This window comes from Pseudomonas sp. R3-57 (assembly GCF_051132065.1).
Lineage (GTDB): Bacteria > Pseudomonadota > Gammaproteobacteria > Pseudomonadales > Pseudomonadaceae > Aquipseudomonas.
On sequence record NZ_CP071655.1, the window covers coordinates 4002883 to 4233568 of the forward strand.

Sequence of the window (230686 nt, forward strand, 5' to 3'; positions counted from 1 at the left end):
CGGAAGGCTGAGCGGAGGGATTGATCCGGGCGTGTGAGCGCAGCGACCGTCTGGCGTAGCCAGACACAGCGGACGTAGGTGCAGCGCAGCAAACCGTAGCCGCTGCGCCCGGATCAGTCCCGGAGCGAAGGGACCCGAGCCTGCGAGGGCCGTACGTAGGAGCAAGCCTTTTGGTTCCTTTTTGGCGTTTGAAAAAGGGACTCGCCGTAAGGGCGAAACCATAAGCAGCCGTTACCGCAGAAACGGATATGTACCCAAAAAATCAACACAGCACAGACCAATCATTGCCAGCCAAACCGCCGAACATAAAACCCCTTCACCGCCTGAGTCAGCCCCATATACGCCAACAGAATCACCGGCAAAAACACAAAATACAGCGACGGCAATGCCTGCAACTTGAAGTAATGCGCCAACGGCCCCATCGGCAGAAAAATCCCGACCGCCATGATAATCCCGGTCATCACCAGCAGCGGCATCGCAGCACGGCTTTGCAGGAACGGAATCTTCGGCGTGCGAATCATGTGCACGATCAACGTCTGGGTCAGCAGCCCGACCACAAACCAGCCAGATTGAAACAGGGTCTGGTGGTCCGGCGTGTTGGCATCGAACACGTACCACATCAAGGCAAACGTGGTGATGTCGAAAATCGAACTGATCGGGCCAAAAAACAGCATGAAACGCCCAACGTCGCCCGGCTGCCAGCGCTGCGGTTGTTTCAGCATGTCCTCGTCGACGTTATCGAACGGAATGGCAATCTGCGAAATGTCGTAGAGCAGGTTCTGCACCAGCAAGTGCATCGGCAGCATCGGCAGGAATGGAATGAACGCACTGGCCACCAGCACCGAGAACACGTTGCCGAAGTTGGAGCTGGCAGTCATCTTGATGTACTTGAGCATGTTGGCGAAAGTGCGCCGCCCTTCGAGGACGCCCTCCTCCAGCACCATCAGGCTTTTTTCCAGAAGAATGATGTCGGCCGCTTCCTTGGCGATGTCCACCGCGCTGTCGACGGAAATTCCGATATCGGCAGTACGCAGCGCTGGCGCATCGCTGATGCCGTCGCCCATGAAGCCGACCACATGGCCGTTGCCTTTGAGGATGCGCACGATGCGTTCCTTGTGCGACGGCGTCAGTCTGGCGAAGACGTTGGTTCGCTCCACCGCCACGGCCAGTTCGGCATCGCTCATGCGCTCGATATCGTTGCCCATCAGCAAGCCTTGCTGAGCGAGACCGACTTCACGGCAGATCTTCGCTGTCACCAGTTCGTTGTCGCCGGTCAGCACTTTCACCGCCACGCCATGTGCGGCCAGAGCCTTGAGCGCCGGCGCCGTGCTTTCCTTCGGTGGATCGAGGAACGCCACGTAACCGATCAGCGTCAGGTCCTGTTCGTCGGCAAGGCTGTAGACATCGCGACCCTCTGGCATCGAGCGAGCCGCCACCGCCACCACGCGCAAGCCTTCAGCGTTGAACGCTGCAGTGACCTGGCGAATCCGGCTCAGCAGTTCATCGCTCAAGGCTTCATCAACCTCGCCATGACGTACCCGGCTGCACACCGCCAACACCTCCTCCACCGCGCCTTTGCAGATCAGTTGATGCGCCTGTCCCCGGCCCTCGACCACCACCGACATGCGTCGGCGATTGAAGTCGAACGGGATTTCATCGACCTTGCGAAACGCCGTGCCGACTTTCAGCTGACGATGGATTTCCACGTGTTCCAGCACTGCCACATCGAGCAGGTTTTTCAAGCCGGTCTGGTAGTAGCTGTTGAGGTAAGCCATTTCCAGCACGTCGTCAGAATCTTCGCCCCAGACGTCGACATTGCGCGCAAGGAAAATCTTGTCCTGGGTCAGGGTGCCGGTCTTGTCGGTGCACAGCACGTCCATGGCGCCGAAGTTCTGGATCGCGTCGAGGCGCTTGACGATGACTTTCTTGCGCGACAGAAACACCGCGCCTTTGGCCAGGGTCGAGGTGACGATCATCGGCAGCATTTCCGGGGTCAGGCCGACCGCGATCGACAGCGCGAACAGCAGCGCTTCGGTCCAGTCGCCCTTGGTGAAACCGTTGATGAACAACACCAGCGGCGCCATGACGAACATGAAACGGATCAACAGCCAGCTGACCTTGTTGACCCCTTGCTGGAACGAGGTCACCGCCCGATCAGTCGCCCCGACCCGCTGCGCCAGCGCGCCGAAATAGGTGTGATTGCCGGTGGTGAGGATCACCGCCACGGCGGTTCCGGACACGACGTTGGTGCCCATGAACAGGATGTTGTCCAGCTCCAGCGGATTGCACGTATCGCGATCGGCCTGGCGCGGGAATTTCTCCACCGGCATCGATTCACCGGTCATCGCCGCCTGGCTGACGAACAGATCCTTCGCGCTGAGCACCCGGCAATCGGCGGGAATCATGTCGCCGGCCGAGAGCACGATCAGATCGCCTGGCACCAGTTGCTTGATCGGCAACTCGCGGCGCGGCGCGTCACGGCGCAGCACCGTGGCGGTGTTGCTGACCATGGCTTTGAGCGCATCGGCGGCCTGGTTGGATTTGCTCTCCTGCCAGAAGCGCAGCAGCGTCGACAGCACCACCATGGAGAAAATCACCACAGCGGCCTTGAGGTCTTCGGTCAGCCACGAGATCAGCGCCAACAAGGTCAGCAGCAGGTTGAACGGGTTTTTGTAGCAGTGCCACAAGTGCGTACACCAGGGCAGCGGTTGCTCGTGCTCGACCTCGTTGAAGCCGTGTTGCGCGCGCAGTGCGTCGACGTCGACATCGCGCAGGCCTTCGCAATGGCTGCCGAGCGATGCCAGCAATTCGCTGCTGTCGCAATGCGCGGCAGCAACCAGCGTGTTGGCCAGGGTCGGCGGGACTTCACGGCTGACCGTAGTGTCGTTGAGCGATTCCAGCAGCGCCAGACGACGGAAGTGCCGGGCGATGTGGCGGTTGCGCAGGAAGCCTGCGAAAAATTCCTTGAGCGTAAGTTTCATGGCTGTTGCCCCTGTGGTCAGCCGGGAAACCGTCAAGCAGGTACGACCGCACCGCTGCCGCCGGGAAAACCGGCACGGCAAGGCGTGGCGCGCCGGTCAAAAAGACCGGCGTGTCGATAGGGCTGCGATTACGACAATGAGGTCGTCATCACGCTCTGTTCAGCGTCGATGAGAGGGACGTCAAGGCATGCCCAGGACGGGCCATGCACGGGATGCCGCTGCTCGCTGTTACGGCGAGACAACGGCAGGGAAAGGCTGCGCGTTATCTTGCCGAGCATCTGCCGGTTACCGAGACCGGCCGACAACTGTCACTCGAACAAGTACCCACTGTGGGTCTCCGCTATTGATGAAAACGCGTGGAGCTTACGCCCGCAGCAAAACGGCTGGAAGAGGTGTTACGCGGAATTTGGCGGGTGTTCAGGAAGGGTTCAGGAATCAGTTTTTCGCTGGACTTGAAGGCCCCATCGCGGGCAAGCCCGCTCCCACAGGGATCTGCGGTGAACACACATTTTGCGTCCAGCGCAGATCCTGTGGGAGCGGGCTTGCCCGCGATGGCGGTGTGTCTGGCGCAGCAGGTTTCAGCTGGCAGTCGCCAACAGCAAATCCGCCACCGACCGCTGCCCACGGTGCCTGCCATGCTCATACAGCGAGCCGGCAATTTCGTCCGCGCGGATCGGCAGCACCGACAGCAAGGTGTCGCTCAGGCCATGGCTGGCCTGGCAGAAGCCCTGCATGTAGATGCCGGCCTTGCAGCGCTCATCGGTGATCAGTTTGTAATGGCGGTCAACCTCGAACTCGCCGAGATACTCTTCCAGCGGCGCCAACAGCTTACGGTGCATCTGCCGTTCATAACCGGTGGCCAGTACCACCGCATCGTAATGCCGCACGGTGACTTCGCCGGTGGCGTTGTTGCGCACCGCCAGTTCAACACCGTTGTCAGTCGCGGTGGCGCTCTCGACGGTGGTCAGGGTGCGGAAGGCATGCCGGGCGATCCCGGAGACCTTCTGCCGATAGAAGATGCCGTAGATGCGTTCGATCAGGTCGATGTCGACCACCGAATAATTGGTGTTGTGATACTCGTTGACCAGACGCTCACGCTCGGCGCTGTTCTGCTGGAACACCAGGTCGGTGAACTCCGGCGAAAACACTTCGTTGACGAACGGGCTGTCGTCGGCCGGCTTCAGCGCCGAACCGCGCAAGATCATGTCGACCTGCACCGACGGGAACGAATCGTTGAGATCGATGAACGCTTCTGCCGCGCTCTGCCCACCGCCGATAATCGCGATGCTCATCGGCTGATTGTTCACGCACGGCTGCTTGGCCATTTGCGACAGGTACTGCGAGTGATGGAAGACCCGGCGATCGCCCTTCAGCGCCTTGAACGCCTCGGGAATACGTGGGGTACCGCCGGCACTGACCACCACCGAGCGCGTGGTGCGCACGAACTGCTGGCCGTCGCTGCCACGGGAAATCACCCGCAACGCCTCGACCTGCTGGTTATGCAGAACCGGTTCGATGGTCAACACTTCTTCACCGTAACGGCTCTGCGCAGTGAACTGCCCGGCCACCCAGCGCAGGTAGTCGTTGTATTCCATGCGGCACGGATAGAAGGTGCCGAGGTTGATGAAGTCGACCAGACGACCGTGATATTTCAGGTAGTTGACGAACGAGTAGGGGCTGGTCGGATTGCGCAGGGTCACCAGGTCCTTGAGGAAGGAAATCTGCAATTCGCTCTGGGTCGACAGGGTGTTGCCGTGCCAGCTGTAATCGGCCTGCTTGTCGAGGAACAGCACATCCAGCTCGCCGTGGGTCGGCCCGCGCTCTTGCAGAGCGATGGCCAGCGCCAGGTTCGAAGGGCCGAAACCGACGCCGATCAGGTCGTGAACGATGGGCGATGCAATTGCCTGAGTCATTTCCAGTGTCCTCTGGATGAACCCCTCAACAAGGGGCAAGGAGAGCCTAAGTGACCCGACTGGCCTTGAGCAGGACAGCAGGTCGTCTGTTGAGTAGGAACGAGGACAGGGAAATAAAATTTAACGGCGCCGGCTCAATGGGCATCCCATTGCTTGATCCGCTGGCGGCAATGTTTCATCGCGTTGACGATGTGTTTTTCCACCAGCGCCTTGGAAATACCCAATTGCTCGGCGATTTCCGGGTGCGACAGGCCTTCGATCTTGCGCAGCAGGAAACTGTCGCGGCACAGCGGCGACAACTCGGCCAGGGCGCGCTGCAGCATGTCAAGTCGCTGACCATGGTCGAGCGTGCTGTGCGGCGACGGAGTGAAGTAGCGCTCTTCGTTGTCGAGCACTTCCAGTGACTCGACCTGGCGCAGGGCATTGCGCCGATGGTCGTCGATGACCAGGTTCAACGCCGTGCGGTAGAGAAACGCGCGGGGTTGTTCGATCGGGGTTTCGCTGGAGCGTTCGAGCACCCGCAGATAAGCGTCATGCACCACATCTTCGGCGACCTGACGGTTGCCGAGCTTGGCGTTCAGGAAACACACCAGCTCTCGATAGTAGTTTTCCAACATGACTCCCGGCCGCAAACCTGCGGTTTCTGTCCTTGAGCGCACTGATCGACCACGCCGTAAATGGCAGTAGCAAGATAGTGGCAACTTGAGGAGCGTAATTTATAGTAATTCTCATATAGATTTAAAGTAGTGTTTGGCCTTGACCGATAAATAGTGCGGTTCTATAGCTGTAACTTTGTGTGTCCCCGCTTAAATTCCCCTGCCCTTGCCACGTTTACAGGACAGCTTCCCGTGTCTGTCGCGCCCCGTGACAGCGTTCGATGCGGCCCCAATCTGTATGTGCCAGCCGAACGACGGGCCGATTTCCACTGGCCGGAACCCTGCATGAAACGTCCCCGCCCTGCCCGACGCGCCCTGCTCGTAATCCTTTGTCTGATCCCGGTTGTCGGTTATGCCGCGTGGCAAATGCTGCCACCGGGCCGGGATAAATTTGCCACCGTGCAAGTGTCGCGCGGCGACATAGAAAGCAGCGTCACCGCCCTCGGCACCCTGCAACCGCGCCGTTATGTGGACGTCGGTGCGCAGGCTTCCGGGCAGATTCGCAAGATCCACGTCGAAGTCGGTGACGTGGTCAAGGAAGGCCAGTTGCTGGTGGAAATCGACCCGTCGACGCAAAAAGCCAAACTCGACGCCGGGCGTTTCTCGATTGAAAACCTCAAGGCGCAATGGCAGGAACAGCGCGCTCAGCACGAACTGGCGCAGCAAAAATACCAGCGTCAGCAAAACCTCGCGGCTGGCGGCGCAACCCGTGAAGAAGACGTGCAGACCGCCCGCGCCGAACTGAAAGCTACGCAAGCACGCATCGACATGTTCCAGGCGCAGATACGCCAGGCCGAAGCCAGCCTGCGCAGCGATCAGGCCGAGCTCGGCTACACGCAGATCTACGCGCCGATGGCCGGCACCGTGGTTGCTCTCGATGCGCGCGAAGGCCAGACCCTCAATGCCCAGCAACAGACGCCGCTGATTTTGCGCATCGCCAGACTGTCACCGATGACCGTGTGGGCCGAGGTCTCGGAAGCCGATATCGGCCACGTCAAACCGGGCATGACCGCGTACTTCACCACGCTCAGCGGCGGCAACCGGCGCTGGAGCAGTAAGGTCCGACAGATTTTACCAGTGCCACCCAAGCCGCTGGACCAGACCAGCCAGGGCGGCGGCAGCCCGGCCAGCAGCAGTAAAAGCGGCAGCGCCCGGGTGGTGCTTTACACCGTGCTGCTGGATGTCGATAACGCCGACAACGCCCTGATGGCGGAGATGACCACCCAAGTGTTCTTCGTCGCCGATCAGGCCAAAGACGTACTCACCGCGCCGGTGGCCGCCCTGCAAGGCAGCAGCAAAGCTGATCGGCAGACCGCGCAAGTGGTCGCCGCCAACGGCAAGATCGAATCCCGCGAAGTGCGCACCGGCATCAGTGACCGGCTCAAGGTGCAGATTCTCGACGGCCTCAATGAAGGCGATCATCTGCTGATCGGCCCGGCCAGCGGCAGCGGGGGTTGAATGCAGACGCCCCTGATCGACCTGCAGGACATCCGCAAATCCTACGGTGGCGGCGACGCACCGCAAGTCCACGTGCTGCGCGGCATCGATCTGGCGATCCACGCCGGTGAATTCGTGGCGATCGTCGGCGCGTCCGGCTCCGGCAAATCGACGCTGATGAACATCCTCGGCTGCCTCGACCGGCCGACTTGCGGCGAATACCGTTTCGCCGGGGAAAACGTCGCCGGCCTGGACAGCGATGAACTGGCCTGGCTGCGTCGCGAAGCGTTCGGTTTCGTGTTTCAGGGCTATCACCTGATTCCGTCCGGCTCGGCCCAGGAAAACGTCGAGATGCCGGCGATCTATGCCGGCACCCCGGCCGCCGAACGTCATGCCCGCGCCGCCGCCCTGCTCGACCGTCTCGGTCTGGCCGCGCGCACCGGTAACCGTCCGCATCAGTTGTCCGGCGGCCAGCAACAGCGTGTCTCGATCGCACGCGCCTTGATGAACGGCGGCCACATCATTCTCGCCGACGAACCAACCGGCGCCCTCGACAGCCACAGCGGCAAAGAGGTCATGGCCCTGCTCGACGAACTGGCGAGTCAGGGCCATGTGGTGATTCTTATCACCCACGACCGCGAAGTGGCGGCGCGGGCCAAACGCATCATCGAAATCAGTGACGGCCTGATCATCAGCGACAGCGCCCGGGACAACCCCGAAGCCCAGACCAGCGCCAACCCCGGCGCCTTGCAAGCGGTCGACCTGCGCAAGCGCCTGAGCGAAGGTGCCGAAGCCACCGGCGCGTGGAAAGGCGAACTGGTCGACGCCCTGCACGCGGCATGGCGGGTGATGTGGATCAACCGTTTCCGCACGGCATTGACCCTGCTCGGGATCATCATCGGCGTGGCGTCGGTGGTGGTGATGCTCGCCGTCGGCGAAGGCAGCAAGCGTCAGGTCATGGCGCAGATGGGCGCCTTCGGCTCGAACATCATTTACCTCAGCGGCTCGGCGCCGAATCCGCGCACGCCGCCAGGGATCGTCACCCTCGATGACGTGCGGGCGCTGGCAAGCCTGCCGCAAGTGCAACGGATCATGCCGGTCAACGGCGCCGAGGCTGGCGTACGCTTCGGCAATGCCGACCATTTGAGCTACGTCGGCGGCAACGACACCCACTTCCCGGCGATTTTCAACTGGCCAGTGGTGCAAGGCAGCTACTTCACCGAGGCCGACGAAGCCAACGCGGCCGCCGTCGCCGTGATCGGCCATAAGGTGCGAACCAAACTGCTCAAGGACATCGCCGACCCCATCGGCCAATACATCCTGATCGAGAACGTACCGTTTCAGGTGGTCGGCGTGCTCGCGGAAAAAGGCGCCAGCTCCGGCGACTCCGACAGCGACAACCGCATCGCCATCCCCTACTCCGCTGCGAGCGTTCGGCTGTTCGGCACACGTGACCCGGAATACGTCGCCATTGCTGCCACCGACGCTGGCAAGGTCAAGAACGCCGAGCAGGCGATCGAACAACTGATGCTGCAACTGCACAACGGCAAGAAAGATTTCGAGCTGACCAACAATGCCGCGATGATCCAGGCCGAAGCGCGCACGCAGAACACGCTGTCGCTGATGCTCGGTTCGATTGCGGCGATTTCGCTGCTGGTCGGCGGCATCGGCGTGATGAACATCATGCTGATGACCGTGCGCGAACGCACGCGCGAGATCGGCATCCGCATGGCCACTGGTGCGCGCCAACGCGACATCCTTCGTCAGTTCCTCACCGAGGCGGTGATGCTGTCGGTGGTCGGCGGCATCGCCGGGATCGCCCTGGCATTGATTGTTGGCGGCGTGCTGATGCTCAGTGAAGTCGCCGTCGCCTTCTCGTTGCTGGCGGTGCTCGGCGCGTTTGGCTGCGCCCTGGTGACCGGTGTCGTCTTCGGCTTCATGCCGGCCCGCAAAGCTGCCCGGCTCGACCCGGTCACGGCCCTTACCAGTGAATGATCGATCTATGAAACCGCGTCTCAGTGTGTTGACCGTGTGCCTGATGCTCAGCGCTTGCGGCAGTCCCGTTCAGCGCCCGGACAGCGGCGTGCAGGCACCCGCGGCCTGGCAAGCGCCGCACGCCGCCAGCGTCGCCCATAGTGATCGGCAATGGTGGACAGAATTTTCCAGCGCGGAACTCGATCGCCTGATCGAACAGGCCCGCCTCGGCAGTTTCGACCTCGCCGCAGCGGTTGCGCGCGTGCGCCAAGCCCAGGCCGGCACGGTGATTGCCGGTGGCTCGCAGTTGCCGGAGGTCAAGGCCGGGCTCAACGGCAATCGGCAAAAACTGCTGCGCGGCAATGGCTACAGCCAGCTCGATGCCGACAGCAGCAACCAGGCCGTGGACTATTTCGATGCCAGCCTGAGCGCAACCTACGAAGTCGATTTCTGGGGCGGTAAGCGTGCCTCCCGCGACAGTGCGCAATTCACTTTGCAGGCCAGCGAGTTCGATCGCGCGACGGTCGAACTGACCCTGCTCAGCAGCGTCGCCACGACGTATGCGCAGACCCTGGCGCTGCGCGAGCAAAGCCGCATCGCTGGACTGAATCTGGCCAACGCGCAACGGGTGCTGAAACTGGTGCAGACACGCTTCGATTCAGGCTCGGCCACGGCGCTGGAACTGGCGCAACAGAAGAGTCTGGTCGCCGCCCAGCAATGGCAATTGCCGCGCGTGCAACAGGAGGCCCAATCCGCGTTGATCAGCCTCGCGGCCCTGCTCGGCCAACCGGTGCAACAACTGGCGCCAACCGGTTCTTTCGAAGACCTGCAATGGCCCGAGATTGCGGCCGGCATCCCCAGCGACCTGCTCAGCCGGCGCCCGGACATCGCCCGCGCCGAAGCGCAACTGGCCGCCGCCGAGGCCGACGTCAAGGTCGCCCGTGCGGCGATGCTGCCGACGCTGACATTGACGGCGCAACTCGGCTCCGGTGCCGATCAGTTCGATGATGTGTTGCGCAGCCCTTTTTACAATCTCACCGCCGGCCTGGTCGCGCCGATCTTCAACAATGGCCGTCTCGGCGCCGAACGTGACAAGGCCACGGCGCGCCAGCAGGAGCTACTGGAAACCTACCGCGGTGCGATCGTCAATGGTTTTGCCGATGTGGAAAAAGCCTTGAACAGCATTCGTCGTCTGGACGAGCAGCGGCGATGGCAATCCGAGGAGTTGAGTCAGGCGCAGATGGCTTTCAATATTGCCCAGAGCCGCTACGAAGCGGGCGCTGAGGATCTGCTTACGGTGCTGGAGACTCAGCGCACGCTGTATGCCGCGCAGGATCAGCAGGTGCAGCTGCGGCTGGCGCGGGTGCAGGCGAGTATTGCGTTGTACAAGGCGTTGGGGGGTGGGTGGCGGGCGCTGTGATTGGGGATTTTTTGGGTACATATCCGTTGCTGCGGTAACGGCTTCTTATGGTTTCGCCCTTACGGCGAGTCCCTTTTTCAGACGCCAAAAAGGAACCAAAAGGCTTTGCTCCTACGTACGGCCCTCGCAGGCTCGGGTCCCTTCGCTGCGGAATCGATCCGGGCGCAGCGGCTACGGTTTGCTTCGCTGCACCTACTTCCGCTGTGTCTGGCTGCGCCAGACGGTCGCTGCGCTCCCACGCCCGGATCAATCCCTGCGCTCAGCCTTCCGATGTCGCTGGTTAGTCAAGATCAAGATCAAGGGCACTCGAGCTAACGCTCATTGTTGAGTGGTTAGAAGCGGTTGTTTGGCTTGGGATTTGCGGTGTATTCGCCCCTCACCCCAGCCCTCTCCCGAGGGAGAGGGAGCCGATTTGGTTGGTTTCGAAACTTGCATTCGACTCGGTATTTCACGTCGGCGTACTTCCCCTGATCACCGCGATCAGTCCCCTCTCCCTCCGGGAGAGGGCTAGGGTGAGGGGCTTTTGATTTTGCTTACGCTTTACTCGATTCGTTTGTGAGAGCGAGCCTGCTAGCGAATGAACGATGACCCAGCCCTCAAGCCGGGCTGGTTTTAGCCTTCAGGTTGCGTGCATACCAAGGTCGTTGCGGCACGCGGCGGAACAGGCCGGCGAGTTTTTCTTCGTCGGCAAGAAAGGTGATGCGCAACGCCAGTTTCATGGTTTCCGGGTCCATTTCGACTGTTTTGCCTGTCTGCAAGCCGGGCGTGGTGCTGCAGCCGTGGGTGATCGGGCCCAGCCATGGGTCGTCGATTTCGACCCAGCGCCCCGGGGCGAACCAGGGCACGCCATTGACTTGCAGGCGCTTGACTTCGCCCGGATGAAAACGCTCATGGGCGCGAAACCAGTCTTCGATGCGATCATCGATCCAGCCGTGGAAATACCAGAACGCCGGGTTGACGTGCGAGGAAAACGGATCGCCGAGGAAGTCGTTTTCAGGACGGTACCAGCGCGCGGCGAAGTCGGCCGGATCGCGTGCGAACGGCACCGGTTGGCCATTCGATGGATCGCGCGGCACCGAGGCCCAGCGCATGTGCAACCAGTCGTGCAGGCCCAGCTCGACCTCGGAGCCGAACTGGCCCAGAGTCAGTCTGGCCAGGTACGCCGGATCACGGTACTGCGACTCCCAGACCTGGAAGTTGCTCTCGTAGGTTTCGGCGGTTTTGATGTCGCTGACCCACTGGCTGAATTCATCGTCGCCGGCGGCGGTCCAGGTCGGCGGTAACGCGGTGCCGTCGTGGTTATCGAAATAGCGGGCAAAACCGAGCCGGTCGCGGATCAGTTCCGGCTGCGGCAGCGGGAAATACTCCCACGATGGCAGATCCTGCATCGAGCGCGCGGTGCCCAGCATGTGCCGGTGCATGAAAAAGAAGTCCACGCCGGAACCGTTGCGATCCTTGCGCGGGCCACGGGCATCGCGCTCGTGATCGCGAGGGCCAGGTTGCCAGCCGATGCCGCGTAGCGCCTCGCGCTTGTCCTCGGGAAGTTTGTGCCACTTGTCACGGGTCGCATGCCACAACTGGTGAAACAGGCGATGCTCGGGGGAAACCAGCCACGCCAGCAATGTTTGATTCAGCGGTGTACGCTCGCGGGCTTCGGGGAACAGCTGTTTGACCGCAACGAAACGGTTGTCCTGCACCGGCAGGTGCAATGGTCGGTCAAGACGCAGCGCCTTGCCGCTGAGAGTGCCGCTGCCGGCATTGCCGAAGTCGGCCCAGACTTCATCGAGGACCATTTCCAGCTCATAGCTGATCTGACCGTCGGCGCCGATCAGCCGCCAACTGAGTTTCGCGGCATCGGCCTTGGCCAGATCGCCGAGAATTCGGTAACGCGGTGTGTCGTCAGAGCGCAAGCGCTGCGGCGTGTCGAGAAAGCCACAGACGCCGCGGCCTTTCTGGCCGATATCAAGGAACACTTGCAGACCGGTTTGCGGCAAGCCCTCAAGGCCGGCATCAGCACCTTCGAAACGGATATCCCACACTCCGCGCAAGGCGTTCGCCAGGCGCTGGCCGGCCACGTCCGCCACATCGAAAGAGGCTTCGCCCGGGGTGATCGTCGGGTCCGGTCTGGTCCATTCGCGATGCCCGAAATAAGCCGCTGGCACGGCCGCGCCGGTCAGCGCCAGACCGGCCATGAACCATCGTCGAGAAATCTTCATTGCCCTACCTGTGTCAGCCCTGAAGCAGGCTTTATCCAAGCTAGAACGTTTGTTGCCGCGGCAAATTTAAGCGGCATTTTGGCCGGCACGCGGCCAGCCTAAATTTCCCCGCCGACCGCTCGTTCTTCCCAGATAGCAAAGGCCGCCGCGCCTGCACCTCACTGGCGAACCCGACTGAGATGGCAATGACAAAACCACGTTCGAAAAAGGCTCTATTCATCGGCCTGCCGTTAGCCCTGGCGATCAGCGCCGGCGCCGGCTTTGCCGTGTGGCACCACTGGTTCAAGGACGATCTCGGCTACCCGGTCAAAGTGATGCAACAGGCAGATGAACTGCACGAACGCATGCTGTCCTTCGACAGCCACGTCAGCCTGACACAGAACTTCGGCACCGACGGCCACGAAGCCGACAAGGACGGCGACGGTCAGTTCGACCTGGCCAAGGCCAATCGCGGGCGACTGTCCGGTGCGGCGCTGACCATCTTCGGCTGGCCGGAAATGTGGAACGGCCCGAACGCCCCGCACAAACCGACGCCCGGCTTCGTCGATGAGGCGCGCAATCAGCAGGAAATCCGCTTCCGGATCATCAGCGGCATGGTTCGCGACTATCCCAATCAAGTCGCCATCGCCTACACGCCGGACGATTTCCGTCGCCTGCACGGCGAGGGTAAATTCGCGATTTTCATCAGCATGCTCAACGCCTACCCGCTGGGCCACGACCTGAACCTGCTGGATCTGTGGACGGCGCGTGGCATGCGCATGTTTGGTTTCAGCTACATCGGCAATAACGACTGGGCCGACTCGTCGCGGCCGCTGCCGTTTCTCAACGACTCACCGGACGCCCTCGACGGCCTCTCGGCTCTGGGCAAGCAAGCGGTCAAGCGCCTCAATGATCTTGGGGTGATCATCGATGTGTCGCAAATGTCGAGCAAAGCCCTCGAGCAGGTTGCGCAACTCAGCCGTACCCCGCTGATCGCCTCGCATTCGGCGCCGCGGGCGATGGTCGATATTCCGCGCAACCTCAGCGACAAGGAAATGCAGCTGATCAAGAACAGCGGCGGCGTGGTGCAGATCGTCGCGTTTTCCCAGTACTTGCGCCCGCTGACCCAGGCCACGCAGGACAAGCTCAACGAGATGCGCAAGGACTTCGACCTGCCACCGCTGCCGAACCTGGCCATGGCCTTGATGCCCGGCGATCCGATCATCGCGGCATGGTCCGAGCAGAAATTCGGCCAGTACGCCAGCCGCCTCTACGGCATCCTCGAGGAGGAGCCCAAAGCCAGCCTCAAGGACTTCGGCAACGCCATCGATTACGCGGTCCGCAAGATCGGCATCGACCACGTCGGCATCAGTTCCGACTTCAACGAGGGCGGCGGCGTCAAAGGTTTCGAAAATGTGGGCGAGATTCGCAACGTCACCGCCGAGCTGATCTCGCGCGGCTACTCCGAGGCGGACATCGCCAAGCTGTGGGGCGGCAACTTCCTGCGCGTCTGGGATCAGGTCGAGAAAGCCGCGAAACCGGCACTGGCCACCGCGCCGGGAACCGCCACGCCATGAGCAATCGTCGTGACTTTCTCAAGCAGGCCGGGATTCTAGCCGCCGCGCTGCCGCTGGGGGCGAGCCTGCCGAATGTCGCCCTTGCGGCAAGCAATGCATCGCTGCCGCGCAACCAGTGGGCGCAATTGCAGCAACTGTTCGAGCAGGATCCGGACTATCTGCACTTCTCCAACTTCCTCATCACTTCGCACCCCAGACCGGTGCGCGAGGCGATTGCCCGGCATCGCGCCGCCCTCGACAAAAATCCCGGCCTGGCCATGGATTGGGATCTGGGGGTGATCGAACAGCGGGAAGAAAACGTGCGGGTCTGGGCCGGCCGTTACCTCGAGACCAGCCCGAAACAGATCGCGCTGACCGGCAGCACCACCGAAGGCCTGGCGACGATTTACGGTGGCGTGCACGTACGCGCCGATCAGGAAATCCTCACCACCGTCCATGAACATTACGCCACCCACACCACCCTTGCGCTGCGCAGCGAACGTGACGGCACACGGGTGCGCAAAATTCCGCTGTTCAAGGACGTGTTCAGCGCCAGCCAAGCCGAAATTCTGGCCAGCATCGACAATGCGATCCGCCCGCAAACCCGCGTACTGGGCATGTGCTGGGTGCATTCCGGCAGTGGCCTGAAGCTGCCGATCGGCGAAATCGGCGCAATCGTCGACAAGCACAATCGCGGCCGCAGCGATGCCGACCGCATCGTTTACGTGGTCGACGGCGTACACGGCTTCGGCGTCGACAACCTGAATTTCGCGCAGATGAATTGCGACTTCTTTATCGCCGGCACACACAAATGGATGTTCGGCCCACGGGGCACCGGGATCATTTGCAGCCGCTTCGAGGAGGTGAAATATGTCACCCCGGTGATTCCGACCTTCTCCGAGGCCACCGCGTTTTCCACCACGATGACGCCCGGCGGCTATCACGCCTTCGAGCACCGCTGGGCGCTGGACGAAGCCTTCAAGTTGCATCTGCAACTGGGCAAAGCCGAGGTCGAAGCGCGGATTCATGCGCTCAACAGTTACCTCAAGCAACGCCTGCAACAACGTCCGCAGATCGAGCTGGTGACGCCGCTGAGCCCGCAGTTGTCCGCCGGTTTCACCTTCTTCCGGGTCAGGGGCAAGGACAGTGACAAGGTCGCTGCGCACCTGATGGCCAACCGCGTGATTGCCGATGCCGTGCACCGCGACGTCGGCCCGGTGATCCGCACCGCCCCCGGTCTGCTCAATGACGAAGCGCAGATCGACCGCCTGCTGGCCGTGCTCGACCAAGCCCTGTGAGCACCCTTCTTCTTTTAGCGAGAGCCACCATGAAATCCGTACCACGTCGTTTTCTTCTGCAGCCGCTGCCGGCACTGATGCTCGGGACACTTGCCGTCCTTTTGGCGCCGACTGCCGCCCAGGCCAGCACCCCGCTGGCACCCGGCAAAGTGTTCAAGGACTGCAAGGACTGCCCGGAAATGGTCGTGCTGCCGACCGGCACATTCACCATGGGCACCCCGGAGGACGAAGTCGGACGCGAGCCAGACGAAGGCCCGATGCATCCAGTGACGTTCGCCAAGCCGCTGGCGATCAGCCGTTTCCAGATTCTCAAAGGTCAGTGGGACGCCTACCTCAAGGACACCGGCTATCAAATGCCCGGTGGCGACACGCGCCCCGGCCGGGCGTGCAAGGCCGGGATTCCCGACTATCAGGGCAGCGACCCGCGCAAGCAGTACACCGACAGGCATCCGGCGGTGTGCATGGACTTTGCGGAAATCGAGGCCTACGTGGCGTGGCTATCGAAAAAGACCGGCAAGGCTTATCGGCTGGTCAGCGAATCCCTGCGCGAATACGCCGCCCGTGGCGGAAGCAGCGGCCCGTTCCCCTTCCCCTTCGATGAGGGCAAGGAATACAGCATCGCCCGACACGCCAACACCTATGGCGCCGCCGATGGCTACAACTTCACCGCGCCGGCCGGCAGTTTTCCGGCCAACGCCTTCGGCGTCTACGACATGCACGGCAACCTCTATGAATGGACTGCCGATTGCTACAACGACAACTACGTCGGCGCGCCGAGTGATGGCAGCGCCTGGCTGAGCGGCAAGTGCGAAGTGCGGCGCATCCGTGGCAACGACTGGGGTGAAGCGCCGGTGTTTTCCCGCTCGGGCAATCGCAACGCCACCTACACCGACACCCGCGGCGACTGGATCGGCTTTCGCGTCGCCCGCGATCTGTAACGCCTGCGCCCGGCTAAATTCGCCGTCCTGCCAGCCGTTTTACAGGTGAGCGCGAACCGCCACGGCGCGCCACCGCCCTCTACGTCATCCAGGCGAAACCCGCGCTCCGGCATGCCGGGCTTCGCCGCTCTTTCAAGCAGGGAACCTCCATGAGCAAACCAACACGCGGGGTGATCAACGAATTGTTCGCCCTGCTCAAACCCTTTCGGCTGATCGTCATCGTCTCGACCCTGCTCGGCATGCTCGGCGGTCTGAGTGTCACCGCATTGCTGGCGACCATCAACAGCGTGCTGCACAGCGAGGGCGACGTCAGCAACACCATGGTCGCGGTGTTCGCCGGGTTGTGCCTGCTGGCCCTGACCAGCTCGATTTGCTCCGACATCGGCACCAACCATGTCGGCCAGCACATCATTGCCAGATTGCGCAAAGAGCTGGGTGAGAAAGTCCTCTCGGCGCCCATCGAGCAGATCGAACGCTACCGCAGCCACCGGCTGATCCCGGTGTTGACCCACGACGTCGACACCATCAGCGACTTCGCGTTTGCCTTCGCCCCGTTGGCGATTTCCATGACCGTCACGCTCGGCTGCATGGGCTATCTGGCCATGTTGTCGTGGCCGATGTTCCTGATGGTGGTGGTCGCGATTGCGCTGAGCACGGTCATCCAGTACATCGCCCGCGGCCGCGGCATGCAGGGCTTCATGAAGGCCCGCGACTACGAAGACGAGCTGCAAAAGAACTACCACGCCGTGGCTGAAGGCGCGAAAGAGCTGCGCATCCACCGCCCGCGCCGCCATCGCATGTTCGTTTCGGGCATTGAAGGCACGGCGAACAAGATCTGCGACACCCAGGTGCGTTCGGTGAACATTTTCGTCATCGCCAAGACGCTCGGCTCGATGCTGTTTTTCGTGGTGATTGGCTTGGCGCTGGTCCTGCAATCGTTCTGGCCGAGTGCGGACAAAGCGGTAATCAGCGGTTTCGTGCTGGTATTGCTGTACATGAAAGGCCCGCTGGAGCACCTGATCAGTACGCTGCCGATTGTCAGCCGCGCACAGATCGCCTTTCGCCGCATCGCCGATCTGTCGGAGCAATTCTCCTCGCCCGAACCGCACCTGCTGCTCAGCGAGCAGGCGCCGAAAAACAACGCCATACACAGCCTCGAACTGAACAATGTCACTTACAGTTTCCCGACCGTTGCAGGCGCGGCGCCCTTCCGTCTCGGGCCGGTGAACCTGAAGATCGAACAGGGTGACATCATCTTCATCGTCGGCGAAAACGGCTGCGGCAAGACCACCCTGATCAAACTGCTGCTGGGCCTGTACGCGCCACAACAAGGTGAGATCCGCCTCAACGAGCAACTGATCGACGCGGCGAACCGCGATGATTATCGTCAGTTGTTCACGACGATCTTCGCCGACTATTACCTGTTCGACGACGTGGTCCAGGGCGACACGCATATCCCCGAGGACGCCAACAAATACCTGCAACGCCTGGAGATTGCGCACAAGGTCAGCGTGCGGGACGGCGCCTTCACCACCACGGACCTATCGACCGGGCAGCGCAAGCGCCTGGCGCTGGTCAATGCGTGGCTGGAAGAACGCCCGGTGCTGGTGTTTGACGAATGGGCCGCCGATCAGGACCCGACGTTCCGGCGTATTTTCTACACCGAGCTGCTGCCCGATCTCAAACGCCTGGGCAAAACCATCATCGTCATTTCCCATGACGATCGTTACTTCGACGTGGCCGACCAACTGGTACGGATGAACGCCGGCAAAGTGCTGACCGAGCTGCAACCGGCCTGATTGTGAAAAATCTGTAAAAAAACTGTGTCGAGCCTTTCCGGTTTTCGAAGGGCTCAACGTCTTATCTACAGTTAATAGAAATAGTTCTCAGTCAACACTTTGAAGAGTAGAAGAATAATGCCCGCACCGCACGGACTCCACCCGCTCGCCAAGGCTCTGCTGATCCGCCGCTCCTTGCGTTCCACCTTGCCGGCGCTGTGCGCCATGGCCCTTACCCTGCCGATCATCGGTCAGGCCCAGGCTGCAGCCGTGGCGATCAATATTCCTGCACAGTCGCTGGGGAGCGCCTTGCAGGAATTCGGTCGCCAGACCAACCTGCAAGTGCTGTACAGCCCGGATGAGGTCAGCGGTCTGCGCAGCAGCGCCGTCAGCGGCACCCTCGAACCGACGGCCGCAATCGCACAGTTGCTCAAAGGCACCGACATTGCCTACAGCGTCGACGGCAACAACGTCGCCCTGCGCTCGCGCAGCAACAGCGGCGCCAGCCTCGACCTCGCCCCGACGAACATTTCCGCCACTGCCGAATCGGCCTGGGGCCCGGTCGACGGCATCGTCGCCAAACGCAGCGCCACCGGTTCGAAGACCGACACCGCGATCAAAGTCATCCCGCAGACCATCAACGTCGTCACCCAGGACGAAATCAAGATGCGCGGCTCGCAATCGGTTACCGAAGCCCTGCGCTACACCCCGGGCATGACCGGCGGCGGCTTCGCTGACCGGGTGAAGATTTTCGACGAGCCGACCTCGCGCGGCTTCTCGCCGACCCCGCTGTACCTCGACGGCCTGCACATGCCGTATGGCGGCGGCAGCACCGGCGGTTCGCTGCAGATCGACCCGTACACTCTGGAGCGCATCGAAGTGCTCAAGGGCCCGGCCTCGGTGCTGTACGGCCAGAACCAGCCCGGCGGTATCGTCAACATGGTCAGCAAGCGCCCGACTGCCACCCCGCTGCACGAGGTGAAGATTGGCGGCGGCAGCTATGACCGTAAATACGGCGCCTTCGACCTCGGCGGGCCGATCGACGACCAGGGTGAATTCCTTTATCGCCTCACCGGTGTGGTCAACGACAGTGGCTCGGCGATCGATTACGCCAGCCAGAACCGCATGCTGCTCGCACCGAGCCTGACCTGGCTGCCGAACGACCGCACCACCATCACCGTCTTCGGCCAGTACCAGAAAGACCACGATGTACCGGAAGCCCAGGGCTTGCCGGCCTTCGGTACGGTCAAGAGCACTTCCAACGGCCGCATCGGCCGCAGTCTGTTCATCGGCGAGCCGGACGTGAACAAGTACCACCGCGAACAGTTCGTGGTCGGTTACGAGATCGCCCACGAACTCAACGATATCTGGACCTTCAAGCAGAACGCGCGCTACGCCGACGTCAACGACCAGTACGTCGCGCCGCTGCACGGCTATTCGTTCCCGACCAACCCGGTGACCGGCCTTGACGACAACAGCTTCCAGAGCCGCTATGCGGTGGACTGGTCGCAGCACAACAAGGTCTACGGCATCGATAACATCGCCCAGGCCAAGTTCAACACCGGCGAAGTCGACCATACCGTACTGCTGGGCGTGGACTACTACCATTCCAACTCGAAGTTCCTCGGCCTGTACGACCGCACCGCGCCGGGCATCGATCTGTACAACCCGGTGTATGGCAGCGCGATCAACTTCCGCCAGCCCTACAAGTGGGACAACACCATCACCCAGACCGGCCTCTACGCCCAGGACCAACTGCGCTGGAACCAGTGGTTCCTGACCCTCGGCGGTCGTTATGACTTCGCCGAAACCGATAACAAACAACCCCTGACCAATGGCCACAGCAACCAGAAGGACGAGAAATTCACCGGCCGTGCGGGCCTGGGCTACGAGTTCGAGAACGGCATCACGCCGTACGTCAGCTACGCCGAATCGTTCCTGCCGCAAACCGGTACCGACCTGAGCGGCAGCGCCTTCGAGCCGACCACTGGCAAGCAGTACGAAGTGGGCATCAAGTACGAACCGACCTTCGTCGACGGTTTTATCCAGCTGTCGGCTTACCAGATCGATCAGGACAACATGCTGACCACCGACCTCGATAACCCGGGGTTCAGCGTGCAGAGCGGTACGGTGCGTTCGCGTGGCGTGGAACTGGAAGGCAAGGTCAACGTCACCCAGAACCTGCGCGTACTCGCCGCCGTGTCGCGTAATCAGACCAAATGGCACAGCGCCAACGATGGCCGCGAAGGTCGCACCGTGGCCATGGCTCCACCGTTGACCGCGTCGGCGTGGATCAACTACGACTTCGATATTTCCACCGCGCTGGCCGGTTTCGGCATGGGTCTGGGTGCGCGCTATGTGCAGCAGAGTTACGGTTCGGACTACGAGTCGGATTCTTTCCAGGTGCCGTCTTACACGGTGTATGACGCGATGGTTTCCTACGATCTGGAAAAATCGCCACTGCATGTCAAGGGTGTGAAGTTGCAGGCCAATCTGCAGAACCTGACCAACGAGAAGTATGTTGCTGCGTGTAATGGCACGCTTGACTGCTACTACGGTGAGAGCCGGACGATGACGGCTGATGTGACTTACAACTGGTAAGGTTTTCAGCGCTTTGAGTTTGAGAAAAACGCCGGCGATTGCTGGCGTTTTTTTTTTGCGCGTGGTGGCCTTTGGGCCGGCCAGGCTCTGGTTTGGTTGTGTGAATATCCGTTTTTATGGGTGTTGCGGCTGGCGGTTTCGCTTTTACAGCGAGTCCCTTTGGCAAACGCCCCAAAGGAACCAAAGGTCTGGGCCCCGGCGTACGGCCCTCGCAGGCTCGGGTTCCTTCGCTCCGGGACCGATCCGGGCGCAGCGGCTACGGTTTGCTGCGCTGCACCTCCTTCCGCTGTGTCTGGCTACGCCAGACGGTCGCTACGCTCCCACCCCCGGATCGATCCCTCCACTCAGCCTGCCGAAGGGGCCGGCACGGCAGGATCAAGAGCACTCGAGCTGGCGCTCATTGTAATGAGTGGTGGGGAGCGTGAGTCAGGGTTGGGGTTGGTTTGTTGTAGAAGATTTACAGTTGATGGGTACAGTGCGGATATCGATTCGCGCGTGCAGACCCTGCAGATCAAAAGCCCCTCACCCTAGCCCTCTCCCGGAGGGAGAGGGGACTGACCGCGGTGATTGGAGGACTACGCAAACATGAAATACCGAGTCGAACGCAAGTTTCGAATCCAACCAAATCGGCTCCCTCTCCAGGGGGAGAGGGCTGGGGTGAGGGGCTGCCACACCGCAAATCCAAATCCATGCGACGCTTCTCACCACTCAATAGGCCGAGTGTCAGCTCGCCTGCTTTTGATCTTGCGTCACCGGCGACGTCGGAAGGCTGAGCGCAGGGATTGATCCGGGCGTGGGAGCGCAGCGACCGTACGACGAAGTCGTACACAGCGGAAGGAGGTGCAGCGAAGCAAACCGTAGCCGCTGCGCCCGGATCAGTCCCGGAGCGAAGGGACCCGAGCCTGCGAGGGCCGAACGCAGGAGCAAGCGTTTTGGGTTACCTTTTTGGCGTTTGAAAAAGGTGACCCGCTGTAAGAGCGGAACCGCCAAAAGCAACACCCGAAGCAATGGATATTCACCCGAAACCCCAAGAGCCTGGTCGGCCCAAAGGCCGCCAAGGCCGCCAAGGCCGCCACGGCCAAAACAAAATCACCCCCGAGCAAACGCCTGAACCAAACGCTGGCCAATAACCAACTGCGCCTCCTCAGCCTCATCGACAATCGCGCCCATGCGCATGAAGTCATGCGTCATCCCCGCATACACCTTGAGCTCGACAGCCACCCCCGCCGCCTGCAAATGACGCGCATACGCCACCCCCTCATCATGCAGCGGATCACACTCGGCCAACACCAGCAGCACCGGTGCAACATCAGCCGAGACTTCCCCGAGCAACGGCGAAAACCGCGGATCAAAACGATCACCCGGCTCACGCTGATAGTGGCTGTAAAACCACTCCAGCGATGCCTTCTCCAACAGATGACCTTCAGCAAACCGCTCGATCGACGGTGTACTGCGACTGGCATCGGTAACCGGATAGATCAGCACCTGCAAGCGCGGTCGCACCACGGCATCGGCCAGTTGCGCCGCTAACACCGTGGCCAGGCTGCCGCCCACGCTGTCACCGGCAACCGCCAGACACGACGCATCCACACCGAGATCCGCAGCACTGGCCACCAACCAGTCCCACGCATCACGGGCATCATCCGCCGCGGTGGGAAAGCGAAACTCCGGTGCCAGCCGATACGCCACCGACAGCACCACGCAGTCAGCCATCGCCGCCAGCGCCCGGCACAGCGAATCGTGGGAGTCGAGGCTGCCGACCACATAGCCACCGCCATGAAAATACAACAGCGCCGGCCGGCCGGCATCCGCCTGCAAGGGCTGGTTACTGTAGATCCGTGCATTCAACAGCGCGCCGTCACGCACCGGCAATTGCAGCTCATCCACCACGTGCAGTTCTTCACCGCCAGCGTCCATCAACAGTGAAGACTGATCGAACTGCTCACGCGCCTCGGCCGGACTCAACTGGTGCATGCCCACGCGTTTGCCGCTCGCCCGGCCGTTGCCGACCAGTTGCAAAAACGCGGCGATATCAGGGTTCAACGACATTCAAATCTCCAGCGCAGTGAAGCGCCACAGGCGCCCACCGCTGTTCAGTTCAGGACATGGCTACAGGTTCAACGATCTCGCCAAGCATTTCTTCAGCCTCGGACAGGAACGTTGCATCGCGCGGAATCTGGAAGTGCCCGCAATCGAGCCATTCACCGCCCATGCCCGGCTGCTCCAGTTGCGCCGCCAATTGCACGGCTTCCTCTTCGCGGCCCAGGGTCCACCAGCACATCGGTGTGATTGCCAACGGTGTGCAGCGGTCCAGTTGCAGCGACAGCTGTTTGAGTCGGCGGGCGACGCTGAACACATGGGCCAGTTCATCGGCGCCCAGCGCTACGTAGGTCGAAGCCCCGCGCGCGGTGCTCATGGCGCGGCTGAACAGTGCTTGAATGTTCTGCGGGGTTTCTTCGCCGTCGATGTGCAAACCCGGCGCGGCATCCGGCAGCGTCACTTGCAGGAAGTCGCGCAAGTCGGCTTGCCAGTCGTCCAGCGTGCCTTCGTCAACCCTGGCCGACGGCACGAAGCTGTCGACCAGACCGACAAATTCCACCCTCTGCCCAGCCTGTTCCAGTTGCGCCGCGATCAGCATCGCCAGGGTCCCGCCCAGCGACCAGCCCAACAGGTGATACGGCCCGTGCGCCTGTTTTGCGCGGATCTGCGCAACATAGTCGCTGGCCATGCTCTGCAGCGATACGTCGTGAAACGTCGGATCGAGGAGCATCCGCGACTGGATCGCCAACACCTGGCGGCGACCGCTCAGACGTCTCGCCAACGGCTCGTAATCGAACACCGTGCCAAAGCCTGCATGGATGCAGAACAGCGGCGCGACAGCGTCGACGTGAGCATTCATCGCCAACATTGCGCTGGCTTTCTCGGCGCTGCCCTGCACGCTGGCCACCAACTCGGCGATGCTCGGTTTCTGCATCAGGTCGCGCAGTTTCAAACTCAGGCCCTGAGCCTTGAGCACACGGCTGCGGGCGATCACTTGCAGACTGAGAATCGAGTCGCCGCCCAGTTCGAAGAAGTTGTCGCTGAGGCCGACGCGTTCGATCTTCAGCACGTCCTGCCAGATCTTCGCCAGCGCCTTTTCCAGCTCGGTGCGCGGCGCCAGATAAGCCTGCCGCTGTTCGGCATCCGGGTTCGGCAAGGCCTTGCGGTCAAGTTTGCCGTTCGGCGTCAGCGGCATGCGTTCGAGCAGCATCAGGTGCGCAGGCACCATGTAGTCCGGCAGGCTGGCCTTGAGCTGTTCGCGCAGGCGTTCGCAGAAACCGTCCGCCGCGGCAGGGGCCATAGCGACGACATACGCGAGCAATTGCTTGCCGCTGACACCTTCGCGGGCCACCACAGCGGCGTCGCGCACGCCGGGTTGCTGCTTGAGACGCGCCTCGACTTCGCCCAGCTCGATGCGGAAACCGCGGATCTTCACCTGCTGATCGATGCGCCCGAGATAGTCGACGGTACCGTCCTCGCGCTGGCGCACCAGGTCGCCGGTGCGGTACAGACGGCTGCCGTCGGCGCTGAACGGGTTGGCGACGAAGCGCTCGGCGCTGCCGCCGGCGCGGCCCAGATAACCACGGGCCAACGCGCCGCCCAGGTACAGCTCACCGGCAAGGCCCAGCGGCAGCGGATTGAGGTCGGCGTCGAGCACGTAACCGCTACGCTCGCCGACCACCGTGCCAATCGGTGCGTAGGCCGCCCCGCACACGTCGTCAGCGCCGGCCTTCCAGATCAACGGCGTGACCACGGTTTCCGTCGGGCCATAACCATTGATGATGTACTGCGGCTTCAGCGCACGTTTGGCCAGCTCAAAACTCGCCACCGGCACCGCGTCGCCACCGAAGCAATAGATGCGTACCGCGGGCGGGTTGCCGTGCTGCTCGGCGTGCTCGGCCAATTGTTGCAGGTATACCGGCGGAAACGCCGCCACGGTCACACTGTATTCATGCAGCGCTTCGTAAGTCTGCTCGGCGGTCCACAGGCTGTCGTCACGGATCAGCAGGCGCGCGCCGTGGGTCAACGTGGTCAACCAGCGCTCATGGGCGCCGTCGAAGGCGAACGACATGAAGTGCAATTCGCAATCGGCTGCGGTCATTTCGTAACGCTGACCGATCGCCTCGCAGTGCATCGCCAACGGTCCGTGGGCGACGCCGACGCCTTTCGGCAGGCCCGTGGAGCCGGAGGTGTAGATGACGTAGGCGAGGTTGTCGGCGTGCACGGCGATCTGCGGTGCGCTCTCGGGCTGACCATTCAGATCAAGTTGATCCAGCTCCAGCACAGGCAGACCGGCCTGCGTCGGCATGACCTCACGCAGACTGGAATCGCTGAGCAACAAGGCGATACCGGAATCACCCATCAGGTAGCTCAGGCGTTCACGCGGATAAGTCGCATCGAGCGGCACGTAAGCGCCGCCGGCCTTGAGCACCGCCAGTAACGCCACAATCATGTGTTCGCTACGCGGCAGCGCGACACCGACGCGCACTTCCGGCCCTACGCCTTCAGCGATCAACGCATGGGCCAGGCGGTTGGCGCGGGCGTCGATTTGCGCGTAACTGAACGTCTGGCCGTTGCAGATCACCGCCGTCTGCTCGCCCTGCTCCAGCGCCTGTTGCGCAATACGCTGATGCACCGTCAGCGTCGGCGACGCGGCTGGCAGGCTCGGCGCGACCACCGACCGAGCGCTTGGCAAACCGATCCGCCCCAGTGGTTGCGCGGCATCTGCGGCCAATGCAGCGAGCAGGCCTTCCATGTTGGCGCGAATGCCTTCCACGGTCGATCGATCGAAATGCTCACGCAGGAACATGTATTCGATCACCAGTCCTTCTTCGAGCGTAACCATCAAGTCCATCGGGAAGTTGGTCAGGCCGGCGTTGCTGATCTCGCCGAACGTCAGCGAGTCGTCGCGCCACTCGCGCAGCGCCTGATCGATCGGGTGGTTCTCGAAGACGATGATGCTGTCGAACAACGCCTGCCCCGCCCGTCCGGCCCAACGCTGCACGTCGGTCAACGGGGTGTATTCGCGCTCACGCAGTTCGAGGTTGAAGTCCTGCAGGTCACGCAGCCAGTCGCCGACCGCTTGTTCGGCCGGCACGTCTTTGATCACCGGCAGGGTGTTGATGAACAGGCCAAGGATCGACTCCGACGCCGGCAGGCTCGCCGGGCGCCCCGCCACCGTCGCACCGAACGCCACGCAGCGCTGGCCGCTGTAACGGCTGAGCAGCATCAGCCACGCGCCCTGCACCAGCGTGTTGAGGGTGACGTGCTGCGCTTGCGCAAAGGTCTTGAGCTGTTCGGTACGCACTTCACCCAAGCGGCTGTACAGCGCCTCGTGACCGCGACCGCTGCCAGTGCGCGACACCGCGTCGGCAAGGTAAGTCGGCTCGTCGAGCTGGCTCAATTGCGCGCGCCAGAAACCTTCGCTGGCCGCGTCGTCCTGCTGTTGCAGCCAGTTGATGTAATGACGGTACGGCACCGCCTCGGCCAGCGGTGTGCCGGAGTACTGGCTCAACACCTCGCCGATCAACTGCGAACTGCTCCAGCCGTCGATCAGGATGTGGTGATAGGTCCAGATCAATTGATAACTGTCAGCGCCAACCTGCACCAGCGTCAGGCGTTGCAGCGGTGGCTGATGGAGATCGAAGCCTTTCGCCCGCTCGGCATCGGCCAATGCTTGCAGCGCCTCGGCCGAGTGATCCTGGTCACGCCAGTCGAGCAGGCAGAACGGCAACTGCGGATCGGCGAGAACGAATTGCAGCGGCTCGGCCATGTCCTGCCAGAGGAAACCCGTGCGCAGAATGTCGTGACGACGGCTGACGCTGGCCCAGGCCGCGTGCAAACGCGCCGGTTCAAGGCCTTGCACGGCAATGCTCAACTGGTTGATGTAGAGGTCCGATTCCGGCGAATTCAAGCCGAGGAACAGCATGCCCTGCTGCATCGGTGACAGACGATAAAGCCCGGCCAACTGATCCTGCGCCAGCGGTAAATCGGCGACTTGCGTGTCGCTCAGGCCATGCAGCGGCATCTCGATCAGCACCGTCGGCGCAACGTTGCTGGCACTACCGACACGCTGAGCCAATTGCTCGATGGTCGGGTGCTGGAACAGGTCTTTCGGGCTCAGTTCCAGGCCTTGCTGGCGGGCGCGGCTGACCACCTGAATGGAGACGATCGAATCGCCGCCCAAGGCGAAGAAGCTATCGCGGGTGCTGACCTGCGCCAGACCCAGCACCTCCTTCCAGATATCCACCAGCGTCTGCTCGGTAGCGTTGACCGGTTCGACGTGTTGTTGCACCGCGTTCAATTCCGGCGCCGGCAAGCGCTTGCGATCGATCTTGCCGTTGGGGGTCAGCGGCAGTTGCGCCAGCCACAGACGATGGCTGGGCACCATGTAGTCCGGCAGGGTCGCGCCCAGCCAAGTGCTGAGGCGGTGATGCAGGTCACCTTGCAACTCGGCGCTGGCCTCGATCACTGTCGGATCGGCCGGTACCAGATAGGCGATCAGTTGCTGGCTGCCCGACACTTCGCTGGCGATCACCACCGCTTCGCGCACTTCGGCATGCGCGACCAGGCGTGCTTCGATTTCACCGAGTTCGATACGCAAGCCGCGAATCTTCACTTGGTGGTCGATGCGGCCCAGGTATTCGAGGTTGCCCTGTTCACGCTGGCGAATCAGGTCGCCGGTGCGGTACAGGCGCTCGCCATTGCCGCTGAAGGGATTGGGTACGAAACGTTCGGCAGTCATCGCCGCACGGCCGAGGTAACCACGGGTGATGCCAGCGCCGGACAGGTACAGCTCCGCCGCAACGCCCTGCGGCACCCGATGCAGATCGGCGTCCAGCAGATGACTGGCGCTGTGATCGAGAGCACGACCGATACGCGGTTGACCACCCGAAACACGGCGAGTCCAGGTCGAGTACGTGGTGTCTTCCGACGGGCCGTAGAGGTCGTAGACGTGCTCGATACTCGACTGTTGATACAGCGCATCGACCAGACCTTGCTTGAGAGGTTCGCCGGCCAGATTGATGATCCGAACGCTGGCAGGAATCTGCCCGGCACGTTGCAGTGCGGCGATGGCCGATGGCACGGTGTTGATCAAACGCACCTGATCGCGCGCCGGCAATTGCGCCAGCTCCAAAGCGTTGCGCGCGATGATCAGCGAACCGCCGTTGGCCAACGTTACGAACAGCTCCCATACCGACAAATCGAAGCACACCGACGTCGACGCCAGCACGCCTTGAATATCGTCGCGGCTGTAGACCTTGGCCGACCAGTCGATCAGTGCCATGACGTTGCGATGGGCAATCGCCACGCCTTTTGGTTTTCCGGTGGAACCCGAGGTGTAAATCACATAGGCGAGGTTGTCCGGCTGCACGGTCGTTTGCGGCGCAGCGGTTGGGTAGCGGCTCAGGTCAACCTGATCCATCAACACCACTTGAGTCGAGGCCGGTACGCTCAACGTTACGGCCACCGCTTGTTCGGTAAGCAACACTCGCGCACGGCTGTCTTCGAGCATGTAAGCGACGCGATCGGCCGGGTAATCCGGGTCCAGTGGCACGTAGGCGCCACCCGCCTTGAGCACTGCCAATAGCGCGATGAGCAATTGCTCGGAACGCGGCATCGCCACGCCCACGCGCACTTCCGGGCCGACGCCCATTTCGATCAGTTTGTGCGCCAGACGATTGGCCTGTGCGTCCAGTTCGGCGTAAGTCAGTTGACGGTCGCTGAACGTCACCGCCAGCGCATCGGGCGTCGCCGCTGCGCGATCGGCGATGGCCTGATGAATGCACTGTTCAGTGACGAACGAGGTGTCAACGCACGGAACGTCTTCGATCAGTTGCAACTCACCAAGCGTACGTTCACTCGATTCGCTCATCTGCCCGAGCAAACGCTGCAGAAACTCGCCCAATTGCGCCACGCTGTGTGCGGCGAAGCTGTCGCACTGGTAGCTGAAGTGCATGGACAACTCGTCGCTCAGATGCACCAGCAGAGTCAGCGGGTAGTTGGTCTGTTCGTGGTTGGCGATTTCGCCGAAACGCAGTTCTTGCGGCGCGCCCTGGGCCAGCGCTTCGGAGACCGGGTAGTTCTCGAACACCAGAATATTGTCGAACAGCGCTTCACCATTGCGCGCCGCCCAACGCTGAATGTCGAACAACGGCGTGTGTTCATGCTCGCGCAGCGCCAGGTTTTGCGCCTGTACGCTTTGCAGCCACTCGCCAACACTGAGTTGCGCACGCGGGCTGGCGATCACCGGCAGGGTGTTGATGAACAGGCCGATCTGCTGCTCGACGCCTTTGAGCTCGCTCGGGCGCCCGGCCACCGTGGCGCCGAACGCCACGCTCGCCTGCCCGGTCAGGCGCTGCAACAGCAACAGCCACGCCGCTTGAATCAGCGTGTTGACGGTAACTTTCTGCTGCCGGGCGAACTCGCCCAATTGCCGGGTTTGCAGTGAATCGAGCACACAGAAATGCTCGCCATGGCCCTGTTGTGCGGCGTCGCCACGCTGCGCCTGGAGTGCCGGCGCCAACAAGGTCGGCGCCTCCAGCTCCGCCAGTTGCGCGGTCCAGTAATGCTCGCTGGCCTGGACATCCTGACCTTGCAGCCACTCGATGTAATCGCGATACCGCCCGGCCAGCGCCGGCTGGGCGATGCCGCTGTAACGCTGCAAGACCTCGCCAAGCAACTGCGAGTTGCTCCAGCCGTCCATCAGGATGTGATGGTTGGTGTAGATCAAATGGCAGCGCTGCGCATCGAGACGCACCACCACCATCCGCAGCAACGGCCCCTGACTCAGGTCGAAACCCTGCGCCTGCTCGGCCGCGGCCAGTGCATTGAGCTCATTCACGCAATCGCCACGCTCGCGCCAGTCGAGCACGCGAAAGGGCATCTGCAAATGTTTGTGCACCACTTGCAGCGGCCGCGTCAGTTGGCCTTGCCAGACAAAACCGGTGCGCAGGATATCGTGGTGGTCCACCGCCGCTTGCCACGCCTGCTGGAAGCGCTGCAGGTCGAGACCTTCAACGTCGAGGCGAACCTGATTGAGGTAATCCCCGCTGGCCTGCTCGTAGAGGCTGTGGAACAACATGCCCTGCTGCATCGCCGACAGCGGATAGACGTCGGCGATCTGCTGCGCCGGCACCGGCAAGTTATCGAGTTGCGCCTGAGTCAGCCCGGCCAGCGGGACGTCCGAGGGGGTCAGACCGTCGATGCCTGGGGTCAGACAATGCTCAATCAGCGCGGCCAGCTCGTCAGCGTAATCCGCCGCGAGGGCTTCGATGACCGCCGTGTCGAAACGCTCGGTGCTGAAGGTCCAGCCGACGCGCAACTCACCGCCATACACCTGACCATTAAGGGTCAACCAGTTGCCCAGTGGCGCGTCCGCGCTCTGGTCGAGGCCGGCGTTGTCCGGCGCAGGGGTAAACAGCGCCGCCTCGTCAGCGGCAAAACTGCCGTCGAACTGGCCGAGGTAGTTGAAGGTGATGCGCGGCGTCGGCAAGGCGCGCAGGCTCTGCTGCGCATCAGCATCGCCGAGGTGGCGCAACGCACCGAAACCGATGCCCTTGTTGGGGATCGAGCGCAGTTGTTCCTTGATCTGTTTGATCGACTCGCCGGGCGTTTGCGCCGGGGTCAGGCGCACCGGAAACAGGCTGGTGAACCAGCCCACGGTGCGGGTCAGGTCGACGCCGTCGAACATATCTTCACGACCGTGGCCTTCGAGCTGAATCAGTGTCGAGGTATGCCCGCTCCAACGGCCGATCACCCGCGCCAGCGCGGTCAGCAACAGGTCGTTGACCTGGGTGCGATAGGCCGCCGGCGCTTGCTGCAGCAGTTGACGAGTCAGCTCCACGTCCAGTCTGGTCTGCACGGTCTGCGCCAGTCGGTTGTGCTGCCCGGCCTCCACGCGTTGGCATGGCAGATCGGTGCTGACATCGCGCAGGCAGGCTTGCCAGTACGCCAGCTCTTGCTGCAACGCTGTGCTGTTGGCGTAGCGCTGCAAGTGTTCGCTCCAGACCTTGAAGGCGCTGGTTTTCGCCGGCAGGCGCAGCGGCTGGCCGTCGAGCAATTGCTGATACGCGTTCTGCAGGTCTTCGAGCAGAATCCGCCACGACACACCGTCCACTGCCAAGTGATGGATCACCAGTTGCAAACGTTGCGTGCCGTCAGCCAGTTGCGCCAGCACCGCACGCAGCAGCGGCCCGTTTTGCAGGTCGAGGCTGCGCTGGGCGCGGTTGCCCAAGGCTTCCAGTGCCGCGGCATCGGCGACCTGCTCCTGCCACAGCAGATTGTCCGGCAGGTTTTCAACGGCACGGTGCTCGGCCTGCCACACGCCATCGCGCTGAGTGAAGCTCAGGCGCAGGGCATCGTGATGGGCAACCAGCGCCCGCAGCACTTGCTCGATCTTGTCCGCATCCAGTGGCTGACGCGGCTTGAGCAGCACCGACTGGTTCCAGTGATGGCGCTCAGGAATGTCGTCTTCGAAGAATTGCTGCTGAATCGGCAGCAGCAACGCTGCCCCGCTCACCGCTTGTTGATCAATCATCGTTGGGGCCGCGCCCAACTGCGCAACCAGCGCCAGGCGCGCAATGGTCTGGTGCTGAAACAGGTCTTTCGGGTTCAGGCCAATCCCGGCCTGACGCGCACGACTGACCACCTGAATCGAGATGATCGAGTCGCCGCCCAATTCGAAGAAATTATCGTTGAGGCCGACTTGCGGCAGCTTCAGCACGTCTTGCCAGATCGCCGCCAGACGTTGTTCCAGCCCGCTTTGCGGCGCCTGATAAGCCTGTTGGGCCTGACTCGCATCCGGTGCAGGCAGCGCACTGCGGGCGAGTTTGCCGTTGGCGGTCAACGGCAGTTGCGCGAGCAGCAGCAGGTGCGCCGGGACCATGTGATCCGGCAGGCTTGCCTTGAGCTCGGCACGCACGCTGTCGCGCCATTGCGCCTGCTTGGCCGCATCGGCCTCGAGCAACGCAGCATCCTGCGGCACCAGCCACGCGACCAGTTGCTGACCGCTGAGGCCCGATTGCGCGAGCACCACGGCCTGGCGCACGGCTTGCTGCGCCTGCAGTTGCGCCTCGATCTCGCCCAGTTCGATTCGGAACCCACGGATTTTCACCTGATGGTCGATCCGCCCGATGTACTCGATAATGCCGTCGGCGCGATAGCGGGCGAGATCGCCGGTGCGGTACAGGCGACCGCCGTCAGCGGCAAACGGGTCGGGAATGAACCGCAGTGACGTCAGATCGGCACGGTTCAGATAACCACGCGCCAGACCGGCGCGCCCGACGTACAGCTCACCGATGCAACCCTTGGCCACCGGATTCAGATCAGCGTCGAGCAGATACCACGACAGATCAGGGATCGGCACGCCGATCGGGCTGCTGGCGTCGCCCTGCAAATCGGCCATCGACAGCGGACGGTAAGTGACGTGCACGGTGGTTTCGGTGATGCCGTACATGTTGATCAGTCGCGGCGCCTGATCGCCAAAACGTTCGAACCACGGGCGCAGGCTCTTGACCTCCAGCGCCTCGCCGCCGAACACCACGTAACGCAGCGCCGGCTGTTGCGCGGCGTGCTCCGGCGCGCAGGCCACCTGCATCAATTGCTTGAACGCCGAGGGCGTCTGGTTGAGCACGGTGACGCCTTCGCGGCAGAGCAAGGCGAAGAAATCTTCTGGCGCACGGCTGACCTCGTAAGGCACCACGACCAGTTTGCCGCCGTACAGCAGCGCACCGAAAATCTCCCACACGGAGAAGTCGAACGCGTAGGAATGGAACAGGCTCCAGACATCGTCCGCGCCGAAATCGAACCAGGCATCGGTGGCCTCGAACAGACGCAGCACATTGCGATGGGCGAGCAAGGTGCCCTTCGGCTGGCCAGTCGAACCGGAGGTGTAAATCACATAGGCAAGGTTGTCGGCGCTCAGGCTGACGTGCGGATTGCTGTCGCTGTAGCCTTCGAGGTCTTCACCCTGCTGATCGAGCATCAGGCTGCGCACGGCATCCGGCACCGGCAGTTGCGCAAGCAGATGGCGTTGGGTCAGCAGCAAACCGATGCCACTGTCGCCGATCATGTAGCTCAGGCGCTCTTGCGGATAGCTCGGATCCAGCGGCACATAAGCGCCGCCGGCCTTGAGAATCGCCAACAGACCCACCAGCATGTCGAGGCTGCGCTCCACCGCCAGACCGACGCGCACATCCGCGCCGACACCCTGCGCAATCAGTCTGTGCGCCCACTGGTTGGCGCGGCGATTGAGCGCGGCATAACTCAGCGTTTTACCGGCGCAGCTCACGGCGATGGCGTCCGGCGCGCGGGCGGCCTGGGCTTCGATCAAATGATGCAGGCACTGTTCGCTGGGGAAATCGACGACCGCCGGGTTCCATTGCAGCAGGATCGCCTCGCGCTCAGCGGCATTGTGCAATGGCAGATCAGCGATGCGTTGAGCACTGTCGGCCACGATCCCGTGCAGCAGATTGAGCCAGTGCTGCGCCAGGCGCTCGATGGTCGCCAAGTCAAACAAATCGGTGGCGTAGGTCAGTTCGGCCCAGACATTGTCAGCCGATTCGAACGTGTTCAGGGTCAGGTCGAACTGCGCGGTGTTGGAGGCCCATGGCAAGCCTTCGATGTGCAATTGCGGCAGGCGGGTTGGGCCCTGCCCTTGGCGGGCCTGGCTCTGGTGATTGTGCATCACCTGGAACAGCGGGCTGTGGCTGAGGCTGCGTTGCGGTTGCAGCGCGTCGACCAGTTGCTCGAACGGCAAATCCTGATGGGCCTGCGCGCCGAGCACGCTGTTTTTAACCTGTTGCAGCAGGCTGCGGAAGCTCTGCTGACTGTCGAGTTCGGCCTTGAGCACTTGAGTGTTGACGAAAAACCCGATCAGGCCTTCGGTCTCGACCCGATTGCGGTTGGCCACCGGTACGCCGACGCGGATATCAGCCTGTCCGCTGTAGCGATGCAGCAGGGTCTGGAATGACGCCAGCAGCAGCACAAACAGGGTAACGTTTTCACGCTGCGCGACCTGCTTGAGCGCCGTCGCCAGTTCAAGGCTCAGCGGGACATCGTGACGGGCACCGCGATAGCTTTGCTCGGCGGGGCGTGGACGGTCGCTCGGCAGCTCCAGCAATGGCTGCTCACCGTCGCCAAGTTGCGCCGTCCAGTAATTCAATTGACGCTCACGCTCACCGGCGTTCATCCATTGTCTTTGCCACACCGCGTAATCGGCGTATTGCACCGGCAAGGCTGGCAATTGCGCGGTCTGGCCCTGGCTGTAAGCGGCGTACAACGCCACCAGCTCATCGACCATGACATTCATCGACCAGCCATCGGAGACGATGTGGTGCAAGGTGATGACCAGCGCGTGATCATCGGCGGCCAGACGTAGCAGTTTCACCCGCAGTAGCGGGCCTTGCTGGAGGTCGAACAGATGCAGGGTTTCTGCCGCGACCAGCGCTTGCAAGGCCGCGTCATCCAGCCCCGCCGCGTCCTGCACTTGCAGGTCCAGCGTGCCTTGAGCCTGAATCACTTGCAGGGTCTGGCCTTGCTGTTCGACGAAGCAGGTGCGCAGGGATTCATGGCGTTCGATCAACGCATTGAAGCTGTGCTGTAACGCTTGCAAATCCAGCTCGCCGCGCAGACGCAGCGCAGCCGGCACGTGATAAGCCGTACTGGTCGGCTCCAGTTGCCAGAGGAACCACTGACGTTCCTGCGCATAGGAAAGCGCCATCGGTTGCAGACGGGGCAAGGCAACAATCGGCGGTTCTTCGGTTGCCTGATCGACGCCCAGTGCGGCAACGAAATCTGCCAGCGTGCTGTGCTCGAACAGGCTGCGCAGGGGCACTTGCACATTCAGCGCCTGACGCACGCGCGACACCACTTGGGTCACCAGCAACGAGTGGCCACCGAGTTCGAAGAAATGGTCGCTGAGGCCTACTCGGTCCAGCTTCAACACCGCTTGCCAGATCTCGGCGACGGCGTGCTGGGTGGCGGTTTGTGGCGCAACGTAAGTTGATTGCGACTGGCTGGCGTCTGGCGCCGGCAAGGCTTTGCGGTCGACTTTGCCATTCGGGGTCAACGGCAGTTGTGCGAGGAACAGCAGATGCGCCGGCACCATGTAATCCGGCAGTTCGGCCTTGAGGCTGGCCTTGAGTGCGGCGCGCAATTGAACTTCATCGAACGCGCTGGCAGATGGCACGACATAGCCGACCAGTTGCGCGCCGGTCGGGCCGTCCTGCGCGACCACCACGGTTTCGCGCACGCTGTCGAGCGCGAGCAAGCGGGCTTCGATCTCGCCCAGCTCGATACGGAAACCGCGAATCTTCACCTGATGGTCGATACGCCCGATATATTCGATCACGCCTTCGGCGCGATAACGGGCCAGGTCGCCGGTGCGGTACAGACGCGCACCGGTTGTGGAAAACGGGTCTGGCACAAAACGTTCGGCGGTCAGGTCCGGACGCTGGAAATAACCGCGCGCCAGGCCCTCGCCACCGATCAGCAATTCTCCCGGCGCACCGACCGGATTCAGCTCAAGGTCGCTGCCGAGGATGTACAACGCGGTGTTATCGATCGGCGTGCCGAGGAACGGCCGGCTGTTGTCGGCACTGAGGGCATGTTGCGCCGACCAGATGGTGGTCTCGGTCGGGCCATAGAGGTTCCACACGTTCGGCGTCAGCGCCAGCATGCGCGTGGCCAGTTCCTGCGGCAGCGCTTCACCGCCACAAAGGAACGTGCGACCGCGCAGAGTCGCTGCGTGTTCGTGATCGAGCAGCATGCGCCAGGTCGACGGGGTGGCTTGCAGAATGATCACGGCGTGTCGCTCGATCAGTTCGAGCACTGCGTGCGGGTCCTGATGCACGTCCTTGCCAGTCAGTACCACGCAGGCGCCAGCCAGCAGCGGGCCGTAGATTTCCAGGCCGAAAATATCGAAGGAGAACGTGGTCAGCGAGAGCACGCGATCGGCGGCGGCAATCCCCGGCTGACGGATCATGCTCGCGACGAAATTGCTCAGCGCCGCATGGCGCACCATCACGCCTTTCGGTTTACCGGTGGAGCCCGAGGTATAGATCGTATAGGCCAGATGTTCGCCAGTGACGGCCACCTGCGGCGCAGTCTGTGGATAAGCCGCCAGCCACTCTGCTGGCTGATCGAGCAGCAGGGTTTGCACACCCGCCGGGACCGGCAACTGCGCCTGCACGTGCGCCTGGGTCAGCAGCCATTGCAGGCCGCTGTCCTCGATCATGTAGGCCAGCCGCTCCTGTGGGTACGCCGGGTCCAGCGGCACATAAGCACCGCCGGCCTTGAGAATCGCCAGCAGTCCGACGAGCATGTCGGCACTGCGCTCGACTGCAATCCCCACCAGTCGGTCCGGCCCCACACCGGTCTCGACAAGCTTGTGCGCGAGCCGGTTGGCGCGGGCATCGAGCTCGCCGTAAGTCAGCACCTCATCGCCGATGATCAGTGCCGTGGCGTGCGGATTCTGTTGCGCCTGCAAGGCGAAGTCCTGCTGCACGCAGTCGCCGTGCGCGCGGTGATCCGTCACGCGGAACCAGTCTTGCAGCAGCACGCCATGCTCGGCCTGCTCCAGCAGCGGCAATTCGCCGACACGCTGCGTCGGCGCGGCGACAATGCCTTGCAACAGGTTTTGCCAGTGACGGGCCAGACGCTCGACCGTTTCAGGCTTGAACAGATCGGTCGCGTAAATCAGTTCGGCGGCAAAACCGTCGTTCGATTCATACGTGTTAAGGGTCAGGTCGAACTGCGCCGTGCGCCCTTCCCACTGCACATCCTCGACGCTCAGTTGCGGCAACCGGGCGGCGCTGCGCCCTGGGTCACGGCTGCTCTGGTGGTTGAACATCACCTGGAACACCGGGCTGTGACTCAGACTGCGCTGCGGTTGCAGCGCTTCGATCAGTTGCTCGAACGGCAGGTCCTGGTGCGCCTGCGCCGCCAGCGCCGCTTGCTTGACCTGGGCCAGCAACTGGTTGAACGGCAGTTGCCCGTTGATCTCGGCGTGCAACACCTGAGTGTTGACGAAGAAGCCGATCAGGCCTTCGGTTTCGACGCGGTTACGGTTGGCGGTCGGCACGCCAACGCGAATCTGCGCCTGACCACTGTAGCGATGCAGCAAGGCCTGGAACGATGCCAGCAACACCATGAACAGGCTCGCGCCTTCGCGCTGGGCCAGTTGCTTGAGCGCATCGCCGAGTGCCGCCGGCAGGTTCAGCTCCAGGCGTGCTCCGCGCAGGCTTTGCACGGCCGGACGCGGGAAGTCAATCGGCAATTCCAGCACCGGCGGCTCGCCGTCCAGGGTCTTGATCCAGTACGCCAGTTGCCGCTCGCGTTCGCCCGCCTCCAGCCAGTGGCGCTGCCAGATCGCGTAATCGGCGTATTGCACCTCCAACGCCGGCAGGCTCAGCGGCTGCCCGGCGGTGTCGGCGGCGTAATGCTGGATCAGTTCATTGATCAGCACCTTGATCGACCAGCCATCGGAAATAATGTGGTGCTGGATCAACGCCAGCACATGGTCGTCCGCGCCGATTTCGAGCAGCGCCACGCGCAGCAGCGGGCCGTGTTGCAGATCGAACGGGCGCGCCGTCTCGCTTTCAACGAACGCCTTGATCGCCGCCTCACTGCCGGCCGCATCAAGGCCTGCGGGCAGCGCTGCCACGGCGATGTTCAATGGCAACTGCGGGTGAATCACCTGGCAAAAGCTGTCGCCGTGCTCAGTGAAGGTGGTGCGCAAACTTTCGTGGCGCGCCGCCACGGCATCGAAGCTGCGTTGCAGCGCCGCGACGTCCAGTTGCCCCTTGAGGCGCAAGGCGCTGGGGATGTGATAAGCGCTGCTGTGCGGGTCCATTTGCCAGAGGAACAACTGGCGTTCCTGCGCATACGACAGAGGAATTGCCGCGAACCCGGAACGCGTCTCCGGGATCGGCAGATTGGCCGGAGAGACGCCCTCTTCGAGCATCTTCTCCAGGTACAGTTTGCGTTTGTCCAGCGGCAGAGTGATAAAGCGCTTGGCTACCCTCAAAGCAACACTCTTGTCCATCAGACTTCCTCCATATCGTCAAGCAGGGCTTCCAGCTTGCTCAGTTTCTGTTCGTTGATTGCCCCGCCTCCTGTATCGAGTCGAGCGACAAAATCGCTCAGGACGGGGTGCTGGAATAACAATTGCGGGGTCAGCGTCAGGCCCAGCTCAAGGGCGATGCGCGACACCACGTTGACCGCCAGCAGCGAGTGCCCGCCCAGTTCGAAGAAGTGATCGCTGCGACCGATGCGTTCAACCTCGAGCACGTGCTGCCAGATCGCCGCGACCTGCTGCTCAAGCTCACTCTGCGGCGCGACATACGCGGCCTGCATCTGGCTGGCATCCACCGCTGGCAGGGCCTTGCGGTCGAGTTTGCCGTTGGGGGTCAGTGGCAACTGCTCAAGGAACAGCAGGTGCGCGGGAATCATGTAGTCAGGTAACGAAGACTTGAGGCCAGTCTTTAGTCCGTCGCGCAGTTGCCGCTGCGCTTCGCCGTCCTGCATGTCCAGTTGCGGAGCGACCACGTAGGCCACCAGTTGCGCGCCGCTATCGCTGTCGACCGCCAGCACCGCCGCTTGCGTAACCTCGGCTTGAGCGAGCAATCGCGTCTCGATCTCACCCAGTTCGATACGGAATCCACGAATTTTCACTTGATGGTCAATACGCCCCAGGTACTCCAGTTCGGCGTTTTCGCGCTGGCGAATCAGGTCGCCCGTGCGGTACAGGCGCTCGCCGTTGGCGCTGAATGGATTGGGTACGAAACGTTCGGCAGTCATCGCCGCGCGGCCAAGGTAACCGCGAGTGATGCCAGCGCCGGACAGGTACAGCTCCGCCGCAACGCCCTGTGGCACCCGGTGCAGATCGGCATCCAGCAGATGACTGGCGCTGTGCTCCAGCGCACGACCGATACGCGGTTGGCCACCCGAAACACGGCGGGTCCAGGTCGAATAGGTGGTGTCTTCCGATGGGCCGTACAGGTCGTAGATGTGTTCAACGTTCGCCTGTTGATACAGCGCATCGACCAGGCCTTGCTTGAGCGGTTCGCCGGCCAGATTGATGATCCGGACGCTGGCAGGAATTTGCCCGGCACGTTGCAGTGCGGCGATGGCTGACGGTACGGTGTTGATCAAACGCACCTGATCACGCGCCGGCAGTTGCGCCAGTTCCAGCGCGTTGCGCGCGATGATCAGCGAGCCGCCGTTCGCCAGCGTTACGAACAGTTCCCACACCGACAAATCAAAGCACACCGACGTCGACGCCAGCACGCCTTGAATATCGTCGCGGCTGTAGACCCTGGCCGACCAGTCGATCAATGCCATGACGTTGCGATGGGCAATCGCCACGCCCTTCGGTTTGCCGGTGGAACCCGAGGTGTAGATCACGTAAGCGAGGTTGTCCGGCTGCACGCGCGTTTGCGGCGCAACGGTTGCGTAGCGGCTCAGGTCAACCTGATCCATCAACAGCACTTGAGTCGAGGCAGGTATGCTCAACGTCGCGGCGACCGCTTGTTCGGTAAGCAACACTCGCGCACGGCTGTCTTCGAGCATGTAAGCGACGCGATCGGCCGGGTATTCCGGGTCCAGTGGCACGTAGGCGCCACCCGCCTTGAGCACTGCCAATAGCGCGATGAGCAATTGCTCGGAACGCGGCATCGCCACGCCCACGCGCACTTCCGGCCCAACACCCAATTCGATGAGCTTGTGCGCAAGGCGATTGGCCTGTGCGTCCAGTTCGGCGTAGCTCAATTGTTTATCGTTGAAGGTCACAGCCAGCGCATCCGGCGTCGCCGCTACGCGATCAGCAATCGCCTGATGAATGCACTGCTCAGTCACGAACCGGGTGTCATCGCGCGGAACGTCTTCGACCAGCTGCAACTCGCCAAGCGTGCGCTCGCCTGCCTCGCTCATCTGCACAAGCAGGCGCTGCAGATGCGCACCCAACTGCGCCACGCTGGCCGGGGCGAAGCGGTCGCGCTGATAGCTGAAATGCACCGACCGCTGTTCGCCGAGGCTCACCAGCAGGGTCAACGGGTAGTTGGTCTGCTCCTGATTGACCACCGCGCCAAAGCGCAGGCCTTGCGGCGCGCCACGCTCCAGCGCCTCGGCAATCGGGTAGTTCTCGAACACCATCAGGCTGTCGAATAGCGCGTCGCCGCCCTGCCCGGCCCAGCGCTGAATGTCGGCCAGCGGCGTGTGTTCGAATTCGCGCGAGGTGAGGTTTTGGGCCTGCACGGCTTGCAGCCACTCGCTCAGACTGTCCTGCGCCTGCGGCGCGGCGACCACCGGCAAGGTGTTGATGAACAGGCCGATCTGCGACTCGACGCCCGGCACATCGGCCGGCCGCCCAGCCACGGTCGCGCCGAACGCCACGCAGATTTTCCCGGTGTAGCGCTGCAACAGCAGCAACCACGCCGCTTGCACCAAGGTGTTGACGGTGACTTTCGCCGCCCGGGCAAATTCGCTCAGGCGCCGGGTCAGGTCGGCGTCCAGCACTTGGTAATGGTCACCATAACCGATGCTCGGCAAAGCCTCGTTCGGCCGCGCAATGGCATCGGCCAGACGCGTCGGCTCGCGCAGTTCGCGCAACGTTGCCAGCCAGTAATGTTCGGCCGCCGCCGCGTCCTGACGCTGCAACCAGCCGATGTAATCGCGATAGCGCCCCGCTGGCCGCGCGACCGCTTCGCCGCGGTAATGCTGCAGGACTTCGCCAAGCAACTGCGCGCTGCTCCAGCCATCCATCAGGATGTGATGGTTGGTGTAGATCAGGTGATGCCGATCGGTCGCCGTGCGCACCAGTACCAGACGCAACAACGGCGCACTGTTCAGGTCCAGGCCCAACGCGCGTTCTTCGTCGGCGAGGGTTTGCAACGCCGTGTCGAGGTCGCTCTTGCCGCGCCAGTCGATGACGCTGAACGGCACCTCGACCTGACGCTGCACCACTTGCAACGGTTGCGGCAGATCGCCCTGCCAGAAGAAGCCACTGCGCAGAACATCATGAGCGTCTACCGCCGCTTGCCAGGCCGCACGGAAGCGCTGCGGCTCGACACCGTCGACGTCGAGGCGCATCTGGTTGATGTAATCGCCATTGCCGTGTTCGAGCAACGTGTGAAACAGCATGCCCTGCTGCATCGGCGACAACGGGTAGATGTCGTCGATGCTCTGCGGCGCCAGCACCAAGCCATCGAGTTGCGCTTGCGACAACTGCGCCAGCGGGAAATCCGACGGCGTCAAGCCACGGTGGCCGCTGGCGCAGCAATGGCCGATCAGTGCCGTCAGCTCCTGCACATAGTCATCGGCCAGGCGCTGAATGGTCGCCGCATCGAACAGGCCGCTGCTGTAGGTCCAGTTCAGGTCCAGCTCACCACCGAAGACCTTGCCGTTCAACGCCAGCGGATTGCCCAGCGGACCTTGCAGGTTGACTTCGGCACCGGCGGCTTCGCCGGTCGGTACGAACAAGGCGTGATCGGCCTCAGCGAAACTGCCGTCGAACTGGCCCAGATAGTTGAAGGTCAGGCGCGGTACCGGCAAGGCTTGCAGGGCCTGGCGTGCCTGTTCATTGCCCAGGTACGCCAGCGCGCCGAAGCCGATGCCCTTGTGCGGAATCGCGCGCAATTGTTCTTTGATTTGCTTGAGCGAGGCGCCCAGCTCGGCGGCCGGCGTCAGGCAGGCCGGGTAAACGCTGGTGAACCAGCCGACGCTGCGGGTCAGGTCGATGTGCTCGAACAGGTCTTCGCGACCGTGACCCTCGAGCAACACCAGCGCCCTGTCGTCACCGGTCCAGCGCACCAGCACCCGCGCCAGCGCGGTCAACAGCAGATCGTTGACCTGCGTGCGATAGGCTTGCGGTGCGTCCTGCAGCAGCTGACGCGTCAGGGTCTGGTCCAGTTTGCTGTGAATAGTCAGCGCCTGATCGTGTCGCTGTCCACCGTCCGGACGGTCGTACGGCAACGCCGCCGAGGCACCGTGCAACTGCTGCTGCCAGAAGCCCGGTTCGGCTTGCAAGGCGGGACTGGCAGCGTAGTCCTGCAAGGCCGCCGCCCAGTCCTTAAGCGCACTGGTCTTGGCTGGAAGCTGCACAGCCTGACCGGCGCTGATCTGCCGATAGGCGTTTTGCAGATCCTCGAACAGAATCCGCCACGACACGCCATCGACCACCAGGTGATGGACGATCAGCAACAGCCGTTGCGAACCGTCAGCCAGATTGGCAAGCACCGCGCGGATCAGCGAACCGCCACTCAGTTGCAGGCTGCGCTGCGCCTTGTCGCCCAGCGCCTCTAAAGCTTCAAGGTCAGCAACCTCGACCTGCCATAGAATCGTTTCGCCCGCCTGCGTGGCGACGTCGCGGTAATGCGCAGCCCAGCCGTCAGCCTGCTCGACAAATTGCAGACGCAAGCTGTCGTGGTGCACGACCAACGCATCCAGCGCTTGCTCCAGCACTTGCGCGTCCAGCGTTTGCGTGGGTTTGAGCATCACCGACTGGTTCCAGTGATGACGGTCGGGAATCGCTTGGGCGAAGAATTCATGATGAATCGGCAGCAGCGCGCTGCTGCCGGTCACCGCTTGCTGATCGATCTGGTGCAGCGCTTCACCGGTCTGCGCGACCACGGCCAGCGCGGCAATGGTCTGGTGCTCGAAGAGGTCTTTGGGGGTGAAGCGAATCCCGGCCTGCCGCGCGCGGCTGACCACTTGAATCGAAATGATCGAATCGCCGCCCAGCTCGAAGAAGTTGTCGCTGATGCCGACCCGCTCAAGCTTGAGCACGTCCTGCCAGATCGCCGCCAGTTGCTGCTCCAGCGCGGTTTGCGGCGCCACATAAGCCTGCTGCAATTGACTGACATCCGGCTTCGGCAGGTTCTTGCGATCGAGTTTGCCGTTCGGGGTCAGTGGCAGGCGCTCGAGACGCAAAACGTACGCCGGAACCATGTGCGCCGGCAGACTCGCCGCGAGTTGCGCGCGCAGTTCGTCAGTGAAATCGGCACGGTTTGAATCACTGACCACATACGCCACCAGACGCTTGCCGCTGCCGGCACTGCCTTCCTGCGCAATCACCACTGCTTCGCGCACGCCGGCAAGGGCTTGCAGGGCGGCTTCGACCTCGCCGAGTTCGATGCGGAAACCACGGATTTTCACCTGATTGTCGATGCGATCGAGGTAGTCGAAGGTACCGTCGCCGCGCTGGCGCACCAGATCGCCGGTGCGATAGAGCAAGCCACCGGTGGTGCTGAACGGATCGGCAACGAAGCGTTCGGCGGTCAGCCCCGGACGGTTCAGGTAACCACGCGCCAGACCGCTGCCACCGAGGTACAACTCACCGGCCATGCCTTGCGGCAGCAGGTTCAGCGCAGCGTCGAGGACATAGGCGCTGCGGTCGCCGATACGGCTGCCGATCGGCGCGTACGCCGCGCCGCACGGTTCTTCGCGACCGGCCTTCCAGATCAGCGGCGTGACCACGGTTTCGGTCGGGCCGTAACCGTTGATGATGTAATCCGGATCCAGCGCGCGTTTGACCCGCTCGAAACTGGCGCTCGGCACAGCATCGCCGCCGAAGCAGTAGATCCGCACTTTCGGCGGCTGGCCAACGCGCTCGGCGTGCTCGGCCAGTTGCTGCAAATACACCGGCGGGAACGCCACCACGGTCACACCGTGCTCAATCATCGCGTTGTAGGTCTGCTCCGGCGTCCACAAGGTGTCGTCGCGAATCAGCAGCGAGGCGCCGTGGGTCAGGCTGGTCAGCCAGCGCTCGTGGGCGCCGTCGAAGGCAAACGACATGAAGTGGAATTCGCAGTCGCTGTCGCGCATTTCATAGCGCTGACCGATGGCCTGGCAGTGCATCGCCAACGGGCCGTGGGCAACGCTGACGCCTTTCGGATTGCCGGTGGAGCCGGAGGTGTAAATCACATAGGCAAGGTTATCGGGGTCGAGTTGCACCTGCGGTGCTGCGACCGGCCATTCGCTCACGTCCAGACGATCCAGCTCCAGCAGCGGCACCGACGCGGCGACCGGCAGTTGCGCCGACACCGACGAATCGCTGATCAGCAGCGCCAGCCCGGAATCCTCGATCAAATAGGCCAGACGCTCACGCGGGTAGCTGGTATCCAGCGGCACATAGGCGCCGCCCGCCTTGAGTACCGCCAGCAGTGCAACGATCACCGCCTCGCTGCGCGGCAAGGCCACGCCGACCCGGGTTTCCGCGCCGACGCCACGGGCGATCAGCGCATGGGCCAGTTGATTGGCGCGCTGGTCGATCTCGCCGTAACTGAAATGCCGGCCATTAAAAATGACCGCTGTGCGCTGCGGACGCTCGGCGGCCAGCGCCGCGATGCGCTGATGCACGCCGATGTCCACCGGGTACGGCTGCGGATGGTTTTCGGCTTGCTGACGAGCCTGTTCTTGAGCATCCGCGAGGGCGATTTCGCCTAGGTTACGCGTCGCTGAGAGCGCGAACTGCTCGAGCAGTTGCAGCAGATGCGCACTGATGCCTTCGATCACCTCGCGGGCGAACTGGCCGCGGTCGAAGCTGTAATGCAGCGCCAGTTGCTCGCCGAGGGTGACGGCGACGCTGAGCGCATAGTGGGTCTGTTCGAGGTTACCGACCTCGCCGAATTGCAGCCCCTGCCCGGCCTGACTCAGCGCCTGGGCAATCGGGTAGTTTTCGAACACCAGAATGTTGTCGAACAGCGCTTCGCCGCCCTGCCCGGCCCAGCGCTGGATGTCCGCCAGCGGCGTGTGCTCGAAATCGCGCAGACTGAGGTTCTGCGCCTGCACCGCTTGCAGCCAGTCGCCAACGCTGTGATCCGGGCGCGGCGCACCGATCACCGGCAAGGTGTTGATGAACAGACCGACCTGTTGCTCGATGCCCGGTAATTCGGCCGGTCGTCCAGCCACGGTCGCCCCGAACGCCACCGCGTCAAGGCCGGTGTAGCGTTGCAGCAACAGCAGCCAAGCGGCTTGCACCAGCGTGTTGACGGTGACTTTTTGCTGACGGGCGAACGCTTCCAGGCGTTGCGTGCGTTGCGCGTCCAGAATCAGGTAATGATCGCCATGACCGCTGTGCTGCTTACCAGCGGTGGCCGCGCGCGCCAGTCGGGTCGGCTCGTGCAGCGCAGCCAGTTGCTCGGTCCAGAAGTCCTCGCTCAACTGGCCGTCCTGGCGTTGCAGCCAGGCGATGTAATCGCGATAACGCCCGCCGTGGTTTGCCGGCGCGCGACCGCTGTAGCGCTGCAACACTTCGCCGAGCAGCTGCGCATTGCTCCAGCCGTCCATCAGAATATGATGATGGGTGTAAATCAGATGCCATTGCTCGGCGCCGGTCTGTACCAGCAGCAGTCGCAACAGTGGCGCATGCGTCAGATCGAAACCTTGTTGCCGCTCGGCATCCGCCAGTGCCGCGAGCGCCGTCGGTTGATCATCGCGATCACGCCAGTCGAGCGTGGTGAATGGCAGTTGCACGTGTTTGTGAACAATCTGCAGCGGCTGCGCCAGCTCGCCCTGCCAGACAAAACCGCTGCGCAAAATATCCTGCGCATCGACCGTGGCCTGCCACGCGGCACGGAAGCGCTCGGGGTCGAGGCCTTGCACGTCGACACGCAACTGGTTGATGTACTCACCCGCCGCTTGTTCGTACAGCGTGTGGAACAGCAAGCCCTGCTGCATCGGCGACAGCGGATAGACATCGTCAAGCTGACCTGCCGACGCCGGCAGCGCGTCTAGTTGCGCCTGGCTGATGCGCGCCAGCGGGAAGTCCGATGGCGTCGCCTGCGTGACTGGCAATGCACAGCAATGTTCGATCAGCGCGTGCAGCTCGATAGCGTACTGATCGACCAGCGCCTGCACCGTTGCACTGTCGAACATCTCGCGACTGAAGCCCCAGCTCATCGACAGTTCACCGCCGTAGACCTGACCTTCCACGGTCAGCCAGTTGGCGAGCGGTGCCGCCGGATCCTGGGCGACGCCGCTGGTTTCGGCGCACGGCACGAACAACGCTGCCTCGTCGAATTGGCGATCGAACTGGCCGAGGTAGTTGAACGTGATGCGCGGTGGCGCCAGCGCTGCCAGTTCGGCGCGCACCGCTGGCGCCGCCAGATAACGCAGCACGCCGTAGCCCAGACCTTTGTCCGGCACCGCGCGCAGTTGCTCCTTGATCATTTTGATCGAAGCGTCGAGGTCTTCGGCCGCCGTCAGCTTGACCGCGAACAGACTGGTCAACCAACCGACGGTGCGGTTCAGGTCGATGTCATCGAACAGGTCTTCGCGGCCATGCCCTTCCAGTTCGATCAGCGTGCCCGGCTGCTGGCTCCAGCGGCTGACGGTGCGTGCCAGCGCCGTGAGCAACAGATCATTGACCTGAGTGCGATACGCCGCCGGCGCCTGTTGCAGCAACTGGCGGGTGCGCTCGGCGTCGAGGCGCCATTGGATTTTTTCGCCGTGGCGATTTTCCAGACGGCCGTGCGGACGGTCGCACGGCAGATCCCGGGCGTCCTGATGCTGGGTTTTCCAGTACGCCAGTTGCTCATCGAAGCGCGACGCCTCGTCAGCAAGGCGCGACGTCCAACTCTGGAACGCGTTGGTTTTCGCCGGCAACTGAATGCCACCGCCGGCCGCCCGTTGTTCGTACGCCTGCTGCAGATCTTCCAGCAGCACGCGCCAGGAAACCCCGTCGACGACCAGGTGATGAATGATCAGCGCCAGACGCTGGCTACCGTCCGCCATGTTCACCAGCAATGCGCGCAGCAACGGACCTTGTTGCAGGTCGAGGCTGCGCTGGGCCTGGTTGCACAGCGTCTGCAATTCTTCGGCGGATTGAACGTCGCGCACCCACAGGTCAGCGCTGTCGACCAGCGAACCATGGCTTTGCTGCCAGCCTTCAGCGCCTTCGGCAAAACGCAGGCGCAAGGCGTCGTGATGATTGATCAGTTGCGTCAGCGCCGCGTCGAGCCACTGCGGGTTCAGGGTTTCGCGCGGGGTCAGTAGCAACGACTGGTTCCAGTGTTCACGCACCGGCATCGCTTGACTGAAAAAATGCTGCTGGATCGGCCCGAGGACTGCGGCGCCGGTAACAGCAGCCTGATCCACGGTGGTCTGTTGATCGAGACTTGCCACCCGCGCCAGGCTGCGCACGGTCTGGTACTGGAACAGATCACGCGGGCTCAAGCGAATGCCGGCCTGCCGCGCGCGGCTGACCACTTGAATCGAGATGATCGAGTCGCCGCCCAGTTCGAAGAAATTGTCTTCAAGACCTACGCGCTCCCGGCCGAGCACATCTTCCCAGATCGCCGCGAGGGCTTTTTGCAGCGCATCCTGCGGCGCGACGAACGTTTGCTGTGGCGTGGCATCCGCTGGCGGCAGGGCCTTGCGATCAAGTTTGCCGTTGGCGGTGACCGGCAACTTCTCCAGCGTGATCAGGCAGGTTGGCACCATGAACTCGGGCAGGCTGCCGAGCAGCCAGGCTTTGACGTCTTGCTGCCAGTCGGCGGTCGGTTGCGGATTGTCCAGCACCAGCCAGGCGACCAGCTGTTTGCCATCCGGCACCAGCACTACCGCCTCACGCACCAACGGGTGCTGCATCAGGCGGGTTTCGATTTCGCCCAGTTCGATGCGCAAGCCGCGCAGCTTCACTTGATGGTCGAGACGGCCGAGGTATTCGATCACCCCATCGCCACGCTGGCGCACCCGGTCGCCGGTGCGATACAGGCGCGCACCGGGATGGAACGGGCACGGCACGAAACGCTCGGCGGTCAGCCCCGGGCGCTGGTGATAACTGCGCGCCAGCCCGGCGCCGCCCAGGTACAGCTCGCCGGCCACACCACTGGGCACCGGCAGCAGTTCAGCGTCGAGCACGTGGGTGCGCAGGTTGGCGATCGGCCGGCCGATCGGCACGCTGTCGGCGCCCTCATCGACGCACGTCCAGTGGGTGACGTCGATGGCCGCTTCGGTCGGGCCGTACAGGTTATAAAGCCCTGCGTGTGGCAGCTTGGCGAAAACCTGCAATTGCGCGTCCAGCGGCAACGCTTCACCGCTGCAAACGATGCGTTTGAGACCGACGCAGCTTTCCACGCCGGGCTCGTGAATGAACGCCTGCAACATCGACGGCACGAAGTGCAGCGTGCTGATGCCGTAGTGGTTGATGGTGTCGATCAGTTGCAGCGGATCGCGGTGCGCGCCCGGTGCGGCGACCACCAGCCGCGCACCGGTCAGCAGCGGCCAGAAGAACTCCCAGACCGAGACGTCGAAACTGAACGGGGTTTTCTGCAACACCGCATCGCTGGCATCCAGCCCGTAGGCCTCCTGCATCCAGCACAAGCGGTTGACCAGCGCCGCGTGGCTGTTGCCGGCGCCTTTCGGTTTGCCGGTGGAGCCCGAGGTGTAAATCACGTAAGCCAGGTTCAACGGATCGACGCTGACGTCAGGACGCTGATCGCTATAGCCCTCGAGCAGATCGGGCTGGTCCAGCGTGATCACCTGCACCGCGTCGCTCGGCAATGCTGAGTGCAACGCAGCCTGAGTCAACAGCAAGCTGATGCCGCTGTCCTCGATCATGTACGCCAGGCGTTCCTGCGGGTATTCCGGGTCGAGCGGTACGTAAGCGCCGCCGGCCTTGAGCACCGCCAGCAACGCGACGACCATTTCCACCGAACGCAACGCACAAACGCCGACCAGACTGTCGGCGCGCACGCCGCGCTCGCGCAGCAGATGCGCCAGACGGTTGGCCCGGGCATCCAGCTCGGCGTAGCTCAGCGACTGTTCGGCGAACACCAGCGCCGGCGCCTCCGGTGTGCGCATGACCTGCGCTTCGATCAGTTGATGGATCGGCGTGCCGCTCGGATAGTCCGCGTGAACACTGTTCCACTCATGCACCAGAGTGTGTTGCTCGTCGGCGTGGAGCAGCGGCAATTCGCCGATGCGCTGCGACGGATCGGCGACCATCGCCGCAAGCAGGCGCAACCAGTGCTGCGCCATGCGCTCGATAGTCGGTGCCTCGAACAGATCGCTGGCGTAGGTCAATGCGGCATGCAGCTTGCCGCCCTGCTCGTAGGTATCCAGCGTCAGGTCAAACTGGGTGGTGCGGCTCTGCCAGTCGAGGCTGTCGAGCACCAGACCCGAGGCGGTGCTGAGGCGGGCGATATCGGCCACCTGCGGTTGATGGTTGTACATCACCTGAAACAGCGGCGTGTGGCTGAGGCTGCGTTCCAGTTTCAGCGCGTCGACCAGTTGCTCGAACGGCAGATCCTGATGAGCCTGGGCGCCGAGTGCGGTTTCCTTGACCGCGCGCAGCAGAGCGTCAACCCGGGTCTGCCCGTCCAGTTGCGTGCGCAGCACCTGAGTGTTGACGAAGAAGCCGATCAGCCCTTCGGTTTCGCCCCGGTTGCGGTTGGCAATCGGCACGCCGACGCGAATATCGCGCTGCCCGCTGTAACGGTGCAGCAAGGCGTTGAACGCCGCGAGCAACAGCATGAACAAGGTGACCTGGTGCTGCTGCGCGGTGTGGCGCAATTGCCCGGCCAAGGCTTCATCGATGGCGAATTCGTAGCGCGTACCGCGATAGCTCGGCATCGCCGGGCGGGAATGGTCCAGCGGCAGTTCCAGCACCGGATGCTCATCGCCCAGTTGCGCCTGCCAGTACTCGAGTTGCCGCGCCTGCTCGCCGGCCTCCAGCCAGCGTCGCTGCCACAGGGCGTAGTCGCTGTACTGGATCGGCAACGCGGCCAGTTGCGGCGTGAGCCCGGCGTCGAACGCGTCGTAGCAACGGATGAACTCGTCGATCAGCACGTTCATCGACCAGCCATCGGAGACGATGTGGTGCAGGGTCAGCAGCAGCACGTGCTCCTGCCCGGCGAGCTTGAGCAAGGTCACGCGCAACAGCGGGCCGACCGCCAGATCGAACGGTACCAGCGATTGCTGCTCGGCGGTACTGACCACCGCCTGCTCCCGTTCGTTGGGGGGCAGTGCGCTGAAATCTTCGTGCCTGATCAGCAAAGGCGCGGTGGCGGGCACCTGCAGCAGGCTGTCGTCCGCCTGACGCTGGAACACCGTGCGCAAGGTTTCGTGGCGCTCGACCAGACTGGCAAACGCCTGTTCCAGCGCGGGCAGATTTAGCTGACCACGCAGTCGCACCGCGCCGGGCAGGTTATAGGCGCCGCTCTGCGGATCGAGCTGCCAGAGAAACCACATGCGCCGCTGCGCGTAGGACAACGCCTGACGGTCCTCGGCCTCGATGCCGGCCGGAATCGGAAACCGGGCGAAATCGACGCCCTCCTTTTGCAGGGCCGCGAGGAACATCTGGCGCTTTTCCAGGGGCAACCCGATAAACCGGCGAGCAAGTTTCAAGGAGTCTTCAGCATTCATTTCTCAGCATCCGGATCAGTAGGCAGGAAGCACAAAGGCACGTCATCCCTGTAAAACGAATGCAGACCGGAAAAATTAGCGAATGAGAACAACTGTCAGAGGAGACAGCCGAGGGCTTTTTCGGACACGCACAAAACGCTGTGGGAGCGAGCCTGCTCGGGTAAACGGTGTGTCAGGCGGCATCAATACGGACTGATCTGACGCCATCGCGAGCAGGCTCACTCCTACAGGAATTCGGGGATGAGCCGAGATTTGTGGCCTGGCGAATAACCAATGTAGGAGTGAGCCTGCTCGGGTAAACGGTGTGTCAGGCGGCATCAATACGGACTGATCTGACGCCATCGCGAGCAGGCTCACTCCTACAGGAATTCGGGGATGAGCCGAGATTTGTGGCCTGGCGAATAACCAGTGTAGGAGCGAGCCTACTCGCGATAGCGGTGGATCAGGCAGCATCAATATTGGCTGGCCTGACGCCATCGCGAGCAGGCTCGCTCCCACAGGGATTTGGGGATGAGCGGAGATTTGTGGCCTGGCGAATAACCAGTGTAGGAGCGAGCCTGCTCGCGAAAGCGGTGCGTCAGGCAACATCAATATGGACCGATCCGACGCGATCGCGAGCAGGCTCGCTCCACAATGGTTGGGTGTTGGTCAGGCGGTGGCGGCGATGGCGTGGCGGCGGTGGTGCCTTTCCAGTTGGTCCTTGATCACCTTGAGCACTTTGGCTTCGTGTTCGTGGATGAAGAAGTGCCCGCCGGCGAGCATGTCCACCGAGAAGCTGCCGTGGGTTTCCTGGCTCCAGCCGATCAACTGCTCGGTGGTGGCGCGGTCGGCCTTGCCGCCGAGCACGTGCACCGGGCAATTGAGCAGCGGGCGCTGCAGCGGCTCGAATTTGCCGCATAACTGGAAATCGGCGCGCAGGATCGGCAGGGTCAGGCTCATCAGTTCTTCGTTGGCCAACACTTCTTCGCTTGTGCCATTGAGGGTGCGCAGTTGCTCGATCAGTTCCGCATCGGTTTTCGGTTCGGCAAAGCCGCGATCGTAATCGGCACGCAGGGTCGGCGCTGCCGTGCCCGATGCAAACAGCGCCACCGGTTCCGGGCAGCCCAGCGCGCGCAAGGCATGGGCCATTTCACAGGCCAGCAAGGCGCCGAGACTATGGCCGAACAGCGCATAGGGCGCATGCAGTGTCGGCCGCAACTCTCTGGCAAGTTGCATCGCCAGCACACGCATATCGGTATGCAGCGGTTCGCCAAACCGCGCGCCGCGCCCCGGCAGCTCGACCGGTTGCAAGTGCAGCCACTGCGGCAATTTTGGCCGCCAGCGGCTGTAGACCATGGCACTGGCGCCGGAATACGGCAGGCACAGCAGGGTCAACTGAGTCACCACGCTTCCCTCGAAAAATTCATCTGTAGAAAGAAACGCATGCGCTGGCGGGCAAATTAGTCGTCGACCAGTAAATTGCCCAAACGGGTGCTCGTTAACTGTTCAGGCCAAAACCAATAACGAGGGATCACCGTGGACCTGCAGAGCATTCTCGGCAAACTGTTCGCCAATGCTGGCGCTGTCGGCATCGAAGGCGTGTTCCAATTCGTGTTCGGACCGCAGCAGGCCTACTGGTCCGAGGTCAAGGCTGGCAGCCGTACCGAGGCTGGCCGCCACGCCAATCCGGACGTGACCATCGAAGTCGCGGAGAAGGATTTTCTCGGGATCATGGGCGGCATCGCCAACGTCGAAGAACTGTTTGCCAGCGGCCGCCTGAAGATCGGCGGCAACATGGGCCTGGCGACCCTGCTGCCGCAAATCATCGAACATGCGATGCACGGCGGCGCGGTGGCGGAAAAGGTCGACATGAACAAGCGTTACCCGACGCCGCCGCGCTTCAGCGAAAAGCTCACCGCTGGGCTGCCGACGCAACGCAACGTCGAACGCATTGCGCGTAGCGATCTGTCGGTTGCCGAATTCAAAAGCCGCTACCTGCCCAACGGCATTCCGCTGGTGATCAGCAATGCCCTGCACGACTGGCCACTGTTCAAGCTCAGCCGCGAAGAATCGCTGGTGCATTTCGCCGAGCTGCAGGGCATCACCCGCCACGGTGATTATGTGAAGAAGACTTTCTCCACCGAGCGGGATTTTCGTTCGACCTCAATGGCCGAGTTCATCGCCTCGCTGGACCAACCGGCAGCGAAAAGGACAGATGGCGAGCCGCCCGCCTACATGGGCAACAACATTCTGCCGGCGCAACTGCTGCAGCAGATCAAGTACCCGCCCTACTTCGATGCCGCGCAGTTCATCCCGCCACGCATCTGGATCGGTCCCAAAGGCACGCTGACCCCGCTGCACCGTGACGACACCGATAATCTGTTCGCGCAGGTCTGGGGGCAAAAGACCTTCACCCTCGCTGCGCCGCATCATCGCCAAGCGCTGGGCACGTGGTCGACGGCACCGAAAGGCGGACTGGATGGTTGTGATTTCAATCCCGATGCCCCGGATTACCAGCGCTTCCCCGCCGCGCGCGACGTGCCGTTTTTGCGGGTGACGCTGGAGGCCGGGGATCTGCTGTTTCTGCCGGAGGGCTGGTTCCATCAGGTGGAGTCGGTGTCGACTTCGTTGTCGGTGAATTTCTGGGTCAATTCGGGCCGCGGCTGGTAACACTCAATCCCCTTGTAGGAGTGAGCCTGCTCGCGATAGCGGTGTATCAGTTACTGCACCAACATCTGACACACCGCTATCGCGAGCAGGCTCACTCCTACAAAGGCGATCTATTTCAAATGGCGGAAGCTCTGCACCGCGGAGCCGAGCACCACCGCCCCCGCGGCAATCGCCAGCCAGAAACCGCTGCGCGCACCAAACGCATCGACCAACGCGCCGGAGCCCGCCGCGCCGATCGCCACGCCGATACTCAAACCGGTGACCAGCCAGGTCAGGCCTTCGGTCAATTTTGCCGGCGGCACGATGCGCTCGATCAAGGCCATCGCCACGATCAGTGTCGGCGAAAAGAACAACCCGGCCACGAACATTGCCACCGACAAGCTGACAATATTGCTCGCCAGCAACAGCGGCAGAGTCGTCACCGCCGTCGCCACCCCGCCGTACAAAAACAAACGCGGCAATGGCAGTTTCGAACGCATCGCGCCGAAGGCGATCCCCGCCAGACACGAGCCGATCGCATACACCGACAAGACGATGCTCGCCGCCGCGGGTTGCCCCTGGTGTTGCGCGAACGCGACGCTGACCACATCGACCACGCCGACGATAACGCCCATGGCGATCATCAGCGCCAGCAGCAGTTGCACGTCAGTCGAGGCGATGATCGAGCCGTGATGGTCAGACCCATGCGGATGTACCGGCGGCTCGGTGCTGCGCTGGGCGACGAATGCGGTCACGCCGATTGCCAGGGCCAGCAACGCTGCCAGCGGCCCGGCTTCGGGAAACACCGCCACGCACAGCCCCACCGACAATGGCGGGCCGACGATAAAACACACCTCGTCAAGCACCGACTCCAGCGCATAGGCCGTCTGCAACTGTGGCTGCCCGCGATAGATTTCGGTCCAGCGCGCCCGCACCATCGCCGACATGCTCGGCATACAGCCGGCCAGCGCGGCAAACACGAACAACGTCCAGCTCGGCGCCTGCAACCGCGTACACAGCAGCAACAGCAACAGCGCCCCACCACCGATCAGCGCCGACAACGGCAGAATCCGCCCCTGACCGAAACGGTCAACCAGCCGCGACACCTGCGGTGCGCAAAACGCTGTAGCCAGGGCAAACGTCGCCGCCACGCCGCCGGCCAGCGCATAGCCGCCCTTGAGTTGCGAAAGCATGGTGATCACGCCGATACCGGTCATGGAGATCGGCATGCGCGCAAGCATCCCGGCCAGCACAAAATTCCGTGCGCCGGGAGCATTGAACAATTCGCGGTAAGGGTTCGCCATCGGTTGCTGCCTCATCAAGGGCCGACACGTTGCCATAGGCTCGCGGCGCGGGGGAAGCGGGGAATTGTTGGTGGAATGTGAAAGGCCGCTCTCACCTTGGACTTGCGGTGGACACCCACCCTGTGGGAGCGAGCCTGCTCGCGAAGACGCCAGCAAAACCACCCCGACATTTGCGTCAAATGAACTCTGGCGCCACACCACCAGTCAGCTAGGTAAGCCCTCACTCAAGGCGCAACTTTCCATGCAGATTTCCCTCGCCCGACAAGTCGCGATCGTCACCGGTGCCAGCTCCGGCATCGGCCACGCCTGTGCCAAAGCCCTCGCCGCAGCCGGCGCCGCGGTCGTCATCAATTACAACAGCAACGCTGAACCTGCAGAAGAACTGGCACGACAGATCATTGCCGATGGCGGTCAGGCGCTGGCCATCGGCGCCGATGTGTCGAAGGAGGATGAGGTCGAACGGCTGTTCAGCGAAACCCTCGACGCCTTTGGCACCCTGGACATACTGCTGGCCAATTCCGGGCTGCAAAAGGATGCGCCGGCGGTGGACATGACGCTCGATGACTGGAACAAGGTGATCGGGGTCAACCTCACCGGCCAGTTCCTCTGCGCCCGCGCCGCCCTGCGGATTTTCAATCGCCAGGGCATTCGCCAAGGCGTGTCGCGCGCCGCCGGCAAGATCATTCACATGAGTTCGGTGCATCAGCGCATTCCCTGGGCCGGGCACGTCAATTACGCCGCCTCCAAGGGAGGTGTCGACCAGTTGATGCAGACCCTCGCCCAAGAAGTCAGCCATCAGCGCATTCGCATCAACGGCATTGCGCCGGGGGCGATTCGCACGGCGATCAACGCCAAAGCCACCGCCGACGACGCTGCAGAAAAACTCCTCGAACTTATTCCTTACGGCCGGATTGGTGATGCCGAAGATGTCGCCAATGCCGTGGTGTTCCTCGCCTCGGATGCCTCCGATTACATCGTCGGCACCACCTTGTTCATCGACGGCGGCATGAGTCTTTATCCGGAGTTTCGCGGCAATGGCTGAGCCTATTCCGGAACGACAAAGCGCCATCGATGCCCACGGCATCATCGGCGACATGCGCAGCGCGGCGCTGATCAACGATCGCGGCAGCGTGGATTTTTTCTGCTGGCCGGAGTTCGACAGCCCATCGATTTTCTGTGCATTGCTGGACACCCCCGACGCGGGGATCTTCCAGCTCGCGCCGGACCTGCCCGATGCGCGCCGAGAGCAGATTTACCTGCCCGACACCAACGTCCTGCAAACCCGCTGGCTAAGCGAACGCGCCGTGGTGGAAATCACCGATCTGCTGCCGGTGGCCGACAACCCGGACGACTTGTCCGTGTTGCTGCGCCGGGTGCGGGTGGTCAGCGGTGAGGCGACGTTCCACCTGCGCTGCGCTGTGCGCCATGACTATGCCCGCGCCGACACCCGCGCGCGCATGGACGGGCAAACCGTGGTGTTCAGCGCCGAGGGCCAGCCGTCACTGCGCCTGGCCGCCGATCAGCCACTGAGCATCGACACTGAGGCGGCGGTCGCCACCTTCACCCTGAGCCACGAGCAAAGCGCCGAATTCATCCTCGGCGCCGAAGACGACCCACGTTTTCAGGAGGGCGCGGCGCAGTTGTGCCTGCAACGCACCTTGCAGTTCTGGCGCGGCTGGATCGGCCAGTCCAACTACCGTGGGCGCTGGCGTGAAATGGTCAACCGCTCGGCCCTCGCGCTCAAGCTGCTGACGTCCCGTCGCCACGGCGCGATCCTCGCCGCCGCGACTTTTGGCCTGCCGGAATCACGCGGCGGCGAACGCAACTGGGACTATCGCTATACCTGGATTCGCGACGCCTCGTTCACCGTGTACGCGTTCATGCGCCTGGGTTTCGTCGCCGAGGCCAACCACTACATGCAATGGCTGCGCGGGCGCGTCAGCGATTGCTGCGGCAAACCGATGAAGCTGAACATTCTGTACGCCATTGACGGCCAGCAGGAATTGCCCGAGACCGAACTCTCGCACCTGTCCGGACACGGTGGCGCGCAACCGGTGCGCATCGGCAATCAGGCTTACGATCAGATCCAGCTCGACATCTTTGGTGAGCTGATGGACGCGGTGTATCTGGTCAACAAATACGGCGATGCAATTTCCCACGAGGGCTGGAAACACGTGTGCGAAGTGGTCGGTCAGGTCTGTGAAACCTGGCAGACCAAAGACGTCGGCATCTGGGAAATGCGCGGTGAGCAGCACCACTTTCTGCACTCGCGGCTGATGTGCTGGGTCGCGCTGGACCGGGCCATCCGGCTGGCGTCGAAACGCTCGCTGCCCGCACCTTTCACCCAGTGGGATCAGACCCGACAGGCGATCTACGCCGATATCTGGGACAACTTCTGGGACGAAGAGCGCGGGCATTTCGTGCAGTACAAGGGCAGCACCGCCCTGGACGGCTCGATGCTGCTGATGCCGCTGGTGCGCTTTGTCAGCGCCAAGGACCCGCGCTGGTTGTCGACCCTCACAGCGATCGAGAAAAGCCTGGTGCGCGACGGCATGGTTTATCGCTATCGCAACGACGACAACAACATCGATGGCTTGACCGGCACCGAAGGCGCCTTCGCGGCGTGCTCGTTCTGGTACGTCGAATGCCTGGCCCGCGCCGGACAGGTGGAAAAAGCCCATCTGGAGTTCGAGCAACTGTTGCGTTACGCCAACCCGCTGGGCCTGTACGCCGAAGAGTTCGACAGCCACGGCCGGCATTTGGGCAACACGCCGCAAGCGCTGACGCATCTGGCGTTGATCAGCGCGGCGAGCTTTCTCGATCGCAAATTGAGCGGAGAAAAGAGCAGCTGGCAGCCGTAACCAGTCGATTATTCGCCAGAGTTCGTCAGACAAATCGGAGGTTAAACGCGTTTTGCCGAAGTCCGTCCTACACTTCATCAACGCCTGCAAAAGCCACAAGTAACCGCTGCCTCCCGCAGCGGTTACTTGTGGCGACAGTTTGTGTAAAACCACGACGCAGGAAAACTCACAAATCGCCGGCAACGCTGCCTCGGTAACTTGCACTTACACCACGAAATACCTTGTTGCCAGCCGAAACATCCGCCCCTAACATCCAGCGCAACGGGCACAGCGGAGCTGTCCAACAAAACCCGAATTCAAGGAAGCAGAATGCCTCGACACATCCAGCGCAGCATCGACTCCCCTCTTCGCACGGGCCTGACCCGCCGCCAGCTCTGGGAAGACACCGACCAGGGCCTGATCAAATGCTGGGAAGTCGGCCGCCAGCGCGCCGCCCGGTTTCCCGATCTGGCTCAACGCTGCGCGGCCGGCGAACTGCCGGTCCTCGGCTGGAAAGGTGGCGTCAGTCGTAGCCTGAAGAAAAACGAAAAATACGGCTCGCTGAAATACCTGGCGCAGTGGCAAGGGCTGCGCGGCGAGGATCTGGACATTGATTTGAGCGTCGAGCGCTCGCTGACGTGCTCGCGAACGAAAATGAAGGTGACGTTTACCCCGGATCGGGCGAAGTATTTCAATCAGGTGGCGGAAGTCGAGACTTAGTGCCTGGTTGGTATGCATCTCGTCGGTTGAATCGAGCCGAGCAGGCTGATCGCAGGTCCAGAATTCTTGAATGCGATTCCAACGGAGTGGTCAATCATGATCGAGACCGTGCTTACCCCAACCCTGACCATCGCCTACGAACAGCACGGACCGGCCGCCGGTGCGGCGGTGGTTCTGCTACACGGCTTCCCGTACTCTCCGCGCGCCTATGACGAAGTCGCTCCGGCACTTGCCGCACAAGGCTATCGCGTCATCGTGCCGTATTTGCGCGGTTATGGGCCGACCCGGTTCAACAACGAGCAAACGCTGCGCTCTGGCCAGCAAGCCGCCATGGCGCAAGACCTGCTCGATCTGATGGATGCGCTGGGCATCGAGCAGACGATGCTGTGCGGTTACGATTGGGGCGGTCGGGCGGCGTGCATTGTCGCCGCGCTTTTTCCGGCACGCGTGAGCGGGTTAGTCACCGGCGATGGCTATCTATTGCAGGACATCGCCCATGCGACTCAGCCGTTGGACCCGGAAGACGAGCATCGGCTCTGGTATCAGTATTATTTCCACACGCCGCGTGGCGCCGAAGGTCTCAAGCAAAATCGTCGAGAGCTCTGTCAGTTGCTCTGGCGGCTGTGGTCGCCGACGTGGTCGCGACGGGACGAACGCTACCCGCTGACCGCCAGCGCTTTTGATAATCCTGATTTTGTCGACGTGGCGATTCATTCCTACCGGCATCGCTTCGGCTACGCGTCGGGCGATCCGGCACTGCAATGGATGGAAGAGGCAATTGCCAGTCAGCCGGCAATCAGCGTACCGAGCATTTCGCTGTGCGGCGCCGACGATGGCGTTGGCCCGCCTTCGGTTATTGACGAAGATGCCGAGCATTTCAGCGGCTTTTATGAGCGGCGCGTATTGGCCGGCGTCGGCCACAACATTCCCGAGGAAGCGCCGCAGCAAACGCTCAAGGCAATACTGGATCTGTTGCAGCGCTGACTGAAAAGCGCTCGCGATAGGCCTGCGGCGTGATGCCAATGGCGCGCAGAAAACTACGGCGCAACGTTTCTTCACTGCCAAACCCGCAATGGGCGGCGATGCGTTTCACTGGCAAGCCGCTGTCGCTGAGCAACCGTCGTGCGGTTTCGACGCGGATCAGTTCAATGGCGCGGGCCGGGGTCTGGCCGGTGTCGGCGCGGTAGTGGCGCACGAAGCTGCGTTCGCTCATGCCGGCCTGTTCGGCGAGGGTCGGGATGCCGAGGTCGCAGGTGAGGTGTTCGGCGATCCACGCGTGCAACTCATCAAAGCGATTGCCCTGGTTTTGCAACGACAGCGTCACGCTGAATTGCGATTGCCCGCCCGGGCGCTTGAGAAACACCACCAGATGCCGGGCGACGTCGAGGGCGATGTCGCGGCCAAGGTCTTCTTCGACCATCGCCAGCGCCAGATCGATACCGGCGGTGACCCCGGCCGAGGTCCAGACCGGGCCGTCGTTAATGAAGATCGGGTTGGCCTCCACGTGCAGATTCGGATGCTGCTGCGCCAGTTGCTCGCAGCGCGTCCAGTGGGTTACCACGCGGCGGCCGTCGAGCCAGCCGCTGGCCGCGAGCAGAAAGGCACCGGTACACACCGAAGCCACTCGCCGGCACTGATTACCGTGCTGGCGCACCCAGTCGACCAGTTGCAGATCCTCAGCAGCCGGATAGATGCCCCAACCACCGGCAATGATCAAAGTATCGCTGGGCTCGCTCGGCAACGGTTCGGCCAACACCGCCAAACCCGCCGACGACATCACCGCCCCACCGCCGCTGGCAATCACCGTTGGCGCATAGGGCTCCGGCAACCCGCGCTGGCGGGCCAGATCGTTCGCCGAGGCAAACACCTGCAACGGCCCGGTGACGTCGAGGATCTGCATGTTGGCAAACGCGAGGACGTGAATGGCTTTAGGCATATTGGCGTAATTCGTGGGGTGATTGGCGTATGCGCCAGAAACTACGCGCCTACAGTGAAGCCGTCCAGTCCTATCATGAGAGTAAGCACGATGACTTTGCAGATCGGTTTTCTGTTGTTTCCACAGGTTCAGCAACTCGACCTGACCGGCCCTTACGACGTACTCGCCTCCCTGCCGGGCGTGCAGGTGCATCTGATCTGGAAGGATTTGATGCCGGTCACCGCCAGCACCGGACTGCTGCTGAAACCGACCACTACGTTCGAGGATTGCCCGGATCTGGATGTGATCTGCGTGCCCGGCGGTGGCGGCGTCGGGCCGTTGATGGAAGATGAGCAAACCTTGAATTTCATCAAACGCCAGGCAGCGCAGGCGCGTTACGTGACCTCCGTTTGCACCGGTTCGCTGGTGCTCGGCGCGGCAGGCCTGCTGCAAGGCAAACGCGCGACCACGCATTGGGCGTATCACGACCTGCTGCCGACACTGGGCGCGATTGCGGTGAAGGATCGGGTGGTGCGCGACGGCAATCTGTTTACCGGTGGCGGGATCACTGCGGGGATCGATTTTGCCCTGGTGCTGGCGGCGGAACTGATGGATGCGGACACGGCGCAACTGGTGCAGTTGCAGCTGGAATATGCGCCGGCACCGCCGTTCAACTCCGGCAGCCCCGAAAGTGCGCCGAGTGCGATCGTCGATGAAGCCCGCCTGCGCGCCGCGCCTTCGTTGAAGCTGCGCACGGAAATCACCGAGCGCGCAGCAGCGAAACTCAACATGCGCTGATCCTTCAGCCCAACACCATTCCCTGTAGGAGTGAGCCTGCTCGCGATGGCGGTGTGTCAGTCAATATAAATGTGGCCGACATACCGCCATCGCGAGCAGGCTCACTCTTACAGGGGACCGCGGTTGATCGTGATTGGGGGCTGTGCCCGGTTATCGCCGCATCTCCATGCACTCGCCCCGCCCCGTGTAAAAAATCCCTCGAGAAAACGCGCCGCGGATCGTCAATGCATATCCGATGCTGGCCAAGTGACGCAAGCGCCGTTTTGCGACGCCGTACTTAAATCTGAAAAAAAACTTCAATAAAAACCTGTCAGCGCCGACAACCTTTCAAAGCCTTGCGGATTGAACAACATGCGTAATAACCAGCCCATCACACAACGCGAACGGACTTTTCCGGCACAGCAACGGTTGATTTCCACAACCGACGCCAAGGGCGTGATCACCTACTGCAACGACGCTTTCGTCGAAATCAGCGGGTTTTCGCGTGAGGAGCTGATCCGTGCGCCGCACAATCTGGTCCGTCACCCTGACGTACCGTCGGCGGTGTTCTCGCACATGTGGGGCACATTGAAACAAGGCTTGCCATGGATGGGCATTGTCAAGAATCGCTGCAAATCCGGTGACCACTATTGGGTTAACGCCTACGTTACACCGGTGTTTGATGGCAGCCAGGTGGTCGGTTACGAGTCGGTGCGCGTCAAGCCCACCGCCGAACAGATCCGCCGTGCCGAAGCGCTCTACCAACGCATCAACCAGGGCAAGTCGGCGATTCCTTCAACGGACAAATGGCTGCCGATCCTGCAGGACTGGCTGCCGTTCATTCTGGTCAGCCAGTTGAGTTTCATGATCGGCGCGACCCTGACCTCGCAGTGGGGCTTCGCCCTCGCCGCCGCGCTGTCGGTGCCACTGGGCCTGATGGGCCTGCAATGGCAGCAACGCGGGCTCAAGCGCCTGCTGCGCCTGGCCGAGCAGACCACCTCCGACCCGCTGATCGCGCAGATGTACACCGACAGCCGTGGCGCACAAGCGCGTCTGGAGATGTCGATTCTCAGCCAGGAAGCGCGCCTGAAAACCTGCCTGACCCGCCTGCAGGACACCGCCGAACACCTGACCGATCAGGCCAAGCAGTCCGACGCCCTGGCGCACAACAGCTCGACCGGCCTGGAACGTCAGCGCGTGGAAACCGAACAGGTCGCCACCGCCGTCAACCAGATGGCCGCCACCACCCAGGAAGTCGCCAGCCACGTACAACGCACCGCTGACGCTACCCAGGAAGCCAACCGCCTGACCGGCCGTGGCCGCGACATCGCCGGGGAAACCCGCGAAGCCATCCAGCGCCTGTCGGTGGTCGTCGGCGAAACCGGCCTGACCGTGACGCAACTGGCCAAGGACAGCGACGAAATCGGCGGTGTGGTCGACGTGATCAAAGGCATCGCCGACCAGACCAACCTGCTCGCTCTCAACGCCGCGATCGAAGCGGCGCGTGCCGGCGAGATGGGTCGCGGATTCGCCGTGGTGGCTGACGAAGTACGTCAACTGGCGCAGCGCACCAGCGAATCGACCGGCCAGATTCATGCGCTGATCGCCAAGCTGCAGCAGACCGCCTCCAGCGCCGTGCAAACCATGGAAGCCGGGCACCGCCAGGCCGAAGAAGGTGTCGCGCGGGTACTGGAAGCGGATCAGGCACTGGTCGGCATCAGCGAAGCAGTGGCCAACATCACCGACATGACCACCCAGATCGCTGCGGCAACCGAAGAGCAAAGTGCGGTGGCTGAAGAGATCAGCCGCAACATCAGCAACATCTCGGAACTGGCGGACCAGACCTCTGAACAGGCGCATAACTCGGCGTTGCTGAGTGAAGAGCTGACCAAGACGGCGAATACCCAGTATTCGTTGGTGGAGCGGTTCAACCGCTGACTGCAAGGCTGGAATGAAGAACCCGGACGGCGTGAGCTTCCGGGTTTTTTTATTGCCTGTATGAAAGGGCAGACCGCTTTCGCAACAGGCGCTGGTCATGCAGGAATATCGACGATCAAGTCACTTCGCGCTAGGCGTTTAAGATCCACCCAAAATACGTTTAAAACACGCACCGCATCACCACCTGAAGCCTACAGACCCTCTCGCCATTACCTACAACAACGACAGAATCCGCTGGCTTGTACGCCTGGCGCATGGGCTCTATCGTGACCTTGTTCCATAAATCCGCAAAAGGATTTGCAGAATAGGTTTCCTTAGAGGAATGCCTATTCAAAAGAATGTTTCTTATATCTACCCCCGTTACTCAATATGTAATTCTCAAAAATCATCCACAGCTTATTCAGGCATTTAACTTAGAAGAGGATTGGATCATGTTAAAAAGAAACAAGTACGTCACTCTCGATAAAACAAGCCGCCCTTTGATGTTCAAAGCGACCCCAACGATAAATGGCTACGGTGGAGGCTGCGTCCTGGAAGGCAAATACTTCATTTTTCGGCCAGATTGCGGCGGCCCTAGAATTCCAAGCCCGAGGTAACTCCCAAACGTCATTATTGAGCGCCCCTACGGGCGCTGAATAATCCGTCCAGCTCACATAAAGCCAAGGAGTGGCCATGAACAACGAAGGAAAGCGTTATCAAGCGCATAACCCTAATTCAGCACCGCAATACCCCACCGCAGAAAAAATAGTGCACGTGAATCCCTTATCATCCTGCAAGTTGATGATAATCGACAATAGTATCGGCAGAATTGTGAGCGATAATTTCGAGCAATCAATATTCAACAAAGAACCGGACAGGTATCAAATAATTCACCAACTTACCCGAGACGAACCTGTCTTAATGCCGACCTATTGGCCAGGGTTCATAATGCTCCCACCCTCCCATACCTACACATACGATACCATATCAAAGACCAGCACCATTGAGACCAACCTCACCCGCCTTCAAGACCAACATCTAGTCGCAAATCAAGACCCTTTTGAATTGATAATTGATTACATCGCCAAAGAACATATTAAAAACAAACATGAAAAGCTTGTAGTACGTTTCTCGGGAGGCGTCGATTCAACGTGTTTACTACTTGCAGCGATCGAAGTCGCTGGGAAAGATCACGTTACCGCCATCACTTGGTTCGACGAAAAATGTAGTGCAAATAACGATAAAAACACAGCCACCGCTTTATGCAAAACACTTCAAGTAAACCACATATTGTTCAAGCTCGAACCAGAAGACTTCTTCCAGGAAGTGAGTCCGACTGATTATTTCCATATCAACTCCAGCATGGCTTCAGAGCAGGTATTCAAGAAAGAAAGAGACTTTATCCTCTCCCAACTAGGAGACGAATTCATTGTATTGGATGGGCATGGAGGTGATCATTTGTTTTTGACCCCGTCCCCTCCGCTGCATTCCAACATCCAATTAGTAAAAAGAGATTTTTCAAGGGTTTAAATATAGCTGCAACAATCTCCAGACTGACAGGGTCAAACTTCTACCAAACCCTTACTCAACACAGGCGACTACAAAATAACGAGACTGATCAGTTAACTTATTTTTTCAACACGAAGTTTTTGCCGCGAAGGGGTGCAGAAAAATCCAAGAGTCTAGCCGAGGAACATGTACAAGCTATAGCACAGGCCGTTTTCCAGAATTCGATGAGTTCGACCCTTAACAAGTCCGGCAACATAATTTTTCCATTCACAAGCCAGAAAATCATTGAATATGCACTTACACAAGACCCATACAGCATGTTCGATGAAAGTGAAACCAGACTACCATTAAAGCGAGCCTTCAGAAAAAAACATCCAGACATACTACTTCGACGTGACAAGGGGCATATAACAGGCGCCTATCAAAAAGCATTAAAATTTCATCAAAAAGACATCATAAGCAAGCTTCGCAGCAATTGGATGAACCAAGAAAATATAATTAACATGCCCAACATAGAAAACTCTATAAATCGCTCAGCAATGGGATTTGGAGGCGTCGAAAAAAATCTGCTGAACATCATATGCACTTCATTAATTAAAAACCTTTAAAAGAGAAAAGGCAAAATGGATTTTACTTTTCAGCCCCACGCACACGCCATCTTGATAGACAATCAACTTGTTGTCCTTGATGAAAAGCGCGACACCTACTTGATTTTTAACGAATCACAAACCACGACACTGACTAACGGCGACAAGGACTGCGCTGAATACAACGAGATTCGACACGAACTCACCTCTCTAAACATCATCACCGATACTATTGACAACGCTACCCCTTTAACAAAAGCGAATGATGACTATGAAGGTATTGATAATTATACGTGGGGAATAAAAAGGCAAAACCCTCGTCAACCCTTTAAATTGCTACCGACAATGCGGGCATGCCTGGATCTCCTGCATTTAAAGCTAACAATCGCATTCGGTGGCCTGGAAACCTGCCTGGCTAGCATGAGAGCCTCAAAAAAAGCTCTATCAGGAAGCCCTTTATCAGCGTGGCATGAAAGTATTGAAAGCTATGCGCAAGGGATTCGTATCGCTTCACTTGTATTGCCATTTAAGGTCAAGTGCCTCGAATCTTCTGTCTGCCTTTTCAAACACGCCATGAGAAACAATAAAGACTGTGACTTCTTTATTGGCGTTCAGTTATATGATTTCCTTTCGCACGCCTGGGTTGAAATAAATGGAAAAGTCATTGCCGATGATCCACACCTATCACGCAAGCCCCCTAAAATACTAACAATATAAGGCTGCTCAAAAATGAACTGGCTACATCAATACATGAAGATTTTTAAAATCATATCAAAAAACTATCGCTGGTTCACAGCCAGCTTTATCGGAATATCAGCAATATTTCTCCTCTGCAGTGCCCTAAACTCCCTTCTTCCGGTTATATTGAGAAATGCTGCCAACTCCATTCATGAATCAAATAGCACGCAAACCCGGTTTCTGTTTTTTGCAGCATCTTATTCGATCATATGGACTCTTTCGCAGGTTCTTTCGAATATACGTGGAATATTATCAGCCTGGATACTTGCAAAATGCGACACTACAATCTACGAATCAATCATTAACAGGATTTTTCAATATCCATATAAAAAACAAAAAAACCTGGACCCAGGATTTATTGTAGCCGACATAAACAGATCCGCCAGCAGTTTCAGCATGATAACCATAGGCGTATTCTGGACAATTGCTCCTATCATTGTCGAAATCATCATCGCCATAAGTGTGCTGTACGCGATCATGGGCCCCGCCTACGCATTCTTGTTCCTCCTCTCCTCCTTAATACTTATATGCATATCGATTTACGTCGCCAAGTCAAGCTCCAGCATTCATCGAGAATTATATGAGGCAGACGCCAAACTATCCAGCTATACAGTCGAAAGACTTGGCCGCACTTACGACATAAGGCTCAATAGTACCCAACTTAAGGAGCGTCATGCAGGAAAAAACTTTTTTGACAACTATGTCAAGACAATCAGAAAAGCCAATCTTCATATGGGCATTCGCATCGCCGCCCAAGGATTAGCAATTGGAGTTGTTTTGGCTTTTTTTGTGATCTTGGCAGGAGTTAATTATAATTCAACATTTACCCCAGGTGATTTCATCATGATCACCGGCTACATTACAATGTTCACGATGCAATTACATCTAATGTCTGGAACATTGATAAATCTTCAGGGACACCTCGTCTCCCTGGCTGACGGCGTTAAATATATCGAAGAAGAAACCTATATCTCGCATTACCCGAGCACCTCTCACACCGAACAAGGCTTCGTTCTTAGAGACCTATCACTTACCAAGGAAAATAACGTTATATTTTCCAGAATCAACTATCAATTCAAACAAGGTGTAAATATTATATCAGGCAGTTCTGGCGCAGGAAAAACAACACTCATCAATACGCTTTTAGGTCTCGAAGAAAACTACACTGGAGCGATACATTATAGAGGACACTTGATAAACGAGGCCATGAGCGAATTCATACTCTCTGAGGTTTCCGTTGCACCACAGCAACCTATCCTCATAGCTGGCACCTTTAAAGACAACCTGCTTTATGGAGCAAAAAATGTCTCCTCGCAAAAGCTAAGATGGGTTATTGAACTTCTGGGATTTTCAAAAGACGACTCTGAAACAGAAAAATTATTGAATACCGTGATAGGCGCCGCGAACAGCGAACTCAGCGGGGGAGAAAAACAACGAATTGCTATTGGCCGAGCGATTCTAAGAGATAACCGTACGTTAATACTAGACGAGCCGACCTCTTCACTTGACGAGATAACCGCTCACAAAATCATTGATTGGCTTGTCGCCAACATACCTTGCTTAATAATTGTCACTCATGATGCTGGTTTGAAAAAGAAATACGGCGTGGCAATAGAGCTGAGCGAACATTACCCTCAGAGCACTTAGCCGCTCAGCGTGTTCCCCCGCCCGCGATGAGTGCTATCGGACCGGCCAGCATGAATACAGCCTCCACCCAAAAACCCGCAACACAGCAAGTTCGCGATGTAGTGACATTCCTTGATGTTCGGCAAGCCGCGCGTGATGGGCAAAAAGTGTTCGATAAATTCGTGATCACTGGCAGGCTACCTATTACAAGATAGGCCTGGATGCCAGGCCATATCGGCCAAGGCCGAAAGCAAGCGAGATTTACAGCTCAGACGGCGTGATCGCCACAGGTTAAGAACATCGTAAGTTTCCATAGCCCCAATCACTTTAAAATTGGCCAAAGGCAACAATCTTTTAGTTCCAAAAGCCCGGAAAGCGAAAGCTTCAGGGCTTTTTACTATCCGCTATAACGTCGTCGCTGACGAAGTGCGCCAACTGGCGCAACGCACAAGCGAATCCACCGGCAAGATTCACGCTGATCGCCAAGCTGCAACAGACCGCCTCCAGCGCCGTGCAAACCATGGAAGCCGGGCATCGCCAGGCCGAAGAAGGTGTGGCACGGGTACTGGAAGCGGATCAGGCACTGGTCGGCACCGATCCCCTGTAGGAGTGAGCCTGCTCGCGATGAGGCCTTGTATGCCTCACAGGATCATCACTCCATGTCCAGTCGCTTCGGAGCATTCTCAAGGAGGATAGTGGCACATTAATATGCATTACCCCTTCAGAATTCCTGCATGCGGACGACAACCTCCGCAAATCCGTTCCTTGTTGTGAGTCCTTCATGAAGAAGTTCGCTGTCCTGATGTTCGCCGTTCTGTGCCTGGCCGGATGCGCCAACCAGAAATTCAAGCCCGAATACCGTACCCAGATCCACACCGTGAAAATCCTCCCGGTGTCATGGAAACCGCGGGAAATGAGCTATATGGGCCGCGAACAAGCATGGGGCGCCGCCATTGGCGCAGGCGTCGGCACCGGCGTAGGTCTGGCGGCGGGCGCTGGCAAAATCGGTACGGCGGCACTCGGCGGTGCCGGTTTTGCCGCTGGTTTGAAGGCCGGCGACCTGGCCTCCATGTCGACCGTCGATGCGATCCTGTACAACATGGAAACCGCCAACATCAACCTCGGCGACCTGGTGAAAAAGAGCTTCGAAGAAAAACTCGCCGCCAGCGGCCGCTTCAAAATCGTCGGCGACAACGAACCGGCGGACGCGCAGATTGAACTGACCGTATTCAACTGGGGCTTCGCCCTGACCCAGGGATTCAGCAGCGTGGTTTACCCGACCATCGCGGTCAACGGCGTGATGAAGCGCGGCGACGAGTTGATCTGGCAGCGCAACGAGCCGATCACCGCGTTTAACGGCGCCAATACCTACGGCTATGAGCCACTGCGCTATCGCACCGAACCGGAACTGGTACGCACCGCGTTGACCGGTGTTTCGCAGATCGTCGGCGACTATCTGGTCAAGGATTTGAACGAGTAAGGGTGATGGCGCTGCGCTGAGCTGCGCCACACGCAATTCCCCACGCTGCTGGCCCGCTATTTCCTCAATGCCGACAACCAGGTCACCGACGGAGTCTGGCAAGCCGCCATCGCGAGCAGGCTCCCTCCCACTTTGGAACTGATCGGCATCACATTTTCCTGTACGACGACAATCCCCTGTGGGAGCGAGCCTGCTCGCGATGAGGCCATTACAGCCAGCGAAATTATTGAGGCAACTTCAGCTTATCCAGCAGTCGATTGACCAACAGTTCGTTGAGCATGATCACCTGTTCAGCGCCAGCAGTGGTTTACGCTCCGGGCCGCCTATCGAGTGGGCGATGTTGCCGGCCATCGCATGAGCATATGAAAGCGACGCACTCGCCTCTACCAGCAGGGTTTCGTCATCCAGCGTCGGGTCGACGAGATAGACCGGGCGGTTTTTCGGCGAGTTTGACGCAGCCGCCAGGTCTTCGGGGTTGAGGTAGTAATCGAGGGCGCGGTCGGTGGCTTCTTTGATCCTTTGCGGGGTCAGCGCTGGGTCGTGGGGGATTTGGTCGGTGACGGGTGGGTTGGGTGTGATTTTGAACATGGATGAAACTCCTATCGCAGTTTAGGAAGCCATCACGCTCGCTACCAAACGAGTGGGTGGTGGCCATACGCGGGTTGGTAGACCGGCTGCAATAGGAACCCGGCGCTCATGAATGAGCCCCACGCATGACCACCATAAATCGAGCCTCGATAGAGAAGCTTCAATCAGGTGTCGCCACACGGCTATTACAGACGGGCTACCAAACCCGATCACTGATTTGCAGTGACAGACAAACGATATAGCCCGCCCTATAGCCGTGTAAGCCGGCGGATTCTGGAGTACGCGTAGGCAACGGCGCAAGGAGTTGTAGCCGTTATGGCGTAACGGCTCGTGTAGTTTAAACGCGGGCATCCGATGATGTTTAAGTGCTGGGATCACCTCTGACAGGCTGGTTGGTTTGATGTCGTTTGAAGGAGAGCTTTCGCGAGCAGGCTCGCACATTCGGACCGGGTACATCAGTGGGGGATTGGTCGGCTCGCAGGTCGCCATCGCTGGCAAGCCAGCTCCCACAGGGATTGAGTCCAGCCGGTAGACAATCGTCGGTTGTCAGGGCGTCATCGCGAGCAGGCTCACTCCTACAGTTGGATTGGGTACATCAGTGGGGGATTGGTCGGCTCGCAGGTCGCCATCGCTGGCAAGCCAGCTCCCACAGGGATTGAGTCCAGCCGGTAGACAATCGTCGGTTGTCAGGGCGTTATCGCGAGCAGGCTCACTCCTACAGTTGGATTGGGTACATCAGTGGGGATTGGTCGGCTCGGAGGTCGCCATCGCTGGAAAGCCAGCTCCCACAGGGATTGAGTCCAGCCGGTAGATAATCGTCGGTTGTCAGGGCGTCATCGCGAGCAGGCTCACTCCTACAGTTGGATTGGGTACATCCGTGGGGGATTGGTCGGCTCGGAGGTCTCCATCGCTGGCAAGCCAGCTCCCACAGGGATTGAGTCCAGCCGGTAGATAATCGTCGGTTGTCAGGGCGTCATCGCGAGCAGGCTCACTCTGGGTACATCCGTAAGAAACAGGTCGGCTGTCAGACCGCCTTCGCGAGCAAGCTCGCTCAAAAAAGCAAAGCAGCGCAGCTGCCCGCGGCGAAGCCGCACCACTCAACAATGAGCGTTAGCTCGAGTGCTTTTGATCTTGACTCACCGGCGACGTCGGAAGGCTGAGCGGAGGGATTGATGCGGGCGTGGGAGCGCAGCGACCGTCTGGCGCAGCCAGACACAGCGGAAGGAGGTGCAGCGCAGCAAACCGTAGCCGCTGCGCCCGGATCAGTCCCGGAGCGAAGGGACCCCGAGCCTGCGAGGGGCCGGACGTAGGAGCAAGCGTTTTGGGTTACCTTTTTGGCGTTTGAAAAAGGTGACCCGCCGTCAGGGCGGAACCGTAAGCAGCCGTTACCGCAGCAACGGATATGCCCTCGAAAGCAAGATCAAAAGCGAACCCCCTCACCTCGACCCTCTCCCCCAAGGGGGCGAGGGGGAAAGGGGGCAGATCTTCATGCGGTTCAAAATTTCGGCCCGGCTCAAAATCAATTGCGGAGAAATTCAGCCACTTTCTGCGCAGCACTCGCCAAATGATCCGAATGCGCAAAGCCAGAAGCCTTGAGCGGCTTCAAATCATGGTCCCCGGAGGCCAACCAAAACACCTCAATACTTGGCGATAGGTCGTAAGCCTCGACAGCGTCCCGATTGCCGAGAGCATCCCGTTCGCCTTGCACAATCAGCGTCCGAGTCTGCAAAGAAGCCAAATGCTCAACCCGCGGCTTCTCCGGTTTCCCCGCCGCATAAAACGGATACCCCAGACACACCAACGCATCCCCACCCAACTCATTCGCCAGCAAACTGGCCATCCGCCCGCCCATTGATTTCCCGCCAACCGCCAAAACCCCAGCGACCTGGCGCCGAACAACCGCAAACACCTCCCGCCAGCACTCCAACAGTTTCGCCGCAGGATTGGGCGGCCGCTTCACACCGTCAACCCGCCGCTGCGCCATATAGGGAAACTCAAACCGCAACACGTTGACCCCAAGCCCGGCAAGGCGCCCAGCCATGTCGTTCATCCAATCGCTGTCCATCGGCGCCCCCGCCCCATGCGCCAGGATCAACGTCGTCGAAGCCTCACCCACAGCGGCGTCCCACAGCCACCCATGATCACGCACACACTGCGCCCATTGATCCCCGTCAATACTGGCCTTGTGCTGTTTGTCCATGCTTGCCTCGCTTTTAGTCTGCCTATAACTCCAGGCGAAGGATTCGCGCGGTTTGCGCGCGCTCACTTCGGCTGAACCGTGGATGGGGAACCATGAACACTTCTATCAGTACCGCCTACAACTACAAGGTGGTCCGCCAATTCGCCATTATGACGGTGGTGTGGGGCATCGTCGGCATGGGCCTCGGGGTTTTTCTCGCGGCGCAATTGGTCTGGCCGCAACTCAACTTCGATTTGCCCTGGACCAGTTTCGGTCGCCTGCGCCCGCTGCACACCAACGCGGTGATCTTCGCTTTCGGTGGCTGTGCATTGTTCGCCAGTTCGTTCTACTCGGTGCAACGCACCTGTCAGACGCAACTGTTTGCACCGAAAATCGCCGCGTTCTGCTTCTGGGGCTGGCAACTGGTGATCCTGCTGGCGGCGATCAGCCTGCCGCTGGGTTACACCAGTTCCAAGGAATACGCCGAGCTGGAATGGCCAATTGACATCTTGATCACCATCGTCTGGGTCGCCTACGCCATCGTGTTCTTCGGCACGATCATGCAGCGCAAGACCAAGCACATTTATGTTGGCAACTGGTTCTTCGGCGCATTCATCATCACCGTGGCGATTCTGCACATCGTCAACAACCTTGAATTGCCGGTGAGTTTCACCAAGTCCTACTCGCTGTACGCCGGCGCGACCGACGCCATGGTGCAGTGGTGGTACGGCCACAACGCCGTGGGCTTCTTCCTCACCGCAGGCTTCCTCGGCATGATGTATTACTTCGTGCCGAAGCAGGCCGAGCGTCCGGTGTATTCGTATCGCCTGTCGATCGTGCACTTCTGGGCATTGATCACTCTGTACATCTGGGCCGGTCCGCACCACCTGCACTACACCGCCCTGCCGGACTGGGCGCAATCGCTGGGCATGGTGATGTCGCTGATTCTGCTGGCGCCGAGCTGGGGCGGCATGATCAACGGCATGATGACCCTCTCGGGCGCCTGGCATAAGTTGCGCAGCGACCCGATCCTGCGCTTCCTCGTGGTGTCGCTGGCGTTCTACGGCATGTCGACCTTCGAAGGGCCGATGATGGCGATCAAGACCGTCAACTCGCTTTCGCACTACACCGACTGGACCATCGGCCACGTTCACGCCGGCGCCCTCGGCTGGGTGGCGATGATTTCGATCGGCGCGCTGTACCACATGATCCCGAAAATCTTCGGCAAAGCGCAGATGCACAGCATCGGTCTGATCAACGCGCATTTCTGGCTCGCGACCATCGGCACCGTGCTGTACATCGCTTCGATGTGGGTCAACGGCATCGCCCAGGGCCTGATGTGGCGCGCGATCAACGAAGACGGCACGCTGACTTACTCCTTCGTCGAAACCCTGGTGGCCAGCCATCCGGGCTTTGTCGTGCGGCTGATTGGCGGGGCGATTTTCCTGAGCGGCATGTTGCTGATGGCTTACAACACCTGGCGCACCGTGCGGGCCTCGCAGCCTGCCGACGTCGTCGCTGCCGCGCAGATGGCCTGAGGAGTTCGCCATGAAACACGAAACGATAGAAAAGAACGTCGGCCTGCTGATGCTGCTGATGGTGTTCGCCGTGAGCATCGGCGGCCTGACCCAGATCGTCCCGCTGTTCTTCCAGGACGTCACCAACAAACCGGTGGAAGGAATGAAGCCTTACACCGCGCTGCAACTGGAAGGTCGCGACATCTATATCCGCGAAGGCTGCGTCGGTTGCCATTCGCAGATGATCCGTCCGTTCCGCGCCGAAACCGAGCGCTACGGGCACTACTCGGTGGCCGGTGAGAGCGTCTGGGATCACCCGTTCCTGTGGGGCTCGAAACGTACTGGGCCAGACCTCGCCCGGGTCGGCGCGCGCTACTCGGATGACTGGCACCGCGCGCACCTGTACAACCCGCGCAACGTCGTACCGGAGTCGAAGATGCCGGCCTACCCGTGGCTGGTCACGCAAGCGGTCGACAGCAGCCACACCGAAACCAAGCTGAACACCATGCGCACCCTCGGCGTGCCGTACACCGACGACGACATCAGCGGCGCGGTCGCCAGTCTCAAGGGCAAGACCGAAATGGACGCCCTCGTCGCCTACCTGCAAGTGCTCGGCACTGCGATCAAGAGCAAGAGGTGAGCCATGGTCATTGAAATGAGCACTGGCCTGATACGCGGCCTCGGCACGGTCGTGGTGTTCGTCGCTTTCGTTGGCCTGACATTGTGGGTATTCAACCGCAAGCGCACGCCGGAGTTTGCCGAAGCACGCCTGCTGCCGTTCGCCGACGAACCACTACCCGACACAACCCCCGCCTCTGAAACAAGGAGTACCCGGCCATGACCACCTTCTGGAGTACGTGGATCTGCGTACTGACCATTGGCAGCCTGATCGGCCTGACCTGGCTGCTGATCGGCACCCGCCGGGGCGAGACCAAAGGCAGCGTCGACCAGACCATGGGCCACAGCTTCGACGGCATCGAGGAGTACGACAACCCGCTGCCGCAGTGGTGGTTCATGCTGTTCGCCGGCACGCTGGTGTTCGCCGTAGGTTATCTGATTCTGTATCCGGGCCTGGGCAACTGGAAAGGCATCCTGCCCGGTTACGAGGATGGCTGGACCGGCGCGCATGAATGGGAAAAGGAAATGAACAAGGCCGACGCCCGCTTCGGACCGATCTTCGCCAGGTTCGCGGCGATGCCGCTGGAAGAAGTGGCCAAGGACCCGCAGGCGCTGAAAATGGGCGGCCGTCTGTTTGCCTCCAACTGCTCGGTGTGCCACGGCTCGGATGCCAAGGGCGCGTTCGGCTTCCCTAACCTCGCCGACAGTGACTGGCGCTGGGGCGGCGATGCCGAAACCATCAAGACCACCATCATGGGTGGGCGGATGGCGGCGATGCCGGCCTGGGGCGAACTGCTCGGTGAGGCCGGAGTGAAAAACGTTGCCGCCTATGTGCGCCACGAACTGGCCGGCCTGCCGCTACCCGCCGACAACAAGGCGGATCTGCAGGCCGGGCAGCAGGCGTTCAGCACCACTTGTGTGGCTTGCCACGGTGCAACCGGCCGAGGCACTGCCGCGATGGGCGCGCCGAACCTGACCCATCCGGCCGGCTTCATTTACGGCACCAGCCTGACGCAATTGGAGCAGACCATTCGCCACGGTCGCCAAGGACACATGCCAGCGCAGAACGAGTTGCTGGGCAACGACAAAGTGCAGTTGCTTGCCGCTTATGTGTACAGCCTTAGCCACAGATTGAATACAACTAAACTTGCAACTGAAGACAAAATTAAATAACTCTTGCGTACACAACCGCCGCGACTTTTCCGTCGCGGCAGTTTCCTTCCCCCTTGCGACGCATTGTCGCACCCCTTCCCACCTCACCTTTCGGTTCGCCTGATTCGGGTCTACGCTTGTTCGAAAGCAGACCGGCGCGTGACGGTTTCAACTGCCCACCGAGCGAAGCGTCCGATGAAGCGGCTTGTGGATTTGCCGCAAAGGCAGGCAGTTAACGGCTGTTACGCCGATTGCCTTCCGAAACCCGATCAAGACCTTTGAGCAGGCATCGTTGACGGCGATGCGGACCCAGCATTTTTTTCACTCACCGCGACATTTTGACAGAGGTCATTTTTGACCCTACGCGGCACATGGAAAGGCCGCAGAATCAGCGTTGGAAAGCATTGACCCAGGTCATGGCGCGTTGCAATGACCCCCTGCTTTATACATACTTGCGGCCGATTTTATCCCTATAAAAATACCCAAACCGTGGAACCTTAGAATGAGCACAGCAATCAGTCCGACTGCTTATAACTATAAGGTAGTCCGCCAGTTCGCCATCATGACGGTGGTCTGGGGGATCCTTGGCATGGGGCTCGGTGTTTTCATCGCCTCGCAACTGGTCTGGCCGGAACTGAACTTCGGTCTGCCGTGGACGAGCTTTGGACGCTTGCGCCCGTTGCACACAAACCTGGTGATTTTTGCCTTCGGTGGTTGTGCACTGTTCGCCACTTCCTACTATGTCGTGCAGCGAACCTGCCAGACGCGACTGATTTCCGACAGCCTCGCGGCCTTCACCTTCTGGGGCTGGCAAGCGGTGATCGTCGGCGCCATCGTTACCTTGCCGCTGGGTTACACCACCACCAAGGAATACGCCGAGCTGGAATGGCCGATTGCGATTCTGCTGGCGATTGTCTGGGTCACCTACGGTCTGGTGTTCTTCGGCACCATCACCAAGCGCAAAACCAGGCACATCTATGTCGGTAACTGGTTCTACGGCGCGTTTATTGTCGTGACGGCGATGCTGCACATCGTCAACCACATGTCGCTACCGGTCAGCCTGTTCAAGTCGTACTCGGCCTACTCGGGCGCGACCGATGCGATGATCCAGTGGTGGTACGGGCACAACGCGGTGGGCTTCTTCCTCACCACCGGTTTCCTCGGGATGATGTACTACTTCGTGCCGAAACAGGCCGAACGCCCGATCTACTCCTATCGCCTGTCGATCGTGCACTTCTGGGCATTGATCACCCTGTACATCTGGGCCGGCCCGCACCACCTGCACTACACCGCCCTGCCGGACTGGGCGCAATCGCTGGGCATGGCGATGTCGATCATTCTCCTGGCGCCAAGCTGGGGCGGCATGATCAACGGCATGATGACCCTGTCGGGCGCCTGGCATAAATTGCGCACCGACCCGATCCTGCGGTTCCTCGTGGTATCGCTGGCGTTCTACGGCATGTCGACCTTCGAAGGCCCGATGATGGCGATCAAGACCGTTAACTCGCTTTCGCACTACACCGACTGGACCATCGGCCACGTACACGCCGGCGCTCTCGGCTGGGTAGCGATGATCTCGATCGGCGCGATCTACCACATGATTCCTAAACTGTTCGGCCGTGCGCAGATGCACAGCACCGGCCTGATCAACGCGCACTTCTGGCTCGCGACCATTGGCACCGTGCTGTACATCGCTTCGATGTGGGTCAACGGCATCACCCAGGGCCTGATGTGGCGTGCAATCAACGATGACGGCACCCTCACCTACTCGTTCGTCGAAGCGCTGCAGGCCAGCCACCCGGGCTTCATCGTCCGTGCGCTGGGCGGGGCGTTCTTTGCCAGCGGCATGCTGCTGATGGCTTACAACGTGTACCGCACCGTACGCGCGTCGGATCCGGTTGAAGCCGAAGCCGCCGCCAAGATTGCCGTCGTTGGAGCTCACTGATGAAGCATGAAGCTGTCGAGAAGAATATTGGCCTGCTGGCCTTCTTCATGGTTATCGCCGTCAGCGTCGGTGGCCTGACCCAGATCGTTCCGCTGTTCTTTCAGGACGTCACCAACAAGCCGGTCGAGGGCATGAAACCACGCTCGGCCCTGGAGCTGGAAGGCCGCGACGTCTACATCGCCAACGGTTGTGTCGGCTGCCACTCGCAGATGATCCGTCCGTTCCGCGCGGAAACCGAACGCTATGGCCACTACTCGGTTGCCGGTGAAAGCGTCTGGGACCACCCGTTCCTGTGGGGTTCCAAACGTACCGGCCCGGATCTGGCCCGAGTGGGCGGTCGTTACTCCGATGACTGGCAACGTGCGCACTTGTACAACCCGCGCAACGTGGTGCCCGAGTCGAAAATGCCGGCGTACCCCTTCCTCGTGGAGAACAAGCTCGACGGCAAGGAAACCGCGAAGAAAATGGAAGTGTTGCGCACCCTCGGCGTCCCTTACACCGACGAAGACATCGCCGGCGCACAGGATGCGGTGAAGGGCAAAACCGAAATGGACGCGCTGGTGGCCTATCTGCAAGGCCTGGGCACCATCATCAAAAGCAAACGGTGAATCTGATGGATATCGGGATGATTCGCGGCCTGGGCACCGTTGTCGTGATGGTGGCCTTCATCGGTCTGGCCTTGTGGGTGTTCAGCCCCAAGCGCAAGTCGGAGTTTGACGACGCGACCTTGTTGCCTTTTGCGGATGATCCAGAAGCCATCAAGCACGTCGAGCAAGCTTCTAGGAGTAACAAAGAATGACTACATTCTGGAGTCTGTACGTCACAGTCCTCAGTCTCGGTACGATCTTCGCCCTGACCTGGCTGTTGCTGTCGACCCGCAAGGGCCAGCGCAGCGAACAGACGGACGAGACGGTCGGCCACTCCTTCGACGGGATCGAGGAGTACGACAACCCGCTGCCGAAATGGTGGTTCATGCTGTTCGTTGGCACGATCATTTTCGCCTTGGGTTATCTGGTGCTGTATCCGGGCCTGGGCAACTGGAAAGGTCTGCTGCCGGGCTACAACTATCTGGATAACGAGAAGCAGACCGCGTTCGCCAACGGCCAGACCGGCTGGACCGGCGTGCACGAATGGGAAAAGGAAATGGCCCGTTCGGACGCTCGCTTCGGCCCGATCTTCGCCAAGTTCGCGGCGATGCCGATCGAAGAAGTCGCCAAGGACCCGCAAGCGTTGAAAATGGGCGGTCGCCTGTTTGCCTCCAACTGCTCGGTGTGCCACGGCTCCGACGCCAAGGGTGCCTATGGCTTCCCTAACCTGACCGACGCCGACTGGCGCTGGGGCGGCGAGCCGGAAACCATCAAGACCACCATCATGGGCGGTCGCCACGCGGTGATGCCGGCGTGGGCGGAAGTGATCGGCGAGCAAGGCGTGGCCGACGTGGCAGCGTTTGTCGTGACCAACCTCGACGGGCGCAAACTGCCGGAAGGCACCAAGGCCGATCCGGCCAACGGGCAGAAGCTGTTTGCCGCCAACTGCGTGGCCTGCCACGGCCCTGCTGGTAAAGGTACCCCGGCCATGGGCGCGCCTGACCTGACCCATCCGGGCGCATTCATCTACGGCTCAAGCTTCGCGCAACTGCAGCAGACCATCCGTTATGGCCGCCAGGGCCAGATGCCGGCGCAGGAACAACTGCAGGGCAACGACAAGGTGCACCTGCTTGCGGCGTATGTTTACAGCCTGTCCCACGGTGAAAAAGCACCGGAGGCGAACGCCGAATAAGGCCGACGCTCGACACAAAAAAGGCCCCGCCAATTTCGATTGGCGGGGCCTTTTTCATGCCGGCATTCACGCTTTGAGACATTTGGTTGATGGACCGGTGCAGCGCTGGCCTGTAGGTTTTTTTCATCGCGATGAGCCGCATCGCGGAGAACCTTCAAGGATGAAGCCAGATGTCGAAGACAGACGAACCTACGCTGCAAACGCAACCACAACCCCACCCTGATGATCAGCCAAAAGCCGCAACGCCGTTGGTACAACCCGAACACTCAACATCGCAAAATACCCTGAGCAGCCCCGGTAACGGTGGCGGTCTGGACGGCCTCGGCGGCGGCAGATTGCCCTGACAGGCCAGTGAGTCGCACCTGATGCTCCCACAAACTCAGCGCCCCTCCCTTATGGCGGGGGGTGGGCTTTCGCCGGTGCCGTTATGACAGTGACAAACCGATCGTCCGCAAACCAGTTTTTCGATTGCCGGGGAAAGCCCGAGGTAGTAACGTTTCTACTTAATATCATCCGGAGGCCGAACATGATGGCCATCACGACCATTTCCAGCCGCGAATTCAATCAGGACACGAGTGCTGCCAAAAAAGCCGCGCATCAAGGTCCCGTCATCATTACCGACCGGGGCAAGCCTGCCCATGTACTGCTGAGCATCGAGGAGTACCACAAACTGACCGGCAGCCAGGCCAGCATCGCCGATCTGCTGGTGATGCCGAATGCGCCAGAAATCGAGTTCGAACCCGAGCGCGCCCTCATCACTCCTCGTAGCGTGGACCTTTCTTGATGTTCCTACTGGATACCAACGTAGTTTCAGAGCTGCGAAAAACCCAAGCCGACCAGCATGTGGTGACATGGGCACACAGCATTTCCCCGGCGAGCCTGTATATATCCGCAATCACTGTGCTGGAACTTGAAACCGGCGTTCTACGTATCGAACGCCGCGACCCTTTACAAGGCCATCTGTTGCGCAACTGGCTGGAGCATCACGTCAAGCCAGCGTTCTCTGGAAGAATCCTGCCGGTCGATACCATCGTCGCCACCCGATGCGCACGATTGCATGTACCTGACCGCAGCAGCGAATGCGACGCCTTGATCGCCGCCACCGCGCTTGTGCACGGGCTTACGCTGGTGACTCGCAACATTGCGGACTTTCAACTCAGCGGCGTCCCGCTGATCAACCCGTGGATAGCTGCCAATAACTGATAAATGAATACCCCGCCTGGTCATCGGCGGGGCTTTTTCATGGGCGTTGGGCAAAGATCGAATGCACCGCAACGGTGTCGATCAGCGTCCGATCGCGCCACTGGTTGTTCTTCACCAGATAGATTTCCAGTTGCTTGCGGTCATCGGTAAAGCTGGCGGTCAGATAGGTCTGCTGAGAGGTACTGCCACTCAAAAACATTGGCACGTTCCCCTTCCAGTAGGCGTCTCCCCCGTCCCGATGCAAATGGCCAGCGAAAATGGCCGTCACTTGATATTTGCTGATCATGTCCAGGAAGCGCTTGTTCTGCTCCGGGGAAACTTTATCGCCGAACGGTTTATGCATATTGATGATGATCGCGTAGCCCGAGACCCGGGCGAGTCTGAGATCGGTTTCCAGCCAGTCCAGCGCGTCATTGATTTGAAAGGTTGTGGGGTTCAGCGGGTGAGCAATTCGGGTCGTATAAGACGGATCGTTATTGAGCTGAACCATATGAACTTCACCAATATTCTTCGAATAAGCGAGGCTGCCTGAATAGGTCTTGCTCAAGAATCCACTGGTGATTTGCAGATCAAAGCTGTCGACCCGACCTTCATGATGCTCTTTGAACTCGACGATACTTCCGGCCGCACAACTATTGGTAAAACAATCGTCAACATTATTTTCATAGTCATGATTACCCAAACCGTACAAGTAATCACCCTTGAAGTGTTTATTCAACATCTCGTTCATGAACGACCGCTGCCAGCCATGACCAAAGGCAGTTATATCGCCGTTGATCATCAAAGGAACCTGCTCTAGAGAGCCGTGCTGATTTCGGAAATCGGCGATGCTCGCCAACTGCGTTTCCACCAGCCACTTGGAGCGGGCCTTGAATTCGGAATCGGCTTCGAAGTCCCCGCGATCCGTCTTGTCTGTCCACGGGTATTGCGTGTCCGATGCAAAAACCATGTGCCTGGGTGTTCCCGTTACAGCCTGAGCCGAGACAACCGATGCCAGTAAACACAGACCCAGCACGGCGCTTGCAAACTTATTGAAAGGCATACATTAAACTCCATTTAAATTATCCAACATGCGAACCACTTCGCCTCCAACAAAACTTATTCGAAAACATCCAAAAGTACAAAGCACTCATTAATAACAATCAAGTAGTTATATTTCAGACACACACACTAACAACTACCAGAACACTTGTTTCATACAGGATGGAAATTAACTCGGCACATACGAACAACAAACTTTTCAATCAAACATAACGTTTCGTGCCTTATGAAACGTGCAGATGCGGTTTCAAGCCACGTTGCGGCGGGCCGATCGAGGCCTGGAATACTCAACTAGCTGGGAGGCAAAAACCGTCCATACTCAACGAGTCAATTGACCTGCGTCATGCTTTGCTGCATTCGCTACACCATTCAGGTTTTTTCCCCAACGCGACCAAAGGTCGCACCCTTGAGCCAGAGCGACAGGCGTATCATCGCGCCACTGCAACAGCCCTTTTTGACCTTGGTTGGCACGTATCGACCGGGGCATTTTTCCACTGCCGTGGGATGCAATGATGAGCAACCAGATTCCGGTACACGACGTCACACCACCGAGCAAAAACCCGAACAACAGCGTCGACCTTTACGCTTCACGCGAAAAAATCTACACCCGCGCCTTCACCGGCCTGTTCCGCAATCTGCGGATGCTCGGCGGTGCGGCGCTGTTCTTGTTGTATTTCGGTACGGTGTGGCTGAACTGGGGCGGTCATCAGGCCGTGTGGTGGAACCTGCCAGAGCGCAAGTTCTTCATTTTTGGCGCGACGTTCTGGCCGCAGGATTTCATCTTGCTTTCCGGCCTGTTGATCATTGCGGCGTTCGGCCTGTTCTTCATCACCGTGTATGCCGGGCGGGTCTGGTGCGGTTACACCTGCCCGCAAAGTGTGTGGACGTGGATTTTCATGTGGTGCGAAAAGGTCACCGAAGGCGACCGCAACCAGCGGATCAAACTCGACAAGGCGCCGATGAGCGCCAACAAGTTTTTGCGCAAAGCGGCCAAACACGCACTGTGGTTGCTGATCGGTTTTGTCACCGGCATGACCTTTGTCGGCTACTTCTCGCCGATCCGCGAACTGGTCATTGAGTTCTTTACCGGCCAGGCCGATGGCTGGTCGTATTTCTGGGTCGGTTTTTTCACCCTCGCCACGTACGGCAACGCGGGTTGGTTGCGTGAGCAGGTGTGCATCTACATGTGCCCGTATGCGCGCTTTCAGAGTGTGATGTTCGACAAGGACACGCTGATCGTTTCCTACGACCCGCGCCGGGGTGAAAGCCGCGGCCCGCGCAAAAAAGGCATCGATTACAAGGCGCTGGGCCTGGGCGATTGCATCGACTGCACGATGTGCGTGCAGGTCTGCCCGACCGGCATCGACATTCGCGACGGCCTGCAAATCGAGTGCATCGGCTGCGCCGCGTGCATCGATGCCTGCGACAGCATCATGGACAAGATGGACTACCCGCGCGGCCTGATCAGCTACACCACCGAACACAACCTGTCCGGGCAGAAAACCCATAAACTGCGGCCACGCCTGATCGGCTATGCGGTGGTGTTGCTGGCGATGATCAGCTTGCTGGTCACTGCCTTCTTCATGCGCTCGCTGGTCGGTTTCGACGTCAGCAAGGACCGTGTGCTGTACCGCGAAAACGCCGAAGGCCGGATCGAAAACGTCTACAGCCTGAAGATCATGAACAAGGATCAGCGCGACCACACCTACGTGCTGCACGCCGAAGGTCTGCCGGACCTGCGCCTGCAAGGCAAGCGCGAAATCAAGGTGGCGGCCGGCGATATCGTCAGCATGCCGGTGGAGTTGTCGAGCGCGCCGGAACAACTGCCGTCGAGTACCAACGAGGTTGAATTCATCCTCGAAGATGCCGATGACGACAGCGTCCACGTTGAAGCCAAGAGCCGATTCATCGGCCCCCAAATTCGTTAAGAGAACTGCATATGTCTGCCGCAAACGCTGCAAGTCCCTGGTACAAGCACCTCTGGCCGTGGATCATCATCGGCATTCTGGCCTGCTCGGTGGCGCTGACCTTGTCGATGGTGACGATTGCGGTGAACAACCCGGACAATCTGGTCAACGACAACTATTACGAGGCCGGCAAAGGCATCAACCGTTCGCTGGACCGTGAACTGCTGGCGCAAACCCTGAAAATGCGCGCGGCGGTGCATCTGGACGATGTCACCGGCGAAGTCGACTTGCGCTTGAGTGGTGACAGTCAGCCGAACACGCTGGAGCTGAACCTGATTTCACCGACGCAGCCGGAGAAGGATCGCAAAGTTGTTCTGGCTCGCAGCGAGAGCGAGACCGGGCGTTACATCGGTCAGTTGAACGACAAGGTTGAAGGTCGCCGGTTTGTCGAGCTGCTGGGTAGCCAGGATGAGCATGTGTGGCGCATGTTCGAGGAAGAACTGGTCAGCCATGACACGGAACTGCTGCTGGGCGATGAGCCGTTGCAGGGTGCGGAAGACCTGAAAAAATAAGCCTTACTCTGATCGTTCCCACGCTCTGCGTGGGAACGCAGCCAGGGACGCTCTGCGTCCCAGCCGAAGCGGACGCGGAGCGTCCGGGGAGGCATTCCCACGCGGAGCGTGGGAACGATCATCGGAACGCGCATCATGACCACCCCACTCCCCTGCTACCACTGCGCCCTGCCCGTCCCGTCCGGCAGCCGCTTCACCGCCGTCGTCCTCGGGCAACCGCGCGAATTCTGTTGCCCGGGCTGTCAGGCCGTGGCCGAAGCCATCGTCGCTGGTGGCCTGGACAGCTATTACCAACACCGCAGCGAAGCCTCGGCCAACCCCGAAGCACTGCCGGTGCAATTGACCGACGAACTGGCGCTGTACGACCGCGCCGACGTCCAGCAACCGTTCGTGCGCCACGAAGGCGAGCTGGCTGAAACCACGCTGTTGATGGAAGGCATCAGTTGCGCCGCTTGCGGCTGGCTGATCGAGAAACACCTGCGCACCCTGCCCGCCGTCGCCGAAGCACGATTGAACCTGTCCAACCATCGCCTGCACGTGCGCTGGGCCGACGCGCAGTTACCGCTGAGCCAGATCCTCGCTGAACTGCGGCACATCGGCTATGCCGCGCACCCCTATCAGGCCGACCGCGCCAGTGAGCAACTGGCCAGCGAAAACCGCCGTGCCCTGCGCCAGCTCGGCGTCGCCGGGCTGCTGTGGTTTCAGGCGATGATGGCGACCATGGCAACGTGGCCGGAATTCAACATCGACCTCAGCCCCGAGCTGCACACGATCCTGCGCTGGGTCGCGCTGTTTCTGACCACGCCAATTGTGTTCTACAGTTGCGCGCCGTTTTTCAAAGGGGCAATGCGCGACCTGCGCACGCGCCACCTGACCATGGACGTTTCGGTTTCGCTGGCGATCGGCAGTGCATACGTCGCCGGGATCTGGACGGCGATCACTGGCGTCGGCGAGTTGTATTTCGATGCGGTCGGCATGTTTGCGCTGTTTCTGCTCGCTGGTCGCTATCTGGAACGGCGCGCCCGCGAGCGCACCGCGGCCGCCACCGCGCAATTGGTCAATCTGTTGCCAGCCTCGTGTTTGCGCCTGGATGCCAACGGCCAGAGCGAGCGCATTCTGCTCAGCGAACTGCGCGTCGGCGAGCGGATTCTGGTGCAGCCCGGCTCGGTCTTGCCGGCGGACGGCAAGATCATCGACGGCCAGTCGAGTATCGACGAATCGCTGCTGACCGGCGAATACCTGCCGCAACCGCGCGCGCAGGGCGATGCCGTCACCGCCGGCACGCTGAATGTCGAAGGCGCGTTGACCGTGGAAGTTCAAGCGTTGGGACATGACACGCGCCTGTCGGCGATCGTCCGTCTGCTCGACCGCGCCCAGGCCGAGAAACCGCGACTGGCAGAAATCGCCGACCGCGCCGCGCAATGGTTCCTGCTGCTGTCGCTGATCGCCGCTGCCGCCATCGGCCTGCTGTGGTGGCAACTGGACGCGTCGCGGGCGTTCTGGATCGTGCTTGCGATGCTGGTCGCGACCTGCCCCTGTGCCCTGTCGCTGGCGACCCCGACCGCCCTCACCGCCGCCACCGGCACCCTGCACAAACTCGGTTTGCTGCTGACCCGCGGGCATGTGCTGGAAGGCTTGAACCAGATCGACACGGTGATTTTCGACAAGACCGGCACCCTCACCGAAGGTCGCCTGGTGCTGCGCTCGATCCGCCCTCTCGGCGCGCTCGACAGCGAGCAATGCCTGAGCCTCGCCGCAGCCTTGGAAAACCGCTCCGAACACCCGATCGCCCGCGCTTTCGGCCGTGCGCCGCTGGCCGCTGATGAAGTGCACAGCACGCCGGGACTGGGCCTTGAAGGTTCGGTGGGCTGGCAGCGTTTGCGCATTGGTCAGGCAGATTTCGTTTGCGCGCTGAGCGCTGCGAGTGTGCCGGCAATGCCGAATGAGCCAGGCCAATGGTTACTGCTTGGCGATGAAAGCGGTCCGCTGGCGTGGCTGGTGCTCGATGATCGCCTGCGCGACGATGCCCCCGCCCTGCTCGCCGCGTGCAAGGCGCGCGGCTGGCGCACGCTGCTGCTGTCCGGCGACAGCTCGCCGATGGTCGCCAGCGTCGCCGCCGAACTGGGCATTGACGAGGCGCGCGGCAGTTTGCGCCCGGACGACAAGCTGCAAGTGCTGCAACAACTGCACAAGGAAGGACGCAAAGTGCTGATGCTCGGCGACGGCGTCAACGACGTGCCGGTGCTGGCGGCCGCCGACATCAGCGTGGCCATGGGCTCGGCCACCGATCTGGCGAAAACCAGTGCCGACGCGGTATTGCTGTCGAACCGCCTCGACGCTCTGGTGCAAGCATTCACATTGGCACGCCGTACCCGCCGGGTGATCATCGAAAACCTGCTGTGGGCGGCGCTGTACAATGGCCTCATGTTGCCGTTCGCCGCCCTCGGCTGGATCACTCCGGTATGGGCCGCGGTCGGCATGTCGATCAGTTCGCTGACCGTGGTGCTCAACGCCCTGCGCCTGACTCGCCTGCCGGGTTCGCCGCACACCAGCACCCGTGCAGAAACCCGCCCGCTGCCGGCCTGAGCCGCGCGGGCATGGAGTAACGATGCCAGCTCTCTACGTGATGATCCCCGCTGCACTGCTGATCGTGGCCATCGCCGTGTACATCTTCTTCTGGGCCGTGGACAGCGGCCAGTACGACGACCTCGACGGCCCGGCACACAGCATTCTGTTCGATGATCAGGATCCGAACCACACCGCTGCAGTAGACGAAATCAACGCCAGCAAGCCGGACGACAAGGCGCCTCCGCATGCTTGAACTGGCGCCACTGCTGGTTTCCGCCCTGATTCTTGGCCTGCTGGGCGGCGGCCACTGCCTGGGCATGTGCGGCGGCCTGATGGGCGCGCTGACCCTGGCGATTCCCAAGGAGCAACGCAGCCGACGCTTTCGTCTGCTGCTGGCGTACAACCTCGGGCGGATTCTCAGCTATGCCACGGCCGGCCTGCTCATCGGCCTCGCCGGTTGGGCGGTGGCCAACAGTCCGGCGGCGCTGTTCATGCGCGTACTGGCGGGATTGCTGTTGATCGCCATGGGCTTGTATCTCGCCGGCTGGTGGAGCGGGCTGACGCGAATCGAAAGCCTTGGCCGCGGGTTGTGGCGTTACATTCAGCCCGTGGCCAATCGCTTGCTGCCGGTATCGAGTCTGCCACGCGCCTTGCTACTCGGCGCGCTGTGGGGCTGGCTGCCGTGCGGGCTGGTTTACAGCACGTTGCTGTGGTCGGCAAGCCAAGGCAATGCACTGGACAGCGCCTTGCTGATGCTCGCGTTTGGCTTGGGCACCTGGCCAGTGTTGCTGGCGACCGGGCTGGCGGCGGAGCGGGTTACCGCGATCTTGCGCAAGCGCAGTGTGCGGATGGCCGGCGGTTTGTTGGTCATTCTGTTTGGTATCTGGACCCTTCCCGGCCCGCATCAGCATTGGCTTATGGGCCATTGATCGGCGGTGCAGCCTTCGCGAGCAGGCTCGCTCTCACACTGATCGCATGAACACTGCACATCCCCTGTGGGAGCGAGCCTGCTCGCGAAGAGGCCCGCATGATCAACACACCTCCTGCCCTTTGATGCAAATCAACAGCCTCACCGCCGCCCCCCGATAAACTCGCCCACACTGCCAGCCTATCCGGGGGAATGCCCGCATGCTCGACGCCATTCGTTGGGACACCGATTTGATCCGCCGCTATGACCTGGCGGGGCCGCGCTACACCTCGTATCCGACTGCCGTGCAATTTCACGGTCAGGTCGGCACCTTCGATCTGTTCCATGCCCTGCGCGACAGCCGCAAAGCCCAGCGCCCGTTGTCGTTGTATGTGCACGTGCCGTTCTGCGCGAACATCTGCTACTACTGCGCCTGCAACAAGGTCATCACCAAGGACCGCGGACGCGCCGCGCCGTACCTGCAACGGCTGGAGCAGGAAATCCAGTTGATCGCCTGCCACCTCGATCCGACCCAGAAAGTCGAGCAACTGCACTTTGGTGGCGGCACGCCGACTTTCCTCAGCCACGACGAACTGCGGCAACTGATGGCGCACCTGCGCAAGCATTTCAACCTTCTGGATGACGACTCCGGCGATTACGGCATCGAAATCGACCCCCGCGAGGCCGATTGGTCGACCATGGGCCTGCTGCGCGAGCTGGGTTTCAACCGCGTCAGCATCGGCCTGCAAGACCTCGATCCGGCCGTGCAGCGCGCCGTCAATCGCCTGCAAAGCCTTGAAGAAACCCGCGCAGTGATCGATGCCGCGCGCACCCTGCAATTTCGCTCGATCAACATCGACCTGATCTACGGCCTGCCCAAACAGACCCCGGACAACTTCGCGCGCACCGTCGAAGAAGTCATCAGCCTGCAGCCGGATCGGCTCTCGGTGTTCAACTACGCGCATCTGCCGGAACGCTTCATGCCGCAGCGGCGGATCAATGGCCACGAACTGCCGGCGCCGGCGCAAAAGCTGGAAATGCTCGAACGCACCATTGCGCAGCTCACCGCCGCCGGCTATCGCTACATCGGCATGGATCACTTCGCCCTGCCCGACGATGAACTGGCGATCGCTCAGGAAGAACAGACCCTGCAACGTAACTTTCAGGGCTACACCACCCACGGTCATTGCGACCTGATTGGCCTGGGCGTTTCGGCGATCAGCCAGATCGGTGACCTGTACTGCCAGAACAACAGCGATCTCAACCAATACCAAACCACCCTGGCAAGCGCACAACTGGCGACCAGCCGGGGCCTGGTGTGCAACGCTGACGATCGTTTGCGCCGCGAAGTGATTCAGCAACTGATCTGCAACTTCAGCCTGCACTTCGCCGACATCGAGCGGCGTTTCAATATCGTCTTTCAGGGCTATTTCGTTGAGCTGTGGCCGCAACTACAGGGCATGGCCGATGACGGCCTGATTGAACTGGATCGCGAGCGGATCAACGTGCTGCCAGCCGGGCGCCTGCTGGTGCGCTCGGTGTGCATGGTGTTCGATGCGTACCTGCAACAACAGAACCGTCAACGCTTTTCACGGGTGATCTAGTTCTTGGTGAGCAAGGCGCCGACCTTGAGGTTCTGGTCCGGGGTCATTGCCGACTGGCCCATGACTTTGGACAGGGCCAGGCTGGCGGTGACCACGCCGCTGTTCAGCGCGGCGATGGCACCGCGCAAGGCGGCGAGCTTGTTGATCCGTTCTTCGTTGGACAGGGTCTTGTCGGCCATGACCTTGTTCATCTGCGCCTTCTTTTCGGCAATCTGTTTTTGCAACTTGCGGATCATCTTCAACAGCTGCTGGATGTTCTCCGGCAGGCCGCTGTTGTCGATATCGCTGTTTTCACCGCCGACGCTGGCGGCCTTGGCGATCGACGCACCGGACAGCGACACTTTGACGCCCTCGACCAAGGTCGGGGTTGCGCTGTGCAACGCGTCAGCGTCGCTCTCGCTGGCGGCGTCGTGGCTGGCGACCTCCGGTAATGCCGGAACGCCGCTGTTACCGGGGCCTAGCGTGCCAATGGCAGTCATCGGATCCTTCCTTTCATGCATTCTGATACCGGTTTATCGGCGGCGTTTGCGCAGGCTTGATGTCTGTGGGACAACGCCTTCATACGCTGGCCTGAAGGTCCTTCGGTGAGTTACCCTTACGTCTTATGTGTGTTTTCCCACAAGGATTGAAGAAATGTCCGAGCCAGTCAAACTGCGCGCTCACACCCAGGCCCATTGCAAGGATTGCAGCCTGGCCCCGCTGTGTCTGCCACTCTCGCTGAATCTGGAAGACATGGATGCGCTGGACGAAATCGTTAAACGCGGTCGCCCGTTGAAAAAAGGTGAATTCCTGTTCCGCCAGGGCGACACGTTCGATTCCGTTTATGCAGTACGCTCCGGAGCCCTCAAGACCTTCAGCCTCAGCGATGGCGGCGAAGAGCAATTGACCGGCTTCCACCTGCCGAGCGAACTGGTCGGCCTGTCCGGCATGGACACCGAGAAACATCCGGTATCGGCCCAGGCACTGGAAACCACCTCGGTCTGCGAAATCCCTTTCGAACGTCTCGACGAACTGGCCCTGCAACTGCCGCAACTGCGCCGTCAGCTGATGCGCGTGATGAGCCGGGAAATCCGCGACGACCAGCAAATGATGTTGCTGCTGTCGAAGAAAACCGCCGACGAGCGCATCGCCACGTTCCTGGTCAACCTGTCCGCACGTTTCCGCGCCCGCGGTTTCTCGGCCAACCAGTTCCGCCTGAGCATGTCGCGCAATGAAATCGGCAACTATCTGGGCCTGGCGGTGGAAACCGTGTCGCGGGTGTTCACACGTTTCCAGCAGAACCAACTGATCGCCGCCGAGGGCAAGGAAATTCATATCCTCGACCCGATCCAGCTGTGCGCGCTGGCCGGTGGCTCCATCGAAGGCTGAGTAGGCTGATCACGACCCGCGGTTGAGCGAATCGTTTCAGCCGCGGGTATACTGCGCCGTTTGCAGCCCTGCCAGGACACCTCGACGATGGTCTTCGACTCCTTCGACATCAAATCCCTTATCCGCCCTGTGATCGACTTCCCGAAGCCGGGCGTGATCTTTCGCGACATCACCCCGCTGTTCCAGTCGCCGACCGCGCTGCGCCTGGTGATGGACAGCTTCGCCCACCGCTATGTCGAAGCCGACTTCACCCACATCGGTGCGATGGATGCCCGGGGTTTTCTGATCGGTTCGGTATTGGCCTATCAGTTGAACAAGCCGCTGGTGCTGTTCCGCAAGCAAGGTAAACTGCCGGCGGACGTGCTCGCCGAAGGTTACGCCACCGAGTACGGCGAGGCGTTTCTGGAAGTGCACGCCGATAGCCTCTGCGAAGGCGATTCGGTGGTGATGTTCGATGACCTGATCGCCACCGGCGGCACGCTGATCGCCGCCGCCAACCTGATCCGCCGCATGGGCGCGCGGGTGCATGAAGCCGCAGCGATCATTGATTTACCGGAGCTGCAAGGTTCGCAGCGCCTGCAGGACATGGGCATTCCGACGTTCTGCCTGACGCAGTTTGCCTTGACCGATAAATAGTAGCGCCTTTACTGACGCTATCGCTGGCAAGCCAGCTCCCACAGTGATTTCGGTCGTTCACAAATATTGTGTATGCCCCTGAACATGTGGGAGCTGGCGTGCCAGCGATGAGGCCAGCAGCTTGCGATAGGGACGCGGAGCGTCCCGGGCTGCATTCCTTTGCTGCGCGTGGGAACGATCAGATCAAAGTCCCATCTGCTTGCTGATGATCTCGTTCATCACTTCCCGCGTGCCGCCGCCAATCGACAGTATGCGGTTATCCCGATACAGCCGCTCCACCAGACTTTCACGCATGTAACCGAGCCCGCCGAGAATCTGCACCGCTTCGCTGGTGATCCGATCGGAGGTGTCCGTGGCAAAGTTCTTCGCCATGGAGATCTCCTTGATCACGCTCTGCCCCGCCGCCATCTTCGCCGCTTGCCGATAGGTGAATTCCCGCGACACCTCCAGCGCCGTGGCCATTTCGGCGAGACGATGCTTGATCACCTGGAACTTGCCAATCGGTTTGCCGAAGGCCTCACGCTCGCGCGCCCATTTCAGGCTTTGTTCCAGCGCAAGCTGCGAAGTCATGTTGGCCATCAGCGCCAGGGCCAGGCGTTCGCTTTGAAAGTTGCCCATGATGCAGGCGAAACCCATGTTCTCGGCGCCGATCAGATTGCCCACCGGCACACGGCAATCGTCGAAGAACAGCTCGGCGGTGTCCGACGCCCACCAGCCCATCTTCTTCAACGAGCGGCCGACGGTGAAGCCCGGTGTGCCCTTCTCGATCAGCAGCAGGCTGATACCGCCGAAACCCGGCGCACCGGTGCGCACTGCGACGGTGTAGAAATCGGCGCGAACGCCACTGGTTATAAAGGTTTTGCTGCCGCTGACCCGGTAACAGTCGCCATCACGCACAGCGCGGGTCTGCAGGTTGGCGACGTCGGAACCGCCGCCGGGTTCGGTCACCGCCAGGGCGCTGATCTTCACGCCGCTGAGCACTTGCGGCACCACGCGATCGCGCACTTCAGGCCGCGCCCATTTGACGATCGGTGGCAAGCCGATGTCCAGCGAGCCCAGCCCCGCCACCAACCCGCCAGAGCCGCAGCGCATCAACTCCTCACTGGCGGCGACCTTGGCAAACAGATCGCCCTCATGGCTGCCACCGAGCGCTTCGGGATAACCGATGCCGAGGATGCCCGCCGCGCCGGCCTTCAGGTACAGCTCACGCGGGAAGCTTTCGGCTTCTTCCCACTGATCGACGTCCGGCAGAATCTCGCGTTCGACGAAACGCCGGACGCTGTCGCGGACCAATTGATGGCTGGGGTCGAAGTATTCCTGGAAGGCAGGCATGGGCGAACTCCGCAGAGGGGTTCGCCGAACTTAACCGAGCGCTTGCTTGGTTTTCAACATAATTGTATGAATCTGACGGGCCGAGGTGCGGCCATCGCCGGCAAGCCAGCTCCCACAGGGATCTCGGGCGTTCACAAATATTGTGTTCAACAAAGAAACCTGTGGGAGCTGGCTTGCCAGCGATGAGGCCAGAACAGACCGTAAAGAACTTACAGAGAGATGGGCTTACGCCCGGCAAACGAATGCGCCAGCGTGCCGCCATCGACCAGTTCCAGCTCGCCACCCAACGGCACGCCGTGAGCGATGCGCGAGGCGATCAGGCCTTTGTGCTGCAACAGTTGCGCGATGTAATGCGCGGTCGCTTCACCTTCCACCGTCGGGTTGGTGGCGAGGATGACTTCGGTAAAGGTGCCCGCCTCTTCGATCCGCGCCATCAACTGCGGAATGCCGATCGCCTCAGGCCCGAGCCCGTCGAGCGGCGAGAGATGCCCTTTGAGTACGAAATAACGCCCACGGAAACCGGTCTGCTCGACGGCATAGACATCCATCGGCCCTTCGACCACGCACAACAGCGTGTCGTCGCGGCGGTTATCGGCGCATTGCGGGCACAGATCGTCTTCGGTCAGCGTGCGGCATTGCCGGCAGTGACCGACGCCTTCCATGGCCTGACTCAGCGCCTGGGCCAGACGCACGCCGCCGCTGCGATCGCGCTCGAGCATCTGCAACGCCATGCGCTGGGCGGTTTTCTGACCGACGCCGGGCAAGGTGCGCAGGGCGTCGATCAGTTGGCGAATCAAAGGGCTGAAGCTCATGGGGAAAAGTCCGACAAAACAACGAGACGCGGTTTATACCCGCGCCTCCGGCCAGCGTCAAATGCTCAGTCCTCGGCGACCTTCACCACCAGTTTGCCGAAGTTGCGCCCTTCCAGCAGGCCGATAAACGCCTCGGGCGCCTGCTCCAGGCCTTCGACCACGTCCTCGCGGAATTTGACTTTGCCATCGCGCACCCACGGCACCATGTGGCTGATGAATTCCGGCTGGCGGTCACCGTAGTCGTCGAAGACGATAAAGCCCTGAATGCGTATACGCTTGGTCAGCAACGTGCGTTGCAGCAGCGGCAAACGATCCGGGCCCTTCGGTGCTTCCGAGGCGTTGTACCCGGCAATCAGGCCGCACAACGGAATCCGCGCCTTGGGATTGAGCAACGGCACCACCGCTTCGAAAACATGGCCGCCGACGTTCTCGAAATAAATGTCGATGCCCTCGGGGCACGCCTCGGCCAATTGCTCGGCAAAATCATCCGCCTTGTGGTCGATGCACGCGTCGAAACCGAGTTCATCGACCACGTATTGGCACTTCTCGGCACCGCCGGCCACACCGACCACGCGCAGACCTTTGATCTTCGCCACCTGGCCGACCACCGAACCGACCGCACCGGAAGCAGCGGCGACCACCAGGGTCTCGCCTTCTTGCGGCTGGCCGATGTCCATCAGGCCCATGTACGCGGTCATCCCCGGCATACCGAGCACACCGAGGGCCATGGACGGACTCGGCAGGCCGGCGGGGATCGGAATGATGTTACGGCCGTCGCTGATGCTGTGGCTTTGCCAACCGGTCGCGCCAACCACCAGATCGCCCTTGTGGAATTTCGGATGACGCGAATCCTCGACCCGGCTGACCGCGCCGCCGGTCATCACTTCGCCAATCTGCACTGGCGCGGCGTAGGACGGTGCATCGCTCATGCGCCCGCGCATGTACGGATCGAGCGACAGGTACAGGGTTTTCAGCAGCACCTGACCGTCTTCGAGATCCGGCAACGCTTCGCGTTCAAGACGAAAGTTCTCCGGCGTCGGCGCACCGGTCGGCCGCGAGGCGAGGACGAAGCGTTGGTTGAGGGTGAGAGGATCGGACATGTCAGCGTCTCCTGTGAATTGGAATTCGGCGGTATAGGGAGCAGACCCTTGTGGCATGAGGCGGTTCGATGTTTATTCTGTGAGACCGCGGCGGACTCGATCGCGAGCAGGCTCACTCCTACATTTGGAATGCGTTCCCTGTAGGAGCGAGCCTGCTCGCGATGGCGGTTCACCTGGCGCCCCATCTGCCCCGGCAGAAACAAAAATGCCAGGCGCTATGCCTGGCATTTTGTGTAGCTCATCTGCCGCCGGTTGGCGAATCAGAATGGCAGTTTCATACCCGCTGGCAGGTTCATGCCGGCGGTCATGCTGCCCATTTTTTCCTGGCTGTTGGCTTCGATCTTGCGCACCGCGTCGTTGACGGCGGAAGCGACCACGGCTTCGAGCATTTCCTTGTCGTCTTCGCTCATGCCTTCGACCAGGCTCGGGTCGATAGTCACGCTCTTGACGTCATGACGACCGGTCATCACCACGGTGACCATATCGCCGCCGGCCTTGCCGATGACTTCGGCGTTGGCCAGTTCTTCCTGCATCTTGGCCATTTTTTCCTGCATCTGCTGCGCCTGCTTCATCAGGCCGGCCATGCCACCTTTCATCATGGTAATCACCTCAAATGTACTTGGATCAAAACAGCGCCCGGCGATGTTGGCCGGGCACCTACAGTTATTAGCCTTGGGTGACCAAGGCGTCGACAGGTTCAATAGTATCGTGTCGCACCACCGCGCCGAACTGCTGAACCATCTGCTGGATGAACGGATCGCCGTGGATCGACTCCTCCGCCTCGCGCTGACGGTTGGCGCGGCGCCGCGAGGCCGCCTGGGCCGGGGTTTCCTGCTCGGGCTTGATCAATTCGATGGTCAGGCTCAGCGTGCGCCCGTGGAACTGGTTCAGCGCGTCGTTGAAACGTCGTTGCTGGGTGGCGTTGAACAGCGCACTGTGCGCCGGATCGAGGTGCATCAGCCAATGGTCGCCATCCACCGCGATCAGCGTGCAGTTGGCGGCGATGCTGCCGGTCATGCCGGAGATCGGCAGTTTCGGGAACAGCTCTAGCCATTGCGCAGCCAGACCGGTGGCCGGGGCCGCAGCCGGTTCAGGCTCGGGTTCCGGTTCGGGGTCGGCGGCGTGTTCGCTGGCCAGTTCGTCGAGGTAGCTGTAGGCCGAATCGATGTCCGGCTCGATGTAGTCCTCGTCCAGCGGCGGCTCATCGTCGAGATCCATGCCCGGTGTGGCGGCATCGACGTCGGCGACCGACGGCTCGGGAATCGGCGCAGCGGCCCACTCCGGTGCGTCCGGGACGACGCTGTCCGGGGTCGGCAGCGGCATCGGCGGCAACTCGGGTTGCTCGGCGGCGGTTTCCAGCACCGGCTCGACGGCGGGTTGCTGCGCCGGCGCAGGTTCAGCCTCGGCTTCTACCGGGTCGTTCCACGGCAGATCAACCACCGCTTCGACGGCCATGGGCTCAGGCTCTGCCACGGGTTCCGGTTCAGCGACTGCAACTGGCGCGGGCGCAGCGGCCTGTGCAGGTGCAGGTGCTGCCACTGGCGTCGGCGCTGGCGCAACTGGCGCGGCGACCACCGGCGCAGGCTTGGGCGCGGCAGCCACGGCGTTTGCGGAATCAACTGTGGCCTGGCTGATCCCCACTGGCTTTAGCGGCTGCCTCGGGGCGTCCGCCGTGTCGGCCGGTCGGAAGGCCAGCATGCGCAGCAGAACCATCTCGAAACCACCGCGCGGGTCCGGCGCCAGCGGCAAGTCGCGGCGACCGATCAGGCCCATCTGGTAATAGAACTGCACGTCTTCGGCCGGCAACGCCTGGGCCAGCGCCAACACACGGTCACGGTCGCCATGGCCGTTGTCGACACCTTCGGGCAACGCCTGGGCGATGGCGACACGGTGCAACACGTTGAGAATTTCCGAGAGCACGCCGTTCCAGTCCGGGCCCTGCTCGGCCAGATGACGCACGGCTTCAAGCAAGGCCTTGGCGTCGCCTTCGATCAACGAATGCAGGACGTCAAAGACCTGGCCGTGATCCAGCGTGCCGAGCATCGCGCGCACGTCGGTGGCGAGGACCTTGCCTTCACCGAAAGCGATGGCCTGATCGGTCAGGCTCATGGCGTCACGCATCGAGCCGTCAGCGGCGCGACCGAGCAGCCACAGCGCATCGTCTTCGAACGGCACGTTTTCCGCGGTCAGCACGTGGGTCAAATGCTCGACCACGCGCTCAGGCGTCATGTTCTTCAGGGAGAACTGCAGGCAGCGCGAGAGAATCGTTGCCGGAAGTTTCTGCGGATCGGTGGTCGCCAGGATGAACTTGACGTACGGCGGCGGCTCTTCGAGGGTTTTCAACAGCGCATTGAAAGAATGACTGGAGAGCATGTGCACTTCGTCGATCAGGTAGACCTTGAAGCGCCCACGGCTCGGCGCGTACTGCACGTTGTCGAGCAGCTCGCGAGTGTCTTCGACCTTGGTCCGGCTGGCGGCGTCGATCTCGATCAGGTCGACGAAACGGCCCTCATCGATTTCCCGGCACACCGAGCACTCGCCGCATGGGCTGGAGGTGATACCTGTTTCACAGTTCAGGCATTTGGCAATGATCCGCGCAATGGTCGTCTTGCCGACCCCGCGCGTCCCGGTAAACAGGTACGCATGGTGCAGCCGCTGGCTGTCCAAGGCATTGATCAGAGCCTTGAGCACATGGGTCTGGCCGACCATTTCGCGGAACGAGCGCGGACGCCATTTACGTGCAAGAACCTGATAACTCATCGAAAACCGTCGCAACGAAGGAAGCTGAAGCGGCTAATGCTAGCGGAGCAAGGGCAAAATTGCATCCGGTGTCCGCGCCTAAAATGGCTAAGCTGCATCAGCAGAGGCTTTTATCGGCTCGGGATGGGCAACGACCGGAGCATTTATGCGGTGGGCCATGGGGGCATTGCTGGGTATCAGCCTGAGCGCGACGGCCGCCGAACCGCCGCTGCGCTTCGCGGTGTCTGACAGCTGGGCGATGCCGATGGTGCAACTCGAACGCAACCGCCCAACCCAAGGCATCCTCTTCGACCTGATGCTCAGCCTCGCAACACAGGTCGGCGTGCCGGCCGAATTCATCGTGCTGCCGCGGGCCCGCGTGCAAAGCGCCATGGAAAATGGCGAGATCGATGTGCGCTGCTATGCCGCCCAGTCGTGGCTGCCGAATCAGTCCGGCGATTACCTGTGGAGCGTGCCGCTGCTGTTCCAGCGCGACCTGCTGATCAGCCGCAAGGACCAGCCTGCGGACATTGATCCCGCGCGCCTGCCCCGCCAGGCCATCGGCACGGTGCGCGGCTACACCTACCCGACCCTGCAATCACTGTTCGAGGCCGATCAACTGCAACGCGAAGACGCGCGCAATCAGGAACAAGTGCTGGAAAAACTGCTGGCCGGGCGTTATCGCTACGCCGTGAGCAACCAGTGGACACTGGACTGGTTCAATCAACGCCTGCTGCCGGCGGAACAACTGCAAGCGGTGGCGGTGCTGCAGGAGCAGGAGGTGGGCTGTTACGTGAGGAACGATCCAAACGTGCCGGTGCAGCGGATATTGCGCACGTTGCTGCGGATGAAGACGTCGGGGGAGATTGAGGAGATTATCCGGCTCTATACCGGCCATTCCGACAACACCCGATAACCCCTGTAGGAGTGAGCCTGCTCGCGATAGCAGTGTGTCAGACACATCTATTTCGACTGAGACACCGCTATCGCGAGCAGGCTCACTCCTACAGGGGATTTGTGTCGCTCCGGTAAATCACAGACACAAAAAAACCGCAGTGGGCGAAACCCATGCAGTTCTGGTTGAAGCGTTCGATTGTTCGTTAAGGTGGCAACCCCACCAGCCACACCCCGGCACACAATGTTCCCGCTGTGGCTGCTGCCTTCCGGCTCTGACCAGGTTCACGGGTAATCGTTGCGGGGGGACCGATGGGGTCACCATAACGACGCTTGCCTGTCGGCGAGCCGCGCCATTGTACCTGTCTGAGACGAAGTTACAACCCTGGTTGCAGATTAAAAATATCAAGGGGCTCAAGCACTTGCTATTGCGCCTGAAGCACCTCGTCGGCCCTGCCGCCAGCTTGCTGGATGACCAGATGGATGAAGTGCAGCTTGGCAATCGCCGCAGCCGGCAGAACGAACGGGTAGAAATCCGGCTGACCCATGCTGCGCGACAATTCGTTGAGCATGCCGGCCAGTTCGATCCACGCGTTGACGAATGACAGAAACGCTTCGCCACCGGGATGTTCGGGGTCGTACAGCGTGCTGGATGGAAACGGTTGATAGTCAAAGTCCATTTCCCGCGCGCTCATGCCGAAGCCCAGCGCGGTGTCCACCGCGTCCATCATGTGCAGGTAGTGCGCCCAGGTTTCCGCCCAGTCTTCCCACGGGTGCATGGTCGCGTAGGCGCTGACGTAATGCTGCGGCCAGTCCAGCGGGGCGCCCTGCTGATAATGCCGATCGAGCGCTTCGGCGTAACTGGCGCGCTCGTCGCCGAACAGGCTTCGGAACGCGCCGAGCCACGGGCCGTTGGCGATCAGACGATCCCAGTAATAGTGGCCGACCTCATGGCGAAAATGCCCGAGCAACGTGCGATAGGGTTCGTGCATCTGCGCCCTCACCTGCTCGCGGTGGGCGTCGTCGGCTTCCTTGATGTCGAGGGTGATCAGGCCGTTGGCGTGCCCGGTCATCGGCGCGTTGCCTTCGAGGTCAATACCGATGAAATCGAAGGCCAGCCCGGTTTCTTCGTCGACGCTTTTCGGGATGACCGGCAGGCCGAGGGTGATCAGTTGCGCGACGAGGCGGCGTTTGGCGATTTCGACTTTGCGCCAGCGTTCCGGGTTTTCCGGGACGGACAGATCGGGAATGGTGCGATTGAGGCTGCAGGCGATGCACAGGCTGTCGTGATCGTTGGCCGGCAGTAGCCAGTTGCACGCAGCGGGCGTATCGAGATTGGCGCAACGGCGAAACAGTCCGGCGTCGGGATCGACGTCCAGCGTCCACGTGCCTTCTTGCGGCCCCGGTTGCAGCGAGGTCAGGTGGCTTTCTTCGGGTTGATAGCCAAGCAAGGCGTTGCAGGCCAGGCACTGGCTGTTGCGAAAGAACAAAGACTGGCCGCAGCGGCACGGCCAGATTTTGCTGTTGCGTGAAGACCCGGCCATGAACGGCGCGATGATGCGGGAACTGAGCTGCTCGAAGAAGCGGTGCATGGCGATCTCTCCCTGGGACTGGCCAAGACTAGATCATCCTGGCGCGAAGATCGTTCCCAAGCATCGCCGCACGCTCTCCACCTGATCGTTCCCACGCCTTCTCGACTGATCGTTCCCACGCTCCGCGTGGTAACGATCAGGTCGAGTTCATACGGAAATACCATGGATTTTGAGGAAAGCGATAAACGCCTCCTCATCCATGACCTTCACGCCCAGCTCATTGGCCTTGGTCAGTTTCGAGCCAGCACCGGGGCCGGCGACTACGCAATGGGTCTTGGCCGACACCGAACCCGCGACTTTCGCGCCGAGGCTTTCCAGATGCTCCTTGGCGACATCGCGGCTCATCAATTCGACTTTGCCGGTCAGCACCCAGGTCTCACCGGACAACGGCAAGCCTTCGACAACTTTCTTCTCGCTCTGCCAGTGCATGCCGAAATCACGCAGCTGTTTTTCCGACGCCTCGGCCAGTTGCCGATGCTCGGGTACGGCGAAAAACTCGCGCACCGAATTCGCCTGCTTCTCCGGCAAGGCCTGGCGCATGTCCAGCCAGTCGGCGGTCATCACTGCTTCCAGCGAACCGAACTTGTCGGCAAGTTTCTGCGCGCCACCCGGGCCCACCGAAGGAATATGCAGCTTGTCGAGAAAACCACCCAGCGTGGTGCTCGCGGCGAACTCGGCGCCCAGTTCGCCCTGATCCTGAATCTGCAAACCGTGGCCAAGCAACTCGCTGATGACCTGCTGGTTATGCGCATCTTCAAAGAAGCTGTGGATCTCGTGAGCCACTTCCAGACCGACGTCCGGCAGGTAGGTCAACACTTGCGGCAAAGCCTGCTGCACCCGCTCCAGCGAACCCAGCGAGCGTGCCAGCACCTTGGCCGTCTCCTCGCCAACATCGGGGATGCCGAGTGCGTAGATAAAGCGCGCCAGGCCCGGCTGTTTGCTGTCCTCGATGGCCTTCAACAGCTTGTTGCTGGACACCTCGGCAAAGCCTTCCAGATCGACGATGTCGTCGAACTTCAGCGCATACAGATCGGCCGGCGAATTGACCAGCCCCTCGTCGACCAACTGCTCGACGCTCTTGTCGCCCAACCCTTCAATGTCCATCGCCCGGCGCGAGACGAAATGAATGATCGCCTGCTTGAGTTGCGCGCCACAGGCCAGACGGCCGACGCAGCGATACACCGCACCTTCGCTGACGGTTTCCTTGCCCTTGCTGCGTTTGATCAGTTGCGTGCGCTCGACGTGAGATCCACAGACCGGGCAGCTCTGCGGAATTTCCACTGCTCGCGCGTGCGCCGGGCGACGTTCAGTGACCACCTGCACCACTTGCGGAATCACATCACCGGCGCGGCGAATGATCACCGTGTCGCCGATCATCAGCCCCAGCCGCGCGACTTCGTCCATGTTGTGCAGCGTGGCATTGGCGACGGTGACGCCGGCGACTTTCACCGGTTTCAAGCGCGCCACTGGCGTTACTGCGCCGGTGCGGCCGACCTGGAATTCAACGTCGAGCAGTTCGGTGAGTTCTTCCATGGCCGGGAATTTGTGCGCGATCGCCCAGCGCGGCTCACGGGCGCGGAAACCCAGTTCGCGCTGGTCGGCAATGCTATTGACCTTGAACACCACGCCATCGATTTCATAGGCCAGCGAGTCGCGGCGCGCGCCGATGTCGCGGTAATAGTCCAGGCATTCGTCGATGCCCTTGGCCAGTTTCAGTTCGTGGCTGATCGGCATGCCCCACTTCTGCAACTGCTTGAGGTTGCCGATGTGGGTGTCGGAAATATCATGCGAAACCTGGCCGATGCCGTAGCAGCAAAATTCCAGCGGCCGGTTGGCGGTGATCTTCGAATCGAGCTGGCGCAGGCTACCGGCCGCGGCGTTGCGCGGGTTGGCGAAGGTCTTGCCGCCGATTTCCAGTTGCGAGGCGTTGAGCCGCTCGAAACCGGCCTTGGACATGAACACTTCGCCGCGCACTTCCAGCGTCGCCGGCCAGCCTTCGCCGTGCAGCTTGAGCGGAATATTGCGCACGGTGCGCACGTTGACGCTGATGTCTTCACCGGTGGTGCCGTCGCCGCGCGTAGCGCCCCGCACCAATACGCCGTCTTGATACAGCAGGCTGACCGCCAGGCCATCGAGTTTCGGCTCGCAGCTGTATTCCACGGCCGCCCCGCCGCCGAACAGATCGCCCGCAGGCATGTCCAGGCCTTCGGTCACGCGGCGATCGAACTCGCGCATGTCGGTTTCTTCGAAGGCGTTGCCGAGGCTGAGCATCGGCACTTCATGCCGCACCTGAGTGAACGCGGTAAGCGCCACGCTGCCGACGCGCTGGGTCGGCGAGTCGCTGGTGATCAGTTCCGGATTGGCCGCTTCCAGCGCCTTGAGCTCGTGGAACAACCGATCGTACTCGGCGTCCGGAATGCTCGGCTCGTCAAGAACGTGGTAGCGGTAGTTGTGCTGGTCGAGTTCAGCGCGCAGCTCGAGGATGCGGTTTTTCGCGGCGGTCATGGTGTTCTCTCATAAAGCAAAAGAGCAGCCGAGGCTGCTCAATCATTCTGCCGATCGTCCCGTTAAACAGGAACAACCTTTTGTATCAGCGCTTCTGGGTCAGCGCGCGGCGCTCGAATTCGACGATGCGCTGGCGGTAGTGCTCGATGGTCTGCGCGGTCAGCACGCTGCGCTGGTCATCTTTCAGCTCGCCATTGAGTTCCTGCGACAGCTTGCGGGCCGCGGCCACCATCACGTCGAAGGCTTGCTTCGGATGACGCGGGCCTGGCAGGCCGAGGAAGAAGCTCACCGCCGGGGTGCTGAAATGGTCGATGTCGTCCAGATCGAAAATGCCCGGCTTGACCGCGTTGGCCATGGAGAACAGCACTTCGCCGTTGCCGGCCATGCTTTCGTGACGGTGGAAAATATCCATCTCGCCAAAACGCAGACCGCTTTCGAGGATGTTCTGCAACAACGCCGGGCCTTTGAAACCGGCCGGGTCGCGGCAGATCACGCTGATCACCAGGACTTCTTCGGCTTGCGGCTGATCCTTGTCGGCCACGGCCGGCGAAGGCTTGCTGTCTTCAGCGAAGTCGTCGTCACGGCTGTTGAAGCTCGGGCCACCGTCCAGATCGAGGTCAAGGTTCAGGTCGCCCTGCGCCGGGCCATTGCTGCCACGCTTGCCACGTTTCGAGCCGGATTCGCGCGGCTCGCGGGCTTCACGGGCCGGCATGCTCACCGACGGCAGATCGTGCTCGTCCAGTTGCGGTTCCTTGTGCGTGTCCAGTACGCGGGCCGGGCCCAGCAGCTCGGCGCTGCTGTCCTCGTCCGGCAGGTTGGACAGACTTCGGTCAAGACGGAATTTCAGTTTTCCCTTGCCGCCGCGCATACGGCGCCAGCCATCGAAAAGAATACCGGCTATCACTATGATGCCGATGACGATCAGCCACTCGCGCAGACCGATTTCCATGTAATCCCGTGCCTCTATAAAAAATGCTGAAAAATAAGGGGTTTACATTGTGCAAACCGCTTTAAAACGTGGCGCCAACTCTATGTTCTGACAGGCGTTTTGCCCACGTATACGAAAAATTGACATTAAACTAGCACGATCAACGGCTTCGCAGCTACAAGCTTTAAGCGCCAAGCTGCAAGCCGTCCACTTGCAGCTCGGAGCTTGTAACTCGCAGCTGCGCCGCTAGGCGTCCACCATCGCCATCGCCTCCTCGACATCCACCGCCACCAGCCGCGAACAACCCGGCTCATGCATCGTCACGCCCATCAACTGTTCGGCCATTTCCATGGCGATCTTGTTGTGGGTGATATAGATGAATTGCACGGTCTGCGACATCTCTTTGACCAGGCGTGCGTAGCGTCCAACGTTAGCGTCATCCAGCGGTGCGTCAACTTCGTCGAGCATGCAGAACGGCGCCGGATTCAACTTGAAGATGGCAAAAACCAGGGCCAGTGCCGTCAGGGCTTTTTCGCCGCCGGAGAGCAAATGGATGGTGCTGTTCTTCTTTCCGGGCGGCTGCGCCATGATCGTCACCCCTGTATCGAGTAGATCTTCGCCCGTCAGTTCCAAATACGCGCGCCCGCCACCGAAAACTTTTGGAAAAAGCGCCTGTAAACCGCCATTGATCTGATCAAAGGTATCTTTGAAACGGTTGCGGGTTTCCTTGTCGATCTTGCGAATGACGTTTTCCAGAGTCTCCAGCGCTTCGACCAGATCGGCATCCTGCGCATCCAGATAACGTTTACGCTCCGATTGTTGCGTGTATTCGTCGATGGCCGCGAGGTTGATCGCGCCCAGGCGTTGAATCCGCGCGTTGATGCGTTCGAGTTCTTCTTCGGCTTCGCGTTCACTGGCCTGTGCGGTCAATGTCGCGAGCACGCCGTTGAGATCGTAGCCGTCTTCGAGCAACTGATCCTGCAAGGCCTTGCGCCGCACGGTCAGGGCTTGCCATTCCATGCGTTGCTGTTCGAGCTGGCCACGAATCAGTTGCGATTGCTGCTCGGCCTGGGTGCGGCGTTTTTCCGCGTCGCGCAGTTCGCGGTCGGCGTCTTCCAGGGCGATCTGTGCGGTCTTGAGTTCTTCGTCGACGGTCATGCGCTTGTCGAGCAGTTCTTCGAGTTTCAGGCGCAGCTCTTCCAGCGGTGCCTCGCCCTCCTCCAGATTCAGACTCAACTGTTCGCGCTTTTCGGTGAGGCGCTCGGCCTGCATTTCCAGACGCTCCAGCGCCTGGCGCGTGGAGTCGTGCTGCGCACGTAACGAGCCGAGACGCACGGCCAACTGATGCGCGTGATCCTTGTGCTGACGGGCTTCCTGACGCACCCGGTCGAGGCGTTCGCGCAGGCTGTCGCGCTGAGCCAGCAGCAACTCGCGCTGCTCGGTATCGAGCGCCATGGCGTCCAGCGCTTCCTGCAAGTGCATGCGCGCTTCGCCGACCTGCTCGTGCTCAAGCTCGCGCTGCTCGGCGAGCTCGACCAGCTCTTCATCGAGGCGCGTGCGACGCAAGGTCAGTTGCTCGGCCTTGGCTTTGCCGGCGGACAACTGCGCTTTCAATTCACCTTGCTGACGAGCTTCGTCCTGCAGCAGACGGCGCAGATGTTCGCGACCGTTTTCCTGTTGACGCTGTTGCGCACGCAGGGTTTGCAGGCGCGCTTCCATGGCCTCGACCGTGGCTTCTTTCTCCTCGCGTTCGAGGTGCAGTGCTTCGATTTCCTGCCCTCGGGCGAGCATGCCGCTTTCCGCTTCGCTGGCCCGGCGCACGCGCAAAAAGTGCCGACCGACCCAATAGCCATCGCGGCTGATCAGGCTTTCGCCAGCGCCGAGCTGCCCGCGCAAAGCCAAGGCCTGCTCGAGACTGTCGACCGGCTTGACCTGGCCGAGCCACGGCGACAGATCGATCTGCGCATCGACTTTATCCAGCAGACTGCCAGCCACGCGCACGCCATCGCTGGCCGGGCTGAGCAGGCGCAGATCGCCCTGGCTGAAGCCGGACAAATCGAAGCCGCTGAAGTCATCGACCAGCACCGCTTGCAGATCGGCGCCGAGCACGGTTTCCACCGCCAGCTCCCAACCGGCCTCGACCTTGAGGCCTTCGGCCAGACGCGGGCGCTCGGTGAGATTGTGTTCCTTCAGCCATTCGGCGGTGCCGGTGCCCGGATCAAGCGCCGCCTGTTGCAGGGCTTCAAGGGACGCGAGGCGCCCGTTGAGCCGCTGCAGATCGCCCTGCGCCTGTTGCTGCGCGGTCAGCGCCTGCTGCAATTCCTGACGCAGTTGTTCGAGTTTTTCGACCTGCGCTTCTTCGCTGGTCTGCAAATCTTCGAGAGTCGCTTCGGACTCGGCAAGCTGCTCGTTGAGCGCCATGATCGCCGCGTCTTCCGGGTCGGCAGACAGCAGCGCGCGCTCTTCGCCGAGACGTTTCTGCCGGTCGGCCAGACGCTCCATGCTCGCTTCGAGTTGCTGAATGCGCGACTGCTGCACCTCGGCCTGACGCCGCGGTTCGGCGGAGGTCAGGTTGAACGCGTCCCACTGCTCCTGCCAGCCGTGCATCACGCTTTCGGAATCTTCCAGTGCAGCGGCAGCTTCTTCGGCGGCGGCGCTGGTGACTTCCTGCTCGGGGGTGAGCATGTCCAGCTCTTCGCCAAGGGTCAGCAGCAATGTGCGGTCGTGACCCAGGTGCGATTCGGTTTCCAGCCGCGCGCGTTCGGCTTCCTTGAGATCGTCCTGCAATTTGCGCAGGCGTTGCTGGCCGTGCTGGATGCTTTGCTCGACCCGAGCGATGTCGCCGCCGACCGAATAGAACCGCCCCTGCACCAGATTGAAGCGCTCGGACAGATCGTGGTGGCCGTCGCGCAAGCGCTCAATGGCCGCGTCAGCATTACGCTGCTCGGCAACCAGCGCCTCGAAACTGATTTCCTGGGTCCCGATGATCGACTCGCGCTGACCGACCTGCTCGTTCAGATCCTGCCAGCGCAGCGCCGACAGTTGCGCCTTGAGCTGACGCTCCTCGGCCTTGAATTCCTGGTACTTCTTCGCCGCTTCGGCCTGTCGGTGCAGGCGTTCGAGCTGGCGCTCCAGCTCTTCACGCAGGTCGGTCAGGCGCGCGAGGTTTTCGTGGGTGCGGCGGATGCGGTTTTCGGTCTCGCGCCGACGCTCCTTGTACTTGGAAATACCGGCGGCTTCTTCGATGAAGTTGCGCAGATCTTCGGGCTTGGACTCGATCAGCTTGGAGATCATCCCCTGCTCGATGATCGAGTAGCTGCGCGGGCCGAGGCCGGTGCCGAGGAAGATATCGGTAATGTCGCGGCGCCGGCATTTGGTGCCGTTGAGGTAATAGGTGGTCTGGCTGTCGCGGGTGACTTTGCGGCGAATGGAGATTTCCGCGTACGCCGCGTATTCGCCGAGCAGTGTGCCGTCGGAGTTGTCGAAGACCAGCTCGATGCTCGCCTGGCTCACCGGTTTGCGGCTGGTCGAGCCGTTGAAGATGACGTCGGTCATCGACTCGCCGCGAAGGTTTTTCGCCGAACTTTCGCCCATCACCCAGCGTACGGCGTCGATGATGTTCGACTTGCCGCAACCGTTCGGCCCGACCACTGCCGCCATGTTACTGGGGAAGTTCACCGTGGTCGGGTCGACGAAGGATTTGAATCCCGCCAGTTTGATGCACTTGAGCCGCACGCTTAAGCAACCGTCAGGGCAGACACCACCAGATCGCAGCTGCGCTGGGCGTATGCCGTCAACACGATGCGGATCTGCGGCAAATCACGGGCGAGTACGGCGGCGAGCAGGCGTTCGAACAGTTCGAGGAACTCGCTCATTTCCGCCTTGCGCTGTTCGAGGGCGAGAAAGTACGCGCGGCTCATCGCCGGCTGCAGGTTCTCGACGGTTTCCTGCAGATACGGGTTGTTGGCGAACGGATAAGCCGCGCGCATCACCGCGAAGCTGTCATCGACAAAGCTGCGGATATCGCCGCGTTCGTAATGCCCGGTCAGACGCTGCTGGATCTGCACGAACGGCGCCATGTCCGACTGCACTTGCCAGCCGTTGGCCACTGAATTGCCGAGCAGGATGTACAGCTCGCTCATCAGCGTGCACAGGCTCTGCACCTTGTGCGCAGTGAGTTCGGTGACGTGGGCGCCACGCCGCGGCAGGATCGCGATCAGGTGGCGGCGTTCGAGGATCAGCAAGGCTTCGCGGACCGAACCGCGGCTGACGTTGAGCGCCAGCGTGACCTTCTGTTCCTGGATGCGCTCTCCGGGTTTCATTTCGCCACGAATGATGCGCTCGGCGAGGTGGTGAGCGATTTGCTCGGCGAGGCTGTCCGGCGCCTTGAACGTCATGGTTGTCCTTCAAACTCTATCGATCTGCACAAGCGGCGCAGTGTAGCGCAAATGCACGGTCATGGCGGAGTGCCCACTCAGCGGTTTTTGGCACGATTCCCGCAAAAAAGCGCAGTGACCGATGAGGGTCAATACTGAATAGACACGTTGTTGATCGGCGAAACCGATTTTCCTGACCTTTAAGTCAGAAAACCATTGACCGAAAAGTCAGACCTGCTAAATTCGGTTCACGTCGGTTAACAACAATAATGAGTCTGCGAGGCCTTCCGTGATCCAGTTTTTACTTAACCAGGAACTCCGTAGCGAGCACGCCCTGGACCCGAATCTGACTGTGCTCAATTACCTGCGCGAACATGTCGGCAAGCCTGGCACCAAAGAAGGTTGCGCCAGCGGTGACTGCGGCGCGTGCACCGTGGTGGTCGGCGAGTTGCAGACGGATGACGCCGGGCGTGAGCACATTCGCTATCGCAGCCTCAATTCCTGCCTGACCTTCGTCTCGTCATTGCATGGCAAACAACTGATCAGCGTCGAAGACCTCAAACACCAAGGCCAACTGCACAGCGTCCAGCAAGCGATGGTCGAGTGCCACGGCTCGCAGTGCGGCTTCTGCACCCCCGGTTTCGTCATGTCGCTGTTTGCCCTGCAAAAGAACAGCGATGCCCCGGATCACGCCAAGGCCCACGAAGCGCTGGCCGGCAACCTCTGCCGCTGCACCGGCTACCGGCCGATTCTGGCGGCGGCCGAGCAATCGTGCTGCGCTAAACAGCCCGACCAGTTCGACGCCCGCGAAGCCGAAACCATTGCCCGCCTCAAAGCCATCGCCCCGACCGATATCGGCGAGCTCAACAGCGGCGACAAGCGCTGTCTTGTACCGCTGACAGTGGCCGACCTGGCCGATCTCTACGACGCTTATCCACAAGCGCGCCTGCTCGCCGGCGGTACCGACCTGGCCTTGGAAGTGACGCAGTTTCACCGCACCTTGCCGGTGATGATCTACGTCGGCAACGTCGCCGAAATGAAGCGCATCGAACGCTTTGAAGATCGCATTGAAATCGGTGCCGCGACCGCCCTCTCCGACTGCTACGAAGCGCTGAAAGCCGAGTACCCGGACTTTGGCGAACTGCTGCAGCGCTTCGCGTCCTTGCAGATCCGCAACCAGGGCACGCTCGGCGGCAACATCGGCAACGCCTCGCCGATCGGTGATTCGCCACCGCTGCTGATCGCCCTCGGTGCGCATATCGTGCTGTGCAAAGGCGAGACCCGCCGCACGCTGAATCTGGAAGATTACTTCATCGATTACCGCGTCACGGCCCGTCAGGAAAGTGAGTTCATCGAGAAAATCATCGTCCCGCGCGCCAGCGCCGAGCAGTTGTTCCGTGCCTATAAAGTGTCGAAGCGTCTGGACGACGACATCTCGGCCGTCTGCGCAGCCTTCAATCTGCGCGTGGAAAACGGCGTGATCGCCGACGCCCGCGTGGCCTTTGGCGGCATGGCGGCCATTCCGAAACGCGCCGCGCATTGCGAGGCCGTACTGCTCGGTCAGCCGTTCAATAACGCCGTGATCGAACGTGCCTGCGCCGCACTGGCCGAGGACTTCACGCCGCTGAGCGATTTCCGCGCCAGCAAGGAATATCGCCTGCTCAGCGCGCAGAATCTGCTGCGCAAATACTTCATCGAACTGCAAACACCGCACATCGAGACTCGGGTGACCGCTTATGTCTAACCATCACAGCGTAGAGAAAACTCAAGCTGAACTGGCTGAACTGTTCGCCAAAGACCTGACCACCGGCGTCGGCCGCAGCGTCAAGCACGACAGCGCCGCCAAGCACGTGTCCGGTGAAGCGCAGTACATCGATGATCGCCTGGAATTTCCCAATCAATTGCACCTGTACGTGCGTCTGTCGGACCGCGCCCACGCGAAAATCCTCAGCATCGACACCCAGCCCTGCTACGCCTTCGAAGGCGTGCGCATCGTCATCACCCACGAAGACGTCCCCGGCCTGAAAGACATCGGCCCGTTGCTGCCCGGCGATCCGCTACTGGCCATCGACGATGTGCAGTTTGTCGGCCAGCCGGTACTCGCCGTCGCGGCGAAGGATCTGGAAACCGCACGCAAAGCGGCGATGGCCGCGATCATCGAATACGAAGACCTCGAACCGGTGCTCGATGTGGTCGAAGCCCTGCGCAAGCGCCACTTCGTACTCGACAGCCACACCCACCAGCGCGGCGATTCCGTTTCGGCGCTGGCCAGCGCCGAACACCGCATCCAGGGCACGCTGCACATCGGCGGTCAGGAACACTTTTATCTGGAGACGCAGATCTCCTCGGTGATGCCGACCGAAGACGGCGGCATGATCGTCTACTGCTCGACGCAGAACCCCACCGAAGTGCAGAAACTGGTCGCCGAAGTGCTGGACGTGTCGATGAACAAGATCGTCGTCGACATGCGCCGCATGGGCGGTGGTTTCGGTGGCAAGGAAACCCAGGCCGCCAGCCCGGCATGCCTGTGCGCGGTAGTCGCGCACCTCACCGGCCAGCCGACCAAGATGCGCCTGCCGCGTGTCGAAGACATGCTGATGACCGGCAAGCGCCACCCGTTCTATGTCGAGTACGACGTTGGCTTCGACAGCAGCGGCCGCCTGCACGGGATCAATATGGACCTGGCTGGTAACTGCGGCTGCTCGCCGGACCTGTCGGCGTCAATCGTCGACCGCGCGATGTTCCACTCTGACAACTCCTATTACCTCGGCGATGCGACCATCAACGGTCACCGTTGCAAGACCAACACCGCGTCGAACACTGCCTATCGCGGCTTCGGCGGCCCGCAGGGCATGGTCGCCATCGAAGAGGTGATGGACGCGATTGCCCGTCACCTCAACCTTGATCCGCTGGCGGTGCGCAAGGCCAACTACTACGGCAAGACCGAACGCAACGTCACGCACTACTACCAGACCGTCGAGCACAACATGCTCGAAGAGATGACCGCTGAACTGGAAGCAAGCAGCCAGTACGCCGAGCGCCGCGAAGCGATCCGTCGCTACAATGCCAACAGCCCGATCCTGAAAAAGGGTCTGGCGCTGACCCCGGTGAAATTCGGCATTTCCTTCACCGCCAGCTTCCTCAACCAGGCCGGCGCGTTGATCCACATCTACACCGACGGCAGCATCCATCTGAACCACGGTGGCACGGAAATGGGCCAAGGCCTGAATACCAAAGTCGCCCAGGTTGTGGCTGAAGTGTTCCAGGTCGACATCGACCGCGTGCAGATCACCGCGACCAACACCGACAAGGTACCGAATACCTCGCCAACCGCTGCTTCGAGCGGTGCCGATCTAAACGGCAAAGCGGCGCAGAACGCGGCAGAAACCATCAAGCAACGTCTGGTCGAATTCGCCGCGCGGCATTTCAAGGTCAGCGAAGAAGACGTCGAGTTCCGCAACGGCCATGTGCGCGTGCGTGAGCACATTCTGACCTTCGAAGCGCTGGTCCAGCAGGCGTATTTCAATCAGGTGTCGCTGTCGAGCACTGGCTTCTACAAGACCCCGAAAATCTACTACGACCGCAGTCAGGCCCGTGGTCGTCCGTTCTACTACTTCGCCTTCGGCGCGGCGTGCTGCGAAGTGATCGTCGACACCCTGACCGGCGAGTACAAGATGCTGCGCACCGACATTCTTCACGACGTCGGCGCCTCGCTGAACCCGTCGATCGACATCGGTCAGGTCGAGGGCGGTTTCGTCCAGGGCATGGGCTGGCTGACCATGGAAGAGCTGGTCTGGAACAACAAGGGCAAGCTGATGACCAACGGCCCGGCCAGTTACAAGATTCCGGCCGTGGCAGACATGCCGCTGGACCTGCGGGTGAAACTGGTGGAAAACCGCAAGAACCCGGAAGACACGGTGTTCCATTCCAAGGCTGTGGGCGAGCCGCCGTTCATGCTCGGGATTGCTGCGTGGTGCGCGATCAAGGATGCGGTGGCGAGCCTCGGTGACTACAAACATCAGCCAAAAATCGACGCGCCGGCGACCCCGGAGCGAGTGCTGTGGGGGTGTGAGCAGATGCGCCAGTTCAAAGCGGTGAAAGCTGTTGCGGCTGAAACCGAGCTGGCTCCGCTCTAGGACCGAGGCACGGCCAATCGCTGGCAAGCCAGCTCCCAGGATTTGAGTTGAGTCCAGATTTTGTGGTCACCACAAATCACTGTGGGAGCTGGCTTGCCAGCGATGAGGCCCGAACAGACAACGATGTTGTAGGGGTGAACTATGTACAACTGGATCGACGCCCTCGCCGACCTGCAGAACCAGGGCGAACCCTGTGTGCTGGTGACGATCATCGAAGAGCTCGGCTCGACGCCACGCAATGCCGGCTCGAAAATGGTCGTCAGCGCCCACCGGATGTTCGACACCATTGGTGGCGGGCATCTGGAATACAAGGCCATGCAGATCGCCCGCGACATGCTCGCCAGCGGCAAGCAGGACACCCATCTTGAGCGTTTCAGCCTCGGCGCCAGCCTCGGCCAGTGCTGCGGTGGCGCGACGGTGTTGCTGTTCGAACCGATGGGCCAGGTGCAGGCGCAGATCGCTGTATTCGGTGCCGGCCACGTCGGTCGCGCCCTGGTGCCGCTGCTTGCCAGCCTGCCCTGCCGGGTGCGCTGGATCGATTCGCGCGAGGCCGAATTCCCTGAACACATCCCTCACGGCGTGCGTAAAATCGTCAGCGAAGAGCCTGTGGATGAAATCGATGATCTGCCCGCCGGCAGCTATTGCATTGTCATGACCCACAACCATCAACTCGACCTTGATCTCACCGCCGCCATTCTCAAACGCAACGACTTCGCCTGGTTCGGCCTGATCGGCTCGAAGACCAAACGGGTCAAGTTCGAACATCGCCTGCGTGATCGCGGTTTCGACCCCAGCGTGGTGCAACGCATGCGCTGCCCGATGGGCATCAGCGAAGTCAAAGGCAAACTGCCGGTGGAAATTGCCATCTCCATCGCCGGCGAAATCATTGCCACCTACAACGCCAACTTCGGCCAGCACAGCGCCAGCGCCGAACCGATTGCCCGATTGCTGCCCGCCTCGCGCCGCAGCCAGTCCGCCAAACTCAAAGCCTCAAACTGATTAGAGAACCCTCATGCCTCTGACTCGCAAAGCCTACCGCGCCGCCATCCTGCACAGCATTGCCGACCCCGCCGAAGTCGGCATCGAAGCCTCCTACGAATATTTCGAGGACGGCCTGCTGGTGGTCGATGGCGGCAAGATCAGCGCCCTCGGCCACGCCAGCGACCTGCTGCCGACTCTGCCGGCGGACATTGAAATCGAGCATTATCAGGACGCGCTGATTACCCCGGGCTTTATCGATACCCACATTCATCTGCCGCAAACCGGCATGGTCGGCTCCTACGGCGAGCAATTGCTCGACTGGCTCAACACCTACACCTTCCCCTGCGAAAGCCAGTTCGGCGACAAGGCCCACGCCGACGAGGTCGCGGACATTTTCATCAAGGAACTGCTGCGCAACGGCACCACCACCGCGCTGGTGTTCGGCAGCGTGCACCCGCAATCGGTGAACTCATTTTTTGAAGCGGCCGAGAAACTCGACCTGCGGATGATCGCCGGCAAGGTGATGATGGACCGCAACGCCCCGGACTATCTGGTCGATACCGCTGAATCAAGCTATGTCGAGAGCAAGGCGCTGATCGAGCGCTGGCACGGCAAGGGTCGCCTGCACTATGCGGTGACCCCACGCTTCGCGCCGACCAGCACCCCGGAACAACTGACCCTCGCCGGGCAACTGCTGACCGAATACCCGGACCTGTACATGCAGACCCACATCAGCGAGAACCTCAAGGAAATCGAGTGGGTCAAGGAGCTGTTCCCGGAACGCAAAGGCTACCTCGACGTTTACGACCACTATCAGTTGCTCGGCGAGCGCTCGGTGTTTGCCCATGGCGTGCACTTGTGCGATGACGAGTGCGCGCGGCTGGCGGAAACCGGTTCGGCGATCTCGTTCTGCCCGACCTCCAACCTGTTTCTCGGCAGCGGTCTGTTCAACTTGCCGATGGCGGAAAAGCACAAGCTCAACGTCGGCCTCGGTACGGACGTCGGTGGCGGCACCAGTTTCTCGCTGCTGCAGACGCTCAACGAAGCGTACAAGGTGATGCAACTGCAAGGCGCGCGGCTGAGTCCGTTCAAGTCGCTGTATCTGGCGACGCTGGGTGGCGCGCGGGCGCTGCGTCTGGAAGACAGAATCGGCAACCTGCAACCGGGTTCCGATGCGGATTTTCTGGTACTGGATTACCACGCCACGCCGCTGCTGAGCTACCGGTTGAAGCAATCCAATAACATTGCCGAAACGTTGTTTGTGCTGATGACCCTGGGCGATGACCGCACCGTGGCACAGACCTATGCAGCGGGGGCGCTGGTGCATCAGCGCTAAGCTTTCCCAAGGCATAAAAAAACCCCGGTACTTTTCAGTTCAGGGGATTTTTTATTGCCTGTCAGATTGCTATCGCGAGCAGGCTCACTCCTACATTGGATCTTCAGTGGCCACAAAATGTGTGAACAACAAAGATCAACTGTAGGAGTGAGCCTGCTCGCGATGGGGCCAACTCGGTGTCAGCTCAGAGCTTGGCGCTCGAACGCCCCGGCTTCTTGGTCTGCAACAAATGCGAGAACACCGCATGCAGGTCATCCGACGCGCCTTCCTCGTCGAGGTTGAGCTTGCTGTCGATGTGATCCATGTGATGCATCATCAGGTTTACCGCCAACTCGCCGTCGCGTTTTTCGATGGCGTCGATCAATTGGGTGTGTTCGTCGTACGAACAGTGCGAACGGTTGCCGCTTTCATACTGGGCAATGATCAGCGAAGTCTGCGAGACCAGGCTGCGCTGGAAACTGATCAACGGCGCGTTCATCGCCGCTTCCGCCAGTTTCAGGTGAAATTCGCCCGAGAGACGAATACCGGCGCCGCGATCACCGCGCGAGAAACTGTCGCGTTCGTCATTGACCATTTGCCGCAATTCGGCGATCTGCTCGGCCGTTGCATGCTGCACCGCCAGTTCTGTGATCGCACGCTCGACCAGACGGCGCGCGAGAAACACCTGACGCGCCTCTTCCACGCTCGGGCTGGCGACCACCGCGCCACGGTTGGGCCGCAACAACACCACGCCTTCATGGGCCAGACGCGACAGCGCACGGCGAATGATGGTGCGGCTGACCCCGAAGATTTCCCCCAGCGCTTCTTCGCTCAACTTGGTGCCGGGCGCCAGACGCTGCTCGAGGATCGCCTCGAAGATATGCGCGTAGACAATATCGTCCTGGGTTCCGCTGCGCCCGGCTTTGCCTGCTCGCGGTTGTTTCTTGAGGGGTTGCAACTGTTCGTTCATGGGCACTCGGGTCGGAAGGACTGCGGCGAATAGACCGTGACTGTAATACGGCACAGTAGGTCGCTGGCAAGTATCGCGTAAAAAACAGCGCGATTGTACACAATGAATGGTGGCAACACGACTGTACGGCTGTTTGCGACTTCGGCTGTATTGCAACGATCCGTCGGGTTTGAGTTTAGGCTTGATCGCAGAATCCGCCTTCAACGCTAACCCCCTGTAGGCCTTCGCCTGCTCGCGATAGCGGTGTGTCATCCAAAAAAGTGTCGATTGACCCACCGCTATCGCGAGCAGGCTCACTCCTACAGGTTCTGTGTTGAGGCGGGGATCTTCATTGGTATAAGGAACAGCACCGTCATGACCGACGCCACCCACGCCCGCCTGCGTCCCCTCGCCGACACCACACCGTCCGCCATCGTCGCCGGCTTCATTGCGATGATGACCGGTTACACCAGCTCCCTGGTGCTGATGTTCCAGGCCGGGCAAGCGGCGGGCCTGACCAGCGGGCAGATTTCCTCGTGGATCTGGGCGATTTCGATCGGCATGGCGGTGTCTTCGATCGGCCTGTCGCTGCGCTATCGCACGCCGATCACCATCGCCTGGTCGACCCCCGGCGCCGCCCTTTTGATCACCAGCCTCGGCGGTGTGAGCTACGGCGAGGCGATTGGCGCCTACATTACCTGCGCAGCGCTGGTGACCATTTGCGGCCTGACCGGCAGCTTCGAACGGCTGGTGAAGAAGATCCCCGCTTCGCTGGCCGCGGCTTTGCTGGCCGGCATCCTCTTCAAGATCGGCAGCGAAATTTTTGTTGCTGCGCAGCACCGTACCGGGCTGGTGCTGGGGATGTTCTTCACGTATCTGCTGATCAAACGCCTGTCGCCACGCTACGCCGTTCTCGCCGCCCTGTTGGTTGGCACCGCGCTGTCAGGCGCCATGGGCCTGCTCGACTTCAGCGGCTTTCATCTGGAAGTTGCGACTCCGGTCTGGACCACTCCGCACTTTTCATTGGCCGCGACCATCAGCATCGGCATCCCGCTGTTCGTGGTCGCCATGACCTCACAAAACATGCCCGGCGTCGCCGTCCTGCGCGCCGACGGCTACAACGTACCGGCCTCGCCGCTGATCACCACCACCGGCATCGCCTCGCTGCTGCTGGCGCCGTTCGGCTCCCACGGCATCAACCTCGCCGCCATCAGCGCCGCCATCTGCACCGGCCCGCACGCCCACGAAGATCGCGACAAACGCTACACCGCTGCCGTCTGGTGCGGGATTTTCTACGGGATTGCCGGGGTGTTCGGTGCGACGTTGGCGGCACTGTTTGCCGCGCTGCCGAAAGAACTGGTGCTGTCGATTGCGGCACTGGCGTTGTTTGGTTCGATCATCAATGGTTTGAGCATTGCCATGACCGAGGTGAAAGAACGGGAGGCGGCGCTGATTACCTTTATGGTCACGGCGTCGGGGTTGACGCTGTTTTCGATTGGGTCGGCGTTTTGGGGGATTGTGGCGGGGGTTTTGACTTTATTGATCTTGAATTGGCGCAAAGCTTAAGGTCAAAAGCCCCTCACCCTAGCCCTCTCCCAGAGGGAGAGGGGACTGACCGAGGTGTCTGGAAGACATACGCCGAGATGGGATACCGAGTCGAACTCAAATTTTGCAAAGCCCATAAATCGGCTCCCTCTCCAAGGGGAGAGGGCTGGGGTGAGGGGCAGCTCCACCGCAGATCCCGAACCGAACCCCCAAACCCCAGACGAAAAAAAACGGCGACCCTCAGGCCGCCGTTCTTTTCAGTATCACTTGGCCGCGTTGATCGGCTTTTCCGGATACCACACGTCCAGCAACGGGCTGACTTCGTACTTGGTCAGCTCGGAACGGTTTTTCAGCCAGGCTTCAACGGCAGCACGCTGCTCTTCGTTGACCGAGCCACGCTTCTGCAGGCACACCAGACCGAAGTCATCGCCGCCGACATAACCCAGACCGTTGGCTTCCATGGCTTCTTTGATGAATGCTTCGAGGAAAGCGTCAATGGCTTCTTCGGACAAGTCTTCTTTGAAGTCCAGGTTCAGTTCGAAACCCAGCTCTTGAAATTCATCAACGCACAGTTTTTTGCGCAGACGCTGGGAACGGTTAGTCGCCATTGGAACAATCCTCTTAAGTAATAACGGCCGGCACTTTACCAGTTTAAGCCGGCGATTGCCCGACTCTCTGGCCTCTGTGGCCGACCGCCTGTAAAAAATAACGATTTGCAACGCCCCGACAAGGCACAAGCTGTTACAGCTTGGGGCATAATGCCGACACTTTCATGACCACTGAGGGCTTTTTCATCCATGCCCTCGTTATTTTCCCCTCGGCTGTAGGGTTTTATTTCATATGATCAAATCGTTGCGTCCACTGCTTCTCGCCGGCCTTCTTCTGCCCCTGGCCCTGCCTGTTTCCGCTGCCACCATCAACACCGCCCTCACCCCCAACGTCGAAAAAGCCCTCAAGGCCAGCAAATTGCAGCCCAGCGCCCTGTCGCTGGTGATGGTGCCGCTGGAAGGTCCGGGCACGCCAACCGTGTTCAACGCCGACGTGTCGGTGAACCCGGCGTCGACGATGAAACTGGTGACCACTTATGCGGCGCTGGAAATGCTCGGCCCCAACCACCAGTGGAAAACCGAGTTCTACACCGATGGCGATCTGAGCGGCGGCATTCTCAACGGCAACCTCTACCTCAAGGGCGGCGGCGATCCGAAGCTGAACATGGAAAAACTCTGGTTGCTGATGCGCGACCTGCGCGCCAACGGCGTGACCCAGATCACCGGTGATCTGGTGCTCGACCGCAACTTCTTCATTCAGCCGCAACTGCCGGAATTCAACGACGACGGCAATGATGACAACAAGCCGTTCCTGGTCAAGCCGGACTCGCTGCTGGTCAATCTCAAGGCGCTGCGCTTCGTCGCGCGCAACGACGGCGGCCGCGTACTGATTTCCGTTGAGCCACCGATTGCCAGCATCCATATCGAAAATACAGTCAAGGCGCTGCCGTCCAAGCAGTGCACCGGCGGCGTGCGCTACAACCCTGTGCCGCAGGCCGACGGCAGCGTCAACGTGACCGTCGCCGGACAGTTGGGCGAAGGTTGCAGCTCGCAGACCTACCTGTCACTGCTCGATCACGCGACCTACACCGCCGGCGCGGTGCGGGCGATCTGGAAAGAACTGGGTGGCAGCATTCAGGGCCAGGATCGTCTGGCCTCGACGCCGGGCAATGCCAAGCTGCTGGCCCGCGCCTACTCGCCGGACCTCGCCGAGATCATCCGCGACATCAACAAATACAGTAACAACACCATGGCCCAGCAGTTGTTCCTCAGCCTCGGTCAGCGTTTCCGCAACGAAGCCGACGGTGACGACGCCAAGGCCGCACAACGCGTAGTACGCCAGTGGCTGGCGAAGAAAGGCATCACCGCGCCGCATCTGGTGATGGAGAACGGCTCCGGCCTGTCCCGCGCCGAACGCGTCAGCGCCCGTGAAATGGCGAGCATGCTGCAAGCGGCGTGGCACAGCCCGTATGCCGCCGAATACATCAGCTCGATGCCGATCGCCGGCACCGACGGCACCATGCGCAAACGCCTGAAGACCACCGCCATGCGCGGTGAAGCGCACATCAAGACCGGTACGTTGAACACCGTGCGGGCGATTGCCGGGTTCAGCCGCGATGTGAATGGCAACACCTGGGCGGTGGTGGCGATCCTCAATGACAAGGCACCGTTCGGCGCATCGTCGGTGCTCGATCAGGTGCTGCTGGATCTGTACAAACAGCCGAAACTGCCGCAGACCGCTTCGGTCCTCTGACCAACACACAACCCCTTGTAGGCCTTCGCCTGCTCGCGATAGCGGTGTATCAGTCACTGATATGTATCTCGACTGACGCTATCGCGAGCAGGCTCACTCCTACAGGGGATCGGTGTAATCGGCTGAGTTCATCTGCCGCTCAACCCGGTCACGGCCATTCTGCTTCGCTGCGTAAACGCCCGAGTCTGCCCGCAGCAACAACGCATCCGCACCCTCCCCCGGTCGCCAGCTGGCGATGCCGAAACTCGCCGTGACCACGCCGACCACGTCCACCGGCGCACTGCGCAGGCCTTCCCAGAGTTCCATCGCCAACATGTAAGCATGTTCGCCGTCGATGTCCGGGCACAGCACCATGAACTCCTCGCCGCCCAGACGGCAGAACACATCGGTGCGGCGCAGGCGATGGCCAATTCGTTCACACACCGCTTGCAATACCCGGTCGCCCACGGCGTGGCCATAGTGGTCGTTGATCCGTTTGAAATGATCGATATCGAGCATGATCACCGACAATTCGCCACCGCCGCGCTCGACCCGCGCCATTTCGGTGGTCAGACGTTCCTGGAAGTAGCGGCGGTTGTGAATGCCGGTCAGCGAGTCGGTAATCGACAAGGCGCGCAGTTCTTCTTCCACGCGTTTGAGGTCGGAGATGTCCGAGATATAGCCGTGCCACAGCACGCCACCGCCCGGCAGTTCCTCGGGCGTCGCCTCGCCGCGTACCCAGCGCAGGCCGCGTTCGGGCAGTTGCACGCGGTACTCCTCGCGCCACGGGCTGAGGCTTTCGGCCGAGGCGCGGATCGACGAGCGCACGCGAGTGACGTCTTGCGGATGGATGCGGGTGAAAATCGCCTCGGCGTTGAACAGCAGCACGTCCGGCTCCAGCTCGTAGATCTCGCGGATACCGTCGCTGGCATAGATCACGCTGAAGCGCCCATCAAATTCCATCTTGAACTGGTAGATGCCACCGGGCACATGGGCGCTGAGCTTCTTTAGCAGCACATCGCGCGCCGCCAGCACTTCGTGCACGCGCTTGCGCTCGGTGATGTCGATGCAGATCGCCAGGTGGCCGACCCACAAACCCTGCTCATCGAGCACCGGGGTGGCGAGCATGTTCACCGGCAGATGACTGCCGTCGTTGCGCACCAGCGTCCATTCGCGGGCCTCGTGACCGCCGACTTCACCGCCCTCGACCAGCATGGCATGACAGGTCGGAATGCTTTTGCCGTAGCGCGCGCTCAGCTCGGCCGCGCGGGCCGCCAGTTCGCGGGGCAGGTGCAGGTTTTCCAGGGTCATGCGCCCGACAACTTCGGCGCTGTTGTAGCCGAGCATCTGCTCGGCACCGGGGTTGAAGGTATTGATCACGCCACGCAAATCCGTAGCGATGATTGCCACCTGGGTCGCTGCGTTGAGCACCCCGCGCAACTGGCCGTGGGTGCCGCGCAGTTCCTGTTCGCTGGCATGCAGCTCCTGAGTGCGCAGTTGAACCAGGCGCAAGGCGCGCTGGCGCTGGCTGACCAGCACATACAGCAGTGCACTGAGCAACAGACTGAGCAGGCTGCCCAGGACCACCACGCTGCTGACCGACGAGTGGTTGGCCTGCAGAAACCCTTCGCTCGGCAGGATATCGACCTGATAGTCGTGGTCGGCCATGCGCACCAGTCGCGTGGCCGCCAGATCGCTCGGCACTGGCTGATTGCTCGACTCGAACAGCACCTCATGCTGGTCATGGGTCGACAGATCGAGAATGCGCACCGAGAGATAATCATGCAGCGCATCCGGCAAGCCGTCGGCGAGCAACTGGCGCATGCTGATCACCGCCATCACATAGCCGAACGGCTGTGCCTCGTCCGGGCGAATCACCGGTGCCAGCAGCAACACCCCGCGCGCATACGAAGGTTCTATCCCGACCAGATGCATCGGTTGCGACACCACCAGACTGCGCAGCCGGTCGGCACGTTGCAGGGTTTCGCGGCGCAATGGCTGAGCGAGCAAGTCATATCCCAGCGGCGCCGGCAGGCGACTCTGCGTCTGGGTGTACAGCACCGGCACGTATTCATCGCGCGGCGCGGCCAGTTGCAGATCACCGTTGGCATCCAGTTCGCGGATGTTGAACGTGCTCAGGCCTTCATCACGCGCGCGTTGCTCGAACAGCGCACGTTCGGCGCCGCTGATTCTGGGGGCATAGGTATAGGCTTGGGTGCGCAGCAATAACGGTCGCGAGTAACCGTCAAATTCGGCGCGGGAGACTGATTCGGAATTGGCGAAGAACCGCCGCAGGCCATCGAGGCGCTGCTCCTGATCCTGAAAGCGTTCTTCGATGCGGCTGTAGCGCTCGTTGGCCAGCAGCTGGAAGCGCTGACGCAGTTGTTGCTGAAACTGGTTGTAGCTGGCCCAGGCGAGCAGCCCCGTGAGAATCCCGCCGGCGAGCAATACCAGCATCGCGACCAGCCAGGCCGAGACGTCTTCGCTGATAAAGCCCAGTATCTTCGGGCGCACGGGGTGCAACGACATAAAGACCACTCACTACGCGAGCATAGACGGGAAAACCCCATTGACCGTGTGTGAGTTATAGCTATTAGCCACTAATTTAGCTAGCGCGGGCAGATCCACGGAGCCTTTTAAAATCAAGGCTCTGAGGATCCAATCCCGACTGGCGTCAACGGGCCGTGATTTTCCAGGCGCGGTGGATCCTGGTATTGCGGGCGAAATCCGGATCAATGGTCTGCGCGCTGATTTCCTCGACCGCGTAACGTTCGGCGAGGTTGTCCTCCAGCTGGAACTTGCGGAAGTTGTTGGAGAAATACAGCACACCGCCTGATGCCAGACGCGCCATGGCCAGATCGATCAACTGCACCTGATCACGCTGCACGTCGAAGATACCTTCCATGCGCTTGGAGTTGGAGAACGTCGGCGGGTCGATAAAGATCAGGTCGTACTCGTCGCGGCTGCTTTCCAGCCAGGCCATCACGTCGCCCTGCTCCAGACGGTTCTTGTCCGAGAAACCGTTCAGCGACAGGTTGCGACGCGCCCAGTCCAGATAGGTTTTCGACAGGTCGACGCTGGTGGTGCTGCGCGCGCCGCCCTTGGCCGCGTGCACGCTGGCGGTCGCGGTGTAGCAGAACAGATTGAGGAAGCGCTTGCCGGCGGCCTCTTTCTGAATGCGCATGCGCATCGGCCGGTGGTCGAGGAACAGGCCGGTGTCGAGGTAGTCGGTGAGGTTGACCAGCAGCTTCACCCCGCCTTCATTGACCTCGACAAACTTGCCCTGCGCCGCCTGACGCTCGTACTGTTTGGTGCCGCTTTGACGTTCGCGACGCTTGACCACCACGCGGCTCTTGTCGACGTTCAGCGCCTGCGGAATCGCTGCCAGCGCATCGAACATACGCGCCGAGGCTTTTTCCGGGTCGATGGATTTCGGCGCGGCGTATTCCTGAACGTGCACCCAGTCGTGGTACAGGTCGATGGCCATCGCATACTCAGGCATGTCGGCATCGTAGACACGGTAGCAATCGATGCCTTCGCGCTTGACCCACTTGCCCATCGCCTTGAGGTTCTTTTGCAGACGGTTGGCGAACATCTGCCCGCCTTCGCTCAAGCGCGGCTGTTCGATTACCGGTGCCGGGGCTGGCGTCGGCTTGATCGGGTTGCCGTTCTTGTTGAACTTGCGTTCCTGCGGCTCGTCCGGGGTCTGATCGTAGGCCGCTTGCTCACGCTCGGCCTGACGTTGTTCCGGGGTGCGCCGCTCGCCAGTGACAAACTGGTCCGGCAGGACCTTGATCAGCAGCAGCTTGCACGGCAGCGCGCCGTTCCAGAACGAATACTGTTTGTGGCTGCGAATGCCCATGCGCTTGCCCAGATCCGGGGCGCCGGTGAACACCGCCGCTTCCCAGTTCAGGCAGGCCTGACGCAGCCGCTCGCCGAGGTTCTGGTAGAGGTACAACAGGCTGGCTTCGTCACCGAGACGCTCGCCGTACGGCGGGTTGCAGATGACCAGACCTTTCTGGTTCTGGTCCGGGCGCGGTTCGAACGTCGCGACTTCGCCCTGATAGATCTTGATCCACTCACTCAGGCCGGCGCGTTCAACGTTGTTGCGGCCCGGCTGGATCAAGCGCGGATCAGCTTCGTAACCGCGAATCCACAGCGGTGGCTTGGCCAGACCGGCCGCAGCGCGTTCAACAGCTTCTTCGTGGAGCTTTTTCCACAGCGCCGGAACGTGGCCGAGCCAGGCGGTGAAGCCCCACTGTTCACGACGCAGGTTCGGCGCCATGTCGGCAGCGATCATCGCCGCTTCGACGAGGAACGTACCGACACCGCACATCGGGTCGGCCAGTGCGCCACCTTCGGCGGCAATACGCGGCCAGCCGGAACGGATCAGGATTGCAGCCGCAAGGTTTTCCTTCAGCGGTGCTGCGCCCTGCTGCAAACGATAGCCGCGCTGGTGCAGGCTGTGCCCGGAGAGGTCGAGGGAGAGGATCGCTTCGCCGCGATCCAGACGCAGGTGAATGCGCAGGTCCGGATTGAGCTTGTCGATCGACGGGCGGTCGCCCTGCGGCGTGCGCAGTTTGTCGACGATGGCGTCTTTGACTTTCAACGCGCCGAAGTGGGTGTTGTCGATGCCCGAGCCGTGGCCGCTGAATTCGACGGCCAGGGTGCCGTCGCTGAGCATGTGGTCCTGCCAGTCGATGTCGAGCACGCCGTGGTACAGGTCCTCAGCGTCTTTCATCGGAAAGCGCTTGAGCACCAGCAACACGCGGTTGGCCAGACGCGACCAGAGGCACAGGCGATAGGCGGTTTCCATGGTCGCCATGCCACGCACGGCGGAAGTGTGCTCGCGCGCTTCTTCAAGGCCAAGCCCGACGGCTTCCTCGATGAGCAGGCCTTCAAGGCCTTTGGGGCAAGTGAGGAAGAGTTCGAAACGGTCGGACATGGTGATTTCCAGAGCCTTTGGCTAGTGGACCGGCAACGCATTGCCGATCCGGTTTTCAATCAGGCGCTTTTCTGAAAGAGCGCCCGCGTGGCACGAAGGTGTGCCGTTCCATCCCCGCTGCTCGGGTTAAAAGAGCTTAGATGCCGGGACAGATAAAAAAGTTGAGGCAACAAAATGTCTTGAAGTGACCCTTCGTCGCTTAGTACCTGAGCGCAAACGTGGGTCATTCTCACTAAAGAATTAACCCCATTATCCAGCGCGGCGCCGATCATACCGGGGTTTGCTCACAAAACGGTCAATAAATACACGGTTACTTATTGCCATAGCATCCTTTCCGTTACGTGCTTATGACAAAACGGTCATTCCCTCGCTGTGACTCATTGGTTAGAACTGCATACAGGTTGACGTCGCAACGGCGTCAACACCTTGGCTCGCCACGCCGGCAGCGAGCCGCACCATGGCAGGTTTCTTCTGCCAGACCTCAATTGAGGTCAACGCGACACTACAGTCAACAAGTGAGGGAAACACCCTATGAGAAGACTTAAGCGTGATCCGTTGGAAAGAGCGTTTTTGCGCGGATATCAATATGGCGTTGGTGGCAAATCCCGTGAGCTTTGCCCATTTACTCTACCGTCGGTACGTCAAGCCTGGATCAACGGCTGGCGAGAAGGACGCGGCGACAACTGGGACGGTATGACCGGCACTGCGGGAATCCACAGACTCAACGAACTTCACGCCGTCGGCTGACACAGGGCATTTATTCCGACACGACAATCTGAATTTGTAACGAATTAACCACGCACGTCCTTCCCGGACGGCGGGCTACGGCCCTGGGGCTCCTTCGAGGAGCCCTTTTTATTGCCTGCATATTTTTTCTGCCGAGCACATAACCTGTAGGAGTGAGCCTGCTCGCGATAGCTTTTGTTCAGTCACTTCATGAGTGACTGGTACACCGCTATCGCGAGCAGGCTCACTCCTACAGGGGATCACCGTGATGGCAGATGGCTCAGCGCAACGCGGCGATGGCGTCGACCGCTTCGCGAATCAATGCTGGGCCTTTATAGATGAAGCCCGAATAAATCTGCACCAGGCTGGCACCGGCCTCAATCTTCTCGGCCGCGTGCTTGCCTTCGGTGATCCCGCCGGCGGCGATGATCGGCAAACGCCCGGCCAGCTCACCCGCCAGTACCTTCACGGTGTGGGTGCTCTTCTCGCGTACCGGTGCGCCGGACAGACCGCCCGCCTCGTCGCCATGCTCCATGCCTTCAACGCCGACCCGGCTGAGGGTGGTGTTGGTGGCGATCACCGCGTCCATGCCGGTTTCGATCAGCGCCTGCGCCACCTGCACGGTTTCTTCGTCGGTCATGTCCGGGGCGATCTTGATTGCCAGCGGCACATGCTTGCCGTGCCGCAGCGCGAGTTCGGCGCGGCGCGTGGCCAGGTCGGCGAGCAACTGCTTGAGCGAATCACCAAACTGCAGGCTGCGCAGGCCCGGGGTGTTCGGCGAGCTGACGTTGACCGTCACATAGCTGGCGTGGGCATAGACCTTGTCGAGGCAGATCAGGTAATCGTCGACCGCACGTTCGACCGGGGTGTCGAAGTTCTTGCCGATGTTGATGCCCAGCACGCCCTGGTATTTCGCCGCAGCGACCCGCGTCAGCAGGTTATCGACGCCGAGGTTGTTGAAGCCCATGCGGTTGATGATCGCCTCGGCTTCCGGCAGGCGGAAAATCCGTGGTTTCGGGTTACCCGGTTGTGGACGCGGGGTCACGGTACCGATTTCGACAAAGCCAAAACCCAGTTGTGCGAAACCATCGATGGCCGCGCCGTTCTTGTCCAGACCGGCCGCCAGCCCCACCGGGTTGGGAAACTCCAGGCCCATGACGGTCACTGGCACCTGCGCCGGCGCCTTGCACAGCAAGCCGTTGAGACCCAAACGCCCACCCGCGCCGATCAGATCCAGCGACAGATCGTGGGAGGTTTCCGGGGAAAGTTTGAACAACAGCTGACGGGCCAGGGTGTACATGGGCGGCGATGACTCGGGCGGCGAAAAGAGGCGGCGATTATAGCCGGGCATCACCCCGCGGCGCGAGGCGCACGCCACAAATCGCGCCGGTGGCATATGCCTTGCACTTTCCCGGTTATCAACTCGCCGGCCAATGACGGCAGACGAGCACGGACAATGGCGTCGTCGACGGGTTTGCCTGGGCAAAGTCCGCGGCGGCGCTTTTTTTTTCGAGGTGGCGGTATATGAATGAACTGACGGTCGGGCCACTGGCCTGGGTCAATGGCAGCGATGCGCCGGAAAAGAGCGCGATCAACCTCGGCTTCATGGCCCTGAGCGATTGCGCCTCGGTCGTCGTCGCGGCCACGCAGGGCTTTGCCCAGCCGTACGGCCTGACCCTGAACCTCAAGCGCCAGGCCTCTTGGGCCAACCTGCGCGACAACCTGGTCAGCGGCGAACTCGACGCCGCGCACAGCTTGTACGGCTTGATCTACGCTGTGCATCTGGGCATCGGCGGTGTTGCGCCGACCGACATGGCGGTGCTGATGGGCCTCAATCAGAACGGCCAAAGCCTCAACCTTTCACGCAACCTGCAAAACCTCGGCGTGAACAGTCCTGAAGCGCTCGACCGCCACGTGCACCAAAGCCGCGCAAAACTGACCTTCGCCCAGACCTTCCCCACCGGCACCCATGCGATGTGGCTGTATTACTGGCTGGCGAGCCAAGGCATTCATCCGTTGCAGGATGTCGACAGTGTGGTGGTACCGCCGCCGCAAATGGTCGCGCACCTGCAAGCCGGGCGCATCGACGGTTTTTGCGTGGGCGAGCCGTGGGCCGCCAGCGCGGTGCAGCAGGACCTCGGTTTCACCCTCGCCACCAGCCAGACCATCTGGCCCGATCACCCGGAAAAAGTCCTCGGTTGCACCCGTGAATTCGTCGAGCAATACCCCAATACCGCGCGGGCGCTGGTGATGGCGATTCTCGAGGCCAGCCGCTTCATCGAAGCCAGCCCGGAAAATCGTCGCAGCACCGCACACCTGCTCAGCGCGGCGGAATACCTCGACGCGCCGGTGGCGTGCATCGAACCGCGTTTTCTCGGCGAGTATGCCGACGGCCTCGGCAACCGCTGGCAAGACCCGCACGCGCTGCGCTTTCATGGCCATGGCGAGGTCAACTTGCCGTACCTCTCCGATGGCATGTGGTTCATGACCCAGTTCCGCCGCTGGGGTTTGTTGCGCAGCGACCCGGACTACCTCGCCGTGGCCCGTCAGGTTCAGCAACTGCAGTTGTATCGCGATGCCGCAACGGCGGTTGGCGTGGCCGCCTGGGGCACCGACATGCGCAGCAGCCAGTTGCTCGACGGCAAGGTCTGGGACGGCAGCGATCCGGCGGGCTATGCGCGTAGCTTCAAGCTGCACGCGCTGAGCGACGACGCTCCCCTGCTTGCCCAGCGCTGACCGGAGGCCGCGAACATGTTGCGCATTCTACTGATCAACGACACCGCGAAAAAAGTCGGCCGTCTGAAGGCCGCGTTGACCGAGGCCGGTTTCGAGGTGATCGACGAGTCCGGCCTGACCATCGACCTGCCCGCCCGCGTCGAAACGGTGCGCCCGGACGTGATCCTGATCGATACCGAGTCACCAAGCCGCGATGTCATGGAGCAAGTGGTGCTCGTCAGCCGCGACCAGCCACGGCCGATCGTGATGTTTACCGACGAGCATGACCCGACGGTGATGCGCCAGGCGATCAAGTCCGGGGTCAGCGCTTACATCGTGGAGGGTATTCACGCCCAGCGCCTTCAGCCGATTCTGGATGTGGCGATGGCGCGCTTCGAAAGCGACCAGGCCTTGCGTGCGCAGTTGCAGGCACGGGACCAGCAACTGGCCGAGCGCAAGCGCATCGAGCTGGCCAAGGGCTTGTTGATGAAGATGAAGGATTGCAACGAGGAAGAGGCTTACACCCTGATGCGGCGCCAGGCCATGAGCCGGCAGCAGAAGCTGATACAGGTGGCGGAGCAAATAATTGCCATGAGCGAGTTGCTGGGCTGACTGATCGTTCCCACGCTCTGCGTGGGAATGCATCCCGTGACGCTCTGCGTCACCTCGCAAGAGCGGACGCGGAGCGTCCATGGCGGCATTCCCACGCGGAGCATGGGAACGATCTGAATTCCCCTGTGGGAGCGAGCCTGCTCGCGAAGGATGCACCTCGGTCTTCGATTGTTGGCACAAATCTCGCTAAGCATTCCCTCAGGTAACCAACGGCGGTTGCCCCACCCACGACAAAGACGTCGCTCACCCCATTCGCCCTTTAGCGAATCCGGTAGCGGCGTTTTTGCGTTTTGGCCCCACAGACCGGGGCCGGTGGTGCGGCCGTGCAGGCGCTCCACCTGCTGTGCATGACTCCCGAGACTCTTATCAGCTGAGGTGCGCGATGAATTCAAGCTTCTGGAAATCCGGCCACACCCCGACCCTGTTCGCGGCCTTTCTGTATTTCGACCTGAGCTTCATGGTCTGGTACCTGCTCGGCCCGCTGGCGGTGCAGATTGCCACCGACCTGCAACTGACCACCCAACAACGCGGTCTGGTCGTCGCCACGCCGATTCTCGCCGGCGCGGTGCTGCGCTTCGCCATGGGCATGCTGGCCGATCGGCTGTCGCCGAAAACCGCCGGGCTGATCGGTCAGGTCATCGTCATCTGCGCACTGTTCGGCGCGTGGAAACTCGGCATTCACAGTTACGAGCAGGCGCTGATCCTCGGCCTCTTCCTCGGCATGGCCGGCGCCTCGTTCGCCGTGGCCCTGCCGCTGGCCTCGCAATGGTATCCGCCAGAGCATCAGGGCAAAGCCATGGGCATTGCCGGTGCGGGCAACTCCGGGACAGTCTTCGCCGCGCTGCTCGCGCCAGTGATTGCCGCCGCATTCGGCTGGAGCAATGTCTTTGGCTTTGCGCTGATCCCACTAGTCCTGACATTGGTGCTGTTCGCCTTGCTGGCGAAAAACGCCCCGCAGCGGCCGAAAGCCAAAGCCATGGCCGATTACTTCAAAGCCCTTGGCGACCGTGACAGCTGGTGGTTCATGTTTTTCTACAGCGTGACCTTCGGCGGCTTCATCGGTCTGGCCAGCGCCCTGCCCGGCTACTTCAACGATCAATACGGTTTGAGCCCGGTGACCGCCGGTTACTACACCGCCGCCTGCGTGTTCGGCGGCAGCCTGATGCGCCCACTGGGTGGCGCGCTGGCCGATCGCTTCGGTGGCATCCGCACCCTGCTGGCGATGTACACCGTCGCCGCCATCTGCATCGCCGCCGTTGGCTTCAACCTGCCAAGTTCCTACGCTGCACTGGCGCTCTTCGTCTGCACCATGCTCGGCCTGGGTGCCGGCAACGGTGCGGTGTTTCAACTGGTGCCGCAGCGCTTTCGTCTGGAAATCGGTGTGATGACCGGGTTGATCGGCATGGCCGGCGGCATCGGCGGTTTTGCTCTGGCGGCCGGCATGGGCGCAATCAAGCAGAGCACCGGCAGCTATCAACTGGCGCTGTGGTTGTTCGCCAGCCTCGGCGTCCTGGCATGGTTTGGCCTGCACGGCGTCAAGCGCCGCTGGCGGACCACCTGGGGTTCGGCAGCGGTAACGGCGGCGCGAGTCTGAGGCGTCGATGGCTCTGCAACTGAGCTTTGCCGAAGCCAGCGCCACCGGCCCGCGCGCGGAAAATCAGGACGCGCTGCGTGCGGTGACGCCGGCGCCAGCGCTGGCGGCGAGCAAAGGCTATCTGTTCGCCATCGCCGACGGCGTCAGCCAGTGCGCCGATGGCGGCCTCGCCGCGCGCTCGACCTTGCAGGCGCTGGCGCTGGACTACTACGCCACCCCGGAAACCTGGAGCGTGGCGCAAGCGCTGGATCGTCTGTTGCTCGCGCAAAACCGTTGGTTGCAGGCCAATGGCGGCGGGCAACCGCTGCTGACCACGGTCAGTGCGCTGGTGCTGCGCGGGCAGCGCTTCACCCTCGCCCATGTCGGCGATTGCCGGGTGTATCGCTGGCACGCCGACACGTTGCAGCGCATCTCCGAGGATCACGTCTGGGACCAGCCGGGTATGCAACATGTCCTCAAGCGCGCGCTGGGACTGGACCAGCACCTGGTGCTGGATTTTCTCGATGGTGAACTGCAGGAAGGCGAAAGCTTCGTGCTGCTCAGCGATGGCGTCTGGTCGACGCTGGGCGATACCGCAATCGCGGCGATTCTGCGTGATCAACCGGATCTGACGAGCGCCGCACAGACGCTGATCAACGCCGCGCATCTGGCCGGCAGTCAGGACAACGCCAGTGCCTTGCTGGTGCGCGTCGATGCGCTTGGCGAATCGAGCATTGGCGACGCTTTGATTCACTTGCAACAATGGCCGTTGCCGCCACCACTGAAACCCGCTCAGTCATTCGAAAGCTGGCAGGTGCAAGGCATTGTTGCGCAGAGTCAGCAATCGCTGCTGTACCGGGTCGCCGATGGCCAAGGCCAGTCGTGGCTGTTGAAAACCCTGCCGGCGCGCCTGGCGGACGACCCGCAGGCCGGGCAAGCGCTACTGTCCGAAGAATGGTTTCTCAGGCGCGTCGCCGGCCGGCACTTCCCCGAAGTGCATGCCTGCCCGCAGCGCCAGCATCTGTATTACGTGATGCGCGAATACCCGGGAACGACTCTCGCCCAATTGTTTCAACAACACGGCCCGCTGCCGCTGGCGCAATGGCAGGACATCGCCGAGCGCTTGCTGCGCGCGGTCGGCCTGCTGCATCGGCGGCAAATCCTGCACCGCGACATCAAACCGGAAAACCTGCATTGGGGCGATGACGGCGAATTGCGTCTGCTGGACTTCGGCCTCGCTTATTGCCCCGGTCTGTCGCAAGACGCGCCGTCGACGTTGCCGGGAACCCCGAGTTTCATTGCCCCGGAAGCGTTTCGCGGCGATTCGCCGAGCGTGCAGCAGGATTTGTATGCGCTCGGCGTGACCCTGTATTACCTGCTCACCGGGCATTTTCCGTATGGCGAGATCGAAGCCTTTCAGCGGCCGCGATTTGGCGTGCCGGTGAGCGCTAGTCGGTTTCGCCCGGATCTGCCGGAATGGCTGGCGCAGAGCCTTGAGCGCGGCGTCGCCGCCGATCCGCAGCAGCGCTTTGAAACGGCGGAAGAATGGTTGCTGCTGCTGGAACAGGGTGAGCGACGCAGTTTGAGCGTGCGGCCCAGACCTTTGCTGGAGCGCGAGCCGCTGAAGGTCTGGCGGACCATGGCGCTGCTGGCCTTGTTGGGGAATGTGGTGCTGCTTGTGTTGCTGTTTCACAGTTGAAACCGAGTTGCGGCTATCGCAAGCAGGCTCACTCCTACAATTTGGAAAGCGTTCCCCTATAAGAGTGAGCCTGCTCGCGATGAAGCCAGACGCTGCGCTGCAAATCTTTTCGGATGAATGCGCCACGAACGAGCAACACGCCTCCAATCGGTGCAAAAAAAGCCCTTCATTTTCAACCAATCCCCAATAAACCCGCCATTTGCCAAGTTGGCACAACCACTGCATTACTCCTCTCAACACACACATAAAGCCCAACCTTCAACGACGAAGGCTGGGCTCCCCGAGAGAACGGGACCAGGACAAAGGCGTCCTCGCTAGGCAACTAGCGGGACGCCTTTTTTTGTTTGCGCAAAATTTGTCGAGCACGGCCCGACGGCCCACCAGAGGCCCGCCGCAGCTCCCCGGAGAACCTGATGAAAAAACTCAAACTGGTGATGGTCGGCAATGGCATGGCCGGGGTTCGCACCCTCGAAGAATTGCTGAAACTGAGCAACGACCTGTACGACATCACCGTCTTCGGCGCCGAACCGCACACCAACTACAACCGCATCCTGCTCTCCCCGGTGCTCGCCGGTGAGCAGACCTTCGAAGAGATCGTGCTCAACGACCTCGACTGGTACCTCGAAAACAACATCAAGCTGCTGCTCAACCGCAAAGTGGTGGAGATCGACCGGGTCAAGCGCCGGGTGATCGCCGAGGACGGCAGCGAAGCCGAATACGATCGCTTGCTGATTGCCACCGGCTCCACGCCATTCATCCTGCCGATCCCCGGCAACACCCTGGAGGGCGTGATCGGTTACCGCGACATCGCCGACACCCAGGCCATGATCGACACCGCCAAAACCCACAAGCACGCCGTGGTCATCGGCGGCGGCCTGCTTGGCCTCGAAGCGGCCAACGGCCTGATGCTGCGCGGCATGCACGTCACCGTGGTGCACCTCGGTGAATGGCTGCTGGAGCGGCAACTGGACAAGACCAGCGGCCAACTTCTGCAATCGGCGCTGGAATCCCGTGGCCTGCACTTCCGCCTGTGCGAACAGACCCAGGCCCTGCACGACGCCGGCAATGGCCGGGTCGGCTCGGTGCAGTTCAAGAACGGCGACATCATCCCCGCCGATCTGGTGGTCATGGCGGCCGGCATCCGCCCCAACACCGAACTGGCGGAAAAGGCTGGCATCCCGTGCAACCGCGGGATTCTGGTCAACGACACCCTGCAAACCTACGACCCGCGTATCTACGCGATCGGCGAATGCGCCAGCCACCGCGGCATCGCCTACGGTCTGGTCGCGCCGCTGTTCGAACAGGCCAAGGTCTGCGCCAACCACCTCGCGCAACTGGGTTTCGCCCGTTATCAGGGCTCGGTGACCTCGACCAAACTCAAAGTCACCGGCATCGACCTGTTCTCTGCCGGCGACTTCATGGGCGGCGAAGGCACCGAAACCATCACCCTCTCCGACCCGATCGGCGGTGTGTACAAGAAACTGGTAATCAAGGATGACGTGCTGGTCGGAGCCTGTCTGTACGGCGATACGGCAGATGGCGGTTGGTATTTCCGGCAGATTCGTGAGAATCACGCCATCGGCGAGATCCGCGATCATTTGATGTTTGGCGAAAACGCCCTTGGCGATGTAGGACATCAGGGCCAGGACAAAGCCATGGTCATGGCCGACAGCGCCGAAGTCTGCGGCTGCAACGGCGTGTGCAAAGGCACCATCGTCAAGGCGATTCAGGAACACGGCCTGTTCAGCGTCGATGAAGTGAAGAAACACACCAAGGCTGCCAGCTCCTGCGGTTCCTGCGCTGGTCTGGTCGAGCAGATCCTGATCAACACGGTCGGCGGCGCGGCGGACGTCAAACCGAAAAGCGAAAAAGCCATTTGCGGTTGCAGCGACCTCAATCACGGGCAGATCCGCCAGGCGATTCGCCAAGAGCATCTGCTGACCATCGCCGACACCATGAGTTACCTGAACTGGCGCACGCCCAATGGCTGTGCGACCTGCCGCCCGGCGCTCAACTATTACCTGATTTCCACGTGGCCGGGCGAAGCCAAGGACGATCCGCAATCGCGCCTGATCAACGAACGCGCCCACGCCAACATTCAAAAGGACGGCACCTATTCGGTGGTGCCACGGATGTGGGGCGGCGTGACCAATCCCTCGGAATTGCGGCGCATCGCTGACGTCGCCGACAAATATCAAGTGCCGATGGTCAAGGTCACCGGCGGCCAGCGCATCGACCTGCTGGGGATCAAAAAGCAGGACCTGCCCGGCGTGTGGAAAGACCTCGACATGCCGTCCGGCCACGCCTACGGCAAATCCATCCGTACGGTGAAGACCTGCGTGGGCAGCGAGTTCTGCCGCTTCGGCACGCAGAATTCGACGCAACTGGGCATCGACCTCGAACACGACCTGTTCAACATGTGGTCGCCGCACAAGGTCAAACTCGCGGTCTCCGGCTGCCCGCGCAATTGCTCGGAAGCGGGCATCAAAGACGTCGGCATCATCGGCGTCGATTCCGGTTGGGAGATGTACATCGGCGGCAACGGCGGGATCAAAACCGAGGTCGCCGAGTTCTTCGTCAAACTGAAAACCGCCGATGAAGTGCGCGAATACAACGGCGCCTTCCTGCAGCTGTACCGCGAAGAAGCTTTCTACCTCGAACGCACCGTGCACTACCTGCAGCGGGTCGGCATGGAGCACATCAAGAAGAACGTGCTCGAAGACGCCGAGCGGCGCAAAGCCTTGAACGAGCGCCTGCAATTCTCCCTGTCGTTCGAACAGGACCCGTGGAAAGAGCGTCTGGCGCAACCGCAACTGAAGAAAGAATTCGACGTGATCCCTCTGAAAAACCTGGAGGTGCCGGCATGAACTGGCTCGATATCTGTGCCCTCGACGAGATCAATGCCCTCGGCTCTCGAATCATTGCCGGGCCAAAAGGTGACATTGCGATTTTTCGTACCAGCGACGACGAGGTTTTCGCCCTCGACGACCGCTGCCCGCACAAGGGCGGGCCGTTGTCGCAAGGCCTGATCTATGGCAAACGCGTAGCCTGCCCGCTGCACAACTGGCAGATCGACCTCGAGTCCGGCGAAGCCCAGGCGCCGGACGTTGGCTGCGCCCATCACCATCCGGCCCGGGTCGAAAACGGTCGGGTGCAATTGGCGCTGCGGGACGCCATCTGATGAACCGCCAGACGACCGCCTCGACCTGCTGCTATTGCGGGGTCGGCTGCGGCGTACTGATCGAGCATGACGGCGAGCGCATCCTCGGCGTCAGCGGCGATCCGGCGCACCCGGCCAACTTCGGCAAACTGTGCAGCAAAGGCTCGACCCTGCACCTGACCGGCGACCTTGCCGCCCGCGCGCTCTACCCAGAGCTGCGCCTGGGCAAAGGTCTGGCGCGCAGCCGCACAGACTGGGACACCGCGCTGGAACACGCCGCCAATGTTTTCGCCGAAACCATCGCCGAGCACGGCCCGGACAGCGTGGCGTTCTACATTTCCGGGCAGTTGCTCACCGAGGATTACTACGCCTTCAACAAACTGGCGCGGGCGCTGGTCGGCACCAACAACATCGACAGTAATTCACGCCTGTGCATGTCTTCCGCCGTGGTCGGCTACAAACGCAGTCTGGGTGCCGACGCGCCGCCGTGCAGTTATGAAGATCTGGAGCTGAGCGATTGCGTGATGATCGTCGGCAGTAACATGGCCTACGCCCATCCGGTGCTTTTCCGTCGGCTGGAAGAAGCCAAAGCGCGGCGCCCGCAGATGAAAGTCATCGTCATCGATCCACGGCGTACCGACACCTGCGATCTGGCTGACCTGCATCTGGCGATTCTGCCGGGCACCGATGTCGCGCTGTTTCATGGGATTTTGCACCTGCTGCTGTGGGAAGACTGGGTCGACCGCGATTTCATCAATGCCCACACCGAAGGTCTGGCCGAACTGAAGAATCTGGTCCGCGACTACACCCCGCAAATGGTCTCGCAACTGTGCGGGATCAGCGTCGAGCAGTTGCAGCAGTGCGCCGAATGGGTCGGCACGTCGCCGAGCTTTCTGTCGCTGTGGTGCATGGGCTTGAATCAGTCCACCGCTGGCAGCGCGAAAAACAGTGCGCTGATCAATCTGCACCTGGCCACCGGGCAAATCGGCCGGCCGGGCGCAGGACCTTTCTCCCTGACCGGTCAGCCGAACGCCATGGGCGGGCGCGAAACCGGCAGCCTGTCGAATCTGCTGCCCGGCCACCGCGATGCGGCCGACCCGGCGCACCGCGCTGAAGTGGCGCGATACTGGGGCGTGGAAAGTCTGCCGGAAGCGCCCGGCCTCAGCGCCATCGAATTGTTCGAAAACCTGCGCAGCGGCAAGATCAAGGCCTTGTGGATTGCCTGTACCAACCCGGCGCAATCGATGCCGGACCAAAGCGCGGTGCGCGCGGCCCTTGAGGCCTGCCCGTTCGTGGTGTTGCAGGAAGCGTTTCGCACCACCGAAACCGCCGCCTTCGCAGACCTGCTGCTGCCTGCCGCCAGCTGGGGCGAGAAAGAAGGCTCGGTGACCAACTCTGAGCGGCGCATTTCCCACGTTCGCCAGGCGATTGTCCCACCGGGTGAAGCACGGCCGGACTGGGCGATCACCGTGGATTTCGCCCAGCGTCTTGAGCAACGTCTGCGTGCGCAGCAACCGAGTCTGTTTGCCTTCGCTGAGCCGGCGCAATTGTTCGATGAATTCAAAGGCCTGACCCGAGGCCGCGATCTCGATCTGTCCGGCATCAGCCATGCGCTGATCGATCAGATCGGCCCGCAACAGTGGCCGTTCCCGATCGGTGCCCGGCAAGGCACGTCGCGCTTGTACACCGACGGGGTTTTTCCTACCGCCAGCGGTCGCGCGCAATTCATCGCCGAGCCGTACCGTGCCGCCAAGGAGCAACGCGACGCGCGCTTCCCGCTGACTCTTCTCACCGGGCGCCTGCGCGATCAGTGGCACGGCATGAGCCGCACCGGCACCGCTGCGCAACTGTTCGGCCATGTCAGCGAAGCCGTGCTCAGTCTGCATCCCGACGAGATGCGCCGGCACCGTCTGCAACCAGGCGATCTGGTCAATCTGAAAAGCCGTCGCGGCGCGGTGATCGTCGCAGTCGGCAGCGATGACAGCGTGCGTCCCGGTCAGGCGTTTTTGCCGATGCACTGGGGCGATCGTTTTCTCAAGGGCGGCGTGAACAACCTGACCCAGCCGGCCTTCGATCCACTGTCGAAACAACCGGAACTGAAACACAGCGGTGTGCGCCTGGAGCCGGTCAATCTGCCGTGGCAACTGTTCGCCCTGATCGAGGGCGATGTGCAGCGGCATTTCGAGACGCTACGGCCGCTCTGCGAGGCGTTTTCCTACGTCAGCCTCAGCCTTGTCGGACGCGAACGTCCGGCGCTGCTGATACGCGCTGCCAGCCAAGAGGCGCCGGATGCGCCATTGCTCGCGCAAATTGACCAGTGCCTGTCACTGATTGACGGACCGGTCCTCGCCTACGACGACCCACGCCGCGCGATTGGCAAACGCGTGCGCATCGAGAACGGTCGGATTACTGCGATTCGTCTGGCTGGCGAAACCCTGGCGCAGCACTGGTTGCAGGGGTTGTGGCTGGAGGGCCGTGCCGACGAACAACTGCGCCGCTGGCTGCTGGCGCCGATGAGCGCGCCGCCGGGCAATGCCGGCGTGCAGGTCGCGGCCAATAAAACTTTGTGCAACTGCAAAAACGTCAGCCTCAACGCCGTCTGCGCTGGCATTCGCCAGGGTCTGGATCTGCAAGGTCTGAAAAATCAATTGGGCTGCGGCACGCAATGCGGCTCGTGCGTCCCGGAAATCAAACGCTTGCTGGCCGCCGAAGTGCAGCCGGCCGCCGTCATCTGATGAGGAAAACACCATGAATGCAAAAGTCTGGCTGGTGGGTGCAGGTCCTGGTGATCCGGAATTGCTGACCCTCAAAGCGGTACGTGCGTTGCGCGCGGCCGATGTGGTGTTGATCGACGACCTGGTCAACGAAGCGGTGCTGGAACACTGCCCTGACGCGCGGATCATCAGCGTGGGCAAACGTGGCGGCTGTCGCTCGACCCCGCAGGCATTCATCCATCGGCTGATGCTGCGTTACGCGCGCCACGGCAAATGCGTGGTGCGGCTCAAGGGTGGCGATCCGTGCATTTTCGGCCGTGGCGGTGAAGAAGCGCAGTGGCTGCGCGAGCGCGGCGTCGAAGTGGAGCTGGTCAATGGCATCACCGCAGGCCTGGCCGGCGCCACGCAATGCGATATTTCGCTGACCTTGCGCGGCGTGGCCCGCGGCGTGACGCTGGTGACCGCGCACACTCAGGACGACAGCCAACTGAACTGGCAGGCACTGGCACAGAGCGGGACGACGCTGGTGATTTACATGGGTGTGGCCAAACTCGGCGAGATTCGCGAGCAACTGCTGGCCGGGGGCATGGCGGCGGAAACGCCGGTGGCGATGATCGAGAATGCCTCACTGCCGCAGCAGCGCGAATGCCGCAGCGACCTGAGCACCATGAATGAGGATGCCAAACTATTCGAGCTGAAAAGCCCTGCGATTCTGGTGATCGGTGCAGTCGCAGCCGCGACTCAGTCCGCGCAATACGATCTGCCTTCGATGGCGACGGCCTGAATACATATCGCCTCGGCAAATCGCAGACAAAGAAAAGCCCGGCCTAAGCCGGGCTTTTCTCAGAGCGGCAGCTAATTACTTAGCTTGAGCTTCAACCTGCGCTTCTACGCGACGGTTAACAGCGCGGCCAGCGTCAGTTTTGTTGTCAGCAACTGGGCGGGATTCGCCGTAGCCAACAGACTGAACGCGGGACGATTCAACACCGTACTGGTTGGTCAGAACTTGCTTAACGGCGTTTGCACGACGCTCGGACAGTTTCTGGTTGTAAGCGTCAGGACCGACGGAGTCAGTGTGACCTTCAACAGTAGTGGTGGTGGATGGGTACTGCTTCATGAAGTCAGCCAGGTTCTTGATGTCGCCGTAGCTGTTTGGCTTGACGACCGACTTGTCGAAGTCGAATTTCACGTCCAGCTCAACACGAACAACTTCAGCAACTGCTGGGCAGCCATCAGCGTCAACAGTTACGTTGGCTGGGGTGTCCGGGCACTTGTCAACGTTGTCGCAAACGCCATCGTTGTCGCTGTCGGAGCAGACTTCAGCGGGTGCTGGAACTGGAGCAGCAGCAGGCTTGGAGCCGCCACCGAAGTTCACACCGATACCGACGCTAGGAGCCCACTCGGTGTCGCCCTGGTCGATGTTGTATTGAGCTTCAACGCCAGCACGGGCGTAGAAGTTCTCGGTGAAGTACAGCTTGGCACCGCCGCCAACGTTGGCGAAGGTGGAACGGTTACGACCGTTCGAACCGTTCTGGTCGATGCTCTGGTCAGAGAAACCGGCCGAAACGTATGGACGAATCATGTCGCCTGGGTTGTTGAAGTGGTACAGAGCGTCCAGAGCGGTGTTAGCGCCTTTGACGTTCTTGCCATCGTCGGCACGTACGTTGTGCACTTCGTCGTAGCCCAGACGCAGTTCTACGTCGTCGGTCAGGAAGTAACCGATCGAACCGCCGAACAGGTTGCCGTTGTTCTTGAAGTTACGAGCGCTGTCGAATTGTTCTTTCTTGGCGAAGCCTTCGATTTCAACTGCGCCTTGGCCTTGTGCCAGAGCGCCGAACGAAGTGGCGGCAATCAGAGAACCAATGGCCAAGCCCAAGGTGTTTTTCAGTTTCATCCGTTAAATCCCCATCTGGTGATTGTGAAGCAGTCCCGCAAACCGGGGGACAACTCGGCGGCAAGTCTATCAGAACTTGCCTACACGTAAGAGATATTTGCGCTGAACTAAGTTTCAGCAATGCCTGCAAATTTCTCACGCAATTTATCTAGAGCGCGTTTGTAACGCATTTTTGTCGCACTCAAACCCATGTGCATGATGTCTGCGATCTCCTGAAACTCCAGCTCTGCGACAAATCGTAGCACCAGAATTTCGCGGTCAATCGGATTCACATACACCAGCCAGCGATCAAGCCCACCCTTCTCCTCCGGTTTCGGCGCCTTTTCTTCAGACGCTTCTTCAAGAGGGTCCAGGCTGAGAGCGTCCATCAAGCGACGCTTACGCCGTTCCTTCCGATACTGCGTGATGCATTCGTTGTAAGTGATGCTGTAAAGCCAGGTTTTGAACTTCGATTTCCCCTCGAAGTTCTTCAGGCCATACAGCACCTTCAGCATCACTTCCTGACAGACATCGTCTGCGTCGCGATCGTTCCCAAGATATCTCGCACAGACATTAAATAATGTTCGCTGGTAACGCCGCATCAACTCTTCATAGGCGCGCGTTACGTGAAAAAGCTCGGTGTGCGAGCGCGCGACCAACTCCTCATCAGAGAGCTCGCGGGGGTCGTAGCGCGTGGATAGCGTTTGGGCTTTATTCAAAACAAGTCGTGCCGACAGTCAGGTCAATGTCCACCGCAGCCAGCCTTGGCTGGCATTTTGCGGCGGCATACATTAGCAGGGTTTGCCGGTTTAGCGGCTACTCACATGCTGTTCCAGCAGGATCCGATTGGAGAGAGAGACTAGCTCACCCTCATCGGTCAGCAATGTGGTTTTAACCGTGCCGATCTCTTCGATCTGGCCTTCGACCTCGCCAACACGCACTTGTTGCCCAACCTCGTACAACTCACGCACATAGATTCCCGCAAGAATCTGCCCGGCAATTTCCCGGCTTCCCAACCCCATGGCCAGCGCAACTGCCAGACCAACGGTAATCAATACAATGACAATCACATGGTTCAGCAGGTCGGTCTTGACCTCGAGCTGACTGATCGCCACCGAAATACTGATGATGATCACCAGCCCCTGCGCGATGCGCCCCAGCCCCGAAGCGTAGTCCAGGCCTACGCCTTCCGCCGCTCCGCGCACCAGGCCGTTGGCCAATTGCGCGAGCAACACACCGACCAGCAACACCAGCGCGGCGCCGAAGACTTTCGGCAGATACAGCGCCAGCATGTCCAGCGTAGCTGAAACTCGCTCAAGGCCAAGGGATTCTGCTGCAGAAACCAGGAAAATCAGCAGAACGAACCAGTAAACGATTTTACCGATCAAGGTCGAGATCGGCACTTGCAGCCCGGCACGCGACATCAGCTTGGTCAGACCGGTGCCGCCCATCAGGCGATCAAGGCCCAATTTGGCCAGCAACTTGGAAAGCAAGGTGTCGAGCAGCTTGGCCACGACGAAACCCAACAGCAGCACAACCAGTGCGCCGAACAGGTTCGGAATGAAATTAGCGACTTTGGTCCACAACGCAGTCATTGCAGTGACGAGGCTCTGAGTCCAGAGATCAAGTTCCATATTCAATCAGCCTTATCAGCAGTGCGAACAGCAGGTTTACGAAGACGGGAAACCGGCGAAACATGCGCCGAGCCATTGTTCAGGGCGATCATCAGCGCGGGCAGCCAGCGGCCCAGCAGGCTGAACAGATCACCGGCGCCGACCTGGCGGTTGGCGGTTTTGAGTACGCGGCCCAGGCAGGCATCGTCGTCGCGGCTGGACGGCGAGGCGTTGAGCATGTCGCGCAAAGACTGTTCAAACGGATCGTGCATACGCACCTCTCGTGATGTCTGTGAAAGACGCGGGCAGATTTGCTCGGGTCACATGCGGCCTCTTCATACCCAGCGCAAACGACGGAACAACCACCATTGCCCCAGAGCCATGGCGAGCACCGTCAAGCAGGCGATCAGGAACCCGTAAGGGCTTTCGGCAAACGGAATGCCGCCGACATTGATACCCAGCAGGCCGGTGAAAAAACTCATCGGCAAAAAAATGCAGGTGATGATCCCGAAGCGATACATGGTGCGATTCATGCGTACGCTCAAACGCCGGTCTTCGGCCTCCAGCACAAGCCCCACGCGCTCCCGGGTCAATTCCAGCTCTTCCAGATAGCGGGTCAGGCTGTTGTTCAGTTCGTTCCAGTAATCGGCATCGTCATCGACGAACCAGGGCAGTTTTATCCGCGTCAGCTGGCCGAAAATATCCCGTTGCGGGGCGAGAAAACGCTTGAGCCCGGCAGCCCGCCGACGGATGTGCAAAACCGAGCCATGCTCGGGGGTATACCGTTCGTCGGCATCCATTTTTTCTTCTTCCTCATCGGCGATTTCCGAGAGGCAAGTGACCAGATCCTGCACTTTATTGGTGAGGAACTGCGCCAGATAAAGGATCAGCTCCGAAGAAGTCTTCGGGCCTTTGCCGTCAGCCAGTTGCGCGAGCAACTCATCAGTGGCGCGCAATGGCCGCAAACGCAGGGAGATCACCCGTTGCGCAGAAGCGAAAATCCGCACCGAAACCATGTCTTCCGGCTCGGCGCCCGGGTTGAGATTGACCCCACGCAAAAACAGCAGCAGCTCGGACTCGGGCAGCGGCAACAGGCGTGGTCGGGTGTTCTCTTCCAGCAGCAGGTCGCAGGTGAACTCGTTGAGTCCGCTGGATTTGCGCAGCCAGGTCTGGGTCTGCGGATGGCTGCGATCCCAATGCAGCCACAGGCTTTCGTGCGCCTGCAGCTGCAGATCGTCAAGTTCCGTCCGGGCTATCGAACGCGCACCGCCCTTACCGTCCAGCACCAGGGCATGCACCAGCCCCCACTGCGCGTTTTCTTCCTCGAACATCCGCATCCCTTTGTCGAAAAGCTTATTCAGGCATCTGCAGCGGACTCGGCGAAACGATCACGCCGTTGTTGTCCGCATAGACATAGTGGCCCGGCTGGAAAGTCACACCGGCGAAGGTCACCGCGACGTTGAGGTCGCCGATGCCGCGCTTTTCGGTCTTCATCGGGTGGCTGGCCAGCGCCTGCACGCCGAGATCGGTTTGAGCCAAGACATCGACGTCACGGATGCAACCGTAGATCACCATGCCTTCCCAACCGTTTTTTGCAGCCTTTTCGGCAATCATGTCGCCCAACAGCGCGCGGCGCAGCGAGCCGCCGCCGTCGACCACCAGCACTTTGCCGGTGCCGTCGAGTTCGGCCTGTTCCTTGACCAGCGAGTTGTCTTCGAAGCATTTGATGGTCACGATTTCGCCGCCGAAGGAATCACGGCCGCCGAAATTGCTGAACATCGGTTCCAGCACCTGCACCAGCTCCGGGTAGGCGTCGCACAGGTCAGGCGTAAGGTAATGGTTCATCGAAAAACTCCTGTAAAAAGCAAGACGATCAAGGATGCCGCATTCTGATGAGACGAGTCCGGCCAGTCGCTGTTTACCTTAGCCCACGCCATGGTCGCTGAGCGAACCTGAACGCAGCCTGAAACGTAATCGCTAAACAGTCGCAAAATATGACCAGAACCGCACAATTCGTCATATCTTAGCCGCAAGCCAGGCTGAACGGAACGCCCCTTACACCGCAGCGGCCAGATCTGCCGCCTGCGCCAGCAATGGCGTCTGCTGATCGTTCAGCCAGCGCGCCACCAGTGGCCACACTTCGGCCTGCGCCGCTTTGCTCACCAGCATTTCGACATGGCCGAAATTATCGCTGAAACCTTGCTCGCGCCCCAGATTGACGAACTGCTTGTGCTCGGAGCCGATCTGCTCGAACAGCTTGCGACAGGCCCACGCCGGATCCTGATGATCGCCCGCCGCCGTCACCGCCAACACCGGCACCCGAACGTCGGCGAGCCCGGCCCACCAATCCTTGTCCTTGTCGCCAAAGCGGCCGAACAAGCCGTACCAGCGCATGCTTTCGATGGCGAGGCCGATCGGCTCGTCTTCCGGGCCGCGTCGCAGGCGTGACCCGGACAACTGCGCGAAACGCTTGAGAATGAAGCGACTGCCCCACTCCAGCGGCGGAATCTTCAGCGGCCAGTAGGTGCGGCTGACCTGGGTACCAAAAAGCGCCGCCGACGCCACCGCCGGTTCGCCTAGATATTCGCCACCCAGCGCCGCCGCCAGGGTAATCCCGCCCAGCGAATGGCCGATCCAGTGCGGAATCTGCCCACTTTGCTCACGAACGAACGCGGCAATCGCCGGCAGATCGTAACGCGCGTAATCGGCGACCCGGTTGCGCCGATAATCCTCGTTGCGCTGCGACAGACCGTGGCCGCGCATCTCGGGAATCCAGACGTCGAAGCCCAAGCGCGTCAGGTACGCACCCAGGCCCAGACCTTTGGGCGAAAACCAGAAGCGTCGATTGGAAAAACTGCTGTGCAGCAGAATCACCGGCACGCCACGCGGCGCCGAGTCATCGGCCATGCCCAGGCGGGTGACGGCGATTTCCACGGACCAGTCGGGGCTGTTGCCGGGTTTGAGTCGATACACATCTTCGCTCAGATCACCGCGCCGCTCGGCACTGATCAGGGCGACAGGAAACAGGTTGCTGCTGCTTTGCATAATGCTCTTGCACAAAAAAGGGCGGCATCTACAAGAGCCCGCCCTACTTCAATCAAAAGGCCCCTCCCCTTGTAGGAGTGAGCCTGCTCGCGATGGCGGTGTGTCATTCGAATCAATCTTGACTGTCATGACGCTATCGCGAGCAGGCTCACTCCTACAAAAGGGAGCGGCCCGTTCACATGTTGATCAAGCCTGGGCCTGACCTTCAGCGAGGAAGAACCAGGTTTCCAGCACGGTGTCCGGATTCAGCGACACGCTTTCGATGCCCTGCTCCATCAGCCATTTGGCCAGGTCCGGGTGGTCCGAAGGGCCCTGACCGCAGATGCCGATGTACTTGCCGGCCTTGTTGCAGGCCTGGATGGCATTCGCCAGCAGCTTCTTGACCGCCGGATTTCGCTCGTCGAACAGGTGCGCGATGATACCGGAATCGCGGTCCAGACCCAGGGTCAACTGGGTCAGGTCGTTGGAACCGATCGAGAAGCCGTCGAAGAACTCGAGGAATTCATCAGCCAGAATCGCGTTGGATGGCAGTTCGCACATCATGATCACGCGCAAACCGTTGTCGCCACGGGCCAGGCCGTTTTCGGCGAGCAGGTCCACGACCTGGCTGGCTTCACCAAGCGTACGGACGAACGGCACCATGATTTCGACGTTGGTCAGGCCCATCTCGTTGCGCACACGTTTCAGCGCGCGGCATTCAAGTTCGAAGCAGTCGCGGAACGATTCGCTGATGTAACGCGAAGCACCGCGGAAGCCCAGCATCGGGTTTTCTTCTTCCGGCTCGTAGAGCTTGCCGCCGATCAGGTTGGCGTATTCGTTGGACTTGAAGTCCGACAGGCGCACGATGACTTTCTTCGGTGCGAACGCGGCAGCCAGGGTGCTGATGCCTTCGACCAATTTCTCGACATAGAAACCGACCGGATCGTCGTAACCGGCGATGCGCTTGTCGACGCTTTCCTTGATTTCCTGCGGCAGACCGTCGTAGTTCAACAGCGCTTTCGGGTGCACACCGATCATGCGGTTGATGATGAATTCCAGACGGGCCAGGCCCACACCGGCGTTCGGCAGTTGCGCGAAGTCGAAGGCGCGATCCGGGTTACCGACGTTCATCATGATCTTGAACGGCAGTTCCGGCATGGCATCAACGGAGTTTTTCTTGATGTCGAAGCCCAGTTCGCCTTCGAAGATGTAACCGGTGTCGCCTTCGGCGCAGGACACGGTCACGCCCTGGCCATCCTTCAGCAGCTGGGTGGCGTTGCCACAACCGACGACCGCGGGAATGCCCAGTTCGCGAGCAATGATCGCCGCGTGGCAGGTACGCCCGCCACGGTTGGTGACGATGGCGCTGGCACGCTTCATCACCGGTTCCCAGTCCGGGTCGGTCATGTCGGAGACCAGCACGTCGCCCGGCTGGACCTTGTCCATCTCGGAGACATCTTTGATGATCCGCACTTTGCCGGCGCCGATGCGCTGGCCGATGGCGCGACCTTCGACCAGCACGGTGCCGGTTTCCTTGAGCAGGTAACGTTCCATGACGTTGGCCTGGGTGCGGCTTTTCACGGTTTCCGGACGCGCCTGCACGATGTACAGCTTGCCGTCGTCACCGTCCTTGGCCCACTCGATGTCCATCGGGCAGCCGTAGTGCTTCTCGATGATCATCGCCTGCTTGGCCAGTTCGCTGACTTCAGCGTCGGTCAGGCAGAAACGCGCGCGTTCGGCCTTGTCGACATCGACGGTCTTGACCGAACGACCGGCCTTGGCCTCGTCGCCGTAGATCATCTTGATGGCTTTGCTGCCGAGGTTGCGACGCAGGATCGCCGGACGACCGGCCTCCAGCGTGCCCTTGTGCACATAGAACTCATCCGGGTTGACCGCGCCTTGTACGACGGTTTCGCCCAGGCCGTAGGCGCCGGTGATGAACACCACGTCCCGGAAGCCGGATTCGGTATCGAGGGTGAACATCACGCCGGCGGTGCCGGTTTCCGAACGCACCATGCGCTGTACGCCGGCCGACAGGGCGACCAGTTTGTGGTCGAAGCCCTGGTGCACGCGGTAGGAAATCGCACGGTCGTTGAACAGCGAAGCGAACACCTCTTTGGCGGCGCGGATGACGTTTTCCACGCCACGGATGTTCAGGAAGGTTTCCTGCTGACCGGCGAAGGACGCGTCCGGCAAGTCTTCGGCGGTGGCGGAAGACCGCACGGCCACGGCGACATCAGGATTGCCGGCCGACAACGCGGCGAACGCGGTGCGGATCTCGGTGTTGAGTTTCTCGGGGAATTCGGCGTCCATGATCCATTGACGGATCTGCGCGCCGGTCTTGGCCAAGGCATTGACGTCGTCGACGTCGAGCGCGTCGAGGGCCTTGTGGATCTGCTCGTTCAGGCCGCTCAGTTCGAGGAAGTCACGATAGGCCTGAGCCGTCGTGGCGAAGCCGCCGGGGACCGAAACACCGGCGCCTGCCAGGTTACTGATCATCTCGCCCAGGGATGCGTTCTTGCCCCCCACATGCTCAACATCGTGTTTGCCGAGCTTATCGAGGGAAACTACGTACTCTACCAAGGTGATCTCTCCACTAACTGTTTTGGAAAAGCTCAGAAGCCGGCGGCCCGGGGGAGCCTTGGCCGGCTGTATGGCCTGGACCTGGAAAATAAGTGAGAATGCGGGCCAATCGCGGCCGACAAATCGCGCCTATCATATCCAAGAGCGTCAATTAACTTAAGGCCCAAGGTGCAAATGAAACGATCCGCTTTCTTCATCTCCGATGGCACCGGCATCACTGCCGAAACCCTGGGTCAAAGTCTTCTGGCGCAGTTCGAAAACATTACCTTCAGCAAGTTCACCCGGCCGTACATCGACAGCGTTGAAAAAGCGCGGGCCATGGTACAACAAATCAACAAAGCCGCTGAAACCGACGGCTTTCGGCCGATCATCTTCGACACCATCGTCAATCAGGACATTCGTGAGATTCTCGCAACGTCCAATGGTTTCATGATCGACATTTTCTCGACCTTCCTCGCCCCGCTCGAACAGGAGCTGACCGAGCATTCGTCGTACACCGTCGGCAAATCGCATTCGATCGGGCACAACTCCAATTACATGGAGCGCATTGAGGCGGTGAACTTTGCCCTCGACAACGATGACGGCGCCCGCACCCACTATTACGACAAAGCCGATCTGATACTAGTCGGCGTGTCGCGATGCGGCAAAACACCGACGTGTCTGTATATGGCGATGCAGTTCGGCATTCGCGCAGCCAACTACCCGTTGACCGAAGACGACATGGAACGCCTGACCCTGCCGACCGCCCTGCGCGCCCATCAGCACAAGCTGTTCGGCCTGACCATCGACCCGGACCGCCTCACCGCCATCCGCAACGAGCGCAAGCCCAACAGCCGCTATTCGAGCTACGCCCAGTGCGAATTTGAAGTGCGCGAAGTGGAAAACCTGTTCCGCCGCGAAAACATCCCGCACATCAATTCCACGCATTTTTCCGTGGAAGAGATTTCCGCGAAGATTCTAGTGGAGAAAGGGGTTGAGCGGCGGTTCAAGTAGGTTTGTATTGCCTGATCTGACGCTATCGCGGGCAAGCCCGCTCCCACAGGTTATGAAGGCGTTCACAATTTTTGCGTTCATCACAAAACCCTGTGGGAGCGGGCTTGCCCGCGATGAACGATAACGCGGTCTGTCAGATCACCAACAGGTCGATGAATCGATTCACCGGCGTGCTTTCCAGCCGCGTCTGATCCGTGCACAAGCCAACAATCTCTGCGCAACGCTGCCCGGCAAAACGCGTCGCCAGGTTGGCCTTGAACTTGTCCTCCAGCAACGGAATCCCCTCAGCCCGGCGGCGCCGATGGCCGATCGGGTATTCCACCAGCACGTTGTCGGTGCTGCTGCCGTCCTTGAAAAACACCTGCACGGCATTGGCAATCGAGCGTTTGTCGGGCTCGAGGTATTCGCGGCTGAAACGCGGCTCTTCAACAATGACCATTTTCTCGCGCAGCACGTCGATGATCGGATGCGCTTGATGAAAATCGTCTTCGTACTGCTCGGCAACCAGATTGCCGAACGCCAGCGGCACCGCGGTCATGTACTGCAAGCAGTGATCGCGATCGGCAGCGTTGGCCAGCGGCCCGACCTTGGAAATGATACGAATCGCCGATTCATGGGTGGTGATGACGATCCGATCGATTTCATGCAGACGATTGCGCACCTGCGGGTGCAGGGTCACCGCTGCTTCGCAGGCGGTTTGTGCGTGGAATTCGGCAGGAAAGCTGATCTTGAACAGCACGTTTTCCATCACATAACTGCCGAACGGGCGGGAAAAACTAAAGGCCCGTTTGCCCTCAGGTTTTAGCGCCAGATCGTTATTGGTGTGACTGAACGACACGTCATAAAAGCCCCACTGTTTCGCGCTCAAGACACCGGGAATGCCCATCTCGCCACGCATGGCGATATCCGCCAGACGCACGCCACGACTCGCCGCATCCCCCGCCGCCCAGGATTTGCGCGAACCGGCGTTGGGCGCATGGCGATACGTGCGCAGCGCCTGACCATCGGCAAAGGCATGCGACAGCGCTGACAGCAGTTGCTCGCGGTTGGCGCCCATGAGTCGGGCGCTGACAGCGGTTGAAGCGACTTTGACTAGCATCACGTGGTCGAGGCCGACACGATTGAACGAGTTTTCCAGAGCGATCACGCCTTGAATTTCATGGGCCATGATCATTGCTTCGAGCACGTCGCGAAGGGTCAGCGCTGCCTCGCCGTTGGCGATGCGTTTCTGCGACAGGTGATCGGCGACCGCGAGAATGGCGCCGAGATTGTCGGACGGATGGCCCCATTCGGCGGCGAGCCAGGTGTCGTTGTAATCCAGCCAGCGAACGATGCAGCCGATGTCCCACGCGGCTTTGACCGGATCGAGGCGATAGCTGGTGCCGGGCACCCGCGCACCGAAAGGTACAACCGTACCCTCGACAATCGGGCCCAGATGCTTGGTGCATTCGGGAAACCGCAGCGCCAACAGGCCGCAGCCCAGCGTGTCCATCAGGCAGTTGCGGGCGGTGTCGAGGGCTTCGGCGGAGGGTGTTTTGAAGGTCAGGACGTAGTCGGCGATCGTCTGCAGGACATCGTCGTAGTCGGGGCGGTTGTTCAGGTCGACGTTGGCGCTCATGTTCGATTCACTCTTGAAGTGGTTCGTTGAGGGGACCTCGGTTCAGGGCTAACGATTTCTTGTAGTTGGAATACAAAACTGTAGGAGTGAGCCTGCTCGCGATAGCGGTGTGTCAGTCGACATAAATATTCGCTGGTATGACCTATCGCGAGCAGGCTCACTCCTACAGGGTATTGCGTCGGGTCAGAAAGAACCTCCGGGCACGCGCACGCAGCCTTCCATAAGAACCCGCGCACTGCGGCTCATGATGGCTTTCTTCACCACCCACTCGCCGTTTTCCTGACTGGCCTCGGCGCCCACACGCAACGTCCCGGACGGATGGCCAAAACGCACGGCATTGCGCTCGACTCCGCCAGCGGCGAGGTTGACCAGCGTGCCGGGAATTGCCGCCGCCGTGCCGATGGCCACTGCGGCCGTGCCCATCATCGCGTGGTGCAATTTGCCCATCGACAGCGCGCGCACCAGCAGATCGACGTCGCCAACGGTAACGGCCTTACCACTCGACGCGACGTAATCCGTTGGCTTGGCGACAAACGCCACTTTCGGCGTGTGCTGCCGTTTCGCCGCTTCCTTGACATCCGCGATCAGGCCCATGCGCAGGGCGCCATACGCGCGAATCGTCTCGAACATCAGCAACGCTTTCGGATCGCCGTTGATCGCGCCTTGCAGTTCGGTGCCGGTGTAGCCGATGTCTTCGGCGTTGACGAAAATCGTCGGAATGCCTGCGTTGATCAGTGTCGCCTTGAACGTGCCGACACCCGGCACTTCCAGCTCGTCGACCAGATTGCCGGTGGGGAACATCGAACCGCCGCCGCCCTCTTCTTCCGCCGCCGGGTCCATGAACTCGACCTGCACTTCGGCGGCGGGAAAGGTCACGCCGTCAAGTTCGAAGTCACCGGTTTCCTGCACCTCGCCATTGGTGATCGGCACGTGGGCAATGATCGTTTTGCGGATGTTGGTCTGCCACACGCGCACCACCGCGACACCGTTGTGCGGAATGCGGCTGGCGTCGACCAGACCGTTGCTGATGGCGAACGAACCGACCGCCGCCGAGAGGTTGCCGCAGTTGCCGCTCCAGTCGACGAACGGCTTGTCGATCGAGACCTGACCGAACAGGTAGTCGACATCGTGATCAGCGCGGGTGCTTTTCGACAGGATCACGGTTTTGCTGGTGCTTGAAGTGGCGCCACCCATGCCATCGATCTGCTTGTCGTACGGGTCGGGGCTGCCGATCACCCGCAGCAATAAAGCATCGCGGGCCGGGCCTGGAACCTGCGCGGCTTCGGGCAAATCCGTGAGGCTGAAGAACACGCCTTTGCTGGTGCCGCCGCGCATGTAGGTCGCGGGGATCTTGATCTGTGGTGCGTGAGCCATATTGCTCCTTATCGAAGGCACGGGATTGGAAATCCCATGCCCATATAAGTTGATTTAAACGGCAACCGCCGACTCTTCGAGGAAGTCCTGAGCGAAGCGCTGCAACACGCCGCCGGCCTCGTAGATGGACACTTCTTCAGCAGTATCCAGACGGCAGGTCACCGGCACTTCCACCCGCTCGCCATTTTTGCGATGGATCACCAGCGTCAGGTCCGCACGGGGTTTGCGCTCGCCGATCACGTCGTAGGTCTCGCTGCCATCGATCGCCAGCGTGTGACGATTGGTGCCCGGTTTGAACTCCAGTGGCAGCACACCCATACCCACCAGGTTGGTGCGGTGGATGCGCTCGAAGCCTTCGGCGGCAATCGCCTCGACACCGGCCAGCCGCACGCCTTTCGCCGCCCAGTCACGGGACGAGCCCTGACCGTAATCGGCGCCGGCAATGATGATCAGCGGCTGCTTGCGTTCCATATAGGTTTCGATGGCTTCCCACATGCGCATCACTTTGCCTTCCGGCTCTACGCGGGCCAGCGAACCCTGCTTGACCTGGCCGTTTTCCACGACCATTTCGTTGAACAGTTTCGGGTTGGCAAACGTTGCGCGCTGCGCGGTCAAGTGGTCGCCACGGTGGGTGGCGTAAGAGTTGAAGTCCTCTTCCGGCAAGCCCATTTTCGCCAGGTATTCGCCGGCGGCGCTGTCGAGCATGATCGCGTTGGACGGCGACAGGTGGTCGGTGGTGATGTTGTCCGGCAGCACCGCCAACGGGCGCATGCCTTTGAGTGGTCGCGCGCCAGCCAGCGCACCTTCCCAGTACGGCGGACGGCGGATGTAGGTGCTCATCTCGCGCCATTCGTACAGCGGCGCGACTTTCGGGCCGGTGTCTTCGTGGACGGCAAACATCGGGATGTAGACCTGACGGAACTGCTCCGGCTTGACCGAAGATTTCACCACCGCATCGATTTCTTCATCGCTCGGCCAGATGTCTTTCAGGCGGATTTCCCGGCCGTCGACCACGCCCAGCACATCCTTTTCGATGTCGAAACGGATGGTCCCGGCGATGGCGTAAGCGACCACCAGCGGCGGCGAAGCGAGGAATGCCTGCTTGGCGTACGGGTGAATGCGGCCGTCGAAGTTACGGTTGCCGGAAAGCACGGCGGTCGCATACAGATCGCGGTCGATGATCTCTTGCTGGATCGCCGGATCGAGCGCACCGGACATGCCGTTGCAGGTGGTGCAGGCAAACGCGACCACGCCGAAACCGAGCTGCTCCAGTTCAGTCGTCAGCCCGGCTTCGTCGAGGTACAGCGCTACGGTTTTAGAGCCCGGCGCCAACGAGGATTTCACCCACGGCTTGCGGGTCAGGCCGAGCTGGTTGGCGTTGCGTGCGAGCAGGCCCGCAGCGATGACGTTGCGCGGGTTGCTGGTGTTGGTGCAACTGGTGATTGCGGCGATGATCACCGCGCCGTCGGGCATTTGCCCCGGCACTTCATCCCACTGCCCGGAGATGCCTTTGGCCGCCAGATCGGACACCGCGACGCGGGCGTGCGGGTTGCTCGGCCCGGCCATGTTGCGCACCACCGACGACAGATCGAAGGTCAGACCACGCTCGTATTGCGCGCCTTTCAGACTGTCGGCCCACAGGCCAGTCAGCTTGGCGTACTGCTCGACCAGTTGTACCTGCTGGTCTTCGCGGCCAGTGAGTTTCAGGTAATCGATGGTCTGCTGGTCGATGTAGAACATCGCTGCGGTGGCGCCGTATTCCGGGGCCATGTTGGAAATGGTCGCGCGGTCGCCGAGGGTCAGCGCCGCGGCGCCTTCGCCGAAGAACTCCAGCCACGCGCCGACGACTTTCTGTTTGCGCAGGTATTCGGTCAGCGCCAGGACCATGTCGGTGGCGGTGATGCCCGGCTGTAGCTTGCCGGTCAGCTCGACGCCGACGCTTTCCGTCAGGCGCATCCACGAGGCGCGGCCGAGCATCACGCTCTCGGCTTCGAGGCCGCCGACGCCGATGGCGATCACGCCCAGCGCGTCGACGTGCGGGGTGTGGCTGTCGGTGCCGACGCAGGTGTCGGGGAACGCCACGCCGTCACGCACCTGAATCACCGGAGACATTTTCTCCAGGTTGATCTGGTGCATGATGCCGTTGCCCGGCGGGATCACATCAACGTTCTTGAAAGCCTTTTTGGTCCAGTTGATGAAGTGGAAACGGTCCTCGTTGCGACGGTCTTCGATGGCGCGGTTCTTTTCGAACGCCTGAGCATCGAAACCGCCCGCCTCGACGGCCAGCGAGTGGTCGACGATCAGTTGCGTCGGCACTACCGGGTTGACCTGCGCCGGGTCACCACCCTGCAAAGCAATGGCGTCGCGCAGACCGGCGAGATCGACCAGTGCGGTCTGGCCGAGAATGTCATGGCAGACCACCCGCGCCGGAAACCATGGGAAATCGAGGTCGCGCTTGCGTTCGATCAGTTGCTTGAGCGAATCGGTCAGCGTGCCCGGGTCGCAGCGCCGCACGAGGTTTTCCGCGAGCACACGCGAGGTGTACGGCAGCGTGTCGTAGCTACCGGGCTGGATTGCTTCGACAACCGCGCGGGCGTCGAAATAATCCAGAGGACTGCCGGGCAGGGTTTTACGAAATTGTGTGTTCATCGGGTCAGGACTCGGGTCACGGTGGTTTCAAGGCTGAGGCCAGACACCGACCTTGCAACTCACACTGCACCCTGTGGGAGCTGGCTTGCCAGCGATAGCGGTGGTCGAGTCGACATCTATGGTGCATGTGACTCAGTCATCGCTGGCAAGCCAGCTCCCACAGGGTTTCAGGTGAACTTCAAGTTCGGTGTTCGGCCCTCCCCGGTCAGCGGCGTTCGATTGGCACGAACTTGCGCTGTTCGACGCCGGTGTACTCGGCGCTTGGGCGGATGATGCGGTTGTTGGCACGTTGTTCGAACACGTGCGCGGCCCAGCCGGTCAGGCGCGAGCAGACGAAGATCGGCGTGAACAGCTTGGTCGGAATGCCCATGAAGTGGTAGGCCGAGGCATGGTAGAAATCGGCGTTCGGAAACAGCTTCTTCTGCTCCCACATGGTCTTGTCGATGGCTTCCGAGACCGCGAACAACACCTTGTCACCGACTTCGTCAGCAAGTTTTTTCGACCAGCCCTTGATCACCTCGTTACGCGGATCGCTGTCCTTATAGATCGCGTGGCCGAAGCCCATGATCTTGTCCTTGCGCTCGAGCATGCCGAGGGTGCCTTTGATCGCCTCTTCCGGCGACGAGAAGCGCTCGATCATTTCCATCGCTGCTTCGTTGGCGCCGCCGTGCAACGGGCCGCGCAGCGAACCGATCGCCGCGGTGACGCAGGAATACAGATCGGACAGGGTCGAAGCGCACACGCGGGCGGTGAAGGTCGAGGCGTTGAATTCGTGCTCGGCGTAGAGGATCAGCGAGACGTTCATCACTTTGACGTGCAGCTCGCTCGGCTTCTTGCCGTGCAGCAAGTGCAGGAAATGCCCGCCGAGGCTCGGCTCGTCGCTGACGCAATTGATGCGCTGGCCATCGTGGCTGAAGCGGTACCAGTAGCACATGATCGCCGGGAACGCGGCGAGCAGGCGGTCAGTCTTGTCGCGCTGCTCGGAGAAGTCTTTCTCCGGCTCGATGTTGCCAAGGAACGAGCAACCGGTGCGCATCACGTCCATCGGATGGGCGTCGGCCGGGATGCGTTCGAGCACTTCCTTCAAGGCTTGTGGCAGGTCGCGCAGTTTGCTCAGTTTTTGCTGGTAATCGGCGAGTTGCGCCTGGGTCGGCAGTTCGCCGTACAGCAGCAGGTAGGCGACTTCCTCGAATTGCGCGTCGGCGGCCAGTTCACGCACGTCATAGCCGCGATAGGTCAGCCCGGCCCCGGCCTGGCCCACGGTGGACAGCGCGGTTTGCCCGGCCACCTGGCCACGGAGCCCGGCGCCACTGAGTACTTTTGCTTCGGCCATTGTGTTCTCCAATCTTGTTGAATTTGTCTGGGGAAACTTGTGGGAGCAGGCCCCCACAGTTTTTGATCAGCCTTTCTTCTGTGCAAACAGCGCGTCGAGCTTCTGTTCGAAGGTGTGGTAGTCGATGCGATCGTAAAGCTCCATGCGAGTCTGCATGGTGTCGATGACATTCTGTTGCGTGCCGTCGCGGCGAATCGCGGTGTAGACGTTTTCCGCCGCCTTGTTCATCGCGCGGAACGCCGACAGCGGATAGAGCACCAGCGACACGTCGGCGCCGGCCAGTTGCTCGGTGGTGTACAGCGGCGTCGCGCCGAATTCGGTGATGTTGGCCAGGATCGGCGCTTTCACGCGGCTGGCGAACAGCTTGTACATGTCGAGTTCGGTGATGGCTTCGGGGAAAATCATGTCGGCACCGGCCTCGATGCACGCAGCGGCGCGATCGAGTGCCGATTCCAGCCCTTCCACCGCCAGTGCATCGGTGCGCGCCATGATCACGAAGCTGTCGTCGGTCCGAGCATCGACCGCGGCTTTGATGCGGTCGACCATTTCCTGCTGGCTGACAATCTCTTTGTTCGGCCGATGACCGCAGCGCTTGGCACCGACCTGGTCTTCGATATGAATTGCCGCCGCGCCGAACTTGCTCATCGACTTGACGGTACGCGCGACGTTGAACGCCGACGAGCCGAAACCGGTATCCACATCCACCAGCAACGGCAGATCGCAGACGTCGGTGATGCGCCGCACGTCGGTGAGCACGTCATCCAGACCGGTGATGCCCAGATCCGGCACGCCGAGGGAACCTGCGGCCACCCCGCCACCGGACAGGTAGATCGCCTTGAAACCGGCGCGCTTGGCCAGCAGCGCGTGGTTGGCGTTGATCGCACCGACCACCTGCAAAGGGTGCTCGCTGGCGACCGCATCGCGGAAACGCTGGCCGGGAGTGTTCGGGTTGGAACTCATGACTCACCTCGTTCAGTGGCTGTCTGGTTATGGGCGCCGTCCTGGTAATGACGGGCAATATTGCGTTTCGAGGCGCCTATGTGCCGGCGCATCAACAATTCGGCGAGCTCGCCGTCACGGTCGGCGATGGCATCGAGAATCCGGTGGTGTTCGGCAAAGGCCTGGCGCGGGCGGTTCGGCGTGGTGGAAAACTGGATGCGGTACATGCGCACCAGTTGGTACAGCTCGCCGCAAAGCATCTGCGTCAACGTGCGGTTGCCGCTGCCCTGGATGATCCGGTAATGAAAGTCGAAATCGCCTTCCTGCTGGTAATAACCGACACCGGCCTGAAATGCCGCGTCGCGCTCGTGGGTTTCCAGCACCCGCCGCAACTCGTCGATTTCTTCGACGCTCATGCGCTCGGCGGCCAAACGGCAGGCCATGCCTTCAAGGGATTCGCGGATTTCGTAAAGTTCAAGCAGTTCGGCATGGCTGAGCGACACCACCCGCGCGCCGACATGCGGCACCCGCACCAGCAGGCGCTGGCCTTCCAGACGATGGATCGCCTCGCGCAACGGCCCGCGACTGATGCCGTAGGTGCGCGCCAGCTCCGGTTCGGAGATCTTGCTACCCGGCGCGATCTCGCCTTTGACGATTGCCGCCTGAATGCGCCGGAAGACGTTCTCCGAGAGCGTTTCCGAATCGTCGCCGCTGATGACCGGGGGATCGAGTTGATCCAGCATGATTGTCGACACCTTCAAATCCAATGCGGCAAAAACTAGCCAATCGAGCGGCATACGTCAAAGGATAAATGCAGATTGTCGACAATCGTCTAATAACCAGATTAATAGAACGCTTCGATACCTGTGGGAGCGAGCCTGCTCGCGAAAGCGGTGTGTCAACCAAAAGATGTTTCGAATGACCCAGCGCTTTCGCGAGCAGGCTCGCACAGGGGGAACTTCTCAGGGTTATAGACTTGCGTGGGCGCTGGCGCCATAAAACCACCGTGCTAGAATGCCGCCCGCATTTGCTGGCCATTTGTACGGCTTGTCATAAAAAGCTGCCAGGCACACGAAAGGTCTTGGGCAACCATTGTCAAAGGCCTGAACCGACCACGGAACGCTGCGCACCAGGATTTATGAGACTCAAGCCTTATCCCGCCTTTTTTGCCCTTTTCTGCCTGCCCGGCCTCGCCGCCGCGGGGGAAAAAACCGTGTACGGCCTCAACGAATATGCTTCGCTTGACGGCATCAATCTCGAAGTCGCGGCCAAACTCGACACCGGCGCGAAAACCGCCTCGCTGAGTGCCCGCGACATCAAACGCTTCAAACGCAACGGTGAATCCTGGGTACGTTTCTACCTGGCGATCGATGCCGCGCATTCGCACCCGATCGAACGGCCGCTGGCGCGGGTCAGCAAGATCAAGCGCCGCGCCGGCGACTACGACCCGGAAGAAGGCAAGAAGTACACCGCCCGTCCGGTGATCGAGCTGGATATCTGCATGGGTTCGGCGATGCGCAGCATCGAAGTGAACCTGACCGACCGAAGTGCGTTCCAATATCCGCTTTTGATCGGCTCCGAAGCGCTGAAACGCTTCGACGCGCTGGTCGACCCCAGTCTTAAATACGCTGCCGGCAAACCCGCCTGCACCATCGCCGCTCATACCGCCGAGTAATTTCCATGCGTTCTCTAACCTTCCACCTGAAAATCCTGATCGCCGTTCTGGTGCTGCTGGGCGTTTCGGTTACGGCCTATCAGATTTTCGTGCTCGGCATTCCGGTGACCGAAGACGCCACCGACGACTTGTGGAACATCGACGCCAAGGTCGAGTTCGTCGCCAGCACCAAGGATCCGGTGAAGATCCAGATGTTCGTGCCGCCGCTGAGCCGCGATTACGTCAGCCTCAACGAGAGCTTCATCTCCAATAATTACGGGGTGGCGGTGAACCGCGTCGACGGCAACCGCAAGGTGACCTGGTCGGCCCGCCGCGCCAAGGGCAATCAGACGTTGTATTACCGTCTGGTCCTGACCAAGCGCTACACCGCGGAAAAATCCAAGGTCAAAGGCCCGACCTTCCGCGACAGCATGGTCATCGAAGGCCCGGAAAAGATCGCTGCCGAAGCCCTGCTCGCGCCGATCCGCCAGCACTCGGCGGACGTCGAAACCTTTATTGGCGAGGCGATCAAACGCGTCAACAATCTCAACGACGACAACGTGAAGCTGCTGCTGGCCGGCGATCCATCGACCGCGCACAAAGCCAAAATCGTCGAACTGCTGCTGTCCATCGCCCATGTGCCGGTGGAAAAAGTCCACACCATCCGCCTCGTCGCCGACCAGCCGCAAATGCCTGAATTGTGGCTGCGCAGCTTCAACGGCAACGACTGGCTCTACTTCAACCCGGAAACCGGCGAGCAAGGCCTGCCTACCGACCGCCTGCTGTGGTGGACCGGCGACGAAAACCTGATCACCGTCGACGGCGGCAAGAAAGCCAACGTGACCTTCAGCCTGAACAACAGCGAGATGAACGCGATTCGTCTGGCCAAGCTGACCGACGAAAACACCGACGCCAACTTCCTCGAATACTCGCTGTACGGCTTGCCGCTGCAGACCCAGCAGACGTTCATGATCATGGTGATGATCCCGATCGGCGTGCTGGTGATCCTGATTCTGCGCAACCTGATCGGCCTGCAGACCCTCGGCACGTTCACGCCGGTACTGATCGCCCTCGCCTTCCGCGAAACGCAACTGGGCTTCGGTATTCTGCTGTTTACCGTGATTACCGCACTGGGGCTGTCGCTGCGCTCGTATCTGGAACACCTGAAACTGCAAATGCTGCCGCGTCTGTCGGTGGTGCTGACGTTTGTCGTGGTGTTGATCGCGGCGATCAGTCTGTTCAGCCATAAACTCGGTCTGGAACGCGGCCTGTCGGTGGCGCTGTTCCCGATGGTGATTTTGACCATGACCATCGAACGGCTGTCGATCACCTGGGAAGAACGCGGTGCCAATCACGCACTGAAAGTGGCGATCGGCACGCTGTTCGCCGCCTCCCTGGCGCATCTGATCATGACCGTGCCGGAGCTGGTGTACTTCGTGTTTACCTTCCCGGCGATCCTGCTGATTCTGGTCGGCTTCATGCTGGCGATGGGTCGCTATCGCGGCTACCGCCTGACCGAGCTGGTGCGTTTCAAGGCTTTCCTGAAGAAGGCTGACGCCTGATGTTCGGTTTCTGGAAGACCTGGAAGGCCCTGGAGGCGCGGGGCATCATGGGCATCAATCGGCGTAACGCCGACTACGTGCTCAAGTACAACAAGCGCAGCCTCTACCCGATCGTCGACGACAAGATCCTCACCAAGGAGCGCGCCATCGCCGCCGGCATCCATGTGCCGGAGCTGTACGGGGTGATCTCCACCGAGAAGGAAATCGACAAGCTCGACGAGATCATCGGCGGGCGCAGCGACTTCGTGATCAAACCGGCCCAGGGCGCGGGTGGCGACGGCATCATCGTCATCGCCGACCGCTTCGAGGGTCGTTATCGCACCGTGTCGGGCAAGATCCTTGCCCACGAAGAGCTCGAGCACCACATTTCGAGCATCCTCACCGGCCTGTATTCGCTGGGCGGCCACCGTGACCGCGCGCTGATCGAATACCGCGTTACACCGGACCAGATCTTCAAAAGCATCAGCTACGAAGGCGTACCGGACATCCGCATCATCGTGCTGATGGGTTACCCGGTAATGGCCATGCTGCGCCTGCCGACCCGCCAGTCCGGCGGCAAGGCCAACCTGCACCAGGGCGCGATCGGCGTCGGTGTCGACCTGGCAACCGGCCTGACCCTGCGTGGCACCTGGCTGAACAACATCATCACCAAACACCCCGACACCACCAACGCGGTGGACGGTGTGCAACTGCCCTACTGGGACGGTTTCATGAAGCTCGCCGCCGGCTGCTATGAGCTGTGCGGGCTGGGTTATATCGGTGTCGACATGGTGCTGGACCAGGAAAAAGGCCCGCTGATTCTTGAGCTGAATGCGCGGCCGGGACTGAACATCCAGATCGCCAATGACTGCGGACTGACCTTGCGCACCCATGCCGTGGAAGCGCGGCTGGAAGAACTGAAGGCTCGCGGCGTGACGGAATCGGTTGAAGAGCGGGTGGCGTTTACCCAGGAGATGTTTGGGCATATTCCGGCGGTCGAGGGCTGATCCAGAACCGAGTCGCGGCCTTCGCGAGCAGGCTCGCTCCCACAGGGCAATGCATTCCAAATGTGGGAGCGAGCCTGCTCGCGAAAGCGGTCTCCCTGCCATAAATGATTTGCAGCCTGCCGCCGATCTGTCAATCCCCTACATCCCCTCTAGGAGCAACTCACCCAGAGGACTACAATCCCCACCCCGCCGCCACGGCCGATCTACCCCGCCCATGTTGACCTGCTCCGTACACCCGCTGCCCTATCGCGCCAATCCCGCCGACTACTTCGCGGCCATCCGCAACGCGCCCGGTGCCGTGCTGCTCGACAGTGGCCGGCCGAGTGCCGAGCGCGGTCGCTTCGACCTGCTCAGCGCTTGGCCGCTGGCGCAACTGGCGGTCCTGCCGGACGAGAGCGGCAGCCATTTCCTGCAACGTCTGCGCGACAACCTCAACCGCTTGGGCGAAGCTGATTTGCCAGCGGGCTGCGAGTTGCCCTTCGCCGGCGGCCTGATCGGTTACCTGAGCTACGACTTCGGCCGGCATCTGGAACACCTGCCAAACCAGGCCAAGGATGATCTGCAGCTGCCGGATGCGCGTTTCGGATTGTACGACTGGGCGCTGATCAGCGATCACCAGGCGCAAACCACCCAATTGGTCTTTCACCCGTCCCTTGCCGACAGTGAACAGCAGCGCCTGATCGGGTTGTTCACCCAGCCGGTGGTGAGCGCGTTGACGCCGTTCAAACTCAACCAGCCAATGACTGCCGACCTCTCGGCCAACGATTACCGTCAGGCATTCGAGCGCATTCAGCAGTACATCCAGGCCGGCGATTGCTACCAGGTCAACTTCGCCCAGCGCTTTCGCGCGTCGTGCCAGGGCGATCCATGGCTGGCGTACTGCAAGTTGCGTGAAGCCTGCCCGACACCCTTTTCCGGTTTCCAGAGCCTGGCCGATGGCGGCGCAGTGCTGAGTCTGTCGCCGGAACGTTTCGTCAAAGTCAGCCAGCGTCAGGTCGAAACCCGCCCGATCAAAGGCACCCGCCCCCGCGGCCTGACGCCAACCGAAGACGCCGCCAACGCCGCCGAACTGCTGGCCAGCCCCAAGGATCGTGCGGAAAACCTGATGATCGTCGACCTGTTGCGCAACGATCTCGGCCGCACCTGTCGCATCGGCTCGGTGCGGGTACCGGAGTTGTTCAGCCTGGAAAGCTATCCGAATGTGCATCATCTGGTCAGCAGCGTGACCGGTGAACTGGCAGAGGATCGCGACGCACTGGACCTGATCGCCGGCAGCTTCCCCGGCGGCTCGATCACTGGCGCACCGAAGATTCGTGCGATGCAGATCATCGACGAACTGGAGCCGACGCGGCGCGGCCTGTATTGCGGGTCGTTGCTGTATCTGGACGTGCGCGGCGAGATGGACAGCTCCATCGCTATTCGCAGTCTGTTGGTCAAGGACGGGCAGGTGTGCTGCTGGGGCGGCGGCGGGATCGTCGCCGATTCGGACTGGCAGGCGGAGTATCAGGAGTCGATCACCAAGGTCCGGATCCTCCTCGATACCCTGCAAACCCTCTGAAAGCTTAAAAGCTTGACCGTTGATCGTTCCCACGCTCTGCGTGGGAATGCAGCCCGGGACGCTCCGCGTCCCAAGCGGACGCGGAGCGTCCATTGAGGCATTCCCACGCAGAGCATGGGAACGATCGTCAGGTGGTTGGGTTTACAGGCTAAGGTCGCGGTTGGAGGCCTTGAGGAACTCCTGCTTCAGCTCGGCAAAGGTATGCACCGCCGGAAACTGCGGAAACTCGCGGATCACATTCTCCGGCGCATGAAACAGAATCCCGGCATCCGCCTCGCCGAGCATGCTCGTGTCGTTGTACGAATCCCCCGCGGCAATCACCCGGTAATACAGGCTCTTGAACGCCAGCACCGACTGGCGCTTGGGATCTTTCTGACGCAACTGATAGCTGGTCACACCCCCACTCTCGTCAGTAATCAAGCGATGGCAAAGCAGCGTTGGAAAGCCCAACTGGCGCATCAGCGGCTGGGAAAACTCATAGAACGTGTCCGACAGAATCACTACCTGAAAGCGCTCGCGCAGCCAGTCGACGAACTCCACCGCGCCGTCCAGCGGCTTGAGCGTGGCGATCACTTCCTGGATGTGCGACAGTTTCAGGCCGTGCTCATCGAGGATGCGCAGACGCTGTTTCATCAGCACGTCGTAGTCGGGAATGTCCCGGGTGGTGGCCTTGAGCGAGTCGATGCCGGTTTTTTCAGCGAACGCGATCCAGATTTCCGGTACCAGTACCCCTTCAAGATCCAGGCAAGCAATTTCCACAAGACACTCCCGTTTGTAGTGATTATCGAGTCGAGCGAGGCCGAACTCTAGCGACTCGACTGCCGATGCGCAACGCACGGCACGCCCCCGAGCCTTGCTGCTTTTTGTTACCATCGGCGCCATATAGAGCGCCCAGCGCCACCGACCTGTAGGAAGCCGCCCTGATGAGCCCAACGTTCGACGTCGTGGAACTCGCCACGACCTATGCCAACAAATCCGCACAAGACATTCTCAAACTCGCCTTTGCCGAGTTCGGTGATGAGCTGTGGATATCTTTCAGCGGCGCCGAGGATGTGGTGCTGGTGGACATGGCCTGGAAGCTCAACAAGAACGTCAAAGTGTTCAGTCTCGATACCGGTCGCCTGCACCCGGAAACCTACCGATTCATCGAGCAGGTGCGCGAGCACTACAAGATCGACATCGAAATCGTCTCGCCGGACCACGCGAAACTTGAACCGTTCGTGAAGGAAAAAGGCCTGTTCAGTTTCTACCGCGACGGCCATGGCGAATGCTGCGGCATCCGCAAGATCGAGCCGCTGCGGCGCAAGCTCGCCGGCGTCAAGGCCTGGGCCACCGGCCAGCGCCGCGACCAGAGTCCGGGCACACGCAGCGCGGTCGCAGTGCTGGAAATCGACACCGCGTTCTCCACCCCGGAGCGCACCTTGTACAAGTTCAACCCGCTGGCGCAGATGACCAGCGAAGAAATCTGGGGCTACATCCGCATGCTCGAACTGCCCTACAACAGCCTGCACGAGCGCGGTTTCATCAGCATCGGCTGCGAACCCTGCACCCGCCCGGTCCTGCCCAACCAGCATGAGCGCGAAGGCCGCTGGTGGTGGGAAGAAGCGACGCAGAAAGAGTGCGGGCTGCATGCGGGGAATATCATCAGCAAGAGCAAGGCGTAGTCCTCAGCCACACTGATCTCCCTTGTAGGAGTGAGCCTGCTCGCGATAGCGGCGTGTCTGCCAAACATTTAGAACTGACACACCGCTATCGCGAGCAGGCTCACTCCTACATTAAATCTCCAGCGACTCGAAAAAACGTGTACACAAAATGTCACCATCGGTGCCATTTATGTGTGCACTTTTCATTTCAGCGCCCTGAAAAGTTACATTCCCGCTCCAATTCCCGCTTTCACGTTTCCGCAAAAAATCCCTCCAAAAAAATAATTACCTGCGCAATCGGTCAGTTTTTAGCGCCCGGTTTTCAGCCACTTATCGTCCGTCGATAACTTTTTTGAAATCAGTAACGCTGGGCACAGATTCTCAACTGGCACAGATCTCGCTTTAGTGCATACATGTTTTGTATACAAAACCGCAAAACATGAATTCACTTTCGATCCGCAAGCCTGAAGCGCCCTATCCCGTACAGGCTGCAGATGCCCCGTAACCAGTGATGTTGCCACTGTCGCGACGAAGATATGTCGAGCCCGCCGGCTCATGCACAGTCATCGCGGCCTGAACATCAGGAGCCTGCCGGAATGCGTACAAGTCTCTCCAATAACATCGCGCTGAATCTGCCCTCCTCCACGCTTGATCAGCCGTTGCCCGACGCCGGACTGAGCGAGCCGCTGCAACTGAGCCCGCGTCTGCACAACAGCGACCTGGCGCCGACCAAGGTCGAAGGCCGGCGCTGGGGCAAGTACAGCATCTTCGCGCTGTGGACGAACGACGTGCACAACATTGCCAACTATTCGTTCGCCATCGGCCTGTACGCGTTGGGTCTGGGCGGCTGGCAGATTCTGCTGTCGCTGGGGATCGGCGCGGCGCTGGTGTATTTCTTCATGAACCTGTCCGGTTACATGGGACAGAAAACCGGGGTGCCGTTTCCGGTGATCAGCCGGATCAGTTTCGGCATTCACGGGGCGCAAATTCCTGCATTGATCAGGGCAGTTATCGCCATTGCCTGGTTCGGTATTCAGACGTACCTCGCCTCGGTGGTATTCCGCGTTTTGCTGACCGCCGTGCATCCCGGCTTCGCCGAATACGATCACAACTCGATCCTTGGCCTGTCGAGTCTGGGCTGGGTGTGTTTCGTGGCGATCTGGCTAGTGCAACTGGCGATTCTTGCTTATGGCATGGAGATGGTGCGCCGATACGAAGCGTTTGCCGGTCCGGTGATTCTGCTGACCGTCGCTGCCCTCGCCGCCTGGATGTACTTCCAGGCCAACGCGACCATCGCCTGGTCGATCCGCGAACCGCTGACCGGTGCCGAGATGTGGCGCAATATCTTTGCCGGCGGCGCGTTGTGGCTGGCGATCTACGGCACGTTGATTCTGAATTTCTGCGATTTCGCCCGCTCTTCACCGTGCCGCAAGACCATCAAGGTGGGAAATTTCTGGGGTTTGCCGGTGAATATTCTGCTGTTCGCCGCGATTACGGTCCTGCTCTGTGGCGCGCAATTTCAGATCAACGGGCGAATCATCGAAAGTCCGACCGAGATCATCGCCTCGATTCCCAACACGTTCTTTCTGGTACTGGGTTGCCTGGCGTTTCTGATCGTCACCGTGGCGGTGAACATCATGGCCAACTTCGTCGCGCCGGCCTTCGTACTGAGCAACCTGGCGCCGAAGTACCTGACCTTCCGCCGCGCCGGGTTGATCAGCGCGACCATCGCGGTGCTGATCCTGCCGTGGAATCTCTACAACAGCCCGCTGGTGATCGTGTATTTCCTCTCCGGTCTCGGCGCCCTGCTGGGCCCGTTGTACGGGGTGATCATGGTCGACTACTGGCTGATCCGCAAAGGCCGGATCAACGTGCCGCAGCTCTACAGCGAAGCAGCCGATGGCGCTTATTACTACAGCCGTGGCGTCAATTTCCGCGCCGTGGCTGCGTTCATTCCTGCGGCGCTGATCGCCATCGTCCTGGCGCTGGTGCCAGGTTTCCACAGCGTCTCACCGTTTTCCTGGCTGATCGGCGCCGGGATCGCCGGAATGCTTTATCTGATCATCGCCCAACGTCAGCCGCACTACGCCGACGTCAGTGGCGAGTCCATCGCTGTCGATAACGTCTGCCATTAATCCCTTCGCGGCCCGGTTTTCGGGCCGCACTACTGCCCGCAATAAGGATGTCCCCATGCGTATTCTCGTGGTCAACGTCAACACCACCGAATCCATCACCGAAGCCATCGCCCGCTCGGCGCAGGCTGTCGCTGCTCCCGGCACCGAAATCGTCGGCTTGACCCCGCATTTCGGCGCCGATTCGATTGAAGGCAACTTCGAAAGCTATCTCGCCGCCATCGCCGTGATGGACCGGGTGCTGTCCTACGACCAGCCGTTCGACGCAGTGATTCAGGCCGGCTACGGCGAACACGGCCGCGAAGGCTTGCAGGAATTGCTCAACGTGCCGGTGGTGGACATCACCGATGCGGCGGCAAGCACGGCGATGTTTCTCGGCCACGCCTATTCGGTAGTGACCACGCTGGACCGCACCGTGCCGCTGATCGAGGATCGCCTGAAACTGTCCGGTCTGTGGGATCGTTGTGCCTCAGTGCGCGCCAGTGGTCTGGCAGTGCTGGAGCTGGAACATGAGCCGCAGCGGGCACTGGAAGCGATTGTGCAGCAGGCGGAATTGGCGGTGACCCAGGATAAGGCTGAGGTGATCTGTCTGGGTTGCGGCGGCATGGCCGGGCTGGATGAGCAGATTCGTCGGCGGACCGGCGTGCCGGTGGTGGATGGCGTGACAGCGGCGGTGACGATTGCCGAAGCGTTGGTGCGCTTGCGTTTGTCGACGTCCAAGGTGCGCACTTATGCGACGCCACGCCCGAAGAACATTGTGGGCTGGCCGGGGCGGTTTGCTCGATAGACCGCGTTATCGTTCATCGCGAGCAGGCTCACTCCTACAGGGGAACGCATTCCAAATGTAGGAGTGAGCCTGCTCGCGATGGCAACGACTCGATTCAAAGCCCTGCTCAGATGGCACTGAACCGCCGCGCCAGTCCCCGCTCGGCAAACTGCTCAATCACAAAATCGACAAACGCCCGAGTCTTGCCCGGCAACAATTTATGCTCGGCGTAGTAAATCGAAATATTGCCATCATCGACAAACCAGTCCGGCAGCACCCGCTGTAACGTCCCTGTCTGCAGATACCCGACCGCAAACGGCATGCTTACCAGCGCAATGCCCAACCCTTGCATTGCCGTCGCACACGCCGCTTCGGAATCGCTCATGGTCATCCGCGCCTGCAGCGTCAACGGACTGTGTTGCCGATCACGGTGGGTCAGTTGCCAGGAACGCACGCGCCCGGTTTGCGGCGAGCGAATCAGGATGCCGTCGTGCGGTTTGAGGTCGTCCGGATGAGTGATCGCCGGGTGCGCCGACAGATAGTCCTGTGACGCGACCAGCACCCGATGGGCCGGTGTCAGTTTGCGTGCGACCACGCCCTGAGGCAGTTCGAAACCACCGCCGATCGCCGCATCGAAGCCCTGGCCGATCAGATCGACCTGTCGATTATCGAAATGCCAGTCCGGGTTGATCGCCGGGTAACGCTGCAGAAACTCACCGAGCAACGGCACGATATACAGGCGCCCGAACACCGTACCCATGCTGACTTTCAACGTCCCGGCCGGCTGCCCTCCGGCGGTGGCCAGATTCGCCACAGCATTCTGGATCGTTGTCAGGCTGGCGCTGACTTCGCTCAAAAACAGTTGCCCGGCCTCGGTCAGCGTCAGGCTGCGTGTACTACGCTGGAACAGCCGTACGCCGAGCCGCGCCTCCAGTTTCGCCACGCTCTTGCCGACTGCCGCCGGGGTCAGACTCAAGCGGCGCGCGGCTTCGGCGAAGCTGCCAACCTCGGCACTGCGCACAAAGCATTCGATACTGCTGAACGTTTCCATGATCACCACTATAAACTTCTGGTTTACACAGACTATAGCAATCAGGGTCTACACGGTGGTCGATGCGACGCCGATACTCGGCACCAACACCAAGGCATCCCGCCTTGAACATTTGGAGATCGAACAATGACCACTCAACACCTCAGCGGCAAAGTCGCTCTGATTCAAGGCGGCTCGCGCGGCATCGGCGCTGCCATCGTCAACCGCCTGGCCGCTGAAGGCGCTGCTGTTGCCTTCACTTACGTCAGCTCCGCTGCCAAGGCCGAAGAACTGCAGAACAGCATCACCGCCAACGGCGGCAAAGCCCTGGCGATCAAGGCTGACAGCGCCGACGCCGAGGCCATCCGCGACGCCGTCAGCGCCACCGTCGAAGCGTTTGGCCGCCTCGACATTCTGGTCAACAACGCCGGCGTCTTGGCCATTGCACCACTGGAAGACTTCAGTCTGGAAGATTTCGACCGGACGCTTGCGATCAACGTACGCAGCGTGTTCATTGCTTCACAGGAAGCAGCGAAGCACATGGGCGAAGGCGCGCGAATCATCAACATCGGCAGCACCAACGCCGACCGCATGCCCTTCGGCGGCGGCGGTGTGTATGCGATGAGCAAATCGGCGCTGGTCGGTCTGACCAAAGGCCTGGCCCGCGACCTCGGCCCGCGCGGCATCACCATCAACAACGTACAACCGGGCCCGGTCGACACCGACATGAACCCGGCGCACGGTGATTTCGCCGAGAGCCTGATTCCCTTGATGGCCGTCGGCCGTTACGGCACCGCCGCGGAAATCGCCGGTTTCGTCGCTTATCTGGCAGGACCGGAAGCCGGTTACATCACCGGTGCCAGCCTGACCATCGACGGTGGTTTCGGCGCCTGATCTTACTGAGTCGCCTGAACGTAAAAACGCCGCCGCTCCGTCTATGGAGCGGCGGCGTTTTTTTGTTTCAGATGTTCAGGCCCATTCGAGCATCGGCAAACCGAAGGCACTCGGGGTGAAGCCTTTCAAGGTACGAAGAATGCCGTCGGCGTGTGCGTACTTTTCATCGGGCATCGCGGCATCGGGAATCGCGATGGCGGTCATCCCGGCCGCTTTCGCGGCGGTCACGCCGAACGGCGAATCCTCGAACACCAGACAATCCTGCGGCGCGACACCCAGACGTCGTGCGGCGGTAAGGAAGATATCCGGCGCCGGTTTCGCTGCGCCGACTTCCGGATCGTCGGCGGTGACGATGAAATCGAACAGCGCGAACCAGTCGCGGTGCAGCGTGGTTTTCTGGCCGAACGACTGACGCGAGGAACTGGTGCCCACGGCGATCGGAATATTATGCGCCTTGAGGTGCCGAACCAGTTCTTCTGCCCCCGGCATCGCTTGCGCCTTGGGAAAACGCTCGCGCATCAAGGGTTCGCGGATCTGCAGAAACTCTTCTGCGGTGATCGGCAGCTCCAGCGCCTGCACCACGTAGTTCGCCAGGTCATTGGCGCCACGGCCGATGATGTTCTGTTTGATGCTCCAGTCGAAGGTGCGCCCGTAGCGCCCGACAATCAGCGAAGTGACTTCGGTGTAGATGCCCTCGGTGTCCAGCAGCAAACCGTCCATATCGAAAATCACGGCCTTGATCGGCCCTAACGCCTTCAGCGGTGCATTCATCTCGGATCCGTTATCAATGACATCCCAGGCGGCGAAGACGCCGCTGCTCGGATCGGATTAAAGGGTTCAGCAGCATAGCGAGCCCGACAGACATTGAGCAACGACCAATGTCCGCGAGGCGCTGAAACACTCGCGAAAAATTAGCGAAACATCCTACAGACACTGCCTACTTCCCCGACTTCTTTCTCGTTTGATCCCCCGCAAAGTCCTCGCACCCTTTTTGATGTGCGCGAGCGACTGCGAATGTTTGAACCTGATCGGCTCCTGGCCCTGAACAACAGCATCGGTTTGCTGGTGGTGGCCGCGCTCAATCCAAAGCAACCGGATTTCGAAGCCCTGATCGGCGAATTCCGCCTCTGCCTGAACAACTACGACGCCTGGGCCGAGCAGTTCTGGACCGGCACTGCGCTCGACATCGAGCAGGTGTTTAGCGTCGGCAACGACGTGCGCCTGAGTGCGCCGATCACCTCGCGCCAGCCGCTCAGTTCGTCGGTGGTGATGTGCCCGGCCAGCGGTCCTTTGACCCTGGTGCACCTGTTCGAAGCCGCGCGTTTTGTGCCGATCGGCAATACACCGGTGACGCTTGAACCGTTGCTCAGTGAGGTCGACGGCGTCCAGACCTTCGGCGAACCGCTGCGCCACACCATCGGCCCCAGCGGCATTCTGCAAGTCACCGACTGCGATCGGGGCCAGCGTTATCGCATCTCCTTCTTTCCCGATGTTTCCACTGCTCAGGTGCGGGCGTTGTATGCCTCTTATGAAGGGGTTATTGCTGAATTGGAAGGCTGGTTACGCGGCGAATGGGCCGGGTTTCAGCCGCAGTGGACGGAGTTTTCCAGCGCCGGTTTTCTCGACCGTTACGGGCAGTTGCAACGGGCCGACTGGCGTGGTTTCGAGAACGCGCTCAACGGCGTTTGGGACGACATTAAACAGGTTTTCGCCCTCCTCGCTGACTTGCAGCTTAACAGCGAAAAACTCCTCGAATACCTCAGCGACCTCGAACTGGAGGCGTTGCTCGCGGCCTCCAGCGAGGCCATCGCCAACGCGCTGTTGATGCTCAGCGACGAGCCGCTGCTGTTCATTCATCTGGCCGCGTTTACCGGTTGGCTGAAGATGCTACCCCCGCATTACCTTGCCGAAGTGGTGGCCGAGGTTCGCACCGAGTTGCTGGTCAGTTTTCTGTTGATGCGCGTCGCGGGTGGTGCCGGCGTGTCGCTGCGGTTGAGCAGCAAGGTGCTGGACAAGATCAAGTCACCGCGGGCGCGGCAATGGCTGGCGGGCTCGGCACTGCGCCTGGCGGAGCTGACGTCGGCGCCGGAACTGAACAAGCACGCCAGCGCGTTGAAACCGTTGATGCTGCACGCGCGTGAGGTGGCGCTGAAACCCACACCTTCCATTCCGCTGAACATTCGTCAGGTCGATTCGGTGGTGCTGACCGTGCCGAATCCGGCGCCGCTGGCGCGCGGCAAGACTGGCGCTTCGACGCGGATGGAGCGCCACGAACCTCACGACGACGCTTCCGATCAGGCGAAAAACCCCAACGGCGACAGCGCCGATTGCGTGCCGCTGACTTGCACCAATGGCTGTCCGGTGTCGATGGTTACCGGTGAGGAACTCCTGACGCTGACGGATGCGGTGCTTGATGGTGTGCTGCCGTTTGAGTTCAGGCGTTTGTATCGCTCAAGCGCGGTCGAGATCGACATTGGCCTGGGGTTTGGCTGGAGCCACTCGCTGGCGCATCGGCTGGAGTTTGAGGGCGACTTTGTTGTTTGGGTCGACCATGAAAACCGGCGTACGCGGTTTCCTTTACCGAGTGCGACGCGGCCGGCGATTCACAACAGTCTGTCGCGGGCGGCGGTTTTTCTTGGCGATGAACCGGAGGAACTGATTCTCGCGCTGGCCGGCGAGACGGCGCGGTTTTATCACTTTCGCGCGGGTCGGCTGACGGCGATCAGTGATGCGTATGGCAATCGGCTCTCCGTGCAGCGCGATCGGGCTGATCGAGTGCAAAGACTCGATAACGGCGCTGGTCGTTCGCTGCTGTTGCGTTATGACCGCGCGCAGTTGGTCGGCGTGGATTATCAGGTGTTTCGCGAGGGCGCCTGGTACACCGAACAGACGCTGGTCAGCTACCGCTACGACGCCTATCAAAATCTGATCGAAGCCACCAACGCGGTCGGCGACAGCGAGCGTTACGACTACGACGACGCTCATGTGATTTTGCAGCGGCAACTGGCCGGTGGGGCGAGTTTTTTCTGGGAATGGGAACGCTCCGGCAAGGCGGCGCGGTGCGTCCGCCACTGGGCCTCGTTCTCGCAGATGAACACCCGCTACGTCTGGGCCGACGACGGCAGCGTCGCGGTGCAGTACGTCGACGGCACCGAAGAAACCTACGTTCACGACGACCGCGCGCGACTGGTGCGCAAGGTCGAGGCGGATGGCGGCGAACACCTCAAGGCCTATGACGCCGCGGGGCGGTTGATCGCCGAGCAGGACCCGCTGGGCGCGGTCACCGAATACCGCTACGACGAGGTCGGACGGCTGATCGCGCTGATTCCTCCGGACGATGTGCCAACGTCCTACGAGTATCGCAACGGTTTTCTCTACCGGCGCACCCGCGGCGATGCGGTGTGGATCTACCGGCGCAACGCCGAGGGCGATATCACCGAAGCGGTCGACCCCGACGGTCAGGTCACCCATTACTACTACAACGTGCGCGGGCAACTGCTGTCGATCCGCTACCCGGACAGCAGCCGGCATCGGCTGGTGTGGAATCCGCTTGGTCAGTTGACCGAAGAAACCCTGCCCGACGGCGGTGTGCGGCGTTTTTCCTACGACGCGTTAGGACGGCGGACTACGAGTGCCGACGAACACGGCGCCATCACCCGCCAGCAGTGGGACGCCGTTGGCCGACTGATCCAGACGACATTTCCTACCGGCAGCACCCGCGCCTACAGCTACGGCGCCTACGGCCAGGTGACCGCCGAACGCGACGAGCTCGGACGCATTACCCGTTACGAGTACGACGATGACCTGCACCTGGTCTCGCGGCGGATCAACCCCGACGGCACGCAGGTGCAGTACCGCTACGACCATGCGCAACTACTGCTCACCGAGATCGAAAACGAGTCCGGAGAAAAATACCGACTGGACTACACGCCAAGCGGATTGATCCGACAGGAAACCGGTTTTGATGGGCGGCGCACGGCGTATGCCTACGACCTCAATGGGCATCTGCTGGAAAAGACCGAATTTGGTGATGACGGCTCATGTTTGCTGACTGCTTATAAGCGCGACGCGGCCGGCCGACTGCTGATCAAAACCCTTCCCGACGGGCTGAAAGTCTCCTATCAATATGACCGCCTCGGCCGTCTGATCGCCGTCGATGACGGCCACAACCACCCGCTGGCCTTCGAGTACGACCGCCAGGATCGGCTGATCACCGAACACCAGGGCTGGGGCACCCTGCGTTACGCCTATGACGCCTGCGGCCAGCTCAAACGCCTGCGCCTGCCGGACAACAGCAAGCTCGACTACCACTACGCCAAGGGCGGCGCGTTGACGGCAATCGACCTCAACGGCACGCCGCTGACCCGCCACGTCTACCAGTTCGGCCGCGAAGTGCAGCGCCAGCAAGGCCTGCTGCTCAGCGAATATGCCTACGACGAACAGGGAAGATTACTGGCTCACGCCGTAGGCCATCAGCGCGATTCAGTCTACCGCCGCGATTATGCCTACAGCGCCAACGGCAACCTTGCCCACATCGCCGACAGCCGCCACGGCCAGCGCACCTACGGCTACGACGCCCTCGACCGACTGATCCGCGTCCGCCACTCGCGCGACGAACTGCCGGAATCCCTCGCCCACGACCCGGCCGGAAACCTGCTCATGCAGGACCGCCCCGGCCCGAGCCAGGTCAAAGGCAACCGCCTGCTGATGCAAGGCGACCGGCATTACGACTACGACGCCTTCGGCAACCTGATCCGCGAACGGCGTGGCAAAGAACAAGCACTCGTCACCGAATACCGCTACGACAGCCAGCACCGCCTGATCGGCCTGACCCGCCCCGACGGCCAAACCGCCACTTACCAATACGACGCCTTCGGCCGGCGCATCCGCAAAACCGTTGACGGCCAGACCAACGAATTCTTCTGGCAAGGCGACCAAGTCGTCGCCGAAAGCAGCCAGAACGAATACCGCAGCTACATCTATGAACCCGGCACCTTCCGCCCGCTGGCCCTGCTCGACGGCAAAGGCCCGAAAAAAGCCTGCCCGTTCTACTACCAGCTCGACCACCTCGGCACGCCGCAAGAACTCACCGACTACGGCGGCGACATCGTCTGGTCCGCCCAATACGACGCCTACGGCAAAACCGCCGCACTGACCCTGGCTGGTGAGGACTACCTGAACCAGCCGCTGCGTTTTCAGGGGCAGTACTTCGATGTTGAAAGTGGCCTGCATTACAACCGTCACCGGTATTACGACCCGCGGCTGGGACGCTACCTGACGCCGGACCCGATCAAGTTGGCCGGTGGGTTGAATCAGTACCAGTACGTGCCCAATCCTACGGGGTGGGTGGATCCGTTGGGGTTGAACTCCAACTGTCCGCCGCCGAAGAAGCCGGGTTGCGAAGTGCCGGGGGCGAGTGATGGGGTTAAAGTTGATGAGGGAGAGCCGGATCTACCGGCCATTGCTCACAATATCGATCCAAAAACTCTGAAGCGAATACACACAATCGAGGGAAAGACCTCAACCAAGACAGTCGAAAAGTATAAAAATCAAATGAGTAACGGATACGACCCAGTAGATCCTATCGACGTCGTAGAACATAACGGCAGCCTATACATTCTAGACGGACACCATCGTGCAGCAGCTGCACGACAAACTTCGACCAATGTGACAATCAGGCTCATAACCGATCTTACAAAGTACGACAGAACTCTAAATAGTATTGAAGAGGTAATAGAGTCAGCAAATAACGTAGGTTTAGACAGACTGGAGCACCGGAGAAAAAGATGAGTGAAAAAAATGAAACGCTGGAAATCCTGATAAATGACTTTATCTCTATGGTAGAGACCAGCACGCTGATATTTGAAACCAAATTTGGCACTCGAGACATTCGAAGGCTCTGGCGCACCAAAGCAATAAAGCGATGCGGGAGAGTCACTCGAGGCGTCAAATATGAGTTGCACGGAATTGGCTGCCGCATCAATCTATCGACAGGAACCGTAGATTTTGATTACGGCCCTAATGGTGAAATCAACGGTTTTGATACTTGGCGCTTATACAACTTTGCTTGTGAACGACCATCCAAGCATAGAAAATATTGCGACAAAGAAACCGTCGAAAAAGAATTCGACGAATATATCACTCTAAAAAAAATCAAAAAAATGTCAGCTATAAGTAATTTGTACGTATGGGCCGACTTAAAAGAAGCGAACTAGACAAGATCGCAAAAAGGGCCTGTTCACTCAGGCCCTCAAAATCCAATCCAAAATCTCAGCTCACCACAATCCTTTATCACTGCTCGTCCCCATCCTCCTCATACTCCATATCCGCCTCATCCGCATCATTCAACGGCACCGTCGCATCATCCATCAATGACCCCGGATCCTCGTTCCCCGGATCATTGATAAACGGCTGCCCATTCGGGCCCTTTTCTTCTTTGCCTTCAGTTTCAGGAGTCATGGCAAACCTCGTTATGTCGTGGAATGTAGACGTTCGAAAAGCCCCACTGTCAATCGTTCCTCTTTCCAACTGCCAGACACGAAAAACCCGGCGCCAAGCCGGGTTTCCGTTGATCAATCAGCGATGTTTATTTTTGTGTTTATTCTTGTGCTTGTGGCCGCCGGAATGAGATCCACCGTCGTCGTCGCCAAGGTTGTTACCCACCGCACCGCCCGCGGCGCCGCCCAAACCTGCGCCGATAGCGGAGCCGGTGGAGCCGCCGAGGCTGTTGCCGACGACCGAGCCGCCTGCGGCGCCAAGACCGCCACCAATCGCGGCTTCGGTGCGATTACGTTTGTCCGCGCCGACGGCACTGCCCGCCGCGCCACCAACACCCGCGCCGACCGCTGCGCCCGTGCTGCCGCCGAGTTGTCCGCCAACCACATTACCCAGCACACCGCCGAGACCACCGCCCACGGCAGCGCTGCCGTCTCCGGCAGCCATCGCGCCCTGCGCCACGAACAAACCGAAAAACAGTGCAGATAATGACAATCGCATTTGAACCTCGCAGTTCCCGAATCGGGACGTTCCGCCCAAGCGGGGCGTATGCAGATTGGAGATGATTTCTGGCGAAACGTTCAGCCATGAAAAAGCCCGATATCGAATCGGGCTTTTTCCGACAAGCAATCAGGCTCAGTGGCGCTTGTGACCTTTGCCCAGGTTGCTGCCCACTGCACCGCCGGCCGCGCCACCCAGACCTGCGCCAATAGTGGCGCCAGTCTTGCCGCCCAGGCTGTTGCCGATCACCGAACCACCGGCTGCACCGACACCGCCGCCAATCGCGGCTTTGGTGCGGCTGCCCTTGCGCGCGGCGACTGCGCTACCCGCTGCGCCCGCGACGCCAGCGCCGATTGCCGCACCCGTGCTGCCGCCCATTTTCTGACCGACCACGTTGCCCAGCGCGCCACCCAGGCCACCGCCCAGCGCAGCGGTGCCGTCGCCGGCAGCCATTGCCCCTTGAGCAACCAGAAGGCCAAGAACCAGAGCAGGCAGTGTTAAACGCATGACGAAAACCTCAAATAAACGGGATGAACAAGAAGGGCCGGGATTTAATGCGCTCGGCACGGGAAAGTCCAGACGCAAGCAGCGTCGTTTGGACCGCGATCAGAGAAAAGGTTTTATGCCGGACAAAAAAAAGCCCGCTGGGGAGACGGGCTGGAGACTTGCTTTCTAACGGATGGCTTCACCCTACGTTGACCAACGTGAAAAGTTTGTGAAAAAAAACCCACATTTATGTCAACGCCGAGGGCACATTCTGCGCGCGTAAAAAACCCCGCTCGATGACGGGGTTACGGGGCAAAATCACTTTCGGGTCCTTGCCGTGACCTTGGGCAGGAACTTCGCCCTGGGCCCTTTGGGGACCACGGATTTGATTTTGCCAATGCTCACCGGATCTTCGCCAAAACCCGACTGATACTCCGACTGACCGCAGCGCACACAGTTGTTGAATGAAAACTCAGCGCCATCATCTTCGACATACGGACCTGTCATAGCCTCTCCCCTGCATAACCGGGCCGATACCGGCAAAACAGTTTTGCCTGAAAGAAATATCGCCCCTAGCGCCTTTGAGACTAGTCGGTCACTACTGGACTTGCCGTTCAACGATGCTCATCACCGACGAATGGATCAAGCGTCGCGACCACAGCGATCATCCCCTAAAGATTTCCTTCGAACGGCCGTTGCCCTGATTCCTACAAATGAATCTCAAGGAGAGATCATGCAGATCAACGGATTTCCCAACATGCCAGTCGTAAAACTCACGGACGAGCAGATCGCAGCCGGCAAAGCCGCTGCGGAAAAACTCAAGGAAAAGATCGCCTCGGGCGAGATCACCATCAAATATCCGGACAAACCGCTCTTGCAGCCGGGCGTCGTCTATCACCCCAGCGAGCCAGCCCCATCGACCCCGCCTGACGGAACACCGCCGCTTGTCGCCATCGATACTCCGCTGACCTATGACTCAAAAGGTACCGTGATTCTCAAGCCGCAAGGCTGATCGACGCGGCCAAGCCCACTCCTTGTGCGAATGGGCTTGGCCCTGACGGCGATGATCAGCGCAGTTTCACCGCCGTTCCGGTGACAAACACCACCACCATGCCACCCTTGCCTGCCGGCATGCTGATTTCGAAATCCACGCCGACCACGGCGTCAGCCTGCAACGCCCGCGCACGATCCTTGAGTTCGTCGGTTGCCTGAATGCGAGCTTCCTTCAATGCCCGCTCCAGCGTCTGCGACCGTCCGCCAAAGAAGTCGCGCATGCCCGCGAACATATCGCGAATAACATTGACACCTTGCACAGATTCAGCACTGACAATGTCCAGATACGCTGTGATCTGCCGCCCCTCGACGGAATGAGTGGTGGAAATGATCATGAGAAAAGTCCTTTTATTGCAAAAGTGAAAGCCGCGATTGTAAGGCCGATCCAGTCGATTGGAGCAGCGCGACGCCAAAGCGGAACCTTTGTGGCTTCAATTGCATTTAACCACCCACAACTGATCGATCCTCGTCGTAAAACTCGAGCTCATCATCTCCCGCCGCATCCCCCAGGCCGGGTCCGCCGGGACGCTTGCCGCGCGCAGCGTCCCGCTACCCCAGCGCTGATTGATCCGATCCAGAACGCCCATCACTTTCTCCGCCGCCTGCGGTTGGGACTCAGCAAACAGGTCCTGGGTAAATTCTCCGGGCTGGCGCAGATCCATCAACAACACCTCAGCCTTGCTGTACTTGAAGCCCGGCCTGAACAACCGGTCAATCGCTTCGCTCGCCGCCTTGCACAGCAAGCGCACGTCGTTCGTGGGATATGGCAGCTCGATCAGCGCACCATTTCCATACTTGGCCTCCTCCGGATTGAACATGCCGGTACGAATGCTCACGCGGATCTTCTTGCATAAAGAGTCCTGCGCACGCAGCTTTTCTGCCGCGCGATGCACATAGGTCGCCACCGCTTCCTTGATCGGTTCGATCGTCGTCAGGCGTCTACCAAACATGCGGCTGCTGCAGATTTCCTGCTTCGGCGGCTCCGTTTCCGACAGCTCCAGACAGGATGTCCCACCGAGTTCGCGCGCGGTCTTTTCGATCACCACGCTGAACTTGCGCCGCAATGTCCACGGATCAGCCTTCGCCAGGTCCATCGCGCTTCTGATCTGCATGCTCCCAAGATGAGCCTTCATCCGCCGGCCGACGCCCCACACGTCACCCACGTCGGTGTTGCGCAGCACCCAGTCACGCTTGACCGGGTCGCAAATATCGACCACGCCGCCGGTATGCGCCTGCAAACGTTTTGCGGTGTGGTTGGCGAGCTTGGCCAGCGTCTTCGTCGGGGCGATGCCGACGCCGACCGGAATACCGGTGCGTTTGTAAACGGCGGAACGAATGGTCCTGCCAAATGCCGTCAGATCGCCAGGAATGCCACTGAGATCGGCGAAGGCTTCATCAATGCTATACACCTCGACGGCGGGCACCATGGATTCGATGATCGTCATCACCCGTTCACTCATATCGCCGTATAGCGCGTAGTTGCTGCTGAACACCTGGATGCCGTGGCGGCGCAAGTCATCGCGAATCTGAAAGTACGGCGCACCCATTTTCACAAAAGGTTTGGCATCGTAACTGCGCGCAATAACGCAACCGTCGTTATTGCTCAGCACCACGATCGGCGTCTTCGCCAGATCAGGCCGGAATACCCGCTCGCAGCTTGCGTAGAAGCTGTTGCAATCGATCAGCGCAAAGACCTGGTCACGATTTGCCATGGTCACGCACGCTGTAAGTCACCACGCCCCAGATAACCAGCTCGTCGCCCTCCATCACATAGCGCGGCGGGTATTTGCTGTTGGCGGACAAGAGAATGATGGTGTTATCGCGCAGGTGCAGGCGCTTGCAGACCGGCTCGGAATTGAGCCCGGCGATAACGATATCGCCATGCTCGGCAGTGCGGCTGCGATCGACAATCACCAGATCGCCGCAAAATATCCCGGCATCGCGCATGCTCTCCCCTTCGATCTTCGCCAGATAAACATGCGGCGCCCGAATCTCGAAAACCTCATCGAGGGAAATGTGCTTTTCGATGTGATCGGCCGCCGGCGAAGGAAAACCCGCAGGAATCTGAAACGAATACAGCGGAAGCCTTTCGCCGGCGTCGGCAAGGGGACCAAGGAGGGTGACGCTCATGTGACGAACCTGATAGTGAGTTTACTGTATGCGCATACAGTAAACGTGGCGCACGGAGGTTGGTCAATGAGGTGTGTAGGAGATTTCGACGGGTGACAGGGATTTGTACAACTTTAAGTGAATAGTTTTTCCAGACACCAAAAACCACAAACCCCCGACTTTCTCCAGGAAAATCAGGGGTTTGTGTTTACAGAATGTGGCGGTGAAGGAGAGATTCGAACTCTCGATACAGTTTCCTGTATACACACTTTCCAGGCGTGCTCCTTAAGCCACTCGGACACTTCACCGTATCTCTTCAAACATGTTCTGTCTGTCGAGGCGCGCTAATGTAGTCGAAAGCTTTTGCGATGGCAAATTTTTTTTCAGAATTTTCATGCGGTTAAGCGAGAAACGATTTCCCGCATCGGCAGGCGATGACAAACCGGCCAATCTCCGGTGGGCTCGGCGCTTCCCTATAGAGGCAAACGCCTCGTTACGCAGGAAGAGCCGGGAAACGGTGACTGGCGGGTCAGTCACGGCGCTTTACCTGGCCTGCGGTGGTGGGTAACGTCTGCCCATCTTTCTTATAAGGAATAGCGTCATGAGTGAGCTGATTGCCTACCACCTCGAAGACGGTATCGCGACCCTGACCCTGAACAATGGCAAGGTCAACGCCATTTCGCCGGATGTGATTGCGGCATTCAATGCGGCGCTGGATCAGGCGGTAGCTGATCGTGCCGTGGTGATCATCACCGGGCAGCCGGGGATTCTGTCGGGTGGTTACGATTTGAAAGTCATGACCGCCGGGCCGAAGGAAGCGGTGTCGCTGGTGACGGCCGGTTCGACATTGGCGCGTCGCCTGCTCGCTCACCCGTTCCCGGTTATCGTCGCTTGCACGGGGCATGCGGTGGCGAAAGGTGCGTTCATTCTGTTGTCGGCCGATTACCGGATTGGCGTCGACGGGCCGTTCAGCATCGGTCTGAACGAAGTGCAGATCGGTATGACCATGCACCACGCGGGTATCGAGCTGGCGCGTGATCGTCTGCGCCGCTCGGCGTTTCACCGTTCGGTGATCAACGGCGAGATGTTCGATCCGCAAAGCGCGGTCGACGCTGGTTTCCTCGACAAGGTGGTATCGGCCGAGGAGTTGCAAGGTGCCGCCCTCGCCGCTGCGCGTCAGTTGAAGAAGATCAACATGACGGCGCACAAGAATACCAAGCTGAAAGTACGCAAGGCGCTGCTGGAAACTCTCGACAACGCAATCGCGATGGATCAGCAGCATCTGGGCTGAGCCTCGGCGAATGCAGAGCACAGGAAAAGCCCGACCGTCGTGTCGGGCTTTTTCTTACGCCCGTTGTTGAACGTTCCTGAGTGGCTCTAGGACGCGCCTGACAGCCGCCACTGAAACATGCGCTTAAACATCGCCCATCTCCGCACTCTATAGTGGCAATTGCCGAAAACAGTGCACATCCGTACACTGCGCCACCTTTTGTCCCGATGGGCCTGAAAATGCTGTTCGTGTTCCGTATGTTGTTGATGGGCCTGCACTTTATTCTGGCTGGTGTGCTCGGTGTGATTCTCGGGCTTTGCCGTCCGTTCAATCCCGACAACAGTCGCCTCTGTGCCCGCCTCTATGCGCTGCCGGCGATGTGCATTTTGCGCCTGCGGGTGAAATCCGAGGTCAGCGGCCTGATGAACAAGCCCGACAGCTGCGTGATCATCGCCAACCATCAGTCCAACTATGATCTGTTCGTGTTCGGCAATGTCGTGCCGCGCCGGACCGTGTGCATCGGCAAGAAGAGCCTGAAGTGGGTGCCGCTGTTCGGGCAGTTGTTCTGGCTGGCCGGCAATGTGCTGATCGACCGTGGCAACGCGCACAAGGCGCGCCAGTCGATGCTCACCACTACTCATACCTTGCAGAACGAGGACACCTCGATCTGGGTGTTTCCCGAAGGCACGCGCAATCTGGGTGAAGAACTGCTGCCATTCAAGAAAGGCGCGTTCCAAATGGCCATCGCCGCGGGCGTGCCGATCGTGCCGGTGTGTGTCAGCAGTTACGTTAAACAGATGCGCCTCGATCGCTGGCGCAGCGGGGACATTCTCATACGCTCGTTGCCGGCCATTCCTACCGCCGGCCTGACCATGGACGATATGCCCAGGCTGATCGATCAGTGCCGCGAACAAATGCGCGAGTGCATCGAATCGATGGATCGGCAACTGCAAGCCGCGTGAAACGAAACCCGCCCTGTGCGGGTTTTCTTTTGCCGGCTGAACTGTGCAGATTTCACTGACTCTCAAGCAGCGACACGGCTAAGCTGATGCCGTGAATCCCTGCCACCTGCCAAGAAGAAGTGAATCACCACCATGGGTCGAGTTGTTGCTGCTGCGGTGTACAGCGAAGGCAAGAAAGTTAGCGATATTTCCATCGACGAAGGCGCGGCCTGGGCGGCAAAACCCGGCCACTTTGTCTGGATCGGTCTCGAAGAACCGGACGCTCAGGAACTGTTCAATCTGCAACGTCAGTTCAACCTGCACGAACTGGCCATTGAAGACGCTTTGGAAAAACACAGCCGGCCGAAGCTGGAAACCTTTGGCGACGCTTTGTTTATCGTCACCTACTCACCGGTGCGTGAACATGGCGTTCTGCAGTTCATCGAGACGCATATCTTCGCCGGCAAGGGCTACATCATCACCGCCCGCAACGGCCACTCGGCGTCCTACGCGCATGTTCGTCAGCGCTGTGAGGCACGGCCGCTGCTGCTGGAGCACGGTGAAGATTTCGTCCTGTATGCCTTGCTCGATTTTGTCATCGAGAATTACCAGCCCGTGGGCGAAGCGATTCACGCCGAAATCGATGAACTGGAGCGCAACGTCCTGTGTAGCGCGTTGAACGAGCGTGACATTCAAAAGCTGCATGGCTTGCGTCGTGATGTTGTGCGTCTGCGCCGGTATGCAGCGCCGATGGTGGAAATTGGCGAGGAGCTGCAAAAGCTCAGCTTCCCGTTTATCGACAAGAACATGCGCCCGTACTTCCGTGACGTGCAGATTCATGTCACGCGGCAGATGGAGGATCTCAGCACGCTGGCCGACATCGCCAGCCAGACCATCGAGATTGGCGTGTTGCTCGAGGCGTCACGACAAAGTGTGGTGCAGCGCAAGTTTGCCGCATGGGCAGCGATTCTGGCGTTCCCGACGGCTGTGGCGGGGATTTACGGGATGAACTTCGAGAACATGCCGGAGTTGACCTGGCACTACGGCTATTTTGCGGTGCTGGGGTTTATTACGGTGGGGTGTGTGGGATTGTGGACGAGTTTCAAGCGGTCTGGGTGGTTGTAAGCCAGACCGGGTTGGCCGGGCGAATCGCTAGCAGGGCTAGCTCCCACATGGGATTTGCGTAGTAACGCAGACCCGTGTGGGAGCCAGCCTGCTGGCGATGCTGTGTGATGTCAGACAGTTTCCGGCTTGTGCGCGACGAAACGCATCATCCATTCCGCGACCGTCGCGCCGTGGTGCTCTTGCTCCAGGCTGGCCACGCCTTTGTTGTAGATCTGCGAACCCAGCGCTTCCTGACGCAAATCGAGCAACGCTCGTGAATAATCGTGGATGAATTCCGGGTGCCCCTGGAAGCACAGCACCTGATCGTTGATGTGATACGCGGCGAACGGGCAGAAATCGCTGGACGCGATCACCGTGGCGTTTTCCGGTAGCGCGGTGACCTGATCCTGGTGGCTGATCAGCAGCGTCAGTTCTTCGCGCACCGGGCTCATCCACGGTGCCTTGGCCGCCAGTTTGTATTGATGCGTGCCAACGCCCCAGCCTTGGGTGGCGCGCTCGCTTTTGCCGCCGAGCAACAGCGCCAGCAGTTGATGGCCGAAGCACACGCCGAGCAGTTTGTCGCCACGCTCGTAACGGTTGAGCAGGTATTGCTTGAGGGTCTGGATCCAGGGATCGGTGCCGAACGAATCGGCCTTGCTGCCGGTAACCAGATAGGCATCGAAACTCAGCTCATCGCTCGGGTAGTCGCCCTGCATCACGTTGTAGACGGTGAACTCGGCGGCGATCGGTTGCTGCGAGAACAGGCGCTGAAACATCTGCCCGTAACCCTGATATTGGTCGACCAGTTCCGGACGCAGGATGTCGGTTTCCAGAATGCAGATGCGTAGCGACATAAAAAATACCTGACACGTGATGGGAATATTGCACACCCAGAGCCTGCCCTGAAACACCCGGCCAAGGCAAGCCCCGCAGTGCGCCCGTGCCTTAGAACCTTTCGCCTTTCGCCGCTTTGTCGAGCAACAGCGCCGACGGCGCAAACCGCTCGCCGTACTGCTCGGCCAGGTATTGCGCACGGGCGACAAAATCCTTCACGCCATATTGGTTGATGAACTGCAGCGCGCCGCCGGTCCACGCGGCGAAACCGATGCCGAAAATCGAGCCGACGTTGGCGTCAGCCGTCGAGGTCAACACCCCCTCCTCGACACAGCGCACGGTTTCGAGGGCCTGCACGAACAGCAGCCGATCACGCACATCCGTTGCAGGAATCTGCCCGTCGGCCTTCTCGAAACGCGCCTTCAGTTCTGGCCACAGATGCTTCTGCGCACCGGCCGGGTAATCGTAGAAGCCGCCGCCGGCCGCTTTGCCCGCTCGCTTGTATTCGTTGAGCAGTAAATCGATCACGGCGAAGGCCGGATGCTCGGTCAGCGGCTTCCCTTCAGCCTGTAGGTCTTTGGCAGTTTGCTGGCGGATATGGCTCATCAGGCTGAGGGAAACTTCGTCGGAGATCGCCAGAGGCCCGACCGGCATGCCGGCCTTGCGCGCTTCGGTCTCGATCATCGGCGCGCTCACGCCCTCGCCGAGCATGGCGATGCCTTCGTTGGTAAAGGTGCCGAATACCCGCGAGGTGAAGAAGCCGCGGCTGTCGTTGACCACGATCGGGGTTTTCTTGATCTGCAGGACGAAATCGAAACCACGGGCCAGGGTTTCATCACTGGTGTGTGCGCCTTTGATGATTTCCACCAGCGGCATTTTTTCCACTGGGCTGAAGAAATGCAGACCGATGAATTTTCCCGGATCAGGCACAGCAGCGGCCAGCCCGGTAATCGGCAGGGTTGAAGTATTGGAGGCGATCACCGCATCCTGCCCCACGACACGCTGCGCCGCTGAAGAAACCCGCGCCTTGAGTTCGCGATCTTCAAACACCGCCTCGATGATCAGGTCGCAACCGGCCAGATCGGCATCATTGTCAGTGGTCTGAATCCGCGCCAGGACTGCCTCGCGCTTTGTCGCATCCATCTGGCCACGGGCGACTTTCTTGTCGAGCAACGCCGCCGAATGCGCCTTGCCTTTCTCGGCGGCGGCGAGATTGATGTCCTTGAGCACTACGTCGATGCCCGCCGACGCACTGACGAAAGCGATGCCGGCGCCCATCATCCCCGCGCCGAGCACACCGACTTTCTGCGTCTTGTAAGGCGCAATACCCTGCGGCCGCGAACCGCCGGCATTGATTTCGTTGAGCTGAAACCAAAACGTGCCGATCAGGTTTTTCGAGATCTGCCCGGTGGTCAGTTCGGTGAAATAACGGGTTTCGATCAAATGCGCGGTATCGAAATCGACCTGAGCGCCCTCCACCGCCGCGCAGAGAATTTTTTCCGGCGCCGGCAACGTACCTTGGGTTTTCGTACGCAGGATCGACGGCGCAATCGCCAGCATCTGTGCGACTTTCGGGTTCGACGGCGTGCCGCCGGGAATCTGGTAACCCTTCACATCCCAGCGCTGCACCGCCGTCGGGTTGGCAACGATCCAGGCGCGCGCCTTGGCCAGCAGCTCGTCTCGATCTGCCGCCAGTTCATCGATCAACCCGGCCTGCAAGGCTTGTTGCGGACGGACTTTCTTGCCTTCGAGCAGATACGGCAGGGCTTTTTCGATGCCGAGCATGCGCACCATGCGCACCACGCCGCCGCCACCCGGCAGCAGGCCAAGGGTCACTTCCGGCAGACCGAGCTGCACCGACGCATCGTCAAGCGCGACCCGGTGCTGGCAGGCCAGACAGATTTCCCAACCGCCGCCCAGCGCCGCGCCGTTGATCGCTGCGACCACCGGTTTGCCGAGGGTTTCCAGGGTGCGCAACTGTCCTTTCAGCGTTAGCACCATGTCGTAAAAGGCTTTGGCTTCAGGCTTGCCGACCTTGATCAACTCGTTGAGGTCGCCGCCGGCGAAGAAGGTTTTCTTCGCCGAGGTAATGATCACCCCGGCAATTTGATCCTTTTCCGCGACCAGCCGGGCAACGCAGGCAGCCATGGCCTCACGATACACAGCGTTCATGGTGTTGGCGCTCTGGCCCGGCAGGTCGATGGTCAGCACGACGATGCCGTCGGGGCCCGCTTCGTAACGAATGGCTTGGTTCATGTCACGGTTCCTTGGAGGCGAGGGCTCAGAGGCGTTCGATGATGGTGGCAATGCCCATGCCGCCGCCGACACACAGCGTCGCCAGGCCATAGCGCAAACGCCGCGCCTCCAGCTCATCGAGCAAGGTGCCGAGGATCGCGCAGCCGGTGGCACCGAGCGGATGGCCCATGGCAATCGAGCCGCCGTTGATGTTGACCTTGTCCGGATCGACGGCCATGTCCTTGATGAATTTGAGTACCACCGAGGCAAACGCTTCGTTGACCTCGAACAGGTCGATGTCTTCGACGCGCAGCCCGGCCTTCGCCAATGCCTTGCGGGTGGCCGGCGCCGGGCCGGTAAGCATGATGGTCGGGTCGGTACTGGTCACTGCCGTGGCGACGATCCGCGCGCGAGGTTGCAGGCCCAGCGCTTTGCCCTTGGCTTCGGAGCCGATCAGCATCAGCGCGGCACCGTCGACAATCCCGGAGCTGTTACCGGGGGTATGCACATGATGGATCCGCTCGACATGGCTGTAGACCCGCAGCGCAGTGGCGTCAAAACCCATCTGACCGATCATTTCGAAACTCGGCTTGAGCTTGCCAAGACCTTCCAGCGTCGATTCGGCACGAATGAACTCATCGTGGTCGAGCAGGATGATGCCGTTCTGGTCTTGCACCGGCACCAGTGATTTGTTGAATGACCCATCGGCCCGTGCCCGCGCGGCTTTCTGCTGCGAATGCAGCGCGTAGGCATCGACGTCGTGACGGCTGAAGCCCTCGAGTGTGGCGATCAGATCCGCGCCGACGCCTTGCGGGGTGAAATGGCTGTGCAGGTTGGTTTGCGGGTCCACCGCCCAGGCGCCGCCATCGCTGCCCATCGGCACGCGCGACATGGATTCGACGCCACCGACCACCACCAACTCTTCGAAACCCGAACGCACTTTCATCGCGCCAAGATTGACCGCTTCCAGGCCCGAAGCGCAGAAACGGTTGATTTGCAGCCCCGCCACGCTGACGTCCCAATCGGCGACCTGCACGGCGGTCTTGCCGATGTCCGCGCCTTGATCGCCAACTGGCGTGACGCAGCCCAGCACCACATCATCGACCTGGCTGGTGTCGAGCGCGGTGCGTTGCTGCAACGCGGTCAGCAGGCCGGCGACCAGATTTACCGGTTTGACACTGTGCAAGGCGCCGTCGGCCTTGCCCCTGCCGCGGGGCGTGCGTAACGCATCGAATATCAAAGCTTCGGTCATGGCGTCCTCGAACCTGGGCGGTCAGTGAATATTTGTTGCCTCACTGTCGACCGCAGCGCCCGAGGATTCAATGACCACAGCGCTCAAAGCGCTTGACGCACACGCTCAGACGGACGGTCATCGGCCATCAGGTGAACCGGTTCAGGTCGGCGAGTTGTCTAGCCAGCGGCCAGCAAAGAAGCTGGCAATACGCCTCATAGCGTTTTAATCGCAAATCGCAGCAAAGACATATGAAATGGATCTAAGCCACGGTCCGCATGGGCCCTAATGTAGAAGATGTACGTCATGGTCGTCGGGTTTTGCCGAGGCCGGCGTTCTTCAACAGGAAGTGCAGCGCGTGCCGTCATGGATATGCAGGCAGGCATCAGGAAATAACAATAAAGGCGGTCAAGCCATGTTCAAACAACCGAAAGTACGTCAAGCAGGGCTCATTCTTTTTGCCACGACGCTGTTGTTGATTTTACCGAATCTGACCAAGGTCATTGGCTGAATCAAGCGGCAGGTGCGATCAATCGCCAGTGAAAAGATGACTGGCCCGCTATCCGGGCCCGCGTGGCTGTGCCAATCTTTGCGCCTTTCCACGACAGGGATGGCGATCATTTGAAAGCGTTCATTGTGTTCGGGGCGCTGCTGCTCAGCACGCAGTTGTCAGCCGCTCAGCTTGATCTGCAGTTGGGCGCAACCGCGCGCACCTGGCAGACCGAGGAATTGCTCAAGCATCCTCAAGTGCAAACCCTGACGATCAAAGACGATGTGTCCTACAAAAGGGACATGACTTATCGCGTCGTGCCCATGGCCGCGTTGCTAACCGGCATCAAGCCGCAGGATCATCTGCAAGCGGTGGCGCTGGACGGCTTTGCCGCTGAGTTGGCCGCAGCACCGCTGCTCAACCGTGACGGCGCGCGAGCGTGGCTGGCCATCGAAGACCCGGCACAGCCATGGCCACCGCTAGGAGAAGGCAAACACAGTGCCGGACCGTTCTATCTGGTCTGGAGCGATCCGCAGAAAGGCCTTATCAGCCCCGAACAATGGCCATTCGAAGTGGCGAGCATCAAGCGCATGGCTCCCGTGGCCGAGCGCTTCCCTGCCCTACTGCCTGACCCGGCACTAAAGGCGGATGACCCGGTGAATCAGGGTTTCGCGCTGTTTCAGAAAAACTGCCTGGCCTGTCACCGATTGAACGGCGCGGGGGACGCGCAATTCGGGCCGGACCTGAATATTCCGTACAACCCGGCCGAATACTTCGGCGCGGACTTTCTCAAGCGCTACATCCGCGATCCGCAGAGTTTGCGCCAGTGGCCGCAGGCGAAGATGCCGGGGTTTTCCGCGACGGTGTTGCCGGATGGGGAGCTGGAGATGCTGGTGGGGTATCTCAAGCACATGGCCGGACGCAAGGTTAAGCCCTGACGCCCTTCCCTGTAGGAGTGAGCCTGCTCGCGATAGCGGAGTGTCAGTCAGCATCGATGTGTCTGACATATCGCTATCGCGAGCAGGCTCACTCCTACAGAGGGTTCGCGTGAACCAGTTACTGTTGCTGCACGGAAATGACCGGCGTCGGCGATACCAGGACCTTCGCATGCATCTGCTCACACCCGCCGCCACGGCGCATGCCGCGTACCGGGCAGGCATCCAGATAATCCAGACCTACCGCCAGTTTCAGGTGCCGCTCGGGCCGCGCCAGTTGATTGGTCACGTCGAAGCTGTACCAGGCGTCATCCAGCCAGGCTTCCGCCCAGGCGTGGCTGGCCAGATGCTCGCAATCCTCGCTGTACAGATAGCCCGACACATAACGTGACGGAACCCCCAAACTACGGGCACAGGCCAGGAACGCGTGGGTGTGGTCCTGACAGACGCCGGCGCGCCCGGCAAACGCTTCGGCGGCGCTGGTGTCGACTTCGGTCGAACCCGGCGTGTAGGTCATGTACTGATTCAAGCCGTGCATCAAGTCGATCAGCGCGGTGCGATCACGGCGCTGCTTGCAGGATTTTTCCGCGAATGCGCGCAGCGCCTCGTCCGTCTCGGTCAGGCGGGTGAAGCGCAGGAATGGCAGCGCCGACTGGCTCTCGTGCTCGGCTTCGCGCAATTCGTCGATATCAACCTGCCCGCGCGCACCGATGATGATCGCTTCGTGCGGTTCATCCATGGTCAGCACATGGAGGATATTGCCGAACGGATCGAGTTGCGCACGCACCGGACGCGGCAGATCGAGCTGCCAGCTCAGCACATGCTGACGTTCGCTGTCATGGGGCGTCAGACGCAGGTACTGGATGCTCGCGCGCACCTGATCTTCGTAGTGATAGGTGGTCTCGTGGCTAATAGAGAGTCTCATGCAGCCTCCAGGTAGGAACTGTGAATGGCGTTGCCCAACTGGCGCACCAGCGGGATGAATTCGGTCAGCCAGGCGTGCAGGCCTTCCTCGAGGATTTCGTTAATGCCGGTGTAGCGCAGGCGCGCGTCCATTTCCGCGGCCAGACGTTGCGCCGGTCGCCCGTTGGCACCGGGCAGCTGCGCGAGGATCTGGTCGATCTCCTCGGTGCAGGCGCGCAGCGAACGCGGCACATCGGCGCGCAGCAGCAGCAGTTCGGCAACGTGACGGGCGCCGGGCGCATCGCGGTAGATTTCGGTGTAGGCCTCGAAGGACGACAGCGCGCGCAGCAAGGCACTCCACTGGTAATACGCATGCGCGGTGCCGTCGCTAACGGCTTCGGCCTGATCGCCGGCCATTTCATAACGCGCATCGAGCAAGCGCAGCGTGTTGTCCGCGCGCTCGATGAATGTGCCCAGACGAATGAAGCGAAACGCATCGTTGCGCATGATCGTGCCGTAGGACGCGCCACGAAACAGGTGCGAACGTTCCTTGATCCATTCGCAGAAACGGCTCATGCCATAGCGGCTCAGGCCTTGTTCAGCGATCCCGCGAATTTCCAGCCAGGTCGCATTGATGTTTTCCCACATGTCCGCCGTGATCCGCCCACGCACCGCATGCGCACTGGCCCTTGCAGCGCCGAGGCAGCTGTAGATGCTGGCCGGGTTGGCCGCGTCGAGGGCGAAAAAGTGCAGCAGGCGTTCGGCGTGCAGCGCGCCGTGACGCTCCAGGTAATCATCGAGGGTGCCGGTGATCAGCAGCGGCATCGCCAGTTCGTGCAAACCATCGCCGCGCCCGTCCTGCGGCATCAGCGACAGCGAATAACTGATGTCGAGCATGCGCGCGAGGTTTTCCGCGCGCTCCAGATAACGCGACATCCAATACAGATCCGAGGCAGTTCTACTTAACATGGCAAGCTTCCTTCAATCCTCGACCACCCAGGTGTCCTTGGTTCCGCCACCCTGAGAGGAATTCACCACCAGGGAGCCCTCGCGCAGGGCGACACGGGTCAAACCCCCGGGCACGACCCGGGTCTCGCGCCCGGACAAGACAAACGGGCGCAAGTCGATATGGCGTGGCGCGATGCCGTTTTCGACAAAGGTCGGACAGGTCGACAGCGACAGCGTCGGCTGGGCGATGTAGGCGTGCGGCTTGGCTTTGATGCGCTCGCGAAACGCGTCGATTTCGGCCGTCGTCGCGGCCGGCCCCACCAGCATTCCGTAACCGCCGGAGCCCTGGGTTTCCTTGACCACCAGATCTGGAAGATTGGCCAGCACATGGGAAAGTTCAGACGGGTTGCGGCATTGCCAGGTCGGCACGTTTTTCAGAATCGGTTCTTCGTCGAGGTAGAAACGGATCATGTCGGTGACAAACGGATACACCGATTTGTCATCCGCCACGCCAGTGCCAATCGCATTGGCGAGCACGACATTGCCGGAGCGGTACGACGACAGCAGCCCCGGCACGCCGAGCATCGAATCCGGGTTGAACGCCAGCGGATCGAGGAACGCGTCATCGAGGCGACGATAGATCACGTCGACCGCTTTCGGGCCATCGGTGGTGCGCATGAACACCTTGTCGTCACGCACGAACAGATCCGCGCCCTCGACCAGTTCCACGCCCATTTCCCGGGCGAGAAACGCGTGCTCGAAAAACGCGCTGTTGAAGCGCCCCGGTGTCAGCACCACCACGCTCGGGTCATCGATCGGGCTTGAGCTTTTCAGGGTGTCGAGCAGCAGGTTGGGATAGTGGTCGATCGGCGCGATGCGCTGGGCGGCGAACAGCTCCGGGAACAGGCGCATCATCATCTTGCGGTCTTCGAGCATGTAGCTCACGCCGCTCGGCGTACGCAGATTGTCCTCGAGCACGTAATACGTGCCGTCGCCGTCGCGCACCAGATCGACCCCGGAAATATGCGAATAGATATCGCGGTGCAGATCCAGGCCTTGCATCGCCAACTGGTATTGCTCGTTGGCCAGCACCTGTTCGGCGGGAATGATCCCGGCCTTGATGATGCGCTGCTCGTGGTACAGGTCGGCGAGGAACATGTTCAGCGCCTTGACCCGCTGAATGCAGCCACGCTCGACGATCCGCCATTCGCTGGCAGGAATGCTGCGCGGGATGGTGTCGAACGGAATCAGGCGCTCGGTACCCTGCTCGTCCCCATAGAGCGTGAAGGTAATCCCGGCACGATGGAACAGCAGATCGGCTTCTCGCCGCCGTTGCGCCAGCAGCTCATCCGGCGTATCGGCCAGCCATCGGGCGAACTCGCGATAATGCGGGCGAACCTGGCCGCCGGCATCGTACATCTCATCAAAATAGGTGCGGATCATGCCGTACTCCTTGTCACCCGGACATACAGGCCTTCGCAAGGCCCGTGCCATCGGCATAAACGCTTTAATTTCAATCGGTTGGATATTCACATCGCAGACGCCGCACCATTCCTGTGCGACAAATGCTCCAACAGGATTGCCCCGCTTCATTGCGACGCATTGCAACGCCTATCACCAGCATAGTCAGAACTGATTTCACTGCCCGCCGCGGCGTACGGATAATCCGCGCATTCGCTGCGAAATTCGCCGGCCACCGGCTCGCGAAACTGCCAGCTCAACTGCCCTGGACTGCTCCGGCAGCCCGCCCGCTATAGCCCTCAAGGGTTTCAGCGCGTATCGCTCTTCCCTTTTAGCCACCCTCTCCGGTGGCTTTTTTTTGCCTTGGATTCTTGTTTCAGGGTTTTGCCACAGCGTTTGCGCAGCGCACAAACGACAACGGCCGACCCAAAGGTCAGCCGTTGCTCAACAAGCCGTGCAAACGATCAGTTCAAACGGTGGCGGTTGCGCACCTCCTGCTTGACGCCCCAGCCTTCGATGATGCCGCCCAGCGGTTCGACCACGGCGGAAAAGCCTTGCTCGAAATCACCGATATCGTCATAGGTCGCGTACATGACCTTGCTGAGTTCCAGCGACCAGGCGCCGTCGTCGCGCGCGCTGACCTGGGCATTGATGGATTCACCGCGAAATTTGCCCGCCGCCCTGCGCGCCCGCTCCTCATCCGGGAAAATGGCGTAGAACTCGATGGGATGAAACCTGGAAAAATCGAAACCGCCTTCTTTCATGCGGCGCAGAACATTGCTGCTGATGTCTTCTTGATAGGCTGTGCTCATGAATCGTCCCCCTCGCATAGATGGATAGACTTTCCGTATTCCCGCCCCGGGCCTGTGGCCTAAGTACTTCGACAACACTGCGGTTGCATGCGGGAAACAAGCATGTAGCTGACAAGACCAGACCTTAGCGATCCATTCGCTGATCTCCCTTGCAGAGTAGCCGCAAGAGAGCGGCGCTGCCAAGGCCTGGTTTACGAGATGACAGGAAGTGTTCAGATTGGCGTGATGCTGCGGATCTCGATGCCGTTCTGGGTCTTGAGGTTTTTAACGCCAGCATCGGCGGTGCGTCCTTCCAGATCGTTCAGATCCAGTTGGGCAGCCACCGGAAGGAGCCTTTCCTTTATCAGCCGGGCGGCTTCATCATCGGTCGGGCATTCCTCACGTTCGAAGATTTCATCAACGATTTCACCATGATCATCCACGAAAGTGACTTTCCACTTTTGCATCAGTGCCTCCTCGATCAACCCGTAGATGGGCTTACCTCTATCTGGACGTTTTGCCGCGATAGTTGGTTCAAAAGGATTACACAGGGCGATGATCAAATTGCAGGAGTGAGTCTGCTCGCGATTGCGGTTTGCCAGTCACATAGATATCGACTGATAAACAGCTATCGCGAGCAGGCTCACTCCTACAGGGGTACTGTGTTGAAAATCAGTTATTGCCCGGCTTGTTGATCGCCTGCAGTACGTATTGCGGCAAGGCGAATGCGCCGATGTGGATTTCCGGGTTGTAGTAACGGGTGACGATGCCGCTGCCGATGAAGCGCTGTTGCAGGGTTTCGCGGCTGAGTTTGCGGTAGGCCGGGTTGGTCGAGCCCCACGCGAAGGTCATCGAGCCGCCGATGTAGGTCGGCACCGCCGCCTGATAGAAATGCCAGTCCGGGAACAGGCTGTTGAGGCGACCGGCGGTGGTCTTCACTTCGTCGATCTGCATGAACGGTGTGCCGTTCTGCGTGACCAGAATGCCGCCCTCGTTGAGGCAGCGGTGGCAGGCCTGGTAGAAGTTCTCCGAAAACAGCACTTCGCCCGGGCCGATCGGGTCGGTGGAGTCGGAGATGATCACGTCGAATTTTTCCGTGGTCGTGGCAACGAAGCGCATGCCATCATCGATGACCAGGTTCAGGCGTGGATCGTCATAGGCGCCGGCGGAATGGTTCGGCAGAAACTCTTTGCACATGTCGACCACGGTGCCGTCGATTTCGACCATGGTGATGTGCTCGACGCCTGCGTGCTTGGTCACTTCGCGCAGCATGCCGCCGTCACCGCCACCGATGATCAGCACACGCTTGGCGCTACCGTGGGCGAGGATCGGCACATGGGTGAGCATTTCGTGGTAGATGAATTCGTCGGCTTCGGTAGTCTGGATCACGCCGTCCAGCGCCATCACCCGGCCCATGCGCGGGTTCTGGAAAATCACCAGATGCTGGTGTTCGGTGCGCACTTCGTGCAGCAGTTTTTCCATGCGAAAACGCTGGCCGTAGCCTTCGTAGAGGGTTTCCAGGTACTCGCTGGTTTTGGTGACGGTCATGGTCAAGTGCTCCGATGAAATGCGCGGGCGCCAATCGTGGGGGACGATTGCCCGGGAAAGGCGCGCATTCTACGTTGCCGAAGATGACAGGTCGAACCTCACTTTACCGTCGCAGCACAATCCTTTGTAGGAGTGAGCCTGCTCGCGATTGCGGTTTGTCAGCCAAAAAACCATTGACTGATAAATAGCTATCGCGAGCAGGCTCACTCCTACAGGGGTACTGCGGTGATCCTGATATCAGGTCAGACCCGCACATTGCCCCGCGGTCCGGCAATCGCCCAGATGATCAGACCCAGCACCGGCAGGAGGATGATCAGCAGCGTCCAGACGATTTTCATGCCGGTGGACGCGCCGCTTTTCAGCACATTGATGATGGCCCAGATGTCGAGGGCGAGGATGATCAGGCCGATCAGACCGTTGAACGTGGAACCCATAATGTCGCTCCAGAATAGTGGCATGCACTTCTAGGATAGACGGCCCGGCGCAGGGTTCCGTTTTATTGCGAATCAGACGTGAACGGCAACCTTCAACACCTCGAGTGCCGGTGCAGCGCTGATGCCGAGTTCGGCGCACAGCTCCAGTACCCGCGGCACGTCGTTGCCGTAGACCAGCACCATTTGCAGTTCGTCGTCGAGCAACTGACTGAAGTTCATCAGCGTGTAACCGCCGTTCTCTTTGTTCAGGCTGCTCATCTGCACCTGAATGCGGTTGAGCGCGGTCAGGGCTTCGGTCTTGGCCAGTTGCTTGGGCTTGAGGTTGAAATCCACGCCAGGCCCGAACGAGGCGACGATTTGCGCGAACAGGTCAACGTAGGTATCGGCCTGGAACAGCACGGTTTCAGGCAGGCTGCCCACCACCACCCACTCGCCCAACGGAATCGGGAAAGTGTCGTCGTAGTTGATGTCCGGGTTGGCGGTCAGAAAGGCGTCGGCATCGGCATAGGCTTGCGCCGCTTCGTCAGCGACTTTCAGGATCTCGTCCTCGCCCATGCAGCCAGAGCTGATTTTGCTGATGAGTTCGACGAGTGCGGCTTTCATGAGGGCGGATCCTGTGGCGAAGGGAGATTTCAGGGGCGCGAAGGATAGCGCATTCTCTGCTTCGCCACAGTCCGGCTGGGCGGATTTCAGCCCAACAGTTTCTCGAGTTGCGCGGTGGTATCGACGGCACCCATGGTCCGCGCTGCGTCGAGCGCGGTAACGCCATTGGCATCCTTGGCCTTGGGATCGGCGCCCTTGCTGATCAGGTAATCGACGATTTCCACGCGATTGAACATCGCCGCCATCATCAATGCGGTACGGCCATCAAAGGACGAACCTTCGATCTCGGCGCCTGCTTCGACCAACGCTTTGACCACCGCCAGATCGCCTTTGAATGCGGCGCCGGCAATCGGGCTCTGGCCGTTGCCATTGCGCATTTCCGGATCGGCCTTGTGCTTGAGCAGCACGTTCACGGCGTCGACGTGGCCGTAATAGCTGGCGAGCATCAGCAAGGTGTCGCCCTTGCTGTTTTTCAGGTTCACCGGCAAACCGGCCGTCACCAAACGATCAAGCATTTCGGCATCACCGTCACGCGCCTTGTTGAAGACCTGCTCGGTGAATTCGGCGGCTTCTTCCGGGGTCATCTGGCGGCTTTGGTCGGACATGGGGCAACTCCACTTCGGTCAATCGGAAAGCCGACAGTTTCCCGAGGCAGAGGAAAACTGTCACCCTCTTTTTCCACAGCGCAGCGATAGCCGAAATCAATAACGATGCTTGCCTTCGAGAATTTCCGCCAGCACCTGCTCGGTGACTCGGCTATACGTCTGCGTGCCGGGCAGCCACGCATAAATCGGGTCGCCCCCCGTCTGGCCGGGGTCGAAGCCTTCATTCTTGAGACGGGTTTTCTGGTATTTGAAGGTGCCGGTGGTTTCCATTTTCACCTTGACCCGCAAGAACAACGGCACCGCATAGGACGGCAGGCGTTCGCGGGCGAAGGTCAGCAGCTCGGCGAAATCCAGCGTTGCCAGGGATTCCGCCGGGGTGATGGCCGCCATCCCGGCGCGGCCGTTGGTGTTGTGGATCTCCACGCCATACGCCACTGCCTCGGAGATATGCGGGTGTTGCAGCAACAGGTTTTCGACTTCGGTGGTCGAGACGTTCTCGCCCTTCCAGCGATAGGTGTCGCCGAGACGATCGACAAACTGCGCATGACCGAAACCAATATTGCGCAGCAGATCGCCAGTGTTGAAATAGCGGTCACCCTTGTTGAACACGTCTTGCAGCACGACCCGGGCAGTCTTCTGCGGATCGGTGTAACCGTCCAGCGGCGCTTTTTCGTCGATCCGCGCCAGCAACAGCCCCTTCTCGCCCTTGTCGACCTTGCGCATGAAACCATCGGCGCTGCGCAGCGGCTCGCCACTGTCGTGATCGTAGGCCACCAGCTCCCAGGCCATCAGCGAGAAACCGATGGTGTTGTCGAAGTTGAGCACGTTGGTGAAGCCGATATTGCCGTCGCTCGCCGCGTACAGCTCGCAGATGTGCTCGACGGCAAAACGGCCCTTGAACTCGGCCCATGCGCCGGGGCGCAGACCGTTGCCGATCATCTTGCGTACATCGTGACGACTGTCGTCGGCACTCAGGGGTTGATCGACCAGATAGCGGCACAACTCACCGACGTAGCCGATGGTGGTTGCGCGGTAGCGGCGTACGTCGCTCCAGAACTGACTGGCGCTGAACTTGCGCCGGATCGCAAAGCCCGCGGCGCCGTTGACCGCCGAACCCCAACACACGCACAGACCGGTGGCGTGGTACAGCGGCAAGGTGCAATAGACGACATCGTCAGGGCCCATGTCGAGGGCGATCATGCCGAAACTGGCAGAGCTGCGCATCCAGCGCCCATGTTTGAACACCCCGGCCTTGGGCAAACCGGTGGTGCCGGAGGTGTAGATGTAGAAACACGGATCGTCGCAGAAGATCTGCCGGCTGCTCGGCGGATTTTCGCTGCTGGCATCGGCGCTGGCGCTGATCAGATTGATGTAGCCTTCAGGCGCGATGCCTGGATGGCTGTAGGTGTCCTGATCGGCCACAAACCAGATGCGCTGTGCGCCAATCGATACTTGCTCGCGAACGGCGGCAAAGGCAGGCAGCAATTCTTCGCCGACCACGATCGCCACCGGCGCGACCAGGTTGACGCTGTGAATCAGCGTATCGCGGGTCTGTGCGGTATTGAGCAAGGCACTGACCGCGCCGACCTTGGCCAGCGCCAGGATGGTCACGAGCAATTCCGGGCGGTTCTCGATGAACACCGCCACTACGTCGCCCTTACCGATGCCCTGCCCGCTCAGGTAGTGAGCGATGCGATTGGCCCATTGATTGACCTGCGCGTAAGTCAGCCGCAGATCGCCCTGCATCAATGCCGGGCCGTCGGGGTTGCGCAGCGTCGCTTGTTCGAACGTCCAGCCGAGACCACAGCTCTGCGTCGGGTCCGTGACGCTGGCCGCTTTCATGCCTTTGACCACCCGCGGGATGGCTTTGGCAATCATCGGCAGCTTGCGGAGCATCATGCCCCAGGTAATCGTGTCGCTTGGCGCGTGACGCATGAAAGCTCCCCGTTCGACCTTGGCTGGCCGATGTTTTTATTGTCGGGCATGGCTTGAAGCAACCGGCGCCTTCGAACGCGGGTCGAGCTTGAAAATACGTCAGCGCTTCGCGGGCTGTACACGCGGTTTTTGCAATGTTTTGTATCCGCCGGTCGTGCGGCCACAGCGAGGATCTTCACTCCGGCATTTGGTTCCATGGTGCCAGGAATAATCCCGCAAAATGCAGGATGCACGATGGCCATTCATGCAGTTTGCACGACAGCCAAAAATCAGACCACTTGTAAGGCATTGTTTTAAAAGGATTTTTAAAAAGATAAATGCTGGCACAATCGCTGCAACCTCCTATGCATGCTTGCCATTCAAGTACATACGGAGCTGATGACATGAGCCTGATTCAAGAAAAATTTACATCGCTGTTCTCCAACTACGAAGTCAGCACTGCCCCACGTCCTGACGGTGGCATCCTGCTCACTCTGCGTAGCAGCGACGGCAAAGTCTTCAAACGCGCACTCTCGTATCAGCAACTGCACGCTGGCGACCAACTGTCGTGGGCGATCAGTGCAATCCGTCGTGACCTGGCCGAACAAGCCAGTGAGCTGCCGCAAATTGCAATGCTGCAAAGCCAGCAGCGTTTTGCCCTGCCGACGTATCACTCGCTGTAATTCGCTTTAAACAAAAACAGGCCGTGAAGCATGCGCTTCACGGCCTGTTTGTTTTTGTCCGCCACAAAACCCTGTGGGAGCCAGCCTGCTGGCGATTGCGGTGGGTCAGGCGACATCTGTTTTGCTGATCTGCCGCTATCGCCAGCAGGCTGGCTGGCTGGCTCCCACATTGGGCCGTGTGTGAGTTCTTAGAAGGCTTCGGGTTCGATGCCAGTAAAGCTATCGACAGTAATGTGGCTTCCCAGCTCCCCACCGTCACGCGCCAGTCCACAGGTCTGCAGGCCAGCGGCTTGCGCAGCGTCCAGTTCTTCGACGATATCCGAAAGAAACAGGATTTCCTCCGCCTCGGCACCCAGCGCTTGCTGGATGTTGGTGTAAGACTGCGCCTCGCGCTTGCCGCCTGACGTGGTGTCGAAGTAACCACTGAACAGCGGCGTCAGATCCCCCGCCTCCGAGCAGCCGAATATCAGCTTCTGCGCCTGTATCGAGCCGGACGAGTAAACAAACAGTTGATAACCGGCCTGATGCCAACGTTGCAGGGCTTCAACGGCATCCGGGTAAACATGCCCCTTCAACTGCCCGGCGTGATAACCCTCGGCCCAGACCATGCCCTGCAAGGCCTTGAGCGGCGTGGCCTTGCGATCTTCGGCGATCCAGCCAAGGAGGATTTCAACAACCCGTTCAATGTCCGCGTTCGGCTCGTTGCTCTCGCGGCGCACGGCATCGAGCTGTTCGGCGACATCGGCACGCTCGGCGTTCTGGCGCACGAAGTCCGGCAGATGTTTGGCCGCGTACGGAAACAGCACGTCGAAGACGAAACTGACCGCGCTGGTGGTGCCTTCGATATCGGTGAGGATGGCTTTGATCGACACGGGCTCAATCCTCCAGACGCGGGAAGCGGCCGGCGATGTCTTCGCCGGTGAAATTGGCAACCCAGCCTTCCGGGTTGTTGAACAGACGGATCGCGACAAAGTGTGGATGTTCGCCCATGTCGAACCAGTGCTTGGTGCCTGCCGGAACCGAGATCAGATCGTTCTTCTCGCAAAGCACCGCATAGACGTAATCGTCGATGTGCAGGGTAAACAAGCCGCGACCGGCGACGAAAAATCTGACTTCGTCTTCGCCGTGCCGATGTTCTTCAAGGAACCTGGCGCGCAATTCGGCTTTTTGCGGATGATCGCTGTTGAGGCTGATCACATCGACGGTGATGTAGCCACGCTCGGTCATCAACTGGTCAATCTGCTTTTTATACGCGCTGATCACTTCTTCCTGGGTGGCGCCTGGCTGAATCTTCGCCGCGGCTTGCCAGCGGTCGAAGCGCACGCCCTGCTCGGCCAGTGTCGAGGCGATGTCTTCGAAATGGGTCAGCACCTTGTTGGGAATTTCAGGGCTGGAAACGTGGTAAACGGACAGGCTGCTCATGGGCAATTCCTCGGTATCGGCCTTGCCGTCCGGCTCTTGCAGACCGGTCGGGCAGTGCGTTTCATCAGGGCAAACGGGCTGCTTGTGGTGAAGTCAGCCCTGGCGGTTCATGACGCTGCGGGTTTTCAGCTCGCATTCAAACAGAAATTCAAAGGCCTCGATCTGCCGCAGCGCGTCGCTCATCTGCGCGCCCCAGGTGTACAGGCCGTGGCCGCGGATCAGGTAGCCGACGCAATCGGGATGGGCGTCGAGCCAAGGCTGCACCTTGGCGGCGAGGCGCGCAATGTCCTGATCGTTGTCGAAAATCGGCACACGCACCCGCGATTCGTGGGTCGAGACGCCGCTGAAGGCTTTTTGCAGCTCGTAGTCTTCGAACTCAATAAAGTCGTCCGGCGTCAGGCGCGACAGCACCGTGGCGTTCACCGAATGGGTGTGCAGCACCGCGCCGATCTCCGCGCGCCAGCTGTAGAGCTGGGTGTGCAGCAGGGTTTCGGCGGAGGGCTTTTTGCCCGGTTCCAGACTGTTGCCAGAGAGATCGGTGGCGAGCACATCGCCCAGGCCCAACTGGCCCTTGTGCTTGCCCGACACGGTCAGCAGCGCTTCGCTCGGCGACAGGCGCGTCGAATAGTTGCTGCTGGTGGCCGGCGACCAGCCGCGGCCATAGAGAAAGCGCCCGGCGTCGACGATTTGCTGAGCGAGTTGTTCACGGGTAAGGCTCATGGCCTGTCCTCTTGCATACGTGTGGCAATGATAACGGCCGCGGCGAGCGCCGCGAGACTGGCAATACTGAAGGTCAATGTCGCGCCCAGGGCGTTCCAGCTGTAGCCGGAATACAACGCGCCGAGCGCACCGCCGGTGCCGGCCAGCGCTGCGTACAGCGCCTGGCCCTGGCCTTGTTGTCGTGCGCCGAAGCTACGTTGCACGAACGCGATGGCAGCGGCGTGAAAGCTGCCGAACGTCGCCGCGTGCAGCACCTGGGCAAACAGCAGCACCCAAAGAAATTCGGCGAACGTGCCCAGCAGCACCCAACGCAGCGCCGCCAGCAGAAAACTCGCCATCAGCACCTGGCGCAGGGAAAACCGCGCCAGAATCCGGCTCATGGCCATGAACATCAGCACCTCGGCCACCACTCCCACCGCCCATAGCATGCCGATCACGCCGCGACTGTAACCGAGTCGTTCAAGGTGCAAGGTCAGAAAGGTGTAATACGGGCCGTGGCTCATCTGCATCAGCGCCACACAGGCATAAAATGCCAACACTCCCGGATTGCGCAACTGCTTGAGAAAGCCCTCGCCGCTCGCCCGGTTGCCTTGCGGCGGCTGCGCGTTCGGCACCCACAGGCTGCTGAGGACGATGCCGGCCATGATCAATACCAGAGCCGCCGGGTAGATATCCAGGCTCAGCCATTCGAACAATCGGCCCAGTGCGACCACGGTGATGATGAAACCGATCGAGCCCCACAGGCGGATCTGGCTGTAGCGCGAAGTCTGGCCCTGCAAGTGCGCCAGGGTGATGACTTCGAACTGTGGCAGCACCGCATGCCAGAAAAACGCATGCAGGGCCATGACCATCGCCAGCCACGCGTAGCTCTTGCTGATGAAAATCAGCGAAAAGGTCAGCAGCGTGCACACCGCGCCAAAGCGCACGATGGCCAGACGCCTGCCGGTGTAGTCGCCGAGCCAGCCCCAGATGTTCGGCGCCACGCAGCGCATCAACATTGGGATCGCCACCAGCTCACCGATGCGCGCCGCGCTGAAGCCGAGATGATCGAAGTACAGCGCCAGAAACGGCGCCGTCGAACCGAGCAAGGCGAAATAGAACAGATAGAAACTGGACAGCCGCCAGTACGGAAGCGCCGCCACGCTCAGGCCGCGGCGTTCGACGAGTCAGCCATCAAAGCTGACCCAGCACCGGAGTGCTCACGCGCACATCGGCGTTCTGCCCACGGTGGCGCAGCAGGTGATCCATCAGCACGATGGCCATCATTGCCTCGGCAATCGGGGTGGCACGGATGCCGACGCACGGGTCGTGACGGCCCTTGGTGATCACGTCGACCGGGTTGCCGTGAATGTCGATCGAACGGCCCGGGGTAGTAATGCTCGATGTCGGCTTCAACGCCAGATGCGCGACGATCGGCTGGCCCGAAGAAATGCCACCGAGAATGCCGCCGGCGTTGTTGCTGAGGAAACCTTCCGGGGTCATTTCATCGCGGTGCTCGGTGCCGCGCTGGGCTACCGAGGCGAAACCGGCGCCGATTTCCACGCCCTTGACCGCGTTGATGCTCATCAGTGCGTGAGCCAGTTCGGCGTCGAGACGGTCGAAGATCGGCTCACCCAGACCGGGCATGACGCCTTCGGCAACCACGGTGATCTTCGCCCCGACCGAATCCTGATCGCGACGCAACTGATCCATGTAGGCTTCCAGCTCCGGCACCTTGTCCGGGTCAGGGCTGAAAAAGGCGTTTTCTTCCACCGAATCCCAGGTCTTGAACGGGATTTCGATCGGGCCGAGCTGGCTCATGTAGCCACGAATGACGATGCCCTGGCTGGCCAGGTATTTCTTCGCAATCGCCCCGGCCGCCACGCGCATCGCGGTTTCCCGCGCCGAGCTGCGACCGCCGCCGCGATAGTCGCGTTCGCCGTATTTGTGATGGTAGGTGTAGTCGGCGTGGGCCGGGCGGAACAAATCCTTGATCGCCGAGTAGTCCTTGGACTTCTGGTCGGTGTTGCGGATCAGCAGGCCGATCGAGCAACCGGTGGTGCGCCCTTCGAACACGCCCGAGAGGATTTCGACTTCATCGGCTTCCTGGCGCTGGGTGGTGTGGCGGCTGGTCCCCGGCTTGCGGCGATCGAGGTCGCGCTGCAGATCTTCCAGGGAAATCTCCAGGCCCGGCGGGCAGCCGTCGACAATGGCGACCAACGCCGGACCATGGCTTTCGCCAGCGGTGGTGACAGTGAACAACTTGCCGTAGGTATTGCCGGACATGCAGGACGCTCCGTGAAATCAAACCCGAATTCTTGATGCGCGCCAGTATACGCAGGCTAACCGAGTAGTTCATCCTCGAACCTTGGCGGTGTTGGCGAGTCCAACCGGCACCTTGGCGAATGATGGCGTGATGATGCTGCGAGTTTTGATCTTGAGTCTTACCCTGTTCACGGGCTTTGCCCAAGCGACGGTCCTGCAACGCCCGATGACTTTGACTACGGGCAGCGGCGAACTTTTCGGTTCACTGTTGCTGCCAAAGTCTGACAGCCCGGTACCGGTTGTCCTGATCATTTCCGGCTCCGGTCCTACCGATCGTGACGGAAACAACCCCGACGGCGGGCGCAATGACAGCCTCAAGCGTTTGGCCTGGGTGCTGGCCAAACACAACATTGCCAGCGTGCGTTACGACAAACGCGGAGTGGCCGCGAGCCTCGCCGCGACGCCGGACGAGCGCAATCTTTCGGTGGAGGCTTATGCGGCGGACGCTGTGGCGTGGGGGCAGAAACTCAAGGCCGACCCGCGTTTCGGCCCGCTGATCGTCCTTGGTCACAGCGAAGGTGCGCTGATCGCCAGCCTCGCCGCGCCAAAGCTCGATGCCGCAGCGGTGATTTCCCTGTCCGGCAGCGCTCGACCGGTCGATCAGGTGATCCGCGAACAACTGGCGCGCAGCCTGCCACCGCCGCTGATGCTGCGCAGCAATGAGCTGCTCGACAGCCTCAAGGCCGGCCGTACCGATGACAATGTTCCGCAGCCGTTGCAGGTGATTTTCCGCCCGAGCGTGCAGCCGTACCTGATTTCGCTGTTCCGCCAGGATCCTGCCAAAGCCTTCGCGCAGTTGCAGATGCCGGCGCTGATCGTTCAGGGCAGCAATGATATTCAGGTCGGCACCGAAGACGCGAAGCTGCTCAAGGCCGCCAAACCGGATGCGCAACTGGTGGTGATCGAAGGCATGAACCACGTGCTGCGCATCGTTCATAACGACATGAAACGGCAATTGGCCTCGTACAAGGACCCGAATTTGCCGCTGGCTGCCGAGCTTGGTTCGGCGATCCTCGGTTTTATTGACGGACTTCGCACCCGTTAACCGCTGTTAGCCCTCCAGTCCTTGAAAAAACGGCCGATAAGCCTTTGTCGCCAGCGCAACGGCTGGTGACAAGCAGGGCATGGACAGGATCGCGCCGTTATGACTGATACCCAGACTTCACCCGACACCACCGCTGAAAAAGACGCACCGCCAGCGGTCGAGCTGCCGTGGGCGGATGTTCACGCCGAGCACCACAAGATGCTCCGCCTGGCGCCGCTGCAGACCGATCGCCATACCGGCGGCCGGCCGCTGCGCTTCGTCGAATTCGGTTACGCCGAGCGTCACAGCAAAGAACACAGCCTGATGCGCATGGCGATCAAACTGCCCGGCCAGCGCGTGCGCAAGGAACAGAACGTCCTCGACGTGTGGGCCGACCACGCCACCAAGCGTGTGCGTTTCGGCCCCGACAGCGGCTTGCAGATCGAACCGCTGAACCGCGGCATCGGCCGTTTCATCGCCGCGCAGGGCATCAACTGGGCGAAAAAACGCTGGCCCGGCTACACCGTCGACGGCATGGACCTGAACAACAAGGACGCGCTGAACGAAGACACGCGCCTGCGTCGCGATCACTTTTTGCGGGTACACGGTTTTGATGTCGCGTACGCCGATGCCCAGCATCTCAAAGGCAGTATCAAGACTGTGCAGGTCGGTGATCTGCTCGGCGACTGGAACAGCGAAAAGCTGCAGATCGTCGAGATTCTTGAAGCGGCGCAGATGCTTCAGCAGGCCGAGCAGAATCTGGCCGAGCAGGAAGTGAAACTGAAAAAACAGGAAGAAAAGGTCAGCAAGTTCAAGCGCGAAGACGCCGGGCTGCGTTTCACCATTACCTGTCTGGTGGCGTTTGCGGTGTTTCAGGCGGGGCTGTTGATCTGGATTGCTACGCACCGGTAAAGATTCAAGACCGAGGCGGTCCCATCGCGGGCAAGCCACGCTCCCACAGCTTATGCGCCGTACCCGAATGTTGCGGTACACACAAAAACCTGTGGGAGCGGGCTTGCCCGCGATTGATCGTTCCCACGCTCTGCGTGGGAATGCAGCCCGGGACGCTCCGCGTCCCAAAAGCGGACGCAGAGCGTCCATTGAGGCATTCCCACGCGGAGCGTGGGAACGATCTGTCACAACCTTAAACGCGGGACGCGAACAAGGCCTGATGCGCGCGGCACTGCTCCGCCGTAAGCATGAACACACCATGCCCGCCGCGGGCGAATTCCAGCCAGGCAAAATCCACTTCCGGGTACAACGCCTCGACGTGCACCTGGCTGTTGCCGACCTCGACAATCAGCAAGCCCTTCTCGGTCAGATGATCCGCCGCTTCGGCGAGCATGCGCCGCACCAGGTTCAAGCCATCATCGCCACAGGCCAGGCCCAGCTCAGGCTCATGCTGATATTCGTCCGGCATGTCGGCGAAATCTTCCGCGTCCACGTAAGGCGGATTCGACACGATCAGGTCGAAACGCTGCCCTGGCAAACCATCGAAACCATCGCCCTGCACGGTATAGACACGTTCATCAACGCCATGGCGCTCGATGTTCTGATTAGCCACTTCCAGCGCTTCGAACGACAAATCCGCCAACACCACCTCGGCGTTCTGGAATTCGTAGGCGCAGGCGATACCGATGCAACCGGAACCGGTGCACAGGTCAAGAATCCGCGCCGGCTCGCTACCGAGCCACGGTGCAAAGCGGTTCTCGATCAACTCGCCAATCGGCGAACGCGGAATCAACACGCGATCATCGACGATAAACGACATGCCGCAGAACCACGCTTCGCCCAGCAGGTACGCGGTAGGAATGCGTTCTTCGATGCGACGCTTGAGCAGGCGCTGCAGGTTGACCAGTTCGTCGTCTTCCAGTGCGCAATCGAGGTAGCTGTCGGCGATTTCCCATGGCAGGTGCAGCGCACCCAGCACCAGTTGCCGGGCTTCGTCCCAGGCATTATCGGTGCCATGGCCGAAAAACAGATCCTCCCCATGGAAGCGGCTGACGGCCCAACGAATATGGTCGCGCAGGGTACGAAGTCGGGAAGTGATCACGGGGCAGAACTCCTGAAAAAACGACTGGCGATTCTAACAGCCAAAACGCGTGACGACGACGCAGGAAAACCACTGCGGCGACGGTAGGAGTTTTCTGTTTTTTGCATCAGCTATTGAACAGAAGGTGTAACTTGACAAGGCTGCAGGCCAATAACGACGGCGCCTACGATGGTAGCGATTCACAGAAGCGCTCAGCCAGAGGACAATGTCGCAAAAGCCCCACCCCAAGGAGCCCCAGAATGTCCGTTCCAAAAACGATGTTTCAACTCAGCGGTCGCGGTTACGCAGCGGCCACACTGAGCCATGCCACCGTGGTCATCATCGATGCCCAGAAAGAATATCTCAGTGGCCCGCTGGCCCTGAGCGGCATGGACGCGGCCGTCGCGAACATCAAACAACTGGTTGCCGCAGCCCGTGCCGCCGGTCGGCCGATCGTGCACGTGCGTCATCTCGGCACCGTTGGTGGCCTGTTCGACCCGCAGGGCGAGCGCGGCGAATTCATCCCCGGCCTGGAACCACAGGGTGACGAAACCATCATCGGCAAACTGCTGCCGAGTGCGTTTCACGGCACCGAATTGCTCGACCGCCTGCAGAACCTGGGTTCGCTGGACCTGATCGTCTGCGGCTTCATGAGCCATTCCAGTGTCAGCACCACGGTGCGCGCAGCGAAGAATCTGGGTTTTCGCTGCACCCTGGTCGAAGACGCCTGCGCGACGCGCGACCTGCCGTTCAAGGGCGGCGTGCTCAAGGCCGAGCAAGTCCAGGAAGCCGAAATGGCGATCATGGCGGACAACTTCGCCACCCTCGCCCTGACGCAAGACCTGATCTGATCTGCGCGGATGAGTGGCTTGCGGCGCCGCTCATCCATTAAGCCCGTTGATTTGCCGCAAATGCCATAGCCTCAGGAACAACCCGGTCAACTCCCGGTCGAAGGGCCGATACCCATTGAGGAAGGTCGGAATGAAGTTATCCGATGGATTTGACGCACGCCGCTTGCGGCCCAAAGGCCAAAGCAACTGGCGTTTTCGATTCGGCGCTGCGATCGCTGCCATTCTGGCGACGTTCGGCGTGCTGCTGGCGATGGCCGGGGCGGCCAGCCTGCTCGGACGCCCGCCGGCGCTGGGTGACTTGAACGCCACGCCGATGGGCTCGGCGATCATTCTGGCGGTCGGCTTGCTGTTTCTGTATTTCGGTGTCGCCCTGTGGCGCCGTTGCCGCCGTCGCGCACGGCAATCGCGGGAACTGAACATGTCCCCGCATCTGATGAAAAAACACGACTGACCGACGGCCTGGCTTTTTGCCGGGCCGTTTTGTTTCGACTTGGGTAAACTGGCCGCCCTTCGCGGAGGCTGACATGCAAGACGACGATTTTTCCCTGTTCAAAAGTGCCATCCAAGGCGTCAAGCCGATCAAGCACGACCGCGCCGACACCGGCAAACCCAAGGCTGACCGCGCGCAGATCGCCAAATTGCGCCAGTCCGCCACCGTGCGCAGCAACACCACCATCATCGACGGCCTGTCCGACCAGTTCGTGATCGACGTCGGCCCGGAAGACGAGCTGATGTGGGCCCGCGACGGGGTGCAGGAAAGTCAGATGCGCAAGCTCAAGATCGGCCAGATCCCGTTCGAAGGCAGCCTCGACCTGCATGGCATGAGCGTCGAGAAGGCCCGGGAAACCCTCTGGGCCTTTCTGGCCGAAGCGACGAAATTTGAAATCCGCTGCGTGCGCGTGACCCACGGCAAGGCTGTGCGTCTCGATGGCAAGCGGCCGATGATCAAAAGCCACGTCAACACCTGGCTGCGCCAGCACGCCCAGGTACTCGGTTTTTGTTCCTGCCAGGCGAAACACGGCGGCGCCGGCGCGGTTTACGTGATGCTCAAACGCACCATGATGGAAGGTCGCGACGAATAATCGCGTCACACCGAACTTGCAGGGTTGTGTCCGCCGCCGTACCCTTGCCGCTTGCGAAAATCCCCCCACAGGTAGTTTCATGTCCCTGGAACAGAATTACACCGCGATTCTCGGCCAACTGGGCGAGGACGTCTCCCGCGAGGGCCTGCTCGACACGCCAAAGCGTGCCGCCAAAGCCATGCAGTACCTCTGCCGCGGTTATGAACAGACGCTCGAAGAGGTCACCAACGGTGCCCTGTTCAGCTCCGACAACAGCGAAATGGTGCTGGTCAAGGACATCGAGCTGTATTCGTTGTGCGAACACCACCTGTTGCCGTTCATCGGCAAGGCGCATGTGGCCTACATCCCGAGCGGCAAGGTGCTGGGCCTGTCCAAGGTTGCGCGGATCGTCGACATGTACGCTCGCCGCCTGCAGATTCAGGAAAACCTCAGCCGCCAGATCGCCGATGCCGTGTTGCAGGTGACCGGTGCGCTGGGTGTGGCCGTGGTGATCGAGGCCAAGCACATGTGCATGATGATGCGCGGCGTGGAGAAGCAGAACTCGTCGATGATCACCTCGGTGATGCTCGGTGAATTCCGCGAAAACGCCGCGACCCGCAGCGAATTCCTCAGCCTCATCAAGTAATTCGCCGTCGCAGAAAAAACCGGCTTTCATCGCCGGTTTTTTTTCGTCCGCGAAAAATCGGGTAAGCTGCGCGCCTTTCTCAATTCGCACCGTGAGGCTTTCAACGTGTTCGTCAAAGCGCTTCGTGTCGGCCTCGGCCAACTGGTTATCTTCGCCGACTTCATCACCCGCCCGGGCAAAAAACAGCGCCCCGCCGTGGCTCAGGCGCAAGTCGACGCCGCCGCCAGGGACCTGACCCTGTATCAGTTCCATGCCTGCCCGTTTTGTGTGAAGACTCGTCGCGCCCTGCGTCGTCTGAATGTGCCAGTGGCGCTGAAAGATGCGAAGAACAACGAACAGGACCGTCAGACCCTGCTGGAACAGGGCGGCCGCATCAAGGTGCCTTGCCTGCGGATTGAAGAGAATGGCCAGACGACCTGGATGTATGAGTCCAAGGTGATTATTGATTATCTGGACAAGCGCTTCGCTGCGGTCTGATGGTTGGGCGGAGTTGCTGATGGCCCCATCGCTGGCAAGCCAGCTCCCACATTGATCTGTGGCGTTCAAAAAAACTGTGGGAGCTGGCTTGCCAGCGATGAGGCCTTCCCAGGCACCACAAATTCTGGACAAAAATAAACCGGCCTTCGAGCCGGTTTGTTTTTTCACGCCGCTTTATCGATCTGCGCTTGCCGAATCACCGCCGCCAATCGCTTCAGCCCTTCATCCAGCCGCGCCGGGTCGATGTGGCTGAAGTTCAGGCGCAGATGCCCAAGGTGATTATCCGGATCCGGGAAAAACGGCTCACCGGGCATGAACGCCACATCATTGGCCAAGGCATCGTTGAGCAACGTTCGCGTGTCCAGCGGCTGCTTGAGTGTCAGCCAGAAAAACAGCCCGCCCTGCGGCATCTCCCATTCGGCCAGGTCAGCAAAGTGCTTTTCCAGCATCGCCTGAAAGGCATCGCGCCGCTGCCGGTAGAACCCGCGCAGCTCGCTTAAATGCTGCTGGTACTTATCGCTGCCAATCCACTGCAACGCCTGCCACTGGCCGATGCGGTTGGTGTGCAGATCGGCCGATTGCTTGAGTTTCAGCAGATGCGGAAACAGGTCTGGGCTGGCGATCAGATAGCCGACGCGCAATCCCGGCAGCAGGGTTTTCGACACGGTGCCGGTGTAGATCCAGCTGGCGCTTTGCAAGCGGCCGGCGATCGGTCTGGCGCTGGCGCCGTCGAACGTCAGTTCTCGGTAGGGTTCGTCTTCGATCAGCGTCACGCCGAATTCATCGAGCAACGCAGCGACGGCGGCACGCTTGGCTTCGCTGTAGCGTACGGCGGACGGGTTCTGGAAGGTCGGGATCAGGTAGATGAATGCGGGACGATGCTGTTCCAGGCGCTGGCGCAATTGCGCCAGATTCGGGCCGTCGGCCTCTTGCGCGACGGTCAGGCAATCGGCGCCGAACAGCTGGAAAATCTGCAGCGCGGCGAGATAGGTCGGCGCTTCCAGCAAAATTTCCGTGCCCTTGTCGATGTACAGCTTCGCCGCCAGATCGAGGGTTTGCTGGGAACCGCTGACCACCAGCACCTGACTGGCCTGACAGTCCAGCCCAAGCGCCCTCGCCTGCGCCGCCAAGGCTTCACGCAAGGCCGGTTCGCCTTCGCTCATGCCGTACTGGCCGAGCGACAGCGGCATGTCGGCCCACTCGACTTTCGGCAGCATGGCCTCGGCGGGCAAGCCACCGGCAAACGACATCACCTCAGAACGCTGGGCGGCAGCAAGGATTTCGCGGATCAAAGAACTTTTAAGGCGCGTGACACGTTCGGAAAAAGCCATGGAAGTCACCGGTAGCGAGGCGTGAGGAAAATAAGTCAAACTGCTTGACTGAAATTACGCCAACGTGAGCGAGTACGTCAACATGCTTGACCTTAAAAACCCGACCAGCCAACAACACGCGATGGAAGCGTTTTTCTTCGGCTATCAGGCGTTCACTGCCAAGGCAGACGAAATGCTCGAGCGTCGCGGACTGTCGCGGGTACATCAGCGCATCGTGTTTTTCATCGCGCGTTACCCGAATCTGAGCGTGAAGGAATTGCTCGCGCTGCTTGGGGTGAGCAAACAGGCGCTGAACATGCCGCTGCGCCAGTTGCAGGAAATGCATCTGGTCGACAGCGTGGCGTCGCAGACCGACAAGCGTAAGCGCCTGTTGGAGCTGACAGCGGAAGGCGCAAAGTTCGAGCAGGCGCTGCGCCGCGAGCAGGTGAAATTACTCGAGCGGGTGTTTGCCGAGGCTGGCGAGGCGGCGGTGAATGGCTGGCTGGCGGTGAATGTGGCGCTGGGCAAAAGCCAGACAGTTGTTGATTGACTGTACCGGCCCCATCGCCAGCAGGCTGGCTCCCACATTGGCCTGTGCGGGCCATATATCCCTATCAATGGAAAAACTGAAGACAAAACCAAAAACAATATTTGCTTTATTTGTACACAAAAGCATAATCCACAGCGTGCGAGTTCCTGACCGCATGGTCAACAAATTCGCGTATGCCTCAAAGGGCCGCTGCCACCCCTCATGGGTCCGGCCCTGGAAATAACAATAAAACTCTTGAGGAGTACCGCTGTGGAAAGCCGCAAATCCGAAGCATCGCCGCTGGATCTCTCGCCGCCCTTACGCACTGGCCTGCTGGAGCGTCTGTTTAAACTCAGCTTGCATGGCACCACGGTGAAGACCGAGCTGATTGCCGGTCTGACAACCTTCATCACCATGGCTTACATCATTTTCGTCAACCCGAACATCATGGCCGATGCCGGGATCGATCACGGTGCAGCCTTCGTCGCCACCTGTATCGCCGCTGCGCTGGGCTGCCTGTTGATGGGCCTGTACGCGAACTGGCCGGTGGGTCTGGCGCCGGGCATGGGCCTCAACGCATTCTTCACCTACACCGTCGTCGGGACCATGGGCTACAACTGGGAAACCGCACTGGGCGCGGTGTTCGTTTCCGGTGTGCTGTTCATGATCCTGACGTTCTCGCGCATTCGCGAATGGCTGCTCAACAGCATCCCGGTCAGCCTGCGCTTTGCGATGGGCGCCGGCGTCGGCCTGTTTCTCGGGCTGATCGGTCTGAAAACCGCCGGCATCGTCGTCGATAGTCCGGCGACCCTGATCAAACTTGGCTCGCTGCGCGAACCCGGCCCGCTGCTCGCCGCGATCTGCTTTTTGATGATCGCGATCCTCAGCTACCACAAAGTTTTCGGCGCCATTCTCATCAGCATCATCACCGTCACCCTCGCCGGTTGGGGCCTGGGCATCGTTCACTATCAAGGCATCATGTCCGCCCCGCCGAGCCTGGCGCCGACCTGGATGGCCATGAACGTCGCCGGCGTGTTCAACGTCAGCATGATCAGCGTGGTTCTCGCCTTCCTGTTCGTGCACATGTTCGACACTGCCGGCACGCTGATGGGCGTCGCCCAGCGCGCCAATCTGGTCAACCCAGACGGCCGCATCGAAAACCTCTCCCGCGCGATGAAAGCCGACAGTGCCTCCAGCGTATTCGGCGCGGTGGTCGGTGTTCCGCCGGTCACCAGCTACGTGGAAAGTGCTGCCGGCGTGGCCGCGGGTGGTCGGACTGGTCTTACCGCCGTGACCGTAGGTGTGCTATTTATAGCGGCAATGTTTTTCGCACCGCTCGCCGGCATGATTCCCGCGTATGCCACTGCCGGTGCACTGATCTACGTCGCGATGCTGATGATGGGCGGCATGGCCCATATCGAATGGGACGAAGCCACCGACGCGATTCCGGCCATCGTCACGGCGATCATGATGCCGCTGACCTTTTCGGTCGCCGACGGCATCGCACTGGGCTTCATCACCTACGTGGCGTTGAAGGCCGGTACCGGCAAGTACAAGGAAATTTCCGTCAGCCTGTGGGTGCTCTGCGCGATCTTCATCGCCAAGTTCCTCTTCCTCTAAGCGCTGCGCGGTCCGGTTTCCAGACAGCCCCACCCTCGCCGGTGGGGCTTTTGCACATTCATGAACACAACAAAAAAGGAGCAACAAGATGAGTCTGGAAACCTGGCTGCTGTTCAGCGGCGCTGCGCTGGTGGTGATCCTCATTCCGGGGCCGCTGTCGTTGCTGATGATCAGCAACAGCCTGAACTACGGATTGCGCCGTTCGTACCCGGCGTTTCTCGGCGGTGTGACGGCATCAATCTGTCTGCTCAGCGCATCGGCATTGGGGCTCGGCGCGTTGTTGCTCGCTTCCGAGCAACTGTTCAGCGCGCTGAAAATCGTCGGCGCGCTGTATCTGTTCTACCTCGCCTGGCAGAGCTGGCAACAGTCGCGCCAGCCTTCGATCGGTGCCGACGTCCCGCAAGCCGCACCCGTGCCACGTTTTCGTGCACTGTTCACCCGCGCCTTCGTGCTGGGCGCGAGCAATCCGAAAGACATCCTGTTTTTCGCCGCGTTCCTGCCGCAGTTCCTCAGCGCCGAGCAACCGTTTCTGCCGCAACTGCTGGTGATGATCGCCACCTGGACCGTGCTGGACCTGCTCTGCAAACTGGCCTACGGCCTCGGTGCCCACGGCGCCGCGCGCTACCTGCGCAGCGGCAAGGGCCAGAGCTGGTTCAACCGCATCAGCGCGGGGCTGTTCGGCGGCGCTGGCGCCGCTTCGTTGCTCAGCAGCCACTGAGATCGTTGACCGCGTGGCGGTCTATCGCCCCCCCGCCGGTCTGACTTGAACTGTTCCAGGTCAGGCTGGCGCTCTCCTCGCCTGTCGGCAATTCCCAACGCCCTGTTCTCCTGCAGGCCGCGCAATACACCGCAACAACCCGTTGATATACATCCCTGGAACGCTCCTCGTACTATCTCGGCGTGTTTTTACGACAACCCGCCAGAACAAGGACGTTCACATGGCCACCCTGATAAGCGAAGCCTCGATACAAACTGACCCGGTCGTCATCACGGATATGCAGATCGAGACCAATGAACATAACGTCTCGACCATCGATTTCACCGACAGTAGCGACAACGCAGCGGCCACTTCGAATAAAAGCAAACTTCATCAGTTGAAATTCAACGACTCGGTGTTCGGCCCTTTCCAGATTGGCGAAGTCTCGATTACCCGCGTCTCTCTCGATGGACTGGGAGCAACATTCGACGGACAACCTTTAACCAGCAAAAACACCTTTTTCCGCATTCCTCAGCGCTCGTTCATCGATTCGTTACAGTTCAGCGCCAGCGCAATCGAACGGCACATGAAGTCCTCAAGCGGTAGTAACGCCTACCTGCTGCCGACCTTGCTTTTCGACATGGCCAGCCGCCGCCCGCTGACTGCCCCGGCGCTGATCCGCGATAACCCGCAAGACGACGTCGATTCATCGGGTTACCGCAGCAAGATCAAGAAACTCCTCGGCTCGGCACGGAAACTCGATCTGCAGCACAGTCAGTTACCGCAAAACACTCGGCGCTGGGTTGCCACGGCCAAGACGCACCTGACCGTCGGCTCGAGCGTAGGGCTTCAGGCGTTCGGCATATTCATGGGTTTGCGTGGCGTGGTTCAGGCCGTCAAGGCCGGTGATAACGCTGAAGTCGTGATCAACAGCGTAGGGATTGCCTCGGAACTCGGCTCTATCGCCATCGACATCGGGGTCAGCAAGATCGCCGCCGAGATGCTGACGGCCGGGCAAAGCGCCTTCAAGGATTTCGCCAAAACCAGGTTTGCGGTGCGGCTCGGTCGATCCGGTGGACTGATTGGCGGAGCGCTGACACTACCATTCGATGTGTACACCGCCGTCCGCTCGCTGAATGCCGCGAGCCATGCAACCGGCAAAGAGGCCATCGACCATTACGTCAGCGCCGGCTTGAGCATCACCAGCGCCGCCATGACCATCATTCTCGGTAGCGCTGCGCTGGCGGGGTTGTCATTCGTGGGGCCGGCAGGCCTGCTGGCCGGTGCGATGCTGGCCATCGGATCGCAGATATATGGCGCGGTACGCATTGTCGACGACATCGATGATTACATCGAACTCACCGTCGGCGAACGCTGGCGCTCGGGCTTTTTCTCGTTCTGCATGATGGACGTCGAGCAAGGCGTCAAGGATCGCTACAGCCGGGCCAGAACCCTGATTCAGCACACCGAACGACTCAAGCGCAATGCCCGCCGATTGCTGGACGTCGATCTGAAGGATTCCACCGAAGCGGTGGTCAATGGCGCGTTCGAAGTCGATCTGGTCAGCAGACAAGTGTGGAAACGCAATTGGTGGACGAAGATCGATGCCTGGGAAACCGAAAACGTCCCGGTGATCCGCGGTGGTGATGACACCATCGATGCCCGCGAAGGCGTCACCAAAGACACCCCCGGCGCGGTGCTGGGGGTTGCCGGCGACGACAAGAGTATTTTATGGCTGCTTGGCGATGGTCGCGATTCGATCAAGGGTGTGGAAAAGAAATCGAATATCTTCCAGTACGGCTCAGGGATAAAAGACCTGACCGGTGGCGAAAAGGACGATCGTTTCGTATTCCAGTCGGCTGCCGGTTCCATCTCGAAAAAAGCCGAGGGATCGACGTATTCGAAGTTGAGAGGCGGCGCAGGTAACGACACCCTGGCTCTGGATGGCTTCAAGTTCACGCAACAGGGCCATGACATTGACCTGCAGGCCGGCACGCTGCAAGTGAGGAAGCCCAATTCCGATGCCGACGACGGGGCCGATTTTACATTCCACAGCCTGCTGGAAAGCATTGAGAACGTGGAAACGGTGAACAGTGCGGCAAGCGTGGTCACGGGCACCGAGCAACGCAACATCATCAAATCCCGCGGCCGCGATACGATAAAAGCGGGAGCCGGCAACGACCAGATACAGCTGCTGCATAAAGGCGCAATCGCCTCGGGTGAAGAAGGTATCGATGAGTATTTCATCGCTCATCAGGAGGGTCGGTTCTGCATCATCGAAGACGGCAAGCAGGAAAGCAGCGTTGAATTTGCCTGGCGTGTCAGCCTGATCGAAAGCTGGGCCATCGAAAAGAACTCGCTGGTCATTACGTCCGGATTCGAGTTCCACGACAGGCCGAAATGCGTGGTCTTCATCCATGAAGTCTATGAAACGATCAACAAACAGCGCCGCTTGAAAAACAACAAACTGACGTTCCTGACCAAGGATGGATACGTGTTGCGACCAGACCTGCCTGAAACCATCGAAAGCGGCGAGACGGTCGATATCGAAGTGGTCATCCTGAAACACGGCAAGCCTCCAAAACCCGTCATCCATTACAACCCTGAATGCTGGATCCTGCATCAGCATGAAGCGCGTTATTTTCTGCCGCGCACCGGGCAAAGCACTACGTTCTATTCAGCCGAACGACCCGACGTCATTACCTGTATCCATCTGGATTACGCCAGCACCGAATTGAGCAAAGTCGAAGCTCACTTCCGCGCCACGGAATCGGCGAAAAGCAGCGACCTGCTGGCCGGCTGCGACCTGACCTACCACTTCGGCGATAAAACCCTGACGTTGAAACATTTTGCCTGGGCGCGAGGCGGCTCAGCCCCCCGCAACATGGTCAAGATCCTGCGCACCATGGCTGCCCGCCCCAGTCACCAGTATCTGCTGATATTCAACGACGGCGTTGCACTGAATGCGCAGCTTACGGCAGAAACCGACGCCGCCCCGGCCGACGACAACTACCAGATCAATGCCTTCAGGTGCTGGACGACGGCGCTGAAGTTGCCCCTTGAGTTTCGTGCGCGGCAGTTCACTTATGAGTTACCAACGAACGAAGCGTGGAAGCTCAGTGCAAAAAACGTATGCGCCGTCATTGCGCCCGGCGCCAATCAGACAGCACTGGAAACACTGGAGGGTGAAGGTGGCACCTACCTGATTCATCTTGTCGCCGACCGGACCATCAGGCTGACAACCCCGGGCGCACTGGTCAACGCGGTGGTCAGGCTGCCTTACTCATCTACCTGGGAGCTCGACGCGACAGCGCTGGGGAAGGTTGAGGTCAAACTGGATAACAACCAATTGCAGATCGGTACCTGCACGGTGCACTTGCCGGTTTATGAAAGTGAAGACCTGATCGACCAGATCCGCGTCATCACGGAAAAAGGCATCGTCCATGTGGTGGATCTTTCTTTCGACCGGGTCTACCGGGATGGCCTCGATGCGCGGTTCTTTGAAGAACCCGACCCGGCGATAGCCCTTCCCGACGCCTTCGCGTCAATGGCGAATCAACAAGTCAAAGTGCGCAACATCCTCTTTGCCGACAACTGGCCCGGTGCGTTCAGCTACAGCTTTGCCGCCCACGGCTGGATCCTGCGCAGCGACAAATCCCGCGTCGAATATTCGAAGTTGAAAGTCATCAATCGGTGCAGCCATCAGGATGCGCACATTTTCAATCCGCCTGCGCTCGATGTCCCACCGGCATGACGCGGGCGACCGCTAGTCAGCACTGACAACGTCCGCGCAACAGCAACGACCCAACCTCCAGATCCTGTTCCGGACCAGACTTTTGCGGGACGCCTGCGCGTGCGCCTGAACGATACGGCGAGCGCGCTGACAGCACTCGATATCAAAACCGAATGAGTAAATTGCCCATGGCCAAACCACCGAAAAAGATTCCTGCGACCACAGCAGCCGACACCACCGTTACCACCCGACCAGTTCAGTCAGGCTCAGGTACTCGCAGCAACGTCAGTCTGCCTGACACACCGTTATCCGGCGTCGACTCGACCAGCGGCTCGTCGAGTACGGCAAACATCGCCCCTGCGGTGATCACCGTCAGCACGATGCCGGGACCAGCCGCCCAATCGGTCAGTGCCCCACGCCATGCCGTCGCCTGGCCTGACAATCGCCTGAGCGAGCTGACCCCGATCGGAGAAAACAGCGGACTGTTCACCGGACCGGATCAACGCACTTACGCGCAACTCGGCAGCGAAGGACGCTTTCTTGTCGAAGAGGATGCGCAAGGCCGCTATTACATGCCGATGACTTTCGCACCCGGTGTCGCCGGCCCGTTTCTGACGAAGCCTGAAGGGCACGCCAGTTGGCAACTTCAGCGCCCCGGCCGGGCATCCAGCCAGACGCGAACCACAGCCACCGATACCCCGCTCCCCAGCTACCTTTCGCCTGAGGATGCGAACACTCTGACCCGAGCAGACATGTCGAGCGCAGGCATCCGTTACAACAAGCTCAAGCAAGCCTTCGTCGACACGGCAGAAGGCACGGTGATGGTTCGCAAGAATCCGCAAGGCGAGTACCAGCATGTCTCGGCGACCACGCGAAGCGCCCTCGACATCGTCTTTGAACAGATTCCCGACAGCCTGCTCTGGCGACGAAAAACCACACAGGCTCAGGCCGGAATTTCAACTGGCGTGCCTCGTCGTATCGCCGAGCCGACTGTCGAGAGCAACAAACGCGTGCGCCTCGATGCTAGCGAGCAGCCGGTCACAACTCCACCGCCCGCCGCCAGTTTGCCGAATGATCAGACGCCGTTTTTCTGGTTACCCTGGGGGCACTTGAACAAGCCTCCCGTCGTGGAGTCGATCCAGCTGGGGTGGTTGCATTACCCGATCGTGCCGGTTGGCTCCAATCGCACACCGAAAGTCTATTTCGTGCAGCACCCGGACTTTGCCCCAGCTCGCTTCGAGGGGTTCGAACAGATGCTGCGCTCCGCGCCGTCACTGCAACCGGTCGCCACGTTTCGCATCGGTAACGATCCCGGTGAAATCCACCCCGGCAAACGCTTTTTCGAAGAGCCCATATCGCAATCGGTGGCCAACACCTTTCCCGATTTTTCCGCAGCTACAGCATGGGCGGTTGGCAAAAGGCTGTTCGAACTCGCCGACAATTCCGCCGTCATCACCGGCACCGGTCTGGTCAATATCCAGGCGGTCCTGCACCAATGGAAGCAGAAGCCGTTTCCCTCCGCACCGGCTTATGCCGACCCGCTCAATATGCTGGCGATCGCGCCCTCGATTGATGTCGGCGGCAAGAAACTCATCCCCATGCCTTCGCAATCGGACAGCGAACTGCAACGGCTGACCTTTGATCCACAACGGTTTCCCATCGAATGGAATCACTACAAAGCCTGGCCCACCGATCTGAACCTCAGGCGCCTGCTCGGTGCGCTGTTGATTCGCTGCGGTTATGACGTCTTTCCTCTGACGTACGAACACCGCCAGCCGACGTTGGTGTTCAAGCGCGAAGGCCATGACCCGGTGTACTTCTTGAAGCTGGGTTCAGTTGCCCAGGTTGGCTTGTCCCATAGGCCCGGCAATGAACTGGCAGACCCGAGCCTGCCGAGCAGAATCGGCAGCGAGGCGTTTCGTGAGCTGACCACCGCAGCCACGCAAGGCAAAGTGATCTGGCTGATCGGCGGGGTATTAAAGGTCGAATCGAATCCAGACTCGGTATTCATCATCCGGGAGCGCTGATTTGCCTCACCAACACTCACCCTGGATGGCGGGTGTTGGCGGCGGATCGTTTACGCCGCGTAACACGCGGCAACACGCCTGCTCAGCGCAATACCTATATACCGCACGCCTCGCCTGCCCTTTGCCGACCATAACGCTTTCAAGCCAGGGCATCGGGCAGGCGCGAACCCGCCCCCGCTTGTCCGGCCCACCCTGATCGGCAGTTCATCGGAGCAGTTTTATGGCCAAGCCCCCCAAGAAAATCCCTCGCCCGTCTTCAACGCAAACGCCGACTACGTCGACCCATCCTTCGCCTGCTGTACAAGGAACCTCAGCAGGCGACAGCGGGCAATCCGCCGCGAGCGTAATCACCGCAAGCCCTTTCCCGGACACCCGTGCGATACGTCCCACGGTCACCATAAGTGAGCCTCCAGCTTCCGACACTGCATTGAGCATGACCCGCGCCGGCGATTCAGTACAACAGCATGCTCTTGGCACCGAGCCGCCGACATCGGGCAGCCCCTCCACCAGCGAAGGTTCGTCGGAGACGGTTTTTATCAACCCGGAATTCGCCACGCAATTGACGCGCAAACGCAACAGCGAAGAGGGTTTTCTGTACGACAAGCGCAACAAAACCTATGTCGAGCTACAAGAAGGCATCGTCATGGTCGGCCATGCCGCCGATGGCTGGCGCCAGACCTATGCCGGCGAATCGACGCCGACCGGAAAAAAGGTCGAGCAGATTCCTGGCTCGACACTCTGGCGTGAAACGGCCTCGGTATCGCCGATCAGCCTTGTTCAATCCGCGCCCGCGACACAACGATCGCCTGCCCCGAGCGATACCCGCACGCTGATCGACAATCTTGTATCGCGCCAGACTGAGGCTTTGGATCTTTCCGCCGGCCCTTGGCAAAACTGGGGCAAATCGACCCGACCCGAATCAGGCGATTCGATCGAGATAGACGGGCTGCACTACGCGATCCTTGCACAACACCTGGGCATTGAAAGCGGCCTGGTGTATGTGCAGCACCCGGGTTTTACCCCGCACAGGTTCGATGCCTTCGAAAACATGTTGCGCGATGAACCGTCGCGCCAGCCGATGTGGGCGCGCAAACGCGACGGCCACTGGCAGGTTCTGGATGGCTATCCGCCCTTTGAAATGTCCCCCAGCCAATATGTCGCCACGGCATTCAGACACCTGTCGCAACGTTCGAGCAGCAACCTCGCCCGAGCTGTGTTCGATCGCGCGTCTCTGCTCACGGGCATAAACGGCGACGGGCTTTCCGTGGTGTCATTGACGTATCGCCATTGGCTCGACAGGGTGAATAACGTGGCACCGGGATTCGGCCTTGCCGAACCGTTGCTGATGCTACCGAAACTGTCGACGCCACCCGGCAGCACTCCAGGCGCAGGATTGCTTGTCCTGCCTGACTACAACTCCACTCTGCTACAGCGTCTGGACTTCGACCCGCGCAAATTCCCTGCGCAATGGGCCGCCTATAACGCGCAGCCGACCGCACTCAATCTGCGTACGTTGTTCATCGATCTGCTGCAAGACAACGGCTATAGCGTCGCGCCGCCGGTAACCATGCTTGTCGAAAATACTCTGGTCTTCCACCGGCCAGAGATCACCGGGCTATTCATCCTGAAACTCCCGCTGGTCAGCGGTGATCAGGTACCTCGCTACACCACCCCCGGTTCCAACTTCAACAATCCCGACTTTCTGGCCTCGCTAAGCGCAGAAAACAAACGCGATCTTGATCAATACCTGAGTCAGGTTGAGGTCGCCCATCTGGTGGGTGGCGTGCAACGGCTGTCCGCCGACACCCAGACACTTTTCATCGTTCGTGAGGGTTGAAACCAATGGTCAAACCACCCAAGCGCGGCGCGGGAGTCATTCCTGCCGATACGCCGCCGATACCCCTGCACCCGATAAATGACGCACCGGAACGGCCTCGTATCGATCTGCAAAACAGCCACCACGCAAACGAACAGGCTGATTCCGCTGGAGGACCAGACGCATCCACGCTGCCAGCGTCCGTGCTGATCAAGGCAGAACGGCAACCGTTGTGGAACGTCGAAATACCGGACTGGTTGACGCAAGATTCACAGCGCGAAGAGCAGTACGCAGAGGCCGATCAGCCGATTTATCTGGCAGCCGCTGACGCCGCCCGCCTCTCATCGCCTCTGGATAACACCGACGGCATCCGCTATGACAAGCACCGCAAGACATACGTCGATACGGCGCAAGGAACGGTCATGGTGCGCAAGAACAGCGCCGGCGACTATCAGCAAAGCTCGGCGACGCGCCGCACTGATTTCGCTCTGCTGTTCGAACCGATTCCAGGAACAAGACTGTGGCAGCGCAAAGTCACGCGCCATGAGCCTGCCCCGCCACCCACCGATTCCGGCGCAGCACTGGCGGCCAGCCTGCTGTCGGCCAATCCCGAAGCGACGAATCTGCGTTTCGGACTCTGGAGAACCTGGGGATGCAGCAGCCGCCCACTGCTGGGGCAGCACATTGCAATAGACGGCCAGTACTACCCGATCGTCCAGCAGGACCTGAATGCCCAGCCATCACTGGCGTACCTGCAACACCCGTTGTTTTCCCCCGCCCTGTACGACGCCTTCGAATCCATGCTGCGCGATCACCCGTCACTGCAGCCGAAGTTCGTCGTTAACCGCAACAACCAGTGGACGGTGCTGGACGATCCCGTTCCCTTTGCCATGCCGATCACTCAATACATCGCCACCACATTCAGATCTCTTGCGGACCGCTCCGTCAGCGCGCTGGCCCGGGCCATGTTCAATCAAGCCAGTCACTCCGAAGTCATTACGGGTGCAGGGTTGGCTGTGCTGAACCGGGTCCTGCGCTATTGGACCCACCGGGATCTGCACAAAGCGCCTCAAGGGGAACTGGCCGACCCGCTGCTGATGCTACGCACCCCGCTCGCCTCGACGCCAGGCTATGGTTTACCGCGCCTGGACTTTGATCCCGGACGCTTCGCCCAACACTGGAACCGCTTCGCCAGCCAGCCTTCGACGACCCGCTTGCAAAGACTTTTCAGCGAGGTACTGGCCGACGAAGGCTACGTCATCGAACGCGCCGCACCGCAAGCGTCAAGCCATGAAGTGCGCTTTCATCGCGACGGCATCGATCAGCTATTTGCCTTGATGGTTTATCCGCTGAGCGCACGCGAAGATGCCGGGCGTGTGGCGACAAAAGGTGAGCTAGAGCGCACACGTACCGAGACCAGCGACGTTGTCTGTTTGCGTGGTGGTTTGCAAACGGACGCGCTGGGGCAGACGACGTTGTTTGTTGTCAGGGAACGTTGAAGGGGTCGCCAGACGAAAAAAAGCCCGCAGTGTGAGCGGGCGAAAGACCAAAGAAGCTATATGCGCAGTCGCTTCCCGGCAGGGGCAGCCGCTTGGGGGATCAACTGCCCCGATACGTGGAATAGCTGTAAGGCGAAATCAACAACGGTACGTGGTAGTGGTCCTGCTCGGCAGAGATGCCGAAACGCAGCACGACCACATCCAGAAACGCCGGCTCCGGCAACTGGACACCGCGGGCGCGGTAGTAATCGCCTGCATGGAACTGAACCTGATAAACCCCGGTGCGATAATCATCGCCCTGCAACAGCGGTGCATCGACCCGGCCGTCGCTGTTGGTAATCGCACTGGCGACCAATTCCAGCTGCGAACCCTCAACGCGGTACAGCTCGACCTTGATCGAACTGCCCGGGCAACCGTGTGCAGCGTCCAAAACGTGAGTAGTCAAACGTCCCATTGATTCTGCGCGCCTGCCTGCGTGGAGCAGCCAGACTTCGCGCCTCCCGAAGTCAGTTGGAAAGGAGACCGCACCGATTCGGGGCACGAAACGCTGCGGCGAGCGACTGATTAAGACACTTTTCAAAAAAATTGTACACAATAAAAACGACATTTTTCTTGCCACCCCCGCCATTCGGGGGTTTCCTCCTGATTGAACGGCGATACGCCTATTCATTGATCCTTCCGTTCAATAGCTGACGGGTCAGGCAGGTTTCTTGCAGGCTCACGCCAATATCAGGAAAAGATGACAGTCGGTGAAAAATGCGAAAATTCGGGCTTACAAAATGTAAATAAAGTTGTATACAATCAGCCCATCGCTGTGACGCCAGCCTGTTCCCTCACCGCCAGGCCGCCACACCCTCTGTCAACGTATAAGAAGGAAGACTGCAGTGAGCGCTGACTACCCACGCGACCTGATCGGTTACGGCAGTAACCCTCCTCACCCACACTGGCCGGGCAATGCCCGCATCGCCCTGTCCTTCGTACTCAATTACGAGGAAGGTGGCGAGCGCAACATTCTCCACGGCGACAAGGAATCCGAAGCGTTCCTGTCTGAAATGGTCGCCGCGCAGCCGCTGCAAGGCGCGCGCAACATGAGCATGGAATCGCTTTACGAGTATGGCAGCCGTGCCGGCGTCTGGCGCATTCTGAAACTGTTCAAGGAATTCGACATTCCGCTGACCATCTTCGCCGTGGCCATGGCCGCCCAGCGCCACCCGGATGTGATCCGCGCGATGGTCGAGGCTGGCCACGAAATCTGCAGTCACGGCTACCGCTGGATCGACTACCAGTACATGGACGAAGCGCAGGAACGCGAGCATATGCTCGAAGCGATCCGCATCCTCACCGAACTGACTGGCGAGCGCCCACTCGGCTGGTACACCGGCCGCACCGGGCCGAACACCCGTCGACTGGTGATGGAAGAAGGTGGTTTCCTCTACGACTGCGACACCTACGACGATGACCTGCCCTACTGGGAGCCGAACAACCCGACCGGCAAGCCGCATCTGGTGATTCCGTACACCCTCGACACCAATGACATGCGTTTTACCCAGGTGCAGGGTTTCAACAAGGGCGACGATTTCTTCGAATACCTCAAAGACGCGTTCGACGTGCTTTACGCCGAAGGTGCCGAAGCGCCGAAAATGCTCTCGATCGGTCTGCACTGCCGGCTGATCGGCCGTCCCGGTCGCCTCGCCTCGCTCAAACGCTTCATCGAATACGCCAAAAGTCATGAACAGGTGTGGTTCAGCCGTCGCGTCGACATCGCGCGCCACTGGCACGAAACCCACCCGTACCAAGAGGCCGCCCAATGAGCCGCTTTCAAACCCTGCAACCGTCGACCCTGAGCCGCGACGCTTTCGTCAACGCCTTCGCCGACATCTACGAACACTCGCCATGGGTGGCCGAAAAGGCCTACGACCTCGGTGCGGACGCCTCGATCGACGAGATCGAAACCCTGCACCAGCGCATGAGCGACATCCTGTTGAGCGCCGATCACGCCAGTCAGCTGGCACTGATCAACGCTCACCCGGACCTGGCCGGCAAAGCTGCCGTCCAGGGCCAACTGACCGAAGCCAGCACTAACGAACAGGCTGGCGCCGGTATTCACCAATGCACGGCCGAAGAGTTCCAGCGCTTCACCGAGCTGAACGACGCCTACAAAGCCAAGTTCAAGTTTCCCTTCATCATGGCGGTAAAAGGCAGCAACCGGCATCAGATCCTCGCGGCGTTCGAAACGCGCATCAATAATTCGGTGGAAGCCGAGTTCAAATGCGCGCTGGCGGAGATCAACAAGATTGCCCTGTTCCGTTTACTGACCCTTTAGCGAGCATTGCCCGAGTACATCAAACGCGGAGAGTACCCAGGGCCTTGCAAGCATCCCCAGCCACTAATTCAAAGGCAGACAAGAAGAATGAAAGCTTACGCCGTACCTTTCGAAAAATACGTCAACCTGGCCGATGCCCGTCTGGGCACCAAGATCATTTCGGTCACCGATGACTGGTTCGCAGACGCCAATCGTCTGTTCCAACCGACCCCGGCCGTATGGAAGGAGGGCGTGTTCGATGACAACGGCAAGTGGATGGACGGCTGGGAGTCGCGTCGCAAGCGCTTCGAAGGTTTCGACAGCGCAGTGATCCGTCTCGGCGTGCCGGGCTCGATCAAAGGCGTCGACATCGACACCTCATTCTTCACCGGTAACTACCCGCCGTCGGCCTCGCTGGAAGCCTGCTTCCTGGCCTCGGGCGAGCCGGATGAAAACACCCAGTGGACCGAAGTACTGTCGGCCGTCGAGCTGCAGGGCAACAGCCACCACTACCACGAAATCAGCAACGACCAGGCCTTCAGCCACCTGCGCTTCAACATCTACCCGGACGGCGGTGTGGCGCGCCTGCGCGTGTACGGCGTTCCGTTCCGCGACTGGTCGGCGGTGGGTGACAACGAGCAAGTCGACCTGGCTGCAGCCCTCAACGGCGGCCGCGCCCTCGCCTGCTCCGACGAACACTTCGGGCGCATGAGCAACATCCTCAACCCGGGCCGTGGCATCAACATGGGCGACGGCTGGGAAACCGCACGCCGTCGCACGCCGGGCAATGACTGGGTGATCGTCGCGCTGGGTCATCCGGGCGAGATCGAGAAAATCGTCGTCGACACCCTGCACTTCAAGGGCAACTACCCGGACACCTGCTCGATCCAGGGCGCGTTCGTCAAGGGCGGCACCGACAGCCAGATCGAAACCCAGTCGCTGTTCTGGCGCGAACTGCTGCCAAGCCAGAAGCTGGAAATGCACGCCGAACACACCTTCGTCGAGCAGATCAAGGCACTGGGCCCGATCACCCACATCCGCCTGAATGTGTTCCCGGATGGTGGTGTGAGTCGCCTGCGTGTACTGGGCAAGGTCGCTAAACAAGGTTGAACCCGATCGCTGGCAAGCCAGCTCCCGCAGGTTTTGTGAACGCCACAGTCCACTGTGGGAGCGGGCTTGCCCGCGATGGCGATAGATCTAACAACACAGAATTCGGATAAGAAGAACAGCATGCGCACACTGACGATTGAACCGCTGACCAAAGAAGCCTTCGCCCCTTTCGGTGACGTGATCGAAACCGACGGCAGCGATCACTTCATGATCAACAACGGTTCGACCATGCGCTTCCACAAACTGGCGACGGTCGAAACCGCACAGCCTGAGGACAACGCGATCATCAGCATATTCCGCGCCGACGCGCAGGACATGCCGTTGACCGTTTGCATGCTGGAACGCCATCCGCTGGGCAGCCAGGCGTTCATTCCGCTGCTCGGCAACCCCTTTCTGATCGTGGTCGCGCCACTTGGCGATGAACCTGTATCAGGCTTGGTCCGCGCCTTCGTCACCAACGGCAGGCAGGGCATCAATTACCATCGCGGCGTCTGGCACCACCCGGTGCTGACGATCGAAAAGCGGGATGACTTCCTGGTGGTTGATCGCAGTGGCACAGGCAATAACTGCGATGAGCATTTTTTCAAAGAGGATGAGCGTTTGATCCTCGCCCCCCACCAATAAGAGAAGGTTTGATCACTCGACAACAAGAGTGACAGGCGAGAGGTAAAGACTGTGGAAGCACATCTGTTGGAATGGCTGAACCTGAGCGTGCGCTGGGTTCACATGATCACTGGCGTGGCCTGGATCGGCGCGTCGTTCTACTTCGTCTGGCTGGAGAACAACCTCAACCGCGTCAACCCGAAAACCGGTCTGGCCGGTGATCTGTGGGCGATCCACGGCGGCGGCATCTACCACCTGGAAAAATACAAACTGGCCCCACCGTCCATGCCGGACAACCTGCACTGGTTCAAGTGGGAAGCCTACTTCACCTGGATGTCGGGGATCGCGCTGCTGTGCGTGGTGTTCTATTCCAATCCGACGCTCTATCTGCTCGCACCGGGCAGCACCCTGAGTGGTCCGGAAGGCGTGGCCATCGGTCTCGGCTCGCTGTTCGTCGGCTGGTTCATCTACTCCTTCCTCTGCGACTCGGCGCTGGGCAAACGCCCTGCCCTGCTGGGCTTCATTTTGTTCGTGCTGATCATCGGCGCGGCGTATGGCTTCAGCAAAGTGTTCAGCGGTCGCGGTGCGTACCTGCACGTCGGCGCGATCATCGGCACCATCATGGTCGGCAACGTGTTCCGCATCATCATGCCGGCGCAACGCGCGCTGGTTGCGGCTATCGCTGAGAACCGCACGCCGGACCCGGCGCTACCGGCCAAGGGTCTGCTGCGTTCGCGACACAACAACTACTTCACCCTGCCGGTGCTGTTCATCATGATCAGCAATCACTTCCCGAGCACGTATGGCAGCCAGTACAACTGGTTGATCCTGGCCGGGATCGCAGTGTTGGCGGTGTTGGTGCGTCACTACTTCAACACCCGTCACGACAGCCACAAGTTCGCCTGGACCCTGCCGGTCGGCGCGGTGGGCATGATCTGCCTGGCTTACGTCACCGGCCCGATGCCGATGTCGAACGCCCCGGACGTGGCCAAGGCACCGGCGAAAATCGAGTACCAGCCATTGCCGGAAACGGCGCTGGGGGGTGGTGCGAAACCGGCTGATGCGGCGCAACCTGCCGAGCCTGCCGCAGCACCGGCGCAAGCCGCCAATGCCGGTCCAGGTTTCGACAAAGTGCACCACGTGATTCAGGAACGTTGCACGGTTTGTCACTCGTCGAAGCCGACCAGCCCGTTGTTCAGCGCAGCGCCAGCGGGTGTGATACTCGACACCCCGGAGCAGATTCGCCAGAACGCGGCGCGCATCCAGGCGCAAGCCATCACCACGCAGATCATGCCACTGGGCAACATCACCCAGATGACCCAGCAGGAACGTGACCTGATCGGTGCATGGATCGCTCAGGGAGCGCAGACCAACTAAGCCGTAAAAGCATCGCTGGCAAGCCAGCTCCCACAAGGTTTTGCACTGCCTGCGTGGGAGCTGGCTTGCCAGCGATTGGCCGCAACGCGGTCACCTGATGCAAAGAAACAGCTGCAAGCAACCCGGCAGCTGTTAATCACAAGAATAAAAAAGATCCGAGGTGTTGCATGTCCGAGCTGTCCAAAGCGCGCATCCCCGACGCACCCGCCATTCAGCGTTTGCCCCTTTTGCAACTGATCCTGGTCGGTCTGCAACATGTTCTGCTGATGTACGGTGGCGCCATCGCGGTGCCGCTGATCATCGGACAGGCCGCTGGCCTGAGTCGTGAAGAAATCGCCTTCCTGATCAACGCCGACCTGCTGGTCGCCGGCATCGCCACCATCGTGCAATCGCTGGGCATCGGCCCGATGGGCATTCGCATGCCGGTGATGATGGGCGCCAGTTTTGCGGCGGTCGGCAGCATGGTCGCCATGGCGGGCATGCCTGGCATTGGTCTGCAAGGGATCTTCGGCGCAACCATCGCCGCCGGTTTCTTCGGCATGCTGATCGCGCCGTTCATGTCCAAGGTCGTGCGTTTCTTCCCGCCGCTGGTGACCGGCACGGTCATCACCTCGATCGGCTTGTCGTTGTTCCCTGTTGCCGTGAATTGGGCCGGCGGCGGTGTCGACGCTGCACAATTCGGCTCACCGATTTATCTGGCCATCGCCGCCCTGGTGCTGGCAACCATCCTGCTCGTTCACCGCTTCATGCGCGGTTTCTGGGTGAACATTTCCGTGCTGATCGGCATGTGCCTGGGCTACGTGCTGTGCGGCGTGATCGGCATGGTCGACCTCAGCGGCATGGCCAGCGCGCCATGGATTCAGTTCGTCACCCCGCTGCATTTCGGCATGCCCAAGTTCGAACTCGCGCCAATTCTGTCGATGTGTCTGGTGGTGGTGATCATCTTCGTCGAGTCGACCGGGATGTTCCTCGCGCTGGGCAAGATCACCGGCCAGGAAGTCTGCCCGCGCATGCTGCGGCGCGGCTTGCTCTGTGATGCGGGCGCATCGTTCTTCGCCGGGTTCTTCAACACCTTCACCCACTCCTCGTTCGCGCAGAACATCGGCCTGGTGCAGATGACCGGCGTGCGTTGCCGCTCGGTGACCATCGTCGCCGGCGGATTGCTGATCGTCCTCAGCCTGCTGCCGAAAGCGGCGTTTCTGGTGGCCTCGATTCCGCCGGCGGTACTCGGTGGCGCGGCGATCGCGATGTTCGGCATGGTCGCCGCGACCGGGATCAAGATCCTCCAGGAAGCCGACATCGGTGACCGTCGCAACCAGTTGCTGGTCGCGGTCAGCATCGGCATGGGCCTGATTCCGGTGGTCCGTCCGGAGTTCTTCGCCCATCTGCCAATGTGGATGAGCCCGATCACCCACAGTGGCATCGCCATGGCCACCCTCAGCGCGCTGACGCTGAACCTGTTGTTCAACATTCTCGGCGGCAAGGAGCGTGCGGCGATCAATGATTGCCATGCGCACTGACAGCCACACAGTGATCTTTATGTAGGAGTGAGCCTGCTCGCGATAGCGGTATGACATTCAACAACTGAGTTGACTTAAAGAACGCCATCGCGAGCAGGCTCACTCCTACAGAAGCTACAGCTCTGCGTCTCAAACAATAAAAACAAGAGTGAGCAACCGATGATCCGCACGCAAACCAGCGTCATGTTGAGTGGCGGCCTGCTGGCCGCGAGTCAGGCCATGGCCGGCGATCTGCTGCTGTGGCAGACCAACAGCCTCAGCTATCTGTACGGCAAGAATTTCGCCATCAACCCATCCATCCAGCAGACCGTGACCTTCGAGCACGCCGACCGCTGGAAGTACGGCGACAACTTTCTGTTTGTCGACAAGATCTTCTACAACGGCAAAGAAGACGCCAACAAAGGCCCGCACGCCTTCTATGGCGAATTCAGCCCGCGCCTGTCGTTCGGCAAGATCTTCGACCGCAAGATCGAGTTCGGCCCGATCAAGGACGTGCTGCTGGCGATGACCTACGAGTACGGCGAAGGCGACAGCGAGGCCTACCTGATCGGCCCTGGCTTCGATCTCAAAGTCCCCGGTTTCAACTACGTCACGCTGAACTTCTACCGCCGCCAGACCGAAGGCCCACGCCCCGGCGACGGTGTCTGGCAGATCACGCCGAGCTGGTCTTACAGCTTCCCGCTGGGCAACTCCGACGTGCTGATTGACGGCTATCTGGATTGGGTCGTCGACAACGACGAAAACTCGCGCGGTACCTACCACGCCAACTTGCACATCAATCCGCAGATCAAATACGACCTCGGCAAAGCCCTGGGCTGGAGTCAGAAGCAGCTGTATGTCGGCACTGAATACAGCTACTGGAAGAACAAGTACGGCGTCGAAAACACCCACAACTTCGACACCAATCAAAACACCGCGAGCCTGCTGCTCAAGGTGCACTTCTAAGATGATCCGCAACCGTGCGCCCTGCCTGTCGTCGGTGCTCTGTTGCGGGGCACTTGAGACCTGGCCGTTGAGTCAGTATTCTCCGCGGCCTTCCGAATTCGGTCTAAAAAAAAGCCCGAATTTAATTCCTGACCGAAAAGCCAACTTATCCCGGCCCCGGTCAGTACCGAGGCAACCCGAAAACACGCGCAATCGACTGTTTTTTCAGCAGCCGAGCGGGCGTTTTTTGGCTTTTCGAACGCCTTGGCTCAGCTCTTGCTAACAGCATTGAAGCTGACCGATCGGATGAATTTTGCAGCAATGAAAAAAGGCGCCACACCAGAGCGCCGATCTTAAAAAAACAAACGTGGAACACCTACTTTGGGAGCAACCGAATGAAACGTATGTGCACCAGCCTGATGCTTGCGGGATCGCTGCTGGCCGGGGGGCAGGCCATGGCCGACGGCCTTCTGCAATGGCAGAACAACAGCCTGACCTACCTCTATGGCAAGGACTTCCAGGTCAATCCGCGCATTCAGCAGACCGTCACCTTCGAACATGCCGATGCCTGGAAATATGGGGATAACTTCCTGTTCATCGACAAGATCTTCTACAACGGCAAGGAAGATGGCGGCGTCGGCTCCAACACTTACTACGGCGAACTGAGTCCGCGTCTGTCGTTCGGCAAGATCTTCGATCAGAAACTGGCGTTCGGCCCGGTGACCGACGTGCTGCTGGCGATGACCTACGAGTTCGGTGAAGGCGATACCGAGTCGTACCTGATCGGTCCGGGTTTCGATCTGGCGATTCCGGGCTTCGACTACTTCCAGCTGAACTTCTATCAGCGTCACACCCAGGGCGCACGCGCCGGTGACAATGTCTGGCAGATCACGCCGGTATGGTCCTACACGATTCCGGTGGGCAACTCGAATATCCTCATCGACGGTTTCATGGACTGGGTAGTCGACAACGACTCCAACTCCAAGGGCGACTATCACGCCAACCTGCACTTCAACCCACAGGTCAAATATGACTTGGGCAAGGCGCTGAATTTCGGCGAGAAGCAATTGTATGTCGGTGTTGAATACGATTACTGGTCGGACAAGTACGGCATCGAAGACAGCCAGTACTTCAAGACCGATCAGAGCACCACAAGCTTCCTGGTGAAGTTCCACTTCTGATCCAGCGGCGTCCTCACCGACGCCTTCGCTGGCAAGCCAGCTCCCACAGGTTTCCATGTGTATTCAAAAATTGTGAAAGACACATGCCCCTGTGGGAGCTGGCTTGCCAGCGATAGCCGCACCGCAAATGTCAGGCTGAAACCGCCTCGGATATCCGCAAAAACCGGCACAGCTCCTCGCGCTTGGCCAGTGCATCCCTTCGCCCCAACTCAATCAACTCGCTGCAATACCCCGCCTCGAACAGCAGATAACTGAGCACCCCCGCCCCGCTCGTTTTGGTCGCCCCCGGCCCACGCAAGAACAAACGCAACGCCGCCGGCAATTCCTGGCGATGGCGCGCGGCGATTTCATCGATCGGCTGACTTGGCGCAATCACTAGCACCTCCACCGGCGCCACGCCCAACTCGCGGGTCGGCGTACCGTCCGGCAGCAAGTGACTGAACTGGTTGAGGCGCTGCAGCAACTCGATGTCACTCTCCAGACTGTCAATGAACGTGCTGTTGAGCATGTGCCCGCCGATCTGCGCCAGCGTCGGTTGTTGTCCGGTGTAGCTGCGCGCCAGCGGTTGTTGCGGATCGACCCCGCGCGGGTTGCCGCTGACGCCGACCACCAGCACGCGGCTGGCACCCAGGTGCAGGGCCGGGCTGATCGGTGCCGACTGGCGCACTGCACCATCGCCGAAAAACTCATCGTCGAGTTTCACCGGTGCGAACAGCAACGGGATCGCCGAGCTGGCCAGCAGATGCTCGACCGACAACGACGTCGGCACACCGATGCGCCGATGCCGCAGCCAGGCATCGATGGTGCCGCCACCCTCATAAAAGGTCACCGCCTGCCCCGATTCGTAGCCAAACGCCGTCACCGCCACCGCGTGCAATTGCTTGCGGGCGATGGATTCGGCGATGCCGGGCAGGTGCAGTTTTTCATTGAGCAATTCGCGCAGCGGCGAACTGTTGAGCAGCGCCACCGGCATTTGCCGGCCGAGGCCGAGCAGGCTGTGGCTGACGAAGCGGCTGGCCTGGCGAATGACGCCGGGCCAGTCGCTGCGCAGTACACGATGGCTGCGCAAGCCTTGCCAGAACGAGGTCAGGCGTTCGATGGCGGCGCGAAAATCCGTCGCGCCGCTGGCGAGGCTGACCGCGTTGATCGCCCCGGCCGAGGTGCCGACGATCACCGGGAACGGATTGTCTGCGCCCAGCGGAAGCAGTTCGGCAATCGCCGCCAGCACGCCCACCTGGTACGCCGCTCGAGCCCCGCCGCCGGAGAGAATCAGACCTGTGACCGGTTCAGCTGGGCGCATCGCAACCCTCCAGGGTGCTTACAGAAAAGGGCGATCAAGCGCGTTTGGCGTACAGCTTCGGCTCGCCCGGCGGGCGGCTTTTGAAGCGCCGGTGCGCCCATAGGTATTGCTCCGGGCACGCGCGCAACGCGCTTTCGACCCACTGATTGATGCGGATGCAATCGGCCTCTTCGGTTTCGCCGGGGAAGTCGTCCAGCGGCGGATGGATCACCAGCCGATAGCCGCTGCCGTCCGCCAGACGCTCCTGAGTGAACGGCACCACCAGCGCCTTGCCCAGACGGGCAAATTTGGTTGTCGCAGTCACCGTCGCCGCCTGAATGCCGAACAGCGGCACGAAGATGCTCTGCTTGGCGCCGTAGTCCTGATCCGGCGCGTACCAGATCGCCCGGCCCGAGCGCAGCAGCTTGAGCATGCCGCGCACGTCGTCGCGCTCCACCGCCAGCGAATCGAGATTGTGCCGCTCACGGCCACGACGCTGGACGTAGTCGAACAACGGATTCTTGTGCTCGCGGTACATGCCGTCGATGGTGTGTTGCTGGCCGAGCAGCGCCGCGCCGATTTCCAGCGTGGTGAAATGCGCGGCCATCAGGATTACACCCTTGCCTTCGCGCTGGGCCTTCTGCAAATGCTCAAGCCCTTCGACGTGGGCCAGTTTCGCCAGACGTTCACGCGACCACCACCAGCTCATCGCCATCTCGAAAAAAGCGATACCGGTGGAGGCGAAGTTTTCCTTGAGCAGGCGTTTGCGTTCGGCGGCGGATTTTTCCGGGAAGCACAATTCAAGATTGCGCCGGGCGATGGCCCGCCGGTCGCCGGCCACGCGATACATCAACGCGCCCAAAACTCGACCGATGGTCAACAGCGCCGGATACGGCAACTGCACGATCAGCCATAAAAGCCCCAGACCGCACCAGAGCGGCCAGAAGCGCGGAGCAAGAAATGCTTTTCGAAAACGCGGGCGATCCATTAAAGCTTCCGTAAATACAGTGGCCGCGCATTCTACATCGTTCGACCCGGCTTGCGGCTCGCGGGCGTTCTCGTTATAAGTCTCGGCACTTTTAGTGACAAGCCGTTGTATGCCGACATGAGCCAAACCGACCCGTTAGACCAAGATCCCGTATTCCAGCTCAAGGGCAGCATGCTGGCCATTACTGTGCTGGAACTGGCCCGTAACGACCTCGAGAGCCTCGATCGGCAATTGGCCGCGAAAGTCGCCCAGGCGCCGAATTTCTTCAGCAACGCGCCGCTGGTTCTGGCGCTGGACAAACTGCCGCCGAGTCAGGGCGCCATCGACCTGCCGGGGCTGATGCGCGTGTGCCGTCAGCATGGCCTGCGCACGCTGGCCATTCGCGCCAGCCGCATCGAAGACATCGCCGCCGCCATCGCCATCGATATCC

General features: G+C 60.6%; 171 protein-coding genes, 1 tRNA gene, 1 other RNA gene and 2 pseudogenes (1 of these 175 cut by a window edge). 96 read left to right on the forward strand and 79 right to left on the reverse strand.

Going from position 1 to position 230686, the window contains the following annotated elements; genetic code table 11:
• Window positions 1-281: 281 nt before the first annotated feature.
• The 3 genes from mgtA to J3P93_RS18120 form a co-directional block, all read right to left on the reverse strand.
• Entirely contained in the window at window positions 282-2981 is a 2700-nt protein-coding gene (gene mgtA, locus J3P93_RS18110) for a magnesium-translocating P-type ATPase (protein WP_434590345.1), read from the reverse strand.
• 578 nt (window positions 2982-3559) lie between these two features.
• On the reverse strand, window positions 3560-4894 hold the full coding sequence (locus tag J3P93_RS18115; protein WP_434590348.1) for a lysine N(6)-hydroxylase/L-ornithine N(5)-oxygenase family protein: 1335 nt from the start codon (window positions 4892-4894) through the stop codon (window positions 3560-3562).
• A 134-nt stretch (window positions 4895-5028) separates the two neighbouring features.
• The gene (locus tag J3P93_RS18120) at window positions 5029-5511 is read right to left on the reverse strand and encodes a sigma-70 family RNA polymerase sigma factor (RefSeq protein ID WP_434590351.1); all 483 of its coding nucleotides are present in this window, start codon (window positions 5509-5511) and stop codon (window positions 5029-5031) included.
• Window positions 5512-5835: 324 nt separating this feature from the next.
• On the opposite strand from J3P93_RS18120, the gene J3P93_RS18125 reads away from it, so the two are divergent.
• From J3P93_RS18125 to J3P93_RS18135, 3 genes are read left to right on the forward strand one after another with little or no spacing between them, the layout of a single operon-like run.
• A complete protein-coding gene (locus J3P93_RS18125) occupies window positions 5836-7008 on the forward strand; it encodes an efflux RND transporter periplasmic adaptor subunit (RefSeq protein ID WP_434590353.1) in 1173 nt (390 codons plus the stop codon).
• Entirely contained in the window at window positions 7009-8982 is a 1974-nt protein-coding gene (locus tag J3P93_RS18130; protein ID WP_434590356.1) for a MacB family efflux pump subunit, read from the forward strand. It begins immediately after the preceding gene.
• A gap of 7 nt (window positions 8983-8989) precedes the next feature.
• Complete coding sequence (locus tag J3P93_RS18135; protein ID WP_434590359.1) at window positions 8990-10381, forward strand: efflux transporter outer membrane subunit; 1392 nt, start codon at window positions 8990-8992, stop codon at window positions 10379-10381.
• A gap of 596 nt (window positions 10382-10977) precedes the next feature.
• On the opposite strand, the gene pvdP is transcribed toward J3P93_RS18135, so the two are convergent.
• On the reverse strand, window positions 10978-12597 hold the full coding sequence (gene pvdP, locus J3P93_RS18140) for a pyoverdine maturation tyrosinase PvdP (protein WP_434590362.1): 1620 nt from the start codon (window positions 12595-12597) through the stop codon (window positions 10978-10980).
• 185 nt (window positions 12598-12782) lie between these two features.
• On the opposite strand from pvdP, the gene pvdM reads away from it, so the two are divergent.
• From pvdM to J3P93_RS18165, 5 genes are all read left to right on the forward strand, one after another.
• Window positions 12783-14153 carry a pyoverdine-tailoring dipeptidase-like protein PvdM gene (gene pvdM, locus J3P93_RS18145; RefSeq protein WP_434590365.1) on the forward strand — a complete coding sequence of 457 codons (1371 nt, stop codon included), beginning with the start codon at window positions 12783-12785 and terminating at the stop codon, window positions 14151-14153.
• Window positions 14150-15430, forward strand: coding sequence for a pyoverdine-tailoring periplasmic protein PvdN (gene pvdN, locus J3P93_RS18150; RefSeq protein ID WP_434590368.1), 1281 nt, complete (start codon window positions 14150-14152; stop codon window positions 15428-15430). The genes pvdM and pvdN overlap by 4 nt, the downstream gene beginning before the upstream one ends.
• A 29-nt stretch (window positions 15431-15459) precedes the next feature.
• On the forward strand, window positions 15460-16368 hold the full coding sequence (gene pvdO, locus J3P93_RS18155) for a dihydropyoverdine dehydrogenase (protein ID WP_434590370.1): 909 nt from the start codon (window positions 15460-15462) through the stop codon (window positions 16366-16368).
• Window positions 16369-16517: 149 nt separating this feature from the next.
• Window positions 16518-18167: a cyclic peptide export ABC transporter gene (locus J3P93_RS18160; protein ID WP_434590372.1), complete on the forward strand. Its 1650-nt coding sequence runs from the start codon at window positions 16518-16520 to the stop codon at window positions 18165-18167.
• A gap of 117 nt (window positions 18168-18284) precedes the next feature.
• Window positions 18285-20747: a TonB-dependent siderophore receptor gene (locus J3P93_RS18165; protein WP_434590375.1), complete on the forward strand. Its 2463-nt coding sequence runs from the start codon at window positions 18285-18287 to the stop codon at window positions 20745-20747.
• Window positions 20748-21836: 1089 nt separating this feature from the next.
• On the opposite strand, the gene J3P93_RS18170 is transcribed toward J3P93_RS18165, so the two are convergent.
• The 4 genes from J3P93_RS18170 to J3P93_RS18185 all read right to left on the reverse strand — a co-directional run bounded on the left by J3P93_RS18170 (window position 21837) and on the right by J3P93_RS18185 (window position 51539).
• Window positions 21837-22796 (reverse strand): alpha/beta hydrolase, encoded by a 960-nt coding sequence (locus tag J3P93_RS18170; protein ID WP_434590378.1) that lies wholly within the window; start codon window positions 22794-22796, stop codon window positions 21837-21839.
• Window positions 22797-22845: 49 nt separating this feature from the next.
• The gene (locus tag J3P93_RS18175; protein WP_434590381.1) at window positions 22846-37833 is read right to left on the reverse strand and encodes a non-ribosomal peptide synthase/polyketide synthase; all 14988 of its coding nucleotides are present in this window, start codon (window positions 37831-37833) and stop codon (window positions 22846-22848) included.
• Window positions 37833-50153, reverse strand: a complete 12321-nt coding sequence (locus tag J3P93_RS18180) for a non-ribosomal peptide synthase/polyketide synthase (RefSeq protein ID WP_434590384.1) — start codon at window positions 50151-50153, stop codon at window positions 37833-37835. The genes J3P93_RS18175 and J3P93_RS18180 overlap by 1 nt, the downstream gene beginning before the upstream one ends.
• A gap of 648 nt (window positions 50154-50801) precedes the next feature.
• Window positions 50802-51539 carry a thioesterase II family protein gene (locus J3P93_RS18185; RefSeq protein WP_434590387.1) on the reverse strand — a complete coding sequence of 246 codons (738 nt, stop codon included), beginning with the start codon at window positions 51537-51539 and terminating at the stop codon, window positions 50802-50804.
• Between the two features lie 129 nt (window positions 51540-51668).
• Between J3P93_RS18185 and J3P93_RS18190 the strand changes: the two genes are divergently transcribed.
• Complete coding sequence (locus tag J3P93_RS18190; RefSeq protein WP_434590390.1) at window positions 51669-52802, forward strand: cupin-like domain-containing protein; 1134 nt, start codon at window positions 51669-51671, stop codon at window positions 52800-52802.
• 110 nt (window positions 52803-52912) lie between these two features.
• On the opposite strand, the gene J3P93_RS18195 is transcribed toward J3P93_RS18190, so the two are convergent.
• Window positions 52913-54085: an MFS transporter gene (locus J3P93_RS18195; protein ID WP_434590392.1), complete on the reverse strand. Its 1173-nt coding sequence runs from the start codon at window positions 54083-54085 to the stop codon at window positions 52913-52915.
• Window positions 54086-54326: 241 nt separating this feature from the next.
• On the opposite strand from J3P93_RS18195, the gene J3P93_RS18200 reads away from it, so the two are divergent.
• From J3P93_RS18200 to J3P93_RS18215, 4 genes are all read left to right on the forward strand, one after another.
• The gene (locus J3P93_RS18200) at window positions 54327-55127 is read left to right on the forward strand and encodes a glucose 1-dehydrogenase (RefSeq protein WP_434590394.1); all 801 of its coding nucleotides are present in this window, start codon (window positions 54327-54329) and stop codon (window positions 55125-55127) included.
• Complete coding sequence (locus tag J3P93_RS18205; protein WP_434590396.1) at window positions 55120-56946, forward strand: glycoside hydrolase family 15 protein; 1827 nt, start codon at window positions 55120-55122, stop codon at window positions 56944-56946. Before J3P93_RS18200 ends, J3P93_RS18205 begins: the two co-directional genes overlap by 8 nt.
• 309 nt (window positions 56947-57255) lie before the next feature.
• Window positions 57256-57645, forward strand: a complete 390-nt coding sequence (locus J3P93_RS18210; protein ID WP_434590399.1) for a hypothetical protein — start codon at window positions 57256-57258, stop codon at window positions 57643-57645.
• 96 nt (window positions 57646-57741) lie between these two features.
• A complete protein-coding gene (locus J3P93_RS18215) occupies window positions 57742-58629 on the forward strand; it encodes an alpha/beta fold hydrolase (protein WP_434590401.1) in 888 nt (295 codons plus the stop codon).
• Here J3P93_RS18215 and J3P93_RS18220 read toward each other — a convergent pair.
• The gene (locus tag J3P93_RS18220; protein ID WP_434590404.1) at window positions 58598-59581 is read right to left on the reverse strand and encodes a GlxA family transcriptional regulator; all 984 of its coding nucleotides are present in this window, start codon (window positions 59579-59581) and stop codon (window positions 58598-58600) included. The genes J3P93_RS18215 and J3P93_RS18220 overlap by 32 nt on opposite strands.
• Window positions 59582-59671: 90 nt before the next feature.
• Between J3P93_RS18220 and inhA the strand changes: the two genes are divergently transcribed.
• From inhA to J3P93_RS18260, 8 genes and pseudogenes are all read left to right on the forward strand, one after another.
• Window positions 59672-60358 carry an isonitrile hydratase gene (gene inhA / locus J3P93_RS18225; protein WP_434590406.1) on the forward strand — a complete coding sequence of 229 codons (687 nt, stop codon included), beginning with the start codon at window positions 59672-59674 and terminating at the stop codon, window positions 60356-60358.
• 351 nt (window positions 60359-60709) lie between these two features.
• Entirely contained in the window at window positions 60710-62275 is a 1566-nt protein-coding gene (locus J3P93_RS18230) for a methyl-accepting chemotaxis protein (RefSeq protein ID WP_434590409.1), read from the forward strand.
• Window positions 62276-62947: 672 nt separating this feature from the next.
• Window positions 62948-63784 carry an asparagine synthase-related protein gene (locus J3P93_RS18235; protein WP_434590412.1) on the forward strand — a complete coding sequence of 279 codons (837 nt, stop codon included), beginning with the start codon at window positions 62948-62950 and terminating at the stop codon, window positions 63782-63784.
• A gap of 296 nt (window positions 63785-64080) precedes the next feature.
• Entirely contained in the window at window positions 64081-64371 is a 291-nt protein-coding gene (locus tag J3P93_RS18240) for a hypothetical protein (protein WP_434590414.1), read from the forward strand.
• Window positions 64372-64386: 15 nt separating this feature from the next.
• Window positions 64387-65067, forward strand: a complete 681-nt coding sequence (locus tag J3P93_RS18245; protein WP_434590417.1) for a lasso peptide biosynthesis B2 protein — start codon at window positions 64387-64389, stop codon at window positions 65065-65067.
• Window positions 65068-65100: 33 nt separating this feature from the next.
• Complete coding sequence (locus J3P93_RS18250) at window positions 65101-66735, forward strand: ATP-binding cassette domain-containing protein (protein ID WP_434590420.1); 1635 nt, start codon at window positions 65101-65103, stop codon at window positions 66733-66735.
• A gap of 387 nt (window positions 66736-67122) precedes the next feature.
• A pseudogene (locus J3P93_RS18255) lies at window positions 67123-67306 on the forward strand (methyl-accepting chemotaxis protein); the annotation flags it as partial.
• Window positions 67307-67495: 189 nt separating this feature from the next.
• Entirely contained in the window at window positions 67496-68194 is a 699-nt protein-coding gene (locus J3P93_RS18260; protein ID WP_434590423.1) for a hypothetical protein, read from the forward strand.
• A gap of 223 nt (window positions 68195-68417) precedes the next feature.
• Here the strand turns inward: J3P93_RS18260 and J3P93_RS18265 are convergent.
• Window positions 68418-68782: pseudogene (locus J3P93_RS18265) on the reverse strand (DUF6124 family protein).
• A gap of 1519 nt (window positions 68783-70301) precedes the next feature.
• The gene (locus tag J3P93_RS18270; protein WP_434590426.1) at window positions 70302-70982 is read right to left on the reverse strand and encodes an alpha/beta family hydrolase; all 681 of its coding nucleotides are present in this window, start codon (window positions 70980-70982) and stop codon (window positions 70302-70304) included.
• Window positions 70983-71074: 92 nt separating this feature from the next.
• Between J3P93_RS18270 and ccoN (J3P93_RS18275) the strand changes: the two genes are divergently transcribed.
• From ccoN (J3P93_RS18275) to J3P93_RS18325, 11 genes are all read left to right on the forward strand, one after another.
• Window positions 71075-72499 carry a cytochrome-c oxidase, cbb3-type subunit I gene (gene ccoN, locus J3P93_RS18275; RefSeq protein ID WP_434590429.1) on the forward strand — a complete coding sequence of 475 codons (1425 nt, stop codon included), beginning with the start codon at window positions 71075-71077 and terminating at the stop codon, window positions 72497-72499.
• Between the two features lie 10 nt (window positions 72500-72509).
• Entirely contained in the window at window positions 72510-73118 is a 609-nt protein-coding gene (gene ccoO / locus J3P93_RS18280) for a cytochrome-c oxidase, cbb3-type subunit II (protein WP_434590431.1), read from the forward strand.
• A gap of 3 nt (window positions 73119-73121) precedes the next feature.
• Window positions 73122-73319 (forward strand): cbb3-type cytochrome oxidase subunit 3, encoded by a 198-nt coding sequence (locus tag J3P93_RS18285; protein WP_434590433.1) that lies wholly within the window; start codon window positions 73122-73124, stop codon window positions 73317-73319.
• Window positions 73316-74269 carry a cytochrome-c oxidase, cbb3-type subunit III gene (ccoP, locus tag J3P93_RS18290; RefSeq protein WP_434590436.1) on the forward strand — a complete coding sequence of 318 codons (954 nt, stop codon included), beginning with the start codon at window positions 73316-73318 and terminating at the stop codon, window positions 74267-74269. Before J3P93_RS18285 ends, ccoP (J3P93_RS18290) begins: the two co-directional genes overlap by 4 nt.
• A gap of 481 nt (window positions 74270-74750) precedes the next feature.
• A complete protein-coding gene (ccoN, locus tag J3P93_RS18295) occupies window positions 74751-76193 on the forward strand; it encodes a cytochrome-c oxidase, cbb3-type subunit I (RefSeq protein WP_434590439.1) in 1443 nt (480 codons plus the stop codon).
• Entirely contained in the window at window positions 76193-76801 is a 609-nt protein-coding gene (ccoO, locus tag J3P93_RS18300) for a cytochrome-c oxidase, cbb3-type subunit II (protein WP_007917161.1), read from the forward strand. Before ccoN (J3P93_RS18295) ends, ccoO (J3P93_RS18300) begins: the two co-directional genes overlap by 1 nt.
• A gap of 5 nt (window positions 76802-76806) precedes the next feature.
• The gene (locus tag J3P93_RS18305) at window positions 76807-76992 is read left to right on the forward strand and encodes a CcoQ/FixQ family Cbb3-type cytochrome c oxidase assembly chaperone (protein ID WP_003183474.1); all 186 of its coding nucleotides are present in this window, start codon (window positions 76807-76809) and stop codon (window positions 76990-76992) included.
• Window positions 76989-77972, forward strand: coding sequence for a cytochrome-c oxidase, cbb3-type subunit III (gene ccoP, locus J3P93_RS18310; RefSeq protein WP_101157381.1), 984 nt, complete (start codon window positions 76989-76991; stop codon window positions 77970-77972). The genes J3P93_RS18305 and ccoP (J3P93_RS18310) overlap by 4 nt, the downstream gene beginning before the upstream one ends.
• Window positions 77973-78142: 170 nt before the next feature.
• Window positions 78143-78316, forward strand: a complete 174-nt coding sequence (locus J3P93_RS18315; RefSeq protein ID WP_434590442.1) for a hypothetical protein — start codon at window positions 78143-78145, stop codon at window positions 78314-78316.
• A 185-nt stretch (window positions 78317-78501) separates the two neighbouring features.
• Window positions 78502-78756 (forward strand): type II toxin-antitoxin system Phd/YefM family antitoxin, encoded by a 255-nt coding sequence (locus J3P93_RS18320; RefSeq protein WP_434598432.1) that lies wholly within the window; start codon window positions 78502-78504, stop codon window positions 78754-78756.
• A complete protein-coding gene (locus tag J3P93_RS18325; protein WP_434590445.1) occupies window positions 78756-79175 on the forward strand; it encodes a type II toxin-antitoxin system VapC family toxin in 420 nt (139 codons plus the stop codon). Before J3P93_RS18320 ends, J3P93_RS18325 begins: the two co-directional genes overlap by 1 nt.
• 37 nt (window positions 79176-79212) lie before the next feature.
• Here J3P93_RS18325 and J3P93_RS18330 read toward each other — a convergent pair whose 3' ends face one another.
• Complete coding sequence (locus J3P93_RS18330; RefSeq protein ID WP_434590448.1) at window positions 79213-80217, reverse strand: metallophosphoesterase family protein; 1005 nt, start codon at window positions 80215-80217, stop codon at window positions 79213-79215.
• A gap of 511 nt (window positions 80218-80728) precedes the next feature.
• On the opposite strand from J3P93_RS18330, the gene ccoG reads away from it, so the two are divergent.
• From ccoG to hemN, 6 genes are all read left to right on the forward strand, one after another.
• Complete coding sequence (ccoG, locus tag J3P93_RS18335; RefSeq protein ID WP_434590451.1) at window positions 80729-82144, forward strand: cytochrome c oxidase accessory protein CcoG; 1416 nt, start codon at window positions 80729-80731, stop codon at window positions 82142-82144.
• Between the two features lie 11 nt (window positions 82145-82155).
• On the forward strand, window positions 82156-82695 hold the full coding sequence (locus J3P93_RS18340) for a FixH family protein (protein WP_434590453.1): 540 nt from the start codon (window positions 82156-82158) through the stop codon (window positions 82693-82695).
• Window positions 82696-82830: 135 nt separating this feature from the next.
• On the forward strand, window positions 82831-85281 hold the full coding sequence (locus tag J3P93_RS18345; RefSeq protein ID WP_434590456.1) for a heavy metal translocating P-type ATPase: 2451 nt from the start codon (window positions 82831-82833) through the stop codon (window positions 85279-85281).
• Between the two features lie 22 nt (window positions 85282-85303).
• Entirely contained in the window at window positions 85304-85516 is a 213-nt protein-coding gene (gene ccoS, locus J3P93_RS18350) for a cbb3-type cytochrome oxidase assembly protein CcoS (protein ID WP_434590459.1), read from the forward strand.
• The gene (locus J3P93_RS18355) at window positions 85509-86192 is read left to right on the forward strand and encodes a sulfite exporter TauE/SafE family protein (RefSeq protein WP_016984739.1); all 684 of its coding nucleotides are present in this window, start codon (window positions 85509-85511) and stop codon (window positions 86190-86192) included. Before ccoS ends, J3P93_RS18355 begins: the two co-directional genes overlap by 8 nt.
• Window positions 86193-86391: 199 nt before the next feature.
• Window positions 86392-87774 carry an oxygen-independent coproporphyrinogen III oxidase gene (hemN, locus tag J3P93_RS18360; protein ID WP_434590462.1) on the forward strand — a complete coding sequence of 461 codons (1383 nt, stop codon included), beginning with the start codon at window positions 86392-86394 and terminating at the stop codon, window positions 87772-87774.
• Here hemN and J3P93_RS18365 read toward each other — a convergent pair.
• Window positions 87771-88253, reverse strand: a complete 483-nt coding sequence (locus tag J3P93_RS18365) for a hypothetical protein (protein ID WP_434590464.1) — start codon at window positions 88251-88253, stop codon at window positions 87771-87773. The two genes, hemN and J3P93_RS18365, sit on opposite strands and share 4 nt — an antisense overlap.
• 154 nt (window positions 88254-88407) lie before the next feature.
• Between J3P93_RS18365 and fnr the strand changes: the two genes are divergently transcribed.
• On the forward strand, window positions 88408-89142 hold the full coding sequence (gene fnr, locus J3P93_RS18370; RefSeq protein ID WP_434590467.1) for a fumarate/nitrate reduction transcriptional regulator Fnr: 735 nt from the start codon (window positions 88408-88410) through the stop codon (window positions 89140-89142).
• Window positions 89143-89229: 87 nt separating this feature from the next.
• Entirely contained in the window at window positions 89230-89778 is a 549-nt protein-coding gene (locus J3P93_RS18375; protein WP_024012326.1) for an adenine phosphoribosyltransferase, read from the forward strand.
• 183 nt (window positions 89779-89961) lie between these two features.
• Here J3P93_RS18375 and J3P93_RS18380 read toward each other — a convergent pair whose 3' ends face one another.
• The 5 genes from J3P93_RS18380 to dnaX all read right to left on the reverse strand — a co-directional run bounded on the left by J3P93_RS18380 (window position 89962) and on the right by dnaX (window position 95782).
• Window positions 89962-91110: an acyl-CoA dehydrogenase family protein gene (locus J3P93_RS18380; RefSeq protein ID WP_434590471.1), complete on the reverse strand. Its 1149-nt coding sequence runs from the start codon at window positions 91108-91110 to the stop codon at window positions 89962-89964.
• 209 nt (window positions 91111-91319) lie between these two features.
• Window positions 91320-91922 carry a recombination mediator RecR gene (recR, locus tag J3P93_RS18385; protein ID WP_090282578.1) on the reverse strand — a complete coding sequence of 201 codons (603 nt, stop codon included), beginning with the start codon at window positions 91920-91922 and terminating at the stop codon, window positions 91320-91322.
• A gap of 65 nt (window positions 91923-91987) precedes the next feature.
• On the reverse strand, window positions 91988-93022 hold the full coding sequence (locus J3P93_RS18390; protein ID WP_434590474.1) for an NADP-dependent oxidoreductase: 1035 nt from the start codon (window positions 93020-93022) through the stop codon (window positions 91988-91990).
• Window positions 93023-93282: 260 nt separating this feature from the next.
• Window positions 93283-93621, reverse strand: a complete 339-nt coding sequence (locus J3P93_RS18395; RefSeq protein WP_093103000.1) for a YbaB/EbfC family nucleoid-associated protein — start codon at window positions 93619-93621, stop codon at window positions 93283-93285.
• A gap of 67 nt (window positions 93622-93688) precedes the next feature.
• Window positions 93689-95782: a DNA polymerase III subunit gamma/tau gene (dnaX, locus tag J3P93_RS18400; RefSeq protein ID WP_434590478.1), complete on the reverse strand. Its 2094-nt coding sequence runs from the start codon at window positions 95780-95782 to the stop codon at window positions 93689-93691.
• 145 nt (window positions 95783-95927) lie between these two features.
• On the opposite strand from dnaX, the gene J3P93_RS18405 reads away from it, so the two are divergent.
• Complete coding sequence (locus J3P93_RS18405) at window positions 95928-96677, forward strand: substrate-binding periplasmic protein (RefSeq protein WP_434590481.1); 750 nt, start codon at window positions 95928-95930, stop codon at window positions 96675-96677.
• A gap of 196 nt (window positions 96678-96873) precedes the next feature.
• Here the strand turns inward: J3P93_RS18405 and ffs are convergent.
• From ffs to J3P93_RS18435, 6 genes are all read right to left on the reverse strand, one after another.
• Window positions 96874-96970, reverse strand: an RNA gene (ffs, locus tag J3P93_RS18410) — signal recognition particle sRNA small type.
• A 110-nt stretch (window positions 96971-97080) separates the two neighbouring features.
• Window positions 97081-98247 (reverse strand): zinc-binding metallopeptidase family protein, encoded by a 1167-nt coding sequence (locus J3P93_RS18415; RefSeq protein WP_434590483.1) that lies wholly within the window; start codon window positions 98245-98247, stop codon window positions 97081-97083.
• 147 nt (window positions 98248-98394) lie between these two features.
• Window positions 98395-100752: an NAD-dependent DNA ligase LigA gene (gene ligA / locus J3P93_RS18420; protein WP_434590485.1), complete on the reverse strand. Its 2358-nt coding sequence runs from the start codon at window positions 100750-100752 to the stop codon at window positions 98395-98397.
• Between the two features lie 85 nt (window positions 100753-100837).
• Window positions 100838-101701 carry a cell division protein ZipA gene (gene zipA, locus J3P93_RS18425; protein WP_090282571.1) on the reverse strand — a complete coding sequence of 288 codons (864 nt, stop codon included), beginning with the start codon at window positions 101699-101701 and terminating at the stop codon, window positions 100838-100840.
• 225 nt (window positions 101702-101926) lie between these two features.
• Window positions 101927-105415 carry a chromosome segregation protein SMC gene (gene smc / locus J3P93_RS18430; protein ID WP_434590490.1) on the reverse strand — a complete coding sequence of 1163 codons (3489 nt, stop codon included), beginning with the start codon at window positions 105413-105415 and terminating at the stop codon, window positions 101927-101929.
• A 2-nt stretch (window positions 105416-105417) separates the two neighbouring features.
• Window positions 105418-106077, reverse strand: coding sequence for a GntR family transcriptional regulator (locus tag J3P93_RS18435; RefSeq protein ID WP_093103020.1), 660 nt, complete (start codon window positions 106075-106077; stop codon window positions 105418-105420).
• A 268-nt stretch (window positions 106078-106345) separates the two neighbouring features.
• On the opposite strand from J3P93_RS18435, the gene xdhA reads away from it, so the two are divergent.
• The 4 genes from xdhA to guaD all read left to right on the forward strand — a co-directional run bounded on the left by xdhA (window position 106346) and on the right by guaD (window position 112509).
• Window positions 106346-107800 (forward strand): xanthine dehydrogenase small subunit, encoded by a 1455-nt coding sequence (xdhA, locus tag J3P93_RS18440; RefSeq protein WP_434590493.1) that lies wholly within the window; start codon window positions 106346-106348, stop codon window positions 107798-107800.
• A complete protein-coding gene (xdhB, locus tag J3P93_RS18445) occupies window positions 107793-110192 on the forward strand; it encodes a xanthine dehydrogenase molybdopterin binding subunit (protein WP_434590496.1) in 2400 nt (799 codons plus the stop codon). The genes xdhA and xdhB overlap by 8 nt, the downstream gene beginning before the upstream one ends.
• Before the next feature lie 141 nt (window positions 110193-110333).
• Entirely contained in the window at window positions 110334-111191 is an 858-nt protein-coding gene (gene xdhC, locus J3P93_RS18450) for a xanthine dehydrogenase accessory protein XdhC (RefSeq protein ID WP_434590499.1), read from the forward strand.
• A 13-nt stretch (window positions 111192-111204) separates the two neighbouring features.
• Entirely contained in the window at window positions 111205-112509 is a 1305-nt protein-coding gene (gene guaD / locus J3P93_RS18455) for a guanine deaminase (protein WP_434590501.1), read from the forward strand.
• A 184-nt stretch (window positions 112510-112693) separates the two neighbouring features.
• On the opposite strand, the gene J3P93_RS18460 is transcribed toward guaD, so the two are convergent.
• Window positions 112694-113458 carry a GntR family transcriptional regulator gene (locus J3P93_RS18460; RefSeq protein ID WP_039763010.1) on the reverse strand — a complete coding sequence of 255 codons (765 nt, stop codon included), beginning with the start codon at window positions 113456-113458 and terminating at the stop codon, window positions 112694-112696.
• Window positions 113459-113812: 354 nt separating this feature from the next.
• Between J3P93_RS18460 and J3P93_RS18465 the strand changes: the two genes are divergently transcribed.
• On the forward strand, window positions 113813-115003 hold the full coding sequence (locus J3P93_RS18465) for a benzoate/H(+) symporter BenE family transporter (RefSeq protein WP_434590504.1): 1191 nt from the start codon (window positions 113813-113815) through the stop codon (window positions 115001-115003).
• Between the two features lie 242 nt (window positions 115004-115245).
• Here the strand turns inward: J3P93_RS18465 and J3P93_RS18470 are convergent, their stop codons facing one another.
• Window positions 115246-115590: a YggL family protein gene (locus J3P93_RS18470; RefSeq protein ID WP_016773843.1), complete on the reverse strand. Its 345-nt coding sequence runs from the start codon at window positions 115588-115590 to the stop codon at window positions 115246-115248.
• A gap of 232 nt (window positions 115591-115822) precedes the next feature.
• Here J3P93_RS18470 and dacB point away from each other — a divergent pair, with 232 nt between their 5' ends.
• The gene (gene dacB, locus J3P93_RS18475) at window positions 115823-117283 is read left to right on the forward strand and encodes a D-alanyl-D-alanine carboxypeptidase/D-alanyl-D-alanine endopeptidase (RefSeq protein ID WP_434590508.1); all 1461 of its coding nucleotides are present in this window, start codon (window positions 115823-115825) and stop codon (window positions 117281-117283) included.
• A gap of 99 nt (window positions 117284-117382) precedes the next feature.
• Here dacB and J3P93_RS18480 read toward each other — a convergent pair whose 3' ends face one another.
• Together J3P93_RS18480 and rlmKL are read right to left on the reverse strand one after the other, a co-directional pair.
• Window positions 117383-119791, reverse strand: a complete 2409-nt coding sequence (locus J3P93_RS18480; protein ID WP_434590511.1) for a sensor domain-containing diguanylate cyclase — start codon at window positions 119789-119791, stop codon at window positions 117383-117385.
• Between the two features lie 145 nt (window positions 119792-119936).
• Window positions 119937-122207, reverse strand: coding sequence for a bifunctional 23S rRNA (guanine(2069)-N(7))-methyltransferase RlmK/23S rRNA (guanine(2445)-N(2))-methyltransferase RlmL (gene rlmKL / locus J3P93_RS18485; RefSeq protein ID WP_093103042.1), 2271 nt, complete (start codon window positions 122205-122207; stop codon window positions 119937-119939).
• A 531-nt stretch (window positions 122208-122738) separates the two neighbouring features.
• Here rlmKL and rmf point away from each other — a divergent pair.
• The gene (gene rmf, locus J3P93_RS18490) at window positions 122739-122954 is read left to right on the forward strand and encodes a ribosome modulation factor (RefSeq protein WP_003223300.1); all 216 of its coding nucleotides are present in this window, start codon (window positions 122739-122741) and stop codon (window positions 122952-122954) included.
• 259 nt (window positions 122955-123213) lie between these two features.
• Here rmf and J3P93_RS18495 read toward each other — a convergent pair whose 3' ends face one another.
• A complete protein-coding gene (locus tag J3P93_RS18495; RefSeq protein ID WP_206415740.1) occupies window positions 123214-124233 on the reverse strand; it encodes a quinone-dependent dihydroorotate dehydrogenase in 1020 nt (339 codons plus the stop codon).
• A gap of 224 nt (window positions 124234-124457) precedes the next feature.
• On the opposite strand from J3P93_RS18495, the gene J3P93_RS18500 reads away from it, so the two are divergent.
• From J3P93_RS18500 to cobA, 8 genes are all read left to right on the forward strand, one after another.
• On the forward strand, window positions 124458-125669 hold the full coding sequence (locus J3P93_RS18500) for a CmpA/NrtA family ABC transporter substrate-binding protein (protein WP_434590516.1): 1212 nt from the start codon (window positions 124458-124460) through the stop codon (window positions 125667-125669).
• Between the two features lie 15 nt (window positions 125670-125684).
• Window positions 125685-126260, forward strand: a complete 576-nt coding sequence (locus J3P93_RS18505) for an ANTAR domain-containing response regulator (protein ID WP_093103051.1) — start codon at window positions 125685-125687, stop codon at window positions 126258-126260.
• A 382-nt stretch (window positions 126261-126642) separates the two neighbouring features.
• Window positions 126643-127854 (forward strand): nitrate/nitrite transporter, encoded by a 1212-nt coding sequence (locus J3P93_RS18510; protein ID WP_434590520.1) that lies wholly within the window; start codon window positions 126643-126645, stop codon window positions 127852-127854.
• 7 nt (window positions 127855-127861) lie between these two features.
• Window positions 127862-129532 (forward strand): protein kinase domain-containing protein, encoded by a 1671-nt coding sequence (locus J3P93_RS18515; protein ID WP_434590523.1) that lies wholly within the window; start codon window positions 127862-127864, stop codon window positions 129530-129532.
• Window positions 129533-129945: 413 nt separating this feature from the next.
• Window positions 129946-132399 carry a nitrite reductase large subunit NirB gene (nirB, locus tag J3P93_RS18520; RefSeq protein WP_434590526.1) on the forward strand — a complete coding sequence of 818 codons (2454 nt, stop codon included), beginning with the start codon at window positions 129946-129948 and terminating at the stop codon, window positions 132397-132399.
• On the forward strand, window positions 132396-132713 hold the full coding sequence (nirD, locus tag J3P93_RS18525) for a nitrite reductase small subunit NirD (protein ID WP_090282554.1): 318 nt from the start codon (window positions 132396-132398) through the stop codon (window positions 132711-132713). The genes nirB and nirD overlap by 4 nt, the downstream gene beginning before the upstream one ends.
• Window positions 132713-135427, forward strand: coding sequence for a nitrate reductase (locus tag J3P93_RS18530; RefSeq protein ID WP_434590529.1), 2715 nt, complete (start codon window positions 132713-132715; stop codon window positions 135425-135427). Before nirD ends, J3P93_RS18530 begins: the two co-directional genes overlap by 1 nt.
• A gap of 13 nt (window positions 135428-135440) precedes the next feature.
• Entirely contained in the window at window positions 135441-136190 is a 750-nt protein-coding gene (gene cobA / locus J3P93_RS18535) for a uroporphyrinogen-III C-methyltransferase (protein ID WP_434590532.1), read from the forward strand.
• Between the two features lie 75 nt (window positions 136191-136265).
• On the opposite strand, the gene J3P93_RS18540 is transcribed toward cobA, so the two are convergent.
• From J3P93_RS18540 to ppsA, 8 genes are all read right to left on the reverse strand, one after another.
• Window positions 136266-137300, reverse strand: a complete 1035-nt coding sequence (locus tag J3P93_RS18540; protein ID WP_016773833.1) for an OmpA family protein — start codon at window positions 137298-137300, stop codon at window positions 136266-136268.
• Window positions 137301-137407: 107 nt separating this feature from the next.
• On the reverse strand, window positions 137408-137998 hold the full coding sequence (sigX, locus tag J3P93_RS18545) for an RNA polymerase sigma factor SigX (protein ID WP_011333251.1): 591 nt from the start codon (window positions 137996-137998) through the stop codon (window positions 137408-137410).
• 90 nt (window positions 137999-138088) lie between these two features.
• The gene (locus J3P93_RS18550) at window positions 138089-138913 is read right to left on the reverse strand and encodes a mechanosensitive ion channel family protein (RefSeq protein WP_016773831.1); all 825 of its coding nucleotides are present in this window, start codon (window positions 138911-138913) and stop codon (window positions 138089-138091) included.
• Window positions 138914-138915: 2 nt separating this feature from the next.
• Window positions 138916-139164 (reverse strand): CrfX protein, encoded by a 249-nt coding sequence (locus tag J3P93_RS18555; RefSeq protein ID WP_090282551.1) that lies wholly within the window; start codon window positions 139162-139164, stop codon window positions 138916-138918.
• Window positions 139165-139227: 63 nt separating this feature from the next.
• Window positions 139228-140223 carry a zinc transporter ZntB gene (locus J3P93_RS18560; RefSeq protein ID WP_332761695.1) on the reverse strand — a complete coding sequence of 332 codons (996 nt, stop codon included), beginning with the start codon at window positions 140221-140223 and terminating at the stop codon, window positions 139228-139230.
• 22 nt (window positions 140224-140245) lie between these two features.
• Window positions 140246-140737 carry a ribonuclease E activity regulator RraA gene (gene rraA, locus J3P93_RS18565; RefSeq protein WP_336354351.1) on the reverse strand — a complete coding sequence of 164 codons (492 nt, stop codon included), beginning with the start codon at window positions 140735-140737 and terminating at the stop codon, window positions 140246-140248.
• A 210-nt stretch (window positions 140738-140947) separates the two neighbouring features.
• Window positions 140948-141937: an alpha/beta fold hydrolase gene (locus J3P93_RS18570; RefSeq protein ID WP_434590540.1), complete on the reverse strand. Its 990-nt coding sequence runs from the start codon at window positions 141935-141937 to the stop codon at window positions 140948-140950.
• A gap of 186 nt (window positions 141938-142123) precedes the next feature.
• Window positions 142124-144499: a phosphoenolpyruvate synthase gene (gene ppsA, locus J3P93_RS18575; protein ID WP_336354349.1), complete on the reverse strand. Its 2376-nt coding sequence runs from the start codon at window positions 144497-144499 to the stop codon at window positions 142124-142126.
• Window positions 144500-144673: 174 nt separating this feature from the next.
• Here ppsA and ppsR point away from each other — a divergent pair, with 174 nt between their 5' ends.
• A complete protein-coding gene (gene ppsR, locus J3P93_RS18580) occupies window positions 144674-145492 on the forward strand; it encodes a posphoenolpyruvate synthetase regulatory kinase/phosphorylase PpsR (RefSeq protein ID WP_016773826.1) in 819 nt (272 codons plus the stop codon).
• 133 nt (window positions 145493-145625) lie between these two features.
• On the opposite strand, the gene prpD is transcribed toward ppsR, so the two are convergent.
• The 6 genes from prpD to J3P93_RS18610 form a co-directional block, all read right to left on the reverse strand.
• Entirely contained in the window at window positions 145626-147110 is a 1485-nt protein-coding gene (prpD, locus tag J3P93_RS18585; protein ID WP_434590544.1) for a 2-methylcitrate dehydratase, read from the reverse strand.
• Window positions 147111-147293: 183 nt separating this feature from the next.
• Window positions 147294-148484, reverse strand: a complete 1191-nt coding sequence (gene prpF / locus J3P93_RS18590; RefSeq protein WP_434590547.1) for a 2-methylaconitate cis-trans isomerase PrpF — start codon at window positions 148482-148484, stop codon at window positions 147294-147296.
• Window positions 148485-148538: 54 nt separating this feature from the next.
• Window positions 148539-151133, reverse strand: a complete 2595-nt coding sequence (gene acnD / locus J3P93_RS18595) for a Fe/S-dependent 2-methylisocitrate dehydratase AcnD (protein ID WP_434590550.1) — start codon at window positions 151131-151133, stop codon at window positions 148539-148541.
• Window positions 151134-151338: 205 nt separating this feature from the next.
• A complete protein-coding gene (gene prpC, locus J3P93_RS18600; protein WP_434590553.1) occupies window positions 151339-152466 on the reverse strand; it encodes a bifunctional 2-methylcitrate synthase/citrate synthase in 1128 nt (375 codons plus the stop codon).
• Window positions 152467-152532: 66 nt separating this feature from the next.
• Complete coding sequence (gene prpB, locus J3P93_RS18605; RefSeq protein ID WP_203421366.1) at window positions 152533-153426, reverse strand: methylisocitrate lyase; 894 nt, start codon at window positions 153424-153426, stop codon at window positions 152533-152535.
• Entirely contained in the window at window positions 153423-154145 is a 723-nt protein-coding gene (locus J3P93_RS18610) for a GntR family transcriptional regulator (protein ID WP_172833342.1), read from the reverse strand. Before J3P93_RS18610 ends, prpB begins: the two co-directional genes overlap by 4 nt.
• 398 nt (window positions 154146-154543) lie before the next feature.
• Between J3P93_RS18610 and J3P93_RS18615 the strand changes: the two genes are divergently transcribed.
• From J3P93_RS18615 to pabB, 4 genes are all read left to right on the forward strand, one after another.
• Window positions 154544-155080 carry an ATP-dependent zinc protease family protein gene (locus tag J3P93_RS18615; protein ID WP_090282540.1) on the forward strand — a complete coding sequence of 179 codons (537 nt, stop codon included), beginning with the start codon at window positions 154544-154546 and terminating at the stop codon, window positions 155078-155080.
• A gap of 5 nt (window positions 155081-155085) precedes the next feature.
• Window positions 155086-156621 (forward strand): inactive transglutaminase family protein, encoded by a 1536-nt coding sequence (locus tag J3P93_RS18620; RefSeq protein ID WP_090282539.1) that lies wholly within the window; start codon window positions 155086-155088, stop codon window positions 156619-156621.
• Window positions 156621-157607: an alpha-L-glutamate ligase-like protein gene (locus tag J3P93_RS18625; protein WP_056784132.1), complete on the forward strand. Its 987-nt coding sequence runs from the start codon at window positions 156621-156623 to the stop codon at window positions 157605-157607. Before J3P93_RS18620 ends, J3P93_RS18625 begins: the two co-directional genes overlap by 1 nt.
• Window positions 157608-157821: 214 nt before the next feature.
• Complete coding sequence (gene pabB, locus J3P93_RS18630; protein ID WP_434590557.1) at window positions 157822-159165, forward strand: aminodeoxychorismate synthase component I; 1344 nt, start codon at window positions 157822-157824, stop codon at window positions 159163-159165.
• 141 nt (window positions 159166-159306) lie between these two features.
• On the opposite strand, the gene thrH is transcribed toward pabB, so the two are convergent.
• Window positions 159307-159924, reverse strand: a complete 618-nt coding sequence (gene thrH / locus J3P93_RS18635; RefSeq protein WP_434590560.1) for a bifunctional phosphoserine phosphatase/homoserine phosphotransferase ThrH — start codon at window positions 159922-159924, stop codon at window positions 159307-159309.
• A gap of 164 nt (window positions 159925-160088) precedes the next feature.
• On the opposite strand from thrH, the gene J3P93_RS18640 reads away from it, so the two are divergent.
• The 3 genes from J3P93_RS18640 (at window position 160089) to J3P93_RS18650 (ending at window position 163727) form a co-directional block, all read left to right on the forward strand.
• Complete coding sequence (locus J3P93_RS18640) at window positions 160089-160829, forward strand: phosphoadenylyl-sulfate reductase (RefSeq protein ID WP_093103105.1); 741 nt, start codon at window positions 160089-160091, stop codon at window positions 160827-160829.
• Between the two features lie 575 nt (window positions 160830-161404).
• A complete protein-coding gene (locus J3P93_RS18645) occupies window positions 161405-162943 on the forward strand; it encodes an NCS1 family nucleobase:cation symporter-1 (protein WP_434590563.1) in 1539 nt (512 codons plus the stop codon).
• 55 nt (window positions 162944-162998) lie between these two features.
• Window positions 162999-163727, forward strand: coding sequence for an aspartate/glutamate racemase family protein (locus J3P93_RS18650; RefSeq protein ID WP_434590566.1), 729 nt, complete (start codon window positions 162999-163001; stop codon window positions 163725-163727).
• Window positions 163728-163833: 106 nt separating this feature from the next.
• Here the strand turns inward: J3P93_RS18650 and J3P93_RS18655 are convergent, their stop codons facing one another.
• The gene (locus J3P93_RS18655; RefSeq protein WP_434590569.1) at window positions 163834-164757 is read right to left on the reverse strand and encodes a LysR family transcriptional regulator; all 924 of its coding nucleotides are present in this window, start codon (window positions 164755-164757) and stop codon (window positions 163834-163836) included.
• Window positions 164758-164883: 126 nt separating this feature from the next.
• Between J3P93_RS18655 and J3P93_RS18660 the strand changes: the two genes are divergently transcribed.
• A complete protein-coding gene (locus tag J3P93_RS18660) occupies window positions 164884-165630 on the forward strand; it encodes a 3-oxoacyl-ACP reductase family protein (protein WP_258449901.1) in 747 nt (248 codons plus the stop codon).
• Between the two features lie 75 nt (window positions 165631-165705).
• On the opposite strand, the gene J3P93_RS18665 is transcribed toward J3P93_RS18660, so the two are convergent.
• Window positions 165706-166401 (reverse strand): HAD-IA family hydrolase, encoded by a 696-nt coding sequence (locus J3P93_RS18665; protein ID WP_093103111.1) that lies wholly within the window; start codon window positions 166399-166401, stop codon window positions 165706-165708.
• Window positions 166402-166644: 243 nt separating this feature from the next.
• Between J3P93_RS18665 and J3P93_RS18670 the strand changes: the two genes are divergently transcribed.
• Window positions 166645-171420, forward strand: coding sequence for an RHS repeat-associated core domain-containing protein (locus J3P93_RS18670; RefSeq protein WP_434590573.1), 4776 nt, complete (start codon window positions 166645-166647; stop codon window positions 171418-171420).
• Window positions 171417-171845 (forward strand): DUF6896 domain-containing protein, encoded by a 429-nt coding sequence (locus tag J3P93_RS18675; RefSeq protein ID WP_434590577.1) that lies wholly within the window; start codon window positions 171417-171419, stop codon window positions 171843-171845. The genes J3P93_RS18670 and J3P93_RS18675 overlap by 4 nt, the downstream gene beginning before the upstream one ends.
• A gap of 76 nt (window positions 171846-171921) precedes the next feature.
• On the opposite strand, the gene J3P93_RS18680 is transcribed toward J3P93_RS18675, so the two are convergent.
• From J3P93_RS18680 to J3P93_RS18695, 4 genes are all read right to left on the reverse strand, one after another.
• A complete protein-coding gene (locus J3P93_RS18680) occupies window positions 171922-172089 on the reverse strand; it encodes a hypothetical protein (protein WP_164558301.1) in 168 nt (55 codons plus the stop codon).
• 117 nt (window positions 172090-172206) lie between these two features.
• Window positions 172207-172626 (reverse strand): YMGG-like glycine zipper-containing protein, encoded by a 420-nt coding sequence (locus J3P93_RS18685; protein WP_090282530.1) that lies wholly within the window; start codon window positions 172624-172626, stop codon window positions 172207-172209.
• A 135-nt stretch (window positions 172627-172761) separates the two neighbouring features.
• On the reverse strand, window positions 172762-173133 hold the full coding sequence (locus J3P93_RS18690; protein WP_258449906.1) for a bacteriocin: 372 nt from the start codon (window positions 173131-173133) through the stop codon (window positions 172762-172764).
• Window positions 173134-173430: 297 nt separating this feature from the next.
• Window positions 173431-173619 carry a hypothetical protein gene (locus J3P93_RS18695; RefSeq protein ID WP_090282529.1) on the reverse strand — a complete coding sequence of 63 codons (189 nt, stop codon included), beginning with the start codon at window positions 173617-173619 and terminating at the stop codon, window positions 173431-173433.
• Window positions 173620-173845: 226 nt separating this feature from the next.
• Between J3P93_RS18695 and J3P93_RS18700 the strand changes: the two genes are divergently transcribed.
• Complete coding sequence (locus J3P93_RS18700; RefSeq protein ID WP_434590582.1) at window positions 173846-174124, forward strand: hypothetical protein; 279 nt, start codon at window positions 173846-173848, stop codon at window positions 174122-174124.
• Between the two features lie 55 nt (window positions 174125-174179).
• Here J3P93_RS18700 and J3P93_RS18705 read toward each other — a convergent pair whose 3' ends face one another.
• The 5 genes from J3P93_RS18705 to J3P93_RS18725 form a co-directional block, all read right to left on the reverse strand.
• Window positions 174180-174500, reverse strand: a complete 321-nt coding sequence (locus J3P93_RS18705) for a YbjQ family protein (protein WP_016773801.1) — start codon at window positions 174498-174500, stop codon at window positions 174180-174182.
• A gap of 96 nt (window positions 174501-174596) precedes the next feature.
• Complete coding sequence (locus tag J3P93_RS18710; RefSeq protein ID WP_434590586.1) at window positions 174597-175877, reverse strand: Y-family DNA polymerase; 1281 nt, start codon at window positions 175875-175877, stop codon at window positions 174597-174599.
• Window positions 175864-176295 (reverse strand): LexA family protein, encoded by a 432-nt coding sequence (locus tag J3P93_RS18715; RefSeq protein ID WP_206415044.1) that lies wholly within the window; start codon window positions 176293-176295, stop codon window positions 175864-175866. The genes J3P93_RS18710 and J3P93_RS18715 overlap by 14 nt, the downstream gene beginning before the upstream one ends.
• 197 nt (window positions 176296-176492) lie before the next feature.
• Window positions 176493-176582 (reverse strand) — tRNA-Ser (locus J3P93_RS18720).
• Complete coding sequence (locus J3P93_RS18725; RefSeq protein WP_434590589.1) at window positions 176578-176811, reverse strand: hypothetical protein; 234 nt, start codon at window positions 176809-176811, stop codon at window positions 176578-176580. Before J3P93_RS18725 ends, J3P93_RS18720 begins: the two co-directional genes overlap by 5 nt.
• A 64-nt stretch (window positions 176812-176875) precedes the next feature.
• Between J3P93_RS18725 and J3P93_RS18730 the strand changes: the two genes are divergently transcribed.
• From J3P93_RS18730 to J3P93_RS18740, 3 genes are all read left to right on the forward strand, one after another.
• On the forward strand, window positions 176876-177565 hold the full coding sequence (locus tag J3P93_RS18730) for a crotonase/enoyl-CoA hydratase family protein (protein ID WP_434590592.1): 690 nt from the start codon (window positions 176876-176878) through the stop codon (window positions 177563-177565).
• Window positions 177566-177783: 218 nt separating this feature from the next.
• Entirely contained in the window at window positions 177784-178506 is a 723-nt protein-coding gene (locus J3P93_RS18735; RefSeq protein WP_434590595.1) for a lysophospholipid acyltransferase family protein, read from the forward strand.
• A gap of 132 nt (window positions 178507-178638) precedes the next feature.
• On the forward strand, window positions 178639-179610 hold the full coding sequence (locus J3P93_RS18740) for a magnesium and cobalt transport protein CorA (protein ID WP_090282521.1): 972 nt from the start codon (window positions 178639-178641) through the stop codon (window positions 179608-179610).
• Between the two features lie 110 nt (window positions 179611-179720).
• On the opposite strand, the gene J3P93_RS18745 is transcribed toward J3P93_RS18740, so the two are convergent.
• From J3P93_RS18745 to J3P93_RS18755, 3 genes are all read right to left on the reverse strand, one after another.
• Window positions 179721-180443, reverse strand: coding sequence for an amidotransferase (locus J3P93_RS18745; protein ID WP_434590597.1), 723 nt, complete (start codon window positions 180441-180443; stop codon window positions 179721-179723).
• Between the two features lie 91 nt (window positions 180444-180534).
• Complete coding sequence (locus J3P93_RS18750) at window positions 180535-182679, reverse strand: 3-hydroxyacyl-CoA dehydrogenase NAD-binding domain-containing protein (RefSeq protein WP_434590600.1); 2145 nt, start codon at window positions 182677-182679, stop codon at window positions 180535-180537.
• Between the two features lie 25 nt (window positions 182680-182704).
• Window positions 182705-183910, reverse strand: a complete 1206-nt coding sequence (locus J3P93_RS18755) for an acetyl-CoA C-acetyltransferase (RefSeq protein WP_434590602.1) — start codon at window positions 183908-183910, stop codon at window positions 182705-182707.
• Between the two features lie 600 nt (window positions 183911-184510).
• Between J3P93_RS18755 and J3P93_RS18760 the strand changes: the two genes are divergently transcribed.
• Window positions 184511-185317, forward strand: a complete 807-nt coding sequence (locus tag J3P93_RS18760; protein WP_434590604.1) for a c-type cytochrome — start codon at window positions 184511-184513, stop codon at window positions 185315-185317.
• A 118-nt stretch (window positions 185318-185435) separates the two neighbouring features.
• On the opposite strand, the gene J3P93_RS18765 is transcribed toward J3P93_RS18760, so the two are convergent.
• From J3P93_RS18765 to J3P93_RS18810, 10 genes are all read right to left on the reverse strand, one after another.
• Entirely contained in the window at window positions 185436-186239 is an 804-nt protein-coding gene (locus tag J3P93_RS18765) for a transglutaminase family protein (RefSeq protein ID WP_434590607.1), read from the reverse strand.
• Window positions 186236-187186, reverse strand: a complete 951-nt coding sequence (locus tag J3P93_RS18770) for an alpha-E domain-containing protein (RefSeq protein WP_007914063.1) — start codon at window positions 187184-187186, stop codon at window positions 186236-186238. The genes J3P93_RS18765 and J3P93_RS18770 overlap by 4 nt, the downstream gene beginning before the upstream one ends.
• A gap of 12 nt (window positions 187187-187198) precedes the next feature.
• Window positions 187199-188608 carry a circularly permuted type 2 ATP-grasp protein gene (locus tag J3P93_RS18775; protein ID WP_103303811.1) on the reverse strand — a complete coding sequence of 470 codons (1410 nt, stop codon included), beginning with the start codon at window positions 188606-188608 and terminating at the stop codon, window positions 187199-187201.
• Between the two features lie 482 nt (window positions 188609-189090).
• Window positions 189091-189438 (reverse strand): ribonuclease E inhibitor RraB, encoded by a 348-nt coding sequence (locus J3P93_RS18780; RefSeq protein ID WP_007960698.1) that lies wholly within the window; start codon window positions 189436-189438, stop codon window positions 189091-189093.
• A gap of 212 nt (window positions 189439-189650) precedes the next feature.
• A complete protein-coding gene (locus J3P93_RS18785; protein ID WP_093103157.1) occupies window positions 189651-189884 on the reverse strand; it encodes a hypothetical protein in 234 nt (77 codons plus the stop codon).
• A gap of 205 nt (window positions 189885-190089) precedes the next feature.
• A complete protein-coding gene (gene speE, locus J3P93_RS18790) occupies window positions 190090-190965 on the reverse strand; it encodes a polyamine aminopropyltransferase (RefSeq protein WP_090282513.1) in 876 nt (291 codons plus the stop codon).
• A gap of 242 nt (window positions 190966-191207) precedes the next feature.
• Entirely contained in the window at window positions 191208-191399 is a 192-nt protein-coding gene (locus J3P93_RS18795) for a PLDc N-terminal domain-containing protein (RefSeq protein ID WP_203421346.1), read from the reverse strand.
• A 72-nt stretch (window positions 191400-191471) separates the two neighbouring features.
• A complete protein-coding gene (locus tag J3P93_RS18800; RefSeq protein ID WP_434590614.1) occupies window positions 191472-192002 on the reverse strand; it encodes a hypothetical protein in 531 nt (176 codons plus the stop codon).
• An 86-nt stretch (window positions 192003-192088) separates the two neighbouring features.
• On the reverse strand, window positions 192089-192607 hold the full coding sequence (locus J3P93_RS18805; RefSeq protein WP_203421344.1) for an ankyrin repeat domain-containing protein: 519 nt from the start codon (window positions 192605-192607) through the stop codon (window positions 192089-192091).
• A 96-nt stretch (window positions 192608-192703) separates the two neighbouring features.
• Window positions 192704-194542: a long-chain-acyl-CoA synthetase gene (locus J3P93_RS18810; protein WP_434590616.1), complete on the reverse strand. Its 1839-nt coding sequence runs from the start codon at window positions 194540-194542 to the stop codon at window positions 192704-192706.
• Window positions 194543-194925: 383 nt separating this feature from the next.
• On the opposite strand from J3P93_RS18810, the gene J3P93_RS18815 reads away from it, so the two are divergent.
• Complete coding sequence (locus J3P93_RS18815; protein ID WP_016773780.1) at window positions 194926-195204, forward strand: DUF3509 domain-containing protein; 279 nt, start codon at window positions 194926-194928, stop codon at window positions 195202-195204.
• A 188-nt stretch (window positions 195205-195392) separates the two neighbouring features.
• On the opposite strand, the gene mtnC is transcribed toward J3P93_RS18815, so the two are convergent.
• From mtnC to aroC, 5 genes are all read right to left on the reverse strand, one after another.
• Window positions 195393-196076 (reverse strand): acireductone synthase, encoded by a 684-nt coding sequence (gene mtnC / locus J3P93_RS18820; RefSeq protein ID WP_434590620.1) that lies wholly within the window; start codon window positions 196074-196076, stop codon window positions 195393-195395.
• 4 nt (window positions 196077-196080) lie between these two features.
• Window positions 196081-196626 (reverse strand): 1,2-dihydroxy-3-keto-5-methylthiopentene dioxygenase, encoded by a 546-nt coding sequence (locus J3P93_RS18825; protein WP_434590622.1) that lies wholly within the window; start codon window positions 196624-196626, stop codon window positions 196081-196083.
• 93 nt (window positions 196627-196719) lie between these two features.
• Entirely contained in the window at window positions 196720-197346 is a 627-nt protein-coding gene (locus J3P93_RS18830; protein ID WP_434590624.1) for a methylthioribulose 1-phosphate dehydratase, read from the reverse strand.
• Window positions 197343-198488, reverse strand: a complete 1146-nt coding sequence (locus J3P93_RS18835) for an MFS transporter (RefSeq protein WP_434590626.1) — start codon at window positions 198486-198488, stop codon at window positions 197343-197345. The genes J3P93_RS18830 and J3P93_RS18835 overlap by 4 nt, the downstream gene beginning before the upstream one ends.
• Window positions 198489-198519: 31 nt before the next feature.
• On the reverse strand, window positions 198520-199611 hold the full coding sequence (gene aroC / locus J3P93_RS18840; protein ID WP_077571784.1) for a chorismate synthase: 1092 nt from the start codon (window positions 199609-199611) through the stop codon (window positions 198520-198522).
• A gap of 130 nt (window positions 199612-199741) precedes the next feature.
• Here aroC and J3P93_RS18845 point away from each other — a divergent pair, with 130 nt between their 5' ends.
• A complete protein-coding gene (locus J3P93_RS18845; RefSeq protein ID WP_434590629.1) occupies window positions 199742-200695 on the forward strand; it encodes an alpha/beta hydrolase in 954 nt (317 codons plus the stop codon).
• Between the two features lie 99 nt (window positions 200696-200794).
• The gene (locus J3P93_RS18850; RefSeq protein WP_434590632.1) at window positions 200795-201586 is read left to right on the forward strand and encodes a hypothetical protein; all 792 of its coding nucleotides are present in this window, start codon (window positions 200795-200797) and stop codon (window positions 201584-201586) included.
• 232 nt (window positions 201587-201818) lie between these two features.
• Here the strand turns inward: J3P93_RS18850 and prmB are convergent, their stop codons facing one another.
• Window positions 201819-202727 carry a 50S ribosomal protein L3 N(5)-glutamine methyltransferase gene (gene prmB, locus J3P93_RS18855; RefSeq protein WP_332761782.1) on the reverse strand — a complete coding sequence of 303 codons (909 nt, stop codon included), beginning with the start codon at window positions 202725-202727 and terminating at the stop codon, window positions 201819-201821.
• 239 nt (window positions 202728-202966) lie between these two features.
• Between prmB and J3P93_RS18860 the strand changes: the two genes are divergently transcribed.
• From J3P93_RS18860 to J3P93_RS18880, 5 genes are all read left to right on the forward strand, one after another.
• Window positions 202967-203557 (forward strand): cysteine hydrolase family protein, encoded by a 591-nt coding sequence (locus J3P93_RS18860; protein WP_090282502.1) that lies wholly within the window; start codon window positions 202967-202969, stop codon window positions 203555-203557.
• A gap of 130 nt (window positions 203558-203687) precedes the next feature.
• The gene (locus tag J3P93_RS18865) at window positions 203688-204008 is read left to right on the forward strand and encodes a hypothetical protein (RefSeq protein WP_007914024.1); all 321 of its coding nucleotides are present in this window, start codon (window positions 203688-203690) and stop codon (window positions 204006-204008) included.
• A 73-nt stretch (window positions 204009-204081) separates the two neighbouring features.
• On the forward strand, window positions 204082-204639 hold the full coding sequence (locus J3P93_RS18870; RefSeq protein WP_090282501.1) for a Smr/MutS family protein: 558 nt from the start codon (window positions 204082-204084) through the stop codon (window positions 204637-204639).
• Window positions 204640-204718: 79 nt separating this feature from the next.
• A complete protein-coding gene (folE, locus tag J3P93_RS18875; protein ID WP_003236739.1) occupies window positions 204719-205264 on the forward strand; it encodes a GTP cyclohydrolase I FolE in 546 nt (181 codons plus the stop codon).
• Between the two features lie 105 nt (window positions 205265-205369).
• Entirely contained in the window at window positions 205370-205741 is a 372-nt protein-coding gene (locus J3P93_RS18880; protein WP_434590638.1) for a glutathione S-transferase N-terminal domain-containing protein, read from the forward strand.
• 164 nt (window positions 205742-205905) lie between these two features.
• Here the strand turns inward: J3P93_RS18880 and J3P93_RS18885 are convergent, their stop codons facing one another.
• Entirely contained in the window at window positions 205906-207072 is a 1167-nt protein-coding gene (locus tag J3P93_RS18885) for a PLP-dependent aminotransferase family protein (RefSeq protein WP_434590641.1), read from the reverse strand.
• A gap of 82 nt (window positions 207073-207154) precedes the next feature.
• Between J3P93_RS18885 and J3P93_RS18890 the strand changes: the two genes are divergently transcribed.
• The 7 genes from J3P93_RS18890 to J3P93_RS18920 all read left to right on the forward strand — a co-directional run bounded on the left by J3P93_RS18890 (window position 207155) and on the right by J3P93_RS18920 (window position 218972).
• Entirely contained in the window at window positions 207155-207601 is a 447-nt protein-coding gene (locus J3P93_RS18890; protein WP_434590644.1) for a MarR family winged helix-turn-helix transcriptional regulator, read from the forward strand.
• A gap of 249 nt (window positions 207602-207850) precedes the next feature.
• Complete coding sequence (locus tag J3P93_RS18895) at window positions 207851-209200, forward strand: NCS2 family permease (protein ID WP_434590647.1); 1350 nt, start codon at window positions 207851-207853, stop codon at window positions 209198-209200.
• 88 nt (window positions 209201-209288) lie between these two features.
• Complete coding sequence (locus J3P93_RS18900) at window positions 209289-209918, forward strand: LysE family translocator (RefSeq protein WP_434590650.1); 630 nt, start codon at window positions 209289-209291, stop codon at window positions 209916-209918.
• Between the two features lie 220 nt (window positions 209919-210138).
• Window positions 210139-213651, forward strand: coding sequence for a calcium-binding protein (locus tag J3P93_RS18905; RefSeq protein ID WP_434590653.1), 3513 nt, complete (start codon window positions 210139-210141; stop codon window positions 213649-213651).
• 341 nt (window positions 213652-213992) lie between these two features.
• Window positions 213993-215657 carry a hypothetical protein gene (locus tag J3P93_RS18910; RefSeq protein ID WP_434590656.1) on the forward strand — a complete coding sequence of 555 codons (1665 nt, stop codon included), beginning with the start codon at window positions 213993-213995 and terminating at the stop codon, window positions 215655-215657.
• A gap of 433 nt (window positions 215658-216090) precedes the next feature.
• A complete protein-coding gene (locus J3P93_RS18915) occupies window positions 216091-217494 on the forward strand; it encodes a hypothetical protein (protein ID WP_434590659.1) in 1404 nt (467 codons plus the stop codon).
• A gap of 5 nt (window positions 217495-217499) precedes the next feature.
• Complete coding sequence (locus J3P93_RS18920; protein ID WP_434590662.1) at window positions 217500-218972, forward strand: hypothetical protein; 1473 nt, start codon at window positions 217500-217502, stop codon at window positions 218970-218972.
• 100 nt (window positions 218973-219072) lie between these two features.
• On the opposite strand, the gene uraH is transcribed toward J3P93_RS18920, so the two are convergent.
• Window positions 219073-219426: a hydroxyisourate hydrolase gene (gene uraH, locus J3P93_RS18925; protein ID WP_008031462.1), complete on the reverse strand. Its 354-nt coding sequence runs from the start codon at window positions 219424-219426 to the stop codon at window positions 219073-219075.
• A gap of 430 nt (window positions 219427-219856) precedes the next feature.
• Here uraH and puuE point away from each other — a divergent pair, with 430 nt between their 5' ends.
• The 8 genes from puuE (at window position 219857) to J3P93_RS18965 (ending at window position 227989) form a co-directional block, all read left to right on the forward strand.
• The gene (gene puuE, locus J3P93_RS18930) at window positions 219857-220783 is read left to right on the forward strand and encodes an allantoinase PuuE (protein WP_208938137.1); all 927 of its coding nucleotides are present in this window, start codon (window positions 219857-219859) and stop codon (window positions 220781-220783) included.
• Window positions 220780-221295: a 2-oxo-4-hydroxy-4-carboxy-5-ureidoimidazoline decarboxylase gene (gene uraD, locus J3P93_RS18935; protein ID WP_064364561.1), complete on the forward strand. Its 516-nt coding sequence runs from the start codon at window positions 220780-220782 to the stop codon at window positions 221293-221295. Before puuE ends, uraD begins: the two co-directional genes overlap by 4 nt.
• A gap of 87 nt (window positions 221296-221382) precedes the next feature.
• On the forward strand, window positions 221383-222384 hold the full coding sequence (gene alc / locus J3P93_RS18940; protein ID WP_434590667.1) for an allantoicase: 1002 nt from the start codon (window positions 221383-221385) through the stop codon (window positions 222382-222384).
• Between the two features lie 120 nt (window positions 222385-222504).
• Window positions 222505-223008: an ureidoglycolate lyase gene (locus tag J3P93_RS18945; protein ID WP_016982872.1), complete on the forward strand. Its 504-nt coding sequence runs from the start codon at window positions 222505-222507 to the stop codon at window positions 223006-223008.
• A gap of 51 nt (window positions 223009-223059) precedes the next feature.
• Window positions 223060-224364, forward strand: coding sequence for a urate hydroxylase PuuD (locus tag J3P93_RS18950; protein ID WP_434590670.1), 1305 nt, complete (start codon window positions 223060-223062; stop codon window positions 224362-224364).
• Window positions 224365-224531: 167 nt separating this feature from the next.
• Window positions 224532-225884 carry a nucleobase:cation symporter-2 family protein gene (locus J3P93_RS18955; protein ID WP_042608508.1) on the forward strand — a complete coding sequence of 451 codons (1353 nt, stop codon included), beginning with the start codon at window positions 224532-224534 and terminating at the stop codon, window positions 225882-225884.
• 159 nt (window positions 225885-226043) lie between these two features.
• Window positions 226044-226829, forward strand: a complete 786-nt coding sequence (locus tag J3P93_RS18960; protein ID WP_434590673.1) for an outer membrane protein OmpK — start codon at window positions 226044-226046, stop codon at window positions 226827-226829.
• A gap of 374 nt (window positions 226830-227203) precedes the next feature.
• Window positions 227204-227989 carry an outer membrane protein OmpK gene (locus tag J3P93_RS18965; RefSeq protein WP_090282488.1) on the forward strand — a complete coding sequence of 262 codons (786 nt, stop codon included), beginning with the start codon at window positions 227204-227206 and terminating at the stop codon, window positions 227987-227989.
• A 130-nt stretch (window positions 227990-228119) separates the two neighbouring features.
• On the opposite strand, the gene J3P93_RS18970 is transcribed toward J3P93_RS18965, so the two are convergent.
• Together J3P93_RS18970 and J3P93_RS18975 are read right to left on the reverse strand one after the other, a co-directional pair.
• A complete protein-coding gene (locus tag J3P93_RS18970) occupies window positions 228120-229289 on the reverse strand; it encodes a patatin-like phospholipase family protein (protein WP_434590676.1) in 1170 nt (389 codons plus the stop codon).
• Window positions 229290-229323: 34 nt separating this feature from the next.
• Window positions 229324-230256: a lipid A biosynthesis lauroyl acyltransferase gene (locus J3P93_RS18975; RefSeq protein ID WP_394507781.1), complete on the reverse strand. Its 933-nt coding sequence runs from the start codon at window positions 230254-230256 to the stop codon at window positions 229324-229326.
• A gap of 117 nt (window positions 230257-230373) precedes the next feature.
• Between J3P93_RS18975 and minC the strand changes: the two genes are divergently transcribed.
• On the forward strand, window positions 230374-230686 hold the 5' portion of the coding sequence (gene minC / locus J3P93_RS18980) for a septum site-determining protein MinC (RefSeq protein WP_090282485.1). Its footprint extends 425 nt past the window's final position; the window shows 313 of its 738 coding nt (coding positions 1-313); its start codon is at window positions 230374-230376; its stop codon lies beyond the right edge, outside the window.

Bases quoted from the DNA above. Each gene is read 5' to 3' on its own strand.
- mgtA (WP_434590345.1), bottom strand. From the start codon at position 2,981: ATGAAACTTACGCTCAAGGAATTTTTCGCAGGCTTCCTGCGCAACCGC.
- J3P93_RS18115 (WP_434590348.1), bottom strand. From the start codon at position 4,894: ATGACTCAGGCAATTGCATCGCCCATCGTTCACGACCTGATCGGCGTC.
- J3P93_RS18120 (WP_434590351.1), bottom strand. From the start codon at position 5,511: ATGTTGGAAAACTACTATCGAGAGCTGGTGTGTTTCCTGAACGCCAAG.
- J3P93_RS18125 (WP_434590353.1), top strand. From the start codon at position 5,836: ATGAAACGTCCCCGCCCTGCCCGACGCGCCCTGCTCGTAATCCTTTGT.
- J3P93_RS18130 (WP_434590356.1), top strand. From the start codon at position 7,009: ATGCAGACGCCCCTGATCGACCTGCAGGACATCCGCAAATCCTACGGT.
- J3P93_RS18135 (WP_434590359.1), top strand. From the start codon at position 8,990: ATGAAACCGCGTCTCAGTGTGTTGACCGTGTGCCTGATGCTCAGCGCT.
- pvdP (WP_434590362.1), bottom strand. From the start codon at position 12,597: ATGAAGATTTCTCGACGATGGTTCATGGCCGGTCTGGCGCTGACCGGC.
- pvdM (WP_434590365.1), top strand. From the start codon at position 12,783: ATGACAAAACCACGTTCGAAAAAGGCTCTATTCATCGGCCTGCCGTTA.
- pvdN (WP_434590368.1), top strand. From the start codon at position 14,150: ATGAGCAATCGTCGTGACTTTCTCAAGCAGGCCGGGATTCTAGCCGCC.
- pvdO (WP_434590370.1), top strand. From the start codon at position 15,460: ATGAAATCCGTACCACGTCGTTTTCTTCTGCAGCCGCTGCCGGCACTG.
- J3P93_RS18160 (WP_434590372.1), top strand. From the start codon at position 16,518: ATGAGCAAACCAACACGCGGGGTGATCAACGAATTGTTCGCCCTGCTC.
- J3P93_RS18165 (WP_434590375.1), top strand. From the start codon at position 18,285: ATGCCCGCACCGCACGGACTCCACCCGCTCGCCAAGGCTCTGCTGATC.
- J3P93_RS18170 (WP_434590378.1), bottom strand. From the start codon at position 22,796: ATGTCGTTGAACCCTGATATCGCCGCGTTTTTGCAACTGGTCGGCAAC.
- J3P93_RS18175 (WP_434590381.1), bottom strand. From the start codon at position 37,833: ATGGACAAGAGTGTTGCTTTGAGGGTAGCCAAGCGCTTTATCACTCTG.
- J3P93_RS18180 (WP_434590384.1), bottom strand. From the start codon at position 50,153: ATGAATGCTGAAGACTCCTTGAAACTTGCTCGCCGGTTTATCGGGTTG.
- J3P93_RS18195 (WP_434590392.1), bottom strand. From the start codon at position 54,085: ATGGCGAACCCTTACCGCGAATTGTTCAATGCTCCCGGCGCACGGAAT.
- J3P93_RS18200 (WP_434590394.1), top strand. From the start codon at position 54,327: ATGCAGATTTCCCTCGCCCGACAAGTCGCGATCGTCACCGGTGCCAGC.
- J3P93_RS18205 (WP_434590396.1), top strand. From the start codon at position 55,120: ATGGCTGAGCCTATTCCGGAACGACAAAGCGCCATCGATGCCCACGGC.
- J3P93_RS18210 (WP_434590399.1), top strand. From the start codon at position 57,256: ATGCCTCGACACATCCAGCGCAGCATCGACTCCCCTCTTCGCACGGGC.
- J3P93_RS18215 (WP_434590401.1), top strand. From the start codon at position 57,742: ATGATCGAGACCGTGCTTACCCCAACCCTGACCATCGCCTACGAACAG.
- J3P93_RS18220 (WP_434590404.1), bottom strand. From the start codon at position 59,581: ATGCCTAAAGCCATTCACGTCCTCGCGTTTGCCAACATGCAGATCCTC.
- inhA (WP_434590406.1), top strand. From the start codon at position 59,672: ATGACTTTGCAGATCGGTTTTCTGTTGTTTCCACAGGTTCAGCAACTC.
- J3P93_RS18230 (WP_434590409.1), top strand. From the start codon at position 60,710: ATGCGTAATAACCAGCCCATCACACAACGCGAACGGACTTTTCCGGCA.
- J3P93_RS18235 (WP_434590412.1), top strand. From the start codon at position 62,948: ATGAACAACGAAGGAAAGCGTTATCAAGCGCATAACCCTAATTCAGCA.
- J3P93_RS18240 (WP_434590414.1), top strand. From the start codon at position 64,081: ATGTTCGATGAAAGTGAAACCAGACTACCATTAAAGCGAGCCTTCAGA.
- J3P93_RS18245 (WP_434590417.1), top strand. From the start codon at position 64,387: ATGGATTTTACTTTTCAGCCCCACGCACACGCCATCTTGATAGACAAT.
- J3P93_RS18250 (WP_434590420.1), top strand. From the start codon at position 65,101: ATGAAGATTTTTAAAATCATATCAAAAAACTATCGCTGGTTCACAGCC.
- J3P93_RS18260 (WP_434590423.1), top strand. From the start codon at position 67,496: ATGAAGAAGTTCGCTGTCCTGATGTTCGCCGTTCTGTGCCTGGCCGGA.
- J3P93_RS18270 (WP_434590426.1), bottom strand. From the start codon at position 70,982: ATGGACAAACAGCACAAGGCCAGTATTGACGGGGATCAATGGGCGCAG.
- ccoN (WP_434590429.1), top strand. From the start codon at position 71,075: ATGAACACTTCTATCAGTACCGCCTACAACTACAAGGTGGTCCGCCAA.
- ccoO (WP_434590431.1), top strand. From the start codon at position 72,510: ATGAAACACGAAACGATAGAAAAGAACGTCGGCCTGCTGATGCTGCTG.
- J3P93_RS18285 (WP_434590433.1), top strand. From the start codon at position 73,122: ATGGTCATTGAAATGAGCACTGGCCTGATACGCGGCCTCGGCACGGTC.
- ccoP (WP_434590436.1), top strand. From the start codon at position 73,316: ATGACCACCTTCTGGAGTACGTGGATCTGCGTACTGACCATTGGCAGC.
- ccoN (WP_434590439.1), top strand. From the start codon at position 74,751: ATGAGCACAGCAATCAGTCCGACTGCTTATAACTATAAGGTAGTCCGC.
- ccoO (WP_007917161.1), top strand. From the start codon at position 76,193: ATGAAGCATGAAGCTGTCGAGAAGAATATTGGCCTGCTGGCCTTCTTC.
- J3P93_RS18305 (WP_003183474.1), top strand. From the start codon at position 76,807: ATGGATATCGGGATGATTCGCGGCCTGGGCACCGTTGTCGTGATGGTG.
- ccoP (WP_101157381.1), top strand. From the start codon at position 76,989: ATGACTACATTCTGGAGTCTGTACGTCACAGTCCTCAGTCTCGGTACG.
- J3P93_RS18315 (WP_434590442.1), top strand. From the start codon at position 78,143: ATGTCGAAGACAGACGAACCTACGCTGCAAACGCAACCACAACCCCAC.
- J3P93_RS18320 (WP_434598432.1), top strand. From the start codon at position 78,502: ATGGCCATCACGACCATTTCCAGCCGCGAATTCAATCAGGACACGAGT.
- J3P93_RS18325 (WP_434590445.1), top strand. From the start codon at position 78,756: ATGTTCCTACTGGATACCAACGTAGTTTCAGAGCTGCGAAAAACCCAA.
- J3P93_RS18330 (WP_434590448.1), bottom strand. From the start codon at position 80,217: ATGCCTTTCAATAAGTTTGCAAGCGCCGTGCTGGGTCTGTGTTTACTG.
- ccoG (WP_434590451.1), top strand. From the start codon at position 80,729: ATGAGCAACCAGATTCCGGTACACGACGTCACACCACCGAGCAAAAAC.
- J3P93_RS18340 (WP_434590453.1), top strand. From the start codon at position 82,156: ATGTCTGCCGCAAACGCTGCAAGTCCCTGGTACAAGCACCTCTGGCCG.
- J3P93_RS18345 (WP_434590456.1), top strand. From the start codon at position 82,831: ATGACCACCCCACTCCCCTGCTACCACTGCGCCCTGCCCGTCCCGTCC.
- ccoS (WP_434590459.1), top strand. From the start codon at position 85,304: ATGCCAGCTCTCTACGTGATGATCCCCGCTGCACTGCTGATCGTGGCC.
- J3P93_RS18355 (WP_016984739.1), top strand. From the start codon at position 85,509: ATGCTTGAACTGGCGCCACTGCTGGTTTCCGCCCTGATTCTTGGCCTG.
- hemN (WP_434590462.1), top strand. From the start codon at position 86,392: ATGCTCGACGCCATTCGTTGGGACACCGATTTGATCCGCCGCTATGAC.
- J3P93_RS18365 (WP_434590464.1), bottom strand. From the start codon at position 88,253: ATGACTGCCATTGGCACGCTAGGCCCCGGTAACAGCGGCGTTCCGGCA.
- fnr (WP_434590467.1), top strand. From the start codon at position 88,408: ATGTCCGAGCCAGTCAAACTGCGCGCTCACACCCAGGCCCATTGCAAG.
- J3P93_RS18375 (WP_024012326.1), top strand. From the start codon at position 89,230: ATGGTCTTCGACTCCTTCGACATCAAATCCCTTATCCGCCCTGTGATC.
- J3P93_RS18380 (WP_434590471.1), bottom strand. From the start codon at position 91,110: ATGCCTGCCTTCCAGGAATACTTCGACCCCAGCCATCAATTGGTCCGC.
- recR (WP_090282578.1), bottom strand. From the start codon at position 91,922: ATGAGCTTCAGCCCTTTGATTCGCCAACTGATCGACGCCCTGCGCACC.
- J3P93_RS18390 (WP_434590474.1), bottom strand. From the start codon at position 93,022: ATGTCCGATCCTCTCACCCTCAACCAACGCTTCGTCCTCGCCTCGCGG.
- J3P93_RS18395 (WP_093103000.1), bottom strand. From the start codon at position 93,621: ATGATGAAAGGTGGCATGGCCGGCCTGATGAAGCAGGCGCAGCAGATG.
- dnaX (WP_434590478.1), bottom strand. From the start codon at position 95,782: ATGAGTTATCAGGTTCTTGCACGTAAATGGCGTCCGCGCTCGTTCCGC.
- J3P93_RS18405 (WP_434590481.1), top strand. From the start codon at position 95,928: ATGCGGTGGGCCATGGGGGCATTGCTGGGTATCAGCCTGAGCGCGACG.
- J3P93_RS18415 (WP_434590483.1), bottom strand. From the start codon at position 98,247: ATGCACCGCTTCTTCGAGCAGCTCAGTTCCCGCATCATCGCGCCGTTC.
- ligA (WP_434590485.1), bottom strand. From the start codon at position 100,752: ATGACCGCCGCGAAAAACCGCATCCTCGAGCTGCGCGCTGAACTCGAC.
- zipA (WP_090282571.1), bottom strand. From the start codon at position 101,701: ATGGAAATCGGTCTGCGCGAGTGGCTGATCGTCATCGGCATCATAGTG.
- J3P93_RS18435 (WP_093103020.1), bottom strand. From the start codon at position 106,077: ATGACGTTCAAGGCGCCGGACAGCCTCGCCGAGCAAATCGCTCACCAC.
- xdhB (WP_434590496.1), top strand. From the start codon at position 107,793: ATGTCTAACCATCACAGCGTAGAGAAAACTCAAGCTGAACTGGCTGAA.
- xdhC (WP_434590499.1), top strand. From the start codon at position 110,334: ATGTACAACTGGATCGACGCCCTCGCCGACCTGCAGAACCAGGGCGAA.
- guaD (WP_434590501.1), top strand. From the start codon at position 111,205: ATGCCTCTGACTCGCAAAGCCTACCGCGCCGCCATCCTGCACAGCATT.
- J3P93_RS18460 (WP_039763010.1), bottom strand. From the start codon at position 113,458: ATGAACGAACAGTTGCAACCCCTCAAGAAACAACCGCGAGCAGGCAAA.
- J3P93_RS18465 (WP_434590504.1), top strand. From the start codon at position 113,813: ATGACCGACGCCACCCACGCCCGCCTGCGTCCCCTCGCCGACACCACA.
- J3P93_RS18470 (WP_016773843.1), bottom strand. From the start codon at position 115,590: ATGGCGACTAACCGTTCCCAGCGTCTGCGCAAAAAACTGTGCGTTGAT.
- dacB (WP_434590508.1), top strand. From the start codon at position 115,823: ATGATCAAATCGTTGCGTCCACTGCTTCTCGCCGGCCTTCTTCTGCCC.
- J3P93_RS18480 (WP_434590511.1), bottom strand. From the start codon at position 119,791: ATGTCGTTGCACCCCGTGCGCCCGAAGATACTGGGCTTTATCAGCGAA.
- rlmKL (WP_093103042.1), bottom strand. From the start codon at position 122,207: ATGTCCGACCGTTTCGAACTCTTCCTCACTTGCCCCAAAGGCCTTGAA.
- rmf (WP_003223300.1), top strand. From the start codon at position 122,739: ATGAGAAGACTTAAGCGTGATCCGTTGGAAAGAGCGTTTTTGCGCGGA.
- J3P93_RS18495 (WP_206415740.1), bottom strand. From the start codon at position 124,233: ATGTACACCCTGGCCCGTCAGCTGTTGTTCAAACTTTCCCCGGAAACC.
- J3P93_RS18500 (WP_434590516.1), top strand. From the start codon at position 124,458: ATGAATGAACTGACGGTCGGGCCACTGGCCTGGGTCAATGGCAGCGAT.
- J3P93_RS18505 (WP_093103051.1), top strand. From the start codon at position 125,685: ATGTTGCGCATTCTACTGATCAACGACACCGCGAAAAAAGTCGGCCGT.
- J3P93_RS18510 (WP_434590520.1), top strand. From the start codon at position 126,643: ATGAATTCAAGCTTCTGGAAATCCGGCCACACCCCGACCCTGTTCGCG.
- J3P93_RS18515 (WP_434590523.1), top strand. From the start codon at position 127,862: ATGGCTCTGCAACTGAGCTTTGCCGAAGCCAGCGCCACCGGCCCGCGC.
- nirB (WP_434590526.1), top strand. From the start codon at position 129,946: ATGAAAAAACTCAAACTGGTGATGGTCGGCAATGGCATGGCCGGGGTT.
- nirD (WP_090282554.1), top strand. From the start codon at position 132,396: ATGAACTGGCTCGATATCTGTGCCCTCGACGAGATCAATGCCCTCGGC.
- J3P93_RS18530 (WP_434590529.1), top strand. From the start codon at position 132,713: ATGAACCGCCAGACGACCGCCTCGACCTGCTGCTATTGCGGGGTCGGC.
- cobA (WP_434590532.1), top strand. From the start codon at position 135,441: ATGAATGCAAAAGTCTGGCTGGTGGGTGCAGGTCCTGGTGATCCGGAA.
- J3P93_RS18540 (WP_016773833.1), bottom strand. From the start codon at position 137,300: ATGAAACTGAAAAACACCTTGGGCTTGGCCATTGGTTCTCTGATTGCC.
- J3P93_RS18550 (WP_016773831.1), bottom strand. From the start codon at position 138,913: ATGGAACTTGATCTCTGGACTCAGAGCCTCGTCACTGCAATGACTGCG.
- J3P93_RS18555 (WP_090282551.1), bottom strand. From the start codon at position 139,164: ATGCACGATCCGTTTGAACAGTCTTTGCGCGACATGCTCAACGCCTCG.
- J3P93_RS18560 (WP_332761695.1), bottom strand. From the start codon at position 140,223: ATGTTCGAGGAAGAAAACGCGCAGTGGGGGCTGGTGCATGCCCTGGTG.
- rraA (WP_336354351.1), bottom strand. From the start codon at position 140,737: ATGAACCATTACCTTACGCCTGACCTGTGCGACGCCTACCCGGAGCTG.
- J3P93_RS18570 (WP_434590540.1), bottom strand. From the start codon at position 141,937: ATGCAAAGCAGCAGCAACCTGTTTCCTGTCGCCCTGATCAGTGCCGAG.
- ppsR (WP_016773826.1), top strand. From the start codon at position 144,674: ATGAAACGATCCGCTTTCTTCATCTCCGATGGCACCGGCATCACTGCC.
- prpD (WP_434590544.1), bottom strand. From the start codon at position 147,110: ATGAGCGCCAACGTCGACCTGAACAACCGCCCCGACTACGACGATGTC.
- prpF (WP_434590547.1), bottom strand. From the start codon at position 148,484: ATGGCTCACGCACCACAGATCAAGATCCCCGCGACCTACATGCGCGGC.
- acnD (WP_434590550.1), bottom strand. From the start codon at position 151,133: ATGAACACACAATTTCGTAAAACCCTGCCCGGCAGTCCTCTGGATTAT.
- prpC (WP_434590553.1), bottom strand. From the start codon at position 152,466: ATGGCCGAAGCAAAAGTACTCAGTGGCGCCGGGCTCCGTGGCCAGGTG.
- prpB (WP_203421366.1), bottom strand. From the start codon at position 153,426: ATGAGTTCCAACCCGAACACTCCCGGCCAGCGTTTCCGCGATGCGGTC.
- J3P93_RS18615 (WP_090282540.1), top strand. From the start codon at position 154,544: ATGAGACTCAAGCCTTATCCCGCCTTTTTTGCCCTTTTCTGCCTGCCC.
- J3P93_RS18620 (WP_090282539.1), top strand. From the start codon at position 155,086: ATGCGTTCTCTAACCTTCCACCTGAAAATCCTGATCGCCGTTCTGGTG.
- J3P93_RS18625 (WP_056784132.1), top strand. From the start codon at position 156,621: ATGTTCGGTTTCTGGAAGACCTGGAAGGCCCTGGAGGCGCGGGGCATC.
- pabB (WP_434590557.1), top strand. From the start codon at position 157,822: ATGTTGACCTGCTCCGTACACCCGCTGCCCTATCGCGCCAATCCCGCC.
- J3P93_RS18640 (WP_093103105.1), top strand. From the start codon at position 160,089: ATGAGCCCAACGTTCGACGTCGTGGAACTCGCCACGACCTATGCCAAC.
- J3P93_RS18645 (WP_434590563.1), top strand. From the start codon at position 161,405: ATGCGTACAAGTCTCTCCAATAACATCGCGCTGAATCTGCCCTCCTCC.
- J3P93_RS18650 (WP_434590566.1), top strand. From the start codon at position 162,999: ATGCGTATTCTCGTGGTCAACGTCAACACCACCGAATCCATCACCGAA.
- J3P93_RS18655 (WP_434590569.1), bottom strand. From the start codon at position 164,757: ATGGAAACGTTCAGCAGTATCGAATGCTTTGTGCGCAGTGCCGAGGTT.
- J3P93_RS18660 (WP_258449901.1), top strand. From the start codon at position 164,884: ATGACCACTCAACACCTCAGCGGCAAAGTCGCTCTGATTCAAGGCGGC.
- J3P93_RS18665 (WP_093103111.1), bottom strand. From the start codon at position 166,401: ATGAATGCACCGCTGAAGGCGTTAGGGCCGATCAAGGCCGTGATTTTC.
- J3P93_RS18670 (WP_434590573.1), top strand. From the start codon at position 166,645: ATGTTTGAACCTGATCGGCTCCTGGCCCTGAACAACAGCATCGGTTTG.
- J3P93_RS18675 (WP_434590577.1), top strand. From the start codon at position 171,417: ATGAGTGAAAAAAATGAAACGCTGGAAATCCTGATAAATGACTTTATC.
- J3P93_RS18680 (WP_164558301.1), bottom strand. From the start codon at position 172,089: ATGACTCCTGAAACTGAAGGCAAAGAAGAAAAGGGCCCGAATGGGCAG.
- J3P93_RS18685 (WP_090282530.1), bottom strand. From the start codon at position 172,626: ATGCGATTGTCATTATCTGCACTGTTTTTCGGTTTGTTCGTGGCGCAG.
- J3P93_RS18690 (WP_258449906.1), bottom strand. From the start codon at position 173,133: ATGCGTTTAACACTGCCTGCTCTGGTTCTTGGCCTTCTGGTTGCTCAA.
- J3P93_RS18695 (WP_090282529.1), bottom strand. From the start codon at position 173,619: ATGACAGGTCCGTATGTCGAAGATGATGGCGCTGAGTTTTCATTCAAC.
- J3P93_RS18700 (WP_434590582.1), top strand. From the start codon at position 173,846: ATGCAGATCAACGGATTTCCCAACATGCCAGTCGTAAAACTCACGGAC.
- J3P93_RS18705 (WP_016773801.1), bottom strand. From the start codon at position 174,500: ATGATCATTTCCACCACTCATTCCGTCGAGGGGCGGCAGATCACAGCG.
- J3P93_RS18710 (WP_434590586.1), bottom strand. From the start codon at position 175,877: ATGGCAAATCGTGACCAGGTCTTTGCGCTGATCGATTGCAACAGCTTC.
- J3P93_RS18715 (WP_206415044.1), bottom strand. From the start codon at position 176,295: ATGAGCGTCACCCTCCTTGGTCCCCTTGCCGACGCCGGCGAAAGGCTT.
- J3P93_RS18730 (WP_434590592.1), top strand. From the start codon at position 176,876: ATGAGTGAGCTGATTGCCTACCACCTCGAAGACGGTATCGCGACCCTG.
- J3P93_RS18735 (WP_434590595.1), top strand. From the start codon at position 177,784: ATGCTGTTCGTGTTCCGTATGTTGTTGATGGGCCTGCACTTTATTCTG.
- J3P93_RS18740 (WP_090282521.1), top strand. From the start codon at position 178,639: ATGGGTCGAGTTGTTGCTGCTGCGGTGTACAGCGAAGGCAAGAAAGTT.
- J3P93_RS18745 (WP_434590597.1), bottom strand. From the start codon at position 180,443: ATGTCGCTACGCATCTGCATTCTGGAAACCGACATCCTGCGTCCGGAA.
- J3P93_RS18750 (WP_434590600.1), bottom strand. From the start codon at position 182,679: ATGAACCAAGCCATTCGTTACGAAGCGGGCCCCGACGGCATCGTCGTG.
- J3P93_RS18755 (WP_434590602.1), bottom strand. From the start codon at position 183,910: ATGACCGAAGCTTTGATATTCGATGCGTTACGCACGCCCCGCGGCAGG.
- J3P93_RS18765 (WP_434590607.1), bottom strand. From the start codon at position 186,239: ATGAGACTCTCTATTAGCCACGAGACCACCTATCACTACGAAGATCAG.
- J3P93_RS18770 (WP_007914063.1), bottom strand. From the start codon at position 187,186: ATGTTAAGTAGAACTGCCTCGGATCTGTATTGGATGTCGCGTTATCTG.
- J3P93_RS18775 (WP_103303811.1), bottom strand. From the start codon at position 188,608: ATGATCCGCACCTATTTTGATGAGATGTACGATGCCGGCGGCCAGGTT.
- J3P93_RS18780 (WP_007960698.1), bottom strand. From the start codon at position 189,438: ATGAGCACAGCCTATCAAGAAGACATCAGCAGCAATGTTCTGCGCCGC.
- J3P93_RS18785 (WP_093103157.1), bottom strand. From the start codon at position 189,884: ATGCAAAAGTGGAAAGTCACTTTCGTGGATGATCATGGTGAAATCGTT.
- speE (WP_090282513.1), bottom strand. From the start codon at position 190,965: ATGACCGTCACCAAAACCAGCGAGTACCTGGAAACCCTCTACGAAGGC.
- J3P93_RS18795 (WP_203421346.1), bottom strand. From the start codon at position 191,399: ATGGGTTCCACGTTCAACGGTCTGATCGGCCTGATCATCCTCGCCCTC.
- J3P93_RS18800 (WP_434590614.1), bottom strand. From the start codon at position 192,002: ATGAAAGCCGCACTCGTCGAACTCATCAGCAAAATCAGCTCTGGCTGC.
- J3P93_RS18805 (WP_203421344.1), bottom strand. From the start codon at position 192,607: ATGTCCGACCAAAGCCGCCAGATGACCCCGGAAGAAGCCGCCGAATTC.
- J3P93_RS18810 (WP_434590616.1), bottom strand. From the start codon at position 194,542: ATGCGTCACGCGCCAAGCGACACGATTACCTGGGGCATGATGCTCCGC.
- J3P93_RS18815 (WP_016773780.1), top strand. From the start codon at position 194,926: ATGAGCCTGATTCAAGAAAAATTTACATCGCTGTTCTCCAACTACGAA.
- J3P93_RS18825 (WP_434590622.1), bottom strand. From the start codon at position 196,626: ATGAGCAGCCTGTCCGTTTACCACGTTTCCAGCCCTGAAATTCCCAAC.
- J3P93_RS18830 (WP_434590624.1), bottom strand. From the start codon at position 197,346: ATGAGCCTTACCCGTGAACAACTCGCTCAGCAAATCGTCGACGCCGGG.
- aroC (WP_077571784.1), bottom strand. From the start codon at position 199,611: ATGTCCGGCAATACCTACGGCAAGTTGTTCACTGTCACCACCGCTGGC.
- J3P93_RS18845 (WP_434590629.1), top strand. From the start codon at position 199,742: ATGATGCTGCGAGTTTTGATCTTGAGTCTTACCCTGTTCACGGGCTTT.
- J3P93_RS18850 (WP_434590632.1), top strand. From the start codon at position 200,795: ATGACTGATACCCAGACTTCACCCGACACCACCGCTGAAAAAGACGCA.
- J3P93_RS18860 (WP_090282502.1), top strand. From the start codon at position 202,967: ATGTCCGTTCCAAAAACGATGTTTCAACTCAGCGGTCGCGGTTACGCA.
- J3P93_RS18865 (WP_007914024.1), top strand. From the start codon at position 203,688: ATGAAGTTATCCGATGGATTTGACGCACGCCGCTTGCGGCCCAAAGGC.
- J3P93_RS18870 (WP_090282501.1), top strand. From the start codon at position 204,082: ATGCAAGACGACGATTTTTCCCTGTTCAAAAGTGCCATCCAAGGCGTC.
- folE (WP_003236739.1), top strand. From the start codon at position 204,719: ATGTCCCTGGAACAGAATTACACCGCGATTCTCGGCCAACTGGGCGAG.
- J3P93_RS18885 (WP_434590641.1), bottom strand. From the start codon at position 207,072: ATGGCTTTTTCCGAACGTGTCACGCGCCTTAAAAGTTCTTTGATCCGC.
- J3P93_RS18890 (WP_434590644.1), top strand. From the start codon at position 207,155: ATGCTTGACCTTAAAAACCCGACCAGCCAACAACACGCGATGGAAGCG.
- J3P93_RS18900 (WP_434590650.1), top strand. From the start codon at position 209,289: ATGAGTCTGGAAACCTGGCTGCTGTTCAGCGGCGCTGCGCTGGTGGTG.
- J3P93_RS18905 (WP_434590653.1), top strand. From the start codon at position 210,139: ATGGCCACCCTGATAAGCGAAGCCTCGATACAAACTGACCCGGTCGTC.
- J3P93_RS18915 (WP_434590659.1), top strand. From the start codon at position 216,091: ATGACCCGCGCCGGCGATTCAGTACAACAGCATGCTCTTGGCACCGAG.
- J3P93_RS18920 (WP_434590662.1), top strand. From the start codon at position 217,500: ATGGTCAAACCACCCAAGCGCGGCGCGGGAGTCATTCCTGCCGATACG.
- uraH (WP_008031462.1), bottom strand. From the start codon at position 219,426: ATGGGACGTTTGACTACTCACGTTTTGGACGCTGCACACGGTTGCCCG.
- uraD (WP_064364561.1), top strand. From the start codon at position 220,780: ATGAGCCGCTTTCAAACCCTGCAACCGTCGACCCTGAGCCGCGACGCT.
- alc (WP_434590667.1), top strand. From the start codon at position 221,383: ATGAAAGCTTACGCCGTACCTTTCGAAAAATACGTCAACCTGGCCGAT.
- J3P93_RS18945 (WP_016982872.1), top strand. From the start codon at position 222,505: ATGCGCACACTGACGATTGAACCGCTGACCAAAGAAGCCTTCGCCCCT.
- J3P93_RS18955 (WP_042608508.1), top strand. From the start codon at position 224,532: ATGTCCGAGCTGTCCAAAGCGCGCATCCCCGACGCACCCGCCATTCAG.
- J3P93_RS18960 (WP_434590673.1), top strand. From the start codon at position 226,044: ATGATCCGCACGCAAACCAGCGTCATGTTGAGTGGCGGCCTGCTGGCC.
- J3P93_RS18965 (WP_090282488.1), top strand. From the start codon at position 227,204: ATGAAACGTATGTGCACCAGCCTGATGCTTGCGGGATCGCTGCTGGCC.
- J3P93_RS18970 (WP_434590676.1), bottom strand. From the start codon at position 229,289: ATGCGCCCAGCTGAACCGGTCACAGGTCTGATTCTCTCCGGCGGCGGG.
- J3P93_RS18975 (WP_394507781.1), bottom strand. From the start codon at position 230,256: ATGGATCGCCCGCGTTTTCGAAAAGCATTTCTTGCTCCGCGCTTCTGG.